Raw genomic sequence first — 230,686 nt, 5'->3', positions numbered from 1 at the left:
AGATTGAGGTAATATAATTCTATATCCTTCGATTGAAAATATTTGATTAGTTACAACGTATAATGCTAAAAATAAAGAAGATAATAATACAACTCCTACACATTTTAATATATTGTTATCAGTAGATTTTTTTGTTTGATAGTTTGTAAGAAGTATGCCAAGTACTATACATAATATCGATGAAGAGCCAATCAAGAACATTTTAGAACTAGTCCACTCATTAAATAAGAGTACAGCTAATAATGTTGTAAAAGTCAATTGTGAACCATTTGAAATCGGCATTACTTTAGATACACTAGTAATTTGAATTGCTTTAAACTGCATTAGCTGTCCTAAACCCCAGAATATCCCAGAAATCATACTTACAAAAAATGAAAAAAATGTAATTTCAGGACGCATAACCAAAGTTATTATAGTGGAAAATATAAACGCACTTATAGATGTACCTAAAAGTTGTTCATAAGGAGAACTTTTTTTTAGGTTTGCAACTATTGGCATCAGTCCCCATCCCATTACAGGAAGTAAAGCAATAATTATTGTCAGCATTAGGTTATTTCCTTTCATATTAAATTTAGACAGTTTTTAATTTATCATCTAAAATTAAAGTGTTCAATACATCAAAATTACCGTATTTAATAAGGAAATATTAGTAGTTTTTTAGAAAAACATTTTCCATTAAAATAAAAACAAAGGGAAGGAGTAAATTTGAAAATGTTAACTGATATGATTCAAAATCGTGAAATTAGAATAATAAAGTTTTTATTAAAAGAAGGTCATACAACTGTCAAAGAAATAGCAGATGATTTAGATGTTTCAGAAAAAACAGTTTCAAAATCTCTTAAAGAAGTAGAAGCAGTACTTAAAAAGATAGGTCTTTCTTTAGTTAGAAAACCCAAAATAGGTGTTTATATTGATGGAGATTTGAAAAAAATACTTCCTTACCTAGATAATAAAGGAAGTCAAATTCCTACAACTAGAGAGGAGAGAGTAATATATATATATTCAATTTTGTTAAAAAGCAATGATTATATTACTATACAACAAATTTCTGACGAATTATATATAAGTCGTGGAACTATTGAAAGAGATTTAGCTGAGGTTGAAAAATTACTAAAAAACGAAGGAGTTTCTATATATAAAAAACCTAGTAAAGGAATAAAGTTGGACATAAGTGAAAGAGATAAAAGGCAACTCACTGCTAAGTTTATACATAAATTTTGGAGCAGAAACTGGTATATTAAGCAAGAACAAGAAAGCTTTTATCAGGCATTTGAAAAAATACAAGCAGATGTAAATGGTATTTTTTCTGAAGATGATTTGTCTATAATTATTGATATTCTTAGGAATTTCAGCAAAGAAAGAGAGTTTGAGTTTTCTGATTATGAATTTCAGTCATTAGTTATCCATTTAGCCATAGCTGTAGAGAGGATTAGAAAAGGTGAGTATATAGAAGAAAGCTTGTATGTTGATAATATTGAAAATAATCAAGTGTTAAATACAAATTATTTGGCAAAACAACTAGAGCAAAAGTTTTCGATACTGTTGCCAAAATCTGAAATTGGATATATAAACTTACATCTAGTAGCAGCTGACCAACATAGAGATACTACTGAATTAAAGGATACTTCAGACAATCACTATGAGACAAATACAAATAATATCTCAAATCTTCGAGAAATTATTAAAAATACATTGTATGAGACAGCTTATGACAAAGATTTGATTGATGGACTAACTTCACATGTACATTCATCAATAAATAGATTGAAATACGGTCTTAGTATTAAAAATCCATATGTAAATACAATCAAGCAAAACTTTTCTTTATCATTTGAACAGGCTTTGGATTTAAAGAAAGTAATTGAATTTATATATGATATTAGGATAAATGATGATGAATGTGCTTATATAGCACTACATTTTGAAGCTTTTAGGGAAAGAATGAAAGAGCTTCCACAAAATGTTAGAGTAATTCTAGTATGTAGTACAGGACTAGGCTCATCTAGATTATTATCTGCAAGGATAAAAAAATACTTTCCTATGATAAAAATTGAGAAGATACTTTCTGTACAAGAATTAGTATCTAGTAAAATTGATGCAGATTTGGTGATAAGTACTATTTATTTAGAGTTAGAGGCTATTCCTACAATAATAGTTAGCCCTATTTTAAATGAAAGTGATATAAGAACATTGGAAAAAAATATACAAAATGTTTCAGAGAATACTTCTAAAAAATATAAATCTTTTAAAAACCTAATCTTTGAAGAAAATATTTTGTTAAATATTGAAGCTTTAAATTATGAAGATGTAATTAAATGTATAACAGATAATTTGATAAAAAAAGATTTTGCAAGAGATGGAATCGCTGAGAGTGCAATTGAGAGAGAAAATTTATCTTACACTTCTTTTCAATCTATAGCTACACCTCATGCTAATCCTAGTTATATTAAAAAATCTAATATATCTGTTGCAACTTTAAAAAATCCTATTACATGGGGAAATGAAAAAGTAGAAGTTATTTTCTTTATTTCATTAGAAAATGACAAAAACTTAGAGCTTGATGAAATATATGAAGTTTTTTATGACTTCATTGACAATAAAAAAAATATAGATGACATATTAAGTGCAACTTCACCAAAAGAAGTGTACGGTTTGCTAATGGAGGAGAATATATAGTGAAAATATCAGATGTATTAAAAAAAGAGCAAATTGTTTTTAATCTTGATACAACTACAAAAGAAGAAACAATAAAAGAATTAAGTAGTATATTTGTTAAAAATGGAATTGTAGATAACAAAGAAGAATATGTTAAGTCTGTGTTAGAAAGAGAAGAACATGCAACTACAGGTATTGGGAATGGTATTGCTATTCCTCATGGAAAAAGCGATGCTGTCAAGAAATCTTCTATAATATTTGCAAAAACTAAAAATAAGATTGAGTGGGACGCTTTAGATGAAAAACCAGTAGATAGTATTTTCTTACTGGCTATAAGTAACATTGATAAGGATAGTAATCATCTTGTATTATTATCTAAATTGGCTACTAAGCTTATGGATGATGATAATGTGGATGCATTAAAATTAGCTAATTCAGCACAAGAAATAATTAATATATTTAATGAAGGAGATATGTAGAAATGAAAAGAAAAATTATAGCAGTAACAGCATGTGCGACAGGAGTTGCACATACATATATGGCAGCACAAGCATTAAAGAAAGCTTCAAAAAAAATGGGGCACCTTATAAAAGTTGAAACACAAGGAGCTACAGGAATCGATAATGAATTAACTACAAAGGATGCACAAATTGCCGAAGTAGTAATATTTGCAGTAGATACTAAAGTTAGAAATGCTGAACGTTTTGAAGGAAAAGAAATATTAGAAGTACCAGTTAATGCACCTATAAAGGATGCAGAGAAAGTAATAAAGGATGCACTAAAGCTAATTGACAATAAATAAGTGGAGGGAAATACAATGTTAAAAAAGATAGTCTCTGAGTTAAAAAAGCATGTCTTAACAGGAATCTCATATATGATTCCATTAGTAATTGCAGGTGCTATGATAATGGCAATATCCCGTGTGGGTGGTTCTTTCTATAATATACCAGATATATGGGATGCTAAATATGCAGAAAGTGCTAGTAGTATTATCAGGCTATTGCATGACTTAGATGGTTTTGGAGGCACTGCTTTAGGATTAATGTTTCCTGTAATTGCTGCATTTATAGGATTTTCTATAGCTGATAAATTAGCTATTGTACCAGGTCTTGTTGGAGGTATGATTGCTAAAGATATAGGGGCAGGATTTTTAGGAGCTTTAGCAGTTGGTCTAATAGCAGGATACACATGTTTATTTATTAAAAATCATGTTAAACTACCAAAATCAGCAGCTTCAATAGTACCAATATTCATAGTACCAGTATTTGGTACGTTAATCACTGTTGTATTAATTAATTATGTGATAGGTATTCCTTTTGCTACATTAAATACTGGATTAGAAAATTGGTTAAATGGATTGTCAGGTACAAATCAGATATTAATGGCAGCTATTATTGGAGCTATGATGGCAGTTGACCTAGGTGGACCAGTTAATAAAGCAGCCTTAACAACATCACTTGCATTATTAACAAGTGGGATTTATGCACCTAATACTGCTGCTATGGTAGGAATTGTTATACCACCATTAGGATTGGGTCTTGCTACTATATTAGCAAAACAGAAGTATAATAAGCAGTTACGTGAAGCTGGTAAATCATCTCTTATAATGGGGTTAATTGGAGTAAGTGAAGGAGCTATTCCTTTTGCAGTAGAATCTCCATTGAAAGTAATACCTTCATGTGTGATTGGAACAGCAATTGCTTCAGCTATGGCAGTTGGTCTAGGTTCAGTAAATGCAACTCCAATTAGTGGATTTTATGGATGGTTTACAGTGGAGAACTGGCCAATGTATATATTATCAATAGCAGTTGGAACAGCAATTGTAGCAGGTCTAGTTATAGTATTACGTGGAAATCCAGTGATTGAAGATGATGAATTTGATGATGATGAATTTGATGAAGCAGAGTGGGAATCTTAAAATGTAATATTAATTTAAGAAGAGTTATAAATTGTATGTGAATTATATTCTTAAGATAAATCCTATACTCAATGAAGTATTAGAGATTGATTTTAGACTTAAATATTAAAGATAAGGAACAGAGGAGAGTAAATGATAAAAGCACACATTGTTAATCATACACATTGGGATAGAGAATGGTATTTTACTTCTGGAGACGCACTAGTACTTAGTGAACAACTATTTACAGATGTAATTGATGAACTAGAGCGCAATACAGATGTAAGTTTTGTACTTGATGGACAACTTTCTATTTTGGATGACTATGTACAACTACATAGAGAAAAAATAGAAATCATCAAAAAGCTAATAAAGGAAGATAGACTTCACATTGGACCATGGTTTACTCAAACAGATGCATTCTTTGCTAGAGGAGAGTCTATTTTAAGAAACTTAATGATTGGAATTTTTGAAAGTAAAAAATATGGTAAGTATATGAAAATTGGATATTTACCAGATACATTTGGGTTTAATGCACAGATGCCTGTATTATTAAAGCATGTAGGTCTTGATAATATATTCTTTTGGAGAGGCATACATCTTGGTAAACAGGTGCAATCACCATATTTCAAATGGAAAAGTCTAAATGATGAAAGTTACATATATGCTGTAAATATGCCACATGGATATGGAACAGGGATGCTTTTAGAGCCTTCATCAAAATATGTTAATGGACGTTTAGACCCTGCAATTGATTTTATCAAATCGTATAGTGATGTAGATGAGGTACTAATACCGTCAGGAAATGACCAGTTGAATATAATAGGTGATTTTAAAAACAAAGTTAAAGAGATTAATGATATTGGAAAATATTCATATATAATAAGCTCATATCAAGAGTTTTTGAAGTATGTAAAATCTATAGAATCACTAGAAAGTTACAGGGGTGAATTTAGAGAGCCAGTACTTGCAAGAATACATAAATCAATTGGTTCTAGTAGAATGGATATAAAACTAGCGTGTGATAAACTAGAAAATAAGCTAATTAAAAGGATAGAACCATTACTAGTAATTGCCAAAAAGAGTAAGATTGAAATAAGCAATCAGTTGTTGATAAATACATGGAAAAAACTTTTAGAAGGACAGGCACATGATAGTTTGGCTGGATGTGTAACTGATACTGTGACAGAGGATATTCTTCATCGTATAAGAGAAGCGAACGAAATATGTGATAGTATTGAAAATACTATTGTCAAAAAAATTTCGGAAGGGCTTAAATTATCTAAAAATGATATTTTAGTATTTAATACAGAAGCTAAAAGTTTTAATGGATATAAAGAGATACAGGTTGTAAGTGATAGTAAAAAAATTTGTTTTAAAGAGGATTTAGATGCCACTATAATTGAAGAAACTTATGTTAAATCGAGAGAAAATATATTAGAAGAGACACCTGCTGGTAATATATTTATTGAAGAGCCAGGTTATTATATATTAAAAGTAAGAATAAACATAAAGCTTCCCGCACTTGGGTATAAGGTTGTCAGTTTTGAATCAAGTGATAAGGAAATGTTAGTACTTAATGAATCTAATGATACCTTTATATCTAATGATAATTATAAGATAGTGTATGAAGATGGAAGTTTAAATTTAAAGCTTAAAGATGGCACTTATATATCAAACTTTTTAATATTAAAAGACAGTGCAAATGCAGGAGATACGTATGATTTTTCTCCATTAAAAGATGATAAGGATATCAAACTTTTATTTGATAAAGTATCTACAGAAAAAGCTTTAGGATATGAAAAAATAGTGGTTGAAGGTACTACTTTACTACCACTCACACTAGAAGATAGAAAAAATAAATATCTTAATGGAAAGTTAAATGTAAAAGCTAGTATTACCTTATCAAAAGAAAATCCATTAATGGATGTAAAACTTTGTGTTGATAATACAGTATATAATCATAGACTACGTGTTCATATAAAAACTAATATAAAAGATAATAAAAACATAGCATCACTACCATTTGGATATATAACAAGAGAAAATGGAGTTTTAAACAACTGGGAAGATATTTACAGTGAAATGCCTATAGATTTAGAGCCATTAGAAAGTAATATTACACTGACAAATCAAAACAGAAGTTGTACTGTATTTACTAGAGGAATAAAAGAATACCAACATGTTGAAGATGAAATTGCACTGACTTTACTTGCTACTACGGATGAATTAGGGAAGCCTGACTTATTATATAGACCAGGACGTGCTTCTGGTGATACGACTAAAAAAGGTCATATAAGAATTAAAACTGATAAAGCCCAAATTCTTAAAGAGGTAGAGTTCTCATTTGCAGTATACATGAATTCTAAACCATTTGATGAACTAGAAGTTGCAAGTTTAGCTCATAATTATCTACAAGAATGTGTAAATTATCAATTACAGGATTATAATTTCTTTTTATACCGTATAGATAATAAGATTCAAAAATCTATTGTTGAAAAATCTGTAAGTAGAGAATTGGAAATAATATCTTTACCAGAGAACTATCTTGTGTCAGCATGTTACCCTTCTTACTATAATAAAGAAAAATTTATAATAAGATTGGAAAATCCAACTAGTAAGAAAATAATATTAGATGAGCAAATATTTAAAAATAGAAACGGGAAAATAGTAAATGCAATAGAAGAATTACAAGAACAACAAGTGTATGAAATAGCACCTTTTGATTAAAAAATAGCTACGCACACTCGTGACTTTAGTCGTGAGTTAGTAGCTAAAGTAGTCAGCATATAGGGAAACTTATATGTAGAGATAGGATAGAACCTATCCAATACTACTTGAATTGCTGGAAACCCCTAAAGCTAACCAAACTAAAACATAAGGCTGAAATAAACCTAAGTGTGAAAGTTACGAAAGTAGAAAAAATTGGTTAGATGGTATAAGGTTAAACCCTAAGTACTTTAAAATGGGCAATCAGCAGGTAAGCTCCGAATAGGAGAAACTTCAACGACTATTCCTCTTGAGGGAAGTACACTACAAGCTATTGGTAGTGGAAGTGGGTAGACCTTAACGGATAATGCCGAAGGATAAGATATAGTCTGTGCTTGCATGAAAGTGTAAGAAGTTCATAAGAGAACTGCATAGGTAGTAGCGAACTTATGTGAACGGCAACCTCAAAAATGATAAAAGTTAGGACTTACGGTTCTTAAATATGTTATTTAGAAATAAATATAAAAACCTTCCAAATAATTGTTTTAAATAATTACGTTTGTTAATATTATAATGGGTGATGAAAAATAGAAGTTACTCGGATATGTATATTAATAATCATAAAAAACAATTAAAGTGAGGTGATAGTAGTGGAAAAAGCTTATAAGTTTAGAATGTATCCAAATAAAAAGCAACAAGAGTTAATTAACAAAACTTTTGGATGTTGTAGATTTGTATATAATAAGTATCTTGCTAAAAAAATAGAATTTTATGAAAACAATAAAGAAACTTTTACTTATAAACAGTGTAGTTCTGATTTGACCAATTTAAAAAGAGAATTAAAGTGGCTTAAAGAACCTGACAAATTTTCACTACAAAACACCTTAAAAGATTTAGAAAACGCATATAAAAAATTCTTTAAAGAAAATGCAGGATTTCCTAAATTTAAATCAAAGAAAACTAATAGGTTTTCATATAGAACTAACTTTACAAATGGAAACATTATGTACTGTGGTCAATATATAAAATTACCTAAACTTGGTATGGTTAAAGTAAGGGATAAACAAGGACCTCAAGGGAGAATACTTAATGCTACTGTATCTAAGGAGCCAAGTGGTAAATATTATGTATCATTATGCTGTACTGATATAGATATTGAAGCATTTGAAAATACTAATAGTAAGATAGGTTTAGATTTAGGAATTAAAGAATTTTGTATCTCAAGTTGTGGACAATTTATAGAAAATCCTAAGTATCTTCTAAAGTCATTAAACAAACTTGCTAAATTACAAAGAGAACTATCGAGAAAAACAATTGGTAGTTTAAATAGAAATAAAGCAAGATTAAAAGTTGCAAGACTTCAAGAACATATAGCTAATCAAAGGAAGGATTTTCTACAAAAACTATCTACTAAATTAATACGAGAGAATGATATTATTTGCATAGAGGATTTACAAGTAAAGAATATGACTAGAAATAGTAAACTATCTCGCTTAATTTCTGATGTGTCATGGTCAGAATTTGTTCATCAATTAGAATATAAAGCTAATTGGTATGGTAGACAAATTGTAAAGGTAGGTAAATTCTTTGCAAGTTCACAAATATGCAATAAATGTGGGTACAAAAACGAGGAAATGAAGAATTTAAGTATAAGAGAATGGATTTGTCCTTGTTGTAATGAAACTCACGATAGAGATATAAATGCAAGTATAAATATACTAAAAGAAGGATTAAAACTAATAAGAGTTTAAAATAAATAACTTATGTAAGAACCGTAGGAACTACGGGGATAGCCTGTGGAGAGTTTGTAAGACATATTTTAGTATGCAAAATTCTATGAAGCAGGAACCCTGTGACTTTAGTCATGGGAGGTTCAGGTTATTTCAATATTATTAGATTTATAAGTGAAAAATAAGTTTATCGTTTAAAGTCTGACTGATAGTAATTGGTCAGACTTTTTAATTTGCATAAATTTGGGTAAATATTAATGTATAAGTATAGTATTCTATATAAAATTTGTTAAACCAGATAAATAGTTTAACAGGATAAGTTGTTTAAACAAAGAACTATTATATTAGAGTAGTTTTATATGCAGTTTAGAATCAACAAAATTTTAATGAAATGAATTAAGGTATACTTTAATAACAATTATTCAATTTGATTTTATGATAAGTTCTATGTAGTTACAAAAAAGTGACCAATTGTGATATGTATATAAAACTGATATATTAATTACATAACACTTAAAATAATTTGTCTTAGGGATACATATAATAAAAATTTTAATTAAGTAAAGTTAGAAGTATACATAATATCTATAAACATACTGCTATAACAATTTACTTAATAATTAAAGAAAAGAGGAGAGTAAAATGTACAATATAGATGACATGATATATGATTGTCCAGTAGAAGCTTTATCAAGTATATTAGGTAAAAAGTGGGTAGCTATAATAATATGGGAGATACAAAAGGATAAAAAACGATTTGGAGAGTTACAAAGAGCTATACCAGAATGTAGTAAGAAAATGCTAACTCAACAATTAGATTTTTTAATTGAACAAGAAATTATAGTTAAGAAAAAAAGGCTGGTTAATAATATTGTAGAGTCAACCTATTTTTTAAGTGAGTCAGGATTACTATTGCTTCCTGTTATGGAAAAAATGATAATGTGGAGTAATAAAAACTTAAACTGTGATAAATAAATCTTAAAATTTTGTATGAGATTTAGAAGGATTCATTTAAATTATGAGTAAAAGGTATTAAAATTGAATGTTTTTAATCTAATTTTAGCATAGTGATAAAATTTTAATATTGGAAATAAAATAAGGAGGAATTTTAACTTGCAAAATGTAAATTTATTTTTAGTATTTATAGAAGGTATAGTGTCGTTCTTTTCACCATGTATATTGCCAATTTTGCCTATTTATTTGAGTATATTATCAAATAGTAGTGTAGAGAGTTTAAAAGAAGGAAAGACAAATTTTATAAGAAGTTCTCTATTTAAAAATACTATATTCTTTGCTCTTGGAATCTCGACAACATTTTTTATATTAGGTTCATCAGTAAGAGTATTGAGTATGTTCTTTAATGAGAATAAAGACTTAATAATGTTCATTGGTGGGATTATAATTATTATCATGGGCTTATTTTACATGGGAATAATTAAATCTTCAATATTGAATAGAGAAAAAAGATTTAATGTAAAGTTTAAAGAAATGAAAGCAATAACAGCTTTTATATTAGGTTTTACGTTTAGTTTTGGATGGACACCTTGTATTGGTCCAATACTAGCATCTGTATTAGTAATGGTTTCAAGTTCAAGCAATCATCTTAGTGCAAATCTTTTAATAGCAGTATACACTATTGGATTTATTTTGCCATTCATAATTACATCTATGTTTTATAGTAAATTATTTAAAACCATAGACAAGATAAAATCTAACATGGAGATTATTAAAAAAATAGGTGGGCTTATACTTATAGTATCAGGAATATTAATGATGGTAAATGGATTTGGAAGTATAAGCAAACATTTTAATATCCCACAAAATAGTAAAATTGAAAGTAATCAGGAAGATAATAAACAATCAAATTCTAAGGATAAAGAAGACAGTTCTAGTAGTAATGATGGTCAAAAAGACCCTAATGATGGAAATAATGAATCAGGGTCTAAAGATGAAGAGAGAATAAAGTCTATTGATTTTACTCTAATAGACCAATATGGTAAGACACATAAATTAAGTGATTATGAAGGTAAAGTTGTATTTTTGAATTTCTGGGCTACATGGTGTCCTCCATGTAAAGAAGAAATGCCTCACATAGAACAACTATATAAAGACTATAAGAAAAATAATGAAGATGTAGTGATTTTGGGAGTAGCTTCACCTAATTTGGGTAGAGAAGGTTCAAGAGAACATGTGGTTAAATTCTTAAAAGAAGAAGGGTATACCTTCCCAGTTGCACTTGATGAAGATGGAGCATTAGCATATCAATATGGAATTAATGCTTTTCCAACTACATTTATAATTGATAAGGAAGGATATGTAACTCAGTATATTCCAGGAGCTATGGATAAAGAGACTATGGCATCTTTTATTGAGAATCAAAGAAATAAATAGATTAAAATGTTTAAATATAAGGACTCAAATAAATTTAAGGTTACAAAAAAGTGCCTAATTGTACTACCTAGATAATCTTGTTATAGTAAAAGTATAAATAACACAAGAAGGGGTTGAAAATTATATGAAAAAAACATTTGATGCAATAATAATAGGATTTGGAAAAGGTGGAAAAACACTAGCAGGAGATTTGGCAAATAAAGGATTAAAAGTAGCTTTAATAGAAAAATCAAATAAGATGTATGGTGGAACATGTATAAATGTGGCATGTATACCAACTAAAAGCTTAGAAAATTCAGCAAACAGTATAAAAACAAAACATATAAGTTCTTGGGATGAAGCTCAAGTTGAATATGAGAAAGCTATAGATAAAAAAGAAACTTTAATTACAAAACTTAGAGAAGCTAACTATAATAAATTAAATTCAAATGAGAATGTAACTATATTCACAGGAATGGGAACTTTTATTGATGAAAATACAGTTCAAGTTAAAACTGAAAACGAAGTTTATGAGTTAGTAGCAGATAAGATATTTATTAATACTGGTTCAAGACCATTTATACCTAATATTAAAGGCGTGGAAAATAAGAATGTAGTATATGATAGTGAGTCTCTTATGAATCTAAGAACTCTACCTAAAAAAATGACAATCATAGGAGCTGGCTTTATAGGTCTAGAGTTTGCTGGTATTTACAGTTCATTTGGAGCAGAAGTTACAATATTAAATTCAAATAATGGTATTTTACCTAATGAAGATGTTGAAGATTCAGAAGAAATAATAAAACTACTTGAAAAGAGAAATGTAAAAATTATAAATAATGCAAAGATAAAAGAGATTAAAGAAGTTTCTAACTTAGCTATAGTAGAGTATGAAATAGAAGGTAAATTACAGGAATTAACAAGCGATATGATACTTGTAGCCACAGGAAGAAAGGCAAATACTGAGGGGTTAGGACTAGAAAATGCAGGTATAGAATTAAATGAAAGGGGATTTATTAAAGTATCAGATACTCTTAAGACTAACAAAGAGCATATATGGGCTATAGGAGATATAAATGGAGGTCCACAATTTACTTATATTTCACTAGATGACTATCGTATAATTATTAATCAATTATTTGGAGATAAGACTAGAAGCAATAGTGATAGAAAAAATATACCAAATTCTATATTTATAAGTCCAGCATTTTCAAGAGTTGGTCTTAATGTTAAACAAGCTAAGGAAAAAGGATATGAAGTATTAGTAGCAAAGATGCCAGTCGAAGCGATTCCAAGAGCTAAGCAGATTGGTAAGACAGATGGTTTTATAAAGATTGTGATTGATAAAAAATCAAATAAGATACTCGGAGCTACTATGATATGTGAAGATTCAAGTGAGATTATCCACTTAATTCAATTAGCCATAGATTTAGAAGTAGAGTACACATATTTAAGAGACCGTGTTTATGCACATCCAACTATGACAGAAGCCCTTAATGATATTTTATCTCCTAATATGATAAAGGAAGTATAACATAAATTTAATATATAAAGCCTAAAATTATCATTATAAATAGATTTTATAAAAGGGATACTATAATAAATTACTAATAGTATCCTTTTTGTATTGTAAAATTACAAATGTACTATAGAATTTATTATTTTGCATTATAAACTGGAATTAAACGGTATAATTTAAGTATTAGATAACTTAAATAGATAATGTAATAGTATCAAAAATATTTTAAAAGAGTAAGTTTATCATATTTAAGATATTAAGGCAATGTTTAAAATAGGGAGGTGAAATCATATGAATAAAGTATCTAAAAGAGGATTTGATGAGAGTGATAAGAGATGGTTTTCAAGTAATGAATTAATAAGACTTACAAAAGCGAAGGAAGAAATAGAATGGTTAATAAATAGGGGTTATAAAATAGACCCAGTTGTTACTTTTGTTGGAGATAGGTATCAGTTTTCCATAAGACAAAGAGATGCACTAAAAAGGGCAGTATGCACTGAAGAAAAAAATATAACAAGACAGTCAAAAAAACTTTCTCTAGATAAAATCAAAGAAGGGCTTATAAATATAGATGGTTTTAATTTGATAATAGCTATAGAAGTGGCATTATCTGGTGGAACTTTAGTAATAGGTAGTGATGGTAATATGAGAGACTTAGCAGGGCTTAGGGGGACATATAAGATTATAGATAAAACAGAAGAAGCCTTAAAGTTGATAGGAGACTTTTTTAATAAATACAATGCACAAAAAATTAGATTTTACCTAGATTCTCCAGTTTCTAATTCAGGAAATTTAAAGTATAAGATACTGGAATATGCTAAAATATGGGGAATTGAAACTGAGGTGGAGCTAGTAAAAAATGCAGATGTCGTATTAGAAAAATTAGATAGAGTAGTTAGTAGTGATGCAGTCATAGTTGATAAATGCATAAGCTATTTTAATGTCACTAGAGGTATAATTGAAGAATATATTAAGGATTGTAATATTGTAAATTTAAATAAATAGATAAATATAAATGAGAAAAGATAAGTTTGTATATAGCAATATTATCAGTAATACAAGTAAAGTTTGAAAATAGGAGAACGAATACATATCGAATTTCATAAAATGTTGTAAAAAGACATATGAGAGGATGGTATGTGTGAAGTTAACTAAAATAAATATTAAAAAATATAGAGCACCTGTATATAAATATACTTTAGTAAATGTAAATTTGAGGTCTGCTAAATCTACAAATTCAAGTATTATAACTGTAATACCTCAAGGAGCAAAAATGGAGGTATTAGATGAAGAAGATGAATGGATTAAAGTAGTGTATAATTCTCAAGAAGGGTATGTATATAAGGACTTAGTATCAGTAAGCGAATATACTTGGAGTAACTTAAATTTAAGGGAAGACAAATCTACGACTTCAAATATAATTACAGTAATTCCCGAAAAGTCTAGAGTCGAAGTTTTAGAAGTAGATGGGGATTGGAGTAAAGTTATATATGATGATAAAATAGGATATGTTTTTAATTATTTCTTATCAACTGATGGAAATAAACCTAATGAGTTAGATTATAAATATTTTTATACTGATATGACAAAGTTTGTTAATGAAAATAATATTAAAAGTACGAGTGATTATCTAATTGTGACAGACCTTAGAAATAAATATACTTATATTTTTAAGAAAGATAATGGAAGTTGGGGTCAACTTTACAAGTGGCAATGTACTATAGGGAAGCCTGAAACTCCGACTATAACGGGTATATTTTATATAAGTGGAAGAAAGCCTTCTTTTGGAACAGATGAGTATTCAGTTAAGTACGCTACTAGAATTAAAGGTGGATATTATTATCATTCTGTATTATATGATTCAACAGGCAGTTATATAATAGATGGTAGACTTGGTGAAGCTCTTAGTCATGGTTGCATAAGACTAAATACAGAAAATGCAAAATGGATATACGATAATATACCTGATACAACAACTGTTATAATTCATTAATAAAATATTTGGTTTGTTAATTAAGAGCTAGTATTCTTAACTAATAATATTATATGTTAGTATTTGACAAGAATTACGATTTGAACGATGTAATAAGAGAGTGCCAATAATAAAATAAGGTATTTTGAGGCACTCCCTTATAAATATACATAATTAATTTATGGGGTAGGTTGTTATAATTAAGATATTTTCATAAATAATTCTATAAGTTTATCTTTATCAAAGAAAACAGGATTGGCTCCAGCACATGCATCTTTCATAGAGTTTTCTGCAAGTAACTCAAAATTAGGATTATCAACACCTACATCTTTTAAAGATTTTGGGATTCCTACTTCTTCAGAAAGAGTTTTTATTTTATTTATTACAAAGTCAACACACTCTTTATCTGATTTATTATGTACATCCATTCCAATAGTTTCAGCTATTAAACGGAATTTAGAAGGAGCAGATTTGGCATTTTCTTCTTCAACTATTGGAAGTAGCATGGCATTACATACTCCATGAGGTAAATCATATAAACCTCCTAATTGATGTGCCATGGCATGTACATTTCCAAGCCCTGCGTTACTAAATGCAATTCCATTTAAGAAACAAGCGTAACACATTTGTTCTCTAGCCTCTATGTCATTACCATTCTTAACAGCTCTTGGAAGATATTTAAATATCTGTTTTATAGAATATAAGGCAGTCGAATCTGTAACATCATAAGCTCCATTAGCTACTACAGCTTCTATAGCATGAGTTAACGCATCCATACCAGTTGCTGCTGTTAAATTAGATGGTTTACTAATCATTAATTCAGGGTCATTTACTGTCATTGTAGCTAATGAATTAGTATCAACCATTATCATTTTTACATGTCTGTCTTCATCAGTTATAACATAGTTTATTGTAACCTCAGCAGATGTACCAGCAGTAGTAGTTATAGCTACAATAGGAAGACATTTTTTAGAAGTTTTGTTGACACCTTCATAATCTCTAATATCTCCTCCATTAGTAGCTAATATAGAAATGGCTTTACCACAGTCTTGTGGAGAACCCCCTCCTATTGTAATAACAAAATCACAATTTTCTGACTTTAATATTTCAAGTCCTTTGTTTACATTAGTTACAGTTGGATTTTGTTTAACTTCATCATAAATAGCAAAATCTACACCTATCTGAGATAGAATATCTGTTACTTTTTTTACAGTACCATTTGAAACTAGAAATTTATCACTAACAACAAATGCTTTTTTAGTTCCCAGTGATTTAATTGAATCTTTAGCTTCATTAAGACATCCTTTTCCAAGTAAATTTATTGGTGGTACATAATAAATGCTCATAACTAAAATCTCCTTTTATTTTAAATTGATTTTTATATAAGAAATATATATCTAATAATCTTTCTTTAGCTTGTTTATCATATAATTATGGCTTAGATTAATACAGATATGCGAGTTCTTATATAAGAACTTAATTCGTAAATACGATTATGATTAGAATTTAACATAGTATTTTTATCATGTCAATAAAAAAATAAAAATTATCATAAAAAAACAAAGCTACTGTAGTTAAATCAGTAGCTTTGTTTTTTATTGTATAAATCAAATAAATATGCCAGTTTAAAATAGAATTTTTAATTATTACAATTTTCAATATGTCGTATCTGTTAAACATTAACTTAATTTATTATAATATCTTCATTGCGTTCTTCCATCATAGATTGAATATTTTTCTGAGCATTTAAAAGTAATTCTTTTATCAGTTCTATTTTTTCTTCATTAGCTCTAAACAGTGGTAATGTCACACTAACAGCAGCTCTTATACATCCATTTTTTCTTATTGGCACAGCAAGACACTTTAGATGTTGCATTGATTCTTCACATTCTGAAGCTATTTGTGTTTTTTTAACTTCAAGAAGTTGCTCATATAAAACATCAAAGTCTGTAATTGATTTTTCTGTAAAGCCTTTTAAACCATCTGGATATAAACTTATTAGTGTTTCCTTATCAAAATCACATAAAAGAGCTTTTCCAAGGCCTGTACAATTAGCAGGTATTTTTTTACCAACATAAGAAATAAGTCTAATTGGTTCTGGAGAATCTACTTTACCAACATAAAGAACTTCATTGTTGTCAAGGATACCAAGCTGGCAAGTTTCAGAACAAGAATTAACTATATTAGTCATTTCTTCAATTACATAATTGAAAATAGTTCTCTTTTCAAAAAATGAAGACCCCAATGTGTAAGAACGTATCCCTATAGAGTATTTGGATGTATTCTTATCAATAGTAATATATTTTCTAGCATTAAGTGTATGAACTATAGGAAAGATGCTACTTTTTGGAGCATTAATAGCATCTGCTATTTCTGTGAGAGTATATCCGTTTTCGGACTCAGCTAATGCTTCTAAAATATCTAATATCCTAGCTGTTGGGCGATGATTATCTGAAGTCATAAATTTCCCCCCTCTTTTTATTAATTTAAAGTATTAGAATATGTTGATTTTAGCACACTATGTGATATTTTACAATGTGGAAAATAAATATGTAGATTTGTACATAAATAAGCTCTTGACTCAAAGACTGGTAGATATTTTTTAGGAGGTTCTACATAAATAATTACATTAATTTCCAAAATATACCTAAAGAAAGTTGGTGATATTTAGTTATATAATTTAAGAGAATCTATTTAATAGCTGTATTTTATATAGATATATCAAAATATTGTGAATTATATCTTATAATTTGTCTATTATTCGAATTGTATAAAAAATTTTATAGTTTTGAGCACTATATATTTTTGAGTGCTTTGTATTTTTGCATATAATGAAGCTATTTGATAATACATAGTATATTATCAGATAATTTGAAAAAATTTTGACAAAAATTTATTTTTTTTATTGACTCATAAATAGGAAAATGCTATCATTAATTCAAAGATTCGTAAATAAAAACTTAGTTCTTAAATACGAACTGAAACGGCCGTTAGAATTAAAGCTAAAAACTTAATAAGAGTAATTAAATATCATGTTTTAGGAGGCGTAACTTTATGATAATGGATTTTATTAAAAAAATTCCTGCAGGTATGATGATAGTTCCAATGTTTATAGCAGCTTTCATTAATACATTTTGCCCAGATATTGTGCAAATAGGTTCATTTACAACAGCAGTATTTTCAAGTGTTGGGTCTGCAACTATAATTGGAGTTCAACTGGTGTGCTTAGGAACTCAACTTCAATTTAGAGAAATGCCAAAAGTTTTAAAAAGAGGTGGAATACTTCTGGGTTCCAAATTTGCTATAGGTGCTTTAATAGGTATCCTTATAGGTAAACTATTTGGAATGGATGGAGTACTTGGTCTCACAACATTGGCTGTTATAAGTGCAGTTACAAATAGTAATGGTAGTATATATCTTTCATTGATGACTTCATATGGAGATGAAACAGATTGTGCAACTATGAGTTTACTTACTTTAAATGATGGACCATTTTTTACATTAATAGCTCTTGGGACTTCAGGTCTTGCAAATGTGCCTTTGTTGTCTTTATTGGCTGCAATAGTACCAATACTTGTTGGTATGATAATAGGTAATTTTGATAAAAAAATGAAAGAATTTTTAGAGCCAGGATGTAATTTGCTTGTACCTTTTGTAGGATTTGCACTAGGTAGTAGTATAAACCTTGCAAGTATACTAAAAGGAGGATTATCAGGAGTAATACTTGGATTAATATCTGTGTTTGTAGGAGGTATATTTATAGTATTCTGTGATAAATTTATAGGAAAACGTCCAGGATATGCAGGATGGGCTGTAGCTACAACTGCTGGAAATGCAATTGCTGTACCCGCTGCTGTTGCATTAGTTGACCCATCATGGCAACCATATGTTGCAACAGCAACAACTCAAGTAGCAGCCGCAGTAGTTGTCACTGCAATATTAGTTCCTCTTATAACTAGTTGGTGGGCTAAGAAGTATGGATGTCCTAAGTTTCCAAAACAAAATGAGGATGGGACAATAACAGCTTAATATTACATGAGTTACTATTGAAATAGCAAATTCTTTAATTAGATTTTAGGATATTAATAAAATTATATTATTTACAAAGGAGAGTAAGAATAATGATAAATGCGGTGATAATTGATGAAAAAGATAACGTTGCAGTAGCTATTGAAGCAATAACTAAGAATAGCGAAATTAGTTTTAAATTAAAAGATAAAACAATAAAGACAATTAAAGCATTAGATGATATAACTATTTATCATAAATTGGCTATAAAAGATATGGCTGAAGGTGACAAAGTTACTAAATATGGAGAGCATATAGGAGAAGCAAATCAGGAAATAAAGATTGGTCAACATGTACATATTCATAATGTTAGAAGTGTTAGAGAGGATTTGGACAAACAAGCTATGGGCAATGTATAAAATAATACTTATTTATAAATTTATAGAAGTTAAATTCATTGTTTTTTAGTATTTAATTATTATCAAATAAGATTTTATCTATTTGATTAGTGAGTGTAACAAAAAGTTATAATATATGAAAATTACAGAAGGTATATAGACTATTTTAGGAGGAAATCAGTATGAAATTTTATGGATATAAAAGACCAGATGGAAGAGTTGGTATAAGAAACCACATATTAGTATTACCTACTAGTGTTTGTGCATCAGATACAACTAGAATAATAGCGTCTCAAGTTCAAGGAGCAGTTACTTTTAATAATCAAAATGGATGTTCACAAGTAAATTCAGACCAACAATTGACTATGGATGTTATGGCTGGATATGCAGCAAATCCAAATGTATATGGGGTAATAGTGGTATCTTTAGGATGTGAGAATTGTCAAAATGATTTGGTAGTAGATGCAATAAAAGAGAGAACAAACAAGCCAATAAAAACCCTTGTAATACAGGAAGAACATGGGACTTTGAAAACTATAGAAAAGGCTGTTCGTTATGCTAGAGAAATGGCTCAAGAGGCATCTTTACTTAGAAAAGAAGAATTCCCAATATCTGAGATTATACTAGGAACTGAGTGTGGAGGGTCTGACCCAACAAGTGGATTAGCAGCAAATCCACTAATAGGTGAATTAAGTGATAGACTTGTTGATTTAGGAGCAACATCAATTTTAAGTGAAACTACTGAATTTATAGGAGCAGAGCATATATTAGCTAGAAGAGCAGTAAATGAAGAAGTAAAAGAAAAAATATTACATATAGTGCATAGATATGAAAATTCGTTAAAATTAGTTGGAGAAGAGGTAAGAGAAGGAAATCCATCTCCTGGAAATATAGCTGGTGGCTTGACAAGCTTGGAAGAAAAATCACTAGGTTGTATACATAAAGGTGGTCATAGACCAATAAGTGAAGTGTATGATTATGCTAAACAGATTGATAAAAAAGGTCTTGTTATAATGGATACACCTGGAAATGATGCTTCATCTGTCGCTGGTATGGTTGCAGGAGGAGCTCAAATAGTAGTATTTAGTACAGGTAGAGGAACTCCATCAGGAAATCCAATAGCTCCTGTAATAAAGATAACTGGAAACAAAATAACTTTTGCAAATATGGAAGACAATATGGATTTTGATGCTAGCCCAGTTATATATGGTCCACAAACAATGGAAGAATTAACAGATGATTTATTAAATATGATTGTAGATGTAGCAAATGGAAAACAATCAAAGGCTGAGTCTCTTGGATATACTGAAATGGCAATAGCTAGAGTATGTAACTATGTATAAGATTTAATTAAAAAACGAATACATAGAATTTTAATAAAGGGTGAGATTATGAAGTTTGTCAGTTTTACTGAAGGAAAAAATGAATGTAAAAGAATAGGAGTTTTTTCTAAAGATGAATTATTTATTATAGATATTAATTCCTTAAATCTTAGCAAATCTTTTAAGAACTTAAATGATTTAATTCAAAATATATCTCAAGACGATATCATTAGACTGAAAAGTACTATAAAGGAAGATATATTCCATAATTATGATGTTTTTAAAAGAGAAGAATGTATTATACATGTTCCTATAGAAAAACCTATACACGATATTTTATGTGTGGGAGTGAACTATAAAGACCATCTTGAAGAAACTCAAACTCACTTTGATGATAGTTTTGAAAAACCACAAAAAACAGTCTATTTTACAAAACGTGTTACAAAAGCTATAGGCCCAGAAGATAAGATAGATGGTCATTTTGATATAAATAGTCAATTAGACTATGAAGTTGAACTTGGAGTAGTAATAGGTAAAACAGGTGTTAATATTAAAAAAGAAGAGGTCGAAGATTATATCTTTGGATACACTGTTATAAATGATATTTCTGCTAGAAAGTTACAAAAAGAGCATGTTCAATGGTTTAGAGGAAAGGGATTAGATACATTTACATCTTTAGGGCCATGTATCGTACATAAAAGTGCAATTTCTTTTCCTGTAAAACTTAAGGTATGCAGTAGAGTAAATGGTGAAGAAAGACAAAATTCTAATACAAGGTTATTCATATCAGACATTTCAGACATAGTTTCAGAACTTTCAAAAGGTATGACTTTAGAGGCTGGAGATATTATAGCTACTGGTACACCTTCTGGAGTTGGTATGGGTTTTTCACCTCCTCGATATATGAGTAGTGGAGATGTAATTGAATGTGAGGTTGAAAGTATTGGAATTTTAAGAAATTACATTAAGTAAATGTTTTAATATAGGTAATGTTAAGGCAGAACCTGAATGTATTAAATGAACATATTAAAATAAATTTTAGGAGTTTAAATTATGAAAGCAGAATTTTTGACACCAGTGGTTACAATATTTGATGAAGAAGGAAATTTAGATAAAGAAGGAAATAAGAAAGTCTATGACCATCTTATAGATGGAGGAGTAGATGGCCTAGTTGTAATGGGAAGTACTGGAGAGTTCTTTAATATGTCTATGGATATGCAAAAAGAACTTATAGATTTAGTAATTAATCATGTTAATAAGAGAGTAAAAGTGTTTATAGGTACAAGCCGTATGAGTATAAAAGAGTCTATAGAGCTTTCAAATTATGCACATAATAGTGGAGCAGATGGAGTTATGATAATAAGCCCTTATTATTTCTCTCTTGATGATGACAGTATTGAGTTGTTTTATAGCGAAATAGCTAAAAATACAGAAGCTGAAATATATCTATATAATTATCCAGATAGAACTGGTTATGATTTGAGTCCAGAACTTACATTAAGACTTGTAAGAAAGCATAAAAATATAGTTGGTTATAAGGATACAGTAACTTTGATGGGACACACTAGAGATTTAATAAATACTATGAAAGCAGAGTTTCCAGATTTTAAGATATATAGTGGTTATGATGAAAACTTTATACATAATCTAATGTCTGGAGGAGCAGGTTGTATAGGAGGTCTATCAAATTTAATTCCAGAAGTTTGTTCAAAATGGGCAGAAGCTTATAATAATAGAGATATGGATAAGGTTATAGAAATTCAAAAATATATAAATAAAGCTATGGATTTTTATTTAATAACAAACCCATTTATACCAGCAATGAAAAAAGCAATGAATATTAGAGGCTTACAAGTGAGTGATTACATGACTGCACCTTTTATAAAGCCAAATGAAAATCAAGTATATGAGATTAAAAAACTAATGAATGAATTAAATATATGTTAACTGGTTAATTAGATATATAGTAAAAAACAAAGAGTGTTTTAAACTGATTTTTATAGTCATTTTAAGCACTCTTTTTTTTATATGTTAAATCAACCTTGCAAAGTGGTCAACAATAAACTACAATTATGTTAATAAAAATTAAATAAAATGATACTAGGGTACTATATTAGTTTAATAGGGAAAGTGATGTAAATTCACTACAGCCCCCGCTACTGTATACGGATACGAAATCAAAATCCACTGAGATTTATATGAAAAGTTTTGGGAAGGATGATAGAGGAAAAGCCGTGAGTCAGAAGACCTGCCCAGTATTACATAGGTTCAATTTAGGGTGGAAATTGTAATTTATAATAAAATGAAATATCAATTCATTTTTTGTAAAATTGATATATAAACTTCTCCTTTCTAAATTAGGAGAAGTTTTTTATTTTATTAAAAGGTTATAATTATTAAAGATGACTTTAATATAGTTCTAATGAGATATATTTTAAAAGTATATGTTATTAGAATTTTTAACCACTTATAAAAAATAAAATATTGGAGTGAAAGAGATGAAATTTAAAGTAAATGTTTTAAAGCAATTTTTTCTAAGTATTATGATAGTTCTTTTAGTAGGAGGTCTTATAGGATGTAGTAAAAATGATAAAGAGAATGCACAAGTTAGTAGTGGTAAGAAGTTAGAATTAAAATATGCAAGTGGGTTTAGTGTTGAAGACTTAGAGGATGGAATTAAAAAAGTAACTGATGGAGATAAAAGAGAACTAATTTTAATTCCTAAAAAAATTGAAGTTCCTGAAAAGTATAAAAATGCTAATATAGTTAGAACACCTGTAGATAATGTCTTAATAGCATCTACAACACAAGCTTGTTCTCTAAGAACAATAGGTGAGCTAGATAGCATAAAAGCAGTAACAACAGAGGAACAGTATTGGACTATCAAAGAAATTAAAGATTTGATGAAGGACGGAAAGATACATTATGTTGGTTCAAACTTAGCACCAGATTATGAAAAAATAGTAGATTTAAACCCTGATTTAACTATAGTTAGTAGTGGTTTATCAGAAGCTGATACAAAATTTATTGATAAACTAAAAGAATTAGGACTTAACTATGTTGTAGATAATGAATATAAAGAGCAAAATCCATTTGGAAGAATGGAATGGACAAGCTTAATAGCTGCATTTTATGATAAAGAAGATATAGCCACTAGTGAATTAAATAAGACAGTACAAAAGATAGAAGAAGTAAGTAAAAAAATAAAAAACAAAAACAAGCCTAAGGTAGTATGGGCATCTGTATATGAAGGAAATGCTTATGTAGCACCTAAAGATTCATATGTAGATAATATGATAAGAATGGCTGGTGGAATAAATGCATGTGCTTCAATGGATTCAAATGAAGGAAGAGTGAGTATTGAACAACTACATGAAGTTGCAAAGGATGCAGATATATTTGTATACTCATCAAGCTCAGATTATGCACCAAACTTAGAGTCTATAAAATCTAGTGCACCTGTATTGGCTGATTTGGATGTTGTAAAAAATGGTAACTTGTGGGTATTTGCTCCAGATTATTATCAATCAGTAGATAAGACTGATGAATTAATAGTAGATTTAGTTGAGATGTTTCATCCAGGAGCTACAGGTGAAAAAATTAAACATTATATAAATTATGATAAATAATATATAATACGACACTAAAAGATGAGTTTTATGGATTTTAGTTAATATAGATTTGTTAAGAGGGGTATATAAATGGATTTTATCAATAAAATGAGAATAAAGAATACTACAATATTTATAGGACTAATTATAGGTATGATACTTACTTTTTTAGTGTGTGTAGCATTTGGATCTGTAAAAATTGAGTTTAAAGAAATAATAGATGTTGTATTAAGAGGTATGGATAATACAGAACACTATAAAATAATATACAACATAAGGATTCCAAGAGTACTTGCAACTATGGTGGGTGGAGCTTGTTTAGCAGTATCAGGAATTTTACTACAGATATTTTTTAAGAATCCAATAGTTGAACCATATATATTAGGTGTATCTTCAGGTTCTACTTTATCAGTAGCACTTATGATTTTGGGTGGATATACATTAGGATTTGAAAATATAACTTCAATGAGTATATTTGTGGCAGCATTTATAGGAGCTTTGATTGTAATGTCTGTAGTCATTTTATTTGCAAGTAAGGTAAAGAATATAACGACTCTTTTAATAATAGGAATTATGACTGGATATGTGTGTAGTGGTATAACTAATGTACTACAATCATTTGCAAATAGTGAAAAATTAAAGGAATTCACTGTTTGGTCTATGGGAAGTTTTTCTGGATTTACCTGGGAAAAAGTAGAGATACTTATATTGATTGGTGTTCTAGGTCTTTTAATGAGTATCTTTATAATAAAACCTCTAAATGCTTTTTTATTAGGAGAAGAATATGCTAAAAGTATTGGTATAAATATAAAATTTTTTAGATTTTTGGTAGTATTTATATCTAGTATACTAGCAGCAATAGTATCAGCATTTGCAGGACCTATAGGATTTATTGGACTTGCAGTACCACAAGTTTCAAAATTGATATTTAAGACATCAGATAATAGAGTACTAATACCAGTGGTAATTTTTTTAGGAAGTATAGTTACAGCTCTTTGTGATTTAATATCAAGAGTAATTCTGTCGCCAATAGAATTACCAATAAGCACAATAACATCTTTATTAGGAGCACCAATTGTAGTAATGCTATTGATGAAAAGGAAGGACAGGGCTTAGATATGTTGAAAACTAATAATTTAAGTGTAGGATATAATAAAAAAGTAGTTGTGAGTGATATAAATATAGAGGTGAAAAATGGAGAGATATTATGTCTTTTAGGAAGTAATGGAGCTGGAAAAACTACTATATTAAGGTCTTTATCTAAACTTATAACGCCAATAAAAGGGGAGATATATCTAAATGACATAGATGTAAATCATATATCAAGAAAGTCATTATCGAAAAAAATGGCTTTAGTGCTTACAAATAGATTATTAGGTGATTTAATGACTGTACAAGATATAGTTAATATAGGAAGGTATCCATATACAGGATTTTTTGGTAACCTATCCAAAAAAGATTTAATACTGGTAGATGAAGCATTAGAATCTGTAGATGCATTACATTTAAAGAAAAGATATTTTGACGAACTAAGTGATGGAGAAAAACAAAAAGTATTAGTTGCAAGAGCTTTAGTTCAAGAGCCAGAAATAATTATATTGGATGAACCAACAACTCACTTAGATATAAAACATAGGTTAGAGCTTATAAATATACTAAAAAAATTAAGTAAGGAAAAATCAATTTCAGTAATACTTTCATTGCATGAAATAGATATAGCATTAAAAAGTTGTGATAAAGTTGCTCTTATAAAGAATAATAAAGTCATAGATTATGGTCAGCCTGAAGATGTAGTGGATGAAGATATTATAAATTCACTTTATGAATTGGATGATAAAAATTTTAATAGTCTTTTAGGCTCAGTAGAGATTAGTAATAAATCTAAAAATGAAGTTTTTATAATTGGTGGTGGTGGTAAAGCTACACCAATTTATAGAGCTTTTACTAAAAAAGGTATAGGGTTATATTCTGGAATAATACATGAAAATGATATTGATTATGAAATTGGCAGAACTATGGGCATAAAGATGTTTACAGAAAAGCCATTTGAGCCAATAAGTAATGAGAGTTTTGATTTAGCTATTAGAAATTTAAATGATTCTAAGATTATAATAGATACAGGGTTTAGCGTAGGAGAAACAAATAAAAGAAATATAGATATTATAAAAGAGGCTTTAAAATTGGATAAAAAAGTTTATTCATTTAGGAATAGGAATGAGAGCAATAAGTATTATAGTAGTCTTGGTAATGATATAGAATATATAGATAAGGTTTCACAAATTATGGATAGTATCAAGACAGATAATTTACTATAGATTGTAAAATAAAATGTAATTGCAGACTACAAAAAATATAAAAGAGTATCTTAATAGTTTTTAAACATTATTATAGATACTCTTTTTTTATTGTTTATTTATTTTGTGTATGGTGTTATAAAAAAGTATTCCTTTATAAATAACCTATAGCTTCCTCTCTAGTTAGAAAAAAGTGAATTCCTGCAGTTGATTCTTTCCATCTATTTTCATTAAATTCTTCAGCTATAATAGTTTCTCCTACTCTATATATAAAATTTTCATCAGCATATGCACGAGCACTTTTAAAAGATTCTTTGCCATCTATACTTGTAATTGACAGTACTTTTGCTTTATCACATCTACAAGCATTTGATGTAGCAGAAACCCTTTTTGCATCACTTGGAATTAATAATTGTACCATTCTAAAATTAAAACACTTTTTATAGCCTATAAATGCTCCTGTTTCAGGACAGTATAACTTGAAAAAGCGAGTATTTTCATCTGATACTACTCCATCTAAAGTAGCATATTCTAAGTTGGAGTTTTCTAAATTAGCTCCTCTAATATCTGACCTAGATAAATCACAAAATCTAAAATTAGCTCCACTTAGGTCTGCATTTTTTAATATGGAATTTTTTAATGAACAATTTGAAAAATAAGAGTTACTAAAGCTAGAGTTTTCTAAATCTGCTTCTTCTAAGTTTAAATCAATAAGGTCAGACCATGAAAAATCAATATTACTTAAACAGTATCCCTTTAAATTCATATTTTCTAATTTTATTTCTCTTAAATCAGCTCTTTCTCCATCATTGTTGTTTTTAAGCCATAAATAATGTTTTTTAAGTATCTTTTCAAGTTCATATTTAGAAATATCTCTCATAAAAATCACCTTCATGAATTTATTTTTATATATGTAGTAGCAAAATAGTCATATATTTAATTATATAACAATAAATAAAAAACTTCTAAATAATATATAAAATATCATATATAAAATATTTTGTTTTAAATATATTATAATATATTCTTAGGCTATTTAGGGATAATTTGCACTTTTAAACATGACATAATAAGTTTGTATTGTTTTATATTTGAGTTGATAAAAATTTCTTTAAATAAAAATAATATCAGTGATACAATAATAAAAGTTTAGATATAAAAAAATTTGTGTATATACTATATGTAGTATATAATAGATAAAGCACTGACTATATGTAGTGCTTTTGTTTTTGAAAAATACTTATTATATTCCAATAGTTATAGGTTATTTTGGGGATTTCAACTAATAAATACTAAAAGAAATAATAAGAAAATTGAAAGAAATTATAGCACAAGATTATGTTAAAAGGACGGTAAATAATGAATTGGATAGAGCTTAACAATCAAGTGATAATTAAAAATGAACAAGGTAAGTATCAATTGGAAAAAGACAAGGAAGCCTTAAGTAGTTACATAGAAGAATTTATAAAACCAAAGTTGAAAAAATTTAAAGATTTAGAAGAAAGATTAAAGTACTTAATAGATGAAGGTTATTATTCAGAAGAAGTAATAAATAAGTATAGTATGGATTTTATTAAAAAGGTATATAAGTTTATTGAGAAATATCAGTTTGAATTTCAATCATATATGAGTGCAAACAAGTTTTATCAAAATTACGCATTAAAAAGCAATGATGGAAAAGAAATATTAGAAACATATAATGAGAAAGTATTAATTGTAGCTTTGACATTAGGAAATGGTGATGAAGGTTTGGCCCTAAGCCTTACAGATAAAATAGTAAAACAAGAATTTCAACCAGCTACTCCAACGTTTTTAAATGCTGGAAGAAAAAGAGCTGGAGAGATGGTATCATGCTTTTTATTATCTGTAGAAGATAGTACAGAAGGTATATCATATGCTATATCTTCATCAAATCATTTATCAAAGATTGGTGGAGGCGTTGCACTAAATTTATCCAAACTTAGAGCATCAGGTGAATCAATCAAAGATATAGAAGGGGCAGCTGGAGGAGTTGTTGGTGTAGCAAAAATGTTGGAGCAATCCTTTAGTTATTTCAATCAAATGGGAGCTAGACAAGGTTCTGGAGCAGTTTACCTTACTGTATTCCATCCTGATTTTGAATTATTGATGGATACGAAAAAGATAAATGCTGATGAGAAAATAAGACTTGCTACATTATCACTAGGAGCTATAATACCTGATAAGTTTATGGAATTAGCAGAAAAAAATGAAACTGCATATGCATTTTATCCTCATACTGTGTATAAGAAGTATGGAGTTTATCTTGATGAGATAGAAATGAATGAGTGGTACGAAAAATTGGTTGATGATAAGGATATAAGAAAAAAAGAAATAAATCCTAGACAGATGCTGACTAAAATAGCACAGATGCAACAAGAAAGTGGATATCCATATGTAGTATACATAGACACAGCAAATAAGGAACATACATTAAGAGATGTTGGAATGGTCAAGATGTCTAACTTATGTTGTGAGATATTCCAATATCAGACACCTTCACAAATAGAAGGTTATGGAGGTAAAAATGAGTGGGGACAAGATATAAGTTGTAACCTTGGTTCTTTAAATATAGCTAATGTTATGGACAATAAAACTATAGAAAGTACGGTTGAGACAGCAATAAGAGCATTGTCATTTGTAGCAGATAGCACAGATATAAAACCAGTACCAACAGTTAGTAAGAGTAATAGTAAGTCTCACTCTATAGGATTAGGAGCTATGAATTTACATGGATATTTAGTAAGGGAAAATATCTTATATACTTCAGAGGATGCCATAGATTTTTCTAATGTATTTTTTGCAATGGTTAGATATTACTCAATTAAAGCATCAATGAAAATAGCTATAGAAAAAAATCAAACTTTTGAGGGCTTTAATAAATCAGAATATGCTAAAGGTAGAGAAAGTAAAGTACTATCAAAATACTATGAGCAATCTTATTTACCAAAGTCAGATAAGGTAAAGGCATTATTTGAAGGTATCCATATACCAACTAAAGAAGATTGGGCAAGTTTATTAGATGAAGTAAAAGAAAAAGGCATATACAATGCTTATTTGATGGCAATAGCACCAACTCAAAGTATTAGTTATGTGCAAAATGCTACATCAAGTATAATGCCAATTACTGAACCAGTAGAAGTAAGAACATATGGAGATTCTACTACAATATATCCAATGCCATTTTTAACAAATGATAATATGTTATATTATCAATCAGCATACAGGATGGATATGAGAAAAGTAATAGATTTAGTAGCGACAGTTCAAAACCATGTTGACCAAGGTATATCAACAACTCTATTTGTCACAGACGAAAAGACAACTAGAGACATAGCTAGACATTACATATATGCATATAAAAAAGGTCTGAAGAGTTTATATTACACAAGAACAAAGATGACAAGAGACACTCATGAGTGTTTAGTATGTTCAGTATAGGGAGAGAAATATATGACGTTTAATTTACATAAAATACATAATGCAGTTAACTGGAATAGAGAAGAAGATGGATTTACACAGGCTTTTTGGGAGCAAAATGTAAAACAATTTTGGCTTCCTGAAGAAATATCTGTTTCTAAGGACATCAAGGTATGGAATGAACTGAGTGATAAGGAAAAGGAATTGTATAAAAAAGTATTGGGTGGTTTAACATTATTGGATACAAAACAGGGGAATAATGGAATACCATCTATGATGAGTTTAACAGAAAATCTGCAAAGAAAGGCTGTCTTGTCTTTTATGGGGACTATGGAAGAAATACATGCAAAAAGTTATTCTTCTATATTTATGACTTTACTTTCTAATTCAGAAATAGATGAGTTATTTGAATGGATAGAAACAGAGCCAACTTTACAAAAAAAGGCTGACTTAGTTTTAGCTCAGTATGAAAACACTACAAATCAAAAGGATTTGTACTTATCTATGGTTACAAGTGTATTTTTAGAGAGTTTTCTGTTTTATTCAGGATTCTTTTATCCATTGTATCTATCTGGTCAAGGAAAGATGGTAGCTAGTGGAGAAATAATATCACTTATTCTTAGAGATGAGTCTTTACATGGTAAGTATATAGGATTGCTTGCACAAGAAATATACGATGAATTTGATGAAATTGATAAGAAAAAACTAAAAGAGAAGATGTATTCTATACTTGATAACCTTATGGAGAATGAGATAGAATACACAAATGCTATATATAAAGAAAGTGGGCTTGAAAAAGAGGTAGTAAACTTTTTGAAATATAATGCAAATAGAGCTTTAGAAAATCTAGGCTTTGAGAAGTTATATATTGTAGATGCTATCAATCCAATTGTATTAAATGGTCTTAGTACGGAAACTAAAACACATGATTTCTTTTCAACTAAAGGCAATGGATACCAAAAAGGAGTATATGAGGAATTAGAAGATGAAGATTTTATAATATAAATTTATAAATTGTGACATACTGTTGTCACTTTTATCATGATAATATCAATGTATAAAATATATATGGAGGTATTCTCATGAAATATGAATGGAGAAAAAAAGATAAGGAGTTATATTTACTTAAGAAGAATCCAGTAATAGTTGAAGTACCAGAGCAGAAATTTATTATGTTAAAAGGGAATGGAGACCCAAATGACAAAGAATTTACTGAAGCAATAGGAGTACTTTATTCTTTGGCATATGCAATAAAATCCATGCCTAAGAAGGGAATTGTGCCAGAAGGGTATTTTGATTATACTGTTTTTCCTTTAGAAGCTATATGGGATAAAGGAGAAAAAAGCAAATACTCAGATATACTTATTAAAGAAGACTTGATTTATACTATGATGATACGTCAGCCAGATTTTGTTACACAAGACTTGTTAGATAAAGCTATCGACATAGTAAAAAAGAAGAAACCACATAACCTTCTTGAAAAAGTTAAATTTGGGTTTATTAATGAAGGATTGTGTGTCCAAATGCTTCATGTAGGTTCATATGATAATGAACCAGAAAGTTTTGACATTATGAGTGAATTTTGTAAAAGAAATAATCTTGTAAGAAAATCTAATGTACATCGTGAAATTTATATAAGTGATGCTAGAAAAGTATCTCCTGATTTATTAAAGACAGTTTTACGTTTTGAAGTAAAAAGAGAAATATAAGTGTTATATTGTGGTATTATATTACTTTATTGTTATACTATAATAAAGTAATGAGGTGATTATATGAAAAGTAATAGATTATTTGAAATTATTTATATCCTTTTAGATAAGAAAAAAGTAACTGCAACAGAATTAGCTGAACATTTTGAAGTATCTAGAAGAACTATTTGTAGGGATGTCGAAATACTGTCAACTTCTGGTATTCCAATTTATACTGACAAAGGTAGAAATGGGGGTATAGGTATTTTGGATAATTTTACCTTTGATAAATCTATTTTATCTGAGCAAGAACAGAAAGAAATTCTAGCCTCATTAGAGAGTTTAAATATGCTTAAATATCCAGAGGTTAATTCTATATTATCGAAACTTAAACCTTTATTTTGTAAGTCAGATATAAACTGGATAACTGTTGATTTTTCTCATTGGGGTAGTGATGATGTAGAAAAAGATAAATTTATAAAAATAAAATCAGCTATATTAGATTGTAATATTATAACTTTTGAGTATATAAATACTTATGGAAAGGTAACAAAGCGTTGTGTAGAACCACTTATGCTTTGGTTTAAAGAGAAGTCTTGGTATATCAAAGCTTATTGTCGTCAAAAAAATGATTATAGAATTTTTAGGATTGTAAGGATGAGAAATATATGTGTTTGTAAACAGACGTTTATAAGGAGTATACCAATTGAAGTGGGAGAGATAAAAGAAGATAAAAATGAAAGTATTACTTTAAAGTTGAAAATTTCTAAAGATGTAGCTTATAGAGTGTATGATGAATTTGATATTGATAACATATTATGTGATAATGATGGAGATTTCATCGTAACAGTACAGTATCCAAAAAATGATTGGATATATGGATATATACTTTCTTTTGGAAATAAGATTAAAGTATTGGAACCAATAGATGTTAGAAATAGAATTTTACAAATTATAGATGAAGTTAAAATGAAATATTTATAAAGATTATAAAAAGAGGTTGTCTCAAAATAGAGAGATAAGCCTCTTTTTCATTATTGAAATGATGAAAATATATTTGATTACATACAAAGAAGAGTGCCTCATGAACTAAAAAGTTCATTTTGAGACACCAGCTTTTTTACTTTAGTTTCAATATTCAATTTGATTTCTTATAATATTAAAAAAATTTCTACCTTTATTAGTATTATTATCAAATATTAATACTAATTGCGTACATATCATTATATAATATTTATAGATTATTATATAAGTAGGTTACTAGAAATATATGTATATAATTATTTAAAATAAATTGAATATACTATTTACTATTTTAATTAAAACAGTAAAAAAATGTAGATAAATATTATTTTATTAAGAAAAATTTAATATATTGACAAAATTTAAGTGCTCATTTAAACTAGTAATTGATAATAATATTCAATATTAAATAATAGGAGGAGCTATGAATAAATATCTTCTAATAAATCCAGTGGCAGAAAGAATGTATGGGGAAAAGTTTCACCTTGTCAAAGAAAATTTGATAAAAAAGGGTTACATAATGGCAGAATGTGAGCCACAATTGGAATATGTAAAGAAGCAATACAAAGAGTATATAAAAAAGACTGAAAATACAATGTTAGATTGTAGATGTCCAGAAAGTATAAATCTTTTAAAAAGAAATAATTTGATAGATAGTTTTGAAGTACCTATGATAGAACCAATACTAGTAAGGACTTGTAGGGTTTTATATGATAAATATATCAAAAGTGAAGAGGATATGTTGATAGTAACCTGTCCATGTACACAATTAAGGGACTTTGCAAGTGAAAAGTTTAAAGATAAGAGTAATGCTATATTTTATACATGGAAAGAGTTTGCTGAAAAAGAAGGTATAAAATCGCTTGGAAAGATAGATGAATCTCCAATTCCATTAGGATATTTTAAAGACTCTTTTGAAAAAGTTCTTGAAGTATCGAGTGAAGATGAAATCTTAAGCAAAATACAAAAAATAAGAAATAGTTCTGAAGATAAGTATGATATAGTAGAAATGTTTTATTGTAAAGATGGATGTAATAATGGAGATGGTTTGTAAATGGTCAATAAATTTAATAATAAGTTTTTAAGTCTAATAAAAAGTGTTTTGATATTTTTCATAATTCTTTTACTATGGAAAATTACTAATTATCTTGGTATTTGGAGTGATTATATATTACCATCACCTGAAAAGGTGTATAGTACATTTTTAAATATGATAAGTGATGGTTCAATATTTATTAATGTATATGCAAGTATGAAAAGAGTTTTGATAGGATTTGCAATAAGTACTGCAATAGGTGTACCTTTAGGGATATTCTTTGGAATTCATAGTGAAGTATATGAATATTTTAAATCACTAATAAATTTTTTAAGAAATACACCTCCACTTGCTTTAATACCAATGCTTATACTATGGTTTGGCATAGGAGAAGAATCGAAAATTATAATTATAGTTTTGGCTTCTTTTTTCCCAATCTTTACAAGCACATTAAAGGGGATTAGGAATTGTGACTCAAAACTGATTGAAGTAGGTAGAGTATTTGAGTTTTCAAAGCTACAAATAATATTTAAAATAATTATACCTAATGCCATTCTTGATATTGCAGTCGGGCTAAAGTTGGCTCTTGGATATAGTTTTAGAGCGATTATTGGGGCAGAACTTGTAGCAGCATCATCAGGTCTTGGTTACTTGATATCTGATGGAAAGGAAATGTCTAGGACAGATGTTGTCATTGTAGGTATAATCGTAATTGGACTTTTAGGAATAATTACAGATTATATATTTTCAATTATTGTGAAAAAGGTAAGTAAGGGAAAGATGGTGGAAGCCTATGAATAATTTAGTATGTGATTCTGGATATATAATCAGAAATCTATCTAAAAGTTATGAAGTTGACAATGAAGAGCATATAGTTCTTAGTAATATTTCTTTAAACATAGATAAAAATCATATAACTGTAATTTTAGGTGAAAGTGGATGTGGAAAGACTACCTTACTTAGGGCAATTGCATCCCTTGAAGATATAAATAGTGGTGAGATTAGATTTGTTAAAGATAATAAAGAGCATAAACCTAATGTAGGATTTGTATTTCAAGAGAGTAGATTGATGCTTTGGTTAAATGTAAGTGAAAATATAGCCTTTCATAATCAAAGAAAAAACACTATTTTAAGTAAAGTATTTGGTAAATTCAAATATCAGAAAAGCATTGATAGTAAAGGTATAAATGATGATTCCATAGATTTAGAAACTAATGATAATTTAAATTACTTGAATAGACCTAATAAGAAAAATTGTATCGATGTAGAAAAATATCTTAAGATGATGAACTTGCAGAAATTTAAAAACTCTTATCCAAATGAGTTATCAGGAGGTATGGCGCAGAGAGTAAGTATAGCTAGAGCTCTTTCTTTCAATCCAGATATGTTGTTTATGGACGAACCTTTTTCGGCATTAGATTATTTTACAAGGATTGATATGCAAAACGAAGTTATAAGAATACATAAATCAACTAATAAAGGTGTAATATTTGTAACTCACGATATCGATGAAGCATTAAAGATAGGCAAAAAAATAGTTGTTTTTACAGATGAAAGAAAAATAAAAGAATTTAATATAGAAGATGATTATGATAGAGATTTAACTTCAGACTATTATATTAAATTAAAAAAAGATATTTTAATGACAATGAAATCAAACAAAGACGTTTAAAGAAATTAATAATATTTTAAGGAGTAAAGTAAATGAAATTAAAAAAACTATTGGTAGGTATAACGATATTAACACTTGCAACAACAGCTTTAGCTGGATGTGCTAAAAAGGATGATGGAGAAAAACTTTCAGAAATAAATTTAACTTATGTAAAATCACCATTAAATGTTCCTTCTATAATTCAAAAACAGGATGATTTATTTGGAAAGGAATTTAAAAAGGATAATATAAAAGTTAATTTCCATGAAATTACTACAGGACCAGAGCAGACACAGGCCTTAGCTGCTGGAGAAATAGATTTTTTACATGCACTAGGTGGTACGTCAGCTTTGATAGCTGCATCTAATGGAGTGGAATTAAAGATATTAAACACTTATAGTAGGTCACCAAAAGGATTTATGATTTTGACTAACGATGGTTTAATAAAATCAGCAGCAGATTTAGCAGGTAAGAAGGTAGCAGGGCCAAAGGGGACTATACTACACCAAGTATTAATTGCAGCTCTTGATAAAGAAGGATTAAGTATGGATGATGTAGAGTTTATTAACATGGGTATCCCAGAAGCATCAGCAGCTCTTGCTGATGGTAGTGTTGATGCTGCATTGATTGCTGGACCAGCAGCCCTTAAAGCTATGAAGTCTGGAAGTAAACTTGTAGCAAATGGTGAAGGTTTAGTAGATGGGATAATAGTAACAGCTGTTAGTACAGATTTTGCAGAGAAACATCCAGAGATAGTTGAAAGATTTATGAAGGTTGAAAAAGAGACTTTAGAATATGTAAATAATAATTTTGATGAAGCTATGGAAAAAGTAGCTAAAGAAGTTGATTTAAGTGTTGAAGAAACTAAAGAGTTATACGCTTGGTATGATTTTAGTTTAGATATAACAGATAAAGACATATCTTCACTTGAAGATACACAAAACTTCTTAATAAAAAATGGATTACAAGAGAAAAAAGTAGATATAAAAGAATTACTATATGCTACTAAGTAGAAATTATGCTAAAATAATATTAAATAGAAACTATAATAAAAGTTTAAGTTACCTTAATTAAGGTAACTTTTTCTATTTTATATTAATAATTATATTTATTTTTAGTAGGGTTAGTTAATGTTAAAATAGATATCGGGAGGAATATATGAGTCATAAAATATATATTGTGGAAGATGATATATCAATAAGTACATTACTTAAGGATTATATTGAGAAATATGGATTTGAAGTGGTTGTTGAAGAAAACTTTGATGATATAATGGTTACATTTGAAAAAATAAAGCCAGATTTAGTGCTATTAGATGTAAATTTACCCAAATTTGATGGTTTTTACTGGTGTAGATGTATTAGACAGCAGTCTAATCTACCTATAATTTTTATATCAGCTAGAGATGGGAATGTAGACCAGATTAGAGCTTTAGAAAGTGGAGCAGATGATTATATAACAAAGCCTTTTTATTATGATGTAGTAATGGCAAAGATAAAGAGTCATATAAGAAGAGTATATGGTGAATATTCACCTAAAATAGATGAAAGAATAGTTGAATTAGATGGATTGAAGTTTTATCCAGAGAGGTTGGAGTTAGAATTAGGTGGAAAGGTTCTAATTATTACTAAGAAAGAAGGCATATTGATTGAATGTCTTATTAAAAAATATCCAAAGGTAGTAAGTAGAGATTATCTGTTAGAAAAGATATGGGACGATATTGAATTTGTAGAAGAAAATACTCTAAATGTAAATGTTAGCAGGATAAGAAAAAGATTTGAGGAATTAGGTATAGATAATGCTGTTCAGACTGTACGAGGATTAGGATATAAATTAAATAAAAATTGGTAGGGAGAAAATATGAAATTATTTTTTAGAGATTGTAAGGGTTATATTTTTATATATTATATAGGAATATTTATGACAATTACTTATTGTAATCTTATGAAGTTTATCAATTTTGGAGAGAGCTTATATATTCTTTTATTTAGCTCTTTTATATTATTGTGTTTTTTAATATATAAGTACTATAAGCATAGAGAAGTATATACTCTATTCAAAAAAGGTATAAAATCTCTGGATGAATCATTCTTGTATTTAGGAAATTCTTTTTTGGGAAGAAATATATCAGCTATTTTAAAACAACAACATAAATTATATCAATCAATGATACAAGAACATAAAAAAGTACATAGTGAGCATTTAACTTTCATCAACCAGTGGATTCACCAGATGAAAACACCAGTATCAGTTATAAGTCTTCAACTTCAAGAATATGAGGGAGAAGAAGTAACAGAAAACATAAGAGAAGAGTTAGATAGATTAAATAAAGGTCTAAATATGGCTATGCATTTTGCAAGGGCAGATAATTTCCAAAAAGATTTTGTGGTTGAAAAAGCTAGATTGAATGAAATTGTAGTTGGTATTGTAAATGAAGAAAAGAGATTGTTTATAAAAAGTGAGATAATTCCTAATATAAAAATAGACAAGTTTACTTATGTTTATACAGATATAAAATGGATGAAATTTATAATAAGTCAATTGATTACAAATGGTGTGAAATATTCTAAAGGTTATAGCAACTACCTAAATATAAAAGCTGAAGAAAACAATAAATATGTAACTTTAAGTATAATAGATGAAGGGACTGGGATTGTTTCTAAAGATATAAAAAGAGTATTTGACCCGTTTTTTACAGGGGAAAATGGTCGTAAGTTTGGAGAATCTACAGGTATGGGACTTTATCTAGTAAAAAAAGTATGTGATGATTTAGGGCATAAAGTCAGCATAAAATCAGAAGTAGGAAAAGGCACAGAAGTTTCAATAATGTTTAATAAAGATAATATGAATAATCTTCTATAATGAATCTTCAATTGATTATGTTTTTTATTAATTTATATATCATTTGTTGAATGAGATAATTACAGTTAAAAAATCTAATTTTAATAGAGTTTACTTGCAAACCTTACATAGCTGTAAGGTTTGTGTAATGTTTGTAGATAGTTAAATTTTCTAATCTAAATTACAATTAGTGTAAGAAATAACATAAAAAATAAATTTTGTAAAAAGGAAAGGATGTTTATTGATGAGCTTAGATATTATTTTCATATTAAAATCAGTTATGATAGCTATAGTAGAGGGGCTTACGGAATTTATCCCAGTTTCATCTACTGGTCATATGATATTGGTTGGTAGCTTGATAGATTTTAAAGGACAATTTGCTGAAATGTTTGAGGTTGTAATACAACTTGGAGCAATATTAGCAGTAGTAGTACTTTATTGGAAAAAAATAAAAGATAGTGTTATAGAATTTTTTAAGTTTATATTTACTGGTGGAAAAAAAGGAAAGACTGGCTTTAAATTTGGAATGAATGTAATTATAGCATGTATTCCATTTGCGATTGTGGGGGTTCTATTTTATGACAACATAAAAGCCTTGTTTAATTTACAATCTGTAATTATAGGATTTATAGTTGGTGGGATTTTATTACTAGTGGTAGAGACTTTGTTTAGAAAAAAGAAACATTCTACTGATAATATAGACAAAATCACGCCAATACAAGCATTAAAAGTTGGAGTTTTACAAGTTTTATCTGCATGGCCAGGTATGTCAAGAAGTGCATCTACTATTATGGGTGGATGGATAGCAGGACTTAATTCTCCTATAGCAGCTGAATTTTCTTTCTTTTTAGCTGTGCCAGCTATGGTAGCTTCCTCAGGAAAGGATTTATTTGAATTTGATTATTCAATAATGACACCAACATTGTGGATTGCCTTGATAGTTGGATTTATAGTAGCTTTTATTGTATCAATAGTAGTTATGGAAAAATTTGTGGATTTTCTAAAGAAAAAATCAATGAGAGTATTTGCTATATATAGAATACTTATGGGAATATTGCTTGCTATATTAGCTTTTACAAACATAATTAGTGTATAGATTAAGATATATTTATTATTTACAAAAATTAGCTAACCAATATAAATAATAATTAACAAATAAATATATATGTTATTTCAAAAATTAGATTAGAAAGGATAGTTAATAATGAAAATTTTAACTGTAAATAATTTAAGTAAAGTATATGGCAAGAAAATAATTTTTAATGCATTAAATGATATAAATTTTAGTATAGATGATGGAGAATTTGTAGGAATTATGGGACCATCTGGCAGTGGGAAAACTACTCTTTTAAATATGATTTCTACTATTGATAAACCAACTACAGGAACTATGGAGCTAAAAGGTAAGAATCCACTACTATTAAAAGGTGAAGAACTTGCATTATTTAGAAGAAGAGAGTTAGGTTTTGTATTTCAGGATTTTAATTTATTAGATACCCTGACTATAGGTGAAAATATAGTATTGCCATTGACATTAGATAAGGTTAGTGTAAAAGAACAAAATAATAGATTGGCTGAAGTATCTGGAATTTTAGGGATAAAAGATTTATTAGACAAAAGAACTTTTGAAGTATCAGGTGGTCAAGCTCAGAGGACTGCTATTGCTAGAGCATTAATAAATAGACCATCAATACTTTTAGCAGATGAACCAACTGGTAATTTAGATTCAAAGTCATCAAAGACTGTTATGGAGTTATTTGAGAATATAAATAGAGAAAATAAGGTTACTACTATGATGGTAACTCATGACCCATTAGCTGCAAGCTATTGTAGTAGGATTTTATTTATAAAAGATGGAGCTATATATAATGAAATATATAAGGGAAGTAGTAGAGAGCAGTTTTATCAAGAGATAATGGATGTACTTACATTATTGGGGGGCGATAATTAATGAATATAAAACAATTTGCCATCAACAATATTTCAAGAAACATTAAAGCTTATGTAGGGTATTTAGCAAGTATTGTTATATCCTCTGCCCTACTATTTTCTTTTATCATGTTTACAAGTCATCCAAATTTAGAGATATCTCAATTTCCCGATTATCTAAAAGAGGGACTTAAGATGAGTAAAATAATTGCATATTTATTTTTATTCTTCTTTGTGTTTTATTCGGTTAGTATATTTCTTAAAAGTAGATATAAAGAATTTGGAATACTTTATATTACAGGGATATCAAAGCGACAGGTAATGAAGTTAATTTTTATAGAAAATATAATAATAAATATAGCATCTTCTGTAATTGGAGTAATAATAGGCTTAGTCTTTTCAAAGATATTTTTAGTGATTATGTCTACCTTTTTAGAATTATCACCATTGAAGTTCTATATACCAATAAATGCAATATTATCTACTTTATTTTACTTCATAGTTTTGGCTATATTAACATCAGTATTTACTTCTTTTATAGTTAAGGAAAATCAAGTATTGAGATTGCTTAAAGGTACAAAGACTCCAAAACCAGAGCCTAAAACATCACTAGTATTTGTTATATTAAGTATTTGTCTGTTTGTAATAGCATATTATAGTGCGGTTACATCAACTGACCAATATACAACATATCTACGCTTAGTTCCAGTTACATCTCTTACTATATTAGCAACCTATTTATTTTTTTCTCAATTTAGTGTGTTTTTTCTAAAAAAGCTAAAATTAAATAAGAGATTTTATAGAAAAAATACGAATATGCTTTGGATTTCAAATTTGATTTACAAAGTAAAGGATAATGCTAGGATATTCTTTTTGATAGCTATAACTTCTGCAGTAGCATTTACTGCTATAGGTACAGTTTATTCATTTTGGAAAGATGTAAAGCGTCAAATTAATTTAATATATCCTAACACAATGTATTATTCAACAATGACTTTGCATAATGATACTAACAAGCCTGATAGTAAAGAAAAAGATAAGGAAAGAATGAGCTTTATAGAAAGCAAATTAAAAAAAGAAAATATAGATTATACGAGAATTAATGGAGAATTTAAAACTGTATTTCCTAAGAAAAGCGATTTTAATGTGAGAATTATGAAAGAATCTAAGTATCTAGAAATCACAAAGATTATAGGAGTTAAGCCTATAAGTTTTGAAGATAATGAATCTATATCATTGCTTTCATCAGGCTTACCAGGTGATAAGAAAGTTAAAGACAATGTTGTTATAGGGAATAAAAGTTTAAAGGTGGTAAAACAAGTAGAAGAGTGTGTTATGCCAGCATATTATGACAATATGTATGTGGTAAAAGATAATTTTTATGATAGTATAAAATCAAAATTTATAGTGGATAGATTTACTACATTTGAAGTAGTTGATTCAAGCAAAACTACAGAGATATGTAGGCAATTTGAGAATAAATTTAATGATGAGTCTGGAATGCAACCATATTTATTCTTCTCTAAAGAATTAATGATAGAAAATGGTAAATTAACATATTCTACATTTATGTTTTTGGCAATATTTATAGGTATGATTTTCTTTGTTACTACAAGTAGTTTTTTATATAATAAGTCTTATATGGATTGTCAAGTTGACAAGAAAAAGTATGAGCAGTTAAATAAATTGGGGATGACATATAATGAGATTAAAAAAGCTTCAACTATTGAAATTGGAATTGTATTTTTGTTGCCTTATGTAGTGGCAGTTATACATTCGATATTTGCACTTACTGCACTGAGAAATTCTTTTGATATAGAGGTAGCATCTTCGGCAGTTTTGGTAATGGGAAGCTTATTTTTAGTTCAAATAGTGTATTTCTTAATTGTGAGAAATAATTATTTAAAAGAGATAAGGTTAAATTTAGTTAATTTTTAGGAGAGATTATTAACTAATAAAAAGTATTTAAAATTGATTAATATTACTGGAATTATAAATATTTATTTTTTCAGTAATATTTTTTATTGTATTAATTATTAAGATTATATACTAATATGTCATAATAAGTATCTAAATAGTAAAAAATTCTACTTACATAAAACATAAGGAGGTTATATGTATATATGTGTAGAAATAAACAATATAAGATATTAATTAATATTATTAGGAGGTGTTATTCATTAGTAAATTAGCTAATACAATAAGAATGATGATATTAATTCAAAGTAGAGGAAGAATGAAGTGTAAAGAGCTAGCAGAAGAGTTGGAAGTAAGTGAAAGGCAAATAAAAAGCTATAAGGAATATTTAGAACAAGCAGGTATATTTATAAATTCAACACCTGGGATTTATGGTGGATATGAAATCGATAAATGTAATAGTATCTCACTAATTAAATTATTGGATAGTGAAGTTTCAATTCTAGACATGATAAATTCACAACTAGAGTACAATAATGATATTTACAAAAATGAATTTAATAGTATTGTAGAAAAAATAAAAGCAGTATTAAATACAGGAGAAAAAAGCGATATATATATGGATTATTTCACAGTACAAGCACAACGTAATTGTAATTATGAGTTTGAAAAAGAAAAATTCAGTGAAATAACAAGGGCATATACAACAAAACGCAAAATCAAGATAAAATATTATTCTTTGAATTCTGGAAATAGTGAAAGAGTTGTACATCCATATTGTTTATTTAACTATAAATCAGATACCTATATGGTAGCTTTTTGTGAAAAAAGACTTAAGTTTATAGATTTTAAATTATGTAGAATTAAAGAGTATACTGTTTTAGACGAAAAATATCTTGTAGATAGAAGTTTCAATTGGAGCGAATATAGTAAGAATAGTATAGGTATTTATAAAGGAGAAGAAATTAATATAATTATGAAAATTAAGCAGCCATTTTCAACAATTGTAAGGGAAAAGGGTTAATAATCAACAAATTAGTGAGTATGATGAAGAATCTATATTATTTAAAGCTAAAATGAGAGGTTATAAGGAAATAAAAAGCTGGATTTTAAGTATGGGAGCTTATGTTGAAGTCATAGAACCTGAGAGGCTTAAGAATGATATATTATCTGAAATTGAAAAAATGAGAAAACTTTACTGATTTTTTCCAATCTCTTTATATTTAGACAGATATACTTTATAGTCTAGTGTTAATATATTAGTTAGGAGAGGCGATATTACTGATGGAAAGTTGCATAAATGTATTTCTGAAATAGAAAATATTATTGATAATAGTGAGGATTTAATCTATGTTTATGAGATAAAAAATCCTAATTCAATTAAAAATAAATGTTATGGTATTGATAAGCATTATGATGAAATATTTATATAAGTTTTCAGTGAGCGATATTTATGCTAAAATAGTTGTTAACAGTTGGAATATAAGGGATTGAAGGTGTATAATAAATATTATCAATTGCTTGAGTGTAGTATATTCAATTATATCTATTTTGGAGTTTTATATTAACTAAGTGGTATGTAAAGATATGAATCATTAAATTTACATTTAACAACATATGACATTTTATATTAACTAAGTGGTATGTAAAGATTAAAATAAAAATAATTAAGATATAACACTTTAAAGTTTTATATTAACTAAATCATATCTAAATGAAGTAAACTTATACTATAAATAAAAATCAACATAAAAATGAGGTGAAATAAAATTTATGATAAGAAAATCAAATGATAAAGATATAAACAAAATCATGGAAATATGGAAAGAAAGCACAATCAAAGCACACAACTTTATAAGTAAAGAATACTGGGAAAATAACTATAACACTGTCAAAAACGAATATATACCTATATCAGATACATTTGTATATGAGGATGGTCAAGAAATAAAAGGATTTATAAGCATAATAGATAAAAGTTTTATAGGAGCTTTATTTATAAACTCAAACTATCAAAACCTAGGTATAGGAGGTAAACTTTTAGACTATGCAACTAAAGAATACAAGAATCTAAGTCTAGCAGTATATAAAGACAATAAAAAGGCGGTTGTATTTTACAATAAAAAAGGATTTAATATAGTAAAAGAGCAAATAAATGAAGATTCAGGATTTAAAGAGTACATAATGGAATATGGTAAATAACGTTAATATATTCGACTAAAATAATAATTAACATATTTATTATTCTAATAGGCATAATTTTAAAAAAAATTTTTAGAATTGTGAATTACATGTACTTAAGACATTAATAAACATAATGATAGGGGGAAAAATAATGAATAAAAGAGCATTTATGTATTACACTAGAATAAGAGGATAGCGCACAAATTGTGGCTATTTTACAACAGCTTATAACACATTTTATATAATCTAGAAAAGTTATCTTATGCAAGTAGCCATAATTTCGTGCTATTTAAATTAAATAGTAAATTTAAGGAGATTATGGGAATGAAACAGAATATAAGTAATGTAAATAAAAAAAATACTGGTAAACTAAAAAAGATAGAAACAACTAGATTACTACTTAATGAAAATATAGATGTATTTAAATGTCCACTTTGCAAAGCAAATATGGTTACTGTTGATAAAAATAGTGTCAAATGTGTGAACAAACACTGCTTTGATATATCTAAAAAAGGATATGTTAATTTATTAAATAGTAATACAAAAACTATTTATGATAAAGAGCTATTTGAGTCAAGACATGAAATATATAATTCTAATGTGTATGATTATTTAATAGAAGAAATAAAGTCTATAATCAAAAATTACACTTTAAATAAATATAGTAACTATATATTAGATGCAGGATGTGGCGAAGGATATTTTTTAAATAAATTATCTGAAGATGAAGAGATTAATAATAGATGTAAATTAATTGGAATTGACATAGCTAAAGAAGGGATTTCTATTGCTACAAGAGGAGAAAATGAAATTATGTGGTGTATTTCAGATTTAGCAAATCTGCCACTTCAAGATAGTAAGTTTAATATAATATTAAATATACTTTCTCCTGCAAACTATAAGGAGTTTGCAAGAGTTTTAAGTGATGGTGGAATAGTAGTAAAGATTGTCCCAGAGTCAAATTATTTAAAAGAAATAAGAACAAGTATACAGAAAGACATAAAAAATAGCGATTATAATAATAAAAATATTATAGATGTGTTTAAAAAGCATCTTGATTTGATTTATGATAATAGAATTAATTATAAGACTAATATCAATGTATTAAACTTAAGGAATTTAGTTAAAATGACACCTTTGACATCATCATTACATGAAAAAGAGCTTTTAAGGTTGTTAGAATCAGATATATCTTATATAACAATCGATTTAAGAGTTATAGTTGGTATTATAAAGAAATAAAAGAATTTTTATAAGAGTTTGCTAAACTTTAATTATGATTTTACAATAGAAAATTGCTATGAGACTGGCTTAGTAAAGTCGGGTTTCATAGCAATTTTAATTATTATAAAAATGTTTATTTTATATATTTTAAAAACTTATATAGTATCTAATAAAATATTCTTCTTATTTAAAACGATAAATTGTTAAATCTTAAAGTGTTCTTTTTGAGACATGTTTATTTCAGAGTCGCAATTTCCACAACAATAAGATGTTGAAACATATTTAAATTCTTCGTTATTCTCATCAAACTCCATTTTTTTCTTTGCAAGAATCCCAACTTTAGTTAAATTAGAACCACAATTATTACAGTTTTGGATTTTACATATACTATATAATTTGTCAGGTGTAATATTTTCTAACAGTTCTTCACAATTACAACATCTAATGGAAGCAATTTCACTAGATATTTCAACAGGTTCAGATTTATCAAAAGAGAATTTATATACTATGTCATTTGATACTTTATAACCTGTATCAAAGATATTAGAATTACAGTTTGGACACAAGTATTTTGGAATGTAGAAATCTTTTTTTTCAAAATTATCACTACTAGTATTACAATCCAAATCATCTAAAGTTGAGTTTTCATCTATAGTATCATCTTTATTTAAACTTAGAAGATAATTATAAATTTTCTTATCTTCATTCTGTTTTGCCGTATCTAAAAGATGACTCATTATATTAGGATATTCTTTATTTTTTGATTGTATATTCAAATCTATATAATTATTCTCAATAGCAAAGTATAATATATTAAAATAATTATACTTAACTGCAAAAAATAATAACATCTCATCAAACACTTTATCAATTACTTTGTCTGAAATGCTTATCCAAAAGTCTGGCGAATCTAAATAAACTTTCTTACTAAGTTCATCTAACTCTTCATCTATGTTATTTAAATTATTTTCATTAATTTCCATATCATCACTTCCTTATTATTTTTATATAAAATAAAATCTCATATAAAAATATATCATATTATAATTTACAAGTATAGACAAAATAGGTTAGTTTCTAAATAAAGTTTTATAAATAACCATTAAAATATAAAGCATTAGTCTAAAGTTTACTTAAAAATAAAATGTAAACCTATAATTTATTTTGAGTTGACAAAAAAACGTCTTTCTTTTATACTAAAACAAAGCTTTAATAGAAACTTTGTACATGTACATATAAACTAAATTGAATAAAACGTATGAAGGGAATTATAAAAATGAAAAATACTAAAGTAAATATTCAAGATTTAACTAAAATGTCAATATGTGTAGCATTGTTATGTATATCATCCTATATATATATACCATTGCCATTTACACCAGCAGGAGTAACAGCACAAACAATAATGATAAATCTAATAGCTTTGATTTTAACACCAAGACAAGCATTTAGCACAGTTGGTGTATATATAATGATAGGTTTGATTGGAATACCAGTATTTGGTGGAGGAGCATCTGGGATTGGAAAATTGTTAAGCCCAACAGGTGGTTTTTATTTTGGATTTTTGTTCGCAGCATTAATTATTAGTCTATTTAAAGGAAAAAATAATGATATTAAAAGATATATACCAATAACAATTTTTATTGGTATGCCTATTATATATTTTATGGGAACAGTATTTATGTGTTATTTTAATCAAATGACAGTAGAAGCAGCACTTTTTGCAGCTGTAGTACCATTTTTAATTGGAGATACAATAAAAGCAGTTATTGCATCTTTTTTAGGTGTTAAATTAAACAATGTATTAAAAAGAAATCTACTGTAAGGAGGGAATAGAATATATGGAAGATGTTTTTATATTAGGAGGACTTAGAAGTCATATAGGTCTAAAAAATGGAATCTTTCAATTTGTTCAACCAGAATCTTTGGGTGCAAGTGTATTAAAACACCTAATTGAAAAATATGAAATTGATAAAATTGATGAGGTTATATGTGGAAATGCGGTTGGAACAGGTGGCAATATAGCAAGATTAATGACTTTAACAGCAGGAATTTCAAATGAAGTACCTGCTTTTACTGTAGATATGCAGTGTGCCTCTGCTATGATGAGTATAGAGATAGCATTTTCAAAAATTAAATCTGGGCAGTGTGATTTAATTATTGCTGGTGGATTTGAAAGTAGCTCTCTGCAACCAATGCGTACATACCATAAAAATGATAAAAGATATGATATAAATAATTCTAATTATACAGTTGCTCAATTCTCTCCTGATGATAATAGTGAAAATAGTATGCTAGAAGGCGCAGAAAGAGTAGCAAAGTTGTATCAAATTGAGAAAACAGAGTTAGATTTTTGGGTGAAAGAAAGTCATAAAAGAGCAAAGAAGGCTAGAGAAGATAAAGTGCTTGAAGATATTATATATCCTATAGATAATAATACTTATGACGAAGGTATACGTGACAAGATGAGTCAAAGATTATTAGATAGAGTACCATCTATTTTAGGAAAAGGAACTATTATAAATGCAGCAAATTCATGTCTCATTAATGATGGAGCTTCATTTATTGTACTATGCTCTAAAAAATACATAGAAAATACAAAAAAGAAACCTAAAGCAAAGATTGTTAATGCCTGTACAATAGGAACAGATGCAAATTTAAGTCCAACATCTGCTATAAAAGCAATGGAGAAAATTTTAGAAATAGAAAAAATTAATTACCTAGATATATCTGCTATTGAATTTAATGAAGCATTTGCAGTTATAGATGTGCTATTTCAAAGAAAGTATCCAGAATTGATTGATAGATATAATGTATTTGGTGGAGCTTTAGCCTATGGTCATCCATACGGTGCTTCAGGTGCAATTATTGCATTACATCTTTTAAAAGCATTAGAAAAGATTAATGGTAGATATGGAATTTGTTCTATAGCCGCAGCTGGTGGCTTGGGTTCAGCCTTATTGATTGAAAGGGTGTAGATTATGAACTACTATGAACTTCTAAAAATAAAGAAAAATAGTAATAAAAGTAAAGATTTTTTAATTGTAGATGGAGAAAAACATACTTATGAAAATATGTTAAGTTATAGTGAAAAACTTGGAAAACAAATTTCTGTAGGTGAGAATGTACCTATTTTAATATATTCTAAAAGTATAATGTTTCAGTTAATGAGCTTTTTCGCAATTAATTATTCAAAAAATATACCTATTATTTGTCATTATAATCTTTCTAAAAAAGTATTGAATGACATTATAATAAAAAATAATATTTCAATAATTATATCCGATGAGACTATGGACAACATTAATTTATCTGATGATAATGAAAAAGTAAAGAAAACTAATTTTTCTATATCTAATCCTAAAGTTAATATATATATGTATCAATATAATACTCCTACAAACTATCTAGATAAAGATATATGTATGGGAGTTTTATCTTCAGGTTCTACAAGTGTTCCAAAAGTATTGTATAGAACATATGAGAGTTGGGTTGGATTCTTTCCTACCCAAAATGATATTTTTAATATATCTGAGGAATCAATTTTGTTTATTAATGGGACATTGAGTTTTACAGGAAATCTAAATTCTTTAATATCAGTATTATATGAAGGTGGAAGTGTTGTAATAAATTCGGGTCTAAACTGTAAGTCATGGATAAAAACAATAAAACAATACAATATAACTAACATATACCTCGTACCTACAAAGCTTCAACTCTTGGCTAAACACTTAGAAGAAGCAATACTCAATGTTGTAAGTATTTTCACAGGTTCTCAATTATTGTTTGAAAATACTGCAAAAAGTTTAAAATACTATATGCCAAAATCTGAAATTATTTTATATTATGGAGCAAGTGAATTAAATTACATTACATACTTATGTTATGATGAATTAATTAAGAAACCTTTAAGCGTAGGTAGACCATTTCCAGAAATAGATGTATATGTTACAGATGGAAAGATTTTTGTAAATACAAAATATGCAGTATATAATGCAACAAAACCTTATTCTGTAAATGATGTTGGATATTTTGATGATGATGGATACTTAATCTTTGAAGGAAGAAATGATGATATTGTAAATATTGGAGGATTTAAAGTTAGCTCTACTAAAGTTGAAAATGAGGTGAAAAAAATTCCTCAAATTGAGAACGCAGTTGTATTACCATATTCAGACTCCATAAGAGGAAGTCAAATTGCATTATTTGTAACAATTATAGATAAAATTACAAAAAAAGATTTATTGATTAAAATGAGAAAGAATCTAATAAAAAATGAAATCCCAAGAAAAGTTATCTTTTTAAATTCATTTCCATATACCTCTTCTGAAAAGATAGATAGATTAGCACTATTAAAAATATTATAAGTATAATATTTAGTAATTTTAGTGAACCAATATATTGATAAAAACATATTGTATATAGTAAAGGAGGCTTACAATATGTCAAATCAATACGATATAACTGTTATCGGGGGAGACCTGCGACAAGTGTACATGGTAAAAAAACTAATTAATAAAGGGTATTCTGTAGTCACTTATGGAATATCAAATGAAATCATAAATGGAATCGTTGGAAAAGCAACTTCACTAGCTGAGGCACTATCCAAAAGTTCCATTATTTTATGTCCAATTCCATTTACAAAGAATCAAGTTAACATTGAAAATACTGATGGTTGCCTAGATGCAACTATTGATAACTTGCTAATTAATTTATCTCCTAATCAAATATTGTTTGGAGGTAATATACCAACTAAAGTTTGTAAATTTTGTGAGCAACACTCTATTCAGATTTATGATTTTATGAAAATGAATGATGTTGCTATTTTAAATGCAGTTGCTACAGCTGAAGGAGCCATAGCAGAAGCTATTAAAAGAAGTATAATTAATATACATCAAAGCAACTGCTTAGTATTAGGTTTTGGAAGATGTGCACAAATACTTGCCAAAAAATTATACTCTTTAGACGCAAATGTATGTGTTGGGGCAAGAAAGAATGATGCAATAAGTACGGCTAATGCATTTGGATATTCTAGTATTTCCTTGAATCAACTTGATGATAAACTTTTACAGTTTGATTATATTTTTAATACTATACCGGAATGTATTTTAACAAAAGAAAGACTGGAAAAAGTATCACAAGAAGTAACTATTATTGATATAGCTTCTTCTCCTGGTGGAGTGGATTACTCTGTTACGAAAGATATAGGTATTAATGCGACTCTTTGTCCTGGGCTTCCTGGTAAATACTCACCAAAGACATCTGGTGAAATTCTTGTTAACGCTATAGAAAATATTATAAATGAAAGAAGGGATTAGAAAATGAGACTTAAAGGACTTACAATTGGAGTAGGATTTACTGGTTCGTTTTGTACTTATGATAAAATATTTATAGAGTTGGAGAATTTGGTTAAAGAAGGAGCAAATGTACACACTATATTTTCAGATGTATCACAAAATATCGATTGTAGATTTGGAAATTCTGAAGAGTTTATGAAAAAAGCATATGAACTTACAGGTAATAAACCTATCGTTACGATTGAAGAGGCAGAGCCATTTGGACCTAAAGGAATTGCTGATATTATAATAATAGCACCTTGTACTGGAAATACTGCTGCAAAATTAGCAAATGGTATTACGGATTCACCAGTATTGATGGCAGCTAAAGGTCATCTTCGTAATGATAAACCACTAGTAATATCAATATCAACGAATGATGCTCTAAGCTTTAATTTCAAAAATATTGGTATTCTCCTTAATTCTAAAAACATATATTTTGTACCTTTTGGCCAAGACAACTGTAAAGCAAAGCCTAATTCTATGATTGCACATACGGAATTAATAGTTCCAACTATAGAACTTGCTCTAGAAAATAAGCAATTACAGCCTGTTATAAAAAGCCCACATCAATAGATTAGTGGTGTGATATATGTATTGTATGTAATATTAATAAAGTCCAGCAATATTATTTGCTGGATTTTATTCTATAATTTATTAAAATATTTACCTAATCTAATTTATAAACTGGAATTTATATTACTTTGCTTCTTTAAATATTAATCTCACTGTACTTGATACAAAACAAGCAGACATAATCAAGATAAATACTGATAGTCCTCTAATAAATAAATTATCTACATAATAAGCTACTACTGCAATACCTACAATCATTAAAATTGTACTTATAATTAAAGATAAAATGCTGATTATTTTTAATTTTTTCATCCGTATTCCTCCTATGAACTTTAAGTTTATTTTTACTGTATTAACTATACCTTATTTCGTATTATATAAGACTTGTGAATTTATATGTTTAATTATACTACATTGAAAAAACTTATCTGTATATATTTTTATTCATAAGAAAAACGCAAAATATTCATGTTAAAATAATAACGTTATCATTAAGTTTTAAGATGAAAATTTCTATAATCTACATAAAAAATAAAGTGATATATAATGAAACTAATGATTCGTAAACTAGAGTATTAGTGGAACAAGTAAGATTATTTTAAATAAAAATAAAATGTTAAAAAAATAACTTGAAAATAGAAAGAGAAGATGTTATACTGTTAATAAATTAACATTTAAGCAAAAAATACTATTCTAGGAGGTTGTCAAAATGTCCAATAAAGAACAGGATATAATAGAAAATATAAAGGGAGATGAGGTTATGTCAATTAATGTAGGTGTTGTAAATAATGTTGAAACTTTAGTTAAAAAATTAGCAAAAATTAGAGAGGCTCAAAAAAAATTTGCCACATATACTCAAGAGCAAGTAGATAAGATTTTTTTAGCAGCATCTTTAGCAGCTAATAAGCAAAGAGTTCCTTTAGCTATAATGGCACAAAAAGAAACTGGTATGGGAATTGCTGAAGATAAAGTCATAAAGAATCATTATGCTTCAGAGTATATATATAATGCATATAAAGAAACAAAAACTTGTGGCGTAATAGAGAAAGACGAGGCATTTGGTATGACTAAAATTGCTGAACCAATAGGTGTTATTGCAGCTGTTGTACCTACAACTAATCCAACTTCTACTGCTATATTTAAAGCACTATTGGCACTTAAAACTAGAAATGGGATAATCTTCTCTCCACATCCAAGAGCAAAGAATTCTACTATAGAAGCTGCAAAAGTAGTTCTTGAGGCGGCTGTTTTAGCTGGAGCACCTGAAGGTATAATTGGATGGATAGACGAACCTTCTTTAGAATTAACTACAACTGTTATGAAAGAGGTAGATTTAACTCTTGCTACAGGAGGACCTGGAATGGTTAAATCAGCATATTCATCTGGAAAGCCAGCTATTGGAGTTGGAGCAGGTAATACACCAGCAATAATTGATGATAGCGCAGACATAAAAACTGCTGTAAACTCAATTCTTGTGTCTAAGACTTTTGACAACGGTATGATATGTGCTTCTGAACAATCAGTTATAGTATTAGAAAATGTATATAATGAAGTTAAAAAAGAATTTAAAGAGCGTGGAGCTTATTTATTAAATAAAGATGAAACAGAGAAAATGGGAAATGTAATTTTGGTAAATGGAGGATTAAACTCTAAAATAGTTGGTCAGACAGCTTGTACAATAGCAAAACTTGCAGGTTTTGAAGTTCCAGAAGATGCTAAAGTTTTAATAGGTGAAGTAGAATCAGTTGAATTAGAAGAGGCTTTTGCTCATGAGAAACTTTCACCAGTACTTGCAATGTACAAAGCAAATGATTTTGATGATGCAGTTAGAAAAGCAGAAAAGTTAGTTGAAGATGGTGGATTTGGGCATACATCTTCATTATATATCGATGATGTAAATCAAAGAGAAAAACTTGATAAATTTACTTCAGCTATGAAAACTTGCAGAATTTTAATTAATACTCCTTCTTCTCAAGGTGGTATAGGTGATTTATATAATTTTAAACTAGCTCCTTCTCTTACTTTAGGATGTGGGTCTTGGGGTGGAAATTCAGTATCTGAAAATGTAGGAGTTAAGCATTTACTTAATATTAAGACAGTAGCTGAGAGGAGAGAAAATATGCTTTGGTTTAGAGCACCAGAAAAAGTTTATTTCAAAAAGGGTTGTTTAGGAGTAGCACTAAAAGAACTTAAGGATGTAATGAATAAAAAGAGAGCTTTTATTGTAACAGATACATTCCTTTACAATAATGGGTATACTAAAGCAGTTACTGACTTATTAGACGAAATGAATATTAAACATACTACATTCTTTGAAGTAGAGCCAGACCCAACTTTGGAATGTGCCAAGATAGGTGCTAAAGCTATGAGCGAATTTAATCCAGACGTAATAATATCTATAGGTGGAGGAAGCGCAATGGATGCAGGGAAAATAATGTGGACATTGTATGAACATCCAGAAGTAGATTTCCAAGACCTAGCTATGAGATTTATGGATATAAGAAAAAGAGTATATACATTCCCTAAAATGGGTGAAAAGGCCAATTTCGTAGCAATACCAACATCAGCAGGGACTGGTTCAGAAGTAACACCATTTGCTGTTATAACTGACCAAGACACAGGGGTAAAATATCCACTAGCTGATTATGAATTAATGCCAAATATGGCCATAGTTGATTCTGATATGATGATGAATATGCCAAAAAGTTTAACTTCTGCTTCTGGTATAGATGCTTTGACTCATGCATTAGAAGCATATGTATCTATGCTTGCAACTGATTATACAAATGGTATAGCACTACAAGCTATTAAGAGTATATTTGAATATCTTCCACGTGCATATGATAATGGAGCAAAAGACCCAGAAGCTAGAGAAAAAATGGCAAATGCTTCTACAATGGCAGGTATGGCTTTTGCAAATGCATTTTTAGGTGTTTGCCACTCTATGGCTCATAAGTTAGGTGCTTTCCATCATGTACCACATGGAGTTGCAAATGCTCTTTTAATAACAGAGGTTATGAAATTTAATTCTTCAGATGCACCAAAGAAAATGGGGGCATTTTCTCAATATAAATACCCAGAAGCTTTAAAGAGATATGCTGAAATAGCTTCATTCTTAGGTTTAAAAGGAAATTCTGATGAAGAGAAATTCCAAAGCTTACTAGTAGCTATTGAAGAATTAAAATGTAAAGTTGGCATTCCTAAAACTATAAAAGAATTTGGTATTGAAGAATCTAAGTTTATGGATTCAATAGATGAAATGGTAATTCAAGCATTTGATGACCAATGTACAGGAGCAAATCCAAGATATCCTCTTATGAATGAAATAAAAAATATGTATTTAAATTCATATTATGGAAGATAAATTATTAAAAAATATATAAAATAAAATCCCTTATACATGAGATAAAATTTTACTGTATAAGGGATTTTTATTTGGAAAAATGAATAGTTTTTATTCTTTAATTCAAAATTCAATTAAATAGTGTTATTATAATAGTTAAAGAATGTTTTATATGATAATTAGATTGGTTTTATATATGGTATTTGGGTATATTTGTATATAACATAAATGATAAATTTATATTAAATAAGGTATGTTAGCTATATAAAGTAGTGACTAATTAGGGGAGGAGAAGAATGACGAAGAGAAATAAGAGTGTTACATTAATTATAATTCTTTTGTTGACATCAGTATTTCTGATAATGGGGTATATCTATATAGAAAATACAAAAAATCTTCTTATATCAGAAGCAGAAGTACATATAAAAGAAGTTGCAATACAAGGTTCTCAATTAGCCCAGAGACAAATTGAAAAAGATTTAGATGTTTTAAATATTTTTTCAAGTTATTATGCTTCGAATCCAAACATATCTAATGAAGAAAAAATAAAAAAGCTTTTGGATGAAATGGAAAATCAAAAATTTTACACCATGGCAATAGTTGATATAAATGGTAATACAGAAAATACTAAGGGTAACAAGTTTTCAGTTAAGGATAAAGAATTCTTCAAAAACTCAATTAAAGGTAAAAATTATGTTTCAAGTCCATATGTTGATGAAGTAAATAAATCTGTAAAAAAGATTACTATATCAGTGCCAATATTAAATAATGATAAAATAGTTGGAGTTTTATATTGTACCTATGATATCAATACTTTAATGAAACTTATAAATGTATCTTTTTATGAAGATAATAGTATATCTTATGTTGTAAAAAATGATGGGAAAGTTATACTTCATCCTCAACAGGACAGACTATCAAAAAATATTTATGAATTATTAAAACAGGATAATGATATTAAAGAGGTAAATGATTTAAATAAAAAATTAGAAGAAAATAAAACAGGTGCAACAATATTAACAATCTCAAGAGAAAGACGATATCTAGGATATGCCACTATGGATAATGGAAATGAAAAAAATAACTATATAAAGGATTGGAACTTGATTTTTTCAGTTCCAGAAAGTGTTATATTCAAGAATTCAGAGCAAATTATTAAGAGAGCTGTATATGCAGTATTATTTATTATATTTGTATTTATTACAATTATTTTCTATATAATGTATATAAAAAAATCTAATGAAAAAGAAATATTAAGTTTGGCTTATGAAGATAAGATTACTCATATAGGAAATCAAAATAAGTTTTATAAGGAGTGTAGTAAATATCTTTTAAATAAACCATCTTTAAACTATATTATAGTATATTTTGATATTAATAATTTTAAGATGATTAATGATACTTTTGGATACGAATTTGGTGACAATCTGTTAATCACAATAGCAAGGGCTTTAAAAGAGGAACTAACAGAAGGCGAAATATATGCAAGACTTTCGAGTGATTATTTTTCAATTTTCTGTGACTATAAAAAGGGAAGAGATAAAATTATAAGAAAACTTGATAATATACGAAATAATATTGAAAGTAATTTAAATACAGTATTTGAAATTTCTCTGTGTGTTGGGATTTACTTTGTAGAAGAAGGAGAAGTAGATATTCAAAAGGCTGTAAATAAGGCAAATATGGCTAGGTCTGTTGCTAAAGGTAAAAATATAAATTATGCTATTTATAATGAGGATGTTAGAAATAAGCTTAGTGAAGAATCAATTATTTTAGATGATATAAAAACAGCCTTAGTAAAAAATCAATTTGATGTATATTATCAACCTAAGTTTTCACTTGTAAATGGTGAAATGATAGGTAGTGAGGCATTAATACGATGGAATCACCCAGAATATGGATTTATAAGTCCAGCAATATTTATACCTATAGCAGAGAAAAGTCAATTGATTTTAAAAATTGGGAGATTTGTGTTTGAGAGAGTCTGTATAGATTTATCTGACTGGAAAAAACAAGGTAAAAGTATAGTTCCAGTTTCAGTGAATTTATCTAGAGTTGAATTGTACCAACCAGATATCGTAAAATTTATTAATAGTACTATACAAAAATATAATATAAATTCAGATTTAATTGAGCTGGAGATAACAGAAACTGTAGCTATGAATGAATTAAATATTTTGAAGAATGTCTTAAATGAGTTAAGAAAGTATGGATTTTCTATTTCTATGGATGATTTTGGGACAGGATATTCTTCCATTAGTTGTTTAAGAGATATGCCAATTGATGTACTGAAATTAGATAAATCTTTTCTTGATGGTATAGAAAATGATGAGAGAAGTCGTAATATAGCAAAATCTATAGTATCTCTAGCTAAATCCCTAGACTTAATTGTAACTATAGAGGGTGTTGAAAGTAAGGCTCAAGCTGAGCTAATGAAGCAATTCGGATGTGATTTAGTCCAAGGATTCTATTTTGCAAGACCAATGCCAGGTATAAATTTTATAAGTTTATTGCAAGATTGAAATTTAAATTTTATATAAAACACTATTATAGATACTTGAGTTTAGTAAATTCTTGTTAAATAATTAGTGTTTTTTGATTTTTGGTCATATGCAGACTATATAAGGGAAAAGTAATAGTTTTTTACAAAGATTGTATTAAAAATAAATTATTTTGCTAATAAACATTTTATTAACAAAAGAATAGTACTATAATGTATAGATGATAAAAACTTTAATAAAAATTCAGTGTATAGGAGTTGTTTAAGTATGATAGATGTAAGTATTGATAAAAAACTTAAGGAAAGATGGCCTGATGCGAAGTTAGGCTGTATCCAAGCAAAAGTAGCAGTAAATAAGAGCTCAGAAAAATTAATTAACAAGATAAACGAGTTTTGTGACATTTTAAATCAAAGTCTAAAAGTTGAAGACATTACAAAATTGGATAAGATTAAAGATGCAAGAAATGCTTATAAAGAACTTGGTAAAAATCCAAGTAGATATAGAACGTCTTCAGAAGCATTAATTAGAAGAATTATCCAAGGGAAAGGTCTTTACACAATAAATAATATAGTTGAAATAAATAATCTAATATCAATAAAATCGTTGTATCCAGTAGGTACATATAATGTAAGTAAATTACATTCACCAGTATGTTTTACTGTAGGAGACGAAGGTGAACAGTATAAAGGTATTGGAAAAGAATTAATAAATATAGAAAATCTTCCTATATTATCTGATTCACTAGGTAAATTTGGAAGTCCAACTAGTGACTCTGAGAGAGCAATGATAACAGAAGACGCAAATGAAATACTGATTTGTATATTTTCTTTTAGTCAAGAATCTGATATTGAAGAATATTTTGATTATGCTAAGGAATTACTAAAAGAATATGCAGATGGAAAAGATATAGAGACTAAGATAATTAAATAGAATGTATATAACAACGTTATGTTAGATTGGAATATAATGTTTAAGAAATAATTTAAGATAAGTAAACTAATAAATAATTATTTTCTTTTATTTAAAAAAGTAGTTTAAAGTTACAAAAATAGATAGATATCCCCATGATTCCTAAAAGTATGGTAATATATTAATATAGCAGAGCCTATATTTAAGGGATTTTGAAAGGAGGTATTTACAATAACTATTTTACCTAAAAAATAAAATAGTATGATGGAAATAACTCTATATTTAAAAATGTAAATAATACTACAGTAATTTGGGTATATAAAATAAGGCAAACGTGATTTTGTTTAAAAAGCAATAAGGTACATAGGTAATTATAATGTAAGGAAGGATTTAATTATGATTGATGGAAAAGAGGTAAAACAAGAAAGTGGGCAAAAAAATCTAAAAGTTAAGATAGCTATAGTAGTAGGTGTTTTAGTTGTAGCTTATATAGGAATGGCAATCTTTTTTAGAAATCATTTTTACTTTGGAACAACTATTAATGGGGTTAAAGCTTCAGGAAAAACAGTTGAGCAAGTAAATGATTTATTAACATCAAGTACTAGTTCTTATACTTTAAACTTAGAGGAAAGAAACAATAAGAAAGAGCAAATAAAAGCAAAGGATATAGATTTGAAGTTTACACCAGATGATAAAGTTCAAAAGATAAAAGATAGCCAGAGTGCATTTGGATGGATTGGTGGAATATTTAAATCTAAAGAGTATAATAATATGGTAACTCTTTCATATAATAAAGATTTACTAGAAAAAAGATTTAATTCTCTAGCTTGCTTTGATAGTAAAAAAGTTGTAGAACCTAAGAGTGCTTATCCTAAGTATGATAGTATTAAAAATGCTTATGCTATAGTTCCAGAGGTACTTGGAAACAAAGTAAAAAAAGATGATTTTTATAAGTTAGTACAAAAATCAATTAATTCTGGAGATACTTCTATTTCTTTAGAAGAAAATAAGGTATATGAAGCACCAAACAATACAAAGGATTCAGAAAAATTGAAAGAAGCTATTAAGACATTAGATAAGTATGTTGGTGTAGTTGTTACATATGATTTTAGTGACCGTAAGGAAACTTTAGATGGTGTTGAGATTAACAAATGGTTAAAGGTGGATTCAGAAAAGAATTATGAGATAAGCTTTGATAATGCTGCAATGGTTGAATATGCAAGAGGACTAAGCAAAAAATATAGTACTTTTGGAGATTCAAGACCATTTAAGACTGCAACAGGTAAAGAGATTACAATTTCAGGTGGAATTTATGGTTGGTTGATAGACAAAAATAAAGAAGCTAAAGCATTGGTTGATGTTGTAAAAGCTGGTAAAAATGTTACAAGAGAACCTATTTACATACAAAAAGCTGTATCTCGTAATAGAGATGATATTGGAAATACATATGTAGAGATTAGTCTTTCTAACCAACATATGTGGTTCTTTAAAAATGGAGAGATGCTTGTATCAACAGATGTTGTAACAGGTGATTTAGGTAGAGGATTTGCCACACCATCAGGTATATACCCTCTTAACTATAAAGCTAGAAATGTTTCATTAACTGGGCAAGGTTACAGTTCACCTGTAAGCTATTGGCTTCCATTCAATGGAAATATAGGAATTCATGATGCTACTTGGAGAGGCTCTTTTGGTGGAGGTATATATAGATCTTCAGGTTCGCATGGATGTGTAAATACACCTTTTTCTAAAGCAAAGAAGATATATGAAAATATAGAACCAGGTACACCAATTATTTTATATTAAGGAATGTACTACTATAGACATTAAGTGAAGTCATCTTAGTTTTTTTAAGATGGCTTCATTTTTATATAATGATTATCAAAAGGAGGAACATATAATGAATGAAAAGTTAATTAAAATTTTAGAAGCAGCCAGAAAAGATGAGAAATTTAAAATAGAGCTTATAAAAACAAGAGAACAACGTGATGTTATGGATTCATTTTGTAAAGTGGCTACATCTAAAGGTTACAATATAACAGTAGGTGAGCTTTTTTCTATAGGAGAAGAATATACATCAAATCTATTGAAGAGTGTAAATGGTGGAGCAGCATATCCTATTGAAGATTGGAGTGATTGGTACGAGGATTTTTTCATAATGTTGTCGAATATATAAAGTAACTGTATATGTTATCAATTTAAAATTAATATAGCTAGTTCAAATAAAAATATCAGATGTAAGTGTAAATTTTATCAATCTTAAAAAATATTAATTTCTTTCTAAGTAAATATAAAAAATTAGACTAAAAATAAGGTGACAAAAATCGATATAGCCCAATGATTTATAAAACTTAGATGAAATAATGAGAGATATTTCTAAAAATTCAAAAAAAACAATAAGTTTCAGTACTATGAGTGTTGAAAAAACAAATAAAAATATTTTATATGTAACAAATAAAATTATATGTAGAAAAAAATTAAAATAAAAATTTAAAATGTCGATAAAACGTTAATTTTAAAACAGAATAACGCTATTGACAAACTATATCGCTTTAAATTATAATTATTGAAAATAATGATATTTAAAAATCATACTCATGTCATAGTCTAAAAGTAAGTCAAAACAGGATATAAATCTAAGTAAGTACTATTCTAAAATATGTTTTATTAAGAAATAAACGTTGAAAAATATTAATTATTATATAAAAATGCTGTTTATACTTTAACAATGAGGTAGTAATCTAATTAGAATAAAAAAATCTAATTGGTTATATACATAGTAAAAAGGTAAGAGAGGTGATTTGGATGGCTTTTGAAATAATAAAAAGCATTGTTGAGGCAGAGCAGACAGCAGACAGTATCAAAGTTAAAGCTGTTACTGATGCAGAGTCTATCAGAGCTGATGCTGTAAACCAATGTGAAAGCATCTTTGCTGATGTAAAAAAGCAAGCAAAGCTTATGGAAGAAACTCTTATTGAGAAGGCAGTCACCGACAGTAAGGTGGAGGTTGATAAAATCTTAGCTGATGCTAAAAGTGAATGTCTGAAAATTGAAAAAACTGCTAAAGAAAGAAAAAGTAAGGCAATTGAAGCGGTTATTGGAAAGGTAGTGAGATAATATGGCAATAGTTAATATGAACAAAATATCTATTGTTGGCTTAGAAGCTCAAAAAAGCCAGATTTTAAAGCTACTTATGAACCGTGGGTTTGTTCAGATTGATGATAGTGCCTTTCTTACTGAGGAGGAGGAATTAAAAAATTATCTTGTAAAAGATAGTGAAGAATCAGAAGTTATAATGCTAGAACAGAAGATGTCTCATGTAAATCAAGCAATTAACATTGTTTCTTCACTAGTGAAACAAAAGAAAGCCATGTTTGCACCAAAAAGAGAGTTTAACAGAATTGATAGTGAAAAAGAAGAGCAAATTTATGCTGAAGCTTTAGAGTTAAACACTCTACATAAGGAGATAGGTACAATAAGGACTAACATAAATCTATTGAATAACAATAAAAACATGTTAGAACCATGGGTGAACTTTGACATTCCTCTTGAGAATATGGAAACTAAGTATACAAAAACTATACTTGGAACTGTACCTATAAGTGCAAATATTGATGCCTTAAGAGTAAAATTAGAAGATGAAATACCAGAAAGTGTTCTTGGAATTATTAATTCCGATAAATTAATGAACTATGTTTATTTAATTACTTTGAAAGAAACTTTTGATAATGCTTTAGAGGTTCTAAAAGAATTTAATTTTTCAGTAGTTGCATTGCCAAATGAAGAAGGTACACCATCACAAGCTATTAAGAAATATAATGAAATGATAATTAGACAGGAAAACGTTTCTAAAGATAAGACGGAAGAAATTAAAAGCCATGCAGATAGTGTACACATGCTTGAAAATCTATATGATTTTTACACTATAGAGAGAGACCAAAAAAAGATTATAGAGAGGCTTGTCAAAACAAAAACAACATTCTGTCTTAATGGTTGGCTACCAAGTAAAAGAGCAGAAGAACTAATTAAAGAAATTACAGAGAAGTTTGATTGTTGCGTTCAGACAGAGGAAGGAGATAAAGAAGAAGGCTTCCCAATTCTGCTTGAAAACAATAAAATTGTAACACCTTTTGAAAGTGTAACAAACATGTACAGCTGTCCAAGCACAAAAGATATTGACCCAAATACAATTATGACTTTCTTTTATGTTATATTCTTTGGAATGATGCTAAGTGATGCTGCGTATGGGATGATAATTGCACTAGCATGTGGATTTATTGTATACAAATCAAAAATGCAAAAAGGTGAAGGGAATTTAATTAAACTTATTGGTATTTGCGGAGTTTCAACTACTATATGGGGTCTTATATTCGGGGGTATTTTGGGGGATTTAATTCCTATAAAAGCTTTAATCAATCCTTTGGAGGATGTTATGGTACTTATGGGAATGTCATTACTGTTCGGTATTATCCATATATATGTAGGTTTGGGAATTAAAGCATATACATTAATAAGAGATGGAAAGGTAATAGATGCAATTTTTGATATAGGTTTTTGGTATTTATGTATAACAGGGGTATGTCTACTTATAATACCTTTTGTTGCAGGAGATATAGGTGTATTTTCTGAAGTAGGAAAATATTTAGCAATTATAGGTGCTATAGGTCTTGTTCTTACTCAAGGAAGAAGCTTTAAAGGTGTTCCTGTTAAGCTTTTCAAAGGATTTTCAAGTCTTTATGGTATAACAAGTTATTTTGCTGATATATTATCTTATACAAGAATTATGGCACTTTGTCTAACAACAGGAGTTATAGGGCAGGTTATCAATCTTTTAGGGGCTATAGCTGGTCCAATATTTGCAGTTGTAATTGGTGTTGTAGGACACACAATAAACCTTCTTATAAATGCACTTGGTGCATATGTTCATACAAGTAGGTTACAGTATGTAGAATTTTTCAACAAGTTTTATGAAGGCGGAGGAGTTCCTTTTGTTCCGTTTAAGTATAAAACAAAATATACAAGCATTAATAAAAAGGAGATGTAAATATGGAATTTTTAAACGCGTTAGGAAATGGTCAATTTTTGGCAATATCAGGAGCTGCTATAGCAGCATTATTTGCAGGTATGGGTTCTGCTAAGGGTACTTCAATAGCAGGTCAAGCCGCAGCAGGTGTTGTAACAGAAGACCCTAGTAAATTCGGTCAACTTCTAGTTTTACAACTTCTTCCTGGTACACAAGGTCTATATGGATTTATCATAGCTTTCCTTATTTTATCAAAAGCAGGAATTATTGGGGGAGACGCAATACCAACATCAGCTCAAGGTTTACAACTTCTTATGGCAGGACTTCCAATTGGTTTAGTTGGTTTAGTGTCAGGTATTGCACAAGGTAAGGCAGCAGCAGCAGGGGTTGGAATAGTTGCTAAAAGACCTGAAGAACTTGGTAAGGCTATAACATTTGCAGCGATAGTTGAAACATATGCGCTTTTAGGACTACTTGTTTCTTTCTTAGCTTACAATGGAATTGCAGTTGGTTAAATATAGAGTATAATTCATAAGTAAAAAAAATGAAAAGGAGGAAGCACTCCTATGGGTAATGAACAAAAAATGATTGACAGAATTATAGCTGATGCCAAGCAAGAAGCACAAGAAATATTGGATAAAGCTAAGAGTGAGGCAGATTCAAAAATAAATTCAGCTAATGAAAAAGCTGAAAAGGAAATGGCTTCCTATACAAAGCTTGCAGAGGCAGAAGCAGAAAAAGCAGCTTCTAAGGAAATATCAGGAGCTTATATGGAGGCTAAAAAACAAATATTATCAAAAAAACAAGAGATTTTAGAAGAAGTAATCTTAGAAGCTAAAAATAAACTTTTAAATCTTAAAGATAGTGAATATGAAGAGATTATATTAAATATGATTGAAAAATCAAATTGTACAGAAGATTCACAGATAGTGTTATCTAAAAAGGACAAAAAAACATTAAAAGATGTATTATCAAAAAAAGGCATTAAAGTGTCTGATGAAATCAGAGATATTACTGGAGGCTTCATAGTTAAAAAAGGTGACATTGAGTACAATTATTCATTTGAAGCCATAATTGCAGTAGAACATGAAGATATTGAACAAATTGCAGCAGAAATTTTGTTTAATTAAGGAGGGGTTAAAAAATGGCAGAAGAAAAAACTTATCCCTATGCCGTGGCACGAATAAGAGTGCTTGAAAAACAGCTTCTTAACAGACAAATGTTTATTCAAATGGCAGAAGCCAAAAGCCCTGAAGACTCTTTAAGAATTATAGCTGAAGCAGGTTATGTGGATACAGCAAATAATAATATCCATAATTTTGAGAATATTTTGACTCAAGAATTATCAAAGACATATGAAATTCTTAAAGGTCTAGCTCCTGAAGAAAAATTTGTTGATGTATTTCTTTATAAAAATGACTATCACAACTTAAAAGTGCTGATTAAAGAAGAAATTTCTGGTGTAGATGGTGAAAAATATTTGATTGATGGAGGTACAATTCCTCTTGTTAAGCTTAGAGAATCTTTAGCAAATCGTAGTTTTAGTGATTTACCTAAGATAATGGAAGCCGCCATAGTAGAGGCATTTGATGTTTATAGTAAGACACAAAATGGTCAAATGGTTGATATTGCTTTAGATAAAGCGACTTTTTCTAGTATGAGAGAGACTGCTAAAGAAAGTCAAAACAAATTTGTAATAGATTATGTTATGAAAGTTTGTGATTTAACAAATCTAAAAAGTTTTATAAGAGTTAAAAATATGAATAAAGATTTTCAGATGTTTATGAATGTGTTTGTTTCAGGGGGGTCACTTGATAAGGAAAAATTCTTAGAAGCTTTTTCTTCAGACACTCCAGCATCATGTTTTAAATCTACTTCTTACTCTGATGTCTGTAAAAAAGGTATGGGTAGTGGATTCACTGTCTTTGAAAAACTTTGTGATGACTATCTTATGGAATATGTTAGAGAAGCAAAATTTAAACCTCTTACATTAGAACCATTAATTGCTTATTTATATGCTAAAGAATCAGAGATAAAAACAATAAGAATTATTTTGACTAGTAAGCTTAATAATATAGACGCAGATACTATAAAAGAAAGGCTAAGGGATGCTTATGTATAAGGTAGGAGTAGTTGGAGATAAAGATAGCATCATGGGATTTTTAGCTCTTGGAATAGATATCTTCCCAGCCTATGATAGTGACGAAATTAAAAAAAGTATACATAAGTTGGTTGAAGATGAGTATGCGATAATTTATATTACAGAACAGGCATCATTGCTTGCAAAAGAATCAATAGCAAAATACAAAGACTACCAACTTCCTGCTATTATAGTTATTCCAGGTATTGGAGGAAGTATGGGATTAGGTATGAATGAAGTAAGAGAATCTAGTAAACGTGCTATAGGTGCAGATATATTATTTAAAGAATAAATGGAAGTTGAATAAAAGACAATCTCAAATTTTATTAGTGCTAAAGGTATGTATTGATAAAATATAGGAGGGAGTATTTAAATTTTGATAAAGTATATGATTGCAGGTGAGAGAATATGAAAACAGGCACAATTGTAAAGGTGTCAGGACCGCTTGTTGTAGCGGAGGGCATGAGAGATGCGAATATGTTTGACGTCGTAAGAGTTTCAGATAAACATCTTATAGGCGAGATTATAGAAATGCATGGAGATAAAGCTTCTATACAGGTTTATGAGGAAACTTCTGGTCTAGGGCCAGGGGAAGAAGTAGTTTCTCTTGGAATGCCTATGAGTGTTGAGCTTGGGCCAGGTCTTATTTCAACTATTTATGATGGTATTCAACGTCCACTTGAAAAAATGTATGATATTTCAGGTACTAATATAACTAAAGGTGTTGAAGTATCTTCACTTGATAGAGCAGTTAAGTGGGAATTTAAACCTAAAAAAGCTGTTGGCGATAAAGTTGTATCTGGAGATATAATAGGTGGAGTTCAAGAAACAGCTGTAGTGGAATGTAAAATTATGGTTCCTTATGGAGTTAAAGGTACTATAAAAGAAATATATTCTGGAGAATTTACTGTTGAAGATACAGTTTGTGTTATTACAGATGAAAAAGGTAATGACATACCTGTGACTATGATGCAAAAATGGCCAGTTAGAAAAGAAAGACCATATAGAGAAAAGAAAACACCAGATTCACTTCTTGTTACAGGGCAAAGAGTTATAGATACATTTTTCCCAATTACAAAAGGTGGGGTAGCAGCTATACCAGGACCTTTTGGAAGTGGAAAAACTGTTACACAGCATCAGCTTGCTAAATGGGCAGATGCAGATATAGTTGTATATATAGGATGTGGCGAGCGTGGAAATGAAATGACGGATGTTCTTCTTGAATTTCCTGAATTAAAAGACCCAAGAACAGGTGAGTCACTTATGCAAAGAACTGTGCTTATAGCCAATACATCAGATATGCCAGTTGCTGCACGTGAGGCTTCTATATATACTGGTATTACAATAGCTGAATATTTTAGAGATATGGGATATAGTGTTGCACTTATGGCAGACTCTACATCAAGATGGGCCGAGGCTCTTAGAGAGATGAGTGGTCGTCTAGAGGAGATGCCTGGTGAAGAAGGTTATCCTGCATACCTAGGTTCACGTCTTGCTCAGTTCTATGAGAGAGCTGGAAAGGTAAATTGTCTAGGTATGGATGACAGAGAAGGAACACTTACAGCGATTGGAGCAGTTTCTCCTCCTGGTGGTGATACATCAGAACCTGTCAGCCAAGCAACACTTCGTATAGTAAAAGTATTCTGGGGGCTTGATGCTTCTTTAGCATATAAGCGTCATTTCCCAGCAATCAACTGGTTAACAAGTTATTCACTCTATCAGGAAAAAGTTGATGTATGGGCAGATAAAAATGTAAATGATAATTTCTCAGCTCAAAGAGCTCAAGCTATGAAACTTTTACAAGTTGAATCTGAACTTCAAGAAATAGTTCAATTGGTTGGAGTTGATTCACTTTCAGATGGAGATAGATTGATATTAGAAGTTACTCGTTCTATAAGAGAGGACTTCCTTCATCAAAACTCTTTCCATGAAGTGGATACTTACACATCACTTCATAAGCAATATAGAATGATGGGACTTATACTAAAATTCTATAAGTCAGCACAAGATGCCATCAAGCAAAATGTTACTATAAATGATATTATCAAGCTTTCAGTTCTTGAAAAGATTGGTCGTGCTAAGTATGTAGAAGAAGACAATATAGATGCTACTTACGATTCAATTGAAGATGAAATAGACAATGAGCTTGCAGACCTTATTAAAAAGAGGGGGGCTGAAGAACTATGATAAAGGAATATAAGTCAATACAAGAGGTAGCCGGTCCTCTTATGTTAATAAACGGTGTAGAAGGTGTAAAATTTGATGAACTTGGAGAAATTGAGCTTTCAAATGGAGAGATTCGCCGTTGTAAAGTTCTAGAGGTAAATGAGGATACTGCACTTGTTCAGCTTTTTGAAAGTTCAACAGGTATAAACCTTGCTGAAAGTAAAGTTCGTTTTTTAGGAAAGAGTCTTGACTTTGGAGTTTCACCAGATATATTAGGTCGTGTTTTTAGTGGAATGGGTAAACCTATTGATGGAGGCCCAGAAATTATACCAGATAAAAGACTTGATATAAATGGAGCTCCAATAAATCCAGCGGCACGTGACTATCCGGCTGAATTTATACAGACTGGTGTTTCTGCTATAGATGGGCTTAATACACTAGTTAGAGGTCAAAAACTTCCTATATTCTCAGGTTCTGGTTTGCCACATGCTAATCTTGCAGTTCAAATTGCAAGACAGGCAAAAGTACGTGGGACTGACTCTAAGTTCGCCGTTGTGTTTGCCGCAGTTGGTATAACCTTTGAAGATGCAGATTTCTTTATAAGTGACTTTAAAGCAACTGGTGCAATTGACCGTTCTGTAGTATTTGTAAATCTTGCAAATGACCCAGCTGTAGAGCGTGTATCTACACCTAGAATGGCACTTACAGCAGCGGAATACCTTGCTTTTGAGCAAGACATGCATGTACTCGTTATAATAACAGATATTACAAACTATGCAGAGGCATTACGTGAAGTTTCAGCAGCTAAAAAAGAGGTTCCAGGACGTCGTGGATATCCAGGTTATCTTTATACTGACCTTGCTACAATGTATGAAAGAGCAGGAAAAATGAAAGGGCATGAGGGCTCTATAACTATGATTCCAATACTTACAATGCCTGAGGATGATAAAACACATCCAATTCCTGACCTTACAGGATATATTACAGAAGGACAGATTATACTTAATCGTGAACTTTATAAAAAAGATATACAGCCTCCTATAGATGTTTTACCATCACTTTCTCGTCTAAAAGATAAAGGGATTGGTAAGGGTAAGACTCGTGAGGACCATGCAGATACAATGAACCAGCTTTTTGCAGCTTATTCAAGAGGTAAAGATGCAAAAGAACTTATGGCAATACTTGGTGAATCTGCACTTTCTGAGATTGATTTAATGTATGCAAAGTTTGCAGATGAATTTGAAAAAGAATATGTTTCACAAGGATTTAGAACTGATAGAACTATTGAGCAGACATTAGAAATTGGATGGAAGCTTCTTAGTATGTTACCAAAAAGTGAACTTAAACGTATTCGCGATGAATATTTTGAAAAATATATGCCTAAGGAGTGATATCTGTGGCTAGATTAAATATAAATCCAACACGTATGGAAATGACTAGACTTAAGAAACTCCTTAAAACTGCTACAAGAGGTCATAAGCTTCTTAAAGATAAACTTGATGAACTTATGAAACAATTTCTTGAGATTGTAAGAGAAAATAAGCGATTACGTGAAGAAGCAGAAAATGCTCTCGATGGTGCTTATAAGAATTTTATAATTGCAAGAGCAGTTATGAGTCAGGAGTATCTAGGTTCAGCGCTTATGATGCCAAAGCAATCTGTTTCCGTAGATGTATCTACGAAAAATATAATGAGTGTTGACGTTCCTGTGTTTGACTTTAAAACTGAAAACAATCAAAGTGATATTTATCCTTATGGTCTTGCTTTTACATCAGGTGAATTGGATTCTGCTATGGAAGCATTTTCAGCTGCTATGGAACCACTTTTAAGACTTGCAGAAAGTGAAAAAAGTGCACAGCTTCTTGCACAAGAGATAGAAAAGACACGTAGACGTGTTAATGCTCTTGAAAATGTAATGATACCAAATTACATTGAGACTATTAAGTATATTGCTATGAAGCTTGAAGAAAATGAGAGAGCAAGTACTACTAGACTTATGAAGGTTAAGGATATGGTGCTTAAAAAAGCACTTGAAGAAAAGAAAAAAAATAATTTGGTTGTGTAATTAAATATTTATAGAAATAAGTCTAACATTCTAATTTATAGAAGTTAGGCTTATTTTTTATGTTTAAATTAAAAATATGGATACTGTAAAAAAGATAGATTGTTTAAAAACATACTATATTTAATTAAAAATAATATATTTAACAAAAATTTCTAAAAATTAACGAACTGTTAATTTACACTTAACTTTATATTAACAAATTAGGTGTATTATATAAATATAAGCAAAAACAACAAAAAACAATTAAAAAAAGAAAAAAGCAGATAAAGGGGGACGATATGAAAGAATTTATATTTACTTGTCTGTGTATTGTAGTAATTACATTTATGACAAGTTGCATATCAACAACACCACAAACTACTCAAGGAAAAGGAAATAATAAACTTACAATATATGCAGCATTAGAGGAAGAACAAATAGCTTACTATATGGAAGGTTTTAGAGAAGAGTATCCCAATATAGATGTAGAGATAGTTATGGATTCTCATGGGGTAATAGCTTCAAAATTATTAGCAGAAAAAGATAATCCACAGGCTGATGTTATATGGGGGTTATCAGCAATGAACATGATAGAATTAAAAGAAGATGGGGCACTTGAAGCATATAAGCCTAAAAATTATGACAAGGTTGATAAAAAATTTAAAGATACTGAAGAAGATGTATCTTGGGTAGGAATGAGTGTACCAGAAACTGCAATAGTAGTTAATTATAAAGAGCTTGAGAAATTAGGTATTGATATTCCAAAAAGCTATAAAGATTTGATAAAACCAGAATACAAAGGACTCATAACAATGCCAAATCCAGCATCATCTGGAACAGGATATCTTACAGTATCAGGACTTATTCAAATGATGGGCGAAAAAGATGCTTACGATTATATGGATAAATTACATAAAAATATAGCTACATATACACATTCAGGTTCAAAGCCTGCCAAACTAGCTGGTTCTGGAGAATATCCAATAGGTATTACACTTGGATATAGAGCTACACAACAATTATCTAGCGGTGAACCTATAGAAGTAGTATTTCCAAAAGAAGGTTCAGGTTGGGATTTAGAGGCAAATGCTTTAGTTAAAAAAGATAATATAAAAAAAGAAGCAAAGTTATTTTTAGACTGGGCAATGAGCGATTCAGCTATGGATAGATATGCACACGAAGTAGCAGTTACTTCTATAAAGACAGATAATCCAGTTCCAAAAGGTTATTCTAAACAACCATTTGAACAGCTAATAAAGGAAGTAGATTTAAACTCTGCTGCAAAAAATAGAAGTACAATATTGAAAACTTGGGAATCAAAGTATGGTTCAAAATCTGAAAGCAAGTAAAATTTAATTTTATAATCTAGAAGATGCAATGTTATAAGAAAAAAATTTAAAATAAAAATATAAGTATATAAGGGGAGATAAGATATGAGTTACTTAAAAATAAATAATGTGTTTAAAAATTATGACCAAAAAAGGGTTTTAAATAATATTAGTTTAGATATTGAAGAAGGTGAATTTCTATGTTTACTTGGACCTAGTGGATGCGGTAAAACTACATTACTTAGAATAATAGCAGGTCTTGAAGAAGTAAATAGTGGAGCTATAATTCTTCAAGATAAAGATATTACAAATTTAGAACCATCAAAGAGAGGTTTTGGAATAGTATTTCAATCATATGCTTTGTTTCCAAATATGACTGCATATAACAATATAGCTTTTCCACTTAAAGAAAGAAAAGTTTCAAAAGAAAAAATAGATAGTAAAGTTAAGGAAGTTCTTGAAATAGTTGGATTAACTCATGAAGCTCATAAATATCCTAAAGCATTATCAGGAGGGCAACAACAGAGAATTGCAATAGCAAGAGCATTAGCACTTGAACCAAAATTTTTACTTTTAGATGAGCCAATGTCTGCATTAGATGCAAAGGTTAGACACAAGCTTAGAATGGATATTAAAAGATTACAAAAAGAACTTAATATAACTACAATAATGGTAACACATGACCAAGAAGAGGCTATAACAATGGCAGATAAAATCGCCATTTTAAATGGAGGAGATATAATGCAGATAGGAACTCCAGAAGAAATATATCAAAATCCTCAAAATTTATTTACAGCTCAATTTATAGGAGATACAAACTGCTTTGATAATGGAGATTCTATATTAACTGTAAGACCAGAATATGTTCAAATAGAGAAATCAACAAAAGAAAATTATCAAGGAATAATATCTAATATAGAGTTTAGAGGAAATCTACTAAGAGTGGAAATAAAAGATAAATTAAATGAAAATTTCATAATAAGTGATGTTTCTATAAAAGAATGGGTTAATTTAAATTTAGTAGAAGGTGACCTTGTAAAAATAAGTATAGATGAAAAATACTATTTAAAGTATCCAAAAGTTAAAGGAGCATAAATGTATGAATAATAATGCTATAAGTTCTAAAAGTATAAATCTTAAATCAAAAATGAATTTAGATATAAAAAAGTGTATGCTCACAGTATTGGTCATGTCTTTAGTAATCTTTTTATTGGCACCTATAATATATCTATTTATGCAGGCATTTTTAGATAAAGATGGAGTCTTTGTTGGATTACAAAACTTCCGAGAATACTTAGCTTCTGAAGCTCTGTTGAATTCACTGAAAAATACAGTATTTGTATCTATTATATCAACTGTAATATCGTTAACACTTGCATTGGTATATGCGTATGCACTAACGAGGACAAAGATTAAATTTAAAGGATTTTTTAAGTCTTTAGCGATGTTTCCTATGTTTGCTCCAACAATGATGCATGCAATAGGTTTAGTATATTTGTTTGGAAATCAGGGGTTAGTCACTAATTTACTTGGAATACATGTTCCAATATATGGAGCAATGGGAATAATATTAGCACAAATTATATATGTATTTCCTCAATCATTTCAAATACTCTATATATCATTAAGTTCAACAGATTACAGATTGTATGAAGCTAGTAACACTATGGGTATAAGTAAGATAAGAGAATTTATTAGCATAACAATTCCCAGTATAAAATACTCTTTAATAAGCTCTGCATTTGTGTCATTTACATTATGCTTTACAGATTTTGGAGCTCCAAAAGTAATTGGAGGGGAGTTTAATGTATTATCAATAGATGTGTATAAGCAAATTATAGGACAACAAAATATGCCAATGGGTGCTACTGTATCAATATTACTTTTAATACCAGCAATAATATCATTTATAGTAACTAAAAAAATTGAAAAAAATCAAAATTCATATATAAACTCAAAGTCAATTCCATATAAAGTTAAATCTAATAAGTTAAGAGATGGTATCTTAGGAGGAATTTTAGGATTTATTGCATTTGGTATAATAGCTGTAATGTTAACTGTAATCTTATCATCATTAATTTCAGTTTGGCCATATGATTTAAGACTTACACTGGAACACTTTTCTATGAAGAATAGTATTGATGGAATTAAACCATTTATAAATTCAATAAAAATGTCGCTATTAACAGCTATTCTTGGCACAAGCTTTGTTTTCTTATTTGCATATCTAAATGAAAAAACAGAAAAAGCTCCATATTTAAAATCATTTGGATATTTTTTAAGTACATTACCTATGGCATTACCAGGGTTGGTTTTAGGTATAGCTTATGTATTATTTTTTAATAAGTTAGAGTTTAATTTTATGGATACAATATACATTAAGAATTTATTCAATGGATTATATGGGACATTACTCATAATGGTTATATGTAATATAGTACATTTCTTTTCAGTAGCATTTATAACTGCCACTACAGCCATTAAGAAAGTAGATAAGGAATTAGATATGGTAGCTAAGTCAATGGGAATAAACAGTGTATCAATTCTTAAGAATGTAACTATACCACTTTGTTTACCAGCAGTTTTAGAAAACTTTATGTATTTTTTCTTAAACTCTATGGTGACAATATCAGCTTTAGTATTTATATACACTGCTAGCTCAAAAGTAGCTGCGATATCAATTGTACAATTGGATGATAAAGGTAGCACTGCACAGGCTGCAGCATTAGCAGTATTAATACTAATTACAAATATATTAGTGAAAGTAATACATGAATTTATAAAAAATCGTTTAGAAAAAAGAAATAATCTCAATTAAATAAATTATTAAAAAAACACAAATTTAAAAAGGGGCTATCTCAAAATAGAGATAAGCTTCTTTTTCATTGTTGAAATGATGAAAATATATTTGATTTTATACAAAAAAGAGCGCCTCATGAACTAAAAAGTTCATTTTGAAACACTCTCTTTTTAAACTTAAAATCAATCACGCTCTTTCAATTTTCTTTTATTATCGTACATTTGAGAATCTGCACGGTGATATGTATCAAACAAAGACACATCTAATTTTTCATCAAATATAGCATATCCAATAGACATTGATAATTTCAATTCGTTAGTCGAGTTTTCTTCAATTATTTTTAAATTGATATTATTTATAATACTATCTATCTCTTCAGAAGATAAATTTTTTAGAATAATTAGATATTCATCTCCACCAACACGATAAACTACATGTTTTGTATCTATAACATCTCGTATAATTTTACTTGCATGCTTAATGTATAAATCTCCTGTTTGATGACCAAATTTATCATTAATTTTTTTTAAGCCATCTAAATCTATTGATATGATAGATATTAGATTCTTTAGGTTTGAATTGTTTAGATTATTCATATCTATTTCAAAAGCATTTCTATTTTTTAAACCTGTTAAGTAATCTGTATTGGCAAAATCAGTATATGTAGGATTAGATATACGCTTAAATAGAACTACTGCAACCAATGCTGATATTAGACAAGTCAATAATGCTATAATTGGTGTAACTATACTTATGAATTTAAATGTATTATATTGATGATTTGCTTCAAATTCAATTCCTATTACCCCAACAACTTTACCAGCGTTATTGTGAATAGGAAAGTATGATATGAATATATATCCCCAAGATGTTGCTTTAATTTTTTTAGGTAGCAATATATTATTATCTAGTGCTTTGTTAAGATCACTCCAAATCTCTTTTTCTATCAAATCACCAGCATTTCTAAAATCACTTCTAGATGAATCCAAGCCATCAACAACATATACTAATGAGTCATCTTTTGTTTTTTTAGCAGTATATAGATACATAACTCCTGTAGTATTTTTTACAGATTCCAATAAGGTTTTAGAACTTTTATAAGAGTCTTTTGATTGGTCTTCTTTAGAATTAATTTCAGTAAACGTATCTTTATCAATATTTTTTTCTACATAATTATAGATACGTCTCGACCTTTCACTTAGAGTATGTATCATATCATGATAAGTCAATACATAATTAAAAAAATATACACATGAAGAAGATATTATTACAATAATTGCAGTAAGTATTGAAACTTGCATATCAACTCTATTAAATTTTTTATTTGTTTTCATAGCTTAAATTTTTTGTGAAAAGAGTCTCCCACAATCTCCCATAATTAATATATATAAATTTTACTATAATATATCTATATATTACCAAACTTATATAAAAATTACAATGAATAAACAAGCTTAAAATGTTCAAATATAGGGATTCTTAGAATTATAATATACTCTATAAATAGTATTTAAAATGTGTTGATAGTAATTATATTATAATTGTTTTATTTGTTAATATTTGCTATTATATTGCATACTATATCAATTCTTTTAAATGGCGTTATAATATAATAACCATCTACATAAGGTTCAATTTCTTTTGCTATTTGAGTAGATATATTAATAGCAAGTTCAGTAGACTCTTCTTTTGACGTATTCTTGTACATATCTATAATATTTTGAGAAACAGTAATTCCAGAAATCTCATTATTCATAAAACAAGCATTTCTATAGCTTACAACAGGTATTATTCCTCCCAATATCTTTACAGGAAGTATTTCTTTAGCTTTTTTTAAGTTTAATAAAGCTTGTTCTGTTAAAACTGGTTGGGTTAAAAACATAGTAACTCCATTTTCTATTTTAATCTTAGCATGTTTAAGTTGAGAATCGAAATTTACTGCATTTATATTTAATGCTCCAAATATATTAAAAGGTGTATTAAATGTATTTTCATTCAATGTTTTTATGTAATTGGCTAATATGGAAGAGTTAAAACTAAACATAGCTTTTATTTCATCTCTTTCAGCAGATGGGATAGGGTCTCCAGTTACTACCAGTACATTGTCTATATTTTCGATATTCAATCCTAAAAGTAGAGCTTTAGTGGCATTAATATTTCTATCTCTACATGTCATATGAGGTATAGGAGTAATATCTAATTCTCTCTTTATTTTACAGGCTAATAGACTACTATCAACTCTTGCCCTAGCTATTGGGCAATCAGCAATTGTAATTGCATCAACCCCATAGTCTTTTAATTTTTTAGCACTATTCATAAAAAATTCAATATCTGTATCAACTGGAGGGTCTAATTCAACTGCTATAATTTTTTTGCCTATTTCAAGCTTTTCCAAGAGTTTATTTTTTGATATTGGTTTAACTTTTTCCCTTGGAGAAAGAACTTTTTCTATAGTATTTTCATATATGTATGAAGAATTTATTATATCAACAGTCTTTTTAATAAATTCTGGTGTTGTACCACAGCATCCACCTAATATACGTACTCCTTGATTTAGTATTTCCAACATTTGTTCTGAAAAATAGTCTGAATTATCTTCAAAAAAAGTACGGTTATTGATGATAGTAGGATAGCCAGCGTTAGGCATAATAGAAACTATACTGTCATTAATAGCAATTGTCTTTATAAAGTGTAATAAATGATGTGGTCCAGAGATACAATTAAATCCCAATGCATCTATGTCTTTATTTTTTGAAATAGATTCAAATATTTTAATACCACTTTTTCCAAGTCTAGTAAATCCCTCAGGATTAACTGCAAATTCTGTTAATATAAATGAATTTGGTCGTTTTTTCTTTATATAACTTGAGATTTCTGGTAGATATTCGTCACTACTAAATGTTTCAAATATGAAATTTGTTGCACCAATCTCTAAAAATATATCCACTATTTTTTTATAGTCAGATAGTAAGTCTCTATCATTTAAAGCAGGTATTGGGCCTATGTCAGCAAATACAAATACGTCTGTATTTTTTGTAGCTTCTAATGCAATTTCATATCCACTTTGGATAATATCTTTGATAGTTTTAAAGTCACATTCTAATAGGATTTCATTGGCAGCAAAGGTATTTGTTTTAATGGCCTTACACCCAGCTCTTATATATTCTCTATGAATAGATAAAATTGTAGATGCGTCATTTATATTAGCCATTTCACAGTTGAAATCGTTATTCTTTAGTTTAGAATAGTATGTTCCCATAGCACCATCAAAAACTAAAATAGAGTCTTTTATATATTCATTTATGTTCATTGATTCACCTCATAAGAATTTAAAATATTTTAAATATTAGTATATCAACCTCAAAAAAACTTGTCAATGTTTGGAAAATATAGTATAAATTATTCTAATTAAGTACAAGTTTATTATTTATTTAGCTATATATACTTAATTGATGTTAAGATAAGAATTATAATAGGAATTGAGGAAATAATTATATTTATACTTATGAGTATATAGATACTTTATTTATTATAGAGCGTTTAATTAAATAAATTAATAAATCTAGCTGTATAAACAAGTAAATTTAAAAATTTATAATATAGAAGAGGTGGGAAATGAAAGATAGACTTGATTTAACAGAAGGAAGAATTACAGAAAAATTACTTAAACTATCACTTCCAATAATGGGGACCTCATTTATACAAATGGGATACAATATGATAGATATGATATGGGTCGGTAAAGCTGGAAGTAGAGCAGTAGCTGCAGTTGGAACGGCTGGTTTTTTCCCATGGCTTGCAATGGCATTTATTATGATTTCAAAAGTGGGTGGAGAGGTAAAAGTAGCACAAAGTATAGGAGAAAATAATATAAGCACTACCAAATCATATATAAAATCAGCAATAGAAATAAATATTATGTTAGCAATAATATATACAATATCTTTAATAGTATTCAATAAACAGCTGATAGGTTTTTTTAAGTTGGGAGATTTAGAAGTTATAACTATGTCTAGACAATATTTGATAATAGTAGCTTTAGGCATGATATTTTATTTCATAAATCCAGTTTTTACTGCAATTTTTAATGGACTTGGAAATAGTAAGACTCCTTTTTGCATTAATACGGTAGGATTAATAACTAATATTATACTTGACCCTATATTAATTTTTGGATGGGGACCTGCTCCAAGGCTTGGAGTAGCAGGAGCTGCTATTGCAACTGTGTTTGCACAGATAGTAGTTACTACATGTTTTTTATGTATAGTAATTAAGAGCAAAGAAGAATATTTTAAAATAAAAATATTTAGAAAAATAGAACTTAGATACTATAAAGTGTTATACAAGTTAGGTTTTCCTGTAGCTATACAGAATGGTATGTTTACAGTATTTTCAATGTTACTAGGAGTAATAGTAGCATCATGGGGTCCTGTAGCAGTTGCAGTTCAAAAAGTAGGTTCACAGATAGAAGCAATATCATGGATGACTGCTGAAGGATTAGCAGTTGCATTAGGTAGTTTTGTTGGACAAAATTATGGTGCTAAAAAGTATTCTAGGATAAATAAAGGTTGTAAAATAGCTATAATTGCATCTTCTATACTTGGGATAATAACCACTTTAGTACTAGTATTTGCAGGAGAAAGTATATTTTCTGTTTTTATAGATGAAAGTGAGGCTATAGAAAAAGGAGCAACTTATCTTAAAATATTAGGCTATTCTCAGTTTTTTATGTGTTTAGAAATAATAACAACAGGAGCTTTTAAAGGATTAGGGCGAACTTATATACCTTCTACTATAGTTACTATATTGACTGGCGCAAGAGTACCATTAGCTTATTTTATATCTAGACCAGAAATATTAGGATTAAACGGTGTATGGTGGAGTATAACCTTATCGAGTATCTTAAAAGGAATATTGATGATAAGTTTATTTATATATTTACTGAAAGTTGGAAAGTTGTATAAGATGTCCAAATAAAATTTAATTTATCCTAAATGTATAGACATTTTCTTTATTTGTATATAAAATTATCTTATTATATAAAAGCTTTAATTGATGAGGAGTGAATTAAATGAAAGAGCCAATTTATAAAGTTATAGAAAATCATGTTAGAGAATTGATAAATTCAGATAGTTTAAAGGAAGGGGATTTAATCCCTTCTGAAAAACAGTTGAGTGAAGAGTTTAATGTAACTAGAATGACTGTAAGGTCTGCATTAAACAATCTAGTGAAAGAAGGGTATATAACAAGACAAAGAGGTGTAGGAAGTATAGTTCTTGCAAATAATATATATGATAATATATCATCTGTGAGTGGTTTTACTAAAGAGATGGAAAGTAAGGGATATAAAGTGTCTAATATATTGGTATCTCTTGAAATAGTTCAGGCAGATGAAGAGTTATCAAGTAGGTTAAATATAAGTCTGGAAGAAAACGTATGGGAAATAAAAAGAGTAAGATTAGCAAATGATACAAGAGTTTCATATATGATTACTTATATGCCAGTTAAGTTATTTCCAAATTTAAATAAGATGCACTGTGAAAATTCTCTTTATAATTTTGTTGAAGAAGTGTGTGGATATAAGATAGCTATGTCAGAGAGAGAAGTACAAGCTGTAATATCAAATGAAGAGTGCATGGTAAATTTGAAGCTGGAAGGACCAGAGCCACTTTTGTATATAAATCAAATCTGTAAGTTACAAAATAGTGAGGTTTTTGAATACTCACACACATATCATCATGGATACACTTTAACTTTGAGTGCTGTTGTCGAATAAAATTTAAATAAAATGAAAAAGTTTTCTTGAAATGTATATACATTTGATATATAATAATATCAAGAATTAAATGTATATACATTTAAAAATAAGATATATACATTGGAATAATAATTAATAAAAGAGCATACTTTAAATGTATAGTTTAAAGACAGTATGACTTAAAAAAATATTTTAATAAATCTAATTTGGAGGGAAAAAAATGATAAAAATAATGTTAGCTTGTTCAGCAGGAATGTCAACTAGTTTGTTAGTTACAAAAATGGAGGATGCTGCGAAGGAAAACGGTATAGAAGCGAAAATATGGGCTATATCAGAAGTAAACTTAAAAAATGAAATAGAAAATTGTGATGTCTTACTTTTAGGACCTCAAGTTAGATATGTATTAGGAAAAGCAACTGAAATGGCAAAACCACATAATATTCCAGTAGAAGTTATAAATATGATGGATTATGGAAGATGTAATGGAAAAGCTGTGTTAGATAGAGCTATAGAATTAAATAGTTCAAAATAAAGTTGTACTGGAGGATGTAAAATGGAAAATTTCATGTCATTTATGGATAAATATATAGTGCCTGTAGCTGCTAAAATAGGAGCTCAAAGGCACTTAGTAGCAGTAAGAGATGCATTTATAGCAATGATACCTATAACTATGGTAGGTGCATTAGGAACATTGATAAACAACTTGCCATTAGAAGCATATAAGAACTTAATGGCAAGTATATTTGGAGAAAACTGGACTACATTTGGAGCTGACCTTTGGTGGGGAGCAATAGGTACGATGGCAGTATTTTTAGTAATAGGTGTTGCCTACTTTTTAGCCAAATCTTATGAAAGTGATGGGTTACAGGCTGGACTTATAGCATTATCTATCTTTTTTATAATGGCTCCACAAATTGGTAAAATAGTTCCAGAAGGTGGAACTACAGCAGTTGAAGGATGGGGAATGATACAACAAACTTACCTAGGGACAGCTGCCTTATTCTCTTCTATATTAATAGGATTATTATCAACTGAAATATTTGTAAGATTATCTAAAGTAAAGAAATTGACTATAAAAATGCCAGACGGAGTTCCACCAGCAGTTTCAAGGTCATTTGCAAAGTTAATACCAGGAATGTTAACTATAATGATATTTACAGTAATAGGAGTATTGATAAAGATACTTTCAAATGGAAGTTTCTTAACAGATATTTTAAATACTTATTTGGGAGCACCACTATCAAATGTAGCTGATAGTCTAGGTTCTACAATGCTTATTGCATTTATAATTCATATACTTTGGACTGTTGGTCTTCATGGTGCAAATATAGCACTTCCTTTTACAGAAACTATACTTATGAAGTTAGGTGGAGAAAATGCCGCTTTAGCTCAAGCAGGAGCAACTGAAGGATACCATGTACTTGCAGGCTCATTCTTTGATGCATTTGTATATTTAGGTGGTTCTGGAATGGTGTTAGGATTAGTTATAGCTTTAATAATAGCAGGAAGAAGACGTAAAGAAATGATAGTATTAGGTGGACCACCAGCAATATTTAACATAGGAGAACCATTGATATTCGGACTTCCAATAGTTTTAAATCCTATATTTATGATTCCATTTGTACTTGCACCAGTAATATGTAGTGCTGTATCATACTTAGCAATAGATTTTGGGTTAGTAGCACCAGTAATTTTACCTAAAATACCTTGGGTAACACCTCCTATACTAGGTGGAGCAATGGCTACTGGTGATTGGACTGGTGGAGCTTTGGCACTATTTAATTTAATAATATCAATATTAATATATATTCCATTTGTAATAGCATCTGAAAAAATGGAGGCTAAGAAACTAAAAAATTAACAACTAGGTAGTTTTATTCGTTTAATAAATGTATATGCTTATATAGAATATGCTAAATTGTAGGTAAGGATGGTATAATAAGATGAAAAATGGACTAAAAATAGTTACAATCGGAGGAGGTTCAAGTTATACTCCTGAGCTTGTAGAAGGTTTTATAAATAGATATGAAGAGCTACCTGTAAAGGAATTGTGGCTTGTAGATATAGAAGATGGAAAAGAAAAATTAGAGATAGTAGGAAATCTAGCTAAAAGAATGGTAAAAAAAGCTGGAATAGATATGAAAATAAATCTTTCCTTGGATAGAAGAGAAGCTCTAAAAGATGCAGATTTCGTGACAACACAACTTAGAGTAGGTCTTTTAGATGCAAGAATTAAAGATGAAACTATTCCTTTATCTCATGGAGTTATGGGACAGGAAACTAATGGTGCTGGAGGGCTATTCAAAGCCCTTCGCACAATACCAATTATATTTGATATAATAAAAGATGTGGAAGAATTATGTCCAAATGCATGGATGGTGAATTTTACAAATCCAACAGGTATAATAACAGAAGCTGTATTAAAATATACTAACTTCAAAAAATATATAGGTTTATGTAATGTTCCAATTCATTTAAAAAATGATGTTGCTAAACTATTTAACGTAGAAAGTGATAGAATAAGTATGGATTTTGCAGGTCTTAATCATATGGTTTATGGTTTAAATGTATTTTTAGATGGAGAAGATGTTACAAAAGAAGCCATAGATAAGTTTGTTAAAGCAGATATAAGTATGCAAAATATAAAGGCTATTGATTTTAATTCGGAATTTGTAAAATCTCTAGGTGCTATACCTTGTCCATACCATAGATATTATTATAAAACTAAAGAAATGCTTGAAGATGAGTTAATAGAGTTTAAAGAAGGAAAAGCCAGAGGTCAAGTAGTTAAAGAATTAGAAGAACAATTATTTGAATTATATAAGGATGAAAAACTAGATATAAAACCACCTCAGCTTGAAAAAAGAGGAGGAGCTTATTATAGCGATGCTGCTTGTAATCTAATAAGTTCTATATATAATGATAAAAAAGACATCCAAGTAGTTAATACATTAAACAATGGTGCCATAAGAGATTTTAAAGACGAGCAAGCTGTGGAAGTTAGTAGCGTAATAACAAAAAATGGTCCAAAGCCATTAAGTATGGGATATTTACCAGATTCTGTGCATGGGCTAGTAAGTCAAATTAAGTCATTTGAAGTCTTGGCAGCTAAAGCAGCTGTGTATGGAGATTATGAGTCTGCTCTTTTAGCGCTTTGTATAAACCCATTAATTCCTTCAGATGATTTGGCAAAAACTATATTAGATGAAATGTTAGAAGCTCATAAAGATTATCTTCCTAGATTTAATAGATAATCTATAGAAAGTAGGTTATAGTATGACTAAAATTATAATAAATGCAGATGACTTTGGCTATTGTGAAGCTGTCAATTATGGTATAATATCAGCTCATAATAATGGAATAGTTAAGTCTACTTCTATGATGGCAAATATGCCTGGGGTAGAACATGGAGTGAAATTGCTTAAAGAAAATAAGTCTTTAAATTGTGGCGTTCATATGACTTTAAGTTGTGGTAGACCATTATTATCTGATTTAAAAACTATTGTTGACAAAGATGGTTTTTTTATTAGAAGAATTACAGATGAAATTATTAAAAATATGGATTGTGATGAGATTTATAGAGAACTTTGTGCTCAAATAGATAAAGTAAAAGCGCTTGGAATAGACATATCTCATTTGGATAGTCACCATCACATCCATACTTTAGTAAGTTTAAAACCAGTAATAGAGCAGATTGTAAATAAGTATAATCTTCCAATAAGAGGTGGATTTGAATATAATTTGGAGTATTCAAAAATAGTACCATTAATTGATAGTTTTTATAAGGAAAATGTAAGTGAAGAGTTTTTTATAAAAAATATAGACGAAATAATGAAGTATGATGTAGTGGATATTATGTCTCACCCAGCTTTTTTAGATGATTATATTTTAAATTCCACATCTTATGCGATTGATAGAACAAAAGAGCACAAGATACTTACATCTAAAGGAGTCAAAGAATTTTTAGAAAAGAATGGATTAGTCATATCAAGCTATAGAGATATTTAGGAGGTAGAATAGATGGATGAAAAAATGATAGAAATATCTTTTGGAATAATTGGATTTGCAGGTGATGCAAAAGGGTTGGCATTTGAGGCTATAAAAGAAGCAAAGAGCGGGAATATAGATAAAGCCAGAGAATGTATTGAAAAGTCAAAAGAATCAATTCATAAAGCTCATAAATTCCAAACAGAACTAATACAAAATGAAGCTAGTGGTAATAAAACTGATATAAGTGTTATACTTATTCATGCACAAGACCATTTAATGACGTCTATGAATTTTCAGCAATTAGCAGAAGAATTTATAGATGTATATGAAAGATTAGAAAGTAAGTAATTTAAAAGAGTTATCATAAAAAGGTATCTGTAGTAATTTATTATAATTATTACAGATACTCTTTTTATTAAAATAGAATTTAGTAATTTATTATGCTTTTATCCATGTTTTAAAATTTAGATTTCTCATAATTATAAGGTATACTAGTGCCAACAACTACATCTTCAATTTTTTCAATAATAAGCCAATCATCCATATTTCCTTGATGGTCAAAATCAAGATATGTTATTTCTTCTACATTTTCAAATTCTACTAAACATAAACACTTTTTGTGCCAACGAATTTTTTGCTTTTCAGATAAATTTAACTTTGGTTGATTTTCATCAAGAATCTTGGAAATTCCATCTTCTGTTAACTTAGCATAGTTTTCTACTTTTTTGACAGTAGCTTTTGCAGATATCTTTCCAGTTCCTTTTTCCATAAAATAAAGTGACTCATCTTGAAATACTCTGCTATGCGGTATTTTTCTACCAGCAGCACCTCTAATAACCATTGTTTTTGTTCCAGATAAAATTTTATCTAAGACCTTTTCTCCTTTTTTTCCTGCATTATCACAATATACTAAATGTACCATATTTCAAATCCTCCTTACTAAAGACCTTTTTTATAAGTTGTATTTTATCATTGTTTAACTGAAAAGTCATTCTGTCTATATAAAAATCTAAGTTTTAAATTATTGTTTAATACGAGAAAACCTTATCTGTAGTATATATAATTAAGATTAATTAGGAATTTTTATCCTTTTACAAAATAATATTGACTAAAAATAGAAAAATGCTATAATAAATATGTGCTTATGATAATCAATATCATATAATTATAATAAACAAGTAGGAGAAAAAATCATGAAAAAAATAAAATCACTTGCAATATTTATATCTATTATAACTACGCTAGTACTTGTTACAGCATGTTCAGATAAGAATACAGATGATAAAGATAAATCAGATACAAGAGTTGTACAGTCTGTTAAGGGAGATGTTAAGATACCATCAAATCCTAAAAAAATAGTTGATATATCAGGAAGTAGTGAAGAACTATTATTAGCAGGTCATAAACCTGTTGCAACAGCAAACGTAGACTCATATGAAACTGATAAATTACCAAGTTACATAAGAGAAGAACTTAAAGATGTAAAAATAGTTGGACACTCAATGATGGACACTATGGATATGGAAGCTATATTAGAAGTAAATCCTGATTTAATAATAATGAGTCAAAGACAAGAAAAAATATATGACCAATTAAAAGAAATAGCACCTGTAGTAATGATGAAAGATTATGCAAATGACTGGAGAAGTAAGTTAACTGATGTTTCAAAGTTATTTGATAAAGAAGAGGATGCTAAAAACTGGTTAGAGAAGTATGATGAAAAAGCTACAAAATTAGGTAAAGAAGTTACAGAGAAAAATGGAGAAAAAACTTATTTACCAGTGTTAGCAAGTTCAGGCCAATTTATGGTATTTAGTGATGGTGGAATAGGAACTTTAATCAATGATGATATGAAACTAGCTAGACCTAAAAACATGCCTAAACAAGATGGAATAACATTACCAATGGTAAGTATGGAAGGTCTAACTGATATAGATGCAGACCATATAGTTGTAATTGCTACAGAATCAGATAAAAAAGATTTAGAAAATAGTGCTATCTGGACTCAAATAAGAGCAGTAAAAGATGGAAATGTAACAATACTTGACGCAGCTCCATTTTTTAGTCAATCATATAATCCAATTGGAAAAGAGTTATTATTAGAATCAGTTAAAAATGAATTAACAAAGTAATTCTTAACTTAGTAGGTGTGAGATAATGATATTCATTTTTCACACCTATTTTTAATAAAGTTTAAAATAAAAAATATTTAATAGATGTTACTATACTAATGATTAAAAGGGAAAAGGGGGTAAGATAATTGACTAAGCTTAGTAAAAAGAATTTAACTTATTTGTTGATACTAGTAAGTATAGTTGCACTTGTACTTGGAATTGTATTATCCATAGCTATTGGGGCAAAAGATATGAATCTATCGACTGTTATAGATAGTTTAATAAAAATGGAAGATGGAATAAATATGAGAATAGTAAAGGATGTTAGACTTCCAAGGGCAATAGCAGCAGCTCTTGTTGGAGGCTTTTTAGCAGTTTCTGGAGCAATAATGCAGGGAATAACAAGAAATCCTATAGCTGAACCTTCTGTTATAGGTATTACACAAGGGGCTACATTTGCAATTGCGATATCACTAGTGCTTCAGAAAAAACTTCCTCAACTTATACATGGAAATTTTAGTGTAATGATGTTTGCATTTATTGGAGCAAGTATAAGTGGATTATTTATATATTTTATAAGCTCCAAGTCAAGAGGAAGAGTTAATAATGTAAAGTTAGCTCTTGCAGGAGTAGCACTTGGAACACTGTTAATTTCTTTAGCATCAGCGATATCTATGTATTTTAATTTATCTCAACAATTGAGTTTCTGGATATCAGGAGGTCTTGTAGGAGTAAATTGGGAAGGTGTAAAGCTGTTATTTATAGCTGGAGGTATTGGATTTATATTAGCTATGGTTATGGCTCCAAGAATAACTATATTAAGCCTTGGAGAAGAAGTAGCAATAGGACTGGGTCAAAAAACTAACACTGTTAGATTCATATGTATAATACTCGTAATATTAATGACTGGGGCATCTGTTTCGGTGTCTGGTAATATTATTTTTATAGGGCTTATAGTTCCTCAAATAGCTAAAGGAATAGTAGGTTCAGATTATAAGTATATAATACCAAGTTCTCTAGTTCTAGGAGCTGTATTGCTTGTATATACAGATATATTAAGTAGGATGATAAATCCTCCATATGAGACACCAGTAGGTTCTATAACAGCACTTATAGGAGTGCCAATATTTATATACCTTGTTAGAAAGGGGGAGAAATAAGTACTATGAAAAATATTATGAAAATAAATTCTAAAGCATTGCTTGTTATATCAATTTTAGTGGTACTTATTTTTATCACTTTTCTGGTGAGTTTAAATATGGGCTCATTTTCTATAGAACCAATGGATGTTATAAAGACTTTTTTAGGTCAAGGTCAGCGTAATCATGAAATTGCTATATTTAAATTGAGATTACCACGAATAGTAATAGCACTTTTGGTTGGTTCAGCATTATCAACATCGGGAGTAATACTTCAAGGTGTTACAAAGAACGACTTGGCTGACTCTGGTATTTTGGGAATAAATTCAGGTGCTGCACTATTTGTAGTCGTTTACATATACCTTATGAATGGGAATGTTTATGAAGGAATGAGTAATCTAACCGTATTTACAATGCCAATTGTTGCACTTGTAGGAGCTTTATTTGGAGCCTTTCTTATATATTCTCTTGCATGGAAAGGTGGGATAAATTCTTCAAGATTACTACTTATTGGTATAGGCATAAATATAGCTTTCACCTCAATTTTGACGATATTCCAATTGAAATTTACAACACAAGAATTTAATAGAGTTATGGCATGGACATCAGGTAGTATTTGGGGAACTAGTTGGAAATACGTGATAGCTGTACTTCCATTTATAGTAGTTTTTATGGGTATAACTATGTATAAAGCTAAATATATAGATGTTTTAAACTTGGGTGATGAAGTATCTACAAGTCTTGGTGTAGAAGTAGAAAAACAAAGAAGAAGGCTCATAATATATGCAGTAATTTTATCTGGTGTATCTACAGCAGTAGCAGGTAGTATTTCATTTTTAGGTTTAATAGCTCCACATATAGGTAGAAAAATAATAGGACCAAAACATAAAAGATTAATACCAGTATCAGCGCTTATAGGAACATTATTACTTTTAGTAGCAGATACTATATCTAGAAATATTCTGGCACCTATGGAAATACCAGTAGGTATAGTGGTTTCTATAATAGGAGTGCCATACTTTATCTATTTAATGTTGGCAAATGATTAGGAAAGGGTGTTGTTATGAACTGTATAAATACTAAAAATTTAAATATATCATATGGAAATACAGATATTGTAAAAAATTTAAATTTAAATATACCAAAAGGAAAAATAACTACTATAATAGGGGCTAATGGTTGTGGAAAATCAACAATACTTAAAACTATAGGAAGAATTATTAGTCCTAAGAGTGGAAGTATATATATAAATGGAAAGGATATTTATAAAAAGAAATCTAAAGAAATAGCAAAAGATATGGCTGTACTTCCACAAAGTCCTCAAGCTCCTAGTGGTCTTACTGTCTCAGAGTTAATTTCTTATGGAAGATTTCCTCATAAGAGTGGATTTGGTAATTCTAGTAAAGAGGACAGAGATATTGTAAATTGGAGTTTAGAAGTTACTGGAATTGCAGATTTTAAAGACAGAAATATAGAAGACTTATCGGGAGGACAAAGACAAAGGGCATGGATAGCTATGGCTTTAGCACAGGAGACTGATATATTACTACTAGATGAGCCTACAACATATTTAGATTTAGCTCATCAGTTAGAAATATTAAAATTATTAGATGAATTAAATAAAAAACAAGGAAGAACTATTGTTATGGTAATACATGAACTTAATAATGCAGCAAGATTTGCTGACCACATGATAGGTATTAAGAAAGGTAAAATAGTTTGTGAAGGTGATGCATATGATGTTATGACGAAAGATAATCTAAAAGAATTATTTAACATTGATGCAGAAATAGCAACAGACCCAAGAACAAATAAACCAATTTGTATAACTTATGACATGGTATAAATGGTGACAACATGGAAAATCAAGAAGCATTAAGACATGAAAAAATATGGATTTTATTACTTAGATATTCGATACCTGCAATAATAGCAATGATGGTAACTTCACTTTATAATGTAGTAGATAGAGCATTTATTGGTTCTATGGAAGGCATCGGTTCCATAGCTATTGCAGGTCTTGGCGTAACTATGCCAGTATTTACACTAATAATAGCTTTTGGAATGCTAATATCAGTAGGTGCTAGCACAAGATTGTCTATTAAGTTAGGTGAAAGAAATAAGGAAGAAGCAGAAAAGATATTAGGTAATGCTTTGACACTATCTATAATTATATCTTTAATAATAACTGTATTAGGGTTAGTTTTTTTAGAAGATATACTTTTTATTTTGGGTGCAAGTAAAGATTCAATCTCTTATGCAAAAGACTATATGAGTGTTATATTGGTTGGAAGTATATTTAATCTAGTTGCATTTTCTCTTAATAATGCGATTAGGGCAGAAGGTAATCCAAAATTAGCAGCAAGAACAATGATTGTAGGTTGTGTATTAAACTTGATATTGGACCCTATATTCATATTTGTGTTTGATTTAGGTATAAAAGGAGCTGCTATAGCAACAGTACTCTGTCAAGTAGTGGTGTGTATTTGGGTAACATATTATTTTATAAGAGGGAAGTCCAATTTAAAACTAAAAAAATATAATTTAAAATTAGATAAAGATATAGTGAAAAATGTATTTGCAATAGGTATGACACCTTTTGCTATGGAAGTAGCTATAAGTATAACTCATATATTTACAAATAATTCTTTAAAGGCTTATGGTGGTGATTTAGCTATTGGAGCTATGACAGCACTTACATCTATTTTATTGATGTTTATGATGCCTGTGTTTGGCTTGAATCAAGGTATGCAAACTATAATATCATACAATTATGGTGCAAAGCAATATGAACGTGCAAAGAAAACTTTAATACTATCTATTATAATGTCAATTGTTATATTGTCCTTTGGATTTTTAGTAGTACAAGTTTTCCCAGAAGTATTTGTAGGTATATTTAATAAAGATTCAGATTTAATGGAGATAGCTGTAAGAGGTATAAATATAAATCTAATTACATTGCCGATAATGGGAATTTCCATTGTAGGTCCTGTGTATTTTCAGTGTATAAGTAAGGTTAAACATTCTATGTTTTTAACTCTTTTGAGACAATTTATTTTATTTATACCATTAATTATTGTGCTTCCAATCAAATTTAATTTAGATGGAGTTTGGTTAGCACAACCAATTGCAGATTTTATTGCTATGATAATTGTGCTGTTATTCTTAAAAAGGGAATTTAAAACGAGAGAAGTATAAGCATATCAAAAAATAAAAGGTCTATCACTTAATAATTTTAATTATTGACTGATAGACCCTTTTATATATTTTAAATTTTATGTTAAAGGATTTTTATCTTGTATATATAGGGGGAGTGTATTTATATAAAGATACTTTATATATTATATTTATCAGATATTAAAATGTAGAAGCAATTCTATAAATACCAAATTCTCTATGACCAAGACTTTCAGCTTTAGTATATTTACCATTACATACTTCTACTATTTCGTTGAATATTTCTTGCCCTATATCTGCTATTTTAGCACCATCTGTTATAATTCTACCTGCATTTATATCTATATTATCTGGCATTTTGTTGTATGTATCACTATTTCCAGTGATTTTAATAACTGGAGAAATTGGGCTTCCTGTTGGAGTACCTCTACCAGTTGAAAAGATTACAATCTGTGCACCACCTGCTACCATACCAGTAATAGAATCTATATCTTGTCCCGGAGTATCCATAAAATATAGACCTTTTTTATCATGTGGTAAAATATCAGCATATTCAAGAGCACCTTTAAATGGCTTGTTACCTGCTTTATACATACATCCAAGTGATTTTTCTTCGATTGTTGAAAGTCCACCAGCTTTATTACCTGGAGTAGGTTGACCACTACGTAAATCTTCTCCCATAGCAATTGCTCTTTTTTCTACATCACTTACAAATTTAAGAAACTTATCTTTCATTTTTTCATCTTCAAAACGAGTAGCCAGTAAATGTTCTGCACCAATTACTTCTGTAGTTTCACTTAGTATACTGCTTCCACCTTCATCTACAAGAAGATTTGATGCAACCCCTATTGAAGGGTTTGAAGCTATTCCACTTGTTGGGTCAGAACCACCACATTCAAGTGCTAATGTAATTTCGCTCATATCGAATTCAACTCTTACTTCTTTTGATACTTCACGAGACATTTGACCTATTATTTCAGCTCCTTTAGAGACTGTTTTTAAGGTTCCACCACATTCTTGTATAACAACATAATCTACTTTTTTTCCTGTTGTAGCTATCTCAGAAGCTAAGTCTTTTGCTTGTATACCATCACAACCAAGACCAACTACTAAAACTGCCGCAACATTAGGATTTTTCCCAAATCCTATCAATGTTTTTGCTGTAAGTTCTATATCAGAACCAATTTGACAACATCCATGTTGATGAGGGATAGCTATTGCTCCAGGTACAAGTGATGCTATTCTTGTAGCTGTCTCACTTGAACATACAGATGTTGGAATAACTAAAACATGATTACGAATACCAAACTGTCCATTTTCTCTTAAATAACCCATTAATTTCATTTTAATTACCTCCTATTTTTTGTCTCCACGACCACGTGTACTTTCAATATTATGTACATGAACATAGTCACCAGTTTTTATATCAACTGTTGCGATTCCTATAACTTCACCATATTTATAGACAACGTCACCTTTTTTTACATCTTCTGTAGCCATCTTGTGAAAAACAGGGATATCATCATTTACTATGTAAGATTTTCCATCAATTGAAACTTTTTCACCCTTAACTAAAGGTCTAACACATGTAACTAGATTATCTTTTTCATTTGCATGAATAATTGCATTCATCACTTTTACCTCCTTAAATATTAATTTACTTCAATATTTTTATTTGTTTTAAAAATAGCTTTTTTCTTTTTTTCTCTTTTATCTAGAAAAGAAACTAACATTGGACAACATATTGCTGTAACAATGATAGCAGCAGCAACCTGTACTGTTGAAACAGCTGCAATTGTAGCTAGAGTAGGGTCTATAGCAGCTAAAGCTTCAGGAGTACCAGCTGCATTTCCGGCTGTTGTTCCAGTTGCTGCACCCACTGCTGGATGCTCTGCACGTATAAGTTTCATTACAAAGTATCCACCCATACCTGTTATTAGAGTAACTCCTAAGCCAAGTACAACCCCAGGTAATCCAGCAGTTATAATTTGATTAAAGTTTAATGCTGCTCCTAAAGGGAAAGCAAAGAAAGGAATTAATAATGTTGTACCAGGTGCAAGGAATTCTCGTATATCTTCATCGAGATTCCCAAGTATAAATCCAAGTAGTATTGGTATGAGTGCTGCAAATAGTGCAACTATAGGTACATTTGCAAGTCCAGTCACTCCAAAAGCAAGCATTGTGAAAAAAGGACCATCATTTAAAGATAATATAGATATTGCTCCAACATCTGTAGAGTCTCCATATTCACCTGCAAGTGCAGCAAATAGACCTCCATTTGAATTGGTCATGGTAGCCACTATGGCAAGAGGTGTAATACCAATTATGCCTTTAGGCCCTATAAATTTACTGACGATAATACCTAATACTGCACCAATTATAAATTTTGTTGCTGTAAGCACTATTCCTTTAGTCAATGGTTTACCAGCTTGTCTAATGTTAATTTGAGCACCATTACATAGACAGAATAGAGCAAGTATACTCATTGCACCAGTTTTAAATAAGGATGTTGTGAATCCTCCAATTTCTAGAGCTTGTGGACATACTGTATTAAATAGTGCTCCCAATAACAAGGGACATACCATAAGTCCTCCTGGTATCTTTTTCACTGATTTTAAGATGTGCATCTAGTATCACTCCTTTACATTTTTATATAAGTATCTAAAAGCAATTACTATGCCAATATATAGATTTTGTATTTAAAGTTATTTTGATTATTTTTGTTGCTTGTTTGAAATGCTGTAGATTACTTAGAATTAAATGCATAATTGTGTGAAATTTAAAATTGAAAATAATTATTTTATTATATAATCGTATTTTTCAGCAAAATAACGAAACGTTTTATGTATTAAAATTAAACATAAAACGTTTCGTTATATTAAATATGTGTTATTTTTAAACATCATTTTCTATTTCTTTTAATTTTCTCCATAGAGTAGAGCGGGTTATTTTTAGAATTTCACAAGTTTTTGTAGTATTTCTATTGTTTTCATTGTAAATTTTATAGATATATATTTTTTCTAATGTCTTTAAATCTAAGTTATTACATTCAAAATTATTATTATTTGTATTAGCTATATTATTTGTATACTCGCTGTTATATTTTTCTGATAAAATTGAGTCAAATGATTCTACAATAACAGCTCTTTCCATCATTCCCTCCAGTTCTCTTATATTCCCTTCGTATTCTCGTTCAAGAAGTACTTGTTTAATATTTGGAGTGATTATTAAAGGTGTTTTGTTGTATTTGATTGAATATTTATGTATAAAAAATTCTGACAACTCTAAAATATCTTCTTTTCTTTCTTTTAAGGAAGGAAGATATAGTGTTAAGATATTTATTCTAAAATAAAGGTCTTGTCTAAATAAACCATCACGCATCATATTTTTTAAGTCTTTATTAGAAGCACAAATAATTTTTACATCTATAGGGATGACTTTATCACCACCAATTCTCATAACTTGTTTTTCCTGTAATACTCTCAACAGTCGTCCTTGAAGTTCAAGAGGAATTTCACTTATTTCATCGAGAAAGATTGTACCTTCATGTGCTAACTCAAATACGCCTGCTTTACCTTTTTTTCTTGCACCTGTAAATGAACCTTCCTCATAACCAAAAAATTCACTTTCTATTAAAGAAGGAGGTATAGCAGCACAATTTACAGCAACAAAAGGTGCCTTTTTACGTTTACTATAGTTGTGTATACTTTGACAAAACAGCTCTTTACCAACACCTGATTCTCCAGTAATAATCATTGGAGTATCATAACAGGCATATTTCTTTGCAATTTCTATGCAATTTTTCGTTTTTTCACTAGCATGTATTATATCATCAAAAGTGTATTTGGCAGAGAGTCCTTTATTTAATAGACTTCTTCTTATTGTATGTTCAAAAGAACTTATTTCTTTACTATCTTGAAATGTAGAAACAGCTCCTTGAATTTGACCATCAACTATGATTGGAACTCTATTTGTAATGATTTTTGTACTTCCTATATTTTGTATTTCACCAATTTGAGGTTCCATAGTCTCAACTACTTGTGGAAGAACTGTGTTTGGAATAACATCTATAACATTATGATAAAGTGCATTTTCTTTTTTTATACCAAATATTTTTTCAGCACTCTTATTAAATAATGTGATTTTAAAATTTTTATCGACTGTTATTATCCCATCATGTACGAAATCTGTCATAGCTTCTATCTGTAATCTTCTTTTTTGTTCATCTTTAGTTGCATCAAGTATTTGTTCTGCTTGTTGAATAGCTCTAAGTATGTTTTCTTCCCTAGATTCGATTAATATCCCCTTGCAATTGAGTCTTTTAACAATATGTGCAACAGTAGTATCTCCTATATATGTGTTGATACCTTTCTTTCTATATTTTTCTATAGCATCATAAATCTCTTCTTCTTTTTCAATTTCAATCATAGTTATTTTTTTATTCAATATTTCTTCTATAATGTCAAAACCATAGATTACATTATTAAATCCAATTATTCCAAATGGTTCATTAGAGTTTTTTACTTCTTTATAGCTTTCTATGATATCATAAGCATCTACTTTAATTTCAACTACAGGTATGTTGTAAGTAGATTTTAGCATATTGTAAGTCCCACCTCGGCTTATGATAATTCTGGTTCCATGATTAATACTTTTTTCAGCAAGAGGTATCCCTTCTTTTAGATTACCAAATACAACATCAATATTTGTATACTTGTGTTTTTTAACTATGTGAATTGATTTTTCATAGGTTCCTTTAGTGGGAGCAATAACGAGTATTTCTTTCATAATGATTCCTCCATATTTCATCAAATAAACTTAAATATTATACTATGGCTAAATTTATCAGTTATATTTTAATATTTTACTTTATATTTAATTATAAATAAAGTGTTTTTAAAAAGAACATTATAAAAGACTGTACAAAAATTAGATTTTAGAATTCTAAAGTTCTTTTTTTGTACAGTCTTTTAATATATAATGTCTATTTATCAAATCTATTTACTCTAAACAATTTCATATTTTTATTTTCTTTACCAAGATACAATTCACTTAACATTATACCACCAAGTATTGCAAAGAGTATTCCATTGGCTCCATAACCTAGGCAATACCATAGATTGTGGTTTTTGTTATCTGGACCAATAAAACCTAAATTATCTAAAGTAGAAGCAAAACAACCACAATATTTATACTCAATCTGTATATCTTCTATATCCTTAAACATACTTTTTAATCTTTGTTCTAAAATGTCATACTTTTCATTAGCTAAAGTTTCGTTTTCTATATCATCAAAACTTACATCCTCGCCACCTATAATTAATCGATTATCTTTCGTAGTTCTTAGATAATTATATGGGTCACAGTTATCTCTAATTAGAATATTGTTTTTCCAAGAGTCTATATTTTCAATCGGTTTTGTCGCTATATTGAAAGTATTTGACTTAGTTGCAAAGTTTCTTTTTGTAAATAAACTTGTATTGTACCCTGTAGCTACGATTAGTTTTTTTCCATGAACTTTATAACCATAAGATACTTCAGCAGTCACTTTATCATTTGAAAAGTCTACTTTTTTTACTTCTGTATTTTCATATACTTGCAGACCATTTTTTAGACTTACATCGATTAAATGATGACTATACTTATATGGGTCTAGTTCTCTTCCTCCGTTTTTTGCTATTAACCCTGATTTCAAATCAAAACTAAAAGGGTTTGTAGATTCATCAATATATTCAACATCGAATCCATTTTCTTTTCTTAAATTATATTCTTCTTTTATAGCCTTAACTTCAAGTTTATTAGCAGTATAAAGTAGAGTATCTCTCTTGGCATAATCACACTTATTTCCATAGAGTTCTATAAATTCATCTAACTCTTCAAGTGCTGATACACAAAGGTTGTATGCTTTTAGAGCATCGGTTAAAGTCATAACTTCTGTTAAGTCTATCAAATTGTCATCTAACTCATACTGTAAAAGAGAAGTGGTTACACTAGTGCTTCCATGTGCAATCCTTCCTTTTTCAAGAATGACTGATTTTATATTGTTTTTAGCTAGATAGTAAGCACAAATGCATCCAGTAACACCACCACCAACAATTATAACATCAGTATCAATGTCATCAGTAAGATACGGAAATTGTTTTGGAATTTTGTTTATATTAGTAAAAATAGGTTTTCCTTTTACATATTCTTGATTCATATATTTCACTCCTAAAATTTATTATGTATGAGTGTATTATTTTCTATAGCAAATAATATTATACATTTTAATTATCTAGATATATGGGTATGTATAAATAAAAATGTGATAACATTTTAGTGTAAAACATATGTATAATATATTTATAAGTACTTTACTTTAAGTAATAGTGGTATATGATGTTTTTAATAAGTAAAAGGATTAGATAAAAGTTAATTAAAAATTTAAAGTAGGAGGTAAATTTATGCTTTCAAAAGATATAGCTTCAAAGGTATTAGAAAAGTGTCTAATTACTGGAGGAGACTTCGCTGAGATTTTTGAAGAAGACACTATAAATAATTCTATTAGTTTAATAGATAATAAGGTAGAAAATGCAATAGGTGGAAGAAATTATGGTATAGGAATAAGAATATTTAAAGGATTAAAAAGTATATATGCTTATACAAGTGACAATTCGTTAAATAGTTTGTTGGATGTAGCATATAAAGCTGCTGTTGCTCTAGGTAGATTAGAAGATGGAAAAAGTGTAATACTAAATGACAATATTAAAATAAATAACATACATAATATAAAAATTTATCCAAATTCAATAGGTAATAGAGATAAAGTAAATGTAATGAAGATTGCATATAAGAGTGCAAAAGAGTTTAGTAGTGATATATCACAAGTGAGTGTTAGCTATTCAGATAAAGACCAAAAAATATTAATTGCAAATACTGAAGGAGTATATGTTGAAGATAGAAGAATAAGAACGAGACTTGGAATAAGTTCAGTTGCATCTAAAGGCAATGAAAATCAAACTGGATTTGAAGGTCCTGGAGGTTGCAAAGGATTTGAGATATTTGAAGAGATAGACCCAGAATACTATGCAAGAGAATCGGCTAGAGTAGCACATACTATGTTGCATGCTAAAAATTGTCCAGCAGGTAATATGATGGTGGCGATAGATAATGGATTTGGTGGGGTAATTTTTCATGAAGCATGTGGACATTCTTTGGAAGCTACATCAGTTGCAAAAGGCAACTCTGTATTTGCAGATAAATTAGGTCAACAGATTGCTTCTACAAAGATTACAGCTATAGATGATGGTACAATACCAAATTACTGGGGCTCTATGAATATAGATGATGAAGGAAATCCAGCTCAAAAAAATATACTAATTGAAAATGGAATATTGAAGTCTTATATGATAGATAAGCTGAATGGTAGACGAATGGGAATGAATCCTACAGGAAGTTCTCGTAGACAAAACTATAAATTTGCTCCAACTTCAAGAATGACCAACACTTATATTGCTGCTGGAGAAGATAAACCAGAAGATATTATAAAGTCAATACCAGATGGACTTTATGCTAAAAAAATGGGTGGCGGTTCTGTAAATCCTGTAACAGGAGAGTTTAATTTCGCAGTTTCAGAAGGCTACTTGATAAAAAATGGAGAAATACAAGAGCCAGTTAGAGGTGCTAGTTTAATTGGAAAAGGTAGCGATGTACTTATGAATATAGATATGGTTGGGGACAACTTAAAACAAGCTCAGGGGATGTGTGGTTCATCATCAGGAAGTATACCAACCAATGTAGGTCAACCTATGATAAGGGTAAAAGAAATTACTGTAGGTGGAAGATAGGAGGGATAATTGTGGAACTTAAAAGTTTTAAGGATATATTATTTAAAAAGGCTCTAAGTGAAGGTTTTGAAGAGTGTGAAATATATTATTATACAGGAGAAAATTTAAGTATAAATATATATGAAGGAGAAGTTGAAAAATACAATCTTGATAAGTCTTTCGGTTTATCTTTTAGAGGTAAGGTAAATGGAAAGATAGGTTACTCTTATACTGAAATTTTAGATGATAAAGCTGTTGATATGTTGATAAAAAGTGTAAAAGATGGGGTAAATACCATTGAAAATGAAGATGTACAGTTTATATATGAAGGTGACAAGCACTATAATGATGTAAAGACTTATTCTAAAGAGTTGGAAAATTTAGAAGCAGATAAGTTGATTGATTTAGCTCTAGAAATGGAAAGAGAGACTAAAGCTTATTCAGATAAGGTAGTAAATTTATCTAGATGTACTATATCTTATTCTGTATCAAGCAATGGTATATATAATACTAAAGGTCTTGATTTGAGTAATACAACTAATATGCTTATAGGGTTTGTAGTTCCTATCATAGAAGACAATGGGCAAAAATATGATGGAGTAGGATACAATATAGCAACTTCTATTGGAGAAATAAAGCCTTACGAGATAGCAAAACTTGGTGTTGATAATGCTTTATCTAAAGTAGGTGGTAAGAGTATTCCATCAGGTAAATATAAAACTATACTGTTTAATGAAGCTATGGTATCTTTACTTAGCACATTTTCTGGAATATTTAATGCAGATTCAGCTCAAAAAGGATTATCTTTATTAAAAGACAGAGAAGGAGATATGATAGCATCTCCTATAGTTACAATAGTTGATGACCCACTTTTAGAAAATGGTATGGCATCTACTCCTTTTGACGATGAAGGAGTAGCCACATTTAAAAAAGAAGTCATTTCAAATGGAAAGCTTATAACTTTACTTCATAACTTAAAGACGGCTAATAAGGCAAATGTAAAGACTACAGGAAATGGAATAAAATCTTCGTATTCATCACCTATAGGTATACATCCAACTAACTTTTATATAGAGAAAGGAGATAAATCTCTAGATGAAATTATGAAGGATATAGGTGAAGGATTGATGGTTACTAGTTTTGCAGGTCTTCATTCAGGTGCAAATTCAGTAACAGGAGACTTTTCTTTGGCAGCTAAAGGTTTTTATATTAAAGAAGGGCAAAAAGCATTTCCAGTAGAGCAAATTACAGTAGCAGGAAACTATTTTGACCTATTGAAAAATATTGAAGTTATAGGAGAAGATTTAGAATTTCCAATGAGTAGTATAGGCTCACCTTCAGTTGTTATTAAAGAATTATCAGTAGCAGGTAAAGATGAATAATTAAAAAGTAATTGTATAGGTAAAAAGCCATGTTAATCAAAATTAACATGGCTTTTTACTATGTAATTTAAGTTTTAGTATTTAAATCATAGAGACGGATTTATATGCATACAATTAATATCATATGTTAAATTTAGAGGAGGATATATTATGAGTGATGCACATTACGATATGCACAAGAGAAAGGGATATTCAAGTGATGAACCATACCCAGAAATAAGAGTCTTAGGACCAAATAAGTATTATGCAGAACTACTGATGGATGATTATTCTGGTAGAGCTAGTGAATTTACAAGTGTAACACAGTACTTGTACCATGATTTTGATTCAGATGAAAATTATAAAGAACTTAATGAAATGTGGGTAAATATATCTATAACAGAGATGTTACATATGGAGATATTGGCAAAGACAATAAGATTGTTGGGTGGAAACCCTGTATACAGGGGTTCTACAAGTTCATGTGGTGCATATTGGAATGGCAGTTTTGTATATTATGGAGATTCCATTTGCGACAGACTAAAATCAGATTTACACTTGGAGTATGTAGCTATTGATAATTATTATAGAGATATAAGTATTATAGAAGACCCTTATATAAAAGCTATATTAAATAGAATAATTTTAGACGAAAAAGTTCATGTAGGCTTGTTTAAAAAAGCAATAGAAAAGTACTGCAGATAAACTCGAAAGTTTAGCTATTCATAATTTTATTCATATATATAAAATAGATATCATAAATTTTCTTGAAGGGAGTTGCTATTGATATGTATTATGTATATGTAAATGGTATAAATATAGCAGTGTATGATTTAAATCCGCACGCTAAAAAAACAGTACTTTTTATACATGGTTGGCCATTAGGGCATGAGATATTTGAATATCAAACTAATATACTGCCAAAACTTGGATATAGAACAGTTTCAATTGATTTAAGAGGTTTTGGCAAGTCTGATGCAACATCAGGAGGGTATAATTATAGCCAATTAGCAGATGATATTTATAAGGTGGTGCATGCTCTTGGATTAAGAGATTTTACCCTTGTTGGTTTTTCAATGGGGGGAGCAATTGTACTTAGATATATGAGTCTATTTCATGGGTATGGTGTATCAAAATTGGCATTGTTTGCTGCCGCTGCACCATCATTTGTACAAAGACCTCCAGAGTTTCCATATGGTATGACACGTGAGGATGTTAATAAATTAATAGCTCAGGCATGTACTGATAGACCAGAAATGGTAAGTAATTTTGGAGAAAAAGTATTTGCATCTAATCCATCAGAAAGCTTTAGAAGGTGGTTTGACGACATTGGTTTTAGCGCATCGGGTATTGGCACGATTGGAACAGCTGTATCTTTAAGAGATGAAGAATTGTTTAACGATTTAAAATGTGTAAGAGTGCCAACAGGTATATTCCATGGAAAATTAGACCAAGTATGCCCATATGAGTTTGCAGTTTTTATGAATGAAAAAATAGAAGATTCAACTTTATATACTTTTGAGTATAGTGGTCATGCTATATTCTATGATGAACTCAAACTATTTAATCAGGAATTTTTACAGTTTTTAGAGGAATAGAAATATTTTAGTAGTATTTAAAAATAAGATAATATTATATAAAGTGGTATAGATTAAGTCTTATGCCACTTCATATACTATAGATAAATGGGGTTTTAGAACTATCACTAAGTTCTGAGACCCTATTATTATATGTCATTAAAGTTAACTGCTATGTATGTTATTTAGGAAGAATTCCTCTATAAAGAGAAATTAATTAATCTATAATCAAAAATAAAAATAAATGCTTATCTGAATAAAGAATATGTCTATTTATTTATATGTATACTTTTGTATAGGACTGATATTGCTGCTGATATAAGTATTATACCCATGAAAGCAGGGGAAGCATGACCAAATGATACATAGATTTGACCTCCAATGATAGGTCCAATTATTCTCGCTAAAGATTGAATAGATTGGCTACCTCCTTGAATTCTTCCTTGTTCACTAGAATCAACAGATTTGGATACCATTCCATTGAATGAAGGTCCAAAAATTGAATCACCAAAGCCAAATATAAACATTCCAATAATAAAAAGGGGATAGAATGAGAGTAAAGCTGATGCTGCAATAAAGCAGTAACCTGCAATCTCCGAAACCATTCCTAAAATTACTATTTGTACATCACTAAGCTTTAATAAAAGCTTTGGCATTATAAAACCTTGTGAAATTATATCTTGTATACCCATAATTGAAAACATAAGCCCAATTAGTGTAGGTCCCCAATTGAAAGTATCTAGTGTAAATTGAGAAAAGACAGCCTGTAAAGAGCCATTGGGTATCCAAAGTAAAAATCCTGAGATAAGTAATCTTTTTAAGTTATTTATGGAAAGTACATTTATGAGTTGAGTAAAGGGATTCAATCTTACAAAAGTAATCTTCTTAAGTCTATTAGTTTTGTCAAGGCTCTCAGGCATATATAAGAATCCATAGATAAAATTTAATAAAGTAATTGTTGCACCGAAATACATAGGTACAGAATAACCAAATCTTGCAAGTAATCCTCCAATAGTGGGTCCTATAGCAGCACCTGCACCTGCAACTGCACTAACCCACCCAAAGTATTTTGTTCGTTGTCCTATAGGGGTGATATCTGCAAAATATGCGAAGATAGTACTTATACTACCTCCTGTTAGTCCTTCTATTATACGTCCTGCAAATAATACCCATAGAGCTCCTCCTATACCAAAGATTAAGTATCCAATTGCAGAGCCTAGGAAGCATATTAAGAGTAAAGGTCGACGGCCATATCTATCACTTAAGGCCCCAAGTCCAGGAGCAGCAAAAAATACACAGAATGCATAAATGGATGTAAGTAGAGTAACGACTATGGCTTGATTTTGGGGGTTAGTTATATAAGGTTGTACTAAGAATGGAACAACAGGATTTATAATACTGAAGCCTATTCCACAAAGAAACACAGACATAAGACCAAATGTTAAAGCTTTTTTATTTAGGGTTTGTTCTATGCTTCCTCTATTGTTTGATTTAAATTTGAACATTTAAATTCTCCTTTCAAAAGTTGGTTTTGATTCCTTGGAAACATATTTATCGTATCATCATTTTGTTTCTTTGTCAACAAAAAATGGCGATAAAAAAGCAACCTGTTCTCATCAGAGTTTGGTTGCTACAGTTTCATTTTATTCATTTAAATTTATTCTGATTTAATATCTATATCAAGTTTTCTAATCTCTGCATCCAAATGCCTGTTATACTTTTCTACAAGGTTAATCATACTGTTAAACTGTTCTTCTGTTACATCTTCAAATACAGTTTTATCTCTTTCTTGAAATTCTCTATGCAGTTCCTCATGAACCTTGTTAATTTCTTTTCCTTGTTTAGTAAGCCTAAAATAGATTTCTTTTTTGTTATCCTGTTTTTGATAACTTTCAATATAGCCTTTTTTCATGAGCTTTTTAGTTATTTTGCTCATAGCTCCTCTAGTCATATAAAAAGATTCTGCAAGTTTTGTTACGTTGGAATCTGTATTTTTTGCAATGTATTCTATACAATGTACCTCAGAAGGTTTATAATCCTTAAGTGCCTCTTCCATCTTAGACTTATTAAGCCAAGCCAGTTTGTTAAATAAGTTCCTAAAGCCTGTTATGACTTGTTCTTCTTTATTCATGAACCGTCCTCCAATTCGTTGATGCATTAACAATATTATATTAAATTTTTGTTACTATTACAACAACGTCAAAATAATCATATTAGAAATTGAAGTATAGATGAAAAAATAGAAGATACACTGTTTTCCTATGGAAAATAATAACAAATGATATAAAATATGCTTTTTAAGATTTAAAACTTTTTTAAAAAGTGCTACAATAGACCAAATTATTAGTTTCTATATTCACTAAACAGGAGGTGATGGTATGAAAAAACATAATATTTTATTTGTATCAACAGATGACAAAATAAATATAGATATCTCAAAACAATTAGAAAATATATTTGGAGAATTTTGTAATATAGATAATTTAGTCTATATGGATAGCATAAATATTGAACTATTAAAGTATGAGCTTATAGTATGTTCAGATAATGAGATAAAAGAGCATATACACAATAATATAGATAAAAATATACCTATTGTAATAGTACATCGTACAATAAATATTGAAAATATAAACCAGATAATAAGTATAGAAAATGATTCTGAAGTTATGGTTATAGATGATTATAAAGAATCAGCAGATGAAACCGCCAAGATAATTAAAAAATTAGGATTAATTCATATTAATCTAATACCATATTATCCAGGATGTGATAAGTCTAAATGTGAGATTGGAATTATTACAGGAAGTAGAAATAGAGTACCACAGAACTTAAAGCAAATAATAGATATAGGGGCTAAAATAATAGATATAAATACAGTTATAGAAATCTTTACAAAGCTGAATATATCTATAGATAAATTACATATTATTAAAGAAAAATATAATGAAGACACAGTAAGTGGATATAGATACTATACAACTATGAATAAAACTATGAAGAGTTTTTTGGAGATTATCGATGAAGGTATTGCTTCTATTGATAAATTAGGGAAATTTATATATTGCAATAAAGTATTTTCTAATCTAGTTGGAATAGACCAAAATGAGATTATATCTAATAATTTTATGGATTTATTTAGTGATAAAATTATTAAAAAAATATTTTTTCAAGAGGATGAAGTTAGTGATGAAGTAGTAAGCCTAAATAACAAAAAACTCATAATTAATAAAGTAAATGTGTATGAAAATAATGAACGAATAAAAAGTATTATAAGTATTAAAGATATAAGTGCAATTCAGATGCTTGAGGATAAGATTCAAAATAAATTTCAGACAAAGGGATTTGTATCAAAGTACACATTTGAGAATGTTGTAGGTGAGAGTAAAATAATAAAAGAAAAAATTAATATAGCAAGAAAAATAGCATCTACAGATTTTTCTGTGTTGATACTTGGAGAAAATGGAACAGGAAAGGAAATATTTGCCCAGGCAATACACAATGAGTCTCTAAGAAAAGACAAGCCGTTTGTTGCAGTCAATCTATCTTCTTTGTCAGATACACTTATTGAAAGCGAACTTTTTGGGTATGAAGAAGGCAGTTTCACAGGTGCGATAAAAGGCGGAAAAATAGGGATATTTGAAAGAGCACATACAGGAACAATTTTTTTAGATGAGATAGGTGATATCTCTCTAGAGGTACAGCAAAGATTGTTGAGAGTTTTACAAGAAAAAGAAGTTATGAGAATGGGCGGAAGTAAAATTATACCAATAGATGTTAGGATTATAGCTGCTACAAATAAAGATTTGAAGAAAAAAATCAAAGAAGGTTCTTTTAGAGAAGATTTGTATTATAGGATTAATGTATTACATATAGAAATACCAAGGCTTAGGGAGCGTAAGGAAGATATACCCCTTATAAGTAAGTATTTTTTGGATGAAATAAATAGCAATAAATGTTTTACAGAAAAATCAATGCAGGTATTAAAATTGTATGAGTGGCCAGGTAATGTGAGAGAGCTTAAGAATTTGATTTATTATATCGACACTATAGTAGAGGAAGATAGAGTAGACTATGAGCATTTGCCAGAACAATTTAAATTTCAAAATAACAATACTTTAGTTAATGAAAATTTTGATTCAATTATATTGGATTTTAAACAATCAAATTTCTTTAATGAGAGTATTTGTATATTGATGAGTATAGAAACTTGGAATAATAAAAATATATCATTAGGAAGAAATAAATTACAAGAAATCTTAAAAGAAAAAAGTATGACATTAAGTGTAGACCAAATTAGAAAAAGAATAGATAAGTTAAAAAAACATGGATTACTGTCATCTGGAGTAAAAAAACAAGGGAGTTTTATAACTGATGAAGGAAAGAATTTTATATCATATGTAAAATTTAAGGGGGAAATATAGGGGGCTATAAATGTGAAATCCCCTAAAAACTCCCTATAATAATTCTAAATAAGTAAAATTATTTTAAATATTGAGATAATTTTAAAAATATTAAATTAAAAATAAAAAATATTATTTCTAATAAACAGTAGTAAATCATCACTTTACTACCGTTTTTATTTTTTGAAAGATTTAATATACAATTAAAATTTATATTTTGGCATATCAATTGCTACATAGTGAAAATATAAAAAATTGTAGAATTTGGAGGATATTGTTATGAAGTCAGCTTATAAAGGATATGAAGCTTATAGTTATTTAGAAAAGGGAAAAGATATTTCATATATTGAGATGTGTAAAGGAGATAAGAGAGTAAAAGAGTACCTTATCGAGTTAGATGATGTTCAAGAAGCTAAGGTTAAAAATATAGTAGATAACAAAATATTTATATCACTACATGAACATCCAGTTTTATTTCCAGAACACTTAGAAAGAGATATATTTGAATACAATAGAGAGGGCAAACAAAGATGTGCTTATGAAGCATTATCAAGAGGATATTACGATGCTATATTTGATAATTTAATGGATGGTGTATGTACAATAACATCAAATGCAGGATGGAAGTGGGATGATATATTAATAGATTTAGGTATGAGGTTATGTGATTTAGCACACCAAGATTTTGTTATAAAGTGTGAAAAAGTGGAGGATATATACAGAGCTAAAAGTGAAGGTAAAGTGGCATTAATACCAACACTAGAAGGGGCAGCACCAATAGAGAATGAACTTGATAGAATAGATATACTATATGGATTTGGTATAAGGTTAATGGGTATTACATACAGTGAATCCAATGCACTAGGCTCAGGATTAAAAGAAGAAAAAGATGGCGGTCTTACAAATTTTGGTAGAAAAGCTGTTGAAAGAATGAATAAGATTGGAATGGCAATAGATTGTTCTCATGTTGGAGTACAGACAACACTTGATGTTATAGAGTATAGTAAGGACCCAATAATATTAAGCCATGTTGGGGCAAGAAGTTTATGGGATACAAAGAGACTAACTCCAGACGAAGTGCTAATAGCATGTGCTAAAAAAGGAGGGGTTATAGGTGTAGAAGCAGCACCTCATACGACGATAACTGAGAAAAATAAAGAACATTCAATAGAGTCATTTATGGAGCATTTTGAGTATATTAAAAATTTAGTAGGAATAGACCATGTGGCTTTTGGGCCAGATACAGTATATGGTGACCATGTAAAATTACACTCAGTACTAGCTGCTAGATTTGATATAAAAAAGATAACAGGTACAAAAGAACATCCAAAAGTAGAATACGTAAAAGGTCTTGAGAATCCAACTGAGACTTCAAAAAATATTGTTAGATATCTAGTAAAACATGGTTATAGTGATGAGGAAATAGAAAAGGTACTAGGTGGAAATATACTTAGGGTATTGAAGCAGGTATGGAAATAAGTAAATAGAGTAGAAGTATTAATAAAATTTGAGGATTTATAGGGAGGTTTTATAAATGGATTATTTAAAATTAGCTAATCATCCACTCTTGTGGATAGCAAGTACAGTAGCAGTATCAATAGTAGTAGTACAGTCACTTATATTTGCTATAAAGTCTTGTAAAGTTGGTAAAACAATGGGAATAACAGATAAACAAATAAAGTCAGCTGTCAAAAGTAGTGCTATTTCAGCTATAGGACCTTCAATGACTATATTTGCTGGAATGGTATCACTTATAGTTACTATGGGTGGACCTATAGCATGGATGAGACTATCTTTTATAGGTTCTGTAATTTTTGAATCTATGTCAGCTGGATTTGGTACAGATGCATTAGGTATAACTTTGGGTTCTTCTGAAATGACAAAACTTGCATTTACAAATGCAGTTTGGACTATGATACTGGGTTCTTTAGGATGGATAATATTCACATTACTATTTGGACATAAACTAGACAAGATAACCAATGTTATATCTAGTGGAAAGAAATCATTTATACCAATAATATCTTTAGGAGCTATGCTAGGTTCATTTGCATATCTAAACGCTGATAGGGTGTTGCGTTTTGATAATGGTACAATCGCATGTATAAGTGGGATGGTTATAATGATAATATTATGTATGCTTGAAAAGAAGAAAAATATAAAATGGTTAAGAGAGTGGGGGCTTACAATATCAATGTTCAGCGGAATGATAATAGCTTCAATAATATAAAGGGGGGAGTTTTATGAGTAAAGTAAAATCTATATACAATGAAGAATACTTACCTTTTATGATAAGGTATGGAAGATTGACATTATCTTTGGGTATTATAGCAGCATTGGTACCTGGAATAATTTTGAGTTTTGGATTTGGTCTTATGCCTCCAATATCAGCACTATTGGCAAGTACGATGGCAATTGTTAGTATGAGTGCACCAAACTATATAATAGAACCAGTTTCTTATTCGCCAATTTTAGGTATACCAGGAACTTATATGAGTTTTCTTTCTGGGAATATATCTAATATGAGGCTACCATGTTCAATAGCAGCTCAAAAAGCAGCAGAAGTTGAATCAGGAACAGAAGAAGGTTCAATAATATCTACAATAGGTATAGCTGTATCTATTTTAGTGAATATAAGTATATTAACGATAGGAGTAATTCTAGGAGGAAGTGTATTATCTAAGATTCCAGCTGAAGTAGTAGAGAAACTAAATTTAATCTTACCAGCTCTATTTGGGTCAGTATTTGGACAAGTATTTTTACAAGATAAAAAATTAGGTTTAGTAGCAATAGTAATATCTGTATTGACTATTATATTATCAAAGCAAGGTATAATACCTCAGTCTTTAGTAGTTCTTATATGTGTATTTGGAACTATATTAATTGCAAGAGCTATGTATAAAGATAAGCTTAGTGATTAACAACAGTGAAATGATAATAAGTTTTTAAATATAATAATTTACTTTTAAGGTATAAAAAATTACAATGAATATTACTAAAAATGTGGCTTTAGGGAGGGAGTATCTTGATATACGATTTAATCTTAAAAAATGGATTTATAGTAGATGGTACTGGAAATACTGGTTTTTATGGAGATATAGCAATTAAAGACAATTTAATAGTTAAAATGAATTCTGAGATAAATGAAAATACAAATAAAGAAATTGATTGTTGCGGAAAAGTTATAACACCTGGATTTATTGACCCTCATGTTCATGAAGAGATAGTAGCAATACTAGATGGCAAATTTGAAAAATTCCTAAAACAAGGAGTTACAACAACTATAAATGGTAACTGTGGACATTCTATAACACCATATTCTTCTGAAAATATATATGAATATATGTATAAAAACGGCCTATTACTTGAAGAAGAGAAAAAATATCTTATAGATAAAAATAAATATTGGAATGATTTTACAGAATATTGCGACCTTATATCTGAAAGTAGTATTTCTATTAATATGGGATTTTTATTGGGGCATGGTACTATAAGATGGAGTGTTATGGGAGGGTCTAAAGATAGACCACCTACAGAAAAAGAAAAAAATGAAATTGCAGAGATAATAAATGATGGCATGAAAAGTGGAGCTTTTGGAATATCTACTGGATTGGCATATATACCAAGTAAGTATGCTGATATTGATGAACTGGTTGATATTGCAAAGTTAATTAAAGAACATGATGGTATATATACATCTCATATTAGAGATTACATAGGAAGATATAATGCAGTAAAAGAAACTATAGAGGTAGGTCAAAAAAGTGGTGCTAGAGTCCAAGTATCGCATTTAAGTCCAGTTGAAGTAGAAGCCTTTGATGAGATATTAAAAGCAAGATACAATGGTGTTGATATAATGGTTGATACAGTGCCAAGAAGTTCTGGGCATTGCATGAAGAAAAAAAGAGTGATTCAATTTATTATGGCAATATCATCTAGTCTATTTGAATTAGGTATAGATGGAGTAATGGATGCTCTTAGAAATGAAGAGGGAAGAGCGCTTATATTAAAAGAGGCATTTATACTTGGAGATAGAGGGAGTATAATACTCCTAAACACTAAGGATATTGACATGGAAAAGAAATCAATACGTGAAATAGCCATACAAAAAGGTATGGATGAGGACAAGTTATTACTCGATTTACTTTTATATGGAGATGAAGAGCTTATCTTTTGTTTAGGGGGAATGTATAGAGCTGATTTTCCGGATAAATTGCATGATGATAAAATAATTGATAACCCATTTGTTATGGTTGGTTCAGATTGTTTGTTTAGTGTAGGTGGGGATATGTCATGGTTTGAACTACAAAGAAGAGGAGCTTTTCCAATTTTCTTCAATATGTACAGAAAATCAGGTGTAAGACTAGAAGAAATTGTAAGAAGAGTAACCTCATTACCAGCTAGGCAGTTTAAAATAAAAAATAGAGGTATTCTTGAAGAAGGAAAAATAGCTGATATAGCTGTTATTGATATGGAGAACTATAGTTATCCTAGGTCAGAAAATATTGATTTTTCAAATCCACAATTATTAGCTACAGGTGTTGAATATGTAATTGTAAATGGAAAAATTGCATTGGAAGATGGGAAGGTTACTGGTAATCAATATGGTGAAGTATTAAAAAAATAAATTCTTGAAAATAATAGAAATCTAAAAATTAAATAAATACCAAACAAGTAAAGACGAAATTTGAAATTTATTTAAATAAAAATCATGTTTCGTTTTTACTTATAGTAATAAAATTTAATTTATTTTAATAAAAGTGAAGATGCATATAAAAAATATTTCTATTCTGTAGTGAAAAAATTAATATTTTTAAACATTAAATTATGTAGAAAAATTGGATAAATAAAAAATTATATCGTTTTGGGAAAAATACTTTATAAACAAAAAATGATAAAATTATAACGAAAATATGGAAGTTATATTAAAAAAATAATTATATGTTTCATGACTTAAAAATCATAGAAATAATTCAAATTATGTTATATATATTAAAATGATATAAAATAAAATTATGATTTTAAATATATACGTTTGTTGGTTGTGAGTATATGTAAAATATAGTATTTATCACAGTATTACAGTTGTCTGATAAAGAAAATTTCTAACTGCTTAAGAAGAGCTTTTCTACCTATTAGTTAACATAATTTACTTATACAAAATATGATAAATGTAATATAGATAAGTATTATATATTATGGTTATCGTAGAAATATAACATGTAAAATAACTTTAGATTAAGCTATAATTCTTTATATATATCTTATAAAGCTAAGTAAAAATGATAAAAAAATAACATATATTTAAGCATTAAAGAATTTTAATTCTGACTTTGTTCTACAAAATAAGTATTATTTTTATTTTAAGAAATATAAATAAAGTTGAAATTAAATTGTCAGAATAATCTTGACAGTATAAAATCATGACTGTATAATACAATTAAAAATCGGATTAATTACCTAGTTTACAAAAAATAAAAATAATGCTAAAAGCAAACGTTTTATTTTTTTAGTAAGTAATCCTCCGCCACTCCTTAAATTAGAGCTTTTCTAATTTCAAAATGTATAACTAAAACTTCATAATTTAACTGTGCAATATTTATTAGGCTCTAACTTTTAAGGTTACTAATAATTTATTACATAGCTCCATACATTTGGCGGCAATGGCGGGAGCGATAAGGGGTAAGATATGGAAAATTACAAGTATGGATTTAACGACAAGCCAAAGTTTCTAACAGCAATACCGCTTAGTATGCAACATGTTTTTTCTGCTTTTGCGGGTACTATGTCTGGTGCTATTTTAGTAGCTGTTGGCATGGGTCTCTCACTAAGTGAGACTGCATTTTTGATTCAATGTTCGATGTTGATTGCAGGAGTGAGCACCATACTGCAATCTATGGGGATTGGGCCAGTAGGGTCACGGTTGCCAATTGTTACTGGTGGTAGTTTCACCTTTGTAGCACCATTAATTGCCTTAGGTACAAATAATGATGTTGGTATTGCTGGAGCTTTTGGGGCAGTACTTGTAGGAAGTGTAGTTTTAACTTTAGTAGGACCATATGCAGTAAAATATTTGCATAAATATTTTACACCTACGGTTACAGGAAGTGTCGTTTTAGCAGTTGGGTTATCACTTATGAGTTCTTCGTTTGACTATGCAGTATCATTTGATGTTCATAGCCCAGATGTAGTTGCTAATTTTTCTTTAGCTGTATTTACATTGCTGTTGACACTCATTTTAAATCAATTCGGAAAAGGTTTTCTAAAGGTAGCATCCATAATAATTTCAATAGTGATAGGGTATGTAGTAGCAGTGATATTTGGTATGGTTGATTTTTCTAGTATGGCACAAGCAAATTGGTTTGCAATGCCAAAGCCTGTATTTTGGGGGCTGGAGTTCAACTTAGGGGCTATTATGACCATATGTACGATTCATATTGTTACAGTTATGGAAATAATAGGAGATACGACAGGCGTTGTCAGCTCTGTTGAGAATCGATTACCTACACAAACAGAATTGATGAGAGCAGTAAGAGCAGATGGAGTTGGAAGTTGTTTTGCAGCTTTGTTCAATGGACTTCCAGTTATATCAGGTAGCCCAAACATAGGAATAATTTGTATGACAGGTGTTGCAAGTAGGTACATAGTAGCACTTGGAGGAGTAATGTTAGGTATTTTAGCATTTTTCCCAAAGTTTGCACAAATATTAGCTTTAACACCAGACCCAGTTATTGGGGGAACATTAGTTATGATGTTTGGAACAATTGCATCATCAGGTATTAAAGTTATTGGAATGGGTAAAATGACAAATCGCAATATAACAATTTTAGCAGTTTCATTAGGTATTGGTATGGGTGGTTATTTTAACCAAGCTGCATTAGCATTTTTACCAAGTATAGTAGTCACTTTAATGACTGGTATATCTGGAACAGCTTTATTGTCTTTAATACTAAATATCATATTACCTAAAGAAAAAGAAGATGTAGTTGAAAGTGAAGTAAGTTGTAAAGCTTAGAGAACGTAATTCTAAAGGATATCCAAGAAGGAGCGCCTTGCTTCTATTTTTTTTACCAAAAATAGGATTGAACTTTGAAGGAAACCTAATAGCTTATAATACAATCTGAAAGGATATCCAAGAAGGAGCGCCTTGCTTCTATTTTTTTTACCCAAAAACCTTAAAAATTTGAATAATCAAAAGATATGATACTCATTTTAATAAAAGTATAATCTGAAAGGATATCCAAGAGGAGCGCCTTGCTCCTCTTTTTTTAGCCATAATTAGAGGGCTTTGTGTGAAAAAGAGTTGAAAAAAGGGCTTAAATAATATAGACAAAGTAATTAAAATCTCAATTTTGTAGAGATATACATAATTAAATTCTGTAGATGGAAGGTGAAGATTATGGAGGTTATTGAACTCGATATAAATGGCAGAGTCAGAGAGGTAGCCATAGAAAATAAGTGGACTTTACTTTATGTCTTAAGAGAAAAATTTAATCTAACTGGAAGTAAATGTGGATGTAGTACAGGTGATTGTGGAGCTTGTAAAATAATTTTAGATGGAGAAGCAGTGAATTCATGTCTGATTTTAGCAAAAAACGCAGTGGGTAAGAAAATCCTGACAATTGAAGGGTTATCAGATGGAGTCAGTATACATCCAATCCAACAAGCATTTATTGATTGTGGAGCTGTACAATGTGGGTATTGTACTCCAGGTATGATAATGTCAGCAAAAGCTTTGTTGGATAAAAATCCAAATCCTTCTGAAATGGATATTAGAAAATCCATAGACAATAATCTTTGTAGATGCACAGGATATGTAAAAATTGTTGAGGCTATACTTTTATCAGCAAAAAGGATGGGAGGTGTGGTATGTGAGTAATGAACTAAGTGTTATAGGTGGAAGAGTTCCAATAAGGGATGCCGTGCTTAAAGCCACTGGTCAACTTAGATATACAGCAGATATGAAAATCCCGAATATGCTATATGCAAAAGTATTATTTAGTCCTGTAGCACATGCAAAAATCAAGAGAATAGACACATCAAAAGCAGAAAAGTTAGAAGGAGTAAAAGCTGTAGCTACATATAAAAATTCACCAAGAATAGCTTTTAATAGTGCAATGAGGTTTTATGAGCATGAGTTGCCTGAAGTTGAATACATTTTTGATGATGTTGTTCGTTTTGTGGGGGATAAAGTTGCAGCTGTTGCAGCTGAAGATTTAAAAATAGCTGAAAAGGCATTGAAACTTATTGAAGTTGAGTATGAAGAATTACCTTCAGTATTCAATCCAGAAGAAGCAATAAAAGAAAATGCATATCCAATACATAAAGGAGGTAATAAACTTCCAGAAAATGTGCAAGAATGTGGAAATGTGGAAGAAGCTATGAAAAAAGCTGATTATGTTTTTGAAGATAAATATACACTACCAGCTATACATCATGGAGCTATAGAAACTCATGTTGCTATTGCAGATTATGATTATAGTGGAAAACTTACAGTTTATAGCCCTAATCAAAATACTTTTGCTTTTAGAGTAATATTATCTAAAATATTTGAATTGCCAATGAATAAAGTAAGATTGATAAGTCCAGCTATTGGTGGTGCTTTTGGAGGCAAATTGGAAATTACTATTGAGCCAATAGTAGCTTTGCTAGCAAAACTATCAGGTAGACCTGTCAAATTAGAGCTTAATAGGAGAGAAACTATAGCCTCAACAAGAACTAGACATGGTGCAGTTGTATATCTAAAAACAGGTGCTATGAAAGATGGTCAAATTATAGCACAAGATATGAAAGTTATTACAAATACAGGAGCATATGCATCAAGTGCCTTAAATGTGATAGGAGCTATGAGCCATAAAGTATTTAAAGCATATAAAATTGAAAATATGAGATACACTGGGATTCCAGTGTATACAAATACTCCAATTGCAGGAGCTATGAGAGGATATGGTTCTCCACAAGCTTTCTTTGCTCAACAATCACAACTAAATAAAATTGCAAAGAAACTCAACATGGATATTTTAGATTTACAACTTAAGAATTTAGTTGAGCCTGATGGAATAGATCAGCGATTTAAAAGTCCTCATGGAAATCCAAGACCAATGGACTGTATCAAGAAAGGAATGGAACTATTTGAATGGAAAAAACAGATTAAACAACAAAACGATTCAAGTGGTAGATTCTTAATTGGTATAGGTATGGCAGTTGGTTCACATGGAAATGGATGCTTTGGGGCACATAGAGATATAACAGCTCTGATGCTTAAGATGAATGAAGATGGTTCAGCTGTATTATATACAGGTACTCACGATATGGGAAATGCATCTGTAAGTGTTCAAGTACAAATTATATCTGAAATACTTGGAATAAGCCAAGAAAAAATAGAATGTATACAGGCAGACACAGAAGCATCACCATGGAATCTAGGTGACTATGCAAGTAGAGGAGTATTCGTATCTGGAAATGCAGCTTTAAAAGTTGCAAATTCAGTGAAAAAACAACTTTTAAAAGAAGCATCGCAACTTTTGGAAGAGGATGAGGAATGTATAGAATTAAAAAATGACAAAGTATATTCTATTAAAAACAAAGATAAACAAGCTACATTGTGTGATGTCATGATACATGCACAAAGAGTAAATTTAAGAGAAATTATTGGGGTTGAAACATTTGCTTCAAATACTGGTGCAAGTTCATATGGTGTACATTTTGCCAAAGTTGAAGTTGATACAAAATTAGGAAATGTAAAGGTGTTAGAATATGTGGCAGTACATGATGTAGGAAAAGCACTAAACCCAATGTCTGTAGAAGGTCAGATTGAAGGAGCAATTCAAATGGGAATAGGATATGCGTTGACAGAGGCACTTGAATTTGATGATAGAGGAAGAATAAAGGCTAATTCATTTCGTTCGTACCACATGATAAAAGCAAGTGAAATGCCTAAGATAAAAGTAGGGATGATAGAATGTGGAGAACCTGGAGGTCCATTTGGAGCTAAGAGTATAGGGGAATGTTCAGTAGTACCATCAGCACCAGCAGTGGCAAATGCTGTAGCAAATGCATTGAAGTGTGATTTTTATAGTTTGCCATTAAAGAAAGATATTTTACTAGAGAATATAAATATTTAATCTTCTCTTATAAAAAATAGAAAAATATTTAAGAAATTTTAGATATTGTAGTGTAATAATTTTCTCTAGAGTAAGTATAAATTATGTAAATGTAAGGGGTGTGATGGTTGTGGATTTAAGGTTTAGAGATAAAGTTGTTGTGATAACAGGAGCAGGTCAAGGCTTAGGAGCAGGTTTTGCTTTAGATTTTGGTATAGAAGGGGCAATTGTAATTTTGCTTGGTAGAACTAAAAGTAAGTTGGATAATATTGCAGAGAAAATCATCAAATCTGGCGGTAGAGCATTTGTTTCAGTTTGTGATGTAAGTAACTCTGAAGAAGTAGACAATTGCTTTAAAAATTTAATAGAAAAATTTGGAGTTGTAGATGTTTTGATTAATAATGTTGCTATTCATAAATCATCTCCAGTAATTGACACTACAGCTGAAGAATGGGATGCTCAAATAAAGACGAATTTGAGTGGAACTTTTTATTGTACTAAGGCTGTTCTCAAGACAATGATAGATAAAAGATATGGAAAAATAATAAATATTAGTTCTACAGCAGCAAAGCACTTTTTTCCAGGATTTGGTGCATATGCAGCTTCTAAAGGAGGCGTGGTAAGTTTTACTCAAACTTTATCTGAAGAAGTGAAAGAATATGGAATTAATGTAAACGCAATATATTTAGGAATGACAAATACAGAATATACAAGAAAAAGATTTGACTATGATGATGCAGTTACAATACCACTTGCAGAAATGTTGCAAGTAGAAGAAGTATCAAAGGTTGTGACTTTTTTAGCATCTGATGAAGCTAGTCCAATAATGGGGGCTGCAATTGATGTCTGTGGAAAAAAGGCATAAATAAAATATATTGAGAGGTATAAAAATGATAAGTTTAAATAAAAAGGCAATGGTAGTAGTAAGAGAAATACTGGAAGATGCAGAATCATTAGGATGTGAAGTTATTAAGACAGATTGTGGAGCAACTATAATTGATATGGGTCTAAATTGTAGTGGAAGTTGGAAAGCAGGTGTTTTATTTACCAGAGCTTCCATAGGTGATTTAGGAATAGTAACACTGGGAGATTTTAAATTAAATGAAGAATATTCTTTTTCATCTGTTGAAGTATTCATAGATAAGCCTTTAATTGCATGTATGGGTTCACAGATTGCAGGATGGAAACTGGGTGAAGGAGAGTTTGCAACTATAGGGTCAGGTCCAGCAAGAGCTTTAGCAAGAGTTAAATCAGATTGGTATTTTGAAATGACTCCATATGAAGATGATTATCATGAAGCAGTCTTATGCATTCAAGATGTAAAATACCCTGATGAGAAAACCATTTTAGAAATTGCAAATGCTTGTAGAGTAAAACCAGAAGACACATATATATTGATTTCACCGAGTACATGTATTGTAGCATCAATGCAAGTATCAGCAAGAATCATTGAGCAAGTATGTCATAAAATGTTTGAAAAAAACTTCGATGCAGGTCAAATTGTACTTGCAAGAGGAAAAGCACCAATAGCACCAATAGTAAAAGATGAAATTAAAACTATGGGAAGAATAAATGATGCATTAATTTATGGTAGTGAAACTGAGTTTTGGGTAGACTCAACTGACACTGCTATTGCAAAGACTATACACCAATTGGCAGGAAAAACATCATCTCCAAATTATGGAGAGTTGTTTGAGGATGTATTTGAAAAAGCAGGAAGAGATTTTTTCTATGTAGACCATGATGTACATTCAATTGGCAAAATACAGATACACAATATAAATACTGGAAAATCATTTTCATCAGGAGAGATAAACTATTCAGCTCTTGAAAGAAGTTTCTTAAAATAAATGATTTAAATTCTATTAGTTTAGGGGGATACAAAATGGTATTAGATAAAACAAGATTAGAAAAATTATACCGTGATATGGTTATGATTCGAAGATTTGAAGAAGTAATAGAAGAGTATGCTGCAAATGGAACTATACCAGGATTTGTGCATTTAAGTATAGGGCAGGAGGCTTGTCAAGCAGGTATAGTAGATGCACTTAGAAAAACAGATTATAAATTTCCAGACCATAGAGGACATGGAACTATAGCACTTTGTGGAACCGACCCAAAACTTGTAATGGCTGAAATATTTGCTAAAGCTACAGGTATAAATGGTGGCAGAGGTGGTTCAATGCATATAAATGATATTGAATGTAGAAATATGGGATTCAATGGAATACAAGGTTCTACGATGGTAACTTGCCTAGGTACAGCTTTTGCATCTGTATATAAAGAAACTGACGATGTTACAGCAGTATTTTTAGGTGATGGCACTTTGGGAGAAGGTACTTGTCATGAAAGCCTTAACATGTCAGCCACATGGAAACTACCAATTATATACTGTTTGCTTAATAATCAGTATGCTATATCTACACACTATACAGATTCTCATCCTCAAAAAGAATTAAAAACATGGGGTGAAGGATACGAGATTCCAAGTTATAGAGTAGATGGTAATGATGTAGAAGCAGTAATTGAGATAGTAGAAAAAGCAGCAGATAGAGCAAGAAAAGGAGAAGGTCCAACATTGATAGAGTTTCTTACTTATCGTTGGCAAGGTCATTTTGCAGGGGACCCAGCAGCATATAGACCTGAAGAAGAAGTTAAGTACTGGAAAGACAGAGACCCAATAAAGTTAACGAGAAAAATACTTATTGAAAGAGAAGGTATGTCAGACGATGTACTTAAAGATATTGAAGAAGAGATAGAAGATGATGTTCAAGAAATGCTAAGATTCTCATTGGAGAGTCCATCACCAGATGTTAAAGATGCAGTTACACACACATATGTTGATAGAGAGGTGGAAATAAGATAATGGGAAGAAAACTTTCGTATGGAATGGCAATAAATGAAGCACTTCATCAAGCTATGGAAAATGATGATAGAGTTTTTATATTAGGTGAAGATGTCGCTAAAATGGGTGGAGATTTTGGAATTACCAAAGGAATAATGGCTAAATGGCCAAATAGAATCAAGGATACAGCTTTATCTGAGTCAGCTATATTAGGATTATCAAATGGAGCGGCACTTTGTGGACTAAGACCCGTACCTGAGATAATGTTTGCAGACTTTTTAGGTGTTTGTTTTGACCAACTTGTAAATAATGCAGCAAAGCTTAATTTTATGTTTCAGGGGAAAGCTCATTGTCCAATTACAGTTCGTGCTGTACAGGGTGCTGGTATACGTTGTGCATATCATCATTCAGTTTGTGCAGAATCATGGTTTATGAATACTCCAGGGCTTGTAGTAGTTTCACCAACAACACCTTATGAAGCCAAGGGAATGTTACTTTCGGCTATAAAGAACGATAATCCAGTATTATTTTTGGAACATAAAATGCTATATAACGTTAAAGGTGAAGTACCAGTTGAACCATATGAGATTCCTCTATATGAAGCTGAGATTGAGAGAGTAGGTAGTGATGTTACAATAGTAGCTACTCAAATGATGTTAGGTCTAGCACACAAAGCAGCAAATGAACTTCAAAAAGAAGGAATTAATGTAGAGATAATCGACCTTAGAACTGTTTTTCCTTATGACAAAAAAACTATAGTAGAGTCAGTAGCAAAAACTAGCAGATTGGTCATTGCTCAAGAAGGACCAAGAGTAGGAGGATGGGCGGCTGAAATATCTGCCATGATAAATGAAGATGTATTTGAGTATCTAAGTGCACCAATAAAAAGAGTTACATCAATTGATGCTCCAGTAGCATATGCACCAGTTTTAGAGGATTTTGTTTTGCCAAAATTAGAAAATCTAATTAGAGCTTGTAGAGAAGTTATGCAATATTAATCAAGGGAGGATAAGTCATGATTACAGAGGTTAAAATGCCAAAGTTTGGTCTTTCTATGGAAGATGGGACAATTGGTACATGGTTGATTGAAGAAGGTGCCATTGTAAATAAGGGAGATGAACTTTTAGAAATTGAAACTGATAAGATAACAAATACAGTTGAAGCTACAGAAAATGGAGTACTAAGAAAGATACTGTTTGAAGAGGGTGAAGTTGTAGACTGTGGAGAAATAATTTGTATAATTGCAGATGAAAATGAAGATATTAGTGGGCTTAACCCAACAGTTAAAGCAGATATAGAAAAAGAAGAAGATACTCCAAGCTTAGAGCAGATAACAGAGGTAAAAAATTTAGTGGTAGAGAAGAAAATAACTCCAAGAGCTAAAAAAATAGCTGAAGAAAAAGGCATTAACTACTCAAACATAGAGGGTACAGGAATACATGGAGCAATAACAATTGATGATTTAAAAAATTTCATGAATAAAAATCTAGAAGAAAAGGTCGTTGAAACTAATCAAATTAAAGTAGCTGAAAAAGGAGTACGGCAAGATGCTACATCTATTCCTCAAATAAAGAGTGCTAAGGCAACTATAGGGGAAAATGATGTGGTAACTAAAATGACTCAAATGCAAAATATAATAGCGAAAAAAATGCATGAGAGTTTATTGACAACAGCTCAAACTACGATTGCTACTGAATTAGAAATTACAAATCTAACCAAAGTATATAAGAGTCTAAAAGAAAAGTATAAAAATGTAGGTGTTAAATTGAGTTATACAGCTCTTATAATAAAAGCTGTAGCCCAAGCACTCGAAAATCATCCTAAACTTAGAACACAAGTATTTGATGAAAATCATTTTAAAATAAATGATGAAATTAATGTAGGTATAGCTGTAGACATTCCAAATGGATTAGTAGTACCTGTAATAAAGAATGCAAATTTAAAAGATTTAAGAACAATATGTATAGAGTTGAGTGATTTAAGTGAAAGAGCTAAAAATAATCAGTTAAATCAAGATGAAATGAGTAATGGAACTATTACTATAACTAATTTAGGCATGTTCGGAATAACATATTTTACTCCAGTATTAAATACACCAGAAAGTGCCATTTTAGGTATTGGAAGTATAATAGAAAAGGTTCTTGTAAAAGATGGTGCATTTTATGCTGGTTCTATAATGAATATGAGTTTGACTCATGACCATAGAGTGGTAGATGGAGCCCCTGGTGCACGTTTTCTTCAAGAAGTTACTCAAAATCTCTTAGATTTTAGATGGATGTAAAATAATATTATAAGCACCACAGTAATCGACAGATAGTTTGTTATGCGTTTCTCGAAAGATTTTTCTCTCCAAACTATCTGTCAAAATTAAAGTATGGCAGAAAATTATATGGAGGTTACTGCATGAGAAAAGTAGATTTGATAATTAAAAACGCTTATCTAGTTTCAATGAATACTGAGAGGGAAATATTAAATGATGCTTGTATAATAATTGAAAATAGCAAGATAATTGATATAGGAAAAGCCAATTTATTAGAAAAATATATTTCAGAAAAAACTATAGATGCTAAAGGTAAAGTGGTTTTTCCTGGATTCATAAGCACTCATTCTCATCTATTTCAGACTTTGTTAAAGGGATTAGGAAGAGATAAATTATTGCTAGACTGGCTTGATAGTTCTGTTAGAAGAGCTATCCATAAGATAGATGAAGAGTGTTGCTATTATGCAGCATTAACAGGGTGTATAGAAGCAATTAAAACAGGTACAACTACTATACTCGATTATATGTATTGTCATGGAAAAGAAGGGCTTGATGATAGTATAATACGAGCATTTGAAGACTTAGGAATAAGAGGGATACTTGGCAGAGGATTTACAGATACAAGTAAATTTCCTGAGGAATTTGGTTGTACTTATCATGATACAGAGCAAAAATTCTTTGATGATGTCAGAAGATTAGATAAAAAATATAAAAACCATTCAAGAATTAGTATGGCATTGGCACCTGGGATTATATGGGATAACACAGAAGATGGCTATAAAGAGATAAGAAAGATAGCTGATGAACTTAATATACCAATAACAATGCATTTACTTGAAACTGAAGATGATGATAAATATTGTTTAGATGATAGAGGTATGAGAACTGTACCATATCTTGAAAAAATGGGGATTTTAGGTCCTGATTTTATTGCAGTTCATTGTATACACATGTCAGATGAAGACATAGAGTTATTTAAAAAGTATGATGTTAAAATATCTCATAACCCTGTATCTAATATGGTTCTAGCAGCAGGAGTGGCACCAATTCCAAGGTTTATAGAAGAGGGATTAACTATAAGTTTGGCATGCGATGGTTCAGCTAGTAATGATACTCAAAATATGCTAGAAGTAATGAAGATGACTACATTATTACAAAAGGTTACTCATAGAGATGCAAAACTTTTACCTTCATCAAGTGTACTTGAAATGGCAACGTTGGGGGGAGCAAAATCTATAAATAAATTAGATTCACTAGGTTCAATAGAGGTAGGAAAAAACGCCGATATTGTAATTTATAACCCATATAAAAGTTCAATTTCTATACCAATTCACGACCCAATTAGTTCACTAATATATTCATCTACTCCAAATAATATAGAAACTTCTATTATAGATGGAAAAGTGGTTATGGAGAATAATCAGATAACAACTATAGATGAAGAAAAGGTATTATATAAAACTCAACAAATAGCAAGTAAATTAATAGCTGATGTTGGTCTAGGTAATGTACAGTGGGGAAAAAGAATTTATAGATTGTAAAACAATTAAGAGAGGATGGTAAGAGTATGAATAATCTTGAATTTTTCAGTATACCAAGAGGTAATTTAAAAATAGATGTATTAAATAGAAATGAAAAGATATTAAGTACAATAAAGTCAAATTCTAAAGAAGATGTATGTGTACCAGATGTTGTAGAGTATTATACAGAATTATTTTTTCCTCAGGCAAGTGAAAAAAGACCATACATATTTTCATCTATGGTGTTATCTTCAGATGGAAAGATGGCCTATGAAGATAATAAGGCAGGACCTTTAATTGGGAAAAATAATTTTATAGACCCAGATGGTGCCCTAGCAGATTTTTGGGTTTTAAATGTATTAAGAGCTTGTTCAGATGCTGTGATTATTGGAGCCAGAACTCTTCAAAATGAACCTGGAATAACATGTCATGTATATGATGAAGGTCTGACACAACAAAGAAAAGATTGTTTAAATAAAAAATATCAACCATGTGGGGTAGTAGTTTCTTTTGATGCTACAGATATTCCATTTAATCACTATACATTTAAGGTTGATAAAAGCCAAGAATACAAAATGGTTATAGCTACATCTCCAAACGGATGGGAGTATATAAAAGAAAACTCTCCTTTAAAACATGTATGTATAGGAAATTTTAGTTCAATTAAGGATGTTGATGATTATATATTTGAAGAATTATATAAAGATTTTGATGTTTTTCCTGTAATTGTCACTGGAAAAGATAGTACGCCAGATTCTGAGGTATTGCTTTATGTTCTTAAAAATTTAGGGATAGAAAAAGTGTGTGTAGAATCTCCTTCATATTGTACGCACTTAATAGAGAGTAAGTTACTCGATGAATATTTTATAAATTATTCGATGGTATTTGTAGGTGGAAGTATGACTCCAGGTTGTACAATACCTTATAGCCATTTAGAACATCCACATTCAGAATTATTGACAATAGGAATTCATAAAAATAATTTTATATTTACACGTCAAAAACTTCATTATGATATTAAAAATCAAATAGATTTAACAGCGTATAAATATTGATAACAAAATTTTGTGTATAGTGGATTAATATTTATGACTTAAAAGGAGGAATAGTGAAGATGAACACTGATTTAATAGTAATTGGTGGTGGACCAGGAGGATATGTTGCAGCAATTAGAGGAGCTCAACTTGGATTAAATGTTGTAATTATAGAAAAAAATGAACTTGGAGGTACTTGCTTAAATACAGGTTGTATTCCTACAAAGACATTATTTAAGGATGCACAAGTTTTAAATTATTTTAATCATGCTGAAGAATACGGTATAAAAGTTGACAAATATGAACTGGACTTAGAAAAAGTACAATCAAGAAAGAAAAAGGTAGTAAAAACTTTAACTAGTGGTGTAAAAGGACTATTAAAGGCTAATAAAGTAGTAATAGAAAAAGGTGAAGCAAAACTAATAAGTAGAGATTCTGTAGAAGTAAATTTGGATGATGGGTCTAAGAAAATAATTAAAGGTAGAAATATTTTAATTGCATCTGGCTCAAAATCTTCTAAGCCACCAATAAAAGGAGCTAATTTAGAAGGCGTAATAACGAGTAAAGAAGCCTTAGAAATGAATAATTTGCCTAAGAAAATTGTAATTGTTGGAGGAGGAGTTATAGGAATTGAGTTTGCAGGAATCTTAAACGAATTTGGTTCAGATGTGACTATTGTTGAATTTTTGGATACTATAATTCCTATGGTTGATAAAGAGGTATCTTCTAGATTAAGCAAATTACTAAATAAAAGAGGAATTAAAATAATGGTTTCATCGAAAGTAGAAGAAATATATAAGAATGGCGAAGGATTAGTTGCAGAGATAAGTAAGAATGGAGAAAAAACAAAACTAGCCTGTGACAACATACTTATATCCACAGGAAGGGAACTTGATGTAGAGGGATTAAATCTAGATGGTATAGGAGTAACATATGATAAAAAAGGGATAAAAGTTGATGAAAATTATTGTACGTCTATACCAGGAATATATGCAATTGGTGATGTGATTGGAGGGGTAATGCTTGCACATGTAGCATCTGAAGAAGGCAAAGTTGCTGTTGAACAAATAGTAGGAGAAAAAACGAGTGTAGATTATAATTTAGTGCCAAATTCAATTTTTACTTTTCCAGAAGTATCTACAGTTGGATTATCTGAGGAAGAAGTTAAGGATAAAAACTTAGATTATGTTGTCAGTAAGTTTCAGTTTTCTGGGAATGGAAAGGCACTTACAATGAATGATTCAGAAGGCATGGTTAAGATAATTGCCTCAAAGGATAAAACTACAATATATGGTGTTCATATTATAGGACCTAATGCTAGCGATTTAATACATGAGGCTGTGGTTGCAATGAAAGCTATGTTGACAGTTGAAGAAGTTGCAAGTATTATGCATGGACATCCAACTTTATCAGAAGCTTTTTTAGAAGCATCTATGGGAATATTAGATAAATCAATACATATGCCACCTGTCAGAAAATGATATTGTAATAAATAAATGTAAGAATAAGAAGTGGTTATATATAGGTGGATTAAATTGAAAATAGTGGTATAGAAAAAGTAGTCAAATATTAAAGAAGGGAGTATATAATATGAAATTAAAAGTATTTGAAAAACCTTTGTTTGTTGAAGAACTAACTTTCAGGATAAATACCAACTTAATAGAAAAGTACTTACAGTTAGATTATGAGATTTGGGTTAAAGGTCTGGAATTATTAGAGGGATTTGCTGGTTCTGAGATATGGATTAGTAAAAGTAATCCAGGAGAAATAACATCAATAATATATTGGACTGATTATAAGTACTATAAAAATATTGATAAAAACTGGCTCTATGATAGAAAGAGAAAAATGTCTGAATTGATGGGTGAGGGAAATTTAGAATTTATAAAGGCAGAGCATGAGGTCAATAAAAGATATAAACTTAGAGAATACAAGGAATAAAATTGAGTGTCACTAAAAACTATACATAGATAATATTGTGGTCAAAATAAGCATCATTCAAGTTGAAAATTAACTATATTAAGGTGTGTATAGCTCAAAATTGATTGTTAATAAATTCATGGTCGTAAAGAAAATAAAATTTATGGGAGGATTTATTTATGAAAGAGCACGATACATCAAAATTTCATCTAGAGGGAAGACCACCTTTAAAGGAAGCATTACCTTTAGGGTTACAGCATTTTGTTTCAATGATTGCAGGTAATATGGTTCCAGCTATGCTTATATCAAATATAGTAGGACTTGATAAACAGATGTCAACTATGCTTATGCAAGGAGCTATGTTGGTAGCTGGAATAGCAACTTTACTACAATTATATTCAATACCATTATTTAAAGGTTATAGGTTGGGTTCAAAGCTTCCTGTAATAATGGGTACAAATTATGTATTTTTAGGAGCATGTCTTTCAGTAGCTGGTAAATATGGACTTAAAGCTCTTTTTGGGGCGCAAATTGGTGGAGCAATAGTAGTATTCTTTATAGCTTTTGGAATTAAAAAGATAAGACATTTATTTACTCCAATTATAGCAGGTACAATGATTGCCTGTATGGGTATTAGCCTATTTCCAACTGCTGTAAAAAATTTAGCTGGAGGAGAAGGTTCAGCGACATTTGGAGAACCTATAAACTTCATGATTGGGCTTATGGTCGTTATAGCTATAATTTTGCTTATGAAATTTGGTAAGGGATTGGTTCAAGATGCCGCAATTTTAATAGGTATAATATTTGGTTATATAGTATCACTTGTATTTGGATTGGTTGATTTTTCAGCAGTTCAAGGGACTCCTATATTTTCATTTCCAAAAACATTAGCTTTTGGTCTAGAATTTAGACTTGATTTAATATTGATGTTTGCCATACTGTTTATGGTAGCTATAGCTGATATGATGGGAGCTGCAACAATTGCTACTATGGGAGCTATGAATAGAGAGGTTACAGATAAAGAGTTAGAATCTGCTACAATGGGAAATGCATTAACATCTATAATATCATCTATATTTAGTTCAATACCAACTGGAGTATTTGGTCAAAATGCTGCAATTGTAGCTATAAACAAGGTTACTAGTAGATTTGTATTGGCAATTACAGGTGTTGTATTAATTCTGGTTGGATTTTCGCCATTATTGGGAGCAATAATAACAACTATACCTTCATGTATAATAGGAGGCGTTACTTTAATCGTATTTTCATCAATTGCTATGGCTGGTTATGATATGATAAGTCAATCAGGATTTACATCAGATAATAATCTTATAGCTGGAGTATCAATTACTTTAAGTATAGGTATAACTTCTGTTCCTCAGACATTGGAAAAGTTTCCAGAGCTTATTAGAACTTTAGTTGGAAACTCTTGTATAGTATCAGTATTTATCGTAGCAATGATAATTAAGTATATATTATCAATAAAATCGAATAAGTCTAATGATATAAAAATAGAGGCTTAAATTAAAATTTATAGGAGGTATAATCATGGCTAAAATATTGGGAATATGTGGGAGTCCAAGAAAGGGAGCAACTGAATATGCAATACTACAAGCACTGGAAGAAGCTAAAAAGATACCAGGGATAGAAGTTGATTTTTGGACTGTAAGAGGGAAAAATATAGCCCCATGTATACATTGCGATGCTTGTATGAGAAAAGCAGAAAAATGTACAATACAAGATGATATGGGAGAATTAGAAAAAAAATTACTAGAAGCAGATGGATTTATAATAGGTTCTCCTGTTTATGATATGGGTATAACTGCTCAATTGACTGCTGTATTAAATAGATTGAGACATATGTATTTGGTACATGGGTGTAATTTACAAAACAAGGTAGGTGCTGCCATAACTACTGGAGGGACTAGATATGGTGGTCAAGAAATGGCTAGGTTGCCAATTATAAATTTCTTTTTAATGCATGAGGTGTTGGTAACAGGAGGTCTTATTGGGGGATATACTGGTGCTAGTATTTGGAGTAAGGACGCAAAGGAACAAGGTGCAAAAGAAGATGAGGTAGGTATGAATACTATAAAAAGACTTGGTAGAGGGATAGCTGAAGCTGTTAAGGTATCTAAATATGGACTTGAAAAATGGAATACAGAAAAAGATGAACTAGGAATATTAAGTGAAGATGAAAAGAGTCCAGTAAAAGACCACTAGAATTTATTTGCTGATATATATTTAAATAACCCCTTTTAATGTTTATTAGATAGACTATCATAAATATTAAAAGGGGTTATTTGGTATATAAAAATTATTTGTAATAAAGTAAGATATATTAATAAATATGATAGAATATATATTATAAATTAAATTTTAGAAATATAAGGGGGGGAACTTTGAGTTCTTATAGATTTCTTATATTATAAGAACCAATACTTTATGCGGGATTTATTAAATGTAACACTTATAGCAGTACTTGTTTTGATAAATGCTTTTTTTGTAGCTTGTGAATTTGCTATGGTAAAGCTTCGTAGTTCTAGAATAGATACTATGATAGCTGAAGGCAATAATAATGCAATAAGATGTAAAACAATAAAAGATAATTTAAATTCCTATCTTTCTGCATGTCAACTTGGGATAACACTCTGTTCACTTGCATTAGGTTGGATGGGAGAATCTACAGTTAAAGAGTTAATTTTACCAATAATAAGTATCTTTAATCTTAGTGAAAGTATTATATATACTATATCAATTTCTATTTCATTTTTAATTATAACGATGGTAGAAGTTGTAATAGGAGAATTAGTTCCTAAAGCTTTAGCACTTTATAATACAGAAAAAATAATGCTAAGTACATCTTTTTTATTAATAGGGTTTTACAAGTTAACTTATCCAGTAATATATTTTTTCAACCTAAGTACTGATTTATTTCTTAAACCCTTTGGATATTCACAAGGTGATGAGGTTGATGAACCACATACAGGTGATGAAATAAGATTATTAGTAGAAGAAAGTTATAAAAGTGGGCTTATAGATGAATCAGAGCAAAGATTGGTTGATAATATTTTCGAATTTGAGGAAAAGAAAATTAGAGAGATAATGGTGCCTAGAACTGATATGGTATGTATATATGAAAGTGATTCAGAAGAAAAGATATTATCGACTTTAAACGAAGAAGGTGTTACAAGATACCCAGTATGTAGAAAAAATAAAGATGATATATTAGGTTTTGTACATATAAGAGATTTATATAATCAAAAGATAAATGAAAATAAAATTGAACTAGAACAGATGTTGAGGGATATTATATATATATCTGAAAACTTAACTATAGATAAAGCTCTTGAAAGAATAAGAAAAGAGAAGCTTCAACTTGCTATAGTCGTGGATGAATACGGTGGTACATCTGGCGTGGTTACAATAGAAGATATACTAGAAGAAATAGTTGGAGAAATCCAAGATGAATTTGATAAAGAAGAGACTCATATTAAGAAAATAGGAGCAGATTCTTATTTAGTTGATGGAACTGAGTCGATTAACTATATTAATAAGTATTTTGGGCTTGATATAGAACATGATGGGTTTGACAGTATAGGTGGATGGATATCTTATATGCTTGGTTCAAATATTAAAGTAAATCAAAGTGTGACTTTTGAAAATTATAATTTCACCATATTAGAATTAGATAAATTGAGGGTTGTAAAATTAATCATAAAAAGTGTAATATAATTATATCAAAAAATATTGGAGGAATTGTATGCAAAAAGTAGAAGGAATTATTTTTGATATGGATGGAGTCTTGTTTGATTCAGAGAGAATATCTCTTGAATTTTGGATAGAGACATTTGAAAAGTATGGATATACTATGACTAAAGAAATATACACATCAGTTATGGGAAGAAATCGTAAGGGGATAATAGAAGGTCTTACGAATATATACGATAGCTCTGTGCCAATAATAGATTTATATGATGAAAAAACTAAAAACATGATTGAATTTATGGATAGAGAAGGGGCTCCTATTAAATTAGGAGTAAATGAATTAATCTCTTTTTTAAAGGAAAGTGGATATAAAATGGCTGTGGCTACATCTACAAAGAGAGAAAGAGCAGTAAAGAGATTAGCCAAAGCAAATTTAAAAGATTACTTTGATGCTATAGTCTGTGGTGACGACGTTATAAACTCTAAACCAAATCCAGAGATATTCTTAAAAGCAGCTAAAAAGATAAATGTAAATCCCCAAAATTGTATTGTTATAGAGGATTCCCCTATGGGAGTGGAAGCTGCATATAATGGTGGCATAAGGTGTATAAATGTACCAGATTTAAAAGAACCAGATGAACAGATTAAAGCACAATCACATAAGATACTTGAAAATTTACTAGAAGTTAGAGAATATCTAAAAAGTTTAAATTCTAAAACATGTAATAACCTATAATATAAAATGTTAAATTAAACAAATTAAATATAATTTCTTTGATTTAGAATAAATCCATGAATATGAGAAAAAATAATTATAAACAACTAGGAGGAATATTCATGGATAATGTAAGCTCTCTATTATATTTTTTATTTAATTTTTTCTTGTATGGTTTTATAGGTTGGATAATTGAAAACTTATACAGTTATTATACACAAGGTCATTTTCAAGAGGATGGATTTTTAAACGGTCCATTTAAGCCAATGTATGCAATTGCAATGTCGATTATAGTAGAGGTCTCAAGATTTATTGACCCTAATAATATATTTGCATTGCTTTTGTTATGTTTACTGGTACCAACAACCGTAGAATATATTACAGGTATACTTATGAAAATATATTTTAATAAGGTATATTGGGATTACTCTGATTACAAGTACAATAGTAGAGGAATAGTATGTCTAAAGTTTTCTATGTACTGGACTATATTGACTTTTATTGGAGTAAGATATTTTCAAGTATATATAGTTGATAACTTGTATCGACTTATAATGCCTTATTGGCCAATTCTTGTAACTGTACTATTGATAGCACTGTTTATAGATGAAATTTTTACTATAAAACTATTGAGAGGAAATAGAGATATAGTAGAAAGATAACTTTAAAAAGTATAGGTTAAACTTAGATTGTAGTAGAAAGAAAGCTATGTTAAAATGATGAAATCATTTAAAATTAGCTTTCTTTTTTATTTGATGAATTTATTTGAGAATATTATAATAGGTTATAAAGTTTTCTACTTAAATCAAAATAAATCATATAAAATAGGGAGTGATTGATAATGAGTAAAGTAAGATTTGGTATTATTGGTACAAGTAATATAGCAAAAACATTTCTAAGAGCTGCTTCTAGAATTAAAGAATTTGAATTGGTTGCTGTATATTCAAGGGACTTAGAAAAAGCTAAGGAATTTGGAGAGTCACATGGAGCAAGTATTTTTTTTGATGATTTAAAAAAAATGGCTAAATCAAACGATATAGATGCTATATATATAGCTTCTCCAAATGCTATACATTCAAAACAAGCTCTTACTTGTTTAAAATACAAAAAACATGTACTTTGTGAAAAATCATTAGCATCTAATTTAAAAGAAGTAAAACTAATGATAGAAACAGCTAGAGATAATAATGTACTTCTTATGGAAGCTATGAGGATTACATGTGTTCCAAACTTTAAGTCAGTTAAAGAAAACTTGTATAAAATAGGAAAGATAAGACGATACTTTGGAAGTTATTGTCAGTATTCTTCAAGATATGATAAATATAAGAATGGAATTATAGAAAATGCTTTTAAAAAAGAATTATCGAATGGTGCATTAATGGATATAGGGGTGTATTGTATACATCCTATGGTAAATTTATTTGGAGCTCCAAAGTCAGTGAAGGCAACTTCTCATATACTTCAAACTGGAGTTGATGGAGAAGGTTCAGCTGTATTTCAATATGACGATATGGATGCAATAATTCAATATTCAAAAATAGCTGATTCTTATATACCATCTGAGATACAAGGAGAAGAAGGTAGCATAATAATTGAAAAACTGAATCTATTTGAAAAAGCTATTATAAAGTATAGAGATGGAAGAGAAGAAGATATATCTATTTTAAAAGAAAAAGAAGAGGAAAAACCTAGAGAAATAGAAGGAATGTATTATGAACTTGTGGAGTTTATAAGTCTTATAAATAACAATAAAATAGAGTCTAATATAAACTCTCATGAAAACTCAATAATTGTAATGGAACTTATGGATGAGATAAGAAGACAATGTAATATTGTTTATCCAGCTGATAGTATGTAATTTATATTGTAAAGTATTGATAATATATAAAAGTGTGAGGAGATGTATATGTATAATATAAAGTGGGCTGTATTGGGACCTGGGACTATTGCTTCAGAGTTTGCACAAGCTATGAATGAGTTAAATTGTAGCGTGTATTCAGTTGCTTCAAGAAGTATTGAAAGAGCTGAGAACTTTGCAAACAAGTTTGGTATAGAAAAAGTGTATGATGATTATGATAAAATGTTAAAGAATGAGGAAATAGATGTAGTGTATATATCTACTCCACATTGTAACCATTATGAATATATAATGAAAAGCTTAGAAAATGGAAAACATGTTTTTTGTGAAAAGGCTATAACAGTAAATGGAAGTCAACTAAAAGAGATTGTAACTTTAGCTAATGAAAAGAACTTAATAGTAGCTGAGGCAATGACTATTTATTATATGCCTTTATATAAAAAATTAAAAGATATAATAGAATCTGGAACTTTGGGAAAAATTAAAATGATACAAGTATCTTTCGGAAGTTGTAAAGAGTATGATGTTAATAATAGATTTTTTAGCCAAGACTTAGCTGGAGGAGCATTACTCGATATTGGTACATATGCACTTTCATTTACTAGATACTTTATGTCAACTCAACCAAGTGAGATTTTAACAACTGTTAAAAACTTTGAAACAGGTGTAGATGAACAATCTGGAATAATTTTAAAAAATTCTAACGATGAGATGGCTGTAATATCATTAACTATGAGAGCTAAGATGCCTAAAAGAGGTATTGTTGCAGGTGAATTAGGATTTATAGCTGTAGAAAATTTTCCAAGAGCATCAAAAGCTACAATAACTTATACAGATGATGGAAGAATTGAAAATATAGAATGTGGATATACAGAAAAAGCTCTAAAGTATGAAATTGAATATATTAATAATTGTATCTTAAATAAAGTAAAAGCTGATACTATAGAATTGTCTGTAGATGTTATGGATTTAATGGATGAGATAAGAAATCAATGGGGATTAAAGTATACTTTTGAATAAATTTAATTTTAGATTAAGTTAAAATGTATACATAATTAAGTATTAAAATGTCAGATTATAAGTATAAAAAAGTACTAAAAGGAAACTCTCTTTTAGTACTTTTTTTCTATTTTTTTTACAATTTTGTAACAGTATCAAAAAAAGTTTTGACGATTTTATTACAATTTTGTAGTTGAATATATACAACAAAACTAATATGATTAATAATAACATAAATTTGAATATTTTTAGAGGAGAGAAAATATGAGAAAATTGATATACTTTATTACTCCGTTTATAATAGGCGTAGTATTTTTATTTGGGCTAGACAAATTTCTTGATTCTAAAACTGATGAACTTTTGAGGGAGAAAAATCTAATTCCAATTATGGATGATACTTTAAGTGATATAAAGGATAAAGGAGTTACAGCAAATAATCATTTTTTAAGAGAAAAAGATATTATGATTTTGGGGTCATCAGAACTTGGTAATTCAACAAAACAACATCCGAAGTACTATTTTAACACGGATAGAAGTAAAGATAAGGTATTTGCAATTGGGAGAGCCTATACTCAGACATTACAAGATGCTGCAATATTAGGAAGTATGAATCCTAATGTTGACAATAAGAAAGTTGTCTTGTTAATTTCTATGCAATGGTTTATGGAGAAGGATGGAGTAACGAGCCATCATTATCAGTCTAGATTTTCACCAATACAATTTTATAGATTTTTAGATAATCCAAAAATATCTAAAGAAAATAAGATTGAATATGCAAAAAAATCAAGTAAACTATTATGGGGTAGTGAAGAGTATAAAGCAGAAGCATTATATGCGAAGCTATATGAGCCTAGGAACTTGTCAGAAAAAGCTGAGAAGGTGATTTTAGAGCCTTATTTCCAAGGAAGAAAGTATTGTATAGCTCTTAAAGAAAAAGGGATACTTTATAAAAAATTAATTAGGCTAGATGAAAGAAGAAAAGGAAAAAGAAAAGGATCAATAAATTGGTCACATGAGAGAAAGAAAGCTATTGAAGATGCTAAAAAAAGAGTTGGTAAAAATCCACTAAATATTGATAAATATTATTATCAAATGCATTTTAAGGATGGTATAGAACAATTTAAAGGAAGAGATAAAGACGTAGATTTGTTAACTTCTAAGGAGTTTGAAAGCTATAAACTTATGCTAAATGTCTGTACTGACTTAGATATTAAGCCAGTTGTTGTACTAATCCCAAGTATGGGTAAATTCTATGATTTGACTGGGATATCTGAAAAAGAAAGAGACCAATACTATGATAAAGCACAAAAAATAGCAGAAAGTAAAGGTTTTGAAGTTCTAAATCTTAAAGATAAAGGGTCAGATAAATATTATTTAAGAGATGTAATGCATCTTGGTACGAAAGGATGGGTAGATGTCTGTGAGAGATTATTTAAAATATTTAAAGAGCAATAAGGAACTGGTAACTAGTATTTGTTTAACTATGGTTATAATATTGGCGATAGGAGTACTAACATTTACTCCATTTAAAGAATTGCCATTTATTTATAACGGATTTTAAAGGAGAATTTTTATATGAAAATTATTGAAGGAATAAGAAAATATTCAAATACAGATAGAATAGCACTAATGTGTAATGGAAATAAACTTTCTTATAAAGATTTAAATCAGTATTCAGATGCTATATCAGTATTTCTAAAAGATGTATACAAAGAAGAAGATACTCCAATAGTGATTTATGGAAATAAAGAAAATATGATAATGGCATGTATGATAGGAGCTTTAAAATCAGGTAGAGCATATGTACCTCTTGACATTAGTTTTCCAATAGATAGAGTTTTTGAAGTTACTAAAGAGATAAAACCAAAGGTATTATTTAATTTTAGTGATGAAAAAGATTTTGGAGATATCAATGTAATTGATATGGACAAACTAAATAACATAATAAATGAATATCAAGGAAAATCATTACATAAAGAAAACTGGGTAAAAGATGATGAAAATGCATATATACTGTTTACCTCAGGAAGTACAGGAAAACCAAAAGGGGTTCAAATAAGTTCAAACAATTTAGATAGCTTTTCGGATTGGATAAGCCCATATCTAAATATAGATGGAAGTGAAAAAGTAATAATGAATCAAGCAGCATATTCTTTTGACCTTTCAGTTACAACAATATATCCTGGTCTTATTCATGGAGCAACCTTATTTTCAATATCAAAAGATGTATTAGCAGACTATAAAGAACTATTTAGACAGTTTAGTATGTCAGATATAGCTGTATGGGTGTCAACTCCGTCTTTTGCAGGTGTATGTGTAACAGAAAAAGAATTTAATAGTAAGATGCTTCCTAAACTTGAATCAATGATATTCATAGGAGAAGCACTTTCAAAAAATCTTACTAAGGAACTTATGAGTAGATTTCCAAATACAAGAGTCATCAATGGATATGGACCAACTGAAGCTACTGTTGGTGTGAGTGTAAATGATATGACTCAGGAAGCCATAGAGGATGAAAAAAGTCTTCCAGTTGGATATCCTATGCCAAACTGCAAAATAAAAATAATTGATGAGGATGGAAATGAGCTTGAAGAAAATGAAAAAGGTGAGATTATAATAATTGGGCCATCAGTTTCTAAAGGTTATTTTAATAATAAAGAAAAAACTGACGAAGTATTCTTCTATGATGAAATAGATGGTGTAAAATGGAGAGCTTATAAAACTGGAGATATGGGATATCTTCTAGATGGAAACATATACTATTGTGGAAGAAAAGACTTCCAAATAAAATTAAATGGATTTAGAATTGAAATAGAAGATATAGAGAATAACTTAAGAAAAGTACATAATGTAAAAAATGCAGTAGTTTTACCAATATATAAGGATGAAAAAATTGCTTACTTAAAAGGTATTGTTGAGTTAAATGAAAAGAATGATTTAAGTAATATTAAAAATGGGATGGTAATAAAAAAGGAACTTGGAAAATATATACCTTCATATATGATTCCAAGAAATATTTCAATAATCTCTAAGTTTCCAACAAATATCAATGGTAAAATAGACAGAAAGAAACTTATGGAGGAAATTTAATGATTTTTTCACAGTATGGAGATTATTTTTATCTTTATATATTATTATTAACATCAATACCAGCAGTGATTTTAGGTCTAATGGGTAAGAATATAAAGTATTATGGTATGTTGGCAAGTTTATTCATGGTATTCTTAATTATAGGAATGGATGTCCAACTAAAATACCTAGTGATATTTATTATTTTTGAAGTGATAATAGTTAAAGGATATGAATATGTAAGAAGAAAAACTAAAAATAAATACATATATTGGGGCTTCTTGTTTGCATCAATGCTCCCAATAATAATCAACAAAATATCTCCAGTTACTTCTTTTGGGATAATTGGATTTATTGGAATATCATACTTAAATTTCAGAACTATACAAATGGTTATTGAGATTTATGATGGAGCTATAAAAGAAGTTAAAATTTCAAAAATGCTTTATTTTATGCTATTTTTTCCAACATTAAGTTCTGGTCCTATTGATAGGTCAAGACGTTTTGAGAAAGATTTGGAAAAACAAATATCTAGAAAAGAGTATCTAGAAGAATACTTGCTGCCTGGAATAAAAAATATTGTTATGGGTGTAGGTTATAAGTTTGTTATAGCATTTTTGATAAATACATATTGGGTATCAAGAATACCTAAAGATATGAGTTTTATAAATATTTTAAGCTATATGTATGCATACAGCTTATACTTATTCTTCGACTTTGCAGGTTATAGTCTATTTGCTATAGGGGCAGGATACATATTTGGAATACAAGTACCTATAAACTTTGACAAGCCATTCATCAGTAAAGATATGAAGGAATTCTGGACAAGATGGCATATAAGTCTTTCAAGATGGTTTGGAGATTATATTTTTTCAAGATTCGTTATGTCATCAATGAGAAAGAAAAGGTTTAAGAAAAGGACTACTGCTGCTCATGTAGCTCAGATGATAACCATGATAACTATGGGATTTTGGCATGGGCTAACTTGGTATTACGTTGCATATGGAGTATATCAAGGACTAGCGCTTGTTTTAACTGATATATATCAGAGAAAATCTAAATTTTATAAAAAACATAAAAAAGAAAAATGGTTCGAGAGAGTTCAAATTTTCATTACATTCCATATTGTATGTTTTGGATTACTGATATTCTCAGGTTATTTAGCTTAATTTTAAGGAGGCAAATTTATGCAAGAAACAGTTATAGAAATATTTGAAGATGTATTAGGAACTGATGAGATAAGAGAAGATTTAGACCTTAACTTATTTGAGACAGAGCTTTTAGACTCATTAGCTATAATTGAGGTTTTACTTGAAATTGAAAATAGACTAGGTATAGAACTTCAACCAACTGATTTAGAGAGAAAAGATATGTCTACTGTAAATAATTTAGTAAAATTCTTGGAGACAAGAAAATAAATTAATAGTTAAGTTTTAAATATTATTTTATAAAATAAAGTTTTACCAAGTCCATCTGATATTAATATTTGATGGACTTTTTTTATTATAATATACATTCTTTTAAATTGAACTTTAATTGAGTGAAAATGTTTATCATGGAATAATAATTTTGTAAAGGTAGGTATTATTGTAATATTATAGGAGCAAAATATACATATTTAGGAGGAAAGTCAATGTCTTTAAATTCAATAGATAGAAAGAAAGAAATACTTAAATTATTAGATTCAAAAGGTAAAGTAAATACAAAAGAGTTAGTAAAAAAACTAGAGGTATCATCAGAAACAATAAGAAGGTATTTGGAAGAATTAGAAAATGAAAATAAATTAAATAAGGTTTATGGTGGTGCTGTAAAAATAAATTATGGAGTAATTGAACCAGCGCATATAAAGAGAAATAGTACTAATTTAGATAAAAAACAGATTATTGCTAAATATGCAGCTAAATTCGTGAATGATAATGAATCAATTGTCATAGATGAAGGTACTACTAATTTACAAATTGTGGATTACATAGTATCCGTAAAAAATCTAAAAGTTATTACAAATTCTTATCCTGTACTATCAAAGTTGATTTCTTATGAAAATCAAGGTTTATTTGATGGGGAAGTTATATTTATTGGGGGAAAAGTAAATTTAAAGCATCAAAGAACAGCATGTCCAATGTCAATAGATACTATGAAAAACTTATATGTAGATAAAGCTTTTATATCTAGTGAAGGTATACTTGATAGCTTTGGGATTAGTAGTATAGACCAAAATAAAGCACTGTTATCAAAAGAATATATAAAAAATTCAAAAGAGAGTTTTGTACTGTGCGATAGTTCTAAAATTGGAATTGTAAGTATGTATAAGATAGCAGATTTAGAAGAATTGGATTTTGTAATTTGTGATATAGAACCTCCAAATGAATGGAGAGATAAATTAAATGAAATAAACATAACATGGATAGAAGCAAAATAAATACAATAAAATTATAAAATGTAACTGACTCATAGATTTATATGAAAAAGGAAATTTCAACTTATAATTTGGAGTTTTGTGAAGTTTTTATATAGAATAGTAAAAACAAGTATAACCAACTAAAACCAACTAAAAACAGAAATTTAATATACATTTAACCTAAATATGATGTATAATTAACATGTAAAAGTTATACTTTAAAAGTAAAAACAATTAAAAACACAAAAATTCTAAAAAAAATCTATGGGGGCTATAAATATGAAAAAGATATATGGAGAAAAAATAAAGGCAGTAGTATTTGATTGGGCTGGAACAACAGTTGATTATGGATGTTTTGCACCTCTTAATGTATTCATAGAGATATTTAAAAGAAGAGGTATAGATGTAACAATGGAAGAAGCAAGAAAGCCTATGGGAAAATTAAAGATAGACCATATAAGAGAAATGTGTGAAATGGATAGAATAAAAAAACTTTGGTCAGAAAAGTTTGGTAAAGTACCAACTGAAGAAGATGTGAATGAGCTTTATGCTGAATTTGAGCCAATGTTATTTGAAACATTAGAAGAATATACAACTCCAATTCCTCATGTTGTTGAAACTGTTGAGAAATTAAGAAAGAATGGATTAAAAATAGGTTCTACGACAGGTTATACAAGAGAGATGATGAATATAGTTGAACCAAACGCAGCAAAAAAAGGGTACTCACCAGATTTTCTTGTAACACCATCAGAAGTATCTCAAGGAAGACCATATCCTTGGATGTGCTATAAAAATGCTGAAGCTCTAGGAGTATCACCTATGAGTTCTATGGTAAAAGTAGGAGATACAATAAGTGATGTAAAAGAAGGCGTAAATGCAGGAATGTGGAGTGTTGCTGTAATAAAAGGTTCAAGTGAATTAGGACTTACACAAGAAGAAGTAGATAACATGGATAAAGAAGAGTTAAAAGTTAAGATGGATGCAGTTTCAAAGAAATTTAAAGAAGCAGGTGCACATTTTGTAATAGAAACTATGGCTCAATTAGAAGATGTTTTAGTAAAAATAGAAAGTGAAACTATTAAGTCAGACTTTGTACCAGAAAATGATTACATATTGCTTACACCAGGGCCACTATCTACTACTAAATCAGTAAGGGCGTCTATGTTAAAAGACTGGTGTACTTGGGATGTTGAATATAATGACTTAGTACAAGATGTCAGAAGAAGATTAGTATCTCTAGGAACAAAAAATACAGATAAGTACACAAGTGTATTAATGCAAGGAAGTGGGACTTTCTCAGTGGAAGCTACAATAGGAAGTACCATTCCAGAAGATGGTAAACTTCTTGTAATTGCAAATGGAGCATACGGAAAGAGAATGAAAGATATATGTAATTATTTAAATATAGAATTTATTGATTGTACATTTAAAGATGTAGAAGCAGTTGATTTAAATGTAGTAGAAAATTTATTGAAGGAAAATAAAGATATAACACATATATCAATGGTTCACTGTGAAACTACTACAGGTAGATTAAATCCTATACAAGAAGTAGGAAAACTTGCAAAAGAATATAATAAGATTTATATAGTTGATGCTATGAGTAGTTTTGGAGGAATTGAGATTGATGTTGAAGATTTTAATATAGATTTTCTAGTTAGTAGCTCTAATAAGTGTATACAAGGAGTACCTGGATTTGGTTTTATAATAGCTAATAAAGAAGAATTATCTAAATGTAAAGGTATAGCTAAGTCATTGTCTCTTGATGTGTATGCACAATGGGATACTATGGAGAAGAATAATGGTAAATGGAGATTTACTTCACCTACACATGTTGTAAGAGCCTTTTATCAAGCATTATTGGAGTTAGAAGAAGAAGGTTCTGTTGAAAAAAGATACGCTAGATATAAAGAGAATCAGTTTACAATAGCATCAAGATTAAAATCTTTAGGTTTTGACACTTTAGTAAATGATGGTGCTCAATCACCTGTAATAACAACTTTTTTATATCCTAAAAATGCAAAATTTGAATTTATGGAATTTTATACTTATCTAAAAGAGAATGGATTTGTTATTTATCCAGGAAAATTGACTGATATAGATACATTTAGAATAGGTAGTATAGGAGAAGTTTATCCAACAGACATGGAGAGATTGGCTGATATAATCGAAAAATTCATCAATATGTAGAAGGTGACGGATTGTGAATTATTATAGAGTTTAGAGAATAATACTTTATAAGTTTATATAAAAAAATATATAAAGACTGAGTAATAGGGATATATTTTACTTAAACCACAAATCTAAGCGACTTAGATTTATAGTTTGAATATAATATTTCCCTATTATTTTTTTGATTATTTATATAAATTGAAATAGATATTAAATGAGGATTGTTTTATTGAGTATAATTATTATACTTGACAACGTAACAATGTTTTGTTATATTAAATTTAAGGATAAAATATGTTAATGAAAGGATATCATTATGAATGAAGGATTAAATTCACTAGACTTTAATGGAGTTGGAAAGTGTAAAGGTGGAATTTTTGATAATGTTAATGTAACAGGAACAGGAAAGATAGAAGGAAATGTAAAATGTAGTAAATTTGATTCTTCTGGTTCAGCAAAAGTGTTTGGAACAACAGAATGTAATGAATTTTTTACATCAGGTTTAAGTAAAGTGGAAGGAAATATATTGGCTTCAAAAGTGGATATATCTGGACTTCTTAAATGCACAGGAAATATTAATTCTATTGAAATAGATACTGGTGGAATTATTAATGTTGAGGGAAATATAAAGTCGGATATTATTCATGGAAAAGGATATTTAAAGGCCAATGAGAATATAGATTGTGAAAACATCAATTTAAGTGGAATTTTAAATTGTAACGGATTTTTAAACTGTGAAGAAATTAATATTAGTTTGAATGGAATTTCTAATTTTAATGAAGTTGGAGCAAGTAGGATAAATATAAAAAAAGGTCATGGAGACTATTGTAAAAAGTTTCATATATTGGAAAAAAAGTCCATAAATTTTGAAAAAGTATCTTCAAATTTAATAGGTTTAGGTCTATTATCAATTAGAACATATACAGAAAGTAAATTATTTGCAAATATTATAGAAGCAGATGAAATAAGCTTAGAAAATAGTGAAATCAAAGTTGTGAGAGGTAAAAATATTAAAGTAGGTAAGGGCTGTTATATAGAAAGTCTAGAGTACAGTGAAAGTATAGAGATTGATGAAGATTCAATAGTTGCTGAAATAAAGAATATAAATGAGACAGTAAACTTAAAGAAAGATAAGTAATAAATGGTTTTAAAAATAAAATTTAAAATGAGGTAATAGTATGGAAAAAGGGTCTATAAAAATACTTGGAGAAGGCTTTGTAAGCAGTGGGGAATATGAAAGCATAAAAATCATGGGAAGTGCTAAATCAAAAGGCAATGTTACAAGTGATGAAGTAAAAGTGTTTGGAGATGCAAAGTTTGAAGGTAATATAAATATAAAAAACTTTGTAGTAAATGGAAAGGCTGTTATAAGAGGTAATCTTAAAGCAGAACGTGTAAGAGTGAATGGTCAACTTAGTATAGATGGAGATGCAGAGGTAGATGACTTGGTTATAACTGCTCAACAGAAAGTTGATGGGAAACTGAAATGTAATAATGTTACAATAAAAGGACAATTAAGTGTAAATGAAAATATGTATGCACAAGATATAAAAATATATGGTGAAATGAGAAATAAAGCAAATATAGAATGTGAAGATATAAAGGTATATGGAGCTATAAAATGTGATGGCCTTTTAAATGGAGAAAATATATATGTTTACTCAGGAGGAGGTTCTTACTGTAAGGAGATAGGAGCAACCAATATACAAATAGGAAGAAGTAAAAATGCTTTTCAATTAATCAAAATTATTAATATTTTTTCTGGAAAATTTAAATGTGATTTGATAGAGGGAGATACTATTGAATTAGAGGATGCATCAATAAAAGATATACGTGGAAAAAATATATCTTTAGTAGATAATTGTGATGTTGGAAATATTGAATACAGTGATAATTTATCAATTTCAGATAATTCTACTGTAAAAAACAGTATAAAGGTGGGCTAGAGAAGTTATGGAAGAATTAATATCTAAGAAAGATTTACTGAGTAAAACTAATATATCTTATGGGCAATTATATAGATGGAAAAGAAAAAATATTATACCAGAAGAATGGTTTATAAAAAAATCAGCTTTTACAGGTCAAGAAACGTTCTTTCCAAGAGATAAAATACTAGAGAGAATAGAACTAATATTATCTATGAAAGAAGAGACTTCTCTTGATGATATTGCAAATATGTTTATGAAAAAAGATACTAATAAAGAGTTCGATATTGATTTTATTCTCAGTAAAGAAGTTATATGTAATTATACAAAGGAAATATTTCAAAACTTATATAAAAAAGAGCAGAGTATAGGTAAAAAAGAACTACTTATATTGAATATAATAGAGAAATTCTTAGTTAAATCTACAATAACTTTTGAAGAATTAAAACTGATAGTGAACATAATAGAAGAAAACTTTACAGCAATATATAATGAAAATGGTAAGATTTATTTATTTAGAAAGTTTGGAGTTCCATTTGTAGTAGGATGTTTAGATTACAAAAAGATAAGATTTGAAAAAGATGTAGTTAAAATTATTGAAGTCGATTTGATGAAAGAAATAAATGATATTAGTATAAGATTGTCATAGTAGATTATCCTATCTAAATTAGCTAAGATAAATTTAGACGAAGTTATAGTTTTAAAGGAATAATAAAATGAACCATAATGTATTACTATAAATTATATTCAAAGGATATTTTATATCTATAGTAATCTTTATGGTTCATTTTACTGTTATGAAGGTAATATAGTACTTATAAACATATTTAAGTAAAATCAAACCTATACTTTTTGATTATTTCTTTAGAAGTTCTTATATGCCAGTATAGTTTGTATTTATGTGCCTTACGGTATTTTTATGCTAATTTAGAAACTGAGGATTTAAAGGTGGTTTAAAGTTTACTTATAATATTTGCTGTAAAGCCATTATCTGCTCTAGTCGTTTATTACCCTCTGGATATGCTTTTTTAATCGCGTTTATAAGCCATTCCAGACTTTCTTTTGATAGTAAAGGAGAAGTAAATTCAAAATCAAGACTGTTTTTTTCTCTATGATAATCGGATTCAAGATATGCTGGATTTGCAATAAGAAACAGTATTACTTCTGGAGCTAAAAATGGTATATTATTACGATATAATATTGCCTTATCAAGTTCTCTCGATATGTTTTTTTCTTTATCACAAATAAATTCTCCGTTTTTTCTTGTATTAAAGATAATATCAATAAAATCAAAATTTGTTTGTTCTTTATCTAAAATTTCAAAACTGAAAATATCATCTTCATAGGGTGTGGGTTCTATTTTGAAAAATGAACAGTTCGGCTTTATTGCCCACACATAAAAACAATTTAAAGCTCTTTCATCGTTAGAGTTAGTAATTTTTCTTAGACAATTCTCTGAATGTAGATGTTCATAAATATCCCAGCCTTTACCAAGTATGTAGTCAATGATATGTTTTCTATCTTCAGAAAATAACGTTATATCTACATCTGAATGAGTACGCGTTTTTATATTTGTAAATAATTCTATTGCATACCCACCACAAAAAGCATAAGTCAAGTTGCAGTCCTTCATAAATTCATAACATTCAGTTATAAGACGTTCCATAATTCTACCTCCAAATTCTAATAAATTGTTTTGTATATTTCTTATCAATATCTGTGTACAGATTATGAATAAAATTATATCATTTAATGCTATCCATCACAAGGAACTATCTTGTAGTTTTTGATTAAAAAATAGCTACGCACACTCGTGACTTTAGTCATGATTTAGTAGCTAAAATAGTCAGCATATAGGGAAACTTATATGTAGAGATAGGATAGAACCTATCCAATACTACTTGAATTGCTGGAAACCCCTAAAGCTAACCAAACTAAAACATAAGGATGAAATAAACCTAAGTGTGAAAGTTACGAAAGTAGAAAAAATTGGTTAGATGGTATAAGGTTAAACCCTAAGTACTTTAAAATGGGCAATCAGCAGGTAAACTCCGAATAGGAGAAACTTCAACGACTATTCCTCTTGAGGGAAGTACACTACAAGTTATTGGTAGTGGAAGTGGGTAGACCTTAACGGATAATGCCGAAGGATAAGATATAGTCTGTGCTTGCATGAAAGTGTAAGAAGTTCATAAGAGAACTGCATAGGTAGTAGCGAACTTATGTGAACGACAACCTCAAAAATGATAAAAGTTAAGATTTGCGTTTCTTACGTATGTTATTTAAAAATAAATATAAAAACCTTTAGAATACTTGTTTTAAGTAATTACATATGTTAATATTATGTTGGGTGATGAAAAATGGAAGTGACTCATGGTAGAGGGTATGTGTATTTAGTACAATACCATATAGTATGGTGTGTAAAATATAGACATCCAGTATTAACAAATGAAATTGAAGAAGATTTAATTAATATATTAAATAAAATAGCTAAAGATAATAAATTTCAAATATTAGAATGTAATAGTGATAAAGACCACATACATTTACTAATAAATTGTTCACCACAACACTATATACCAGATATGATAAAAGCATTAAAAGGTGTATCGGCAAGGTTGTTAATGAAAAAACATGGAGAACAGTTGAAAAAGAAATTATGGGGAGGACATCTTTGGAATCCTAGTTATTTCGTTGCTACTGTATCAGAAAATACAGAAGAACAGATAAGAAGATATATTAATAATCAGAAAAAGCAAGTAAAGTGAGGTGGTAGTAGTGGAAAAAGCTTATAAGTTTAGAATGTATCCAAATAAAAAGCAACAAGAGTTAATTAACAAAACATTTGGATGTTGTAGATTTGTATATAATAAATATCTTGCTAAAAGAATAGAAGTTTATGAAAACAATAAAGAAACTTTTACTTATAAACAGTGCAGTTCTGATTTGACCAATTTAAAAAGAGAATTAGAGTGGCTTAAAGAACCTGATAAATTTTCACTACAAAACACCTTAAAAGATTTAGAAAACGCATATAAAAAATTCTTTAAAGAAAATACAGGATTTCCTAAATTTAAATCAAAGAAAACTAATAGATTTTCATATAGAACTAACTTTACAAATGGAAACATTATGTACTTTAGTCAATATATAAAATTACCTAAACTTGGTATGGTTAAAGTAAGGGATAAACAAGTACCTCAAGGGAGAATACTTAATGCTACAGTATCCAAAGAACCAAGTGGTAAATATTATGTAGCATTATGTTGTACTGATATAGATATTAAAGCATTTGAAAATACTAATAGTCAGATAGGTTTAGATTTAGGAATTAAAGAATTTTGTATCTCAAGTTGTGGACAATTTATAGAAAATCCTAAGTATCTTCAAAAGTCATTAAACAAACTTGCTAAATTACAAAGAGAATTATCGAGAAAAACAATTGGTAGTTTAAATAGAAATAAAGCAAGATTAAAAGTTGCAAGACTTCAAGAACATATAGCTAATCAAAGGAAGGATTTTCTACAAAAACTATCTACTAAATTAATACGAGAGAATGATATTATTTGCATAGAGGATTTACAAGTAAAGAATATGACTAGAAATAGTAAACTATCTCGCTTAATTTCTGATGTGTCATGGTCAGAATTTATTCGTCAATTAGAATATAAGGCTAATTGGTATGGTAGACAAATTGTAAAGGTAGGTAAATTCTTTGCAAGTTCACAAATATGCAATAAATGTGGGTACAAAAACAAGGAAATTAAGGATTTAAGTATAAGAGAATGGATTTGTCCTTGTTGTAATGAAACTCACGATAGAGATATAAATGCGAGTATAAATATACTAAAAGAAGGATTAAGATTAATAACAGTTTAAAATAGATAACGTATGTAAGGAACCGTAGGAACTACGGGGATAGCCTGTGGAGAATTGGTAAGACATATTTTAGTATGCGAAATTCTATGAAACAGGAACCCTGTGACTTTAGTCATGGGAGGTTCAGATTACTTAATTTGTAGTAATTCCCTTTCACTTTTATATAAAGACAAATAGAAAAAAAGAATCAAGTTTGCTAGCCAATAACTAGCCACCGTTGTGACAGCAAAGCTACGTGATAAGGCTCTGTATGCTCCTACTGTGTGACATGAGGGCATAAAAAAGCGGCGTTTCTATCTTCCCTTGTGGGAATTACTAAACGCCACCTGTATAAATATAATAGAATATTTAAATAAAATAATTACATTGTTTTATTCAAATAATGAGTTTTTAAAATCTAAGAAATATCCTTGTGGATGAAGACATACAGGACAAGCTTTTGGTGCTTCTTTACCTACATGGATATGCCCACAATGTGTACATATCCATTGTATATCTTCATTTCTTCTAAATAAAGTACCTTCTTCTAAATCAGTAGCATATTTACCAAATCTATCACCGTGAACCTTTTCTATTTCAGCTATATTTTCAAATAATTTAGCTATAGCTTCAAATCCTTCTTCACGAGCTGTTTTTCCAAAGTTTTTATATACATCATCCCATTCTTGAAGCTCATTATGTTGTGCTGCTTTAAGATGTTGAGCTGTTTTATCATATAAATCTACAGGATATGCTCCTGATATATTTATATTTTCACCAGCAAATTCTTTTAGTTTAGTAAAGAACTGTTTTGCATGTGCTTTTTCTTGGTCAGCAGTATAATTAAATAAAGATTCTATTATATATAATCCTTCTTTTTTTGCTACAGATGCAGAAATATTATATCTATTTCTAGCTTGACTCTCACCTGCAAAAGCTCTTAATAAATTTTCTTTAGTTTTACTATCTTTTAAATTCATATTCTACCTCTCTATCACAATAAATTTTTACAATATTTGATTCTTTTTATTTATTATTCCAATAGGAGATATAATTATGCTCAATTTAGTCAGCATTTTTAAAATTATCATTGATTTTTTTTAAAATTCTAAGAAATTCTTGTTTTTCATTTTCTGTAATATTATGGTATGCTGTCTCTTTAACTTGTGTTGAGATACTATTAAAAGTATCTTCTATAAGTAATGCTTTTTCTGTAAGTTTTATATATGTAATACGCTTATCACTAGTACATTTTTGTCTTTCTATATATCCTAGATTTATGAGTTTATTAACCAATACTGTAACAGTAGACTTATCCTTTCCTATTTTAGTTGCAATTTCTTTCATTGTAAGTATTCCATTGTTTTCATAAAGTGCAGTTAAAATATTTCCATGAGTAGGTATCAATTCATCTAAACCATTTTGACTAAGTTTACTTTCAATAAACTTAACCATATTAGCTTTTGTTTTACTTATGAAATGTATAATATATTTATCTTCCATAAATTAATCTCCAATCCTTAATCTATTTAAATTAGTTTGACATAAAACTATTTATAAACTATAATTAGTTTAACATAAAACTAATTATATTGGGAGGAAATTTATGAATAAAAAATTTAAATCATTATATATTACAGAAGAAGAAGGCAGTTTTAAGAGAAATATAGTTGAAAGAGAAATAGACTCATTGCCAGAAGGAGAAGTTTTAATAAAAGTAAAATATTCTTCTCTAAATTATAAAGATGCACTTTCTGCAAATGGAAATAAGGGTGTTACTAGAAAATATCCTCATACACCAGGAATTGACGCATCTGGTATAGTAGAATCTAGTAGTTGTGATGATTTTAAAGTTGGAGATGAAGTTTTAGTAACAGGTTATGATTTGGGGATGAATACTTCTGGTGGATTTTCAGAATATATAAGAGTTCCTTCTAGATGGGTAGTGAGACTTCCCAAAAATCTTTCATTGAAAGAAGCAATGGATTATGGTACAGCAGGATTTACAGCAGCTTTATCTATATACAAATTTATAAACTCTGTAGATAAGGATATGGGAGATGTATTAGTTACTGGTGGTACAGGAGGAGTTGCAGTAATTGCAGCCAAAATATTGATTAAATTAGGTTATTCAGTTGTAGTATCAACAGGAAAATTAGAAGAACAGAAAGAAGTACTGTTAGATTTAGGAGTTAAAGATGTTATACATAGGTCAGAAGTAGACGATAATTCAGGTAGACCTCTACTTAGACCAAGATGGGCTGGAGTGATAGATACAGTAGGAGGAAATACTTTATCAACAGCAATAAAGACAACTAATTATTGTGGAGCAGTGACAACTTGTGGTAATGCAGGTGGAATTGAGTTTACAAGTTCAGTGTATCCATTTATCTTAAAGGGAGTTACTTTATATGGTATAGACTCTGTAGAATGCCCAATGAATGTAAGATTAAAGATATGGGATTTATTATCTAATGAATGGAAATTACATGATTTAGATGATATGGTAAATGTAGTATCGCTAGAGGAATTAAATAATAGTATAGATTCAATAATGGCAGGAAAGCATGTAGGAAGAACAGTAGTTGATTTAGAAAAAAAGTAGGTAGTTAAATTAAATTTATAAGTATAATTTTAGATATTAAGCAAATATAATTTTAGAATATTAAGAAAAAATGAGATACCTTAAATTTATTTAGGAGTATCTCATTTTGATTTTTATGTAAAGGATTATTCATGAACAATTAATTCAAAGACATCAGGTCTTGAATAATGACCTTCTGAGTCAAAATCTAGTCTACTAAGAACTATCTGTTCTAAGTCTAAATCAGCTATTAACATTTCTTCTTTATTGAAAATAGGTCCAGCTACATATTTTCCAAAAGGGTCAACTATACAGCTTCCTCCTGGACACATAATTTCTGGTTCGACATCTAATTCTTTATAGTAATTAAGGTCAGTTGGATACATATTTTTTTCAACGTATTGATTACATCCGATAACGAAACATCTTCCTTCTAAAGCAATATGCTTCATAGTTGATTGCCATTCTTCTCTTGAATCTGCGGTAGGAGCTATATAAAGTTTTACTCCTTTAGCATAAAGAGCTGTTCTAGCTAATGGCATATAGTTTTCCCAACAAATCAAGCCCCCCATTTTTCCATATGGAGTATCAACTACTGTAAGAGTACTTCCATCTCCTTCGCCCCAAATACATCTTTCTGTTCCTGTAGGTTTAAGTTTTCTGTGTTTACCAATAAGTTTACCTTCTGGAGAGAAAAATAAGTTTGTGCAATAAAGAGTACAGTTTATATCATTACCATCTCTTTCTGTTATACCCATTGATAAGTATACACCTGCTTCTTGAGCTGCTTTTCCTAATAAATCTGTTGTAGCACTAGGAACTGGCACAGAATTATCATAGTATCTTTTCCAATCTTCTCTACCTTCCATTGTTCTACTTCCAACAACAAATCCAAATGAAAGACCTCTTGGATATGCAGGTATGAATGCTTCTGGGAAAACTACAATATTTGCTCCTTTTTTACCAGCTTCTTTAATTAATTCTAATGCTTTTTCAACTGTTTTTTCTAAGTCCATTATGACTGGTGATGCCTGAACAACAGCAATTCTTACACTTTTATTTTCTTTGCTCATAAAAAACCTCCTAAAAATATTTAAATTTGTTGCTTTGAACAGACTACATCAAATGATATTTGATAAGTAAAGTCTTTATATTGTGAATAATGATGTAACTGTATACTTAAAATGATACATCATGATTTAAAAAATTACAATTGTGCAAAAACAAGTAAGTTCAAATATTTAATCTCACTATTTTATAATAGCTTTTTAGCAATATGAAGACTATTAAATTGTCTTATTTATAATGAATAGTATTTATTTCTTGGCGAACAATAATTAAAAACAAAACTTTTACATGAATAAAGTCTAAAGAAACAAATTTAATGTAATGTAATATAATTAAAAAGAAAACAATGAAGAAAATTTATAAAAATAGACAGCTTAAGGAGAATTTTATGAAAGAAAAAATTTATTACAATGGAAATATCATTACAATGGAAGATTCAATATGTGGAGATGCTATTCTTATAAAAGATAAGATAATAAAAAAGATAGGAACAAAAGAAGAAGTCTTTGCTTTAAAAAATAAATATACAGAAGTTATAGATTTAAAAGGGAAGACATTGATGCCTTCTTTTATTGATTCACATAGCCACTTGATAGCTTTTGCTACTACACTAAAGTTAATTCCTTTAGAAGATGCAACTAGTTTTAAAGATATAGTAAAAAAAATACAGGATTTCAAAGATAAAAATAATATAAAAAAAGGCGAATGGATAATTGGATTTTCATATGATAATAATTTCTTAGAAGAAGATAGACATCCAGATAAAGATGTACTTGATAGTGCATCTTTAGAGAATCCAATACTAATTTCACATGCTTCTGGTCACATGGGTGTTGCAAATACACTAGGATTAAAGCAACTTGGTGTTACTCATGAAACACAGGACCCAGAAGGTGGGCATATTGGTAGAATAGAAGGAAGTCAAGAACCAAATGGATACTTAGAGGAGAATGCATTTTTTAATGTATCGTCTAAAATAAAGCAACCATCACCAGATGAGATTTTTAAATCAATTGACAAAGCACAGGACATATATCTAAGCTATGGTATTACAACAGCTCAAGAAGGTCTAATGGCAGAGAATCAGTTTAACCTTCTAAAAACAATGGCAAGTCAAAAGAAATTAAAGATGGATATTGTAGGATATGTGGATTTGAAAAAAAGTAAATCTGTAGCAGATGGAAATAAAGATTTTATAAAGAAATATACAAATAGATTTAAAATAGGAGGATATAAAATATTTTTGGATGGCTCTCCACAAGGTAAGACAGCATGGTTAACTAGACCATACGAAAATTCAGATGATGATTATTGTGGATATCCTATATATAAAAATGAAGAAGTAGAGAAATTTATAAATATTTCATTAAAAGAAAAAATGCAACTTCTAACTCATTGTAATGGAGATGCGGCAGCAGACCAGTTGATAGATTCATTTGAAAAAGTTTTAAACTTAAAAGAAGAAAATAGTAAAAATGATGCAAGACCAGTTATGATACATGCTCAAACAGTGAGAGAAGACCAAATTGATGATATGAAGAAAATAAATATGATACCTTCATACTTTGTAGCTCACACATACTATTGGGGAGATATTCATATCAAAAACCTTGGAGAAGATAGAGCATTTAAAATTAGTCCACTTAAAACAACTATAGAAAAAGGTCTAACTTACACTTTACATCAGGATACACCAGTAATAGCTCCTAATATGCTTGAAACAGTATGGTGTGCTGTTAATAGAATTACGAAAAAAGATGTGCAAATAGGAGAAAATGAAAAGATAAGCCCATTAGATGCTTTAAAGGGTGTTACTATAAATGCAGCGTATCAATATTTTGAAGAAGACAAAAAAGGCTCGATTAAAGAAGGTAAATTAGCTAATTTAATAATACTAGATGAAAATCCACTTACAATTGACCCTATGAAAATAAAAGATATTAAAGTACTAAAGACTATAAGAGAAGGAGAAGTATTATATTCTTTAAAATAGATGTAAGTTACATGAGTTTGTTACTATATAAAAATAGACTTAAATAACAAATTAGGTAGAATTAAATGATATTATAGCTAAATCAACAATTTATTATATTGAAGATTTACCAGTATAATTTTGTTAATTCTACCTTCTTAACTAAATATCAATTTATTGAGTTATCTATGTAGTATGTCAGATAATTAAGTAGATAATAGTTTATGAAACAATTATGTATATTACTTTACTTTCAATTTCATTAGGATTTCCCCATTTATGTCTCATGCCAAATGGAATTTTTACACTATCACCTTCATTTAGTTGAAATATATCGTCTTCTAAGCTAAGTTGGACACTTCCTTTGAGAACATATGCAACTTCATCTCCGTCATGCCCATTTTTTTCTTTACAATAAGACTTAGGAGCTAAGTTCATAATGGCAAACTCAAATTCATTAAATGGATTACTTGATAACATTTCATATAAAATATCTTTTGAGTCTGGCAGAATTAATATCCTTCTTTGATTATTTCTCACAATTAGTTCTAAATTATCTATAGAAGGAATAAAAAAATTGACTAATGGTACATTTAAAGCATTTGAAATTGATTTTAAAAAACTTATGGATGGATTTACACTTCCTTTTTCTATTTGGCTTATTAATGAAGGTGTAACTTTAATTAGTTTAGATAAGTCTTTTATACTGAGATTCTGTTTTTTTCTACATAAAGTCAATTTCTTACCTATATTTGAATCGCTCATCTAAATCCTCCTATTCAAATAAATTATTTATAAAGAATTATATCATAAGGTAAAAAAATTTATATGAAAGTTAATAATTATATAAGATTGGTAAATAAAAAGTCAAAATAGATAATTGATTAGCAAAATCGATATAATTATAATGAAGTTAATTATAAAAACAACAATTAAAAATTAAATTATATTAATTTAATTAAATATAATTTGACAATATATAAAAAAGTTAGTAAAATATAAATAAATTAAATAAAAATAAATAGGTTCGGATAAAACAAAAAAGATTTCTTAACCTCAGACAGAAAACATATTATCAAAATTATTTGAGATTAAGAGATAACATCCAATCTTAAGTACTGAGGAGGAAAAAATGCTTGATATAAAAAGAATAAGAGAAAATCTAGATGGTATAAAAAAAGCTATGGAAAGAAGGGGTGAAAAAGCCTTTAGCCTTGATGAAGTAGTTAAGTTAGATGATGAAAGAAGAAAAATTCTTCAAGAAGTTGAAGTCATGAAAAATGAATTAAATATAGCATCTAAAAATATGCCAAATCTTATAAAAGAAGGTAAAGATGTAGAAATTGAAAAGGTCAAGTTAAAAGAGTTATCTGACAAGATTAAAATTATAGACCAAAACCTTAAACAAGTAGAAGATAAGATGGAATATCTGTTAATGAGAATACCAAATGTACCACATCCAGAAGTTCCACAAGGTGAAACTGATGAAGATAATGTTGAGGTAAGGACTTGGGGAGAGACTACTAATTTTGATTTTGAATCTAAGGCTCATTGGGAAATTGGAGCAGGACTAGGTATACTTGACTTTGAAACAGCTAGCAAAATAACTGGTTCAAGATTTACTCTTTATAGAGGATTAGGAGCTAGGTTAGAAAGGGCATTATTAAATTTTTACTTAGACACAAATACAACAGTAAACGGATATACAGAGGTTATTCCACCATTTATGGCAAATAGAAATAGTTTTTTAGGTACAGGGCAACTTCCTAAGTTTGAAGAAGATATGTTTAAAATAGAAGGACTGGACTATTTTCTAATTCCAACATCAGAAGTTCCTTTGACCAATATACATGCTAATGAAATACTTAAATTTGAACAATTACCAATAAATTATACAGCATATACTCCATGCTTTAGGTCAGAAGCTGGTTCTGCTGGAAGAGATACAAGAGGATTGGTAAGACAACATCAATTTAACAAAGTAGAAATGGTTAAAATAGTAGCACCAGAAGAATCTTACAATGAGTTAGAAAAGCTTACTAACAATGCTGAGACTATGCTACAATTATTAAAATTACCATATAGAGTAGTGAAGATATGTACAGGTGATTTAGGATTCACAGCTTCTTTTAAATATGATGTAGAAGTTTGGATGCCAAGTTATAATAGATATGTTGAGATTTCATCTTGTTCAAACTGTGAAGATTTCCAAGCTAGAAGAGCAGGAATAAGATTTAAAAGAGATAAAGATTCTAAAGCTGAATATGCACATACATTAAATGGCTCTGGATTAGCTATTGGAAGAAGTGTTGCAGCTATATTGGAAAATTATCAACAGGAAGATGGTTCTGTAGTTGTTCCAGAAGTTTTGAGACCATATATGGGAGTTTCTGTTATTAAATAAGAGTTAAATTATGTATTTTTAAATAATACAATAAGCTAGAAGTAATTAAAAAATAATAATGAATATAAAAAAGTGTACAAACTAATGAATATTGATATAGTAAGCTATCATATGAAAGAGTATGTATACTTTTTTATTTACTAAATTTATTAAAAAATAAACATAAATAATTTACAAGTAGAAAGGAATTTTTTATGAAAATTCAAAAGACAGAGTGGGGATATATTGAATGGAAACACACTTATGATGAAAACAATCCAAAACAAGCTATGAATATATATATTGCAGTAACTATGCAAGGTAAAAAACATTTTAATCATGTTCATTATGGTCAAGAGCAAATGATATATATTTTAGAAGGAGAAGGTCTGTATATCATAAATGGAGTATGGAAGCCATTTTACCAAGGTATGATTTTTTATATAGAATCTGGCAGTACACATGAAACTATAAATACAGGTGATAGACCAATAAAAGAACTTATTGTTTCAAATAATGTAAACGATGTAGGAGAGAGTGAGGTTATAGATGTTAATCCTAATAATTATTTGAAGAAAACTTTAATAAATTATAGCGAAAGTACTTTAAATTTGTATGCAGCAATAGAATCAATTCGTGGTCAATTTATAGACCCATTCAAAATTCCATTGATTATATATGATGATTCATGGAATATAGTTTTAAAAAATCCTTATTTTCCTCTATTTTGTTTTGAAAAATGTAACCCTATGAAATTTCCTCAAAACTGTGATTGTATGAATCAAAAAAGTAGCAACCAGTTTGTATGTAAGTATGGGATAACAATATATAATATTCCAATATTATACAAAAACAATAGTATAGGAGTGATAAGAGGAGGATATGTATTATTATCTGATTTAAATTTAGATACAACACATAGTAATTTATATGATATACCAGAAGGTGCTGCTAGAAGTATAAAACGTCTCTTAAAACAAATATCTAAAAATATAATAAATTTTTGTTCATTCAATGACATAAGAAAAGATTTACAAGAAAAAGAGAATACTATTGCAAGAACATATCATTATGGCGAGCAACTTGAAATGAATTTAAAGGTAGCTCAAGATATGGTTACCAACTTAAGAATAAACCATCACTTTTTATTTAATACTCTAAATTCAATGGCAAGTATAGCACTTGATGATGGTAGTTATGATTTGTATAGTGCAATAATAGATTTATCTAAAATGTTTAGATATACAATGAGGTCTGATTTACGCTTTGTAGAATTAGAATCGGAAATACTATATATTAAAAATTATTTAAACTTACAGAAATTGCGTTATGGAGATGCGCTTAAAGTAAAGTATCTTATTCCTGAGAAGCTCTATAGTCTTTCTGTACCGTTTAACTTTATTCAACCTATTGTAGAAAATGCTTTTACACATGGATTTAGAGATATTGATACGGAAAAACGAGTTGAGATAATTGCAAGAGTTGATTCTGAGTATGCTATTATAGAAATTCATAATAATGGAACTATTTTAGAGGAGAACAGTATAGACAAAATAAGGGCAGGTATTCGTAGTAATAATGGTCATGGATTGTCTTTAATATATACAAAATTTACATCTGCTTATGGAAATGATTTTGATATGAATATAAAGTCAAGTGATAAAGAGGGGACTTACATAATGATTAAAATTCCTATTGAAAATTGTAAGGAACATGTATAGAGCTTATGAAAAATTAATAAGTTTTATAAATGTTAAGAAATATATTAGATGTTTTTATGTTGTTTTATATATCTTACTTTTTTATATTATTAAGCTAAAAGGGAGGAATTCTCATGAGAAGAGCACTAATAATAGATGATGAAGAAGCTGTTCTAAAAATAATAACACACTTTATAGAAATGAAAGATATGCCAATAAAGATTGTTGGTAAAGCAACATCTGGTGATGAAGCAGTAGCTAAAATAATTGATTTAGAGCCAGACATAGTGTTTATAGATATTCAGATGCCAATATATAATGGGTTAGAGGTAATAGAAAAAACATCTCACCTAGCCAAAAAAATAAACTTTGTCGTAATAACTGCTTTTGACTATTTTGAATATGCACAAAAAGCCTTGAGATTAAATGTGAAAGATATACTCCTTAAACCATTAGACATGAACGAGTTTAATAAGTCTGTAGAAAATATTATCGGTTATCAATATACTAATAATAATCTATTAAATGAGATACTAGAGTATGTAAATTTAAATTATAATAAGGACTTAAAGCTAAATGATTGTGCTAAATTATTTTTAACTAATCCATCTAATATATCTAGGATTTTTAAAAGTAATTTGAATACAACTTTTATATCATATCTAAATCATATAAGAATAGAAAAATCTATTGAGTTACTTGAAAATACTACGAAAAGTATAAATGAGATTGCAGAAATGGTTGGTTACAATAGTCTAAATAATTTCTACAAAAATTTCAAGATAGAAAAAGGAATGACTCCTAAGGTCTATAAATTAAATACTAAAAATTGAAATTGATAAATAAAAAGTCAATATAGATAATTGTTTGAGTGTGCCTGAATAAGTATACTTTAATTATAGTAAAAATTAAAGCGCTTTAAACATATTTAATAACATTAAACCTTATAAAAGCTGTACCTATTTATATAAAAAAATATATATAAATAAAAATAAAAAGATATACAAAATAAAAAAAGCAAATCAAATACTGTTCTAAAAAGACAGAATTTTCATTTAATTTGCTGAGGATTTATATTTGTTGAAGAAGGTAACTTTATAATGGAGGTAATTTAATATGTCAGACAAAGTGAATGTGAAAAATATTATCTATATTGCAGGGGCTTATTTAGCAACAGCAATTGGTTCTGGATTTGCTACAGGTCAAGAAATACTCCAATTTTTCGCCTCCCAAGGATATATGGGGCTAGTTGGAGCATTAATATCAATGGTGTTATTTTCATTTCTTGGAGCTGAAGTTATAACTAGAGGTAGAGAATTAAAACTTAAAGAACCAACGAGAATTTATACTTTTTATTGTGGAAAGATTTTAGGTAAATTCTATGAATGGTTTAGCCCAATATTTTTATTTGGAATTCTTATAGTAATGATTTCGGGTGCAGGCTCAACTTTAACTGAATACTATGGTATAAATCCTTATTTGGGAAGAGTTTTGATGGCTGTTGCTACGTTAATCACAGTGTCTATGGGTTTAGAAAAATTAGTAAGTATACTTGGTCGTATTGGACCAGTAATAGCAGTATTTACAATTGCTGTTGGGCTAATAAGTTTATTTAAGCATTTAGATGGATTATCTATGGTTGGAGAAGCTATGAAGAATATTGAAGTTACAAAAGCATCAGGAAGTCCAATAGTTTCAGGAGTAATTTATAATACATTAAATATTATTGTAATGATTGTTTTTTTAACAGGAATGGGAGCTTCTATTGAAAGTAAAAAGGATGCTTTCTGGGGAGGTCTATTAGGTGGAGTAGTATTTATGACTGCTGGAATAGTTATGTATTTGGCTATGATTTCAGATATAGGAAACTTATATATGAAAGAAATACCATCACTTTATTTAGCAGATAATATAGCTCCTATTGTAGGTGTACTTTTCTCAGTTGCACTTATATTAGGTATTTATACGACTGCTGTTCCACTTTTATGGTCTGTAACTAATAGGATTGTTGAAGATGAACACCCTAAATTTAAACTTGTAACAACAGTAATAGCTGTTTTGGCTTGTATAGGTGGATTTTTACCATTTGGTAAACTAGTAAACATTCTATATCCATATACAGGTTATATGGGACTTTTAATTTTAGTCTGTATGGTATATAAAGCTATTACATGTAGAGAAAAATCAACACAAAGTCAGGAATAGGGTTACTTATCAATAGATTATAGTTAAGGGAAGTTTTTTATATAATATAGATTTTAAAAAGTCAAAATAGTTAAATAAATTGCAAGATATGATAATATATTTAATTAAAACGATGTAGTAAAATATAAATATAAATGAAATTAAATTGAATTTATAAAAAATATCTTTATTAATATTAATGACTTATATATAATTTGTAGTTAACATAGTAGAAAAATCAAAAATAAAAATTTTGGAGAGGTGTTAGTATGCATGAACTTATTTTGATATCAGAAAAGTACAAAGAAGATATTTTAGAGTTTTTTACAGATATTCATATGCACCCAGAACTAAGTTTTAAAGAATTTAGGACTACAAAAGCTATAAAAGATTTATTAGTAAGTTTAGATATAGAGATATTAGATATGGGAATGGAAACAGGAGTTGTAGGGTTATTGAAAGGAAAGTACGATGGTCCTACAGTAGCATTAAGAGGAGATATTGATGCTTTACCAATCCATGAAGAGGTTGATATTGAGTACAAATCACAATATGATGGTATAATGCATGCATGTGGACATGATATACATACATCTTGTCTTGTAGGATGTGCATATGTACTATCCCATATTAGAGATAACCTTCATGGAAATGTAAAGTTTATATTTCAACCAGCAGAAGAAGTTAATAAAGGAGCAAAGATGCTAGTTGAACGAGGAGTAATGGAAAATCCAAAAGTTGATGCTATATTTGGTCTTCACAATCATCCAGATATACCTTGTGGAAAAGTAGGTGTTAAGTTGGGTGGATTAATGGCAGCAGTAGATACTATTAAGATAGAAGTAAATGGTTTTGGAGGGCATGGAGGTATACCAAATAGAACAATAGACCCTATAGTAGCATCAAGTGCAATTATAATGGGTATTCAAACAATAGTAAGTAGAAATATAAGTCCATTAGAATCAGCTGTTATATCAATAGGCACTATAAATGGAGGAACTGCAAATAATGTAATTTCAGAAAAAGTAGATATGACAGGTACATGTAGAAGCTTTAGTAATGAGGTACGAAAGAAAATATCTGAAAATTTGGAAAATATAGTTTGTGAAATAGCACGTGGATATCAAGCAACTGCAAAACTAGATTATTTATTTGATTTACCAGCTGTTATAAATAGTAAAGAAATGTACACAATAGCTTGTAAATCTGTATGTGACTTGTATTCAGAAGATGCTGTAGTTGATCCAATACCTTCCACAGGAGGAGAAGATTTTTCTATATTTATGGAAAAAGCACCAGGATTTTTTTACTGGTTAGGTGTAGGCAACAAAGAACAAGGTTGTACGTATCAGTGGCATAATCCTAAATTTAAAGCTGATAAAAATTCTATTTTAGTAGGTACAAACGTACTATGTCAATCTGTTATAAATTATATGGATAAATTTAAAAAGTAAAATTTAACATAGAGTGTTTCTGGAGATAAAGTTTATGGGGGGGATTAGTTTGAGAAAAATTAATTCACAGGAAAAAAACAAAGATAGTGGATTGTTAATGAGAGCATTAAATGTTGTAGAGAGAGCAGGTAATAAACTTCCAGACCCAGTAACCATATTTTTACTACTATGTATAATTGTCTTAATATTGTCAGCAGTTATATCCAGTTTAGGAGTAGAAGAAATACACCCTTCTACAAAAGAGGTTGTAAAAGTAGTAAATCTACTAGAGAAAGAGCAGATTCAATCCTATTTAGGTAGTATAGTTACAAACTTCCAGTCATTTGCTCCATTAGGATTAGTATTAGTTACGATGCTTGGAGCAGGTGTTGCTGAGAAATCTGGATTTATGGAAGTATTAATGAAAAAAGGGATAAGTAAAGTTCCACAAAAACTTGTAACTGTAGCAATTGTATTTGCAGGTATGTTATCACATACAGCAGCAGATGTAGGATTTATAATATTACCACCACTTGCAGCACTTGTTTTTTTAGGCATTGGAAGACATCCTCTTGTAGGTATGTTTGCAGCCTTTGCAGGTGTTGCAGGAGGATTTGCAGCAAATGTCATGCTTAGTACGACAGATGTATTATTAGCTGGATTTACAATACCAGCAGCTCAAATGATGGACCCATCTTATCAAGGTAATCCAGCAATGAACCTTTATTTTGCTTTTATATCAGCAATAGTTTTAACTTTTGCAGGAGCATTTGTAACTGAAAAATTTATAGCTCCTCGTTTTTCAAAATACAGTGATTCAGAGAATGATAAGGATATGCAGGAATTGAGTGAACTTGAAAATAAAGGTATAAAATACGCTTTATTATCATTGTTAGTTGTTGTGGTAGTAATAGTTGCTTTATGTATAGGTGACAATGCATTTATGAAAGATTCAGAAACTGGTTCAATACTATCTAGTAATGCACCTTTAATGAAAGGTATAGTTCCTATAATCACTATTATATTTTTAACTCCAGGATTAGTGTATGGAAAAGTAAGTAAGAAGATAAAGAATGACAAAGACTTAGTATCTATGATGGGTAGTAGTATGAGTGATATGGGTGGATATATAGTTTTAGCATTTATAGCATCTCAATTTATTAATCTATTTAATCTTAGTAACTTGGGAACAATTTTATCAATAACAGGAGCAAAAGTCTTGGCAGAATCCGGGATACCTAGTTATGGATTGATAATAGGATTTATATTTCTATCTGGATTTATCAATTTATTTGTAGGAAGTGCTTCTGCGAAATGGGCTATTTTAGCACCTATATTTGTTCCAATGTTTATGTTACTAGATTTTAATCCAGCATTAACTCAAATAGCTTATCGTATTGGGGATGCTTCAACAAATCCAATAAGTCCACTTTTTCCGTATTTCCCAGTTATATTAGCTTTTGCTAGAAAATATGATAAGAATCTAGGTATAGGTACTGTCATATCGAATATGATTCCATACTCGGTGGTATTTACATTAATAGAAATAATATTGTTATTACTGTTCATGGGTATTGGCATACCATTAGGACCTGGTGGAGGAATATCTTACATTTTATAGGTTTTTATAATAAATTTATTAATAAAGATTAAATCAATAAAATATATTCTTTAATTAAGAGGAGGATTATGATGTTAAAAACAACAAAAATTTCAGACCCAGAGTTATATAATATTGTAGCTGGAGAGTTGGTTAGACAAGAGCATAATATTGAGATGATAGCTTCTGAAAGTACAGCACCAACAGAAGTACTTGAATTAAGTGGATGTGTATTTACAAATAAAACAGAAGAAGGTTATCCAGGGGCTCGTTTTCAAGCAGGTTCTGAAGAAGCAGATAAACTTGAAACTCTAGCAATCAAACGTGCAAAAGAAGTATTTGGAGCAGAACATGTAAATGTACAGCCATACTCAGGTTCTACAGCCAACTATTGTGTATATTCATCAATATTAAAACCAAATGATACTGTCTTAAGTATGCGTCTTGACCAAGGTGGACATTTAACACATGGTAGCACAGTTAATTTTTTACATGACATTTATAAGTATGAATTTTATGGAGTAGACCCAAGTACTGGACGTATAGATTATGACGCTCTTGAAGCAAAAGCAAAAGAATGTAAACCAAAACTTATAATTGCAGGAGCAAGTTCATATCCAAGACTAATAGATTATGAAAGAATATCAAAGGTTGCAAAAGAAGTAGGGGCTTACTTTATGGTAGATATGGCACATGTTGCAGGTTTGGTAGCAGCAAAAGTAATTCCTAGCCCTGTACCTTATGCAGATTTTGTTTCTTCATCTACAACAAAAACTTTCTGTGGTCCAAGAAGTGGTATTGTACTTTGTAAAGCTGAACATGCAAAGAAACTAGACAAAGGTGTTTTCCCAGGAACATTAGGTTCTATACATCTTAATACAGTTGCAGCAAAAGCCTTTTCACTATTGTATTTAAGCACAGATAAATTTAAAAAAATAATGGAACAAGTGGTAGTAAATGCTCAAACTTTAGCATCTGAACTTATTTCACATGGTTTTAGTATTGTAAGTGGAGGAACTGATAACCATATAGTTATGGTTGATTTAAGAAGCAAAAATCTTACAGGAAAACAATTTGAAAAAGCTCTTGAATATGTAGGAATAACAGTTAATAAAAATGTTATTCCTGATGACCCACAGTCACCATTTGTAACTAGTGGTGTTCGTATAGGTCTTACATCAATATCTCAAAGAGGTCTTAAAGAAAAAGAAGTTATACAAATAGCAGGAATAATGAATAAGGTAGCAGAAAATATTGATAATAAAGAAGTACTAGATGATTGTAAAGTGGAAGCTCAAGAGCTTATATCTAAGTTCCCATTATATCCAGAAGGGTATTTTGAAGATTAAATATATTGATTTATATAGCCCATAACCTATAAAGCCTATAACATAAAACCTAATAATATATAATTACTATAAGGGGATGCCTCAAAATAACAATTTGAATCATCTCCTTTTTTATATAAAAAATAAAAAAGGTGTTTTCGAAGAACTCTTAACCTATGTGATAAATGTAGCAAATACAGGTGTTGTAAACATCTCATTGTGAAAAGCTACACTTGCGTGTTATAATGTTATAAAAAATAAATTTGGAGTAATGTCATGATTGAAAACTACACTTTGTGTGAAATTGAGGAATTAAAGAGTAAAATACATAAAAACATTAATGTGAACGATGATATTGTTTGTGGAATTTGTGATAAACTGATTTCGCTTGCAAAAGAAAATAAAGATTGGCAAAGTGTGGCTTTTGGATATGTATGGCGTGCCGATTATTATTTCTATGTAGAATCAAATATGAAATGCGTATCAAAAGAGTTAGAGTATGCACAGGAGTATATTGATGAAAAGAAACCAAGTGAGTTATTAGAAAAATTTTATGCAATGCATAGTTTGCTTTTTTCAAATTCATATGATAAAAAATCTGCATTTAAATATACTTTAAAAGCCTTGGACATTTCTGAAAGATTAGACATTAAATACCGAATTGGTATAAATTATGGAAATATTAGTTCTTATTATTTGGATTACGAATTATATGATGAAGCAATGCTTTATTTAGATAAAGCAATGAAAGTATTGCGTTCTTTGCCAGATACAAAACCACGTTTTCTTCGAATGTTGTTAATTAATTTCATTAGTATATATTTAAAACTAGGTAAGCTTGAATTGATGAAATCAACTATTGAAGAATTGAGTTCACTTCCATTTGAAGAGAAAGATTTAAAAATCTATGTTGATTATGGATATTTACTTTATTATGCAGAGATACAAAATCAAGAAAAGAGTTTATACTATCTGCAGGAAATGAAGAATGATGGACTTATGATTTTTCCAAATCGAGTTTACTTAATAGAATTTTTGATGAATGCAATAGAAGCAATGATACATATTAAAAGTAAAATAAAATCAAGTGAATTATTACAATCTTTACAAGAATTAATAAAAGAAGATGAACCAGAACCTTTATTGAAATTGTGTAAGTTGAAAATTCAGTATTCACAGCAATTTGAAACAAAAAAGGAACTGTATCTCCATTATCGTGAGTACCATAGCTTATATTTAAAAGCACAAGCTCAATCAAATTTGTTAAAGATAGAGGGTTTGTGTGCTAAGATTGAATTAAATGATACATATACTAAGTATAATCAATCAAAAAAAGTATTAAAAGAATTATATGACCTTGTCAATTATGATGAATTGACCAATATATACAATCGTTATTATTTTAATATTAAGCAAGATGAAATTCTCAATAGCAATAAGTATACTAATATTGGTCTTGCAATATTTGATATTGATTACTTTAAAGAATACAATGATTATTATGGACATTTGGCAGGTGATGAAATATTAAAACAAGTAGCTAGTATCCTAAAAGATAATGCAAATGAACAAATGGCAGTCTTTCGTTATGGTGGCGATGAATTTATTTGTCTTAGTTGGGACTTGAATCTTGAACAAATGGCTGATTATGTGAATCAAATAAAAGAAGCAATAAAATTAAAAAGTATCGAACATATACATTCACGATGTTCAAAAATAATAACATTGTCAATTGGCTATGGGAATAAGACCGTTTCAACTAAAGTTGATGTACTTAATTTGTTTGACGAAGTAGATAAAGCACTATATGCTGTTAAGAATAATGGTAGAAATAATGCTAAATCAATACTTGATATGGAAGGGGTGCATAATGACTAACTATAATGTAGCACTTGAACAAATTCAATTGCTGATTGATCGAATTCAGCATCGTTTTGAACATAATTCTAGATTTAATAAACACGATTGTGATAGGTTGCTAACTATATCAGAACAGTTAAACTACTTCTATGGACAAGCACTGGCTCATGTGTATTTAGCACAATATTTTCAGATGAAGTGGGATGGAGATGCCTATAATTTTCATTCAGAAAAAGCAAGAGAACTTGCTGAACATAAAAACTATTTTGATGTGTTAATTGAATATTTTAAACTTGAGGGCTTGCGAAATGTTACTATTTGTGACGAAATAGCAGCTCTTACTATATATTTAGAAGGTATCAAAATTGCATATAAAATTAAAGATAAAAAATCATGTGCTATTTTCTATAACAATATTGCTGATATATTTTATACAAGTGGAGTATATACAATTGCAGAGCAATTCTATACAAAAGCATTAGATGTTATAAAAGATGTTCCTATAAAAAGTGTACTCTTTTACTACAAGTCTATACTTGTGAATCTATTACACCTTTCTTGTGTTCAAGGAGAATTAGATAAAGCTCTGAAGTATCATGAAAAATGTTTAAGTGTAAAATGTGAAGTTGGCATTTTACCTTTATTATTTATGGAAGGAGAAATACGTCTTCTATTATTAGAAAATAAGGAAACAGAAGCATTACATAAAATAGATAGTTTGATAAAAAAGTTGATTGAAAATAAGGAAGATGCGTTTTTACTGAAATCCACTTATTTGTATTTAATAGAGTTTTTGCTTTTGTTGAAAAGAGAAGAAGATGCAGCCTGGTGCTTAAACCAATTAGACACATTGTATAACAACAAGGATCAAAATATAACTATACAAATTCAAAAATTACATGTTCAATATGCAATTCTATTTGGACATGAGACTGATGAAATTTATGAAACTTTTTATGAAACCATATTAAAAGGAGAAGTGATAGGTAAGATATCAATGGGGGAAAGCTTCAAAAGTCTTATTTCTCTCTATGAAACAGAAAAAGAACAAAACCTTATGTTGGAAAAGCAAGTTAGACTACAAACAGTAGCAGATATAGATGAACTTACAAAAATTTATAATCGAAGATACAGCAGTAAACTTATAAGTAAATTAATCCAAGATGATGAGGTTTTATCCATTGGATATGTTATGGTTGATATCGATTTTTTCAAAGAATATAATGATTACTACGGTCATTCAAAAGGTGATGAGGCAATAAAAGAAGTTACTACTTTATTAAAGAATAACTTGCCAGACAACGCTTTTGCTGCACGATATGGAGGAGATGAATTCACTTGTATATTTGTTGATAGAAGTGATGATGAAATTATTACATTTGTTAAGTCAGTTCAAAAAGAGCTGAGAGAAAAAAATATTGTACATTTAAAAAGTAAAAACTCTAAACAGCTCACTTTATCTTTTGGGATATATAACGAGATACATGTCGATGGTTGTGATGAATTAACCCTTATTAAAAATGCTGATTTAGCCTTATACCAATCCAAAAATAAGGGAAGAAATGTATATACAATTTATAAACAAAGGAGCCAATCGTGATGGAAACGGAAAAGAATATCACCTTAAAGCGCCATATATATGATACTTCATATATTTTGGAAAAATATTGTAAAGTAAAAGGTAGTGACGAAAGATACGCTTTAATACATTTCAACATTAAAAATTTTCGCTATTTTAATACAAAGTATGGGAGTAAAGCAGGAGATGAAATCTTGACATTGATTTTTCAAAAGATAATGACATTTTTAGAAGAAAAGGAGTATGCTGCATATTTATATGCGGATAACTTTGCATTTTTAGTTAGGTGTGATGACTCTAATTACCTTATATATGAACGATTGATACCACTAATTGAAATGTTATATCGTATAGATGATGAGCGGATTTATAGAAATCTTTTTATGTCTATGGGGATTTATGTGATTATTAACCCAGAAGTCTCATTTTATGATGCACTAAATTATGCAAATCTGTGTAGAAAAGAAAGTGAAACTTTATTTAATAGAAGTTCTTGTATAGAACTTTATGACGAATCTTTTTATAAAAGCTATATGGACCGTATGAAACTAGAAATAGATACAGCAGATGCATATAAAGAGTATGAATTTGTTACATATCTACAGCCAAAAGTTAGCCTAATAAGTGGAGAAGTTATAGGTGCAGAGGCACTACTTCGTTGGTTTGATAAAGATGGAAATAGCGTACCATTATATAAATTTCTGCCTATCTTAAACCAAAATGGCTACATTAAGTTAATTGATATTGATACTTTTGAACAAATGTGCCAATATTTGGACACAAGAATAAAAAATAACCAGAAGGTTGTACCAATCAGTTTTAATATTTCAAAGTCATATTTTTATGATCCAGATATTGTTCAAAATTACATTGATGTATTTGAAAAATATAATATTCCTAAGAACTATATTGAAATTGAATTTATGGAATCAATTTCTTTAAATGATACTGAGCGTTTGAAAAAAATAGTATCTGATTTTAAGGGATATGGATTTACATGTTCTCTAGATGATTTTGGCGATGGATACTCTTCTTTTAATGTATTACTTAATGCGCGTTTTGATATTATCAAGATGGACCGTCAGTTTTTTTTAAATAACTTAAATGGTAATAGTAATTTAGTAATAAAGACTATTATAGATTTAATTCATTCCTTAAATATGAAGGTGACTGCTGAAGGTGTAGAATCCAAAGAACATATAGAAAATTTAAAAGAATATGGATGCGATATGGTTCAAGGTTATTATTACTATAAACCTATGTCAATTGATTCATTTAACATGATATTGGACGAGCAGGATGATTGTCAGGAATTATAAAAATTATTTTTTTAGAGGGAGAAAAATATGAGATACAAAAAAATTATAACGTTATTATTAGTAGCTATGTTTGCATTAAATTTGGTGGCATGTTCCACACCTAAACAAGGAGATACAACAAAAGGCTCAGTTTTTAAGGGTACTCAAGGAAAAGAAATGGTAACGTTAAATGTCACATCAGAGCCAACAGAATTGAATCCAATGAGAATGAGTGATACTATTGCCCAAAGTATTCTCTATCATTGTATGTCTGGATTCACAAAGTTGAATGAAAAGGATGAGCCAGTAGCTGATTTAGCAGAACGTTGGGATATAAATGATGCTAACACAATTTATACAATGCATCTAAGAAAGGATGCAAAATGGTCAAATGGAGACCCAGTAACTGTGAATGATTTTTACTATTCTTGGGTGACACAGATGAAGCCTTCTACTGGAAGTATATTTGCTGCATATATATATAAGAATATAAAAAATGGAGAAGCATTTTATAAGGGGGCGATTGACGAAACACAGCTTGGGTTAAAGGTATTAGATGATTATACATTAGAAATTCAATGGTCTCATCCAATGACTAATGGCTTATTTTATTTGTCACAACCATATTTTTTACCAATAAATAAGAAGGATTATGAGACGATTGGCGATAAACAGTACGCTAAAGAGGCAGATAAAATGGTAACAAATGGCGCATATAAAATAACAGAATGGGTTCATGATGACCATCTTACAATGGAGAAATCTGAAGAATATTATAATGCATCAGAAATTAATATTCCTAAAGTTAAGTTGGTCATGATAGGAGATGCAAATACAAGTTTGAATGCATTTACTGCTGGAGAAATTGACCTTTGTAACTTATATAACGAACAAATTAAACTCGTGGGAGACAAAAGTAAAGATACTATTCAATCTTACATAGATGGAGGTTCTTGGTATTTAAGCTTTAATACACAAAATGAGTATCTTTCTAACATAAATCTAAGGAAAGCACTTGCCTATTCTATTGATGTACAAAGTTTGCTTGATAATGTAATTAATGATGGTTCTATAGCAGCTAACGGTCTTGTGCCAGGTGTTATAAAAGGTGTTGATGGTAAAAGTTATGCAGAAAAACGTGGTAGCCTATTTAAGTATGACAAAGATAAGGCAAAGGAATATCTTGATAAGGCACTTCAAGAACTTGGGATAGAAAAGAAGGATATTAAACTTGTATTTTGGACATCAGATACAACATACAATCAGAATCAGGCTGCCTATTTGCAACAACAATGGAAGGAAAATCTTGGATTGGATGTAGAACTAAAATCTACAGCAGTGAAAGCTTTGTCTGAAGCAACAATGAATGGTGATTACAGCTTTGCAGTGAATGCTTGGGGGCCTTCTGAGAATGATGCAATTACATTTTTAGAGAATTATACAACAGAAAATATGAATAACCATGGAAAGTATTCTAATCTAAAGTATGATAAGTTGATTGAGGATTCAACTCATGAGAGCGACCCTAAAAAGCGTCAAGAGATACTGATACAGGCAGAAAAAATTCTAATAGATGATATGGTTATAGGACCGATGTATTTTACATGTACTACTTATGCAGTTTCTGATAAACTAGTTGGTCTAGTACGTACACCATTTCAATTCTTTAACGTTTTAAATGCTCATATTAAGTAAATAAAAACAGGACAGGAGCAGACAATATGTCTTTACAAATGAGGTATATCGCTAAGCGACTTATTTATGCGGTACTTACTGTATGGGTTTTGATTTCCATTACATTTTTATTGATGCAGATGCTTCCAGGTGACCCTTTTTCCGGAATTAAGGTACTTAATCCTGAGATAAAAGCTTCTTTAGCCACAAAGTATGGTCTAGATAAGTCTATATTAGAGCAGTATGGAATATATGTGAATAATTTGATACATGGAGATTTTGGTTCTTCCATTGTATCTGGTCGTCAAGTCATAGATATTATAGCCCAAGCATTCCCAGTTTCTTTAGAACTGGGAATACGGGCTTTGATTTTTGCAATTATTTTGGGATTTTTGTCAGGGATTACAGCTGCTTTGAAGCATGGGACGAAGTGGGATACATTGACAATGATTTTGGTGCTTCTTGGGGTGTCTGTTCCATCATTTATTATTGGTGCTTTGTTGCAGTATTTTTTTGGAATTGTGGTGTTTCAATTTACTGGTATCCATTTTTTTGCCATTATAGGATGGGGGAGTGAGAATAGCAAGATTTTACCTGCATTTGCGCTCGCCTTTGGTTCTATGGCAAGTATTGGGAGGTTAATGCGTTCTAGTATGCTTGATGTCCTTGGGCAGGACTATATCCGTACAGCAAAGGTTAAAGGAATCAAGAAAAAAGATATTATCTTTCATCATTGTCTACGTAATGCATTAATGCCAGTGATAACAGTTCTTGGTCCTATGACAGCAGTTCTGTTGACTGGGACATTTGCTGTAGAATATGTATTTTCTATTCCAGGTCTTGGAAAATACTTTGTAGACTCAGTACAGGCCAATGACTATCCAGTGATTATAGGAACAACATTATTTTTTGGTATGTTTCTCGTATTGTGTAATTTAATCGTGGATATTTTGAACAGTTGTATAGACCCTCGCATAAAATTAGGAGGTGAGGAAAATAGACAGTAGTAAAAGAGTACTTGTCCATGAAGATTTTTCTTCTATTGATGGCTGTAATTTAGATATAACTAATAATAAACAGGTGTATCCCTCTATGAGTTTTGTAAGGGAAACTATATCCATACTATGCCACAATAAAATTGCAGTAGTGTCATTTATAATGATACTTCTTCTGATTATAGGATCAATATGTTTTCCAATATTTTATAATTTTGATTTTGCATCTCAGAATGTGGCATATGCAAATACCCCCTTTTTTAGCAAAGACCCAAGTAGTGGTTTTACTCATATCTTTGGTACAGATAATCTTGGGCGTGATATTTTTGTACGTATTTGGTATGGGACACGAGTATCACTTCTAGTAGCAGGGGTGGTAGCTATCATAGACTGCATAGTAGGAGTAGTATATGGTAGTATTTCTGGATATATAGGTGGCATGGTTGACAATGTAATGATGCGTATATTGGAAATCATTAGTGGAATTCCATACCTTGTTGTTGTCCTTTTACTCATGGCAGTGCTACCACAGGGAGTTGGAACTTTGATTATCGCCTATACTCTTGTAGGATGGACTAGTATGGCACGATTGGTAAGAGGACAGGTGATTTCTCTTATGGAGAGAGAATTTATAATTGCTGCAAGAATTATGGGAGCAAGTATGGGACGGATTATTTTCTGCCACCTAATTCCTAATATGTTAGGTATTATTATTGTACATATGACATTGAGTATTCCAGGGATTATATTTACAGAAGCATTCTTATCAATGTTGGGAATGGGAGTCCCTCCACCATATCCATCATTGGGAATTATGGCAAATGAAGGTGTTGCTGTTTTTCAGACTTATCCAGTAAGGCTTTTAGTGCCAGGACTATTTATTTGTCTTATAATGCTTTCTTTCAATCTCTTGGGAGACCAACTTCAAGATGCTCTAAATCCTAGGTTGAGGAGGTCTGCTGATTATGGACGATATTCTAAGAATTAAGGAATTGAATGTGTCTTTCGATATGCACAAAAGAACCGTAAATGCAGTTCGAGGTGTTTCGCTTTCCATGAACAGTGGCGAGATTCTTGCACTAGTGGGTGAAAGTGGTTGTGGTAAAAGTGTAATGGCACAGTCAATTTTGCAACTGAATCCTTCACCACCAGCTAAAATTATGGCTGAAGAATTGAAACTTCTAAACTTTGATATTTTGAATGCATCAGAAAAAGAGATGGAACAAATAAGAGGTACTTTAGCAAGTATGATTTTTCAAGACCCTCTGACTTGTTTGAATCCTACAATGAAAATAGGTAAGCAGATTACAGAGTCGCTATACAGAAAAGAAAAAATGTCATCATCTGATTGTAAACAAGAAGCAGTTAGACTACTTGAAATGGTACAGATACCAAATGCTGCACTACAAGCAGAGCAGTACCCTCATCAATTTTCAGGAGGTATGCGACAACGTGTAATGATTGCTATGGCTTTGGCATGTAATCCGAAACTACTTATTGCAGACGAACCAACAACAGCTCTTGATGTTACTACACAACTGCAAATCTTGAAACTGATTGCCAAAATCAGAAAAGAGATGGGGACAGCTGTGCTTTTGATTACCCATGATTTTGGTGTTGTGGCAAACTTGGCAGACCGTGTAGTAGTGATGTATGCTGGAAAAATTGTGGAAGAGAGTGATGTGAAAGAACTTTTTAGTAAAGCAATACACCCATATACACAAGCATTGTTAAGAACACTCCCTACATCAGGTGGTATGGGTGAACGCATATATATATTGGGAAGTCCACCAAATTTATCTGATTTGCCAGTCGGTTGTTCTTTTTCAAAGAGGTGTCCATATTGTATGCAGATTTGTTTGAGAGAAGAGCCTCCTTTGTTTAAGGTGTCAAATAGTCATAGTGCTTCTTGTTGGCGTCTGCATGAAAGTTTTCCAAAGGAGGAATTGGATGATGGAAAAATTACTTGAATTAAATAATGTATCCAAGAGCTTTCCTTTAGGAAGAAAGCGCAAAAATATTGCTGTCAATCACGTTAACCTAACTATTTATAAAGGTGAAACTTTAGGGCTTGTTGGAGAATCTGGTTGTGGAAAATCAACTCTTGCAAGAGTTATTATGGGTGTATATCCATCAAGCGAAGGTGAAATATTATTTCAAGGCAAAAAACTAGAGCTACATCGACAAAGTAGAAGAAAGGCATTTGCACAACATACACAAATGATATTCCAGGACCCATATATGTCTTTAGACCCACATATGACAGTGGAGTCTATTATTGCAGAAAATTTGAAGGTTCATGGCATGCTGGATAAAAATACAAGAACACAAAAAGTATATGAATTGTTAGAAATGACTGGGCTTTTGCGAGAGCATGCAGGACGTTTTCCACATGAGTTTTCAGGAGGCCAAAGACAAAGGATTAGTATTGCACGTGCACTCGTGGTTCAGCCAGATTTCATTATATGTGATGAACCAGTGTCAGCACTAGACAATTCTATTCAGAGTCAGATTATAAACCTTTTATATAAATTAAAGATAGAACTTGGGCTTACTTATCTATTTATTTCACATGACCTAAATATGGTGCGTTATATTTCTGATAGGATAGCAGTGATGTATGCTGGTAGAATCGTGGAGATTGGGGATGCTGAGGAGATTTACAAGACACCTTTACATCCATATACACAGATGCTTTTACGTGCAGTTTTGACTCCAAATCCGAATGAGAGAAATATACTAGATGAAGAAATAGACGTACAAGACGAAGTTAAAATTTTTTCAAGTTGTGAAAAAGGATGTCCTTTTGTGGAGCGTTGTCCAATATCAACAGAATATTGTAGGAAAGAAATACCTGAATTATTTGAACACAGGCAGAATCATCTAGTTGCTTGTCACATGACAAGCAAAGGGTTTAGCTATTATAAAGAGTAAATTTTTGGTGTAATGATAACTAGTATTTTAACATAGTTATAAATGGTAGAGGTGTAAATAGATTTGTTTTTATATAATTTTATCTAAAAATATAGATGCTTTATTTCTTGTACTCAAATTTTTTCAATATTAAAACCTTAAAATATTAATTTAAAAAGGTAGTAAAAAATAACATATAAAAAATTTAAAAGAGGAGTTGAACTTAAAATTTGATTGGAAAAAAATCAATTTTGAGACAACTCCTTATTTTTTTGGAAAAGTAATATACAAGCTATCATAAGCATATAATTCTCTATAGATAATTAACAAGGGGGATAAAGTTATGAGGTATTATAATAAACCTACCAAAGAAGTATTAAAATACTTAAAGACAAATCCAGAAGTTGGACTTGCTGATAATGAGGTAGAAGAGAGGAAGCTTAGATATGGATTAAATGAATTTACGATAAAAGAAGGACGAACATTTTGGGACGAGTTGGGAGAAAGTCTGACAGAGCCCATGATATTAATTCTTATAGGAGCAGCAGTAATAAGTTCATTTGTTGGAGAATTGCATGATGCATTAGGTATTTTAGGAGCTATTTTTATTGGTATTTCTATAGGTATAATAACCGAAGGAAAATCTAAAAAAGCAGCTCATGCTCTATCAAAATTAACAGAGAATATAGAAGTAAAAGTACTTAGAAATGGAAAGATAGTTAAAATATCAAAAAATGATTTGGTACCAGGAGATATTGTATATATAGAAACGGGGGATATGATACCAGCAGATGGAAGGCTTATACAATCTATAAATTTGAAGCTTAGAGAAGATATGCTAACAGGAGAGTCTGATGATGTAGCTAAAAATGCTGATGCTATACTGGATATGGAGGTAGTTTATTCTAAAACAGAAATAATTGAACAGGATACAATACCTGCAAAGCAAATAAATATGGTATTTGGAGGAACTCTTGTAGCATATGGTAGAGGTATAATGGTTGTTACTCATATTGGTGATAAGACAGAGATGGGTAAGATAGCACAGAATTTATCAAATGATGACCAGCAAACTCCACTTCAAATTAAGCTAGGTAAGTTAGGCGCTAAAATAGCAGGAATATCAGGGATAATAGCTACTTTATTGTGTATGTTCATGATTATACAGATGCAGAGAAAAGGACTATTGATTTTGGATACAAGCAGTATCTTGTCTTTTTTACAATCATTAGAACCAGCTAAGAATGCATATATGGTTTGTATTGCTTTAATAGTTGCAACTGTTCCAGAAGGTCTACCAACTATGATAAATATCACCTTAGCTATAACTATGCAAAAAATGGCAAAAATAAATGCTCTAGTAACAAAGAAAGAAGCCTGTGAAACAATAGGCTCTGTTTCTGTAATATGTTCTGATAAGACAGGTACTTTAACACAAAATAAAATGATGGTAGAAGTAGCATATGTTGATGGTAAGTATATAAATAGTGGAGAATATCAAAGTAATAGCTATTTTGAACAAAACTGTATAGTAAATTCAACAGCAGATATCGAAAAGGAAGATAATTCATTTAAATACATAGGAAGTGCAACAGAGTGTGCATTACTTTTATATCATAATGATAAGAACTATAATGAAATGAGAAAACAAACTTATTTAATATCACAAATACCATTTAGTTCAGAAGAAAAGAAAATGTCAACATTAATCCGTCAAGAGGATTCAGATATACTGCTTTCAAAAGGAGCACCAGAAGTACTACTAAAGAAATGTTCTTATGTACAACAAGGAAAAAGTATTATTCCAATAACTCCCAAAATAGAAAAAAATATTTTGGATGAAATAAAAAAGCTACAAATTAAATCTATGAGAACATTAGGGTTTGCCTATAAAAAGATGACTAAATCTAGGATAGAAGTTGCAATAACTTCAGAAGGAGAATTGAATTTAATAGGAAATCCAAGAGGCTATGAAAAGGAAGATAATTTGGTATTTAGTGGATTTGTAGGAATAGTAGACCCATTGAGAGAAGGGGTTAAAGAATCTATTGATAAGGCATTTAATGCAGGAGTAGATGTAAAAATGCTTACAGGAGATAATATCAATACAGCCACTGCTATTGGAGATGAATTAGGTTTATTGAGTGATGGGAAAAAGGCAGTTGAGGCAACCTATATAGACGTACTGACAGATGAAGAGTTAAGGGAAGAAATAAAAGGAATATCTATTGTGGCAAGAAGTAAACCAGATACAAAGATGAGAATAGTTTCTGCACTTCAAAAAAGTGGTGAAGTTGTAGCTGTAACAGGTGATGGTATAAACGATGCCCCAGCTCTTAGTCAAGCAGATGTTGGTATTGCGATGGGAATCTCAGGTACAGAAGTATCTAAAAATGCAGCGGATATAATATTGACTGATGATAGCTTTAGTACAATAGTAGAAGGAATAAAATGGGGAAGAGGTATTTATGAAAACTTCCAAAGATTTATACAGTTCCAGCTTACTGTAAATATAGTAGCATTTATAATTGCTATAATATCTCAGCTTACTGGTAAAGATATGCCATTTACCACAATACAACTATTATGGGTAAACATAATAATGGATGGTCCTCCAGCTCTTGCATTAGGACTAGAACCTGTTAGAGATTATGTATTGAAAAGAAAACCAATAAATAGACACTCTGGAATAATAGCTAGGTCTATGTCTATAAATATTATTATAAATGCTATCCTTATAATTACAATTGTATTTACACAATCAGCTTTTAATATATTGGGGGCCACACCAGATGAGCAAGGTACTGTTATATTTTCTTTATTTGCATTCAGTGCCCTTTTTAATGCATTGAATTGTAGAGAGTTTGGCTTTAATAGTACGATACCGAATTTCTTTAAAAATAAGCTGGCATTACAAATAATTGTTGTTACAGGTGTAATCCAGATAATATTTACACAAGTATTCCAGAGTTTCTTTAACTCTGTTTCTTTAGACTTTAATATGTGGATAAAAATAATACTATTTGCATCAACTATTCTGTTATCAAATGAATTTGTTAAATTAATTCTTAGAACACTAAAAAATAGCAGAACTACGAATCTTAGTATTAAAAGTTAATTTTTTGTAAGACCGCAAAGTAGCATATATTATGACTTTGCGGTTTTATGTTTTATACAATTATTTTGGAGTTATTTTAATATTATATAGTTTCTTTCTATAATATTTCATTATATTACAATTCGATTATAGATGGTGTATGATTTACGAAAGGTAAAAAATCGTGAATGATTTGTTTTGTTTTAATTTTCATATAACTGGTAGTAGTACCATCACTACATCCATACCATTCTTCATTGACAACGTCTTTGTCAAAAACGATTTGTACAGTATTATCACTGTCAAGTATAGCACTGAAAATAGTTGCTGCACCAACTTTAGTTCCTAACATTGTTTCCATGAATTCAGCAGGAGCAAAAGAAACTCTAGACACTCCTAATGCGTTGCTAAAATTAGTTGATTTAAATGGTTTATCCCCTGGCATAATAAATAGATAAAAATCTGTTTTTTGTCTATTACAAAGAAATAGAGTCTTTACCATTTTCATATCCAATTTTTTATCAATCTGAACACAGTCTTCCATTGTAATTGCTTCATCTGTCTCAACGCGTTCAAATTCAATATTCAAATTTTGTAATATTTCGTATACCTCTTTTTGTAATGGAGTATCAAATTTAACTGGTGCTTCTGTATAAATATCACTTATAAAAAACATGATTTATTTCCTTCCTTTCCGTTTAAAATCCTATGGGCATAGTGTATCATAAGGTTATAAATTATAAAAGCGAATGTTTATCATAGAAAATATGACAAAATCAGATGGATGTGAGGTGTACACAGTATGGATATGAATATTCAAAAATATATGGCATTTGTTAAAGCTGTTGAATCTGGAAGTTTTACAAAGGCAGCGGATATGTTAAAGTATTCGCAATCTGGCATTAGCCGTATGATTAATGATTTAGAAAAAGAATGGGGGGGTATCACTATTAGAACGTAGACGTTCTGGGGTAAAATTAACTTCTGATGGTATGAAATTATTACCTTTTGCTAAAGGTGTATGTAATGAATATTATAAATTACAAATGCAAATAGAGGAATTGAATGGATTGAAATCAGGGATTATACGAATAGGAACCTTTTCAAGTGTGGCAACTCATTGGCTTCCAAATATTATTAGAGAGTTTCAAAAGGACTATCCTAATATTGACTATGAATTATTACTTGGTGATTATACAGAAATAGAAAATTGGATTCTAGATGGTAGAGTTGATTGTGGTTTTTTAAGACTGCCTACGCTTCCAGAGTTTGAAACTATTTTTTTAGAGCAGGATAAATTACTTGTGATTTTACCTGAAAACCATCCTCTTGTAGAGTGTGAATACTTTCCAATTGATGAACTTTGTAATTATCCTTTTATGTTATTAGAAAAAGGTGCAAAAACAGAGATTTCTGAGATATTTGAACGCCACAATATTTCTCCTAAAGTTCATTTTACAACATGGGATGATTATGCAATTATGTCTATGGTGGAAAGTGGCTTGGGTATTAGCATATTACCTCAGCTTATTTTACAACGTATTCCTTATCGTATTGTGGCAAAGGAGTTGGAAGTACCAGCTTATAGAAATATTGGTATGGTATTAAGGGACAAAAAGAGCACATCACTTGCAGTGAAGAAGTTTATAGATTATATAAAGTATAAATAAATACAAAAAAAATCAATGAAAAAACTATTTTATATGTAAAAATATTATATAAAAGTAAAATTTTAGAGCTTTAAATTAAAAGATATCAGAAATAAAAAATAATATTATAAATAATACTTGGGAAAAATAATAGCATGACAATAAATCTATGAAGAAAAGGAACTAATAGTATAAGGTTACTTTAATAGAATTCAAATAGATTATCCGAATAGATAGAAAGATTAATAAATAGATATTAAGTTATAAAGAAAATTTACTAGAAATCCAATAAATCATATCAAAATGGATATATAGAAAGGAATAAATTTATGAAATTTAAAAAATGGATTAGTATGATTTTATCTATATCAGTAATAAGTGCTCTGTTTGTAGGTTGTACAAATAAAGCTAATTCTAATGAAACTTCAAATGAAAAAATATCATACGAAATAAATTCAACAAAAAATAATGATAATAAGATTGAATCTAATAAATTTAGTTTAGGAACATCAGAAATAGTTATAAGAGGAAAGACAATACCTTTTAAGATAGAAGGTATAATATCAGCTCCTAAAGAGATAAAAGAAAAAGCACCTGTAGTATTAATCTTTCATGGGCAACATGGAGATGGAGAAAATGATTTTGAAGATGGATTTAAATATCTTACTGAAGATTTAGCGAAAAATGGTATTATAGGAGTATCTATTGATACTTCAGTAAACTATACTTTTAAGTATGGAGAACCTGTAGAAAACGAGAGAATCACATATTTAACTCAGGCTTATATAAAAGCATTTCAAGATGCAAATGAGGGAAATAAAAACGGATTTGGAGTATATCTTAAAGATAAAGTTGATTTAAATAATATTGGTCTTATAGGTCATTCTGTAGCTGGTTCTGGTGTATTCAAAATAGCACAAGACCAAATACAAAAAGAGTTTAAGGGAATAAAAGGAATTATATCACTTACACCAGCCTATAATAGTCCGATAGAAAAGTTTCCAGATATACCAACAACAATAATAGTATCAGAGTACGATGGAGATGTTATTCACAGTGGAGATGATATTTTTCATGCTATATCCTTAGATAAAAATAGAAAAAGCCCATTGGGACTAACTTATTTAGTAGGTGGAAATCATAATGCATATAACTCAGTTTTGGGAGAAAAGGAATTTTCTGCACCACGAGATACGGATGGGACTTATCCTGAAAAATTAGGTAAAGAAGAACATAGAGATTTCTTTTCTAATTATGCAGTTGACTATATGAAATCTATTTTTGACTTTGATGATAGCGAATCACCTATTTTTAGTAAAAAGGGATTGCCATATAAAATGTATGAGTATCAGACATTAAACAAAGTTAAATATAATGGTTCTTTAGATTTATTCAATCAAAAATCATTTAAAGATATAGATTCAAGTGATGTTGATACAAAAGAGGTAGTTGAATCAGAGAGATTAGATAAAGATACTGCAAAACTTTTTAGTAATATAAGCTCAAGTGAAGATGTTGATTTATTGCAAGTTGATTGGAAATCTAAAGAAGCAAAAATAGAGTTACCTTTAAGTAATAAAAATTTAAAAGATTACTCTGCACTAAAATTTAGATGGGCGTTGAATTCTCCTAGTGAGTTAAATAGTAAAGATAAGAAGGTTTCAGTTAAACTTAGCTTAATTGATTCTAAAGGAAAAGAAAGTAGTGTAATAATGGATAATGATAAAGTGTCTGCTATAAAATATTTTGAGGGTAAAGCTGTGAGAGATGAATATGTAGAAGGAAAATTTATGGAGTTTTGGTCAAGATATACTCCAGTAAGTGATACAATAATACCTATTGAAAAGTTTAAAAACATAGATTTATCTAATGTAAAAGGCATTAAATTTGAATTTGAAAATCCAGATACAGGTTCAATTATGTTAAATAAAATAGTTGGTATAAAATAGTAATATAAGTCCTAGGTAAAATTATAAAATATCTAGGGCTAATTTTGTTAGACTTCAAGAATTTAAACTGAAAATATGTTGCTTTTATAATGGCTGTATGAAAATAAGGCTAATAATATCTTATTAAGATAGAGTAACTTTTAAGAATTTTATATACAAATTATGTTATCATAAATAAAGATATAAATTCTAAAATTTGTTAATAAAATAGAAGACAAGGAGGGTAAGTTTTATGTTTTCAAAAATCCTAGTCAAAACATTTATCAAAGATAGTGAAAATGTTCAAAATAGAGATGTTAGAAATAAGTATGGTTATGTAGCTGGTGTAGTAGGTATATTATCTAATTTACTTTTATTTGTAGTAAAGGTGTCTATAGGTATGCTCACAGCAAGTATAGCCATAATGGCTGATGCATTTAACAATCTTTCTGATATGGCATCTTCAGCAATAACTATGATAGGATTCAAATTAGCAAGTAAGCCAGCTGATAAAGAGCATCCTTTTGGACATGGAAGAATAGAATATTTATCCGCATTAATAGTAGCATTTATGGTGATGTTGGTAGGACTTCAATTTATAAAGTCATCTGTAGAAAGGATAGTAAATCCAGTACCTATAAAATTTGAAGTAATACCTCTTGTACTTTTAATTGCTTCTATAATGATTAAAGTTTGGTTAAGTAAATTTAATAAATTTATGGGAAATAAAATTAATTCTTCAGCATTAAAAGCAGTTTCACTTGATGCTTTAGGAGACGTATTCACATCGAGTTGTGTAGTAATATCATTTGTTATAGCTAGGTTTACTAGTTTTCCTATAGATGGCTATGTTGGTATTGCAGTATCACTAGTAATACTTTATGCTGGATTTTCACTTGTAAAAGATACTATAAATCCTCTTCTAGGAGAAGCCCCAGATGAAGAAATGGTAAAATCCATTATAGAATTATTACTATCTTATAAACATATTATAGGGACACATGATTTAATAATCCATAACTATGGAGTTGGACGATGTATTGCATCTATACATGCAGAAATTCCATCAAATATAGATATAATGGAAATTCATGAAATCATAGATACTGCTGAGAGAGAAATATCTGAAAAATTGGATATATATTTGGTAATTCACATGGACCCTATATGTCTTGAAGATGAAGAAGTTATGTCAGCAAAGGAAGAACTTGAAAAAATACTTAAGAAAAATAGTCTCGTAAAATCTATGCATGATTTTAGAATAGTTGGAAAAGGAAATAAGAAAAATTTAGTGTTTGATATAGTAGTTAATCCTTCTGAGTTCTCTAAAAATATGTCAGAAGAAGATTTAAAAGAAGATATAACGAGATTAGTTAAGGAGATGAATCCTGAATATAATTGTGTAATTGTTGTGGATAAGGATTTTATTTAATGATTACCTAAAATTGTTATAAGGAAAAAAATGTAAAATATATAGACAATAAGATATAGTCATTATATAATATAAATATATAATTGTATTTAGTATGAATATAACAATTTTAATTGTTTTTTATAAAATATTATAGAGATGTTGATGTATGTCTTATTATTGGGCGCCTTATGGACATACTGAGTCAGTGGTGCAACCGGCTATGAATATAAATTTATTTATTTTCATAGCTTTTTTTGTATAATTTTTTGATAAAAATTAATTTAAATGGGATATCAATGGAAATTTATAAACTATAGACAGTATAGAGGGGAGAAATCTATATGAAGAAGGGTAATAAAAGGGCATTATTAATAAGCTTAATTATGATTTTAAGTATGGTAGTATCTACAATATATCCAACTGTATCTTATGCTTCGGAATTAGGAGATAACAGTCAGAGTCAAAATAGCTCAACTAGTTCATCAAGTGGGGAAGAGAAGCCATCAGATAATAAAAAGCCAGAGCAGACTCCAGAAGGAGAGAAGCCATCAGACAATAAAAAACCAGAGCAGACTCCAGAAGAGGAGAAGCCATCAGACAATAAAAAGCCGGAACAGACTCCAGAAGGAGAAAAACCATCAGACAATAAAAAACCAGAGCAGACTCCAGAAGAGGAGAAGCCATCAGACAATAAAAAGCCGGAACAAACTCCAGAAGGAGAAAAACCATCAGACAATAAAAAGCCAGAGCAGACTCCAGAAGAGGAGAAGCCATTAGACAATAAAAATACAGAGCAGATTCCAAAAGAAGAGAAGCCATTAGAAGATGAAAATCTATTAAAAACTTTAGAAGAAGAACTTAATGAAGAGAATGAAGATTATGGATTCATTATAAAAATTAATAATAGTACAATAGAAACTGAATCAATGAAAAAAATATCATTTAAATTAACTTATACTCCAACATCAAAGGGAATACAAGCAGGTGATTCAATAACTTTCAAGGTGCCAGATGTATTTAATAAAGTTAATTTAGATTATACAAGTGAATGTTTTGATAAAACAGAAAGTAATGGAGAATACACACTTACATTTAGAGAACTACCTAATGGTCAAAGTATAATGCAAGGGAAAATAGGTCTAGAAGCATATGTTAAAAAGGTTGATGAAGAAACAAATACAAAAATTCATATTGAAACTACTGGAAAGATAGAAAGTGGAAGTGGAGATGTGGATGTAGAAATAAAGCCTGGAGATAAGGACGATGTAGAAGAGGCTAAAGGAACACTTAAAAAGCTTGTTGAAGGAAGAAAATCAACTACTGTATTTATGCCAGTTAAAAATAAAAATATAAATTATAGTATACAAGTAAATGAAAAACAGGAAGAATTAAAAGACATTATTTTGTATGATGAACTTCCAGAAGGGTTGACATTGGTAAATAATTCTGTGAGTGTAGTAGCAAGCGATGGGAAAGAAGTGAGTGATTTTAACATTGAACAGAATACAAACTCTATCTCAGTTAATTTTGGGAATATAGATAAAGCGTATACAGTTAAATATAAAGCTAGAATTAGTGATGAAAATGCAAAACATGATAATAAATATAAAAATGTAGCTAGGATAGAATCTGATGGTAAGAAGGTACAAGAAGACGATGCTACTGTAAGTGTATTTGATAGAGGTAGCGATTATCTTTTGACTAAAGGGCATTCAGGAGCAACAAATATTACTCAAGTTGGTCAAGTAATAAACTATCAGATTTCAGTAAATGATGATAAGTCACCAATAAGTAATGTTGTTATAACAGATAACATACCAGAAGGTATGAGATTAACTACAGCAGGAGAAGCTGGACATGATTTTAGAGTTGTAGAAATTCCAATGAATGGAAGTTGGACTCCTTGGAGTAAAGAAAAAATTGCCAACAACATTTCGTATAAACTAGAAGAAAAAAGAAATGAAAGTGGTCAAGTAGATAAAGTTATAACTGGATTTACAATTAATCTTAGTAAAGAAGAAGTAGAATCAAAATTTTATATAGCTTATACATTAAAGGTTATTAGTATTGAAGATAGTTATACAAATAGAGCTGTTCTTGATGCAAATAACAGTAAAGTTGATAAAAGTGATGAGATAAGTTTTAAGAAGAATTCTGGATTAATAAGTGCAAAAAAAGAAGTTGATAAAAAAGTCTTAAATAGCAATGATAATCAGATTGTTAAATACAAAATAAATATGTCAACTTATGGTGTTTATGATGCAGGTCAAGTAAATCTTTTGGATAAAGTAAACCCAGCTTTAAAAATATCTAATATAAAATATTCTGATAATCTTGAACTTAAAAAAGAAGCTGGAGATGGAAAAAACACTATAAGATTAGTAAATAAATATGAATTTAAGCAGATAAAAGAAGGCGAACCTGTGCAAAGTTGGGTTACATTTGATGCAGATTTCACGGATGTAAAAGTTGGAGAGACTATACAAAATGTAGCTCAGATTAATGGTTCAAGTCCTCCTGGAGTAGAAACTACTAAGCAAGGTTATGCTTTTGAAGCTAAAAAAGTAGATGCTTTAGATAAAAGCGCACTTTCAGGTGCTAAATTTAATTTAGAAGATGTATCTGGAAATGTAGTAGTTAAGAATTTAGTTAGTGATGAAGATGGTATAATTCAATCTAGTGTAAAAAAAACAGGAACATATTATTTAGTAGAAATAATGGCTCCAAGTGGATATGAAAAATTAAAGGACAAAATCAAAGTTAATATTGATAAGAAAGATATTGGTAGAATTGTGGATATTGGAAATATAGAAAATGTAAAACAAGAAAATCCACCAGTACCACCAAATCCAGATGAACCAGTAGTAAATCCACCAGTGCCACCAAGTACAGATAAACCAAGTAAATCATCAAGACCATCTGACACAGATGAAATAGTGGTGAATCCACCAATACCACCATCAGATGATGTGGTAAATCCTCCGATACCAGAGGTAGTGAATCCACCAATACCACCATCAGATGATGTAATAGAAAAGCCTGTTAAACCAATTGTTCCAATAACAGAAGTAGTAAAACCATCAGTATCAGAAGAAAAAAATGATAAAGTGAAAGATGATACTTTAGTAAATCCGCCAGTACCACCAAAGACAGGAGATAATACTACAATTACTGGAGAAATACTATTAGCTCTAGGAGCTATTATAGGTCTTATTATATTAAGACGAAATAAAAATACAAATTAGACCCTAACATTATAAAAATATAAGTAATATTAAAAAATATCTTCTAAAACAATATTTCATAGTGAGAATATTGTTAGAAGATATTTTTTTTTGGTGGATTATGTAAAAAAATAATAACTTTTTAGAAAAAAAATCCAAAAATCTATAGACAATTAGAGAAATATAAGCTATAATATAAATATAAAATTAAATGAGGCAAAACTAGGGAAACCTAGTCACGCAAAGCTATAGGGGCTAAAGTTTAGTAAACCACGCCAGCCAGTTGCCGAAAAGAGTAAAAATTTCTTTTTGTATATACAAAGATACTCTTGGGTATCTTTTTTATTTTGAAATTTATTACTCCCGGCCTAACTCAAAGGAGGGAATAATATGAAACCAAGTAAAAAGTTATTAATCGCTATAATATCAATATTCTTAATAAGTTCAGTTCCAGTAAGTGCACATGCAGATAGTGCAACTATACAACATAATAAAGAAACACTTAATCAAATAGTTGTTCTTCCAACTGGAAATTACAATAAAAATGAAGCTAATGCTATGATAGGTAGATTAGCAAATATAGATGGAAAATATTTAAATGCTTTAAAACAAGATAACTTAAAAATAAAATTATTAAGTGGAAAATTAACAGATGAAAAAGAATATGCTTATTTAAAAGGTGTAGTTCCTAAGGGTTGGGAAGGCACTGGAAAAACTTGGGATGATGTTCCTGGTTTAGGTGGAAGTACAGTAGCTCTTAGAATAGGATTTAGTAACAAAGGTAAAGGTCATGATGCAATAAACTTAGAATTACATGAAACAGCACATGCAGTAGACCATATCGCATTAAAGGATATTTCTAAATCAGCACAATTTAAACAAATATTTGCTAAAGAAGGACGTTCTTTAGGTAATGTAAATTACTTAGGTGTATATCCAGAAGAATTCTTTGCAGAAGCATTTGCATATTATTATTTAAATCAAGATACAAATAGTAAATTAAAAGCAGCTTGTCCACAAACTTATAGCTTTTTACAAAATTTAGCTAAATAGAGAATTAAAAAAATTTAAAATAAATGTAAAAAAGAGATGCTACTATAATAGCATCTCTTTTATATTTCGTTTAAAACTAATAAATTTACTCTTATGTATAAAACAATAGATTATCAGTTACTACTCTTTATACAAGGCTTCAATGTGCTTATTATGTGCTTGAGTAATTATCGTAGGTATTATAGAAATTATTGAACCAAGTACTATAAATAAAATTCCTATAACCATATTAATAGGGATAATCTCTTTAAGTATTAATAAAGCTAGTATTGGAGATATTACTGGTTTAAAGAAGAATACTAAAGATGTAAGACTAGTAGATGTAGCCTCCATTGCCATAAAGTAAAGTGCATAACCAACACCTGTAACAAATACAAATACATAAATCATAATAGGCATATTGTGTAAAGTATAGCCACTAAAAATAGGTATATTTGCAAATACATGAAGTTTATTTTTGTTTAAGATATCTGCTATAAAATTAATTTTACTAAGTAAAACTAATATTAACATTTCTATACTACCAAATATAAAACTAAAACAAGTTACAACTATTCCACCAAATTTTAAAGTTTTTCTTTTACCAAATACAGTATACATTGAAAAAATGATAGCAGAAGATAATGTCAGGAATATTCCGCTAAGAGTTAACTTTGTATGCAATGGATTTATGATAACTATAATTCCAAGTACTTCTAATATAAGAGAAATTACATTGTGCCTATATATTTTTTCCTTTAAAATTAAGTAAGCTAGAAGCATTACAAATACTGGATTACAACTAAACAAAACAGCAACTACAGATGCTTTTGTGTTTAGAACAGCCAGTTGATACAATGACATACTCACTACTACACACATAAAACCTAGAAATGCAAAGTATTTTAAGTCTGATTTTGTTATAGAAAGATTAAGAGATTTTAATTTTTTTATAGCAAAAGGTAGTAAGACTAAACCACCAACAAAAAATCTTGATAAAGTTATTTGTAAGGGATTAAAGTCATTAGTAACAGTTTTTAGACTAATTTCCATTGAACTAAAAAATAAGGTAGTCAGTATTATATAAACATAACCTTTTTTCAAGTCAAACACCTCCTTGTAATTTATATTAGTACTATATATTACAACATTCAAGTATATTGGTATAATATGGTATATAAAATATAGTACATAAAATTATAAACTACCTTAGTATAGAATACTTAGATTCTATACTAAGGTAGTTAATTATTTGAATTACCTTGATTTAATTATTTTAAATTATAAAGTTTAGCTAACTTTTCAAATGCTGGTAGAGAACTTTTAACTTTATCATAAGATACACAATATGATACTCTAAAGTGACCTGGACAACCAAAAGAAGAACCTGGTACTAATAATAAATTAAACTGTTTTGCATCATTACAGAATTTTTTATCGTCTTCAATTGGAGCTTTTGGGAATAAATAGAATGTACCACTAGGTTTAACACAAGAAAATCCCATATCTATTAAGCTATTATATAGAAGGTCAAAATTCTTTTTATAAATGTTAACATCAACTTCAGCATCTAAACTTCTTGCGATAACTCTTTGGAAAAGAGAAGGAGCATTTACAAATCCAAGTATTCTATTTGCAACATTTAATGAAGACATAACATCATCAAAATCATCCATTTGTCCATTAGCAACAATATATCCTATACGTTCACCAGGTAGAGATAATGATTTACTATAAGAGTATCCTATAAATGAGTTTTTATAGTATTTTAGTACACAAGGAACTTTCGCACCATCATAAATTATTTCTCTATATGGCTCATCAGAAATTAGATATATATTTGTATTTAATTCTTTTTGTTTTGAGTCTAATAGCTCTCCAAGATTTTTTAATAATTCTTCAGAATAGATGACACCAGTAGGATTATTTGGAGTGTTTATTATTAAAGCTCTTGTCTTTGAAGTAATGGCATTTTTTAGAGCATTTAAATCTGGTTCAAAAGTTTCTATATTTGTAGGAACTTCTATTAATTTTCCATCATAATTTTCTGTATAGTTTTTGTACTCACCAAAATACGGTGCAAAAGCAATAACTTCATCATCAGGATTTAAAAGAGTTTTTAAAATAATATTCAGACCACCAGCAGCACCACAAGTCATAATTAGATTTTCTCTTGTAAGGTTTAATCCATCTTTTTTATTTATGTGTTCAGCAATAGCATCTCTTACATCTTCATATCCTGAGTTATTCATGTAGCCATGAACTAGATTTGGAGATTCTTCATTTAAAATATCATTTATAACTGCTTTAATAGTCTCTGGAGGTTCAACACTTGGATTTCCTATACTAAAATCAAAAACATTTTCTTCTCCATAAATATCAGAAAGTTTCTTTCCTTCTTCAAACATAGCTCTTATAACAGAGCTGTTTGCAACTAAAGTTTGCATTTTATTAGATATCATATGTAACACTCCCTTTTATAGATTTATATTGCTTATGTATATCTTACCATATTTTTACAGAATTTAGACAATTTTCGAAAAATTATTTGTTTGAAAATATAAACTTTTATATAAAATATATTTATGTGAAGTGAGTATTAAAAATTCCAATTTCGAACTTAATCATAGTTATTTATCATTATAATTTTATAAAAAATTAATAAAAGATATATTTATAAAGCAAAATATTCTTGACTATATTAATTGTTTAATATAATATAGTTGATATAGTCAAATATATTGAATTATAGAGGGGAAATTTAAGATGGATTTTAGAAATTTACAGTATGAAAGTTTATCATATATTATCTGTAACTTACAAAAAAACTTTAAACTTTATTGTGAAAAATGCTTAAAGCCATACAAACTTACGAATGGTTTGTATTTCTATTTAATTTATATCAATAAAAACAGAAATTGTTCTTTGAATGATGTTTCGACAGAATTTGAAGTTGATAAAGCACATACGACAAGAACTATATCTAGGTTAGAGCAAGACGGATACATAGAAAAAATACAAAATCCTAATGATAGCAGGGCTTTTCAGTTGAGAGTAACAGATAAGGGTGAGGAAGTATTAGGAGATATAAAAAATATATTTTCAAAGTGGGATAATAGTATAAAAAAAGAATTTTCAGATGAAGAGTATAAAGAATTAGTGAAAAAATTACATATGGTAAAGGATATAAAGACAACAGTGGAGGAAGAATAGGATGTATTGCAATTTGTTGAAGCCAATTAAAATTGGAAACTTGGAATTAAAAAATAGAGTATCATTTGCACCTACAAGTATGGGTCTTAAATTTGAAGAAAAAATTAAAAAGTTTTGTGATATTGCTAAATCAGGTGTAGCTCTGATTACTTTAGGAGATGTGTCTGTTAGACCTAGTTTTCATAAGATGGCTTTAAGTTTATCAGATGAAGATGGAGTTATGAAATATAAGAAGATTGTGGATGAAATACACAATTCTGGTGCAAAGGTGTCAGCGCAAATATTCTGTTCAGATTATGATATTAATTTAATTAAAGATACTATGAAGACAGGGATTACTTCACATGATGAAATTAAAAAAGTTATGAGTGAAGGAGTAAAAGATTACATAACAAATATGTCCAAAGAAGAAATTAAAAATATTATAGATTTATTTAAAGTAGCAGCATCGAATGCAAAAAAAGCAGGGTTTGATTAAAAAATGGCTACGCACACTTGTGACTTTAGTCGTGAGTTAGTAGCTAAAGTAGTCAGCATATAGGGAAACTTATATGTAGAGATAGGAAAGAACCTATCCAATACTACTTGAATTGCTGGAAACCCCTAAAGCTAACCAAACTAAAACATAAGGATGAAATAAACCTAAGTGTGAAAGTTACGAAAGTAGAAAAAATTGGTTAGATGGTATAAGGTTAAACCCTAAGTACTTTAAAATGGGCAATCAGCAGGTAAACTCCGAATAGGAGAAACTTCAACGACTATTCCTCTTGAGGGAAGTACACTACAAGCTATTGGTAGTGGAAGTGGGTAGACCTTAACGGATAATGCCGAAGGATAAGATATAGTCTGTGCTTACATGAAAGTGTAAGAAGTTCATAAGAGAACTGCATAGGTAGTAGCGAACTTATGTGAACGACAACCTCAAAAATGATAAAAGTTAAGGGCTTACAGTTCTTATATATGTTATTTAAAAAATAAATATGAAAACCTTCAAAATACTTGTTTTAAATGTTAATATTATGATGGGTGATGAATAATCAGAAAAAACAAGTAAAGTGAGATGATAGTAGTGGAAAAGGCATATAAGTTTAGAATGTATCCAAATAAAAAACAGCAAGAGTTAATTAACAAAACTTTTGGATGTTGTAGATTTGTATATAATAAGTATCTTGCTAAAAAAATAGAAGTTTATGAAAACAATAAAGAAACTTTTACTTATAAACAGTGTAGTTCTGATTTGACCAATTTAAAAAGAGAATTAAAGTGGCTTAAAGAACCTGACAAATTTTCACTACAAAACACCTTAAAAGATTTAGAAAACGCATATAAAAAATTCTTTAAAGAAAATACAGGATTTCCTAAATTTAAATCAAAGAAAACTAACAGATTTTCATATAGAACTAACTTTACAAATGGAAATATTATGTACTTTAGTCAATATATAAAATTACCTAAACTTGGTATGGTCAAAGTAAGGGATAAACAAGTACCTCAAGGGAGAATACTTAATGCTACTGTATCTAGGGAGCCAAGTGGTAAATATTATGTATCATTATGCTGTACTGATATAGATATTAAAGCATTTGAAAATACTAATAATCAGATAGGTTTAGATTTAGGAATTAAAGAATTTTGTATCTCAAGTTGTGGAGACTTTATAGAAAATCCTAAGTATCTTCTAAAGTCATTAAACAAACTTGCTAAATTACAAAGAGAATTATCGAGAAAAACAATTGGTAGTTTAAATAGAAATAAAGCAAGGTTAAAAGTTGCAAGACTTCAAGAACATATAGCTAATTGTCGAGAGGATTTTCTACAAAAACTATCTACCAAATTAATACGAGAGAATGATATTATTTGCATAGAGGATTTACAAGTAAAGAATATGACTAAAAATCATAAACTATCTCGCTCTATTTCTGATGTGTCATGGTCAGAATTTGTCCGTCAATTAGAATACAAGGCTAATTGGTATGGTAGACAAATTGTAAAGGTAGGTAAATTCTTTGCAAGTTCACAAATATGTAATAAATGTGGGTATAAAAACGAGGAAATGAAGAATTTAAGTATAAGAGAATGGATTTGCCCTTGTTGTAATGTAACTCACAATAGAGATATAAATGCAAGTATAAATATACTAAAAGAAGGGTTAAGACTAATAAGAGTTTAAAATAAATAACTTATATAAGAACCGTAGGAACTACGGGGATAGCCTGTGGAGAATTAGTAAGACATATTTTAGTATGCAAAATTCTATGAAGCAGGAACCCTGTGACTTTAGTCATGGGAGGTTCAGATGATTCAAATCCATGGAGATAGACTTGTAGGAAGTTTTTCATCAAGCATATTTAATAATAGAAATGATGAATATGGTGGAACATGTGATAATAGAAGTAGATTTGCAAGTGAAATAATTAGAAGTATTCGAAATGAAATTAAGGATATTCCAATAGACTATAAACTTACAATAAGACAAGAAAACCCTCATTATGGTAATGCAGGAGTGTTACTTTCAGAGGTTGGGTATTTTGTAAAAAAATTTGAATCATTAGGCGTAAACAGTTTTCATGTAACACTTGCAAATCATTCAAAATTAGAAGATACTATACCAACTAAGAATCATCCTTATTTTAAAGATGAAGGGTGTTTTTTATATTTAGCTGATGAAGTGAAAACACACACAAATCTCCCTGTATGTGGAGTTGGAAAATTATCTAGCCCAGATTTTATAGAAAGTATTATTTCAAGTAATAGGGTAGATATGGTTTCCATGTCAAGACAATTATTGGCAGATAGTAATTGGTTACAGAAAGTAAAAGACGGAAGAGTAGATGATATTAAAAAATGCTGTTACTGTAATAAAAAATGTGCAGATGCGTTACAAACACACTCTAAGTTTGGATGTATATTAGATTAGGATATATTGTAGAAATTAAAATATGCTAATATTAATACATTTTGGTAAGTTTAGATAAGTATCTAGATAAAGAGGAGGATATATCATGAAAAGTTTAATTTTATATTCAAGTTTAACTGGAAATACTAAAAAAATTGCTTATTCTATATATGATGCAATTCAAGGAGAAAAGGACATTAAAAATATAAGTGAAGTAGTTGATGGTAGTATTAACTATGAAAATTATGATATAGTATTCCTAGGATATTGGGTGGACAAGGGAATTTGTAATAAAAATTCAAAACAAGTACTTGAGAATATTCACAATAAAAAAATAGCCCTATTTGGAACAATGGGAGCAAGTACAAAAGGAAGTTATGGTGCTAGTATTATAGAAAAGGTAGAATCAATTGTTTCAAAAGATAATGAAAACTTAGGTTCATTTATATGTCAAGGTAAGATAGCAGAAGGATTGAAAGTAAAATACAAAGAAATGTTAAAGCTTAATCCTGAGAATGAACATATTCGCGAACAATTAAATAATCATGAAGAATCTCAAAGTCATCCAGATGAGCAAGAAATATGTGAAGCTGTCATATTTGCAAAAGATGTGATGACCAAGGCTAGTACTATGTAATAGTTAAACACTAGGTTTATAGAATATATATAATCAATAATCCAATAAAAAGGTATGGCAAATGATTTGCTATACCTTTTTTTATGAAATTAAATTTTATGAAATCAAAAAAATAATAAAAATACTTGACTGTAAACCTTGTTTATAGAGTACTTTATAGGAAATAAGATGGTTTTAAACATAGAACATAGAAAAAGAGATTATTGTATAAAAATTTATAACAAATAAAGAATCTGATTTCAAGATGTTATAAACATGTTTCCATAAAAAATGAATATGTGTGAAACTAGAGTAGATTTATAGGTTATTAGAATGAAAAGGAGGTATTTGAAAATGACAATTAAGGAAGTTGAAGAAAAAACAGGATTGACTCGCTCTAATATTCGTTTTTATGAGAAAGAGTTTCTAATTAAACCTATTCGCAATGAGAGTAATGGGTATAGGGTATATTCAGATGAAAATGTAGAGGACATTAAAAAAATTGCATATTTACGTACACTAGGAATTTCTATTGAAGATATTCGTGATATTATATTACAGAAAGTATCTTTATATAAAGTTCTTGAGAAACAAGAGCAAGTTCTTAAAACTCAAATATCCGATTTAGAAAATTCAAAAATTATGTGTGAAAAAATGCTAGAGTTTGATGAACTAACTTATTTAAATTTGAAGGTAGAAGAATATGTAACTAAGTTGCCAGAATACTGGAATAAAAACAAAAGTATTTTCAAGCTGGACTCTGTAAGTTTCTTATATATGTGGGGAGGAACGTTTACTTGGGGAATTATTACTATTGCTTGCTTGCTGATTGCAATAATAATATTTCCAAAGTTGCCATCCCAGATTCCTGTGCAATGGAATAATGGTGTAGCTAACTATGTAGATAAAAAATTTATTTATGCATATCCTATTATTTGTGTTATGATAAGATTTCTTTTACGTCCATTTATATGGAGGTGGCTACAGATACATGCTTTCTATATTGATATTATTGCAGATTACTTAACGAACTTCTTGTGTTTTGTAGCCTTGTCTGTAGAAGTATTCTCTATATTTTTTATTTACAATATTGCTAAGCATGTTACAGTAATTCTTTTTATAGATATACTTGTATTTGTCGTTTTACTGATAATGGGATGGTATAAACTGTTTGAAAATAATCAAATTTTAAAAATAAGTAATAAGTAACGATGTAAAAAATAGCCACTACAAATTATGAATTGTAGTGGCTATTATATTTTATTATTTATATATGAAATTATTTTGTTATTTCATAAGTTGATATATCCTATAATTTGATATAATTGATGAAATATTTATGTACTTTAAAGTAATAAGTTGTATGTACTAATGAGATTTGAAGGCTTTGGTTCTTTAAAGTCAAAGAAATATATTATTTTTTATTAAAGAGGTTAACAATTAAGAACTAAATATCTACATCTTATTTAAAAAAGACAAGAAGTCAATTTTATATATTTTTTTTGGCCTTCCTCTTTGATTATCAAGTTTTGTATTTACAATGGTTGCAATTCCAGCTTTATACAATATGCTCAATATTCTATTTGCGCTTCTAAGAGTTATATTCATATAGTCTGATAGTATTTCTGCAGAGACATTATTTGAATTTCTGTCATTAATCATACACATAATTTTAGATACATTTGTATTAGATAGAGGTATAAAAGAAGCAACTTTATTGGCTAATGAACTCTCTTCAGTATCATGAGAATTTTTATTTGAATATAAAGGTCCTATTGTATTATTAGTATCATTTACTATAAAAGTACAGTTTCCACCTAAAGAAGCAGATTTACTATTAGCTTGACGAGCATTCTGTTCTGCATGAATATTTGTATTTCCAATACCCCAACCAATATTTAAGCTATACTTAATCTCTTTTAAATCTTCTGAAATAAAAAAGTCTGTATAATTATTGGTCATATTATTTAACATTTCTTTAGTGGTATGTATCTCTATTTTCATATCATTTTTTTTGACTTGAACTCCGTAAAAACCATATCTTGATAACGAATTTAAGATAGTGTTATATATTTGGTTTTGTATCTCATCATTTTTAAATATTAAATCTTCATTTATATACTCTGAGCTATTTACTGTAACTATACAAGTCGCAGATTTATTTTTATCTAAGTTTTGTAAAGTTATTTCATTTACTAGAGATTTAAATGTATTTAAGATTGATTCTGTAGAGGGAACCATATAAATACAATCATATCCAAGTTTATTAAGTTCGCAACTAATAATGTAATTTCTAGTAAAAGAAAGATTAATCTTATCATTTTTTAATAAATCTAAGTGTATTTCCAGTAATTTGTCATTTAGTTTCTTAAAGTCATACACAGGTTGAGGGATGTTAAAATCTTTAATCGTATATGGGCATTTATTATAATCTATTAATGAATAGATATCATAATAATTATTGTCTTCTCTTAAAAAATCCATAAATGATTTTGTGAAATCAATATCTTTTTGATTATTTAACAGTTTAAATAAGTATTTATAAAAATCCCTTTCATCAAGTTTTAAAAAGTTTAATGGTACTTTTATGTCCTTTATGTTTATTATAAGTTCACTATATGGAATTATACCACTACATACAAATCCATCAAAATTATCTACTTGCTCGCTGTATATATTTGGTAAATTGCTAAAAGGATTTTCTCCTTTAAGCTCAATAAACGTAATTTCACAAATATTTTTTAGTTCTTTAAGAGCTTGTTTATACTTATCTGACATAAAATAAGATGTTGTCAAAAATCCAATTTTATATTTCATAAAGCCTCCTTTAAAATCTTTAGAGTATTAAAACTAATCAATCAATTTATATCCTCATTTTATAATAGTAGATAAAACGCGTCAATTTATTTTACAAAATGATAATTGAAAGAAAAATCAGAAAATATAAAAAATACTGAAAAAGATATTGACTGATAAAAATAATTGTGATATTTTGTATTTAAGGACTAGTCTTTTAAAATTTCCTAAAATAGCTTAGATTTTAGGTAAGAAGTATATTTTATTAAAGAATGAAGGAGATTATTATGAATACATATTTAAATGAGATTTCTGAGTTTGTTGATGAGAAGAGAGAAGAAATAGTTTCATTATGGAAAGAGATTGTTAATATAGAAAGCTATACACATTGTAAAGAAAGCGTAAATAAGTTGGCTGATAGATTAAAGCTTGAGTTTGAAAAGGAAGGCTTAGATTGTGAGCTGGTAGACGTTGGAGACAATGGTAGTACATTGATAGGTACACTTGGTTCTAGTATAGATAAAAAGCCAATAATTTTTTCAGGGCATATGGATACTGTGTTTGAAATAGGTACATTTGGGGAAAATCCATTTAAAATAATAGATGGAAAAGCATATGGACCAGGTGTCTTAGATATGAAAGGTGGAATAGTAATTGCTTTATATGTTATTAAAGCTTTAAATAAAATAGGATATAAAGAAAGACCAATAAAAATAGTATTTTCTGGGGATGAAGAGATAGGACATAAGGATTCAACTGGTGGTGAAGTTATATTAAAAGAAGCAAAAGGTGGTCTTTGTGCTTTTAATATGGAAACTGGATTAGTAGATAATAGTTTGTGCGTAGGTAGAAAAGGAAGAATAGGATGTAATGTACACGTAAAAGGTGTAGAGACACATGCAGGTAATGACTTTGAAGGTGGAAGAAATGCTATAGAAGAAATGGCTAATAAGATACTACGCATACAAAAATTGACCAATCTTGAGGTTGGAACTACAGCAAGTGTAAGTGTTATTAAGGGAGGAAGAGTATCAAACTCTATTCCAGAAGATTGTAATATAGAAGTAGACCTTAGATTTGAGAAAGTAGAAGAAATGGAGAATGTTAAAGAAAAAGTTAGAGAAATATGTAAAGAAGCTTATATAGAAGGGACTTCTACACAAGTTGACTTTATAAGTGAAATGATGGCATTTGAAACTACAGAAGACGTTATGAGATTTCACAAGTTTGTAAATACAGTATCTAAAGAAAATGGGTTTGGAGAGTTAAAGGCTAAGAGACTTGGAGGAAGTTCAGATGCCAGTTATTTGACCATTGCAAACGTTCCTACAATTTGTTCTTTTGGTGTAAGAGGAGAATGGAATCATACATCAAGAGAATATGCATTAGTAAATTCGATGTTTGAGAGGGTGAAATTAATTTCTACAATTGTTTTAAATTTAGATAAATTTGAGGTATAAAGGGGGATTTTATATGGACAAAACAACTGGAGATAATAAGGTAACATGGAAAGGATATTTGTCTTTATTTATATTGATAGTATTATTTTCAGGAATATTTAAGGATAGTCAAGGATTTCTTAAAGCACTAGATTTTGCTAATCTTACAGGCTCATTTGGTACCATATCAGATGGTGTAGATTTTATGGGGAAAGGAGGAACTGGAGCAAAAGATGGATTCTTATTTTCACTAACTTTGATACCAACTGTCTGTTTTGCTGTAGGGCTTATAGATGTAGTTGAATCTATGGGCGGAATGAAAGCAGCATCAAAGATATTCAATCCATTGCTTAGACCTATACTTGGTATACCTGGTATAGCGGGTATAGCGTTTGTATCTTCATTTACTAGTTCAGATGTAGCTTCAATAATGACAAAAGAATTATATGAAAGTGGAGAAATAACGGATGATGAAAGAACTATATTTGTAGCATATCAATATGCTGGTTCAGCGGTTATATTAAATACAATAAATACTCAAGCTCCACTTCTACCAATAGCATTATTAGCACTAGGTCCAATAATCCTTATAGAGATATTCTGTAAGATACTTGGTGCCAATTTAGTTAGATTAATTATAAGTGTAAAAAATAAGAAGACTAAGGAGGCTGTGTAGTATGAGTCAACAAAATACTGGAAATGCAATTGTAAATAGTAAACCTAAGAAAACTGTTGTTGAAACATTTATGGGAGGCGCAAAAAAAGGTTTCTACATAGGCGTTGAACAAATATTACCAGCTATGATAATGGGGTATGTAATAGTACAGTTTTTACAATTAACTGGGCTAGTTGATATTTTAGGAAGTGTTTTCGGTCCAGTGATGGGTATTTTTGGACTACCTGGAGAATCAGTTGTAGTTTTGATAGCGGCATTCTTTGCTAAGGCAGCAGGAGCAGCTACAGCTGCAAACTTATTTGCACAAGGTCTAATTACTGCACCACAAGCAACTATATTAATTATGCCATGTATGCTAATGGGTACTCTAGTTGGTCATTATGCGAGAATAGTACTTGTAGCAAATGCTAGTACTAAGTATAGAATGTTATTGTTGGCAGTTCCTATATTTGATGCAGTAGTAGGAATGTTGATAGTAAGAGTCTTACTTACTGTTATGGGATTAATGTAGATAATATTATAACTTAATTATAAAGTTTGTACAAGAATCAATATGTACAAGCATTGATATATAATAATTAATATAAAGTAATTAATATTTATATTAATTAAAAAAGAAGTTTACTAAAAACGTATTTTGGTAAACTTCTTTTAATTTATAATTTTTAGAGTTTGTATTTTTTTTATATTTTTAATATGAGTATTATATTAAAAATATTTTTAAATTAATACAAATATATTTTAAAGTAGAATCTGTTTTGAATTTTCACGTATATCTACTTCAATAACTTTCTCTATTGTATCTCCTCTAAAACCTAACAAGTTACTTGTCAAATTTCCAGTGGAACAAGAATGATTAGGTATGATTCTTATTCTATCACCAATTTTTATATTAGTTTCACCATTTACTTTAATTTTTCCGACCTCTTCTGAAAGTGAATCAATAGTAAGCTCTGGATGTCCACAAACTCTACCATAGCCAATAATACTGCTGTTTCCATGTGCACCTTTATCAAGTCCAAGGCACTTACTTCCACAATCTACTAAATAGTATCCACTGCTATTTTTTGAGATTACAGTGCACACAACAGTGAGAGCACACATATCTTCAGTAGCGCAACCTAGACCTATTTGTATAGCATCATAGTATACATAGTTTCCAGGTCTTACAGCAGTTATAGTTTTGGAAGCAGCTTCAGTTTCAACTGTTGGAGTGCTACCAGAAGCGACAATTTCTATATTAAATCCACTATTAGTTAGAGCTTTGTATGCCTTATTCATAGAAGAATCCTCTTGAATACACACATCTGGAACTCCTTCTGGAGAACTACAACCATAGACTTGACCTGGATGTGAGCTTATACCAACGATTTTTATGTTTTCTAATTTTGAAATTTCAGTAGCAAGTTCAACTACTTTTTCTGGTTCAACTCCAAAACGATGTAAGCCACAATCCACAATAATAAGTAATTTACATTCAATCTTAGCTTTAGAGAAGGCTTCACTGTAAGCCTTAGCACATTCTATATTGTCTGTAGCACAGATTAAATTTATTTTTGATGCCATAGTTACAATTCTACTTATATTTGCATCTCCCATGTAAGGATAAGCCAACATAATATCTTCAAAGCCAGATTTCATTAAAGCTTCAGCTTCATCAAGTGTCCCAACGAGAAATCCAGTAGCACCTGCATCTTTTTGAAGTTTTGCAATATAGGTACTTTTATGTGTCTTAAGCATAGGCCAAAGTTGTTTATTATTCTTTGAACAAATTTGTTGAACTGTATCAATATTCTTTTCTAACTGGTCTAAATCTAGCAAAAAACTTGGAGTAGCAATTTCAGAAATTTTCATGTCATTTACCACCTTTCAACAAAAGTAAAATTAATTACAAGTATTAAAGTTATTATATTAAAATACAAGTTTTACAATATTAATAGCTTATAATTATATTATAAATCCAGTGTGAAGTGAGAGCAATATTTATTTAGATTAATTAGAATTTTCAATAAATTATTGCGTTTTTAAATTATTTATATAATAATTTTTGAAATTAATACGAATTTCATTTAATTTTGTTTTAGGAGATATTAATAGGGTATTATTGAATGAGTAAAAAAGTGATATTTACGTAGAATAATCACACTATAGATATTGGAGGTAGTAAATATGAGAAAAGTAGTACTTTACATTGCAATAAGCTTAGATGGATATATAGCCGAGGAAAATGGTAGTGTAAGTTTTTTAGATGAAATATCTTTAGATTTTAAACATGAACAGGAAGAAGATTATAATACTTTTTACGATACAATTGATACTATTATTATGGGAAATTCAACATATATACAAGTTGCAAATGAACTTAGTCCAAACGAATGGTATTATAAGGGTAAGGAGTGTTATGTATACTCAAATACAGTTAGTGAAGCAACTGAAAATGTAAAGTATACAAATTTAGAACCTCAAAAATTAATTGAACAACTTAGGAAAGAGAATGATAAAAAAGATATTTGGATAGTTGGAGGAAGTGACATAGTAAAATTATTTATGAAAGATAATCTAATTGATGATTATTATATCTATATATTGCCAATAATATTGGGTAAAGGGATTCCATTGTTTAAATCTGGTATAAATAAGACTAATTTAAAGTTTAAGAAAACTAGTAATATTGGAGAACTTGTAAAATTAGAATACAGTAAAAAGTAAAAATAAAGTACATGCCAATTTGTTATAACATTATGAAATAAAGCATTTAAAAGACTTTTGGCTATATGAATTGACATTACTTGTCAAATGTGTTAACATATAAGCGACTTGTCGGAGGGTGTATTAAAAAGAATATGCTGGAGAAGAGAGTGCGTTAACTCTTTTCTCCTTTTTTTATAAAATCAAGTATTTATAAATTTGGTATGATTACATAATTACACTATCTCAAAAATTAAGAAAGGAGAAAAATATGAAATTAATTTTAAGTTATTTAAAGAATTATAAGTTGTTAATAGTATTAAATATACTGGCTATATTTAGTTTTGCATTAGTTGAATTGGGTATCCCAACAATAATAGCGAAAATAATTGATAATGGTATTGCAAATCAAAATATAGCTTACATAAAGCAAATGGGAATAGTAATTGTTATTATTTCTATTATAGGAGTTGTAGGTAGTATATTGCTGGGTTATTGTTCTGCAAAGGTGTCAACAAGTGTAACTAGGGATATAAGAAATGACATATTTCAAAAATCTCAAGAATTTTCACATACTGAATATAATAAGTTTGGAATTTCTTCAATGATTACAAGAACGACAAATGATGCGTTTCAAATCCAACAGTTTGTGAATATACTACTAAGAACTGCTTTATTAACACCAGTCATGTTTATTATAAGTATAATAATGACGATTAGAACAAGTGTAGAGCTTTCAATGGTATTAGCTATATCAGTACCTTTTATAATTATTGGAGTTGCAATAATAGCAAAAGTATCTCAGGCAATATCCTTGAAACAACAAAAAGGGTTAGATAAATTAAACCTTATATCGAGAGAAAATTTAACAGGAATAAGAGTAATTAGAGCTTTTGGAAATGATGATTATGAAACAGAAAGGTTTGAAAAAACAAATACATATTATGCTAATGTTTCTAAAAAATTATTCAAGCTTATGTCAATTACTCAACCAGCATTCTTTTTACTATTAAATATAGCTGTTTTGGCTGTATTTTGGATTTCAAGTGAGAAGATAAATATTGGAGAAATTCAAGTTGGACAGTTAGTTGCATTTTTGGAGTATCTTTTCCATGCTATGTTTTCAATTATGCTCTTTTCAATGGTATTTATTATGTATCCAAGAGCAGAGGTGTCTGCAAATAGAATAAAGGAGCTTTTAAATGAAGAGCCATTGATAAAAAATCCTGAAAATGGAATTAAGGAAACTGAAAATAAAGGTATTATAGAATTTGATGATGTAACTTTTACTTATCCAGATGGAGAGGCTTCTGTACTTAAAGATGTTTCATTTACTGCAAAGACTGGTGAAACAGTGGCATTTATAGGAAGTACTGGTAGTGGAAAAAGTACTCTGATTAACTTGATACCTAGATTTTATGATGTAACAGAAGGTAGTATTAGGATAAACGGAGTAGATATAAGAGAGTATGATTTGAAAGCTTTAAGAAAAAAGATAGGATTTATACCTCAAAAATCACTGCTTTTTACTGGTAGTATAGCAAACAATATTAGATTTGGTAAACATAAGGCAGGAGAATCAGAACTAGAACATTCAGCCAAAGTTGCACAAGCATATGAATTTATATCAAAAAAACCTAGAAAATTTGATGAATTAATTAGTGAAGGTGGAGCAAATGTATCAGGAGGTCAAAAACAAAGACTTTCTATTGCAAGAGCTATTATAAGAAGACCTGAAATATATATTTTTGATGATAGTTTTTCTGCACTTGATTTTAAAACTGATGCAATACTTCGTTCTAAGTTGAAAAAAGAAACAAAAGACGCAATTGTATTGATTGTCGCACAGAGAATTAGTTCTATTATTGATGCTGATAAGATTATAGTACTCAATGAAGGGCAAGTTGTCGGAATGGGAACTCATAAAGAATTATTGAAAAATTGTGAAATATACTATGAAATTGCAACATCTCAGTTGAAAAAGGAGGAATTGGAATAATGAAAAAGTCTAAAGGTTTTAAGAAAACAATTGGTAGACTTCTTCCATTTGTAAAACGATATAAATTTTCCTTTATTATAGCTATTATATGTATAATTTCAGCAGCTACTATGAATGCAATTGCTCCTAAAACAGAAGGATTAATAATAACACAATTGACTAAAGATGTAATTCGTATAGCAAGAGGAATACCAGGAGCATCTGTAAATTTTAATTATGTAATAAAAATATTGGTGCTTTTAGCAGGTATATATGTTGCTAATGCAATTTTTACTTATGTGTCAAGTTTTCTACTTACAAATGCCATCCAAAATACGATGAGAGATTTAAGAAATGAAGTAGAAAATAAAATAAGAAAGTTGCCAATTAGTTATTTTGATAGTAATAGCTTTGGAGATGTATTAAGCCGTATATCAAATGACGTAGATACAATATCAAATGCACTACAACAGAGTTTTATGCAAATTGTAAATTCAATTTTAGTAATAATCTTAGCACTTTCAATGATGTTTACAATTAACATATATATGGCTATTATAGCACTTTTTATAATTCCAATTAGTTACTTTGTATCTAAGTTCATAGTAAAGAAATCACAAAATAGGTTTTCATTACAACAAAATGCCCTTGGAAAACTAAATGGAAAAGTGCAAGAAATGTATACTGGATTTAATGAGATAAAATTATATGGTAAAGAAGAAGATTCTATAAAAGAGTTTAAAAAGGTAAATCAAGAACTTTGTGAAAATGGGTTTAAAGCACAATTTATATCAAGCATGATGAATCCAATGGTATCATTAGTAACTTATTTTGGAATTGCAGCAGTAGCAGTTGTTGGTTCTGTATATGCAGTAAGTGGAGGAATAACAGTCGGAAATTTACAGGCATTTGTACGTTACATATGGCAGATAAATCAGCCTCTTTCACAAATGACACAGTTATCCACTGTAATACAATCTTCTTTTGCAGCGATAGAGCGTGTATTTGAAATTCTAGATGAAGAAGAGGAAATACCTGATGTTGAAAATTCAATTAAAATAGAAAATGTAAAAGGCAATGTTACATTTGAGCATGTTAATTTTGGTTATGGAGAAGAAGCAACTTTAATAGAAGATTTAAATGCAGAAATAAAAAGTGGTCAGATGGTAGCTATTGTTGGACCTACTGGAGCAGGTAAAACGACATTAATAAACTTATTGATGAGGTTTTATGATGTTAAGAAAGGTGCTATTAAAGTTGATGGAGTAGACATAAGGGATATGAAACGTAAAGACTTACGTTCAATGTTTGGTATGGTGCTTCAAGATACATGGCTATTTAATGGAACCATTTTTGAAAATATAGAATATGGTAGATTTGGAGCTACTAAGGAAGAAGTTATACAGGCAGCAAAAGTAGCAAATGTGCATCACTTTATAACCACTCTTCCAGATGGATACAATATGTTCTTAAATGAAGAAGCTTCTAATATATCTTTGGGAGAAAAACAGCTTTTAACTATAGCTAGAGCTTTTATATCAGACCCATCAATATTGATACTTGATGAGGCTACTAGTTCTGTTGATACTAGATTGGAACTTATGCTTCAAAAAGCAATGAGAAATCTTATGAATGGTAGAACTAGTTTTGTTATAGCACATAGACTTTCTACAATTCGTAATGCTGACTTGATTTTAGTTATGAATAATGGAAGCATTATAGAGCAGGGTAATCATGAAGAACTTATGGAAAAAGGCGGATTTTATGAGAAGCTTTATAATAGTCAATTTGCAGATACAGAATCTGAATAGATAGGATAAAAATTTTTATAGAATTTTGTAATAAATTTAGATATTAATCATATAATTAAAAAGAGTATCAGTAAGTTATTTTTGTAAATTTACTGATACTCTTTGGTTTTAAGACTAAAGGTACTTATAATTCACAACTAGTCTTGCTACATCTGATAACCAGAATTACAGTACTTTTCTTTTTTACCTTTTTGTTCTCTGACATATAATAATTCGCTTAACTTATCAATGTAATAACAATCATCACTTATGCGAATTAAACTAGTCAGATAATAACCATCTTTACTTCTAGGAATCTTTTTATTTATTGCTAAATCAATAGCTGTCTTTGCTGCTTCAAAATGCTTTAAATGTGTATGACCTTCTTCAAAACTCTTTCTAGTATTATAAACTACATAACCTTTTTTAACTTGAAAAACTATAAATTCTTTCTTTTCATATATTTTATTAAACATTCAATCAGCCCTTCTCAAGATAGTTTTATAGCATAACATTAGAAGCTCCTAAAAAATTTTACAAAGAACATAAATATTTTATAAATTAAAAACTTAAAACTATAATTTATAAAGATAATTTTCTTATTACTTATATGGTAATACATATAGATTAAAATTAAATTATCTTTAAGTTAAACCAAAGTAAAATAAAAGACTAGTTATAATATTTATATGAAAAAGTACAAAATATAGTATAAGAATATAGAAAATTTAATTTATTTATTTACAATTTTTATTTCCATATGTGTACTTACCTTCAGATACCTTATCATCATGGAAGTATATTCTTTCACAGCTTTTGTCTCCCCATAGAATATTTTTTGTTATCTTATGGGATGTATCTCCTGTAAATACTTCAGCTACAGTAGTATCTGTAACATCACAATAAAGAGATGCGAATTTTTTAAACCAAGAATTTTCCTCAAATCTTGCAAGCCAGGAAGCTCCATAAGGACAATGTAACTCCTCAAATTCAGGAACCCAACCTAAGAATGGGACATCAGTTGTGCTAATAATATTGTCTGCAATTAATTCATCTCCATTTTCGTGAGCTCTTTCTCTCATACCAATAGCTCTTTCTTCAGACCTTTCAAATAAAACTTTCTTTAATATTTCGATAGTTTTATCTTCTCCAAATTCTTCAAATAACACTTTGGAAAAATAAAAATATAAGTCACCAAAATGCTTACATGCCATACGAACTTCTTCGATAGCATAATCTTTGTCGATTGTTTCATTAGTTACAACATCTTTGTTCAAAAAAATCACTCCTTAAAATAATATTAGTTACACTATAATTATAGATTATTTTTTATAACTGGGAAATTAATTTAAGATAAATATAATTTTACCAAAGATAATATTAAAATATTTTATTGTTGCAAAAATCTTCTAAATTAATGTATTTAGGAGTTTCCATATGAACAAGTGTCGTTCTGTAAACATCCTCAATACATCCATTTTCTATATTATTAAAAATATCTGTATGTTCTTTTAATGTTGTTTCAAGTCTTCCTTCATGTGACAATGAGTCAAGAGCTAGTTTTTTTATTCTGTACATATAACTGTTAAACATCTTATCAAATTCAGTATTTTGAGCATATGACACTATTGTTGTGTGAAATAATGTATCATATTCAGCAAATGAGTTTAAGTTTTTATCACCTAATAAAATTTCTTTTTGTTTATCTAAAAGAGACTTTAATTTACTTATAGTTTCAACTGCCCTAGGTTCTTTGTATTGACTTGTAATTAAAAAAGTGCAAAATCCTTCTATTGCAGAGCGTATTTGGAATATCTCTACAATTTCATTTGCTGTTATTTGATGAATTCTAAAGCCTTTACTTGGGATTATATCTATAAATCCATCTTGACTAAGTCTTTGAAGAGCATCTCTTATTGGCGTTCTAGAGATGCCTATTTCACTAGCAAGCTTTGTCTCAGAATATATTTCATTTTCTATTATTTCTCCAGACAGTATCAATTCTTTTAAGTAGTCATATGCTTGTTCTTGTAATCTTTTAAATGTAGCCATATATAATACCCCCTAAACAATGTAAAAATACAAAAACTTATATAATTTTAAGCATACAACATAGTAAAAATAAGGTCAATCTTTTGAAATTCAAATTATATATAAGATGACAAAATATGAAAAATTGTTGGATAGTGATATATGGTTAACACTAGAGCTAGATTAATTAAAATATACAAATTATATGGAAAGTAGAGTGTAGTATTTTAAATTAATAGTATGCATTAAATATTATATAGAATAACTAAATATAATAAAAATATATAAAAAATACAATTTATTGTTAAAATAAATACTTTTACATTTTATATTGACCGGTATACTGGTGTGTAGTATACTCTAAATCATAAAAAACCGTTTTCAAAAATGTGAAGATATGGAGGGAAATAAAATGAAGTTAGGATTTATTGGATTAGGAATAATGGGAAAACCAATGGCAAAAAATTTATTGAAAGATGGATGTAATCTTTTTGTGTATGATATTAATAAATCTGCTGTGGATGAACTTATATCATGTGGAGCAAAATATGCAAGTATTTTAGAGATAGGTAACGAGTGTGAGATAGTATTTACAATTCTTCCAAATGGAGCTATTGTACAAGATGTATTATTTGGAACAGATGGTTTGACAAAGACTCTAAAAGAAGGAAGTATAATAGTCGATATGAGTTCAGTTACTCCTACAGAATCTGCTTTGTGTGCAAATAAATTAAAAGAAATGAACTTGGAATTTATAGATTCTCCAGTAAGTGGAGGAGAGCCAAAAGCAATTGATGGTACACTTGCTTTTATGGCTGGTGGTAAGGAAGAAACCTATAAAAAAGTAGAGCCATTTTTTAATATAATGGGAAGTTCATCTATTTTAATTGGAGATAATGGAAGTGGAAGTGTTACAAAACTTACAAATCAAGTAATAGTTAATTTAACAATAGCAGCAGTATCTGAGGCATTTGTACTTGCAGCAAAAGCAGGAGCAGACCCAGAAAAAGTCTATAAGGCGATAAGAGGAGGTCTAGCTGGTAGTACAATATTAGATGCAAAGATACCAATGATTATGAATCGTGACTTTAAACCAGGTGGTAAAATATCTATTAATCTAAAAGATATTAAGAATGTAATGCAGACAGCACACAATTTAGATGTGCCACTACCTATGACAAGTCAACTATTAGAAATCATGCAGACACTAAAAGTACATGGACATTTAGAAGATGACCATGGTGGAATAGCACAGTATTTTGAAAAATTAGCAGGAGTTGAAATAAAGAAACACAATAATTAATTTTAAGTAGATTGATATGATAGTAAATACATACTATTAAGATTAGATTATATAAATACAGCAAAGTTAAGTTATCATAGTAAAGGAAAAAGAAGATTGATAAATAATAAAGTAGAATGATAAAGGGGTAAAAATTATGATTACAGGATACGGACTTTTGATAGCATTTGTTATATCTATAGGAATTTTACTTGTATCGATTATTAAATTTAAAGTAAATCCATTTTTGGCATTACTTATAACATCGATAATTACAGGTTTTATGGTTAGAATGCCTATAAATGAAATTTCGACTACAATATCGACTGGTTTTGGAAATACATTAGGAAGTATAGGTATTGTAATTGGACTTGGAATAATATTTGGAAATATTCTTTCAGAGTCAAGAGCTACAGAATCTATTGCAAAGGGTTTGTTAGCTAAAACAGGAGAAAAAAATAGTGCATTAGCTGTAACTACAGCAGGATTTTTAATTTCAATTCCAGTTTTTATGGATGCAGCTTTCGTTATAATGATGCCTATAATTAAGTATGTTTCAAGAGTTACTAAGAAATCTCTAATGGTATTTGTATGTGCATTAGGTGTTGGGACTATAGTAGGACATGCACTTGTAATACCTACACCAGGACCTTTGGCAGTTGCAGCAAATGTAAATGCGAATGTAGGTAGTTTTATACTGTATTCTATAATTGTCGCTTTTCCAGCTGCTATTGTGGGTGGATGGCTTTATGGAAAACGTTTTGAAAAATATCCGTCTTATGCAATTGATGAGAATGATAGAGAAAAAAATTTAGAACAGGGAGAAGATAGTATCAAGCTTGAAAATGATAAATCTTCTGAAGTACCAGGTTTTGGAGTTTCTATGTTCTCTTTATTATTTCCAATACTTCTTATACTTGTATCAAATGTATTTAGTATGTTTGTGGAAAAAGGTTCTAAAATTAGTGGAATACTTGCATTTATAGGAGATAAAAACATAGCAATACTTCTTGGAATATTAGTGGCAATAGTATTTTTAAAGAAATACATAAGTAAACCTATGGGAGATGTTGTTATCGAAGCTGCTGATTCAGCAGGTTTAATACTATTAATAACAGGCTCAGGGGGAGCGTTTGGTAGTGTTATAAATGCCAGTGGTATAGGTAATTTCTTAGTTGACACTATGTCTGGTCTTAGTATATCAGTTGTAGTACTTGGATTCTTATTAAGTGCACTACTTAGGATTTCTCAGGGTTCTGCTACTGTAGCCTTAGTAACTACATCATCAATTTTAGGGCCTACAATTTTGGCAACTGGTATGTCACCAGTTTTAGTAGGGCTTGCTATATGTGCTGGTGGCGTTGGTTTTTCTCTTCCAAATGATTCTGGGTTCTGGGTACTTTCAAGATTTAGTGGATTATCAGTTAAAGATACTTTGAATTCTTGGACAATTGGAGGAACTATTGCTGGTGTTGTAGCATTTATAATGGTTTTATTACTTAGTGTTATAAATGGAATTATACCACTTCCAGGATTATAAATAATAAACTATTGAGTTATATTATATAAGTTATACTCAGATTATATAAATTACATAAAGGGGAGTTTTAAATGAGAGAGGTAAAACCAATTAGCATAGACATACTTAATACTTTTAAAGAAGTAGACGAGGATAAATTAAATGAACTTCTTGCAAATGAACTTAAAAATTTAGACAGAAAAATAATCGTATTAGATGATGACCCAACAGGTGTACAAACTGTTCATGATGTCTCTGTTTATACTGATTGGGATAAGGATAGTATAGAGCAAGGTTTTAATGAACAAAATAGCATGTTTTTCATACTTACTAATTCAAGAGGATTTACTGTTAATCAAACTACAAAAGTACATAGAGAAATATCAAAAAATATTGTGGCTGTATCCAAAAAAACTAATAAGGACTTTATAATTATAAGTCGTAGTGATTCTACAATGAGAGGGCATTATCCTCTAGAAACTGATTTGTTAAAAAGTGAAGTAGAAAAATTATCCGATAAGTTATTTGATGGCGAAATAGTAATGCCATTTTTCAAAGAAGGTGGCAGATTCACTATAGATAATATACATTATGTTAAAGAAGAAGAGATACTTGTACCAGCAGGAATGACTGAATTTGCAAAAGACAAGTCTTTTGGTTACAAATCTTCTGATATAGGTGAGTGGTGTGAAGAAAAGACAAATGGAAAGTACAAGTCTAATGATATGATATACATTTCTTCTGAAGAGCTTAGAGAGCTAAAGATTGAAGCTATAACAGAAAAACTTAAAATGGTTAAAGGATTCAATAAAGTCATTGTAAATGCAACTGACTATGTAGATGTAAAGGTATTTGCAATTGCATTTATACGTGCAGTAAATAGTGGTAAGGAGTTTATGTTTAGAAGTGCTGCTGCCATAACAAAGGTGCTTGGAGGCGTGAGTGATAAAGCATTGCTTACTAAGGATGAGTTAGTTTCAAAAGATAATACCAATGGAGGAATTATACTTGTTGGCTCACATGTAAATAAGACTACTCAACAATTAGAAGAGCTTAGAAATTGTAAATACCCAATAGAATTTATAGAGTTTAATCAACATTTAGTTCTACAAGAAAATGGCTTAAAAAATGAAGTAAAAAGGGTTATACAAGTTGTAGAAGAAAAAATAAGTAGTGGAAAAACCGTTGCTGTTTATACTAGACGAGAGCGTTTTGACTTAGATACAAATGATAAAGATAAACAACTTATGATTTCTGTAGAGATATCAGATGCTGTTACAAGTATAATTGGTATGCTTAATGTAAGACCTAATTTCATCATAGCTAAAGGTGGGATTACATCTAGTGATGTTGGTACTAAAGCACTTAAAGTAAAAAAAGCTACAGTAATGGGACAAATAAAACCTGGTATACCAGTATGGATGACAGGGAAAGAAAGCAAATTCCCTAATATGCCATATATAATTTTCCCTGGCAATGTTGGAGAAGTCAGTACACTTAAAGAATCTGTTGAGATACTGATGGGTTAGAACATTAATGGATTAGAGTATTTAGAGTATAAATATTTAGATTTATTGATTAAAAATGAATAAGCTAAAATTAATATCTAAAAAATAATAGTACATTAAGCAGTAAGGTTTAGAGTATTTATCAAAAATATTCTAAACCTTACTCTTATTTGTTAGTGTTTTTATTATTAAGTTTATATGATGTTTATTACACTATTTATCTTTTTTTATTGATTTAATGTCTTCTTTGATTTTATTTAAAATATCCTTATGTTTATTAGAGCTTATATTAGGGAATGCTTTGATAATACGTCTATGAAGTAATTTGTGGTTAGACAATAAATTATTAAGTTTATTTTTAAGCTCATCAATGCGGTTTCTAGCATAACGATAGTTTTCTTTTTCCTTAAGTATTTCAAATCTATCTTCTAAAGTCTCAAGTCTATTTTCAACCAAAGATTCGAGTTTGCTTTCAATAGTTTCCTGTGTAATAAGTTTGTAGTATTCCTTTTTATCTTTTAATTCTTTAATTATAAGATTGATTTGTTTTAGTTTGCCATTTAATTGTAAGATTGTATGTACTGTAATTACTAAATCTAAAACAAAATAAACTTCTATAGATATAGCCAGTATAAGTAGTATATTTTTAGGTATAGAGTTTATGAAATCAACTACAATAGGATGTACTATAAGCATTACAATTAATGATAATACACCAAACATAAGTGAGTTTTCTAGACAAACTCTGCCATTAATATTAAATTTATGCTTAGAATAATCCCACCAAGTCATATTAAATATTTTTTCTAATACAAAGCTTGTAAGATATTCCATTACACTAGTTATAATTATACTAAATAAAAATAACAAGGGAATATTGCGCACAAAAGGAGTCAAGGTAGCAACTATCGCTAACGCTCCAAATCCATATATAGGGCAAAATGGTCCATTTAAAAATCCTCTATTTACAAATTGCTTTTGTAAAATTGAACAATATGTAGTCTCACAACACCATCCTATAAAACTATAAATTACAAAATAAAGAAATTGAATATAAAATATACTCATAAGCACCTCATTTCTAGTTAATATAATACTATATACTTGATATTTTATTTTTATGACTAATTTATTTAAAATTCAATTTACATATTGATTATACCAATTTATAGGAATTTATCAAATTTAATTACAGTTATAATATTATATATGATTATAATAATGAGATTTTATTTAAAATAAATAAGGGTGTCAAGTATAATCAAACTAATAGTTGTAGATACTCTACACTATGTTAGTTTAATCATATTTGACACCCTTATATTTATTTATATTATGATTGTTTACATTTGAAGCTAGAACAACATGTTTCAACATAAAGATTTACTCTATCAGTTTCAGGAGCAACCAATATATTATCAAGTGTACATAAGCTACCATCTTTATTGTATTTGCAAGTTTTTACACTACACACTAATTCTTCACAATTTCTATTATTAACATTACTTGATAGATTACTATAAATAGATTCGTCTAAAAATGAACTACAACAAGTATGTCTATCATTGTGAGCTTGCTCACCATTTATAAAAATTTTATCTGCATAACATATATGGCTGTTATTATGTGAGCAGTTAGTTACATTACAGTTTATTCTTTCCAAAGTTATTACCTCCTAAACGATTATTTACTATAAATTATGTCCATATAATTACAAGAATATAACCTTTAAGAGAAAACTCTCTTTTATAAAATATCTATTCTTAGAGTAATTTGATATGTAAATATATTTTCTTCTAAAATTTACCTAAATTGTATAAAAACTTACAGCTTGGAGAAAATAATAGTAAAAGGAGGCGTAATCAATGTTTGAAAAGAAGAAAAAAGAATTATTTCCTTGGAAAATATCTGCCTTAATACTAGTTGGAGTATTTGTATTAAGTAGTGGAGTTTATATAGGGACAAGATTAAAACATAATGGAGTTCAAACTGGTGAAGTTGTAAGTACTAGTGCGAATATGAATGAAAAGTCAAAAGAAGCTTTTGGATTAAATAAAAATTGTGAAGTTTGGCTTCAAAGTGAAGGCGAAAATGAAACTAATTATAAGAGAACACTTACAATGGCTGGGATAGTTCCAGAATCATTATTAGATAAGACAAAATCAGAAATAGTATCATATTTTAAAAAAGAGTATCCAAGTAAAAAAATAAAGAGTATGGATAAAAACGAAATCATATTGGTAGAATCTAAATATAGTGATAATAAAGATGTACAAGCAATGAATGCCACTATAAAAGGGAAGTATACGATTGAAAATGATAATGGAAATATAGCATTATATAAATATGATAGTAGTGGAAATAAAACATTAGTAGAAAAAACAAAAATAAGAGTAGATTCACTTCCTAAGACAGTTCAAGATGAAATCAAAAAAGGTGTAGTTATGGATACTGAAGAAGATGCTTATTCAAGATTGGAAGACTTTGCAAGTTAATACTAAGTAAGTTAATATTAAAATTGTAGTCACATTTAATTCCTATAAAATACCATAATTTATTTGTACTAAATATAAAAGTTATACTGAAGTAAAATCTTGCTTTGGTATGACTTTTTTACTTTATTTTATATTTTACATATACCATTTTATGATTTGTTAATATTATTTATGGTATAATGATTTAGAACATAAGTTTTTATGAGAAATACATTTTGGTATTTCTTTTATTTTTAGGGGGAATTTTAAAAAATGATAATATTGGGGATTGACCCAGGTATAGCTATAGTTGGATATGGTATAGTTGAATACAAAAATAGCAAGTTTAAGGTAATAGATTATGGAGCAGTGACAACACCTGCACACATGAATATATCGAGAAGATTAGAACTTGTATATAAAGGAATTGATACAATCGTAAAGAATTACAATATAGATGAAGTTGGAATGGAAGAATTATTCTTTAACAAGAATGTAAAAACAGCTATAACAGTTGCACAAGCTAGAGGTGTTACTATGCTTGCATGTGCTCATAATGGGAAACCAGTGTATGAATACACTCCACTTCAAGTAAAACAAGGTGTAGTTGGATATGGAAGAGCAGATAAGGCACAAGTTCAACAGATGGTAACTTCATTTTTGAGTTTAAAAAAGGTTCCAAAACCAGATGATGTTGCAGATGCTTTAGCTGTGGCTATTTGTCATGCTCATTCAAATAAACTTGAAAAAACTCTAAAGAATATAGGTGGTAAGTATGTATAGTTATATAAAAGGTACAATAGAAGAGATTTATATAGACAATATAGTTATTGAAAATAATGGTATAGGATATAAGATAAATGTGTCATCCAATACAATCATGAATTTAAAAGTGGGAGAGGCTACAAAAATATATACTAAGTTAATTGTGAGAGAAGATGATATGAGTCTTTGTGGTTTTGTAAGTAGGGAGGAACTTAAGATGTTTGAGTTACTTACATCTGTATCTAAGATAGGACCTAAAGTGGCACTTTCAATACTATCATTTGCATCACCAGCACAGTTAGGAGCTTATATTTTAAGTGAAGATATTGGAAAATTATCCAAAGCTCCTGGTGTTGGGAAAAAGACAGCAGAGAGAATTGTCTTAGAACTTAAAGATAAAGTAGATAAAAATAATATAGACTTTGAACCAACATTATTATCACAAAAACCTACTTTCATATCTCAAGATGAATCTATAGATGCACTTGTAGCTTTGGGGTATACCTTAGCCGAATCAAAAGATGCAGTTCAAAAGTGTAAAAAGGATGGTATGGATACAGAAGCCATTATAAAGAAAGCACTTACATATATAATGAGTAAATCTTTGAAATAACATTTAAACTTTAAAATAATATTTAGAGTATGAATGTAGATTTCAAAATATCAAAGTAGATTTCCAAAAGTACGAGAGGAGGGGTATAAATGCAAGGTTTTGAAGATGAAAATAGAATAATAACTTCTACAATGAAGACAGAAGATATAGATATAGAAAATAGTCTAAGACCAAAGACTCTAGAAGATTATTTGGGGCAAGAAAAATCCAAAGAGCAACTTAGCATATTTATAGAGGCAGCTAAATCAAGAAATGAGCAGTTAGACCATGTGCTTTTATATGGACCACCAGGTCTTGGAAAAACTACACTAGCTAGTATAATAGCTAATGAGATGGGTGTAAATTTGAGGATTACGTCGGGTCCTGCAATAGAAAGAGCTGGGGATTTGGCAGCTATACTTACAAACTTAAATGAAAATGATGTTTTATTTATAGATGAGATACACAGAATCAATAGAAGTGTTGAAGAAGTTTTGTATCCAGCAATGGAAGACTTTTGTTTAGACATAATAATAGGAAAAGGACCATCTGCAAGAAGTATAAGACTTGACCTTCCTAAATTTACACTTATTGGAGCTACAACAAGAGCTGGTATGCTTACAAATCCACTTAGAGATAGATTTGGTGTTATTTGTAAATTGGATTACTATACAGTTGATGAGCTTTCAAAAATAGTACTTAGGTCATCAAATATCTTAGATGCAGAGATACAATCTAATGGAGCCTTAGAGCTTGCAAAACGTTCAAGAGGGACTCCAAGAATAGCAAATAGATTACTAAAAAGAGTCAGAGATTTTGCACAAGTTAGAGCTGATGGAAAAATAACTGATGAGGTAGCAAAAGATGCACTAGAACTTTTAGGTGTTGACAATTTGGGGCTTGATTTTGTAGATGAGAAGCTTCTTATGACTATAATAGAAAAATTTAGAGGGGGACCAGTAGGTCTTGATACATTAGCAGCTTCTATTGGCGAAGATAGAAACACAATAGAAGATGTATATGAGCCATATTTACTTCAGCTTGGATTTATAAATAGAGGTCCTAGAGGGAGAGTAGCCATGCCATTAGCTTATGAACACTTAAAAATTCCATATCCTAATGAAAAATAAAAATAGATTATATAAATATTTATAAAATAGAATAGTCATTAAATTGAAATATTTCTAAAATGGCTAAAAATTCAAACATATCCACAAAATGGTAATTATAACTGTAGATACTGTGGATAAATACGATAAAAATTGTGTGTACTGTATCTATATATTGTGGATAAGACGTATATATCGTGGAAAAATATCTATATATTGTGGATATGATGTATGCTAAAAAGAGCAATTTCTTGATAGATTATGGTAATATTGTGGAAAATAAGTTGTTTTTTTGATATTATTGTAGCTAGAGAAATTTTAAGAGAGGAAGTTTAACATTGAAAACAAGTGATTTTAAATTTGACTTACCACAGGAACTTATAGCTCAAGTTCCTATAGAAGATAGAGCTAGTTCAAGATTGATGGTACTGGATAAAGAGACAGGAAATGTTGAGCATAAAGTCTTTAGAGATGTAATAGAATATTTAAATCCAGGGGATTGTTTAGTCTTAAATAATACTAGAGTTATACCAGCTAGATTAATAGGAGAGAAGCTTGAAACTGGAGGAAAAATTGAATTTTTATTATTAAAAAGAACAGAGGAAGATACTTGGCAAGCTCTAGTAAAACCAGGAAAAAGAGCAAAAGTAGGTACTAAATTTTCTTTTGGAAATGGAAAGTTGATTGGAGAAGTTGTAGATTTATCAGACGAAGGTTCAAGAATTATAAAGTTCCATTACGATGGGATTTTTGAAGAAATCTTGGATGAACTTGGAAATATGCCACTACCTCCATATATAACTGCTAGATTGGATGAAAAAGAGAGATACCAAACTGTTTATTCAAAGCACAATGGTTCAGCAGCAGCACCTACAGCAGGATTACACTTTACAGAAGAACTATTAAATAAAATAAAAGAAAAAGGTGTGGATATAGCCTTTGTAACTTTACATGTTGGTTTAGGAACTTTTAGACCAGTAAAAGTAGATGATGTTTTAAATCATAAGATGCATTCAGAATATTATATGGTTAGTCAAGAAGCAGCTGACAAAATAAATAGAGCAAAAGAAAGTGGAAATAATGTAATATGTGTTGGTACTACTAGTTGCAGAACTATAGAGTCAGCCTGTAATGAAAATGGAAAGATGGAAGAAACTAGCGGATGGACAGAGATATTTATATATCCAGGTTATAAGTTTAAAGTTCTAGATAAGCTTATTACTAATTTTCATTTACCAGAGTCTACATTAATAATGCTAGTAAGTGCTATTTGTGGAAAAGATAATGTTTTAAATGCATATAATGAGGCAGTAAAAGAAAGATATAGATTCTTCAGTTTTGGAGATGCTATGATTATAAAGTAGGGAGGTAATTGATGCATAGTTTACAAAAACAAAAAAAGAATAACCCTATATTAAAGATTGCTTTTATATTTGAACGTGTGTTAGCAGTGGTGGTTCTAATAGCTGTATTTCTAGGAACAATAGATGTGTTAAGACTTATGTGGGGAGCATATATAGTTGACTTTCAAAATCCAGTACAATACAGTCAGCTTAATGACTTCTTAGCACAAATATTACTTCTAGTGATAGGTGTTGAACTTGTAGTAATGCTATCACTTCATATACCAGGAGCATTTATTGAGGCACTACTTTATGCTATAGCTAGAAAAATGTTGTTACTTCCTAAAAATGAAGGAATGATAGATGTTTTAATAGGTGTTATAGCTATTGCAGGACTTTTTGCTATAAAAAAGTTTTTAGTAACAAAAGACAAGAGTGCACTTAATATAATGAGTATACATGATGAAGAAGCAATTAAAGAACAACAGGATAAAGACGATAAAGATAAATCTATTTAGAAAATCTATTAGACGAATAGATTATTACACAGATATCTTAAGAAATAATGAGAAATAAATATTATTAAGGAGAACTTTATGTACGCAGTAAGATACGAATTGATAAAAACTTGCAAACAGAGTGGTGCAAGGTTAGGAAGATTACACACTCCACATGGGATAATAGAAACGCCAATATTTATGCCAGTTGGAACTCAAGCAACTGTCAAATCTATGACACCAGAAGAACTAAAAGAGATTGGTTCACAAATAATACTTAGCAACACATACCATTTATATATGAGACCAGGTCATGAACTTATAAAAAGAGCAGGTGGTCTTCATAAGTTTATGAACTGGGATAAGCCAATACTTACAGATAGTGGAGGATTCCAAGTATTTAGCTTAGGACCTTTAAGAAAGATAAAAGAAGAAGGTGTAGAATTTAGGTCACATTTAGATGGTTCAAAACATTTTCTAACTCCAGAAAAAGCTATGGAAATACAAAATGCATTGGGGTCAGATATAATGATGGCCTTTGATGAGTGTGCGCCATACCCAGCAGATAGAGAGTATGTAAAGAATTCATTAGAAAGAACAACAAGATGGTTAAAAAGATGTAAAGATGCCCATAATAATACAGACAAGCAAGCTTTATTTGGTATAATACAAGGTGGGATGTATAAAGATTTAAGAGAGCAATCAGCAAAAGAAATAACTAGTATTGATTTACCAGGATATGCTGTTGGTGGACTTAGTGTTGGAGAGCCAAAGCCACTTATGTATGATGTATTAGAACATACAACTCCATTTATGCCAAAAGATAAACCAAGATATCTAATGGGAGTTGGTAGCCCAGATGATTTAGTGGAAGGTGTTATAAGAGGTATTGACATGTTTGATTGTGTTTTACCTACTCGTATTGCTAGAAATGGGACTGCAATGACTAGTCAAGGGAAGGTTGTAGTTAGAAATGCAACTTATGCTGAAGACTTTACTCCACTTGACCCTGAATGTGATTGCTACGCTTGTAAAAACTATTCAAGAGCTTATATAAGACATCTTATAAAAGCAAATGAAATATTGGGTGCAAGATTAATAACTACTCATAATCTTCACTTTTTATTAAATTTAATGAAGCAAATAAGACAGGCGATAATGGAAGATAGATTACTTGATTTTAGAAATGAATTTTTTGTAAAATATGGGTATGAAATATAGGTTTTGCACTATTAATTATAATCATTTTAATATATAATATTCAATAGTACTCAAAGCTAAAGAAAGTAGATTGTTATATAAATATTTATTATAATTTACAAAAGAGTATAATTTACAAAGGAGTGAAAAATTAATGCCACAGCAACAAATAATGATGAGTGTAGGTCTATGGGTAGTAGTAATAGCAATCTTTTATTTCCTAATGATTAGACCTCAAAAGAAAAAAGACAAACAATTAAAAGAAATGAGAAGTAGCCTAGGTGTAGGAGACAAGGTCGTTACAATAGGTGGAATAGTAGCTAGTGTAGCTAAAGTTGAAGATGATGTTGTAATACTAGAATTAGGACCAAATAGAACTAAAGTTCCATTTGAAAAATGGGCTATAGGGACAGTTCAATCTAGAAAAGAAGAAATAGAAGAACAGTAAAATAGTAATTTAAAAGCCTTTTCTCGAATATATATTAATTTGAGAGGAGGTTTTTTTATGGGAAAATCTAATTATATTTTTAAAGGTCTAGGGTATGCGTATATAATAACTTTGGCTGTTTTATTAGTGTATAACTTATTTTTGACATTTACAGATATTGGTGGAGATAATATAACTATGGTTGCATCATTTATAACTACCATTTCTGCAGCTATAGGTGGTTTTTATACTTCAAAACACATGAAAGAAAAAGGTCTTGTGTATGGACTTTTAGTTGGACTTTTGTACATAGTATGTATTTTTTTAACTGTGTTTTTAGCACAAGAAAAGTTTGTGTTTGAAGTAGGAATGATTTATAAGTTATTGTTAATATCAGCAGCGGGAGGTATTGGAGGCGTATTGGGTGTCAACTTTAAATAGAGTTTATATTAGAGTAGTTTTGTGATATAATCAATAGGAAACAATTAGAAATGGAGGCGTTGAAAATGGAAAATAAACATGTAAAAACTTTATCTCAAGCTACTTTAAAGCAAAGTGCTGCAAAAGGTGGATGTGGAGAGTGTCAAACTTCTTGTCAATCAGCTTGTAAAACTTCTTGTACAGTTGCAAATCAAGAGTGTGAAAGATAGAAAATTATTGACTTAGTTATTTTCAAGAGGATACTTTAAAATGATTCTATTATCATTATGAGGTATCCTTTTTTGTTTTACAATGATTATTGTGATAAATAGTAGTCTTAAACTTTGTAAAATAGTATTAAATTAGTGGTATATATTTAATTTAAGTATAAAGGATTAATTAGCAAAAATTAGTATAATAGTATGCTCAAAATATAAATTTTTATACGTCGATTTTTAAAAATTGAGTTAGTAAATTATGTAAACACATAAAATATATTGAAAAATAATATTATATATAATATTATTTATATGTGGGAAATACGAATATAAAAAAATCAAAAAATAATATTCGGAGGACATAAATATGTTAAGCAACAAGAAGAGAAGTATGGCAATAGTAATGGCAGGAGCCACAGTTATGAGTGCAGCAGCACCAATATTTGCAGACAACACTGTGTCAGAAAATGTTGATAAAAGTTACACAGTAAGTGCGAAAGATTCTACTAAATTAATTGAAGAAGTTAGAAAAGCATTAGAGATTAAATTTGAAGAGACAAAAGCAGGAGCAAATGTAAATGATAGAGTTTACGATATAAAAGTTGACAATGTAAATTTAACTAATGCAACTCAATTACAAAACAAAATAAATGCATTAGTAGAAGGACAAAGTTTAAAAGTTACTATACAAGACAAAGGTCATCAAACTCTAGGCGGAAAAGTAGTCGACTATAAAATTGAAAATTACAAAACAGCTCAAGAAATAGTAGATGCAGTTAATGCTTTCAATGCAACTTTAGCAGAAGATTCTGATAGCAAATTAACAGCAACAATAAAATCTACAAGTTCAGTTGAAGTAAAAAGAGCGAAAGATTCAAAAAATGTTATTACTATAAATGTGGGAGACCAACACTTAGATTTCTCAAAACAAATAATATCAGAAGAAAGTACTTTTGAAGGCTATGAAAAGAAATATAGTGATATAGAATCAAAAGAATTACATACAATAACAGTTAAAAATGCAGATTTACAAGATATATCAGCAGAAGATTTATTCGATGGAGTTAGATTAACTACATCAGGAAGACAAATAGTTAATAAGGTTAAAAATGGATATTCTTTAACATTTGAAAATGTAGCAATACTTACTCAAGAGCAAGAAGATAGTGATGATAAAGATAAGCCAGAAAAATCAAGCTTTGATATGATTTTAAGCAAGACAAATGAAAAGCCAGAAACAATGAGTATATCAAGCAAAAACCATAAGTTAGTAAGAGATTTACACAAAGTATTAACTGATGTTAAAGATGGAAAAGAATTAAAGGTAGAAGTTTTATCTGGAGATTCAAGATTTACAACAGCAGTAGAGGTTAGCAAAGAGAGATTTAATGATGGAGCAGCAGAAGCAATAATCTTAGTTGGAGAAGATGCTATAGTTGATGGATTGGCATCAGCACCACTTGCATCTCAAAAAAATGCACCAATACTATTATCAAAGAAAGATTCATTACCATCAGAAATAGAAGCTGAGATATTAAGAGTACTTGGAAGCAACTTATCTTCTAAGAAAATATATATAGTAGGTGGAGAATCTAAAATATCAAAAGAAACTGAAGAAAAACTTGCTAAGTTAGGTGTAAGTAAAGTTGAAAGAGTTTCTGGAGAAGATAGATTTGAGACTTCTTTAGAAATAGCAAAACAATTAAAAGATACATTTAAGACTGCTTTCGTAGTAGGTGGAAATGGAGAAGCAGATGCTATGAGTATATCTGCTAGAGCTGCTCAATTTGGTGCTCCAATAATAGTTACAGGTAACGAATTGGATGCTAAGGCTGAGAAGTTATTAAATGGAAAAGAATTAGAAATAGTTGGTGGAGAGAACTCTGTATCAAAAGACGTTGAAGATAAATTAGTTGAAATAGATTTAAATAATAAAGTTGAAAGATTAGCAGGAGAAAACAGAAAAGACACTAATGCTAAAGTAATCAACAAGTACTATGCAGGAGCAACTAAAGCATATGTTGCAAAAGATGGTTATGTAGGTGGAAATGGACAATTGGTTGATGCACTTACAGCAGCACCACTTGCAGCTAGTGCAAAGGCACCAATAATATTAACTACAGAAGAACTTTCTAAGTCACAAGAAGAAGTAGTTGAATTAAGACTTAAGAATACTACTAAGTTAGTACAAATAGGTGAAGGAATAGCTAAAAATGCTATTGAGAAAATAGCAGAAAAAATAAACTTATTTACTAGAAACTAATAGTATATAAAATTTAAATTTGTAAGTTTATTTAGATAATGTTTAGCTAAGTAAGATATAATATAGATAATAAATAAGTATAAACAATTAAAATAGAAATAATGACAAGATGGTATCTTAAAATAAGTTGGGATACCATCTTTTTATTGTTTTTGATTATTATATCTTGTAGTCAATGTATCTTAAGATGTCTATTTAAAAAACTTTGTACATAAGAAAGTTTATAGAAAATAAATACTTATTAAATTATATTGTTTTGAGTGTATAACTTAATAAAACTTTTGAGACTATCACTTAATTAAAGAAAATAAGTTATAATGTTTTGAATTTATGAATAATAAAAACTTTAATTATATTGTTTGAGTTAGATGGATAACTATGGTATCATATATAAAATATGGTAACAAAATTGTAACTTTTTATTAAGTCTAAGTAAAATCAATATAACAAAATTATAAAAATTAATATTGGGGGTAAAAAAATATGAAGAATAGTAGAAAGATATTTGCTATAGGACTTACACTATTTTTAGTAATGGTAAATACTCCTAGAGTAAATGCGCTCACATCAGTTGAACAAATAAAAGGAACTGACAGATATGAGACAGCAGCAAAAATAGCAGACAAACAAAACTACAATACAGCAATACTAATCAATTCGGATAATAGCTTGTCAGATGGCTTGAGTGCAAGTGGTTTAGCAGGAGCATTAAACGCACCTATTTTAATGACAAAACAAAATCAAATCCCAAATACTACTATGGAAAGATTAAACAAAGCAAATACTATATATATAATAGGTTCAGAATCGACAATAAGTAAAAATGTTGAAAATCAGTTACTATCTAAAAAGAAGGTTGTACAAAGAATATTTGGTGAGAATAGATTTGATACAAGCATAAAAATAGCTGAAAAAATCAAAGAAATCAAACCAATAGATAAAGTAATTATAGCTAATGGAATTACAGGAGAAGCAGATGCAATAAGTGCATCACCAGTAGCAGCAAGAGATGGAGTACCTATAATACTTACAGATGGAAACAGTGTAGGATTTGATACAACAGGTCTAAAAAGTTATGCACTTGGTTCTAGTGAGATAATAAGTGATGAACTGGTTAAGAGTACAAATTCTGTTAGATTGGGTGGGACAGATAGATTTGATACCAATAAGAGAGTTATACAAGAATTCTATAAAAACAGTAAAGAATTTTATTTAAGTAAAGGTATGCAACTAACTGATGCATTGGCAGCTTCTACAATAGCAAAAAATGCTCCTGTAGTTTTAGTTGAAAATGGTAGCAACAAGAGTATTTTAAGTGGTGCAGATAAATTGACTGTACTAGGAGGAATAAATCAAAATGTCATCAAGCAATGTATAAATCAAACTTCACCAAACCAACAAGGATTGTACTATAATCCAAATGATAAAGTATTTAAGGATAGGATAAAGGGAAAAATATATGCTCTTACAAAACAATACAGAAAAGAGAATGGAGTAAGAGAGTTATCTGTAGCAAGTAGATTAGAAGGTCTAGCAAATGACTGGTCTAATTTAATGGCAAATAAAAAGACTTTATCTCACACTATAAATGGTAAAAATTCGTATTCTACTTTTTTGAAGTATCTAGATTGGAGTGAGATTAAGCCTGGATACATTTCTGTTCAAGGGGAAAACATAATTAAGTATAAAATCCCAGATAAGCCTGTATATACGAATAGAGATGCAGATGATATAGGAAACTTTATTTTTAATGAGTGGAAGACAAATCCTGAGGAAGGTACAAATATGTTACATAAGGGATATGAAATAATGGGATTTGGATTAACTATGACAGGTGATAAGACTATATATGCAACACATGAGTTTTATGGAAGATATAAAGAATAGGTGTTTATAGAGATTTAAATACTTTGATAATAATATATAGATAAGCGCTGGAAATATGTAATAAGATAATAATTAGAAAATAACATATAAGTAATGTATTTATAATGATAAAGAATATTTATATTAACATAATAATATAAATATTCTTTTTTTGTATTTTAACATAAAAAAATTGTATTAAAAAGTTTAAATATAGTATAAAATGGGTATAAAAGCATTGAAAATTAAATGGCAAAATTAGGGAAATCTAATGACGCAAAACTATAGGGATTAAAGCTTATAAAGCCATATCAGCCAGTTGCTAAAAAGAGCAAGTTCTTTTTATTTATAATAAAGATTCTCTTTGAGTGTCTTTTTTTATTGTCTGAAACTATAGCATTTAAATTCATGGAAAATTAAAGATTTATTGAGGGAGGATTGTTATTTCATGAAAAAGGCAATATCTTGTGTACTAGCAGTGTCCATGTGTAGTGCACCATTGAATGTTTTTGCAGAGCCTATATTAGAGGGGAAACTAAGGGCAGTTGAAAAATCAGTTACAGAAAAGCTAAAGGGGAATCTAGAAGTGGATTTAAATTTTTCACTTCCAATCAAAAATAATGAATCAGAAAGTATAACTGATATACAGCTACAATTAAAAGATGGTAGTAATAATAGTGGGATAATAAAACTTGGAGGTAAAAATTCAGGAAGTATAAATATAGGAACAGATACTATAGAATATACTATCAAAAAATTATCTGCAAATAGAAGTGAAATAAAAGAAAAAGATGAAAATATATCATATTACAATATTATGTTCAGCAATTTACCTGTTGGAAAATACAAGGTAGAAGTCTCTGGAAGTGGATTTAAGAATAAAGAAGTTAAAGATATTGATATATCAAGTTATTCTCAAAGGGTTTTATTAAGTAATAGAGCAAGTGTAGATAATAAAAATAAACCTTTGAACTATGAACTATTTTTAATGGGTGATGTAAATGGAGACGGAAAAGTAGATAAAAATGATTATAATGAAGTTTTAGAAAACATAGATTCAAATAAAAAAGAATATGATTTAAATAGAGATGGGAAGGTAGATATTGCTGACTTAGACTATGTACATAAAAATCTAGGGCAAAATGAAAATGCAAATAGTCTAGAAAGTATAGTACCGACCAATCCTATAGTAGATACAAGTAAAGTAACATTAGAAGAAAATAGTGATACAAATATTCAGGGTACTGTAGAAGATTTGTTTAGTGGAGAAAACAATGGAGTTACAATATCTCCAGCAAATAAAGATGATAAAATATCAGAAGAAAAACCGGCAGTGATGGATATAGCTTTATCAGAAGCTCTTGATATGGAAGTCATAAATATTAAAGCTCCTGAAGGGAGTGCTCCAGCAAAAGGAATAGTTGAGATTACAGATAAAGATGGTAATGTTCAAGAGATTCCTTATGAAAATAAAGAGTATGTAAAAACTTTAAAAGAGGAACAGCAAGAAGAAGTAAATAATAAAGAAGAAAATACAGAGCAATCTGATAATAACTCAGATAATACTCAAGAAGAAAAAAATGATAAAGAAGAATCAAATTCTAATACAAATGAACAAGAAAACAATGATAAAGAAAGTTCATCAACTGATAAATCTGATTTAGACAAAGATACACCAAAAGAAGATAATAATATTAGTAAAGATGATAACTCTACGACATCTACATATAGTAGGTCAGCTTTAGAAACATATGCAGATGTTCAAAATAGCGATATAGTGATAAATCTTGGCAAACAAGTAGCAGTGAAAAAGATAACTATAAAAATAACAGCTACAACTGCTAATGATAGAAATCTTGCAGAAATATCTAAAGTTGAGTTTTTAAATAATGTTTATAAAGAAATACCAAAGCCAGAAATGAATATACCAAAAATTAATAAAATAGCAACTAGTACTGCTGTTGGAAATGAAAAGGTATCTTTTTATTGGAACAATGAAGTAAATGTATCTGCATATGAACTTATATTAGATACGATTGATAGTAAAGGTAAAGTATTATCAACTAAAAAATTACAAACTAGCAAAAATACTATAGAAGTTAGAGATATAGAAGCATATGGATTATATAGAGTTAGCATACAATCTTTAAATGGAGATTGGTCTAGTGGATACAAAGATGCAACATCAGAGAATTTAGATGGAGTACCAGAAAATGTAGACTCAAACTATAAGCCAATACAATTTAGTCCAGATAGTATATTAGAATTTCAAGTTGTTCCAGATACAAAACCAGAGCCACCAGAAGGCATAAGCATTAAAGGAAGATTTAAAGCTCTTGATGTAAGTTGGAAAAATCATAAACAAGCTAAAGATTTTGATTTATATTACAGAGAAAAAGGTTCTAATGGCTCTTGGATAAAATACAATGATAAGCTTATTCGTGGAACAAGTTCAAAAATAGAAGGGCTTAAGGATAATACAACATATGAAGTTAGAATGACAGCTACTAACCACTTGGGAACTAGTGGAATGTCTAAGATATATCTAGGCACAACTGAAAGTGTAGATGCACCAACAACGCCTAACTACAGATTGATTAATACTCCTAAATCTGATGCTGGATTTGGAATACCAACTAATCATATAGTTGATGTCACTTATCCAGCTAAATATGATGCAAGTGAATATAGTGATAAAAATCCATTTGATAAATTTAATATAGTAGATGGAGACTTTACAACACATTGGACTTTCTCAGAATACAATGCTGCTGAGGGAACAAATAGAGGGCCAGTCATAACCTTTGATAAAGCATATACTATGGATACTTTTATGGCTACACCTAGATTTGATGTTTCTGATAAGACAATAAACGACTTTGAGATACGCTATTGGGATGAAAATGGTCAATTACATAATTTAGGCGATGTACCTTTTGAAACAAAGACAGACCCTGTAAATAATAATAAATACGTAATGGTTAGATTAAAAGAACCAATAAACGCGACTAAGATACAAGTTAGTGTCTGCTCATCTTATTCATATAAATCTAATATATCAGAGCTTAAATTCTATGAGTATGACAGTATAGAAAAAGAGGTAAGAGACTTATTTACAGACGATTTACAAGTTGAATTAAAAGAAGGTATAACTCAAGAAAAAATAACAGAACTAAAAGATAGACTTAATACTCCAGATACAGCAAGTGGAGAATATCATCCATATAAAACTGTTATAGAAAGAGAATTAAAATTAGCTCAAGACTTATATAATGATAGAGCAAAACTTACTGATGTGACTACTGTTAATCAAGATATAAATGTATCAGGAAAATATAAAGATAAGAGTGGAAAATATACTGTTAAGTCGAATAACTTAGGTATGGGAAATGACTGGCAGGCATTGGGTGTAGCTGCTAGAGCTGGAGATGAAATTACGATATATGTTGGAAGTAAAAGTGGTAAGACTCCGAAGTTAATATATACACAATATTATGGAGAGTCTGGAGCATATAAGAGTGGGGAAATAAATCTTAGCACTGGTAAAAATGTAATTCAGCTGAGTAAGCTTCATAGCTTAGATGCAGAACGTGGAGGAAGCTTATATATAAGATACCCTTATGATACTCCAAGTGGTGGAGATATAAAAGTGCGTGTAGCAGGAGCTACTAAGATACCACACCTTAACTTAAATGGAATGATAAACGACAATAGCCCTGAGGGTGTTTCTAAATCTAAAGAAAAAATAAAAACTTATATAGAAGAATTAGCTAAATATAAGGATGAGATAAAAGGAGAACCATACTATCCAGGAACAAATATTGGTAATTCATATGGATATTCAGAAACAACAGGTGTATTAAATACTACTGATATTGAAAGTGACAAAGTGACATTAAATGTTCCAGCAACAGCTGTATATCAAGGAATATCAAAAGGAAACTCTGATTTAAATACACAAGTAGATAGACTATATAATAGTATGCTTGCATGGGAACAAATTATGGATTTAATATACTCTGAAAGAGGAGTATTTAAGACACAAGATTTAGATGGTAATGGAACTATAGATGATAATGAGTTTAATATAACTAAAAATGATATGGCTCCAAAATCTCGTATGAACATAAAATATCAAAGAATGTTTATTGGAGCATTTATGTATGCTTCTGGTCTACATGTAGGAGTGGAATACGGTTCAGTTCCAGGGCTTATGAATGGAGTACCTTTCCAAATAGATGCTAATGGAAAAGCTAGTGGAGGAAGTTTATTTGGATGGGGAATAGGTCATGAGATAGGGCATGTTACAGATATAGGTAAGATGACATATAGTGAGACTAGTAACAATGTACTTGCATTACTTGCTCAGACATTTGATGATAACACACATTCAAGACTTGAAGGTTCTATAATGGATAAGATATATGAACATGTTACTTCAAATAGTTTGGGAATACCAAGTAACGTATTTGAAAGACTTGGAATGTTATGGCAATTACATTTAGCATATGATGATGATTTTACTGGTTCAATGTTAAAGAATAATTCAGATGCTGATTTAGGTAATGATTCATTCTATGCTAAAATTTCTAGAAAATATAGAGCACTTTCAAGTGATGACCCGATAAATAACTTACCAAAAGACCAAATGCTAGTTGCTATGGCATCAAGTGTTGTTGAAAAAGATTTAAGAGACTACTTTAAGGCATGGGGAGTAGAGATTACACCAGAGTTAAACAGTGTAATGGATGGTAAGAAGTTTGAAAAAGAGACTAGAAAGATACAGTATGTAAATGATGAGGCTAGAAGAAAGATTTTAAATGAAAACATATCTAACATGGCAGAAGATACTAAGGTAAGTGCTAGTTTTACTGATGGAGTGCAAAGTGGCTCTTTAGTTAAATCTAATAAGATATCTATAGATTTAGATGTTGATAAAGATAAAGATAAAATATTGGGATATGAAATAATAAGAAGTGATGGAAACTACTTAGATGGAGAAAATGGAACTCAAGTAAAATACAGAACAGTAGGTTTTGTGGATGCAAAAGGAAATAGTAAAGCTCAATTTACTGACAATATATCTCCTCTTAATAACAGAGCATTTACATATAAAGTAGTTGCATATGACTATCACTTAAAGCCAACAGCCGAGTTTGAAGTTGGTACTGTAAAATTATCTGATGAAGGAAAAATTAATAAGTCAGCATGGTCATTTATAACAAATACTGTTTCTGATGGTGATATTAGAACTGAAAATGACTCACATGGACCACTACAAAATCCTGAAATTGATAATATAAAGGATAATGATGCAAGCACTACTTATAAAGGAAAGAGAATTAGTAAAGCTGAATGGAACAAAGACCCACAAAAAGACCCAGATATAAATGTAGAAGAAAATCCATATATAATAGTAGATATGAAAGAGACATTACCTATAGTTGGATTAAAGTATACAAAACCAAAGACAGAAGCTAGAAAGTTTTCACTAAAAGGACTGTTTAGTCTTAGAAAGGATACTAGCACAACATACAGTCCATTGACTACTTACAAGATACAAGTAAGTAATGATAAAAAAACTTGGGAAGATGTGAGTCAAGGAACTTTTGAATACGGACAAGACTTAGTTGGTGGAGGAAAAGACCAAGATAATGAAGCTAGAGTTACATTTAACAAAGATGGTAATCTTTGGACATATCAAGCTAGATATGTAAAATTAATATCTAACAATAAGTCTAATATAGAAGTTGCAGAGCTTGATGTAATAGGGCCTCCAGGTGATAATATAGAGATTGGAACAGTGAATAGTGCAGACCAAACTCGTACTAATGGAATTGGAAAGTTAGCAGAGGATTATATTTATCAAAGCGATGACCCTAATACAAATGAAGATGAAACAGCTAAGATTCCAGCAGGTTCAATAGTAATTACAGGGGAATATAGTGGAAATCCAGCATTTAACTTACCATTACTTGTAGATAAAAATAATAAAACTATCTCTGGAGAAGCTCTTTTATTTGCAGAGGTGCCAAAAAATGGACAATTAGGTGAGATAAGCAAAGGCACATGGGTTTATTATATGCCAAAAGAAGACTTCAACTCTTTAAGTGATAAGGTTAAGGCAGAACTTTATAGATACAATGACCTTCAGGGAGATACTCCAGTAGGTCAAAGATTTGTAAGTGATACAATGTATGTACCTGTTGAAGCTAAAACTTATGATGAGTTAAAGACTATAAGTCTTACTGATAGTAATAGTAAAGCTAGAAAGGCTACAAGAGGTATTATTGATGTGAGTGATAAGAAGGTAGTTACTGTAAATAATAGAATAAAGAGCAATATTGTCAGAGACAAATAGTATGTGAAAGTTTGAAAAAACCTAGATAGCAGTGTGATATTGGGTATTTTGTGTGAGTAGTTACTAAAAAGTTTTAAAAAAGCAATTTGTCAAAAATAAAGCATATATAATGTAACTATAAATTTAGGGTAATTTATAAATTAAATATAAGAAGCTAGATGGATAAAGGATTTTATTCATCTAGCTGATGATAGATAAGGACGGGTGTTAATGAGTAAAGGAAAATCTTTTATAAGAACTATTGCAGTGTCGAGTATGGCAGTAGCTATAACTGGAAGTGCGACATGTGCATATGCTGCTCCAGTGTTGCAAGGGACAAAGACATATGAAAAGGTGAATACTATAGATATTTCTGTGGAATCAGTAGAGAATATAGTGTATTCGTTTCAAGCTAGTATAAAGGTGCAAGGTGAGGTTGAAGTAATAGATAATGAACCAGGTCAAAAGATTAAGTGGTCTGACAATATATCAAAGCAGATAAAAAGTGGAAATGCTAATGCTAGTTATGTACCAACATATGATAAAACAAGTAATACAACTACATTGGATATATATGTAACATCAAGTGAGAATCTTTTGGATGGAAATACATTAAATATAGGAAAAATATCAGTAAAGAAATCTAGTGGAAATACAAATATAACATATAAGATTGTAGGAAATGGTACAGATAGTAAACCTGCATTAAAAATTGTAACTTATAATAGTAAAACTATAGACTTTAAAAATATAACTTCTAGTGATGGAGAAAGTTTTAGTATTGTTGAGGAGAATGAGATTAAACCAACTGGAGGTAGTGGAGCTAGTAAAGTTGACCCAGAAAAGTATGAAATTAGTCAAGGAGATGCTTTAGAATATCTAATAAATAATTTTGGTACAAGTTACTATCTTGTAAATAGTACAATAGAAGAAAATAGTTCAGATTTAATCACAAAACTTGAACTATCTCAGAAAAGAACAAAACTTAGAAAAGCCATAGCAAATAAATATGTGGAAATAAAAACTCCTAAATCTTTAAAATCTATAGTTGAAAGTGAACTATCAAAACTAGATGCAAATTCGACTACATCTGGAGGTTCAAATAATACAGATAATAGTTCAGGTGGAACTTCTGGAGGAAATTCAGGTGGTGGAAGTTCGAGTAATTCTGCATCTAATGTAATGGTAAAAAAATTAAAAGGCTCAGATAGATTTGAGACAGCAGTTAAAATTTCTCAAAGTGGTTGGGAAAAATCAGATACAGTTGTGATAGTAAATGGAGAAGATAAAAGTATGGTGGATGGGCTTACAGCCACGCCACTTGCTAGTGTAAAAAATTCACCAATTCTTTTATCTTCAAATGACAAGTTTCCTCAAAAAACAGTAGAAGAGATAAAAAGATTAAATCCATCAAAAGTGATTGTAATAGGTGGAAATAATTCTATGCCAAATGCAGTGATTGAATCAATTAAGGCTATAAATTCAAAAATATCAGTACAAAGAATAGGTGGAGATACAAGATATCAGACTTCTATTAATATAGCAAAAGAAATTGATAAGACAAATAATGTAAGCAAGTTGTATATAGGAGCAGGAAATGGAGAAGCTGATTCATTGTCAATAGCATCATTAGCTGGAAAGGAAAAAACTCCAATAGTGCTTACACAAAAAGATGGTGTAGATAATGAAGCTGAACAATTTATTAAATCAAATAAGGTTTCAAATATATACTTTATTGGTGGAGTGGAAAAAATATCTAATAAAGCCATTGAACAAGTTGGGAAAATAGTGGACAAAGATATATCAAAAAATAGAGTTGCAGGGCAAAGTAGACAAGAAACAAATGCAAAAGTAATAGATAAATTCTATTCTCAATCAAAACTTGATGGAGTTGTAGTTGCTAATCAAGATAAGCTTATAGATGCTTTAGCAGTTGGTCCATTGGCAGCTAAGAATAATTCGCCAGTTGTACTTGCTACAAACACGTTAGATAAATCACAAGAAATTTCATTGAAAAATAAAAATTCATCTAAGTTATTTGAGATAGGTGGAGGAATAGCTTCATCTGTAGTAGATAAGATTAAGAGTTTAATTGAATCAAAATAAATATCAAATTAAATATAAATAAGTAAGTTTAAAATAAGAATGTATTTAGATATAAATCATATGTCTAAGTACATTCTTATTTTTATTTATATCATCTTAATAATATTATAGTGAAATATGTGTGATAATTTAAGTAAAATTAAATTTATCTTATGAAATGATGCGGATTATTTTTATTGATGAAATATATTTTATAAACATTAAAAATATAACTAGAGAGAGTTTTTAAATTTTTAATAAAATAAAATATTAATATATAGACGGGATATATTTATATAAGATATACTTTATAATATACAAAAAATAACAAAATAATTAAAAAAAGGTAAAAATAATATAAATATAAAATATAAAAATCATCAGGGGGATATGAAAGTGAACAAAAAAATATTATCATTAGGTCTAGCAATATCATTAATCTTGGTAAAC

The 230,686-nt window shown here is 29.3% G+C and carries 196 protein-coding genes and 4 riboswitches (2 of these 200 only partly in view); of the genes, 165 read left to right on the top strand and 31 right to left on the bottom strand.

Translation table 11 applies throughout. The features are described 5' to 3' along the window. Positions 1-564, bottom strand: the 5' portion of a protein-coding gene (locus tag ACTG48_RS16895; protein ID WP_479917461.1) for a GRP family sugar transporter. 309 nt of this gene lie to the left of the window's left edge; 564 of the gene's 873 nt are visible here — the first part of the coding sequence; the start codon lies at positions 562-564; its stop codon lies off the left edge, out of view. A 147-nt stretch (positions 565-711) separates the two neighbouring features. On the opposite strand from ACTG48_RS16895, the gene ACTG48_RS16890 reads away from it, so the two are divergent. The 11 genes from ACTG48_RS16890 (at position 712) to ACTG48_RS16840 (ending at position 14,873) form a co-directional block, all read left to right on the top strand. Continuing rightward, positions 712-2,676 (top strand): BglG family transcription antiterminator, encoded by a 1,965-nt coding sequence (locus ACTG48_RS16890; protein WP_479917460.1) that lies wholly within the window; start codon positions 712-714, stop codon positions 2,674-2,676. Next, positions 2,676-3,134, top strand: a complete 459-nt coding sequence (locus tag ACTG48_RS16885; protein ID WP_479917459.1) for a PTS sugar transporter subunit IIA — start codon at positions 2,676-2,678, stop codon at positions 3,132-3,134. Before ACTG48_RS16890 ends, ACTG48_RS16885 begins: the two co-directional genes overlap by 1 nt. Before the next feature lie 2 nt (positions 3,135-3,136). Continuing rightward, positions 3,137-3,457, top strand: a complete 321-nt coding sequence (locus ACTG48_RS16880; RefSeq protein WP_479917458.1) for a PTS fructose transporter subunit IIB — start codon at positions 3,137-3,139, stop codon at positions 3,455-3,457. A 15-nt stretch (positions 3,458-3,472) separates the two neighbouring features. Further along, on the top strand, positions 3,473-4,573 hold the full coding sequence (locus ACTG48_RS16875) for a PTS fructose transporter subunit IIC (RefSeq protein ID WP_479917457.1): 1,101 nt from the start codon (positions 3,473-3,475) through the stop codon (positions 4,571-4,573). A 132-nt stretch (positions 4,574-4,705) separates the two neighbouring features. Beyond that, positions 4,706-7,282 (top strand): alpha-mannosidase, encoded by a 2,577-nt coding sequence (locus ACTG48_RS16870; protein ID WP_021386078.1) that lies wholly within the window; start codon positions 4,706-4,708, stop codon positions 7,280-7,282. Positions 7,283-7,902: 620 nt separating this feature from the next. Continuing rightward, on the top strand, positions 7,903-9,012 hold the full coding sequence (tnpB, locus tag ACTG48_RS16865) for an IS200/IS605 family element RNA-guided endonuclease TnpB (RefSeq protein WP_479917456.1): 1,110 nt from the start codon (positions 7,903-7,905) through the stop codon (positions 9,010-9,012). A gap of 621 nt (positions 9,013-9,633) precedes the next feature. Then, positions 9,634-9,966, top strand: coding sequence for a winged helix-turn-helix transcriptional regulator (locus tag ACTG48_RS16860; RefSeq protein WP_021385918.1), 333 nt, complete (start codon positions 9,634-9,636; stop codon positions 9,964-9,966). 138 nt (positions 9,967-10,104) lie between these two features. Next, positions 10,105-11,382 carry a cytochrome c biogenesis protein/redoxin gene (locus tag ACTG48_RS16855; protein ID WP_479917455.1) on the top strand — a complete coding sequence of 426 codons (1,278 nt, stop codon included), beginning with the start codon at positions 10,105-10,107 and terminating at the stop codon, positions 11,380-11,382. A gap of 124 nt (positions 11,383-11,506) precedes the next feature. Further along, complete coding sequence (locus ACTG48_RS16850) at positions 11,507-12,895, top strand: dihydrolipoyl dehydrogenase family protein (RefSeq protein ID WP_479917454.1); 1,389 nt, start codon at positions 11,507-11,509, stop codon at positions 12,893-12,895. Positions 12,896-13,171: 276 nt separating this feature from the next. Further along, complete coding sequence (locus ACTG48_RS16845; RefSeq protein ID WP_044213903.1) at positions 13,172-13,885, top strand: DUF434 domain-containing protein; 714 nt, start codon at positions 13,172-13,174, stop codon at positions 13,883-13,885. Between the two features lie 136 nt (positions 13,886-14,021). Then, positions 14,022-14,873, top strand: coding sequence for a L,D-transpeptidase family protein (locus ACTG48_RS16840; protein ID WP_021385891.1), 852 nt, complete (start codon positions 14,022-14,024; stop codon positions 14,871-14,873). Between the two features lie 179 nt (positions 14,874-15,052). On the opposite strand, the gene ACTG48_RS16835 is transcribed toward ACTG48_RS16840, so the two are convergent. Together ACTG48_RS16835 and ACTG48_RS16830 are read right to left on the bottom strand one after the other, a co-directional pair. Beyond that, the gene (locus ACTG48_RS16835) at positions 15,053-16,198 is read right to left on the bottom strand and encodes an iron-containing alcohol dehydrogenase (protein WP_021385935.1); all 1,146 of its coding nucleotides are present in this window, start codon (positions 16,196-16,198) and stop codon (positions 15,053-15,055) included. Positions 16,199-16,536: 338 nt separating this feature from the next. Next, the gene (locus ACTG48_RS16830) at positions 16,537-17,313 is read right to left on the bottom strand and encodes an IclR family transcriptional regulator (protein ID WP_021385900.1); all 777 of its coding nucleotides are present in this window, start codon (positions 17,311-17,313) and stop codon (positions 16,537-16,539) included. Between the two features lie 593 nt (positions 17,314-17,906). Here ACTG48_RS16830 and ACTG48_RS16825 point away from each other — a divergent pair. The 8 genes from ACTG48_RS16825 to ACTG48_RS16790 all read left to right on the top strand — a co-directional run bounded on the left by ACTG48_RS16825 (position 17,907) and on the right by ACTG48_RS16790 (position 26,506). Continuing rightward, positions 17,907-18,881, top strand: a complete 975-nt coding sequence (locus ACTG48_RS16825) for a 2-keto-3-deoxygluconate permease (RefSeq protein WP_021385880.1) — start codon at positions 17,907-17,909, stop codon at positions 18,879-18,881. A 92-nt stretch (positions 18,882-18,973) separates the two neighbouring features. Then, the gene (locus tag ACTG48_RS16820) at positions 18,974-19,279 is read left to right on the top strand and encodes a UxaA family hydrolase (protein ID WP_021385903.1); all 306 of its coding nucleotides are present in this window, start codon (positions 18,974-18,976) and stop codon (positions 19,277-19,279) included. Positions 19,280-19,440: 161 nt separating this feature from the next. Next, positions 19,441-20,601, top strand: a complete 1,161-nt coding sequence (locus ACTG48_RS16815) for a UxaA family hydrolase (RefSeq protein WP_021385940.1) — start codon at positions 19,441-19,443, stop codon at positions 20,599-20,601. 48 nt (positions 20,602-20,649) lie between these two features. Next, on the top strand, positions 20,650-21,552 hold the full coding sequence (locus tag ACTG48_RS16810) for a fumarylacetoacetate hydrolase family protein (protein ID WP_021385904.1): 903 nt from the start codon (positions 20,650-20,652) through the stop codon (positions 21,550-21,552). An 81-nt stretch (positions 21,553-21,633) separates the two neighbouring features. After that, a complete protein-coding gene (locus ACTG48_RS16805; protein ID WP_021385868.1) occupies positions 21,634-22,527 on the top strand; it encodes a dihydrodipicolinate synthase family protein in 894 nt (297 codons plus the stop codon). 138 nt (positions 22,528-22,665) lie between these two features. Further along, positions 22,666-22,850, top strand: a riboswitch (cobalamin riboswitch). Positions 22,851-23,078: 228 nt separating this feature from the next. Continuing rightward, positions 23,079-24,209 (top strand): ABC transporter substrate-binding protein, encoded by a 1,131-nt coding sequence (locus ACTG48_RS16800; RefSeq protein WP_021385925.1) that lies wholly within the window; start codon positions 23,079-23,081, stop codon positions 24,207-24,209. Between the two features lie 72 nt (positions 24,210-24,281). After that, entirely contained in the window at positions 24,282-25,307 is a 1,026-nt protein-coding gene (locus ACTG48_RS16795) for a FecCD family ABC transporter permease (protein ID WP_021385863.1), read from the top strand. A 2-nt stretch (positions 25,308-25,309) separates the two neighbouring features. After that, positions 25,310-26,506 carry an ABC transporter ATP-binding protein gene (locus ACTG48_RS16790; RefSeq protein ID WP_021385948.1) on the top strand — a complete coding sequence of 399 codons (1,197 nt, stop codon included), beginning with the start codon at positions 25,310-25,312 and terminating at the stop codon, positions 26,504-26,506. A 133-nt stretch (positions 26,507-26,639) separates the two neighbouring features. Here the strand turns inward: ACTG48_RS16790 and ACTG48_RS16785 are convergent, their stop codons facing one another. After that, on the bottom strand, positions 26,640-27,365 hold the full coding sequence (locus ACTG48_RS16785; RefSeq protein ID WP_021385907.1) for a pentapeptide repeat-containing protein: 726 nt from the start codon (positions 27,363-27,365) through the stop codon (positions 26,640-26,642). Positions 27,366-27,844: 479 nt separating this feature from the next. Between ACTG48_RS16785 and nrdE the strand changes: the two genes are divergently transcribed. The 18 genes from nrdE to ACTG48_RS16695 all read left to right on the top strand — a co-directional run bounded on the left by nrdE (position 27,845) and on the right by ACTG48_RS16695 (position 45,434). Then, positions 27,845-29,944: a class 1b ribonucleoside-diphosphate reductase subunit alpha gene (nrdE, locus tag ACTG48_RS16780; RefSeq protein ID WP_021385867.1), complete on the top strand. Its 2,100-nt coding sequence runs from the start codon at positions 27,845-27,847 to the stop codon at positions 29,942-29,944. A gap of 12 nt (positions 29,945-29,956) precedes the next feature. Further along, positions 29,957-30,928: a class 1b ribonucleoside-diphosphate reductase subunit beta gene (nrdF, locus tag ACTG48_RS16775; protein ID WP_021385855.1), complete on the top strand. Its 972-nt coding sequence runs from the start codon at positions 29,957-29,959 to the stop codon at positions 30,926-30,928. A gap of 77 nt (positions 30,929-31,005) precedes the next feature. Further along, complete coding sequence (locus tag ACTG48_RS16770; RefSeq protein WP_021385916.1) at positions 31,006-31,632, top strand: GyrI-like domain-containing protein; 627 nt, start codon at positions 31,006-31,008, stop codon at positions 31,630-31,632. Between the two features lie 63 nt (positions 31,633-31,695). Then, positions 31,696-32,595 (top strand): helix-turn-helix transcriptional regulator, encoded by a 900-nt coding sequence (locus ACTG48_RS16765; RefSeq protein ID WP_479917453.1) that lies wholly within the window; start codon positions 31,696-31,698, stop codon positions 32,593-32,595. A gap of 463 nt (positions 32,596-33,058) precedes the next feature. Then, positions 33,059-33,688 carry a hypothetical protein gene (locus tag ACTG48_RS16760; protein ID WP_021385847.1) on the top strand — a complete coding sequence of 210 codons (630 nt, stop codon included), beginning with the start codon at positions 33,059-33,061 and terminating at the stop codon, positions 33,686-33,688. Further along, positions 33,689-34,471: an ABC transporter permease gene (locus ACTG48_RS16755; RefSeq protein ID WP_021385879.1), complete on the top strand. Its 783-nt coding sequence runs from the start codon at positions 33,689-33,691 to the stop codon at positions 34,469-34,471. Continuing rightward, complete coding sequence (locus tag ACTG48_RS16750) at positions 34,464-35,342, top strand: ABC transporter ATP-binding protein (protein ID WP_021385909.1); 879 nt, start codon at positions 34,464-34,466, stop codon at positions 35,340-35,342. Before ACTG48_RS16755 ends, ACTG48_RS16750 begins: the two co-directional genes overlap by 8 nt. A 32-nt stretch (positions 35,343-35,374) precedes the next feature. Continuing rightward, positions 35,375-36,334 (top strand): ABC transporter substrate-binding protein, encoded by a 960-nt coding sequence (locus ACTG48_RS16745; RefSeq protein WP_479917452.1) that lies wholly within the window; start codon positions 35,375-35,377, stop codon positions 36,332-36,334. A 145-nt stretch (positions 36,335-36,479) separates the two neighbouring features. Then, a complete protein-coding gene (locus ACTG48_RS16740) occupies positions 36,480-37,172 on the top strand; it encodes a response regulator transcription factor (RefSeq protein ID WP_021385930.1) in 693 nt (230 codons plus the stop codon). Positions 37,173-37,433: 261 nt separating this feature from the next. Continuing rightward, positions 37,434-38,183, top strand: coding sequence for an ATP-binding protein (locus ACTG48_RS16735; RefSeq protein ID WP_479917451.1), 750 nt, complete (start codon positions 37,434-37,436; stop codon positions 38,181-38,183). Between the two features lie 223 nt (positions 38,184-38,406). After that, on the top strand, positions 38,407-39,258 hold the full coding sequence (locus tag ACTG48_RS16730; RefSeq protein ID WP_021385942.1) for an undecaprenyl-diphosphate phosphatase: 852 nt from the start codon (positions 38,407-38,409) through the stop codon (positions 39,256-39,258). 108 nt (positions 39,259-39,366) lie between these two features. After that, entirely contained in the window at positions 39,367-40,113 is a 747-nt protein-coding gene (locus ACTG48_RS16725; protein WP_021385829.1) for an ABC transporter ATP-binding protein, read from the top strand. Continuing rightward, positions 40,113-42,029 carry an FtsX-like permease family protein gene (locus ACTG48_RS16720; RefSeq protein WP_479917450.1) on the top strand — a complete coding sequence of 639 codons (1,917 nt, stop codon included), beginning with the start codon at positions 40,113-40,115 and terminating at the stop codon, positions 42,027-42,029. The genes ACTG48_RS16725 and ACTG48_RS16720 overlap by 1 nt, the downstream gene beginning before the upstream one ends. Positions 42,030-42,261: 232 nt before the next feature. Continuing rightward, positions 42,262-43,032 (top strand): helix-turn-helix transcriptional regulator, encoded by a 771-nt coding sequence (locus ACTG48_RS16715; RefSeq protein ID WP_479917449.1) that lies wholly within the window; start codon positions 42,262-42,264, stop codon positions 43,030-43,032. 52 nt (positions 43,033-43,084) lie between these two features. Beyond that, positions 43,085-43,210, top strand: coding sequence for a WCX domain-containing protein (locus ACTG48_RS16710; RefSeq protein ID WP_479917448.1), 126 nt, complete (start codon positions 43,085-43,087; stop codon positions 43,208-43,210). A gap of 90 nt (positions 43,211-43,300) precedes the next feature. Beyond that, entirely contained in the window at positions 43,301-43,441 is a 141-nt protein-coding gene (locus ACTG48_RS16705) for a hypothetical protein (RefSeq protein ID WP_479917447.1), read from the top strand. 340 nt (positions 43,442-43,781) lie between these two features. Further along, on the top strand, positions 43,782-44,210 hold the full coding sequence (locus ACTG48_RS16700) for an N-acetyltransferase (protein ID WP_479917446.1): 429 nt from the start codon (positions 43,782-43,784) through the stop codon (positions 44,208-44,210). Between the two features lie 306 nt (positions 44,211-44,516). Continuing rightward, positions 44,517-45,434, top strand: coding sequence for a putative RNA methyltransferase (locus ACTG48_RS16695; RefSeq protein WP_479917445.1), 918 nt, complete (start codon positions 44,517-44,519; stop codon positions 45,432-45,434). Between the two features lie 185 nt (positions 45,435-45,619). Here the strand turns inward: ACTG48_RS16695 and ACTG48_RS16690 are convergent, their stop codons facing one another. Next, positions 45,620-46,399 carry a hypothetical protein gene (locus ACTG48_RS16690; RefSeq protein ID WP_479917444.1) on the bottom strand — a complete coding sequence of 260 codons (780 nt, stop codon included), beginning with the start codon at positions 46,397-46,399 and terminating at the stop codon, positions 45,620-45,622. 293 nt (positions 46,400-46,692) lie between these two features. On the opposite strand from ACTG48_RS16690, the gene ACTG48_RS16685 reads away from it, so the two are divergent. From ACTG48_RS16685 to ACTG48_RS16665, 5 genes are all read left to right on the top strand, one after another. Beyond that, positions 46,693-47,241, top strand: a complete 549-nt coding sequence (locus tag ACTG48_RS16685) for a biotin transporter BioY (protein WP_479917443.1) — start codon at positions 46,693-46,695, stop codon at positions 47,239-47,241. 16 nt (positions 47,242-47,257) lie between these two features. Further along, a complete protein-coding gene (locus ACTG48_RS16680) occupies positions 47,258-48,394 on the top strand; it encodes a thiolase family protein (protein WP_479917442.1) in 1,137 nt (378 codons plus the stop codon). Positions 48,395-48,397: 3 nt separating this feature from the next. Then, complete coding sequence (locus ACTG48_RS16675) at positions 48,398-49,783, top strand: AMP-binding protein (protein ID WP_479917441.1); 1,386 nt, start codon at positions 48,398-48,400, stop codon at positions 49,781-49,783. A gap of 75 nt (positions 49,784-49,858) precedes the next feature. Beyond that, the gene (gene dpsA / locus ACTG48_RS16670; RefSeq protein WP_479917440.1) at positions 49,859-50,734 is read left to right on the top strand and encodes a dipicolinate synthase subunit DpsA; all 876 of its coding nucleotides are present in this window, start codon (positions 49,859-49,861) and stop codon (positions 50,732-50,734) included. Between the two features lie 3 nt (positions 50,735-50,737). Continuing rightward, positions 50,738-51,328, top strand: coding sequence for a dipicolinate synthase subunit B (locus ACTG48_RS16665; RefSeq protein WP_021385926.1), 591 nt, complete (start codon positions 50,738-50,740; stop codon positions 51,326-51,328). A 123-nt stretch (positions 51,329-51,451) separates the two neighbouring features. Here ACTG48_RS16665 and ACTG48_RS16660 read toward each other — a convergent pair whose 3' ends face one another. Next, positions 51,452-51,640 (bottom strand): hypothetical protein, encoded by a 189-nt coding sequence (locus tag ACTG48_RS16660; protein WP_021385931.1) that lies wholly within the window; start codon positions 51,638-51,640, stop codon positions 51,452-51,454. Positions 51,641-52,037: 397 nt separating this feature from the next. Between ACTG48_RS16660 and adhE the strand changes: the two genes are divergently transcribed. The 17 genes from adhE to ACTG48_RS16575 all read left to right on the top strand — a co-directional run bounded on the left by adhE (position 52,038) and on the right by ACTG48_RS16575 (position 73,600). Then, a complete protein-coding gene (adhE, locus tag ACTG48_RS16655; RefSeq protein ID WP_479917439.1) occupies positions 52,038-54,692 on the top strand; it encodes a bifunctional acetaldehyde-CoA/alcohol dehydrogenase in 2,655 nt (884 codons plus the stop codon). Positions 54,693-54,967: 275 nt separating this feature from the next. Continuing rightward, positions 54,968-57,193, top strand: coding sequence for a bifunctional diguanylate cyclase/phosphodiesterase (locus ACTG48_RS16650; RefSeq protein ID WP_479917438.1), 2,226 nt, complete (start codon positions 54,968-54,970; stop codon positions 57,191-57,193). 246 nt (positions 57,194-57,439) lie between these two features. After that, positions 57,440-58,102: a B3/B4 domain-containing protein gene (locus ACTG48_RS16645; protein WP_021385878.1), complete on the top strand. Its 663-nt coding sequence runs from the start codon at positions 57,440-57,442 to the stop codon at positions 58,100-58,102. 375 nt (positions 58,103-58,477) lie between these two features. Next, positions 58,478-59,887, top strand: coding sequence for a L,D-transpeptidase family protein (locus ACTG48_RS16640; RefSeq protein ID WP_479917437.1), 1,410 nt, complete (start codon positions 58,478-58,480; stop codon positions 59,885-59,887). 94 nt (positions 59,888-59,981) lie between these two features. After that, complete coding sequence (locus ACTG48_RS16635; protein ID WP_021385846.1) at positions 59,982-60,257, top strand: hypothetical protein; 276 nt, start codon at positions 59,982-59,984, stop codon at positions 60,255-60,257. 629 nt (positions 60,258-60,886) lie between these two features. Further along, positions 60,887-61,198 (top strand): hypothetical protein, encoded by a 312-nt coding sequence (locus ACTG48_RS16630; RefSeq protein ID WP_021385841.1) that lies wholly within the window; start codon positions 60,887-60,889, stop codon positions 61,196-61,198. Between the two features lies 1 nt (position 61,199). Then, complete coding sequence (locus ACTG48_RS16625; protein ID WP_479917436.1) at positions 61,200-63,125, top strand: V-type ATP synthase subunit I; 1,926 nt, start codon at positions 61,200-61,202, stop codon at positions 63,123-63,125. 2 nt (positions 63,126-63,127) lie between these two features. Next, entirely contained in the window at positions 63,128-63,619 is a 492-nt protein-coding gene (locus ACTG48_RS16620) for a V-type ATP synthase subunit K (RefSeq protein ID WP_021385913.1), read from the top strand. 51 nt (positions 63,620-63,670) lie between these two features. Beyond that, positions 63,671-64,234 carry a V-type ATP synthase subunit E gene (locus ACTG48_RS16615; protein ID WP_021385844.1) on the top strand — a complete coding sequence of 188 codons (564 nt, stop codon included), beginning with the start codon at positions 63,671-63,673 and terminating at the stop codon, positions 64,232-64,234. A 14-nt stretch (positions 64,235-64,248) separates the two neighbouring features. Beyond that, positions 64,249-65,226, top strand: a complete 978-nt coding sequence (locus ACTG48_RS16610; RefSeq protein ID WP_479917435.1) for a V-type ATP synthase subunit C — start codon at positions 64,249-64,251, stop codon at positions 65,224-65,226. Beyond that, a complete protein-coding gene (locus tag ACTG48_RS16605; RefSeq protein ID WP_009893746.1) occupies positions 65,219-65,536 on the top strand; it encodes a V-type ATP synthase subunit F in 318 nt (105 codons plus the stop codon). Before ACTG48_RS16610 ends, ACTG48_RS16605 begins: the two co-directional genes overlap by 8 nt. Before the next feature lie 116 nt (positions 65,537-65,652). Beyond that, positions 65,653-67,431 (top strand): V-type ATP synthase subunit A, encoded by a 1,779-nt coding sequence (locus tag ACTG48_RS16600; RefSeq protein ID WP_021385858.1) that lies wholly within the window; start codon positions 65,653-65,655, stop codon positions 67,429-67,431. Further along, complete coding sequence (locus ACTG48_RS16595; RefSeq protein WP_021385896.1) at positions 67,428-68,801, top strand: V-type ATP synthase subunit B; 1,374 nt, start codon at positions 67,428-67,430, stop codon at positions 68,799-68,801. Before ACTG48_RS16600 ends, ACTG48_RS16595 begins: the two co-directional genes overlap by 4 nt. A 5-nt stretch (positions 68,802-68,806) precedes the next feature. Continuing rightward, positions 68,807-69,475: a V-type ATP synthase subunit D gene (locus tag ACTG48_RS16590; protein ID WP_021385831.1), complete on the top strand. Its 669-nt coding sequence runs from the start codon at positions 68,807-68,809 to the stop codon at positions 69,473-69,475. A 278-nt stretch (positions 69,476-69,753) separates the two neighbouring features. Beyond that, entirely contained in the window at positions 69,754-70,803 is a 1,050-nt protein-coding gene (locus ACTG48_RS16585) for a putative 2-aminoethylphosphonate ABC transporter substrate-binding protein (RefSeq protein WP_021385922.1), read from the top strand. Positions 70,804-70,887: 84 nt separating this feature from the next. After that, positions 70,888-71,877: an ABC transporter ATP-binding protein gene (locus tag ACTG48_RS16580; RefSeq protein ID WP_021385874.1), complete on the top strand. Its 990-nt coding sequence runs from the start codon at positions 70,888-70,890 to the stop codon at positions 71,875-71,877. Positions 71,878-71,881: 4 nt separating this feature from the next. After that, the gene (locus tag ACTG48_RS16575; RefSeq protein ID WP_021385827.1) at positions 71,882-73,600 is read left to right on the top strand and encodes a putative 2-aminoethylphosphonate ABC transporter permease subunit; all 1,719 of its coding nucleotides are present in this window, start codon (positions 71,882-71,884) and stop codon (positions 73,598-73,600) included. Positions 73,601-73,764: 164 nt separating this feature from the next. On the opposite strand, the gene ACTG48_RS16570 is transcribed toward ACTG48_RS16575, so the two are convergent. After that, positions 73,765-74,916 carry a GGDEF domain-containing protein gene (locus tag ACTG48_RS16570; protein WP_021385822.1) on the bottom strand — a complete coding sequence of 384 codons (1,152 nt, stop codon included), beginning with the start codon at positions 74,914-74,916 and terminating at the stop codon, positions 73,765-73,767. Between the two features lie 212 nt (positions 74,917-75,128). Continuing rightward, positions 75,129-76,892 carry a bifunctional homocysteine S-methyltransferase/methylenetetrahydrofolate reductase gene (locus ACTG48_RS16565; RefSeq protein ID WP_479917434.1) on the bottom strand — a complete coding sequence of 588 codons (1,764 nt, stop codon included), beginning with the start codon at positions 76,890-76,892 and terminating at the stop codon, positions 75,129-75,131. Between the two features lie 305 nt (positions 76,893-77,197). Here ACTG48_RS16565 and ACTG48_RS16560 point away from each other — a divergent pair, with 305 nt between their 5' ends. The 7 genes from ACTG48_RS16560 (at position 77,198) to ACTG48_RS16530 (ending at position 83,678) form a co-directional block, all read left to right on the top strand. Further along, positions 77,198-78,559, top strand: coding sequence for an MATE family efflux transporter (locus tag ACTG48_RS16560; RefSeq protein ID WP_021385898.1), 1,362 nt, complete (start codon positions 77,198-77,200; stop codon positions 78,557-78,559). Positions 78,560-78,653: 94 nt separating this feature from the next. After that, positions 78,654-79,358, top strand: a complete 705-nt coding sequence (locus ACTG48_RS16555; RefSeq protein WP_021385834.1) for a GntR family transcriptional regulator — start codon at positions 78,654-78,656, stop codon at positions 79,356-79,358. A 202-nt stretch (positions 79,359-79,560) separates the two neighbouring features. Further along, complete coding sequence (locus tag ACTG48_RS16550; protein ID WP_479917433.1) at positions 79,561-79,872, top strand: PTS sugar transporter subunit IIB; 312 nt, start codon at positions 79,561-79,563, stop codon at positions 79,870-79,872. A gap of 21 nt (positions 79,873-79,893) precedes the next feature. Then, positions 79,894-81,201, top strand: a complete 1,308-nt coding sequence (locus ACTG48_RS16545) for a PTS sugar transporter subunit IIC (protein WP_021385843.1) — start codon at positions 79,894-79,896, stop codon at positions 81,199-81,201. A gap of 82 nt (positions 81,202-81,283) precedes the next feature. Continuing rightward, positions 81,284-82,594 (top strand): 6-phospho-beta-glucosidase, encoded by a 1,311-nt coding sequence (locus tag ACTG48_RS16540; protein WP_021385835.1) that lies wholly within the window; start codon positions 81,284-81,286, stop codon positions 82,592-82,594. 22 nt (positions 82,595-82,616) lie between these two features. Further along, the gene (gene chbG, locus ACTG48_RS16535; RefSeq protein WP_479917432.1) at positions 82,617-83,348 is read left to right on the top strand and encodes a chitin disaccharide deacetylase; all 732 of its coding nucleotides are present in this window, start codon (positions 82,617-82,619) and stop codon (positions 83,346-83,348) included. A 12-nt stretch (positions 83,349-83,360) separates the two neighbouring features. Beyond that, the gene (locus ACTG48_RS16530) at positions 83,361-83,678 is read left to right on the top strand and encodes a PTS lactose/cellobiose transporter subunit IIA (RefSeq protein ID WP_479917431.1); all 318 of its coding nucleotides are present in this window, start codon (positions 83,361-83,363) and stop codon (positions 83,676-83,678) included. A gap of 109 nt (positions 83,679-83,787) precedes the next feature. On the opposite strand, the gene ACTG48_RS16525 is transcribed toward ACTG48_RS16530, so the two are convergent. After that, positions 83,788-84,252, bottom strand: coding sequence for a hypothetical protein (locus ACTG48_RS16525; protein ID WP_479917430.1), 465 nt, complete (start codon positions 84,250-84,252; stop codon positions 83,788-83,790). A gap of 271 nt (positions 84,253-84,523) precedes the next feature. On the opposite strand from ACTG48_RS16525, the gene ACTG48_RS16520 reads away from it, so the two are divergent. The 5 genes from ACTG48_RS16520 to ACTG48_RS16500 all read left to right on the top strand — a co-directional run bounded on the left by ACTG48_RS16520 (position 84,524) and on the right by ACTG48_RS16500 (position 89,781). Further along, positions 84,524-85,462, top strand: a complete 939-nt coding sequence (locus ACTG48_RS16520) for an ABC transporter substrate-binding protein (RefSeq protein ID WP_479917429.1) — start codon at positions 84,524-84,526, stop codon at positions 85,460-85,462. A gap of 128 nt (positions 85,463-85,590) precedes the next feature. Next, positions 85,591-86,604 (top strand): FecCD family ABC transporter permease, encoded by a 1,014-nt coding sequence (locus tag ACTG48_RS16515; RefSeq protein ID WP_479917428.1) that lies wholly within the window; start codon positions 85,591-85,593, stop codon positions 86,602-86,604. A 5-nt stretch (positions 86,605-86,609) separates the two neighbouring features. Then, a complete protein-coding gene (locus ACTG48_RS16510; protein ID WP_479917427.1) occupies positions 86,610-87,632 on the top strand; it encodes a FecCD family ABC transporter permease in 1,023 nt (340 codons plus the stop codon). A 14-nt stretch (positions 87,633-87,646) separates the two neighbouring features. Next, entirely contained in the window at positions 87,647-88,429 is a 783-nt protein-coding gene (locus ACTG48_RS16505) for an ABC transporter ATP-binding protein (protein WP_021385902.1), read from the top strand. Between the two features lie 11 nt (positions 88,430-88,440). After that, the gene (locus tag ACTG48_RS16500; RefSeq protein ID WP_479917426.1) at positions 88,441-89,781 is read left to right on the top strand and encodes an MATE family efflux transporter; all 1,341 of its coding nucleotides are present in this window, start codon (positions 88,441-88,443) and stop codon (positions 89,779-89,781) included. Positions 89,782-89,940: 159 nt separating this feature from the next. On the opposite strand, the gene ACTG48_RS16495 is transcribed toward ACTG48_RS16500, so the two are convergent. From ACTG48_RS16495 to ACTG48_RS16475, 5 genes are all read right to left on the bottom strand, one after another. After that, complete coding sequence (locus ACTG48_RS16495) at positions 89,941-91,104, bottom strand: UxaA family hydrolase (protein WP_021385910.1); 1,164 nt, start codon at positions 91,102-91,104, stop codon at positions 89,941-89,943. A 12-nt stretch (positions 91,105-91,116) separates the two neighbouring features. Continuing rightward, positions 91,117-91,392 (bottom strand): UxaA family hydrolase, encoded by a 276-nt coding sequence (locus ACTG48_RS16490; protein WP_021385946.1) that lies wholly within the window; start codon positions 91,390-91,392, stop codon positions 91,117-91,119. Between the two features lie 20 nt (positions 91,393-91,412). Then, on the bottom strand, positions 91,413-92,387 hold the full coding sequence (locus ACTG48_RS16485; protein WP_479917425.1) for a 2-keto-3-deoxygluconate permease: 975 nt from the start codon (positions 92,385-92,387) through the stop codon (positions 91,413-91,415). 268 nt (positions 92,388-92,655) lie between these two features. Continuing rightward, positions 92,656-94,569: a sigma 54-interacting transcriptional regulator gene (locus ACTG48_RS16480; RefSeq protein ID WP_479917424.1), complete on the bottom strand. Its 1,914-nt coding sequence runs from the start codon at positions 94,567-94,569 to the stop codon at positions 92,656-92,658. A 175-nt stretch (positions 94,570-94,744) separates the two neighbouring features. Next, positions 94,745-95,959 (bottom strand): NAD(P)/FAD-dependent oxidoreductase, encoded by a 1,215-nt coding sequence (locus ACTG48_RS16475; RefSeq protein ID WP_479917423.1) that lies wholly within the window; start codon positions 95,957-95,959, stop codon positions 94,745-94,747. Positions 95,960-96,203: 244 nt separating this feature from the next. Between ACTG48_RS16475 and ACTG48_RS16470 the strand changes: the two genes are divergently transcribed. From ACTG48_RS16470 to ACTG48_RS16455, 4 genes are all read left to right on the top strand, one after another. Next, entirely contained in the window at positions 96,204-97,586 is a 1,383-nt protein-coding gene (locus tag ACTG48_RS16470; RefSeq protein WP_021385832.1) for a TldD/PmbA family protein, read from the top strand. 11 nt (positions 97,587-97,597) lie between these two features. Then, the gene (locus ACTG48_RS16465) at positions 97,598-98,947 is read left to right on the top strand and encodes a TldD/PmbA family protein (protein ID WP_479917422.1); all 1,350 of its coding nucleotides are present in this window, start codon (positions 97,598-97,600) and stop codon (positions 98,945-98,947) included. 150 nt (positions 98,948-99,097) lie between these two features. After that, positions 99,098-99,631: a ferritin-like domain-containing protein gene (locus tag ACTG48_RS16460; RefSeq protein WP_021385885.1), complete on the top strand. Its 534-nt coding sequence runs from the start codon at positions 99,098-99,100 to the stop codon at positions 99,629-99,631. Positions 99,632-99,714: 83 nt separating this feature from the next. Then, the gene (locus ACTG48_RS16455) at positions 99,715-100,524 is read left to right on the top strand and encodes an alpha/beta fold hydrolase (protein ID WP_021385929.1); all 810 of its coding nucleotides are present in this window, start codon (positions 99,715-99,717) and stop codon (positions 100,522-100,524) included. Positions 100,525-100,772: 248 nt separating this feature from the next. Here the strand turns inward: ACTG48_RS16455 and ACTG48_RS16450 are convergent, their stop codons facing one another. Together ACTG48_RS16450 and ACTG48_RS16445 are read right to left on the bottom strand one after the other, a co-directional pair. Further along, positions 100,773-102,008, bottom strand: a complete 1,236-nt coding sequence (locus ACTG48_RS16450) for an MFS transporter (protein ID WP_479917421.1) — start codon at positions 102,006-102,008, stop codon at positions 100,773-100,775. Positions 102,009-102,160: 152 nt separating this feature from the next. Continuing rightward, entirely contained in the window at positions 102,161-102,634 is a 474-nt protein-coding gene (locus tag ACTG48_RS16445; RefSeq protein ID WP_021385842.1) for a MarR family transcriptional regulator, read from the bottom strand. 247 nt (positions 102,635-102,881) lie between these two features. On the opposite strand from ACTG48_RS16445, the gene ACTG48_RS16440 reads away from it, so the two are divergent. From ACTG48_RS16440 to ACTG48_RS16280, 33 genes are all read left to right on the top strand, one after another. Next, positions 102,882-104,927, top strand: a complete 2,046-nt coding sequence (locus ACTG48_RS16440) for a sigma-54 interaction domain-containing protein (RefSeq protein ID WP_021385845.1) — start codon at positions 102,882-102,884, stop codon at positions 104,925-104,927. Between the two features lie 258 nt (positions 104,928-105,185). Continuing rightward, on the top strand, positions 105,186-106,385 hold the full coding sequence (locus ACTG48_RS16435) for a dipeptidase (RefSeq protein ID WP_479917420.1): 1,200 nt from the start codon (positions 105,186-105,188) through the stop codon (positions 106,383-106,385). Between the two features lie 55 nt (positions 106,386-106,440). Continuing rightward, positions 106,441-107,136 carry a DUF5058 family protein gene (locus ACTG48_RS16430; protein WP_021385864.1) on the top strand — a complete coding sequence of 232 codons (696 nt, stop codon included), beginning with the start codon at positions 106,441-106,443 and terminating at the stop codon, positions 107,134-107,136. 13 nt (positions 107,137-107,149) lie between these two features. After that, the gene (locus ACTG48_RS16425; protein WP_479917419.1) at positions 107,150-107,827 is read left to right on the top strand and encodes a hypothetical protein; all 678 of its coding nucleotides are present in this window, start codon (positions 107,150-107,152) and stop codon (positions 107,825-107,827) included. A gap of 104 nt (positions 107,828-107,931) precedes the next feature. Continuing rightward, positions 107,932-109,533 (top strand): N-acyl-D-amino-acid deacylase family protein, encoded by a 1,602-nt coding sequence (locus ACTG48_RS16420; protein WP_479917418.1) that lies wholly within the window; start codon positions 107,932-107,934, stop codon positions 109,531-109,533. Positions 109,534-110,595: 1,062 nt separating this feature from the next. Then, positions 110,596-111,921 (top strand): solute carrier family 23 protein, encoded by a 1,326-nt coding sequence (locus ACTG48_RS16415; RefSeq protein WP_044213891.1) that lies wholly within the window; start codon positions 110,596-110,598, stop codon positions 111,919-111,921. 384 nt (positions 111,922-112,305) lie between these two features. After that, complete coding sequence (locus ACTG48_RS16410; protein WP_021385912.1) at positions 112,306-112,785, top strand: (2Fe-2S)-binding protein; 480 nt, start codon at positions 112,306-112,308, stop codon at positions 112,783-112,785. Continuing rightward, on the top strand, positions 112,778-115,030 hold the full coding sequence (locus tag ACTG48_RS16405; protein WP_479917417.1) for a xanthine dehydrogenase family protein molybdopterin-binding subunit: 2,253 nt from the start codon (positions 112,778-112,780) through the stop codon (positions 115,028-115,030). Before ACTG48_RS16410 ends, ACTG48_RS16405 begins: the two co-directional genes overlap by 8 nt. A 109-nt stretch (positions 115,031-115,139) precedes the next feature. Then, positions 115,140-115,874: an SDR family NAD(P)-dependent oxidoreductase gene (locus ACTG48_RS16400; protein WP_479917416.1), complete on the top strand. Its 735-nt coding sequence runs from the start codon at positions 115,140-115,142 to the stop codon at positions 115,872-115,874. Between the two features lie 25 nt (positions 115,875-115,899). After that, positions 115,900-116,859 carry a methenyltetrahydromethanopterin cyclohydrolase gene (gene mch / locus ACTG48_RS16395; RefSeq protein ID WP_021385945.1) on the top strand — a complete coding sequence of 320 codons (960 nt, stop codon included), beginning with the start codon at positions 115,900-115,902 and terminating at the stop codon, positions 116,857-116,859. 35 nt (positions 116,860-116,894) lie between these two features. Further along, entirely contained in the window at positions 116,895-117,875 is a 981-nt protein-coding gene (locus tag ACTG48_RS16390; RefSeq protein ID WP_479917415.1) for a thiamine pyrophosphate-dependent dehydrogenase E1 component subunit alpha, read from the top strand. After that, a complete protein-coding gene (locus ACTG48_RS16385) occupies positions 117,875-118,852 on the top strand; it encodes an alpha-ketoacid dehydrogenase subunit beta (protein ID WP_479917414.1) in 978 nt (325 codons plus the stop codon). Before ACTG48_RS16390 ends, ACTG48_RS16385 begins: the two co-directional genes overlap by 1 nt. A 17-nt stretch (positions 118,853-118,869) precedes the next feature. Continuing rightward, positions 118,870-120,135: a dihydrolipoamide acetyltransferase family protein gene (locus tag ACTG48_RS16380; protein WP_479917413.1), complete on the top strand. Its 1,266-nt coding sequence runs from the start codon at positions 118,870-118,872 to the stop codon at positions 120,133-120,135. 122 nt (positions 120,136-120,257) lie between these two features. Next, positions 120,258-121,655: an amidohydrolase family protein gene (locus tag ACTG48_RS16375; protein ID WP_021385836.1), complete on the top strand. Its 1,398-nt coding sequence runs from the start codon at positions 120,258-120,260 to the stop codon at positions 121,653-121,655. A gap of 26 nt (positions 121,656-121,681) precedes the next feature. Beyond that, positions 121,682-122,689: a dihydrofolate reductase family protein gene (locus tag ACTG48_RS16370; protein ID WP_479917412.1), complete on the top strand. Its 1,008-nt coding sequence runs from the start codon at positions 121,682-121,684 to the stop codon at positions 122,687-122,689. A 59-nt stretch (positions 122,690-122,748) separates the two neighbouring features. Beyond that, positions 122,749-124,149 carry a dihydrolipoyl dehydrogenase gene (gene lpdA, locus ACTG48_RS16365; RefSeq protein WP_479917411.1) on the top strand — a complete coding sequence of 467 codons (1,401 nt, stop codon included), beginning with the start codon at positions 122,749-122,751 and terminating at the stop codon, positions 124,147-124,149. A 109-nt stretch (positions 124,150-124,258) separates the two neighbouring features. Further along, positions 124,259-124,609, top strand: coding sequence for a TIGR03792 family protein (locus ACTG48_RS16360; protein WP_479917410.1), 351 nt, complete (start codon positions 124,259-124,261; stop codon positions 124,607-124,609). Between the two features lie 158 nt (positions 124,610-124,767). After that, positions 124,768-126,111, top strand: coding sequence for a uracil-xanthine permease family protein (locus ACTG48_RS16355; RefSeq protein ID WP_479917409.1), 1,344 nt, complete (start codon positions 124,768-124,770; stop codon positions 126,109-126,111). A gap of 25 nt (positions 126,112-126,136) precedes the next feature. Then, positions 126,137-126,811 (top strand): flavodoxin family protein, encoded by a 675-nt coding sequence (locus tag ACTG48_RS16350; RefSeq protein ID WP_021385824.1) that lies wholly within the window; start codon positions 126,137-126,139, stop codon positions 126,809-126,811. Between the two features lie 222 nt (positions 126,812-127,033). Next, complete coding sequence (locus ACTG48_RS16345) at positions 127,034-128,323, top strand: hemolysin family protein (protein WP_044213889.1); 1,290 nt, start codon at positions 127,034-127,036, stop codon at positions 128,321-128,323. 28 nt (positions 128,324-128,351) lie between these two features. Then, positions 128,352-129,032: an HAD family hydrolase gene (locus ACTG48_RS16340; RefSeq protein WP_021385882.1), complete on the top strand. Its 681-nt coding sequence runs from the start codon at positions 128,352-128,354 to the stop codon at positions 129,030-129,032. Positions 129,033-129,133: 101 nt separating this feature from the next. Next, complete coding sequence (locus tag ACTG48_RS16335) at positions 129,134-129,673, top strand: putative ABC transporter permease (RefSeq protein WP_021385871.1); 540 nt, start codon at positions 129,134-129,136, stop codon at positions 129,671-129,673. A 179-nt stretch (positions 129,674-129,852) separates the two neighbouring features. Next, complete coding sequence (locus ACTG48_RS16330; RefSeq protein WP_021385901.1) at positions 129,853-130,869, top strand: Gfo/Idh/MocA family protein; 1,017 nt, start codon at positions 129,853-129,855, stop codon at positions 130,867-130,869. Between the two features lie 48 nt (positions 130,870-130,917). Continuing rightward, positions 130,918-131,889 carry a Gfo/Idh/MocA family protein gene (locus tag ACTG48_RS16325; RefSeq protein WP_479917408.1) on the top strand — a complete coding sequence of 324 codons (972 nt, stop codon included), beginning with the start codon at positions 130,918-130,920 and terminating at the stop codon, positions 131,887-131,889. Positions 131,890-132,132: 243 nt separating this feature from the next. Then, positions 132,133-133,323: a D-alanyl-lipoteichoic acid biosynthesis protein DltD gene (gene dltD, locus ACTG48_RS16320; protein ID WP_479917407.1), complete on the top strand. Its 1,191-nt coding sequence runs from the start codon at positions 132,133-132,135 to the stop codon at positions 133,321-133,323. A 120-nt stretch (positions 133,324-133,443) separates the two neighbouring features. After that, positions 133,444-134,958 (top strand): D-alanine--poly(phosphoribitol) ligase, encoded by a 1,515-nt coding sequence (locus ACTG48_RS16315; RefSeq protein WP_479917406.1) that lies wholly within the window; start codon positions 133,444-133,446, stop codon positions 134,956-134,958. Continuing rightward, positions 134,958-136,106, top strand: a complete 1,149-nt coding sequence (gene dltB, locus ACTG48_RS16310; RefSeq protein WP_021385839.1) for a D-alanyl-lipoteichoic acid biosynthesis protein DltB — start codon at positions 134,958-134,960, stop codon at positions 136,104-136,106. Before ACTG48_RS16315 ends, dltB begins: the two co-directional genes overlap by 1 nt. A gap of 18 nt (positions 136,107-136,124) precedes the next feature. Beyond that, positions 136,125-136,355, top strand: a complete 231-nt coding sequence (gene dltC, locus ACTG48_RS16305) for a D-alanine--poly(phosphoribitol) ligase subunit DltC (protein WP_003422749.1) — start codon at positions 136,125-136,127, stop codon at positions 136,353-136,355. 215 nt (positions 136,356-136,570) lie between these two features. Then, entirely contained in the window at positions 136,571-137,356 is a 786-nt protein-coding gene (locus tag ACTG48_RS16300; protein WP_479917405.1) for a DeoR/GlpR family DNA-binding transcription regulator, read from the top strand. A gap of 258 nt (positions 137,357-137,614) precedes the next feature. Beyond that, the gene (gene phnW / locus ACTG48_RS16295; protein WP_479917404.1) at positions 137,615-139,525 is read left to right on the top strand and encodes a 2-aminoethylphosphonate--pyruvate transaminase; all 1,911 of its coding nucleotides are present in this window, start codon (positions 137,615-137,617) and stop codon (positions 139,523-139,525) included. Positions 139,526-139,823: 298 nt separating this feature from the next. Next, positions 139,824-140,645 (top strand): hypothetical protein, encoded by an 822-nt coding sequence (locus tag ACTG48_RS16290; RefSeq protein WP_479917403.1) that lies wholly within the window; start codon positions 139,824-139,826, stop codon positions 140,643-140,645. A gap of 40 nt (positions 140,646-140,685) precedes the next feature. Beyond that, a complete protein-coding gene (locus ACTG48_RS16285) occupies positions 140,686-141,453 on the top strand; it encodes a polymer-forming cytoskeletal protein (protein ID WP_021385866.1) in 768 nt (255 codons plus the stop codon). A 7-nt stretch (positions 141,454-141,460) separates the two neighbouring features. Beyond that, complete coding sequence (locus ACTG48_RS16280) at positions 141,461-142,081, top strand: YhbD family protein (protein WP_479917402.1); 621 nt, start codon at positions 141,461-141,463, stop codon at positions 142,079-142,081. A 315-nt stretch (positions 142,082-142,396) separates the two neighbouring features. On the opposite strand, the gene ACTG48_RS16275 is transcribed toward ACTG48_RS16280, so the two are convergent. Further along, complete coding sequence (locus tag ACTG48_RS16275; protein ID WP_021385821.1) at positions 142,397-143,098, bottom strand: hypothetical protein; 702 nt, start codon at positions 143,096-143,098, stop codon at positions 142,397-142,399. Positions 143,099-143,792: 694 nt separating this feature from the next. On the opposite strand from ACTG48_RS16275, the gene tnpA reads away from it, so the two are divergent. Both tnpA and tnpB (ACTG48_RS16265) read left to right on the top strand, forming a co-directional pair. Continuing rightward, complete coding sequence (gene tnpA / locus ACTG48_RS16270) at positions 143,793-144,200, top strand: IS200/IS605 family transposase (protein WP_479917401.1); 408 nt, start codon at positions 143,793-143,795, stop codon at positions 144,198-144,200. Between the two features lies 1 nt (position 144,201). Further along, entirely contained in the window at positions 144,202-145,311 is a 1,110-nt protein-coding gene (tnpB, locus tag ACTG48_RS16265; RefSeq protein ID WP_479917400.1) for an IS200/IS605 family element RNA-guided endonuclease TnpB, read from the top strand. A gap of 371 nt (positions 145,312-145,682) precedes the next feature. Here the strand turns inward: tnpB (ACTG48_RS16265) and rbr are convergent, their stop codons facing one another. Both rbr and ACTG48_RS16255 read right to left on the bottom strand, forming a co-directional pair. Further along, a complete protein-coding gene (rbr, locus tag ACTG48_RS16260; RefSeq protein WP_021385797.1) occupies positions 145,683-146,270 on the bottom strand; it encodes a rubrerythrin in 588 nt (195 codons plus the stop codon). Positions 146,271-146,355: 85 nt separating this feature from the next. Beyond that, a complete protein-coding gene (locus ACTG48_RS16255) occupies positions 146,356-146,793 on the bottom strand; it encodes a MarR family winged helix-turn-helix transcriptional regulator (protein WP_479917399.1) in 438 nt (145 codons plus the stop codon). A gap of 103 nt (positions 146,794-146,896) precedes the next feature. Here ACTG48_RS16255 and ACTG48_RS16250 point away from each other — a divergent pair, with 103 nt between their 5' ends. Then, the gene (locus ACTG48_RS16250; RefSeq protein WP_479917398.1) at positions 146,897-147,895 is read left to right on the top strand and encodes a YhdH/YhfP family quinone oxidoreductase; all 999 of its coding nucleotides are present in this window, start codon (positions 146,897-146,899) and stop codon (positions 147,893-147,895) included. A gap of 125 nt (positions 147,896-148,020) precedes the next feature. On the opposite strand, the gene ACTG48_RS16245 is transcribed toward ACTG48_RS16250, so the two are convergent. Further along, positions 148,021-148,947, bottom strand: a complete 927-nt coding sequence (locus tag ACTG48_RS16245; protein ID WP_021385776.1) for a carbon-nitrogen hydrolase family protein — start codon at positions 148,945-148,947, stop codon at positions 148,021-148,023. 383 nt (positions 148,948-149,330) lie between these two features. Here ACTG48_RS16245 and ACTG48_RS16240 point away from each other — a divergent pair, with 383 nt between their 5' ends. Beyond that, on the top strand, positions 149,331-150,935 hold the full coding sequence (locus ACTG48_RS16240; RefSeq protein WP_479917397.1) for an amidohydrolase: 1,605 nt from the start codon (positions 149,331-149,333) through the stop codon (positions 150,933-150,935). Positions 150,936-151,136: 201 nt separating this feature from the next. Here ACTG48_RS16240 and ACTG48_RS16235 read toward each other — a convergent pair whose 3' ends face one another. Further along, positions 151,137-151,679, bottom strand: a complete 543-nt coding sequence (locus ACTG48_RS16235) for a helix-turn-helix domain-containing protein (protein ID WP_479917396.1) — start codon at positions 151,677-151,679, stop codon at positions 151,137-151,139. A 367-nt stretch (positions 151,680-152,046) separates the two neighbouring features. On the opposite strand from ACTG48_RS16235, the gene serS reads away from it, so the two are divergent. The 16 genes from serS (at position 152,047) to ACTG48_RS16155 (ending at position 174,979) form a co-directional block, all read left to right on the top strand. Next, complete coding sequence (gene serS / locus ACTG48_RS16230) at positions 152,047-153,318, top strand: serine--tRNA ligase (RefSeq protein ID WP_479917395.1); 1,272 nt, start codon at positions 152,047-152,049, stop codon at positions 153,316-153,318. A gap of 194 nt (positions 153,319-153,512) precedes the next feature. Further along, positions 153,513-155,018, top strand: coding sequence for a histidine kinase (locus ACTG48_RS16225; RefSeq protein WP_479917394.1), 1,506 nt, complete (start codon positions 153,513-153,515; stop codon positions 155,016-155,018). A 113-nt stretch (positions 155,019-155,131) separates the two neighbouring features. Then, positions 155,132-155,830 (top strand): response regulator transcription factor, encoded by a 699-nt coding sequence (locus ACTG48_RS16220; protein WP_479917393.1) that lies wholly within the window; start codon positions 155,132-155,134, stop codon positions 155,828-155,830. Between the two features lie 283 nt (positions 155,831-156,113). After that, positions 156,114-157,202 (top strand): YkvI family membrane protein, encoded by a 1,089-nt coding sequence (locus ACTG48_RS16215; RefSeq protein WP_479917392.1) that lies wholly within the window; start codon positions 156,114-156,116, stop codon positions 157,200-157,202. Positions 157,203-157,450: 248 nt separating this feature from the next. Further along, positions 157,451-158,635, top strand: coding sequence for a M20 family metallopeptidase (locus ACTG48_RS16210; protein ID WP_479917391.1), 1,185 nt, complete (start codon positions 157,451-157,453; stop codon positions 158,633-158,635). Between the two features lie 49 nt (positions 158,636-158,684). Next, a complete protein-coding gene (locus ACTG48_RS16205; protein WP_479917390.1) occupies positions 158,685-160,235 on the top strand; it encodes an AbgT family transporter in 1,551 nt (516 codons plus the stop codon). Between the two features lie 71 nt (positions 160,236-160,306). Next, a complete protein-coding gene (locus ACTG48_RS16200; protein ID WP_479917389.1) occupies positions 160,307-161,563 on the top strand; it encodes a serine hydroxymethyltransferase in 1,257 nt (418 codons plus the stop codon). A 255-nt stretch (positions 161,564-161,818) separates the two neighbouring features. After that, positions 161,819-163,420, top strand: a complete 1,602-nt coding sequence (locus tag ACTG48_RS16195; protein ID WP_479917388.1) for a GGDEF domain-containing protein — start codon at positions 161,819-161,821, stop codon at positions 163,418-163,420. Beyond that, positions 163,365-165,002, top strand: coding sequence for a GGDEF domain-containing protein (locus tag ACTG48_RS16190; protein WP_479917387.1), 1,638 nt, complete (start codon positions 163,365-163,367; stop codon positions 165,000-165,002). Before ACTG48_RS16195 ends, ACTG48_RS16190 begins: the two co-directional genes overlap by 56 nt. Beyond that, positions 165,002-166,300, top strand: a complete 1,299-nt coding sequence (locus tag ACTG48_RS16185; protein ID WP_479917386.1) for an EAL domain-containing protein — start codon at positions 165,002-165,004, stop codon at positions 166,298-166,300. Before ACTG48_RS16190 ends, ACTG48_RS16185 begins: the two co-directional genes overlap by 1 nt. A gap of 27 nt (positions 166,301-166,327) precedes the next feature. Next, a complete protein-coding gene (locus ACTG48_RS16180) occupies positions 166,328-167,974 on the top strand; it encodes a peptide ABC transporter substrate-binding protein (RefSeq protein WP_479917385.1) in 1,647 nt (548 codons plus the stop codon). Positions 167,975-168,000: 26 nt separating this feature from the next. Next, positions 168,001-168,960 carry an ABC transporter permease gene (locus tag ACTG48_RS16175; RefSeq protein WP_479917384.1) on the top strand — a complete coding sequence of 320 codons (960 nt, stop codon included), beginning with the start codon at positions 168,001-168,003 and terminating at the stop codon, positions 168,958-168,960. Between the two features lie 85 nt (positions 168,961-169,045). Continuing rightward, on the top strand, positions 169,046-169,936 hold the full coding sequence (locus ACTG48_RS16170; protein WP_479917383.1) for an ABC transporter permease: 891 nt from the start codon (positions 169,046-169,048) through the stop codon (positions 169,934-169,936). Then, the gene (locus ACTG48_RS16165; protein WP_044213874.1) at positions 169,914-170,918 is read left to right on the top strand and encodes an ABC transporter ATP-binding protein; all 1,005 of its coding nucleotides are present in this window, start codon (positions 169,914-169,916) and stop codon (positions 170,916-170,918) included. Before ACTG48_RS16170 ends, ACTG48_RS16165 begins: the two co-directional genes overlap by 23 nt. Then, entirely contained in the window at positions 170,899-171,882 is a 984-nt protein-coding gene (locus ACTG48_RS16160) for an ABC transporter ATP-binding protein (protein WP_479917382.1), read from the top strand. Before ACTG48_RS16165 ends, ACTG48_RS16160 begins: the two co-directional genes overlap by 20 nt. Positions 171,883-172,204: 322 nt before the next feature. After that, positions 172,205-174,979, top strand: coding sequence for a calcium-translocating P-type ATPase, PMCA-type (locus ACTG48_RS16155; RefSeq protein ID WP_479917381.1), 2,775 nt, complete (start codon positions 172,205-172,207; stop codon positions 174,977-174,979). Positions 174,980-175,094: 115 nt separating this feature from the next. Here the strand turns inward: ACTG48_RS16155 and ACTG48_RS16150 are convergent, their stop codons facing one another. Further along, positions 175,095-175,634, bottom strand: a complete 540-nt coding sequence (locus ACTG48_RS16150) for a prolyl-tRNA synthetase associated domain-containing protein (protein WP_479917380.1) — start codon at positions 175,632-175,634, stop codon at positions 175,095-175,097. Between the two features lie 126 nt (positions 175,635-175,760). Between ACTG48_RS16150 and ACTG48_RS16145 the strand changes: the two genes are divergently transcribed. The 6 genes from ACTG48_RS16145 (at position 175,761) to ACTG48_RS16120 (ending at position 184,226) form a co-directional block, all read left to right on the top strand. Next, positions 175,761-175,919, top strand: a complete 159-nt coding sequence (locus tag ACTG48_RS16145; protein WP_479917379.1) for a helix-turn-helix domain-containing protein — start codon at positions 175,761-175,763, stop codon at positions 175,917-175,919. A gap of 31 nt (positions 175,920-175,950) precedes the next feature. Beyond that, positions 175,951-176,628, top strand: a complete 678-nt coding sequence (locus ACTG48_RS16140) for a LysR family transcriptional regulator substrate-binding protein (protein ID WP_479917378.1) — start codon at positions 175,951-175,953, stop codon at positions 176,626-176,628. 308 nt (positions 176,629-176,936) lie between these two features. Then, positions 176,937-178,556, top strand: coding sequence for an alpha/beta hydrolase family protein (locus ACTG48_RS16135; protein WP_479917377.1), 1,620 nt, complete (start codon positions 176,937-176,939; stop codon positions 178,554-178,556). A gap of 232 nt (positions 178,557-178,788) precedes the next feature. Then, on the top strand, positions 178,789-179,967 hold the full coding sequence (locus ACTG48_RS16130) for a cation diffusion facilitator family transporter (RefSeq protein WP_021385781.1): 1,179 nt from the start codon (positions 178,789-178,791) through the stop codon (positions 179,965-179,967). A 125-nt stretch (positions 179,968-180,092) separates the two neighbouring features. Continuing rightward, positions 180,093-180,178: riboswitch (cyclic di-GMP riboswitch) on the top strand. Between the two features lie 112 nt (positions 180,179-180,290). Continuing rightward, positions 180,291-183,194, top strand: coding sequence for an SrtB-anchored collagen-binding adhesin (locus tag ACTG48_RS16125; protein ID WP_479917376.1), 2,904 nt, complete (start codon positions 180,291-180,293; stop codon positions 183,192-183,194). Between the two features lie 184 nt (positions 183,195-183,378). Further along, a riboswitch (cyclic di-GMP riboswitch) is annotated at positions 183,379-183,464 on the top strand. A gap of 99 nt (positions 183,465-183,563) precedes the next feature. After that, positions 183,564-184,226 carry an anthrax toxin lethal factor-related metalloendopeptidase gene (locus tag ACTG48_RS16120; RefSeq protein WP_021385782.1) on the top strand — a complete coding sequence of 221 codons (663 nt, stop codon included), beginning with the start codon at positions 183,564-183,566 and terminating at the stop codon, positions 184,224-184,226. A 120-nt stretch (positions 184,227-184,346) separates the two neighbouring features. On the opposite strand, the gene ACTG48_RS16115 is transcribed toward ACTG48_RS16120, so the two are convergent. After that, entirely contained in the window at positions 184,347-185,309 is a 963-nt protein-coding gene (locus ACTG48_RS16115) for a DMT family transporter (RefSeq protein WP_479917375.1), read from the bottom strand. Positions 185,310-185,476: 167 nt separating this feature from the next. Beyond that, a complete protein-coding gene (locus tag ACTG48_RS16110; RefSeq protein ID WP_479917374.1) occupies positions 185,477-186,667 on the bottom strand; it encodes a pyridoxal phosphate-dependent aminotransferase in 1,191 nt (396 codons plus the stop codon). A gap of 304 nt (positions 186,668-186,971) precedes the next feature. Here ACTG48_RS16110 and bilQ point away from each other — a divergent pair, with 304 nt between their 5' ends. The 6 genes from bilQ (at position 186,972) to ACTG48_RS16080 (ending at position 192,139) form a co-directional block, all read left to right on the top strand. Continuing rightward, a complete protein-coding gene (gene bilQ / locus ACTG48_RS16105; protein ID WP_479917373.1) occupies positions 186,972-187,418 on the top strand; it encodes a bilirubin utilization transcriptional regulator BilQ in 447 nt (148 codons plus the stop codon). Between the two features lies 1 nt (position 187,419). Continuing rightward, positions 187,420-187,896: an oxidoreductase gene (locus ACTG48_RS16100; protein ID WP_479917372.1), complete on the top strand. Its 477-nt coding sequence runs from the start codon at positions 187,420-187,422 to the stop codon at positions 187,894-187,896. A gap of 582 nt (positions 187,897-188,478) precedes the next feature. After that, positions 188,479-189,588 carry an IS200/IS605 family element RNA-guided endonuclease TnpB gene (gene tnpB, locus ACTG48_RS16095; protein WP_479917371.1) on the top strand — a complete coding sequence of 370 codons (1,110 nt, stop codon included), beginning with the start codon at positions 188,479-188,481 and terminating at the stop codon, positions 189,586-189,588. A gap of 126 nt (positions 189,589-189,714) precedes the next feature. Beyond that, the gene (locus tag ACTG48_RS16090; RefSeq protein WP_479917370.1) at positions 189,715-190,335 is read left to right on the top strand and encodes an oxidoreductase; all 621 of its coding nucleotides are present in this window, start codon (positions 189,715-189,717) and stop codon (positions 190,333-190,335) included. A gap of 85 nt (positions 190,336-190,420) precedes the next feature. Further along, positions 190,421-190,951, top strand: coding sequence for a flavodoxin family protein BilS (gene bilS / locus ACTG48_RS16085; protein WP_479917369.1), 531 nt, complete (start codon positions 190,421-190,423; stop codon positions 190,949-190,951). A 333-nt stretch (positions 190,952-191,284) separates the two neighbouring features. After that, complete coding sequence (locus ACTG48_RS16080) at positions 191,285-192,139, top strand: MerR family transcriptional regulator (protein ID WP_479917368.1); 855 nt, start codon at positions 191,285-191,287, stop codon at positions 192,137-192,139. Between the two features lie 246 nt (positions 192,140-192,385). Here the strand turns inward: ACTG48_RS16080 and ACTG48_RS16075 are convergent, their stop codons facing one another. Then, positions 192,386-193,747, bottom strand: coding sequence for a hypothetical protein (locus ACTG48_RS16075; RefSeq protein WP_479917367.1), 1,362 nt, complete (start codon positions 193,745-193,747; stop codon positions 192,386-192,388). Positions 193,748-194,013: 266 nt separating this feature from the next. Between ACTG48_RS16075 and ACTG48_RS16070 the strand changes: the two genes are divergently transcribed. Genes ACTG48_RS16070 through ACTG48_RS16060 form a run of 3 tightly spaced genes read left to right on the top strand, consistent with a single transcriptional unit; the run spans position 194,014 to position 196,352 of the window. Next, a complete protein-coding gene (locus ACTG48_RS16070; protein WP_479917366.1) occupies positions 194,014-195,186 on the top strand; it encodes a M20 family metallopeptidase in 1,173 nt (390 codons plus the stop codon). 13 nt (positions 195,187-195,199) lie between these two features. Further along, positions 195,200-195,841, top strand: coding sequence for a nucleoside recognition domain-containing protein (locus ACTG48_RS16065; RefSeq protein WP_021385761.1), 642 nt, complete (start codon positions 195,200-195,202; stop codon positions 195,839-195,841). Between the two features lies 1 nt (position 195,842). Further along, positions 195,843-196,352 carry a nucleoside recognition domain-containing protein gene (locus ACTG48_RS16060; protein ID WP_021385742.1) on the top strand — a complete coding sequence of 170 codons (510 nt, stop codon included), beginning with the start codon at positions 195,843-195,845 and terminating at the stop codon, positions 196,350-196,352. Positions 196,353-196,582: 230 nt separating this feature from the next. Here ACTG48_RS16060 and ACTG48_RS16055 read toward each other — a convergent pair whose 3' ends face one another. Further along, on the bottom strand, positions 196,583-197,695 hold the full coding sequence (locus ACTG48_RS16055) for an alanine racemase (protein ID WP_479917365.1): 1,113 nt from the start codon (positions 197,693-197,695) through the stop codon (positions 196,583-196,585). A gap of 315 nt (positions 197,696-198,010) precedes the next feature. Here ACTG48_RS16055 and ACTG48_RS16050 point away from each other — a divergent pair, with 315 nt between their 5' ends. The 3 genes from ACTG48_RS16050 to ACTG48_RS16040 all read left to right on the top strand — a co-directional run bounded on the left by ACTG48_RS16050 (position 198,011) and on the right by ACTG48_RS16040 (position 202,318). Further along, positions 198,011-198,550 (top strand): dihydrofolate reductase family protein, encoded by a 540-nt coding sequence (locus ACTG48_RS16050; RefSeq protein ID WP_021385738.1) that lies wholly within the window; start codon positions 198,011-198,013, stop codon positions 198,548-198,550. 250 nt (positions 198,551-198,800) lie between these two features. Continuing rightward, a complete protein-coding gene (locus tag ACTG48_RS16045; protein WP_021385737.1) occupies positions 198,801-200,528 on the top strand; it encodes an ABC transporter ATP-binding protein in 1,728 nt (575 codons plus the stop codon). Further along, complete coding sequence (locus ACTG48_RS16040; protein ID WP_479917364.1) at positions 200,528-202,318, top strand: ABC transporter ATP-binding protein; 1,791 nt, start codon at positions 200,528-200,530, stop codon at positions 202,316-202,318. Before ACTG48_RS16045 ends, ACTG48_RS16040 begins: the two co-directional genes overlap by 1 nt. Positions 202,319-202,464: 146 nt before the next feature. Here ACTG48_RS16040 and ACTG48_RS16035 read toward each other — a convergent pair whose 3' ends face one another. The 3 genes from ACTG48_RS16035 to ACTG48_RS16025 form a co-directional block, all read right to left on the bottom strand. Further along, positions 202,465-202,773: a hypothetical protein gene (locus ACTG48_RS16035; protein ID WP_021385744.1), complete on the bottom strand. Its 309-nt coding sequence runs from the start codon at positions 202,771-202,773 to the stop codon at positions 202,465-202,467. 261 nt (positions 202,774-203,034) lie between these two features. Continuing rightward, positions 203,035-203,583, bottom strand: coding sequence for a hypothetical protein (locus tag ACTG48_RS16030; protein WP_479917363.1), 549 nt, complete (start codon positions 203,581-203,583; stop codon positions 203,035-203,037). 94 nt (positions 203,584-203,677) lie between these two features. Beyond that, a complete protein-coding gene (locus ACTG48_RS16025) occupies positions 203,678-204,349 on the bottom strand; it encodes a GntR family transcriptional regulator (protein ID WP_479917362.1) in 672 nt (223 codons plus the stop codon). Between the two features lie 376 nt (positions 204,350-204,725). Here ACTG48_RS16025 and garR point away from each other — a divergent pair, with 376 nt between their 5' ends. From garR to ACTG48_RS16010, 3 genes are all read left to right on the top strand, one after another. Next, entirely contained in the window at positions 204,726-205,631 is a 906-nt protein-coding gene (gene garR, locus ACTG48_RS16020) for a 2-hydroxy-3-oxopropionate reductase (RefSeq protein WP_479917361.1), read from the top strand. Positions 205,632-205,767: 136 nt separating this feature from the next. Then, entirely contained in the window at positions 205,768-207,150 is a 1,383-nt protein-coding gene (locus ACTG48_RS16015) for a GntP family permease (protein ID WP_479917360.1), read from the top strand. Between the two features lie 71 nt (positions 207,151-207,221). Then, positions 207,222-208,658 (top strand): four-carbon acid sugar kinase family protein, encoded by a 1,437-nt coding sequence (locus ACTG48_RS16010; RefSeq protein WP_479917359.1) that lies wholly within the window; start codon positions 207,222-207,224, stop codon positions 208,656-208,658. 192 nt (positions 208,659-208,850) lie between these two features. On the opposite strand, the gene ACTG48_RS16005 is transcribed toward ACTG48_RS16010, so the two are convergent. Together ACTG48_RS16005 and ACTG48_RS16000 are read right to left on the bottom strand one after the other, a co-directional pair. Beyond that, positions 208,851-209,705: a putative ABC transporter permease gene (locus tag ACTG48_RS16005; RefSeq protein ID WP_479917358.1), complete on the bottom strand. Its 855-nt coding sequence runs from the start codon at positions 209,703-209,705 to the stop codon at positions 208,851-208,853. A 265-nt stretch (positions 209,706-209,970) separates the two neighbouring features. Next, the gene (locus ACTG48_RS16000; RefSeq protein ID WP_021385749.1) at positions 209,971-210,300 is read right to left on the bottom strand and encodes a DUF1540 domain-containing protein; all 330 of its coding nucleotides are present in this window, start codon (positions 210,298-210,300) and stop codon (positions 209,971-209,973) included. 202 nt (positions 210,301-210,502) lie between these two features. Here ACTG48_RS16000 and ACTG48_RS15995 point away from each other — a divergent pair, with 202 nt between their 5' ends. The 16 genes from ACTG48_RS15995 to ACTG48_RS15920 all read left to right on the top strand — a co-directional run. After that, on the top strand, positions 210,503-211,132 hold the full coding sequence (locus tag ACTG48_RS15995) for a hypothetical protein (protein WP_479917357.1): 630 nt from the start codon (positions 210,503-210,505) through the stop codon (positions 211,130-211,132). A gap of 252 nt (positions 211,133-211,384) precedes the next feature. Then, positions 211,385-211,894, top strand: coding sequence for a crossover junction endodeoxyribonuclease RuvC (gene ruvC / locus ACTG48_RS15990; protein WP_021385741.1), 510 nt, complete (start codon positions 211,385-211,387; stop codon positions 211,892-211,894). Beyond that, complete coding sequence (ruvA, locus tag ACTG48_RS15985) at positions 211,887-212,489, top strand: Holliday junction branch migration protein RuvA (RefSeq protein WP_479917356.1); 603 nt, start codon at positions 211,887-211,889, stop codon at positions 212,487-212,489. The genes ruvC and ruvA overlap by 8 nt, the downstream gene beginning before the upstream one ends. 89 nt (positions 212,490-212,578) lie before the next feature. After that, positions 212,579-213,598: a Holliday junction branch migration DNA helicase RuvB gene (ruvB, locus tag ACTG48_RS15980; protein WP_021385734.1), complete on the top strand. Its 1,020-nt coding sequence runs from the start codon at positions 212,579-212,581 to the stop codon at positions 213,596-213,598. Between the two features lie 88 nt (positions 213,599-213,686). Beyond that, positions 213,687-213,815: a hypothetical protein gene (locus ACTG48_RS15975; RefSeq protein ID WP_021385751.1), complete on the top strand. Its 129-nt coding sequence runs from the start codon at positions 213,687-213,689 to the stop codon at positions 213,813-213,815. Between the two features lie 100 nt (positions 213,816-213,915). Beyond that, positions 213,916-214,941, top strand: a complete 1,026-nt coding sequence (gene queA / locus ACTG48_RS15970; protein ID WP_021385755.1) for a tRNA preQ1(34) S-adenosylmethionine ribosyltransferase-isomerase QueA — start codon at positions 213,916-213,918, stop codon at positions 214,939-214,941. A gap of 11 nt (positions 214,942-214,952) precedes the next feature. Next, a complete protein-coding gene (locus ACTG48_RS15965) occupies positions 214,953-215,438 on the top strand; it encodes a phosphate-starvation-inducible PsiE family protein (RefSeq protein ID WP_021385759.1) in 486 nt (161 codons plus the stop codon). Between the two features lie 78 nt (positions 215,439-215,516). Continuing rightward, positions 215,517-216,638 (top strand): tRNA guanosine(34) transglycosylase Tgt, encoded by a 1,122-nt coding sequence (gene tgt, locus ACTG48_RS15960; protein ID WP_479917355.1) that lies wholly within the window; start codon positions 215,517-215,519, stop codon positions 216,636-216,638. A gap of 133 nt (positions 216,639-216,771) precedes the next feature. After that, entirely contained in the window at positions 216,772-217,065 is a 294-nt protein-coding gene (gene yajC, locus ACTG48_RS15955) for a preprotein translocase subunit YajC (protein WP_479917354.1), read from the top strand. Positions 217,066-217,122: 57 nt separating this feature from the next. Further along, positions 217,123-217,485, top strand: coding sequence for a TIGR04086 family membrane protein (locus ACTG48_RS15950; protein WP_021385745.1), 363 nt, complete (start codon positions 217,123-217,125; stop codon positions 217,483-217,485). A gap of 65 nt (positions 217,486-217,550) precedes the next feature. Next, a complete protein-coding gene (scfA, locus tag ACTG48_RS15945) occupies positions 217,551-217,694 on the top strand; it encodes a six-cysteine ranthipeptide SCIFF (RefSeq protein ID WP_009891067.1) in 144 nt (47 codons plus the stop codon). 355 nt (positions 217,695-218,049) lie between these two features. Next, positions 218,050-219,945 (top strand): cell wall-binding repeat-containing protein, encoded by a 1,896-nt coding sequence (locus ACTG48_RS15940; RefSeq protein WP_479917353.1) that lies wholly within the window; start codon positions 218,050-218,052, stop codon positions 219,943-219,945. A 483-nt stretch (positions 219,946-220,428) separates the two neighbouring features. Beyond that, positions 220,429-221,832: a cell wall-binding protein Cwp9 gene (locus ACTG48_RS15935; RefSeq protein ID WP_479917352.1), complete on the top strand. Its 1,404-nt coding sequence runs from the start codon at positions 220,429-220,431 to the stop codon at positions 221,830-221,832. A gap of 220 nt (positions 221,833-222,052) precedes the next feature. Beyond that, positions 222,053-222,138: riboswitch (cyclic di-GMP riboswitch) on the top strand. A gap of 121 nt (positions 222,139-222,259) precedes the next feature. After that, positions 222,260-228,172 (top strand): M60 family metallopeptidase, encoded by a 5,913-nt coding sequence (locus ACTG48_RS15930; protein WP_479917351.1) that lies wholly within the window; start codon positions 222,260-222,262, stop codon positions 228,170-228,172. 210 nt (positions 228,173-228,382) lie between these two features. Then, positions 228,383-230,257, top strand: coding sequence for a cell wall-binding repeat-containing protein (locus tag ACTG48_RS15925; RefSeq protein WP_479917350.1), 1,875 nt, complete (start codon positions 228,383-228,385; stop codon positions 230,255-230,257). 369 nt (positions 230,258-230,626) lie between these two features. Then, positions 230,627-230,686 carry the beginning of a cell wall-binding repeat-containing protein gene (locus ACTG48_RS15920; RefSeq protein WP_479917349.1) on the top strand. The gene runs 1,530 nt beyond the window's last position, so the window shows 60 of its 1,590 coding nt (coding positions 1-60); it begins with the start codon at positions 230,627-230,629; its stop codon lies beyond the right edge, outside the window.

Source organism: Clostridioides sp. LIBA-6822, assembly GCF_056688955.1.
Note: the sequence above shows the minus strand (reverse complement) of the source record. Positions and strands in the feature narration are given on the sequence as shown.

Excerpts from the sequence above, each read along its gene's own strand:
- ACTG48_RS16890 (WP_479917460.1), top strand. The coding sequence starts at position 712 with ATGTTAACTGATATGATTCAAAATCGTGAAATTAGAATAATAAAGTTT.
- ACTG48_RS16880 (WP_479917458.1), top strand. The coding sequence starts at position 3,137 with ATGAAAAGAAAAATTATAGCAGTAACAGCATGTGCGACAGGAGTTGCA.
- ACTG48_RS16875 (WP_479917457.1), top strand. The coding sequence starts at position 3,473 with ATGTTAAAAAAGATAGTCTCTGAGTTAAAAAAGCATGTCTTAACAGGA.
- ACTG48_RS16870 (WP_021386078.1), top strand. The coding sequence starts at position 4,706 with ATGATAAAAGCACACATTGTTAATCATACACATTGGGATAGAGAATGG.
- ACTG48_RS16860 (WP_021385918.1), top strand. The coding sequence starts at position 9,634 with ATGTACAATATAGATGACATGATATATGATTGTCCAGTAGAAGCTTTA.
- ACTG48_RS16850 (WP_479917454.1), top strand. The coding sequence starts at position 11,507 with ATGAAAAAAACATTTGATGCAATAATAATAGGATTTGGAAAAGGTGGA.
- ACTG48_RS16845 (WP_044213903.1), top strand. The coding sequence starts at position 13,172 with ATGAATAAAGTATCTAAAAGAGGATTTGATGAGAGTGATAAGAGATGG.
- ACTG48_RS16835 (WP_021385935.1), bottom strand. The coding sequence starts at position 16,198 with ATGAGCATTTATTATGTACCACCAATAAATTTACTTGGAAAAGGATGT.
- ACTG48_RS16830 (WP_021385900.1), bottom strand. The coding sequence starts at position 17,313 with ATGACTTCAGATAATCATCGCCCAACAGCTAGGATATTAGATATTTTA.
- ACTG48_RS16825 (WP_021385880.1), top strand. The coding sequence starts at position 17,907 with ATGATAATGGATTTTATTAAAAAAATTCCTGCAGGTATGATGATAGTT.
- ACTG48_RS16820 (WP_021385903.1), top strand. The coding sequence starts at position 18,974 with ATGATAAATGCGGTGATAATTGATGAAAAAGATAACGTTGCAGTAGCT.
- ACTG48_RS16815 (WP_021385940.1), top strand. The coding sequence starts at position 19,441 with ATGAAATTTTATGGATATAAAAGACCAGATGGAAGAGTTGGTATAAGA.
- ACTG48_RS16810 (WP_021385904.1), top strand. The coding sequence starts at position 20,650 with ATGAAGTTTGTCAGTTTTACTGAAGGAAAAAATGAATGTAAAAGAATA.
- ACTG48_RS16805 (WP_021385868.1), top strand. The coding sequence starts at position 21,634 with ATGAAAGCAGAATTTTTGACACCAGTGGTTACAATATTTGATGAAGAA.
- ACTG48_RS16800 (WP_021385925.1), top strand. The coding sequence starts at position 23,079 with ATGAAATTTAAAGTAAATGTTTTAAAGCAATTTTTTCTAAGTATTATG.
- ACTG48_RS16795 (WP_021385863.1), top strand. The coding sequence starts at position 24,282 with ATGGATTTTATCAATAAAATGAGAATAAAGAATACTACAATATTTATA.
- ACTG48_RS16790 (WP_021385948.1), top strand. The coding sequence starts at position 25,310 with ATGTTGAAAACTAATAATTTAAGTGTAGGATATAATAAAAAAGTAGTT.
- ACTG48_RS16785 (WP_021385907.1), bottom strand. The coding sequence starts at position 27,365 with ATGAGAGATATTTCTAAATATGAACTTGAAAAGATACTTAAAAAACAT.
- nrdE (WP_021385867.1), top strand. The coding sequence starts at position 27,845 with ATGAATTGGATAGAGCTTAACAATCAAGTGATAATTAAAAATGAACAA.
- nrdF (WP_021385855.1), top strand. The coding sequence starts at position 29,957 with ATGACGTTTAATTTACATAAAATACATAATGCAGTTAACTGGAATAGA.
- ACTG48_RS16770 (WP_021385916.1), top strand. The coding sequence starts at position 31,006 with ATGAAATATGAATGGAGAAAAAAAGATAAGGAGTTATATTTACTTAAG.
- ACTG48_RS16765 (WP_479917453.1), top strand. The coding sequence starts at position 31,696 with ATGAAAAGTAATAGATTATTTGAAATTATTTATATCCTTTTAGATAAG.
- ACTG48_RS16760 (WP_021385847.1), top strand. The coding sequence starts at position 33,059 with ATGAATAAATATCTTCTAATAAATCCAGTGGCAGAAAGAATGTATGGG.
- ACTG48_RS16755 (WP_021385879.1), top strand. The coding sequence starts at position 33,689 with ATGGTCAATAAATTTAATAATAAGTTTTTAAGTCTAATAAAAAGTGTT.
- ACTG48_RS16750 (WP_021385909.1), top strand. The coding sequence starts at position 34,464 with ATGAATAATTTAGTATGTGATTCTGGATATATAATCAGAAATCTATCT.
- ACTG48_RS16745 (WP_479917452.1), top strand. The coding sequence starts at position 35,375 with ATGAAATTAAAAAAACTATTGGTAGGTATAACGATATTAACACTTGCA.
- ACTG48_RS16740 (WP_021385930.1), top strand. The coding sequence starts at position 36,480 with ATGAGTCATAAAATATATATTGTGGAAGATGATATATCAATAAGTACA.
- ACTG48_RS16730 (WP_021385942.1), top strand. The coding sequence starts at position 38,407 with ATGAGCTTAGATATTATTTTCATATTAAAATCAGTTATGATAGCTATA.
- ACTG48_RS16725 (WP_021385829.1), top strand. The coding sequence starts at position 39,367 with ATGAAAATTTTAACTGTAAATAATTTAAGTAAAGTATATGGCAAGAAA.
- ACTG48_RS16720 (WP_479917450.1), top strand. The coding sequence starts at position 40,113 with ATGAATATAAAACAATTTGCCATCAACAATATTTCAAGAAACATTAAA.
- ACTG48_RS16710 (WP_479917448.1), top strand. The coding sequence starts at position 43,085 with ATGAGAGGTTATAAGGAAATAAAAAGCTGGATTTTAAGTATGGGAGCT.
- ACTG48_RS16700 (WP_479917446.1), top strand. The coding sequence starts at position 43,782 with ATGATAAGAAAATCAAATGATAAAGATATAAACAAAATCATGGAAATA.
- ACTG48_RS16695 (WP_479917445.1), top strand. The coding sequence starts at position 44,517 with ATGAAACAGAATATAAGTAATGTAAATAAAAAAAATACTGGTAAACTA.
- ACTG48_RS16690 (WP_479917444.1), bottom strand. The coding sequence starts at position 46,399 with ATGGAAATTAATGAAAATAATTTAAATAACATAGATGAAGAGTTAGAT.
- ACTG48_RS16685 (WP_479917443.1), top strand. The coding sequence starts at position 46,693 with ATGAAAAATACTAAAGTAAATATTCAAGATTTAACTAAAATGTCAATA.
- ACTG48_RS16680 (WP_479917442.1), top strand. The coding sequence starts at position 47,258 with ATGGAAGATGTTTTTATATTAGGAGGACTTAGAAGTCATATAGGTCTA.
- ACTG48_RS16675 (WP_479917441.1), top strand. The coding sequence starts at position 48,398 with ATGAACTACTATGAACTTCTAAAAATAAAGAAAAATAGTAATAAAAGT.
- dpsA (WP_479917440.1), top strand. The coding sequence starts at position 49,859 with ATGTCAAATCAATACGATATAACTGTTATCGGGGGAGACCTGCGACAA.
- ACTG48_RS16665 (WP_021385926.1), top strand. The coding sequence starts at position 50,738 with ATGAGACTTAAAGGACTTACAATTGGAGTAGGATTTACTGGTTCGTTT.
- ACTG48_RS16660 (WP_021385931.1), bottom strand. The coding sequence starts at position 51,640 with ATGAAAAAATTAAAAATAATCAGCATTTTATCTTTAATTATAAGTACA.
- adhE (WP_479917439.1), top strand. The coding sequence starts at position 52,038 with ATGTCCAATAAAGAACAGGATATAATAGAAAATATAAAGGGAGATGAG.
- ACTG48_RS16650 (WP_479917438.1), top strand. The coding sequence starts at position 54,968 with ATGACGAAGAGAAATAAGAGTGTTACATTAATTATAATTCTTTTGTTG.
- ACTG48_RS16645 (WP_021385878.1), top strand. The coding sequence starts at position 57,440 with ATGATAGATGTAAGTATTGATAAAAAACTTAAGGAAAGATGGCCTGAT.
- ACTG48_RS16640 (WP_479917437.1), top strand. The coding sequence starts at position 58,478 with ATGATTGATGGAAAAGAGGTAAAACAAGAAAGTGGGCAAAAAAATCTA.
- ACTG48_RS16635 (WP_021385846.1), top strand. The coding sequence starts at position 59,982 with ATGAATGAAAAGTTAATTAAAATTTTAGAAGCAGCCAGAAAAGATGAG.
- ACTG48_RS16630 (WP_021385841.1), top strand. The coding sequence starts at position 60,887 with ATGGCTTTTGAAATAATAAAAAGCATTGTTGAGGCAGAGCAGACAGCA.
- ACTG48_RS16625 (WP_479917436.1), top strand. The coding sequence starts at position 61,200 with ATGGCAATAGTTAATATGAACAAAATATCTATTGTTGGCTTAGAAGCT.
- ACTG48_RS16620 (WP_021385913.1), top strand. The coding sequence starts at position 63,128 with ATGGAATTTTTAAACGCGTTAGGAAATGGTCAATTTTTGGCAATATCA.
- ACTG48_RS16615 (WP_021385844.1), top strand. The coding sequence starts at position 63,671 with ATGGGTAATGAACAAAAAATGATTGACAGAATTATAGCTGATGCCAAG.
- ACTG48_RS16610 (WP_479917435.1), top strand. The coding sequence starts at position 64,249 with ATGGCAGAAGAAAAAACTTATCCCTATGCCGTGGCACGAATAAGAGTG.
- ACTG48_RS16605 (WP_009893746.1), top strand. The coding sequence starts at position 65,219 with ATGTATAAGGTAGGAGTAGTTGGAGATAAAGATAGCATCATGGGATTT.
- ACTG48_RS16600 (WP_021385858.1), top strand. The coding sequence starts at position 65,653 with ATGAAAACAGGCACAATTGTAAAGGTGTCAGGACCGCTTGTTGTAGCG.
- ACTG48_RS16595 (WP_021385896.1), top strand. The coding sequence starts at position 67,428 with ATGATAAAGGAATATAAGTCAATACAAGAGGTAGCCGGTCCTCTTATG.
- ACTG48_RS16585 (WP_021385922.1), top strand. The coding sequence starts at position 69,754 with ATGAAAGAATTTATATTTACTTGTCTGTGTATTGTAGTAATTACATTT.
- ACTG48_RS16580 (WP_021385874.1), top strand. The coding sequence starts at position 70,888 with ATGAGTTACTTAAAAATAAATAATGTGTTTAAAAATTATGACCAAAAA.
- ACTG48_RS16575 (WP_021385827.1), top strand. The coding sequence starts at position 71,882 with ATGAATAATAATGCTATAAGTTCTAAAAGTATAAATCTTAAATCAAAA.
- ACTG48_RS16570 (WP_021385822.1), bottom strand. The coding sequence starts at position 74,916 with ATGAAAACAAATAAAAAATTTAATAGAGTTGATATGCAAGTTTCAATA.
- ACTG48_RS16565 (WP_479917434.1), bottom strand. The coding sequence starts at position 76,892 with ATGAACATAAATGAATATATAAAAGACTCTATTTTAGTTTTTGATGGT.
- ACTG48_RS16560 (WP_021385898.1), top strand. The coding sequence starts at position 77,198 with ATGAAAGATAGACTTGATTTAACAGAAGGAAGAATTACAGAAAAATTA.
- ACTG48_RS16555 (WP_021385834.1), top strand. The coding sequence starts at position 78,654 with ATGAAAGAGCCAATTTATAAAGTTATAGAAAATCATGTTAGAGAATTG.
- ACTG48_RS16550 (WP_479917433.1), top strand. The coding sequence starts at position 79,561 with ATGATAAAAATAATGTTAGCTTGTTCAGCAGGAATGTCAACTAGTTTG.
- ACTG48_RS16545 (WP_021385843.1), top strand. The coding sequence starts at position 79,894 with ATGGAAAATTTCATGTCATTTATGGATAAATATATAGTGCCTGTAGCT.
- ACTG48_RS16540 (WP_021385835.1), top strand. The coding sequence starts at position 81,284 with ATGAAAAATGGACTAAAAATAGTTACAATCGGAGGAGGTTCAAGTTAT.
- chbG (WP_479917432.1), top strand. The coding sequence starts at position 82,617 with ATGACTAAAATTATAATAAATGCAGATGACTTTGGCTATTGTGAAGCT.
- ACTG48_RS16530 (WP_479917431.1), top strand. The coding sequence starts at position 83,361 with ATGGATGAAAAAATGATAGAAATATCTTTTGGAATAATTGGATTTGCA.
- ACTG48_RS16525 (WP_479917430.1), bottom strand. The coding sequence starts at position 84,252 with ATGGTACATTTAGTATATTGTGATAATGCAGGAAAAAAAGGAGAAAAG.
- ACTG48_RS16520 (WP_479917429.1), top strand. The coding sequence starts at position 84,524 with ATGAAAAAAATAAAATCACTTGCAATATTTATATCTATTATAACTACG.
- ACTG48_RS16510 (WP_479917427.1), top strand. The coding sequence starts at position 86,610 with ATGAAAAATATTATGAAAATAAATTCTAAAGCATTGCTTGTTATATCA.
- ACTG48_RS16505 (WP_021385902.1), top strand. The coding sequence starts at position 87,647 with ATGAACTGTATAAATACTAAAAATTTAAATATATCATATGGAAATACA.
- ACTG48_RS16500 (WP_479917426.1), top strand. The coding sequence starts at position 88,441 with ATGGAAAATCAAGAAGCATTAAGACATGAAAAAATATGGATTTTATTA.
- ACTG48_RS16495 (WP_021385910.1), bottom strand. The coding sequence starts at position 91,104 with ATGAAATTAATGGGTTATTTAAGAGAAAATGGACAGTTTGGTATTCGT.
- ACTG48_RS16490 (WP_021385946.1), bottom strand. The coding sequence starts at position 91,392 with ATGAATGCAATTATTCATGCAAATGAAAAAGATAATCTAGTTACATGT.
- ACTG48_RS16485 (WP_479917425.1), bottom strand. The coding sequence starts at position 92,387 with ATGCACATCTTAAAATCAGTGAAAAAGATACCAGGAGGACTTATGGTA.
- ACTG48_RS16480 (WP_479917424.1), bottom strand. The coding sequence starts at position 94,569 with ATGAAATATGGAGGAATCATTATGAAAGAAATACTCGTTATTGCTCCC.
- ACTG48_RS16475 (WP_479917423.1), bottom strand. The coding sequence starts at position 95,959 with ATGAATCAAGAATATGTAAAAGGAAAACCTATTTTTACTAATATAAAC.
- ACTG48_RS16470 (WP_021385832.1), top strand. The coding sequence starts at position 96,204 with ATGCTTTCAAAAGATATAGCTTCAAAGGTATTAGAAAAGTGTCTAATT.
- ACTG48_RS16460 (WP_021385885.1), top strand. The coding sequence starts at position 99,098 with ATGAGTGATGCACATTACGATATGCACAAGAGAAAGGGATATTCAAGT.
- ACTG48_RS16455 (WP_021385929.1), top strand. The coding sequence starts at position 99,715 with ATGTATTATGTATATGTAAATGGTATAAATATAGCAGTGTATGATTTA.
- ACTG48_RS16450 (WP_479917421.1), bottom strand. The coding sequence starts at position 102,008 with ATGTTCAAATTTAAATCAAACAATAGAGGAAGCATAGAACAAACCCTA.
- ACTG48_RS16445 (WP_021385842.1), bottom strand. The coding sequence starts at position 102,634 with ATGAATAAAGAAGAACAAGTCATAACAGGCTTTAGGAACTTATTTAAC.
- ACTG48_RS16440 (WP_021385845.1), top strand. The coding sequence starts at position 102,882 with ATGAAAAAACATAATATTTTATTTGTATCAACAGATGACAAAATAAAT.
- ACTG48_RS16435 (WP_479917420.1), top strand. The coding sequence starts at position 105,186 with ATGAAGTCAGCTTATAAAGGATATGAAGCTTATAGTTATTTAGAAAAG.
- ACTG48_RS16430 (WP_021385864.1), top strand. The coding sequence starts at position 106,441 with ATGGATTATTTAAAATTAGCTAATCATCCACTCTTGTGGATAGCAAGT.
- ACTG48_RS16425 (WP_479917419.1), top strand. The coding sequence starts at position 107,150 with ATGAGTAAAGTAAAATCTATATACAATGAAGAATACTTACCTTTTATG.
- ACTG48_RS16415 (WP_044213891.1), top strand. The coding sequence starts at position 110,596 with ATGGAAAATTACAAGTATGGATTTAACGACAAGCCAAAGTTTCTAACA.
- ACTG48_RS16410 (WP_021385912.1), top strand. The coding sequence starts at position 112,306 with ATGGAGGTTATTGAACTCGATATAAATGGCAGAGTCAGAGAGGTAGCC.
- mch (WP_021385945.1), top strand. The coding sequence starts at position 115,900 with ATGATAAGTTTAAATAAAAAGGCAATGGTAGTAGTAAGAGAAATACTG.
- ACTG48_RS16390 (WP_479917415.1), top strand. The coding sequence starts at position 116,895 with ATGGTATTAGATAAAACAAGATTAGAAAAATTATACCGTGATATGGTT.
- ACTG48_RS16385 (WP_479917414.1), top strand. The coding sequence starts at position 117,875 with ATGGGAAGAAAACTTTCGTATGGAATGGCAATAAATGAAGCACTTCAT.
- ACTG48_RS16380 (WP_479917413.1), top strand. The coding sequence starts at position 118,870 with ATGATTACAGAGGTTAAAATGCCAAAGTTTGGTCTTTCTATGGAAGAT.
- ACTG48_RS16375 (WP_021385836.1), top strand. The coding sequence starts at position 120,258 with ATGAGAAAAGTAGATTTGATAATTAAAAACGCTTATCTAGTTTCAATG.
- ACTG48_RS16370 (WP_479917412.1), top strand. The coding sequence starts at position 121,682 with ATGAATAATCTTGAATTTTTCAGTATACCAAGAGGTAATTTAAAAATA.
- lpdA (WP_479917411.1), top strand. The coding sequence starts at position 122,749 with ATGAACACTGATTTAATAGTAATTGGTGGTGGACCAGGAGGATATGTT.
- ACTG48_RS16360 (WP_479917410.1), top strand. The coding sequence starts at position 124,259 with ATGAAATTAAAAGTATTTGAAAAACCTTTGTTTGTTGAAGAACTAACT.
- ACTG48_RS16355 (WP_479917409.1), top strand. The coding sequence starts at position 124,768 with ATGAAAGAGCACGATACATCAAAATTTCATCTAGAGGGAAGACCACCT.
- ACTG48_RS16350 (WP_021385824.1), top strand. The coding sequence starts at position 126,137 with ATGGCTAAAATATTGGGAATATGTGGGAGTCCAAGAAAGGGAGCAACT.
- ACTG48_RS16345 (WP_044213889.1), top strand. The coding sequence starts at position 127,034 with ATGCGGGATTTATTAAATGTAACACTTATAGCAGTACTTGTTTTGATA.
- ACTG48_RS16340 (WP_021385882.1), top strand. The coding sequence starts at position 128,352 with ATGCAAAAAGTAGAAGGAATTATTTTTGATATGGATGGAGTCTTGTTT.
- ACTG48_RS16335 (WP_021385871.1), top strand. The coding sequence starts at position 129,134 with ATGGATAATGTAAGCTCTCTATTATATTTTTTATTTAATTTTTTCTTG.
- ACTG48_RS16330 (WP_021385901.1), top strand. The coding sequence starts at position 129,853 with ATGAGTAAAGTAAGATTTGGTATTATTGGTACAAGTAATATAGCAAAA.
- ACTG48_RS16325 (WP_479917408.1), top strand. The coding sequence starts at position 130,918 with ATGTATAATATAAAGTGGGCTGTATTGGGACCTGGGACTATTGCTTCA.
- dltD (WP_479917407.1), top strand. The coding sequence starts at position 132,133 with ATGAGAAAATTGATATACTTTATTACTCCGTTTATAATAGGCGTAGTA.
- ACTG48_RS16315 (WP_479917406.1), top strand. The coding sequence starts at position 133,444 with ATGAAAATTATTGAAGGAATAAGAAAATATTCAAATACAGATAGAATA.
- dltB (WP_021385839.1), top strand. The coding sequence starts at position 134,958 with ATGATTTTTTCACAGTATGGAGATTATTTTTATCTTTATATATTATTA.
- dltC (WP_003422749.1), top strand. The coding sequence starts at position 136,125 with ATGCAAGAAACAGTTATAGAAATATTTGAAGATGTATTAGGAACTGAT.
- ACTG48_RS16300 (WP_479917405.1), top strand. The coding sequence starts at position 136,571 with ATGTCTTTAAATTCAATAGATAGAAAGAAAGAAATACTTAAATTATTA.
- phnW (WP_479917404.1), top strand. The coding sequence starts at position 137,615 with ATGAAAAAGATATATGGAGAAAAAATAAAGGCAGTAGTATTTGATTGG.
- ACTG48_RS16290 (WP_479917403.1), top strand. The coding sequence starts at position 139,824 with ATGAATGAAGGATTAAATTCACTAGACTTTAATGGAGTTGGAAAGTGT.
- ACTG48_RS16285 (WP_021385866.1), top strand. The coding sequence starts at position 140,686 with ATGGAAAAAGGGTCTATAAAAATACTTGGAGAAGGCTTTGTAAGCAGT.
- ACTG48_RS16280 (WP_479917402.1), top strand. The coding sequence starts at position 141,461 with ATGGAAGAATTAATATCTAAGAAAGATTTACTGAGTAAAACTAATATA.
- ACTG48_RS16275 (WP_021385821.1), bottom strand. The coding sequence starts at position 143,098 with ATGGAACGTCTTATAACTGAATGTTATGAATTTATGAAGGACTGCAAC.
- tnpA (WP_479917401.1), top strand. The coding sequence starts at position 143,793 with ATGGAAGTGACTCATGGTAGAGGGTATGTGTATTTAGTACAATACCAT.
- rbr (WP_021385797.1), bottom strand. The coding sequence starts at position 146,270 with ATGAATTTAAAAGATAGTAAAACTAAAGAAAATTTATTAAGAGCTTTT.
- ACTG48_RS16255 (WP_479917399.1), bottom strand. The coding sequence starts at position 146,793 with ATGGAAGATAAATATATTATACATTTCATAAGTAAAACAAAAGCTAAT.
- ACTG48_RS16250 (WP_479917398.1), top strand. The coding sequence starts at position 146,897 with ATGAATAAAAAATTTAAATCATTATATATTACAGAAGAAGAAGGCAGT.
- ACTG48_RS16245 (WP_021385776.1), bottom strand. The coding sequence starts at position 148,947 with ATGAGCAAAGAAAATAAAAGTGTAAGAATTGCTGTTGTTCAGGCATCA.
- ACTG48_RS16240 (WP_479917397.1), top strand. The coding sequence starts at position 149,331 with ATGAAAGAAAAAATTTATTACAATGGAAATATCATTACAATGGAAGAT.
- ACTG48_RS16235 (WP_479917396.1), bottom strand. The coding sequence starts at position 151,679 with ATGAGCGATTCAAATATAGGTAAGAAATTGACTTTATGTAGAAAAAAA.
- serS (WP_479917395.1), top strand. The coding sequence starts at position 152,047 with ATGCTTGATATAAAAAGAATAAGAGAAAATCTAGATGGTATAAAAAAA.
- ACTG48_RS16225 (WP_479917394.1), top strand. The coding sequence starts at position 153,513 with ATGAAAATTCAAAAGACAGAGTGGGGATATATTGAATGGAAACACACT.
- ACTG48_RS16220 (WP_479917393.1), top strand. The coding sequence starts at position 155,132 with ATGAGAAGAGCACTAATAATAGATGATGAAGAAGCTGTTCTAAAAATA.
- ACTG48_RS16215 (WP_479917392.1), top strand. The coding sequence starts at position 156,114 with ATGTCAGACAAAGTGAATGTGAAAAATATTATCTATATTGCAGGGGCT.
- ACTG48_RS16210 (WP_479917391.1), top strand. The coding sequence starts at position 157,451 with ATGCATGAACTTATTTTGATATCAGAAAAGTACAAAGAAGATATTTTA.
- ACTG48_RS16200 (WP_479917389.1), top strand. The coding sequence starts at position 160,307 with ATGTTAAAAACAACAAAAATTTCAGACCCAGAGTTATATAATATTGTA.
- ACTG48_RS16195 (WP_479917388.1), top strand. The coding sequence starts at position 161,819 with ATGATTGAAAACTACACTTTGTGTGAAATTGAGGAATTAAAGAGTAAA.
- ACTG48_RS16190 (WP_479917387.1), top strand. The coding sequence starts at position 163,365 with ATGGTAGAAATAATGCTAAATCAATACTTGATATGGAAGGGGTGCATA.
- ACTG48_RS16185 (WP_479917386.1), top strand. The coding sequence starts at position 165,002 with ATGGAAACGGAAAAGAATATCACCTTAAAGCGCCATATATATGATACT.
- ACTG48_RS16180 (WP_479917385.1), top strand. The coding sequence starts at position 166,328 with ATGAGATACAAAAAAATTATAACGTTATTATTAGTAGCTATGTTTGCA.
- ACTG48_RS16175 (WP_479917384.1), top strand. The coding sequence starts at position 168,001 with ATGTCTTTACAAATGAGGTATATCGCTAAGCGACTTATTTATGCGGTA.
- ACTG48_RS16170 (WP_479917383.1), top strand. The coding sequence starts at position 169,046 with ATGAGTTTTGTAAGGGAAACTATATCCATACTATGCCACAATAAAATT.
- ACTG48_RS16165 (WP_044213874.1), top strand. The coding sequence starts at position 169,914 with ATGGACGATATTCTAAGAATTAAGGAATTGAATGTGTCTTTCGATATG.
- ACTG48_RS16160 (WP_479917382.1), top strand. The coding sequence starts at position 170,899 with ATGATGGAAAAATTACTTGAATTAAATAATGTATCCAAGAGCTTTCCT.
- ACTG48_RS16155 (WP_479917381.1), top strand. The coding sequence starts at position 172,205 with ATGAGGTATTATAATAAACCTACCAAAGAAGTATTAAAATACTTAAAG.
- ACTG48_RS16150 (WP_479917380.1), bottom strand. The coding sequence starts at position 175,634 with ATGTTTTTTATAAGTGATATTTATACAGAAGCACCAGTTAAATTTGAT.
- ACTG48_RS16145 (WP_479917379.1), top strand. The coding sequence starts at position 175,761 with ATGGATATGAATATTCAAAAATATATGGCATTTGTTAAAGCTGTTGAA.
- ACTG48_RS16140 (WP_479917378.1), top strand. The coding sequence starts at position 175,951 with ATGAAATTATTACCTTTTGCTAAAGGTGTATGTAATGAATATTATAAA.
- ACTG48_RS16135 (WP_479917377.1), top strand. The coding sequence starts at position 176,937 with ATGAAATTTAAAAAATGGATTAGTATGATTTTATCTATATCAGTAATA.
- ACTG48_RS16130 (WP_021385781.1), top strand. The coding sequence starts at position 178,789 with ATGTTTTCAAAAATCCTAGTCAAAACATTTATCAAAGATAGTGAAAAT.
- ACTG48_RS16125 (WP_479917376.1), top strand. The coding sequence starts at position 180,291 with ATGAAGAAGGGTAATAAAAGGGCATTATTAATAAGCTTAATTATGATT.
- ACTG48_RS16120 (WP_021385782.1), top strand. The coding sequence starts at position 183,564 with ATGAAACCAAGTAAAAAGTTATTAATCGCTATAATATCAATATTCTTA.
- ACTG48_RS16110 (WP_479917374.1), bottom strand. The coding sequence starts at position 186,667 with ATGATATCTAATAAAATGCAAACTTTAGTTGCAAACAGCTCTGTTATA.
- bilQ (WP_479917373.1), top strand. The coding sequence starts at position 186,972 with ATGGATTTTAGAAATTTACAGTATGAAAGTTTATCATATATTATCTGT.
- ACTG48_RS16100 (WP_479917372.1), top strand. The coding sequence starts at position 187,420 with ATGTATTGCAATTTGTTGAAGCCAATTAAAATTGGAAACTTGGAATTA.
- tnpB (WP_479917371.1), top strand. The coding sequence starts at position 188,479 with ATGATAGTAGTGGAAAAGGCATATAAGTTTAGAATGTATCCAAATAAA.
- ACTG48_RS16090 (WP_479917370.1), top strand. The coding sequence starts at position 189,715 with ATGATTCAAATCCATGGAGATAGACTTGTAGGAAGTTTTTCATCAAGC.
- bilS (WP_479917369.1), top strand. The coding sequence starts at position 190,421 with ATGAAAAGTTTAATTTTATATTCAAGTTTAACTGGAAATACTAAAAAA.
- ACTG48_RS16080 (WP_479917368.1), top strand. The coding sequence starts at position 191,285 with ATGACAATTAAGGAAGTTGAAGAAAAAACAGGATTGACTCGCTCTAAT.
- ACTG48_RS16075 (WP_479917367.1), bottom strand. The coding sequence starts at position 193,747 with ATGAAATATAAAATTGGATTTTTGACAACATCTTATTTTATGTCAGAT.
- ACTG48_RS16070 (WP_479917366.1), top strand. The coding sequence starts at position 194,014 with ATGAATACATATTTAAATGAGATTTCTGAGTTTGTTGATGAGAAGAGA.
- ACTG48_RS16065 (WP_021385761.1), top strand. The coding sequence starts at position 195,200 with ATGGACAAAACAACTGGAGATAATAAGGTAACATGGAAAGGATATTTG.
- ACTG48_RS16060 (WP_021385742.1), top strand. The coding sequence starts at position 195,843 with ATGAGTCAACAAAATACTGGAAATGCAATTGTAAATAGTAAACCTAAG.
- ACTG48_RS16055 (WP_479917365.1), bottom strand. The coding sequence starts at position 197,695 with ATGAAAATTTCTGAAATTGCTACTCCAAGTTTTTTGCTAGATTTAGAC.
- ACTG48_RS16050 (WP_021385738.1), top strand. The coding sequence starts at position 198,011 with ATGAGAAAAGTAGTACTTTACATTGCAATAAGCTTAGATGGATATATA.
- ACTG48_RS16045 (WP_021385737.1), top strand. The coding sequence starts at position 198,801 with ATGAAATTAATTTTAAGTTATTTAAAGAATTATAAGTTGTTAATAGTA.
- ACTG48_RS16040 (WP_479917364.1), top strand. The coding sequence starts at position 200,528 with ATGAAAAAGTCTAAAGGTTTTAAGAAAACAATTGGTAGACTTCTTCCA.
- ACTG48_RS16035 (WP_021385744.1), bottom strand. The coding sequence starts at position 202,773 with ATGTTTAATAAAATATATGAAAAGAAAGAATTTATAGTTTTTCAAGTT.
- ACTG48_RS16025 (WP_479917362.1), bottom strand. The coding sequence starts at position 204,349 with ATGGCTACATTTAAAAGATTACAAGAACAAGCATATGACTACTTAAAA.
- garR (WP_479917361.1), top strand. The coding sequence starts at position 204,726 with ATGGAGGGAAATAAAATGAAGTTAGGATTTATTGGATTAGGAATAATG.
- ACTG48_RS16015 (WP_479917360.1), top strand. The coding sequence starts at position 205,768 with ATGATTACAGGATACGGACTTTTGATAGCATTTGTTATATCTATAGGA.
- ACTG48_RS16010 (WP_479917359.1), top strand. The coding sequence starts at position 207,222 with ATGAGAGAGGTAAAACCAATTAGCATAGACATACTTAATACTTTTAAA.
- ACTG48_RS16005 (WP_479917358.1), bottom strand. The coding sequence starts at position 209,705 with ATGAGTATATTTTATATTCAATTTCTTTATTTTGTAATTTATAGTTTT.
- ACTG48_RS15995 (WP_479917357.1), top strand. The coding sequence starts at position 210,503 with ATGTTTGAAAAGAAGAAAAAAGAATTATTTCCTTGGAAAATATCTGCC.
- ruvC (WP_021385741.1), top strand. The coding sequence starts at position 211,385 with ATGATAATATTGGGGATTGACCCAGGTATAGCTATAGTTGGATATGGT.
- ruvA (WP_479917356.1), top strand. The coding sequence starts at position 211,887 with ATGTATAGTTATATAAAAGGTACAATAGAAGAGATTTATATAGACAAT.
- ruvB (WP_021385734.1), top strand. The coding sequence starts at position 212,579 with ATGCAAGGTTTTGAAGATGAAAATAGAATAATAACTTCTACAATGAAG.
- ACTG48_RS15975 (WP_021385751.1), top strand. The coding sequence starts at position 213,687 with ATGGTAATTATAACTGTAGATACTGTGGATAAATACGATAAAAATTGT.
- ACTG48_RS15965 (WP_021385759.1), top strand. The coding sequence starts at position 214,953 with ATGCATAGTTTACAAAAACAAAAAAAGAATAACCCTATATTAAAGATT.
- tgt (WP_479917355.1), top strand. The coding sequence starts at position 215,517 with ATGTACGCAGTAAGATACGAATTGATAAAAACTTGCAAACAGAGTGGT.
- yajC (WP_479917354.1), top strand. The coding sequence starts at position 216,772 with ATGCCACAGCAACAAATAATGATGAGTGTAGGTCTATGGGTAGTAGTA.
- ACTG48_RS15950 (WP_021385745.1), top strand. The coding sequence starts at position 217,123 with ATGGGAAAATCTAATTATATTTTTAAAGGTCTAGGGTATGCGTATATA.
- scfA (WP_009891067.1), top strand. The coding sequence starts at position 217,551 with ATGGAAAATAAACATGTAAAAACTTTATCTCAAGCTACTTTAAAGCAA.
- ACTG48_RS15940 (WP_479917353.1), top strand. The coding sequence starts at position 218,050 with ATGTTAAGCAACAAGAAGAGAAGTATGGCAATAGTAATGGCAGGAGCC.
- ACTG48_RS15935 (WP_479917352.1), top strand. The coding sequence starts at position 220,429 with ATGAAGAATAGTAGAAAGATATTTGCTATAGGACTTACACTATTTTTA.
- ACTG48_RS15930 (WP_479917351.1), top strand. The coding sequence starts at position 222,260 with ATGAAAAAGGCAATATCTTGTGTACTAGCAGTGTCCATGTGTAGTGCA.
- ACTG48_RS15925 (WP_479917350.1), top strand. The coding sequence starts at position 228,383 with ATGAGTAAAGGAAAATCTTTTATAAGAACTATTGCAGTGTCGAGTATG.